Here is a 230686-nt window from a genome sequence, read left to right as displayed (position 1 = left end):
GGCGAATGGATCAGAGCCCGATCGGCGCGGGGGAGGCTGCTCTATCTGCATGGCGGCGCCTTCATGGCCGGCTCGCCGCGCCTCTACCGTTCGACCGCGCGCTTTTTCGCAAAGGCCGGCTTCGACGTCTTCACCCCCGCCTATCGGCTGGCGCCGGAACACCGCTTCCCCGCCGCTCTCGACGATGTGACCGCGGCCTATCAGCGCCTCGCCGCGCATGGGCCGCCGGCGCTCGCCGGCGATTCGGCCGGCGGCGGATTGGCGCTCGCGCTGATGCTGCGGCTGCGCGCGCGCGGCCTGCCGCTCCCGCGCGCGGCGGCGCTGTTCTCGCCCTGGACCGATCTTTCCGCCAGTGGCGCCTCGGCGCGCGACAATGAGGGGAAGGACCCGATCTTCACGCGGCGGGCGCTTCGGCTCGCGGCGCGCCAATATCTCGGCGAGGCGAGCCTTCGCGATACGGAAGCCTCGCCGCTGTTCGGCGATCTCACCGGCCTCCCGCCGATACTCGTCCATGTGGGCGAGGACGAGCTGCTGCTCGACGATTCGCGCCGGCTCGCCGAGCGCGCCGCCGCAGCGGGAACGGCGGTCGAATTGACGATTTTCCCGGGCGTGCCGCATGGCTGGCAATTGGGCGCCGCCTTCATGCCCGAGGCGCGCCAGTCGCTGCGCGAGGCGGCGGCGTTTCTCGCCCGCTTCGCGACCGGCTAGAGCGCCATCCGATCCTGTTCGATCGGAAAGCGCTAGCCCCACGGCCCATGCGACGGCGGATCGAGCGGGCTGCGGCCGTCGCTCGGCAGAAAGCCGGGCGCGTCGGGCGCGGGCGCCGGCTGCGTCTCCCAGGGACCATGATCCTCGATCGGCGGCGAGGGCGGCTCCACCATCGGCAGATCATGCCCGCCCGCATAGCGCACCAGAGCGGCGACGCGATCGTCGACGGACGGATGCGTCGAGAACAGAGCGCGCGCCTTGCGCGCCGGACTCTCGATGAAGAAGGCGCCCATGCGCGCGGGCATCCTCGGCATCGTCGCGCGCGTCTCGATCTTGCGCAGCGCCGAGATCATCGCATCCGGATTCTTGGTGAGCTCCACCGAGCCGGCGTCGGCGAGAAATTCGCGCGAGCGCGAGATGGCGAAGCGGATCAGCACCGAGAGCCCCCAGCTCAGCGCGATGATGGCGAGGGCGATGACGATGGCGAGGCCGGCGCCGCTCGCCCCGCCGCGATCGCGCCCCTCCTCGGTCGCGCGCTTGGGCGAGAAGCGGAAGCCCCAGCTGCGGAAGACGAGATCGCCCGCGAAAGCGAATATCCCCGCGAAAATGGCGGCGACCACCATCAGCTGAACGTCGCGATTGCGAATATGGGTCAGCTCATGGCCGAGCACGGCCTCGATCTCGGCGTCGTCCAGCGTCTCCAGGAGGCCGCGCGTGACGGTGACGCTGTAATGGCCCTCCCGCACGCCGGAGGCGTAGGCGTTGAGCGCCTCATCCTCGATGATCTTCAGCGAGGGCATGGGAATGCCGCGCGAGATGCAGAGATTCTCGAGCAGATTATAGAGGCGCGGAACCTCCTCGCGCGTGACGTCGGCGGCGCCGGTGGCGGCGTCGATGAGCTTTTGATGGAAGAAATAGGCGAGCACGAACCAGAGCCCGGCGGCGCCGAAGGCGATGGGCCAGCCCTGCTCGAGATCGCGCAGCGCGCGCGCCATGATCTGCGGCAGCGTTCCGTCCTGCGACGCCTCGAAGAGAAGCGCGACAGCGAACATCAGCGCCAGCAGCAGGCCGACAAATCCGGCGAGCAGCAGCAGCGAGCGCAGCCGGTTCGCCTGAATATGAGTGTAGAGGCCATAGGCGTGAAACATGGGGCTATTCTCCCTTCTCCCCTTGCGGGAGAGCCATTGATCGCGGGAGGCATCGCGTGTGTGTTGCAAATCCGCGTTATGCGACGGCCCGTCGATCTCGACGATCAGCCGCGCTTCGAAACAGACGAAATCGACGATGTAGCGGCCGATGGGAGCCTGTCGGCGGAATTTGAAACCGTTCATCCGCCGCCCGCGAAGACCGCGCCACATCATCGCCTCAGCGTTTACCGCATTGGCGCGCTGCTCGCGGGCGAGGCGCAGCATCACGTCTTTCGGGATTGTCATCGCGGCGCCCCCTCATCCGACCCGGCTTCGCCGGGCCACCTTCTCCCGCGACGGGAGAAGGGAGAAACCTCCCTTTAGAATTGGACCTTGGGAGTCTCCTGGACGGCTTTGCGCTCGCCCTCCTCTAGATTGAAGAACTCCTGCGGCGTGAAGCCGAAAGACGCCGCATAGAAAGCCGCCGGAACGCTCTCGCGGGCGGCGTTGTATTCGGCCGAGGCGTTGTTGAAGAAGCGCCGCGACGCCGCGATCTTGTTCTCCACGTCGGAGAGCTCGCTCTGCAGCTGCTGGAAGTTCTGATTGGCTTTGAGATCGGGATAATTCTCGGCGAGGGCGAACAGCCGGCCGAGCACGCCATTGAGCGCGCTCTCGGCGGCGGCCTGCGCCTGCGGGCCCTGCGCGGCCACGGCCTTGTTGCGGGCGGCGACCACCTCCTCGAGGGTGCCGCGCTCATGAGCGGCGTAGCCCTTCACCGTCTCCACCAGATTGGGAATGAGGTCGTGGCGCTGCTTGAGCTGGACGTCTATGTCCGAGAACGCCTGACGGCAGCGCTGACGTAGCGTCACCAGGCCGTTGTAGGAGCCGACGAGCCAGAGGACGATGAGAACCAATACGCCGAGAAGGATGAGAACGGTCATGATCGGGCTCCACGAAACGAATGTTCGGGCCACGCGCGGCAACGGCGGTCGCGGCTGGCCGGAGTCGTAACCGGCTTTCACGACGTGCGAAAGTGCGCCGCCGCACAGAGCCGCTCGCGCCGTCCGATCTCTTACATTGCGCGCGGAAGCGGAATATAATCTGCGCAAAGCCGCGCCGGTGTCCATTTGACGGAGACCGGGCGCATCCCTATCTCGACGGTCGAGACCGTCAGAAAGTCCAGGCGCGAAAGCAAGCAAATGGCCATTCGTCCCATCATCACCCTGCCCGACCCGCGGCTGCGGCTCGTCTCCGAGCCGGTCACCACCTTCGACGGCGAGCTCCAGCAGCTGCTCGACGATATGCTGGAGACCATGTACGAGGCCCCCGGCGTCGGCCTCGCGGCGATCCAGATCGCCGTGGCCAAGCGCATCGTCGTCGCCGACGCCGCGCGCGGCGACGAGCCGAAGAATCCTTTGTTCGTCATCAATCCTCAGATCGTCTGGGCCTCCGAGGAGCTGTTCGTCTATCAGGAGGGCTGCCTCTCCGTCCCCGATTATTACGAGGATGTGCAGCGCCCGGCGCGCGTGCGCGTGCGCTATCTCGACCGCGCCGGCGCGGCGCAGGAGATCGAGGCCGACGGATTGCTCGCCACCGTGCTCCAGCACGAGATCGACCATCTCGAGGGCGGGCTGTTCATCGACCATCTCTCGCGGCTGAAGCGCGACCGCGTGGTGAAGAAATTCGCCAAGGCCGCCGCCCGCGCCGCCCCGGCCGCCCCCGTCGCGGACAAGATCGAGGCCTGATCCGAGCATGCGCGTCGTCTTCATGGGCACGCCCGATTTCGCCGCGCCGCTGCTCGAGAAAATCGTCGCCGACGGTCACGAGGTCGCGGCGGTCTACTCGCGCGCGCCGGCGCCGGCCGGCCGCGGCATGGAGCTGAAGCTCTCGCCCGTGCATAGGCTGGCCGAGAGACTGTCGATTCCCGTCTTCACGCCCAAGAGCTTCAAGAGCGAGGAGACGATCCGCGCTTTCGCCGCGCTCGGCGCCGATGTCGCGGTGGTCGCCGCCTATGGTCTCATTCTGCCGCAGGCGGCGCTGGACGCGCCGCGTTTGGGCTGCCTCAACCTGCACGGCTCGCTGCTGCCGCGCTGGCGCGGCGCGGCGCCGATCCAGCGCGCCGTCATGGCCGGCGACGCCGAGACCGGCGTGATGGTGATGAAAATGGAGGCAGGCCTCGACACCGGCCCCGTCGCCGCGACCGCGCGCGTTGCGATCGGCGAGGATATGACGACGGGCGAGCTGCACGACGCGCTCGCCGTCGCCGGCGCCGAGCTGATGGCGCGATCGCTGCGCGATCTTGCGGCCGGCGCGCTCGCCTTCACCCCGCAGGCGGAGGAGGGCGTCACCTATGCGCAGAAGATCGACAAGAGCGAGAGCCGCATCGACTGGCGACGCCCGGCGCGCGCGATTCACGATCTCGTGCGCGGCCTCTCGCCCTTTCCGGGCGCCTTTTTCGAGAGCGATCTCGGCCATGGGCTCGAGCGCGTGAAAGTGCTGCGCACGAAGCTCGAAGCGGGCGAAGGCGCGCCCGGCGCGGCGCTCGACGACAAGGGCCTCGTCGCCTGCGGCGAGGGCGCGCTGCGGCTGGTGGAAGTGCAGCGCAGCGGCAAGGCGCCGATGGGAATCGCCGAATTTTTGCGCGGCCGCCGGCTCGCGCCGGGCATGACTCTGGCGGCGTAAATATGGCGACCACATTCGAGGCGACCTCCCCGCCTCCTCCCGAAGCGGAGGGCGAAGGGCGCGCGACATACCGCTACGCTCTCACCGTCGAATATGACGGCTCGCCCTTCGTCGGCTGGCAGCGGCAGGCCAATGGCGCCTCCGTGCAGCAGCGGCTCGAGGAGGCGGTCGCGGCGCTGGAGCATGGCGAGCGGCGCGTCGTGCATGGCGCCGGGCGCACCGACGCCGGCGTGCATGCGCTGGGACAGGTCGGCCATGTCGATCTGACGCGCGACTGGCGCGAGGATCGGCTGCGCGACGCGCTCAACGCCCATTTGCGGCCGGACCCGATCGCCGTGCTGGAGATACGCCGCGTCGCCGAGACTTTCGAGGCGCGCTTCTCGGCGATCCGCCGGCATTATCGCTATGTGATCGACAATCGCCGCGCGCCGCTGACGCTGCAACGCGGCCGCGCCTGGCATGTGAAGCGCCGCATCGATGCGGAGGCCATGCACGAGGCCGCGCAGGCGCTGGTCGGCCGCCACGACTTCACGACCTTTCGCTCGACGGAATGTCAGGCCAATTCGCCGGTGCGGACGCTGGAGCGGCTCGATGTGCGGCGCATGGGCGACATCATCGAGATCGTCGCCTGCGCGCGCTCCTTCCTGCACAATCAGGTGCGGTCGCTCGCCGGCTCGCTGGAGCAGGTCGGCTCCGGCAAATGGAGCGCCGACGATCTGCGCGCCGCGCTCGAGGCGAAGGACAGAACCCGCTGCGGACAGGTCGCCCCGCCGCATGGGCTCTATCTCGTCGCCGTCGATTATTGAGCTTTGCGCGCGCTCTCGACGAAACGCCGAATCGGCTCCCTCTCCCGCGAAAGCGGAGGAGGGTCGGGGAGGAGACCTGCGCCCGGAACTCGCAGTGACTACTCGATGCCGGACTCGCGGTTGCGGGCGTTGACCGCATGGCGGAGCTGCTCGTTGATGGCGATCGGGTCGGTCGGCGACGGCTTGGCCATCAGCAGCGCGCCACGCACGACCGAAGCCTCCTCGGCGGTCAGAACCACCGGGCCGGCCATGAAGGCGGCGTTGGGAAGCGTATGCAGAATCGCAAAGCGATTGGGGTGGTCCTTGACCTCGACGACCCGGTCGGCGACCGGCTGTCCATCGACGCAGACATAAGGACCAACGACTTCGACTTTGCGGCCATCGTCGGTATTTCTGATGAAAGTCGTTTGCATCGTCGTCGCCACTCGTGCTGGGATTGAGCTCGCGGCCACCTTCGGCCGCGCGGAAAAAGTCAGCAAATTTCGTGCCGCCTACCGCGCTTTCCCGACCCGGAGCCGCGTGACGGCGCCACCGATCAGAGCCCCCGAAATGACCGAAAACGGCAAGAAGTCCCCCGCTCCGGCCAAGAAGAACGCCACGGCGCTGGCGGCCGCGCTCAAAGCCAATCTGCGCCGGCGCAAGGCGGGCGCGCAATCGCCGCGCGGCGACAGTGCGCAATCGCCGCGCGAGGACGGGAGCCGTCCACAACCCGGGAAGCGGCCGCCGCCCGATTCGCCCTGACCGCCGCGCGCCGCGGCGCCGTCATTGATCGTCGCCGCCGGCCTCGGCGCGGCGGAAGGGCAGGCTCGCCTCGTAATCGGCGATGGATTCGTCGACCGCCACTTTCTCGCGCGACAGATAGTCGACGATCGCCGTCCTCAGGCGCGGATCGGCGAAATCATGCGCCGAATGGGTGGCGACGGGCCGATAGCCGCGCGCGAGCTTGTGCTCGCCCTGGGCGCCGGCCTCCACGCGCTCATAGCCATGGCGGATGGCGTATTCGATCGCCTGATAATAGCAGACCTCGAAATGCAGAAAGGGCCGCTCCTCCAGCGCGCCCCAATTGCGGCCGTAGATGGCGTCGTCGCCCAGAAAATTGATCGCCCCGGCGATATAGTCCTCGCCCCGCCGCGCCATGACCAGGAGAATGCGCTCGGGCATGGTCGCGCCGATGCGGTCGAAAAAGTCGCGCGTCAGATAGGGGCGGCCCCATTTGCGCTCGCCCGTGTCCATATAGAAGGCGAAGAATTTGTCCCAATGCGCGGGCTTTATGTCCGCCCCGGTCAGGACGTCGATCGAAAGATCGTCGCCCAGCGCGTCGCGGCGCTCGCGCTTGATGGTCTTGCGCTTGCGCGAGGAGAGCGCGGCGAGGAACGCGTCGAAATCGCGATAGGCCTCGTTGAAGAAGTGGAATTGCTCGCCCGTGCGGGGCGCGAAACCCTCGGCCGAAAGCGCCGCGACCTCGCCCTCTGTCGCGAAGGTGACATGGATGGAGGAGGCCTCCGCCGCCTGGCGCAGCGCCCGCAGCGCATGGACCAGCCCCGGCAGCGCGCCCTCCGGCGCGTCGCGGGCGACGAGCAGCCGCCGCCCGGTCGCCGGCGTGAAGGGAACCGCGACCTGCACCTTGGGATAATAGCGCCCGCCGGCGTTCTCATAGGCCTGCGCCCAGCCGAAATCGAAGACATATTCGCCCATGCTATGCGTCTTCACATAGGAGGGCGCGGCGGCGACGAGCTTGCCCCGGGCGTCCTCCAATATCGTGTAGAGCGGCGTCCAGCCGGTGCGCGCGCCGACCGATTTCGACTGCTCGAGCGCCAGCAGGAAGGCGCTGGAAATAAACGGATTGAAGCGCTCGCCGCCGGCCTCCTCGGCCGTGAGGCCGGCCGGATTGGCGAGCGCGTCCCACGCCGCGGCGCCGACCTGCTCGAGCGAGGGAATGAAACGGGCCGTCAGTCGAGTGGAGGACGTCGAATCATCGGAAGACATGGCGCCCGCGATTTTGGAGAGAGCTTCACAATCTAGTCTAGGCGTAGCGAAAGGCGTTCCAATCGGTTTTTTCGCCGGCGCCGCGGCGGCGGCCGCATCGCGCCGGTACGGTTATTGCTTCAAATTTAGGCGCCGCTTGGGCGGCTCGCCGACGAGAGGAATGGACGAGGAAAGCATGCCGCTCTACTCCTATGAATGCGAAGATTGTCATGCGGAATGCGAACTGCTGGTCCGCGGTTCGGACACGCCGGTCTGCCCGTCCTGCGGCAGCGCGAAGCTGCAGCAGAGGGTCGCCAAGATCTGCGTCGAGATCAAATATCCGGCCATCGCCAAATCCTGGCGCCGGGCGGCGGCCGCGGAGGGCGACCTCTCCAATTTCAGCAAGCAGGAAATACAAGCCAAGCCGAAGGGTTGACCGCCAAGCAGAAGGGCTGACGGCCGAGCCGAAGGGCAGACCGCGCGCCTTCAGCGTCTTCGCGCGCGGCGTCTCGCCGGTCGATCCCGAGCCGATGGAGTGCAAGGGTGAGCGAGCCGAACGAGGCGCAATCCGCGCTGTGGAACAAGCGCGGCGGCGAAATCTGGGTCGAGCAGCAACCTATGCTCGACCGGCTATTTCAGCCTTTCGAGCGAATATTGGCCGAGGCCGTCGAAGCCGCGGGCGCCCGCTCCGTCCTCGACATAGGCTGCGGCGCCGGGGCCACGACCCTGGCCGCGGCGCAGCGGCTCGGCGCGCTCGGACGATGCGTCGGCCTCGATATTTCGGCCACCATGATCGAGGCCGCGCGGCGACGCGCCGAGGCGGCCGGCCTCGTCAATATTCGCTTCCGCGTCGCCGACGCGCAGACTTGCGACCTCGAGCCCGCGCATTTCGACGCGATCGTCTCGCGCTTCGGCGTGATGTTCTTCGCGGACCCGCGCGCGGCTTTCGCCAATCTGCGCCGCGCCGCCGCTCCCGGCTGCCGGCTGCCGGCTGCCGGCTGCCGGCTCACGCTGATCGCCTGGCGGAGCCCGGCGGACAATCCCTTCATGCTCGCCGGCGAGCGCGCGGCCTCGGCCTTTCTGCCGGAGCTCGCGGCCTTCGACCCGACGGCCCCGGGCCGTTTCGCCTTCGCCGACGCCGAGCGCGTGCGCGGAATTCTCGCCGCGGCGGGATGGGCGCAGATCGAGACGACGCCGCTCGACGTCGCTTGCGCCCTGCGCGAGCAGGAGCTGGACGTCTACGCCACGCGCATGGGCAAGCTCGGCCAATTGCCGCCCCATCTCGACGAGGCGACGCGCGCGCAAATCGACGAGGCCGCGCGACGGGCCTACGACCCTTATGTCGAGGCCGGCGAAGCGCGCTTTTCCGCCGCCTGCTGGCGGATCGAGGCGCGAGCCGGGTGACGGCGCGGCGCGGGCGTGCTAAGCGCGCCTATGCTGGAAGGACTTCCCCCCAATGGCGCGAGCCACGGCCTGCGCCTCGTCTCCGACGAGCGATCCGCGCGCGCCATCGCCGATCTCGTCGTCGAGACCTTCGATCCCGCCGAGACCGCGGCCACGGCTTTCGAGGAGCCCGACGAAAAAAGCTGGGCCGTCGAGGTCTATTTCGGCGATCCGCCGGACGAGGCGCAGATCCGCGCGCTGATCGAGGCCGCGGCGGGCGCCAAAGCCGCGGCGGCGGCGCGCTTCTTCGAGATTTCGCAAAAGGATTGGGTCGGCGCCTCGCTCGAGGGGCTGCAGCCCGTGCGCGCCGGGCGCTTCCTCGTCCACGGGTCGCACGACCGCGGCCGCGTGGGCGCGAGCGACATCGGCATAGAGATCGAGGCGGCGCTCGCTTTCGGCACCGGCCATCACGGCACCACGCTCGGCTGCCTGCTGACGCTCGCCGATATTTGCAAGCGGCGGCGCCCACAAAACGTGCTGGATGTGGGGACGGGCACGGGCGTGCTCGCCATAGCCGCCGCGCGTCTGCTGCGGCTCCCCGTCGCCTGCGGCGATATCGATCCGGTCGCCGTGGAGACGGCGGGGGTCAACGCCCGCTTCAATGGCGTCGGCGATAGGGTGCGGCCGGTCGTCGCCGTTGGCGTGCGTCATCCCGCGCTCGCGCCGGGGCGATATGATCTGATCTTCGCCAATATTCTCGCCAAGCCGCTGCGCCTGCTGGCGCCCAAGATCGCCGCCGTGGCCGCGCCGGGCGCCGAGCTCGTGCTCTCCGGCCTGCTGGCGCGCGATGTGGCGGGCGTGCTGTCGGCCTATCGCGCGCAGGGTTTTGCGCTGGCCAAGCGCCGCGACATAGAGGGCTGGGCGACGCTGCTGCTGCGCAGCGGCGGCGCGGCGACGCGGCCGGATTGGCGCGCGTCGGACGACGCGTGAGGAACAACGACTCCGTCGCCTGAGGCATGGAGGGTCGCGCGCGGCGTTTGAATTCGCTCGAGCTCGGCCGCGGCCCGACGCGTGTTTGCTCGTCGGTCGCGAATTCGCCGCGCTCCGCCTGCGTGAAGGATTCCTCGAAGGAGGCCTCTTCCGCGGCGGTCAGCGGACCGATCGACGTTTCATCGCCCGTGAGCGCCAAGATGACGCGCGCGAGATGGTCCTGCATCGCCGCAGGGAGATTGCGCGCCGCCGCCAGGGCCTCATCGAGACGCTTCGTCATGACGTGCGATCTACCGCATCTCACGCGGCGCCGAAGCGGTTTCGTCCCTGTCGAGGCCGAGCCGGCGCGCGCCTTGCTACGCGACGCCTGTGACCAGAGAGGACGAAACCGCGACCATGGCGCTGACGATCCGCCGGCTCACGCCCGCCGATGCGGCGGAGTTCCACGCTCTGCGGCAAGAGGGCTTCCGCCTGAACGAGCGCGAATTCCGCTTCGCGCCGGAAGACGAGGCGCATCTCACGACGGCGGATGTCGCGGCGCGGCTGACGCGCGAGTTCGTCGTCGGCGCGTTCGATGGCGGGACGCTGGTCGGCGTCGCCGGACTCGCCTGTCTCTCGGGCGCCAAGACGAAGCACAAAGCGCTGCTGTGGGGAATGTATCTGCGCGAGCGGCACAGAGGCGAAGGCGGCGCCGATGCGCTGATGGCGGCGCTGATCGAGCAGGCGCGCGGCGCTTGCGAGATCGTCACGCTGACCGTGATGCGCGACAATCACCGAGCGCGGCGCTTCTACGAGCGTTGGGGATTTACCATCTATGGCGTCGAGCCGGCCTCCGTGAAGACGGCGGACGGCGTCTATCTCGACGAAGCGCTGATGGCGCGGCGGCTCGATTGAGCCGCCATATTGCCGCAAAGCGGGGAAGGGCATAGGTTCGAGACATGTTCGAGAGCAGATTCCAGAGCTTCGCCGACGACGCCGGCGCGCAGGACAGCGCGGAGCGCCTCGCCGCCCTGCGCGCAGAGCTGGCGCGCCGCGAGATCGACGGCTTCATCGCCCCGCGCGCGGACGAGCATCAGAACGAATATGTGCCGAAATCGGCCGAGCGCCTCGCCTGGCTCACCGGCTTCACCGGCTCGGCCGGCGTCGTCGTCGTGCTCGCCGACAAGGCGGCGCTGTTCGTCGACGGCCGCTACACGCTGCAGGCGCCCGAGCAGGTCGATGTGAAGCGCGTCGCCGTTTTCGACATCGGCCAGACCGCGCCGTCGCGCTGGCTCGCGCAAACGGCGAAGCAGGGCGCGCGCATCGGCTATGACCCCTGGGTGCATACGCCCGCGCAGATCGAGCGTTACGCCAAAGCCCTCGAGGGCAAGGGCGTGACGCTGGTTCCGCTCGACGACAATCCGATCGACGCCGTGTGGAGCGACCGGCCCGAGCCGCCCTGCGGGGCGATCTCGCTCTATCCGCCGCGGCTCGCCGGGGTCGCCGCCAAAACGAAGATCGCGCGCGTGCGCAAGGCGCTCGGCGAGGCGGATGCGCTGCTCGTCTCCGATCCGCATGCGCTGGCCTGGCTGTTCAATCTGCGCGGCGCCGACGTCGCGCATACGCCGATCGCGCTGGCCTTCGCCGTTCTTCCCAAGGACGGGCGGCCGCTGCTCTATGTCGATCCCGCCAAGCTCTCGGCCAAGACGAGAAGCAGCCTCGAAGGCCTCGTCGATCTCTACGAGGCGGCGGATATCGTCGCGGATCTCGCCGACGCCGGCGCGCGCGGATTGACGATCTTGTTCGACGCGGCCACCGCGCCGGCGAAGCTCGTCGAGCTCTTCCGCGCGAAAGGCGGCAAGACCAAGCTCGGCGACGATCCGATCGCGCTGCTGAAGGCGATCAAGAACGACATAGAGCTCGACGGCGCGCGCGCCGCGCATTTGCGCGACGGCGTCGCATTGACGCGCTTCCTCGCCTGGTTCGCCGAGACCGCGCCCAAGGGCAGGCTCACGGAAATCTCCGCCGCTCAGGCGCTGGAGACCTTCCGCCGCGAGAGCGGCGAGCTGCGCGATCTCTCCTTTCCCACCATCTCCGCCTTCGGCCCGCACGCCGCCATTCCGCATTACCGCGTGACCGAGGCGAGCGATCTGCGCATTGCGCGCGGCTGCTATCTCGTCGATTCCGGCGCGCAATATCTCGACGGCACGACGGATGTGACGCGCACCATCGGCGTCGGCCGGCCCTCCAAGCAATTGCGCGAGCATTTCACGCGCGTGCTGCAAGGGCATATCGGCGTCGCCCGCGCGGTGTTTCCGGTCGGCGTCAGCGGCGCGCAGCTCGACGCTTTCGCGCGGCGCAGCCTGTGGGAGGCGGGCCTCGATTTCGACCATGGCACGGGCCATGGCGTCGGCGCCTATCTCTCGGTGCACGAGGGGCCGCAGCGCATCTCCAAGCTCGGCTCGACGCCTTTGCAGCCGGGCATGATCCTCTCCGACGAGCCGGGCTATTACCGCGCCGGCGAATATGGCATTCGCCTCGAGAATCTGATCGTCGTGGAGAAGCGCGAGATCGACGGCGCCGAGCGCGAGATGCTCGGCTTCGAGACGCTGACCCTCGCGCCCTTCGATCTGGCGCTCGTCGAGCCGAAGCTCCTGAGCCTCGAGGAGACGCGCTGGCTCAACGCCTATCACGCGCGGGTGCGGGCGGAGTTGTCGCCGTATCTCGACGCCAAGACGCGCAAATGGCTGACGCAGGCGACGCGACGGCTTTGACACACAGGTCCGCCGCGTCCCCTCCCTCACCCTCCCGCGCTAACGCGGGAGAGGGGCGGCCGGCGTCGTAATCAATCGCCCTTGCCGGCGAGGCGCGGCGACAGAATCTTGCTGACGAGGCAATGCGTGCCGTCGGTCGGGTCCTCGGTGCGGCGGGGACGCTTGGCGGCGCATTCCGCCTTGTCGGCCGGATTCTTCACGCCGTAGAAGGCGTTGATGATCGCCTGCTCCTGCTCGTGATCGAAAGCGTGGGTCTGGCCGAACATCACATATTGGAAGACCAGCGGCTGCGTCTTCGGCACGAAGGCGACGAAATCGGCGGCCTCCTTCAGCTTTCCCGCCGCGCAGCCACGATAGGCGGCCGGACGCTGATATTTGAATCCCGCGGGCGTCGACTTGCCGGACAGCGCATAAGTGTAGCAGGCGCGCGGCTTCGACATCTGGCAATAGTAATGAATTGCGATGTCCGACCAGTCGGTCGGCGAATAATTCGTCTTCAGACAATCGGCCGTATATTGATAGCCCTGATCCGTATGCTTGGGCTCGCCGGCGCGGCGGCTGCCGTAAATGTCGGCGCTCTGGTTCATCGCCGCGAGGATCGCCGCGCCGGGCAGCGACAGGCCCGCGGCCGCGGCGTTGGGCGCATAATTGCTGAAGGGCTGGGCCGGACTATTCTTGGCGGCGACGAGCTTGTCGATCTCCTCCTGGGTCGGAACGGCGATCCAATCGGCGACCGGCTTCGACGTCGAGACGCCGATTCCGAGCTTTTCGAGCGTCGCGGCGTCGAGCGCGCCATTCTGCGGCAGGCCCGATTTCTGCTGAAAGCCGGTGATCGCCGCAGTCGTCTTCGCCCCGACGACGCCATCGAGCGTTCCCGGATCGAAGCCCTGCACGACGAGCTTCGACTGCGCCGCCTGCGTGACCGGATTATAGGGGCCGGCGAGGCTCGCAGAGCCCATCGACGTGGTCAGAACGATCCCCAGCGCCACAGCAGCGGCGCGCATGCCTATACGCATCCCAAAACTCCCTTCGAGAAATTCTCGCGTCGAAATAAGCGACGGCCGCGATTCATATCACCCGCCGGCGCGCCGCCAAGGCGTTTTTCATCCCCAGCCTTCGGCCCTCGGGCCGCTCAGGCGAGCAGATCGGCGCGCGGCTGTTGAATCCAGGGTCCGTCATTGGACGCCTTATTGACGTCCGGGCCGATCTCGAAAAACGCGAGCGCGTCGTCGGGCGCCGGGACGAGCAGGCGCCACGCCGCCTCGGCCGCATATTCGTCGAGGCTCAACCAGAGATCGAAGTCCTTCGGCGCGAGAATCGCCGGCATTCGATCATGTATGGCGACCGTCGCGCCATTGGCGGAGACGGTGAGGATGCAGGCCGTGTCGAGCTCGCTGCCGTCGCTGCCGATCCATGTCTCATAGAGGCCGGCGAGCGCCAGCGGCGTGGCGTCGGCGTGGCGGAAGAGATAGGGCCGGCTCGCCCGCGCGCGGCTCTTGGCCCCCTCGCGCCGCCATTCGTAATAAGCGTCGGCGACGAACAGGCAGCGGCGCCGTTTCATCGCGGCGCGAAAGCTGGGCTTTTCCGGCGCGCTCTCGGCGCGGGCGTTGATAATGAGCGGAAAGACGGCCGGATCTTTCACGAAGCCCGGCAGAAAGCCCCAGCGGACGAGCTGGAACCGCCGCGCCTCGCCGCCGCGCGGATCGCGCTCCTGCCGCACGATGGGGACGGGCTGGGTCGGCGCGATATTGTAGCGCGGCGGAAAATTCGGCTGGTCGACATAGCCGAAATAATCGCGCGCCGCCTGTGGCGGCAGGGTGATGGCGTATCTCCCGCACATGATCCGCTTATGATCCTCCCATTCTCGCGGCGCCGCGAACCCGCGGAAATTCCGCGCCTTCTCGCAATCGTCGAGGAGACGCGGAAAGAGATTCTTATCAATTGGAGCCCATAGTGAAATGCAGCATATCGGGATTTCCTATGACGGCTGACGCGCAATTCGCAACGCTCGATCAAATCGACGGCAGTCGGGGGCCGAGTCAATTTTCGACCACCAAGCCGCTGATCAGTCCGGTCTCCGGACTGGCTAACGACTATCTCAATCTGTTCAACGAGCTCGTCATGATGCTGGAGCAGCTTCCGCACATGCCCGAGCTCATCGACGATCTGCTGGCCTGGCGCCCGGTGACATATAAAGAATATTTCGAGCGATCGCAGCTCGCCGGCCGGCACTCCGCGCTCGCCGCCTATGAGAGGGTGAGCCCGGACTTCAAGCGCCGCTTCGAGGCCTATGTCGCCGAGCTCGACACCATCGCCGTCGCCAGCGTCGCCGCGGTTCGCCTGCAATATCGCTCCGGCGCCCCGCAGAATTTGGACCGGCTCGCCGGGACCTGCGCCCGCGCCGGCGAAAAAATGCGCGCCATATTGCTGAGGGCGTCGCGTCTGGTGAACTACGCCCGATTGTCCGACGACTGAATCAGCAGGCCGCTCTCGCTCTCCTTCACGCCCGCGAAAAAAGCCTCGAGCCGGGCGCGCGTCTCCCGCATCGTCAGCGCCGCCGCGAATAGCGCCGCCTCCTCCTCCAGCCGCGCGGCAACGGCCGCCGCATCGCCCCGCAGCAGCCGACGCGTCGCGGCGAGGGCGGCGCGCGGCTTGGCGGCGAGCCGGCGGGCGGCGTCGAGCGCCATCTCCTCCACCTCGTCGAAGCCGGCGACGGCGTTGACGACGCCGAGACGCAGCGCCTCGCTGGCCCCGAAACTCTCGCACAGCAGCATGAATTCGGTCGCTTTCACGAGGCCGATGCGCTGCGGGATCAACAGGGTCGAGGCCGCCTCCGGTATGACGCCGAGATCGACGAACGGCATTTTGAAGCGCGCGCCATGCGAGACATAGACGAGATCGCAATGGAACAGCATGGTCACGCCGACGCCGACCGCATCGCCGACGACCGCGGCGACGATGGGCGTCTGCAGCCCCGCCAGCGCGCGGACGAAACGCAGCGCCGGAAACTCCTGCAGATTGTCCAGCGGACGCCGGAAATCCTCGAGGTCGTTGCCGGCGGTGAAATCGTCGCCGGCGCTCGACAGGACGATGGCGCGAATCTCCTCCTCCGCATCGGCCTGGGCGAAAGCGGCGATCATCGCCTCGTACATGGGCTTGTCGAGCGCGTTGCGCTTGGCCGGCCGGTCGATGACGATCCGCATGACGGGGCCATCCCGACGCACGACGATCTCCTGATCTCGCATGAACGTCTCTCTCATCTCTCGAGGCTCCGCCGCTCGTTTCAATCGCGGCCGGAGGTTCGATCGCCTCCGCAGGACAGCAGCGCCAGTCCGGCGATGATGGACTCCCCGCCGCCGACGATGGCGCGCTCGAGCCCCTCCGCCGCCACGGCGAGATTATCGGCGAAGAAGCGCGCCGTGACGATTCGATTGTGCGTCGCGGCCTCGGCGGCGGCGGCGCGATGCGCGGCGAGCGCTCCGGCCCCGAGCAGAGTGACGCCGCGCGCGAGCGCGAACAACCGCAGATAGGGCGTCGCTCCGGCGAGCGCCTCCTGCCCGTGCGGATCGACGGCGGCCGATAAAAAGTCGGTCGCCCGCTCGAAGGCGTCGACCGCCGCCGCGGCGCGTCCGGCGATATTGACGAAGACCGCCTCATTGCTCGCCGCCAGCGCGTCTATGTCGGCGCGCATGTCGTCGATCTCCCGCCACACCGCCGCGCCTTTGGAGAGGCGCAGCTTGCGGGTGACGAGATCGATCGCTTGAATGCCGTTGGTTCCCTCATAGATCGGCGTGATGCGCACATCGCGCGACAATTGCGCGGCGCCGGTCTCCTCGATGAAGCCCATGCCGCCATGGACCTGAACGCCGAGCGAGGCGACCTCGACGCCGATGTCGGTGGAATAGGCCTTGGCCAGCGGCGTCAGCAGGCCGGCCCGCTCCTGCGCCGCCTCCGCCGCCTCGCCCTCCAGCCGGCGGGCGCGATCCATCGCCGCCGCGGTGAGATAGCAGATCGCCCGCGCCGCGGCGGTCTTCGCCTTCATCGTCATCACCATGCGGACGACGTCCGGATGCTCGATGATCGGCGCCGGATCGCCGGAGGGGCCGCGGCCCTGGCGGCGCTCGCGCGCATAGGCCAGCGCTTTCTGCGTCGCCCGCTCGGCGAGGCCGACGCCCTGCAGCCCGACCGAGAGCCGCGCATTGTTCATCATGGTGAACATGCAGGCGAGCCCCTCATTCTCGCGGCCGACGAGAAACGCGATCGCGCCGCCGCCGTCGCCATAGGACATCGTGCAGGTCGGCGAGCCATGGATGCCGAGCTTGCGCTCGACGCCCACGCAGCGAAGATCATTGCGCTCGCCGGGACGCCCGTCCGGGCCGGGCAGGAATTTGGGCGCGAGAAATAGGGAAATTCCGCGTGTGCCGGCGGGCGCGTCGGGAAGCCGCGCCAGCACCAGATGAACGATATTCTCGGCGAGGTCGTGCTCGCCATAGGTGATGAAGATCTTTTGACCGAACAGACGATAGGAGCCGTCGCCGGCGCGCTCGGCGCGGGTGCGCAAATGGGCGAGATCGGAGCCCGACTGCGGCTCGGTGAGAGTCATCGTCGCCGTCCATTCGCCGGAGATCATCTTCGGCAGATAGGCGGATTTCAGCGCCTCGCTCGCATGAATCTCCATCGCCTCTATCGCGCCCTGGCCGAGCAGCGGGCACAACGCGAAGGCGATATTGGCGGCGTTCCAGATCTCCGTGCAGGCGGCGGCGAGCAGCAGCGGCAGGCCCATGCCGCCGTGAGCGGGCGGCGCGGCGAGCGCGTTCCAGCCGCCCTCGACCCAGAGCGCATAGGCCTCGCGCCAGCCCGTCGCGGTCGCGACCGCTCCGGCGGCGAAAGTCACCCCCTCGCGGTCGCCGATCGGGTCGAGCGGCAGCAGCGCCGTCTCGGCGAATTTGGCGGCCTGCTCGAGCGTCGCGGCGGCGGTCGCCGCGTCGAGATCGGCATAGAGCCCGCCCGGCTCGAACGCCGCCGCGCCCGCCGCCCGCCGCATGGCGAAGAGCAGATCGTCGACTGGCGCACGGTAGGACATCGGGGGCTCCGAAAGAGAATCGTTCCGTCATTCTAGCGCCGCCGCGGCGCTATTCCACCGAAGCGATGCGGAATGACGCGATCCGAGCCATTTTGCTTCTCACTCGATAGGAAGCCCGGCGTTGCGCTGTCGCCCGACCGCGGCGACGAAATTCTCTTCGGAGCCCCCGGCCTTCGTGATAAATATGGGAGCGCGCTCGAACGACCGCGAGGAGAAATCGTCATGCGTCATGTTCGAATGGATCATGTTCGAATTTTCGCCGGCGTCGCATTGGCGCTGATCTCGACGACCGCGCTCGCCGCCTCGTCGCAAAAGGCGAAACGCGCCCCCGCCCCGCCCGCGGAAGACGGCTATTACGTCCCCTATGTCACCGGCCCCGGCGGCGAGAAGCGCCATGTGATGGATGTCCCCGGCAGCGTGACCATCGTGTCGCGGAAATTCATGGACGATATTCAGGCGACGACGGTGGGCGAGGCGCTGCGCTACGCGCCCGGCGTGCAAGTGATCGGCCGTTGATCGTGATCGGCCATTGATGGCGATCGGCCGATGACGGCGCGCAAAACCTAAGATCGGTAAAATTGCGTAGACCTTCCGCCGCCTACGTTAAAACCCGTCGTCTAAACCGTTTCTCGTCTCGAAAAACCGACAGACGGGAGCATGGTCTTGTCACTGGCCCTTTCCAGCCTCTCCTACAATTTGCCCACGGTGCCGAGCGTCGAGCGCCGGCCGACGTCTCCGGAAGTCGCCGCGAGCAGCACGCAGACCGCACCCCGCGCCGCGAATATCGACGCTTCGAAAACCGACACGGGAAACGGCCGGAAGACGTCCGCCGAGACGGACGTTTCGGCCCAGAAGGACCCCTATGCGCAGATCGACGCGCTGCTGGCGAGCCTGCGCGATCTCACGCTCGGCGGCGCGAAGCTCGACAGCGCCTCGACCACGTCGCAGGCGAATGCGGCCTATTCCGCCTATGCGTACGATTGAGGCGCGCGCTCAGCGCCCGCCGGCCTTGGCTTTCAGCTCATAGAGCGCGGCCAGCGCCTCACGCGGCGTCAACGCGTCCGGATCGATCGCCGCCAACGCCTCGCGCAGCGCGTCCTTCGGCGACGGCGCGCTCGTCACATGGGCGAACAGCGGCAGATCGTCGATGAGCTTCGTCACCGGGGCGCGCCGGTCCGCCGCCTCGAGCTCCGCGAGAATCGCATGGGCCCGCGCCACCACGCTCGCCGGAAGCCCCGCGAGCTCGGCGACATGCACGCCGTAGGATCGATCGGCCGCGCCTTTCGCCACCTCGTGCAGAAACACCACCTCGCCGGCGTGATCCTTCACCTTCATGGTGAGATTGACGAGCCGTCCCATGCGTTTCGTCAATTGCGTCAGCTCGTGGAAATGCGTCGCGAACAGCGCGCGCGCGCGATTGACCTCATGCAGATGCTCGATCGTCGCCCAGGCGATGGAGAGCCCGTCGAAGGTCGCCGTGCCGCGGCCGATCTCGTCCAGAATGACCAGCGAGCGCGGGCCGGCGCAATTCAATATGGCCGCCGTCTCCACCATCTCCACCATGAAGGTCGAGCGCCCGCGCGCCAGATCGTCGGCCGCGCCGACGCGCGAGAACAGCCGATCGACGGCGCCGAGCCGCGCGCTCTTGGCCGGCACGAAAGAGCCCGCCTGGGCGAGAATCGCGATGAGCGCATTCTGCCGAAGATAAGTGGATTTGCCGGCCATATTGGGCCCGGTGACGACGGCGATCTTTCCGGCGCGCGCGTCGCCGAGGTCGCAATCATTGGCCGCGAATTTTTTCCCTTGCGCTTCCAGCGAGGCCTCGACGACCGGATGACGTCCGCCGACGATCTCGAAATCGAGCGAGGAATCGACATGCGCGCGCGTCCAATCGCGCTTGACCGCCAGCTCGCCGAGCGCGGCAAAAACATCGAGCGCGGCGAAGGCTTCCGCCGATCGTTGCAGCTCCTGCGCGCGCGCGAGCACGGCGCCCGCCAATTCCTCGAACAGCGCCAGCTCGCGCTCCTGCGCGCGATCGGCGGCGGAGGCGATCTTGGCCTCCAGCTCCGCCAGCTCGCGCGTCGAGAAGCGCATGGCGTCCTGCATCGTCTGGCGATGGGTGAAGACCGTGTCGAAAGGCGGCCGCAGCAGCCTCTCGCCCTGCGTCTGCGGCGCCTCGATGAAGAAGCCGAGAAAATTATTGTGCTTGATCTTGAGCTGTTTCGTTTCGGCCAGCTCGACATAGCGCTGCTGCAGCGTGGCGATGACGCGGCGGCTCTCGTCGCGCAAGCCGCGCGCTTCGTCCAGCTCGGCGTCGAATCCCGGCGCGATGAAATTTCCGACGCGCTTGTCGATCGGCGGATCGGGCGCGAGCCGCGTTTCGATGGCGCGCTCCAATTCGCCATCCGAGACGGTGAATGCCGCGATCTCCTGCGCGACCAGCGCCGCCGCCTCGCGCGCGGAAAACAGAGCGACGATCTCCCGCGCCGCGGCGAGCGCCGCACGAATATTGCCGAGATCGCGCGGGCCGCCGCGCTGTAGAGAAAGCCGCGACAGCGCCCGCGCCACATCCGGCGCGCGGGCGAGAATGGCGCGCAGCCGCGCCCGCAGCTCCGGCTCGCCGACGAAGAAGGAGACCGCGTCGAGCCGCTGCGCGATCAACGCCGGCGCGGTGGCGGGCGCGGCGATGCGCTCGGCCAGCAGACGCGCGCCGGCGGGCGTCGCGGTCATGTCGATCGTCGCCAGCAGCGAGCCCTCGCGCTCGCCCTTCAGCGTGCGCGTCAACTCGAGGTTCACGCGCGTCGCCGCGTCGATCTCCAGCGTCGCGCTGCGGCGCAGGCTCGACGGGCGGCGCAGCGCCGGGCGCTTTCCCTTTTGCGTGCGCTCGACATAGAGGATGGCGGCGGCCGCCGCCGCGATCTCCGCCTCGCCGAGCGCGCCGAAACCCTCGAGCGTCGCAACGGAGAAAAAATCGAGCAGCCGCCGCGCCGCGCTCTCGCCGGCGCCCAGATCGCGGCCGAAGGGCGTCAGCGGCGCATCGAGAAGCGCGAGCTGCGACGTGAGCCGCGGGTCCGCGCAGAGCGCCTCCGCCGCGACGATCTCGCGCGGCTCGAGCCGCGCCAATTCGCCGGCCAGCTCCGCCTCGCCGACCTCGGCGACATCGAAGGCGCCGGTGGAGATATCGACGCAGGCGAGGCCGTAGAGCCAGCCTCCGTCGCCCGCGCGCAACCGCGCCAGCGCGGCGAAAGCATTGGGACGGGCGGGATCGAGAAGCTGCTCCTCGGTGATGGTGCCGGGGGTGACGAGCCGCACGACATCGCGCTTGACGACCGATTTATTGCCGCGCTTGCGCGCCTCCGCGGGGTCCTCCATCTGCTCGCAGACCGCGACGCGATGGCCGAGCGAGATGAGCTTTCGCAGATAGTCGTCGGCGCGCTCCACCGGCACGCCGCACATGGGAATGTCCTCGCCCTGATGCTTGCCGCGCTTGGTGAGCATGATGCCGAGCGCGCGCGAGGCGGTCTCGGCGTCCTCGAAGAACAGCTCGTAGAAATCGCCCATTCGATAGAAGAGCAGGCAATCGGGATTGGCCGCCTTGATCTCTATATATTGCGCCATCATCGGCGTCGGCCGGGCGGCCTTGTCGTCGGATCGCGGTTTCTCGTCCATGAGACGCTTCGTGCTCTTCTTTGGTTCGTGTCTCACTAAGACACAAAGGGCGGGAGGTTCAAAGGGAGCGTGGGCGCCCCTCCGACCCCACTTCGCGGGGCCCCCTTCTCCCGCGAGGGGAGAAGCGGGCAGCTTCGTGACCGCGCCTCACTTTATGTCCGAATCTCGCCGGAAGGGCGTCTCCCCTTCTCCCCTTGCGGGAGAAGGTGGCCTTCGCGTCAGCGAGGGTCGGATGAGGGGGACGCCGCGACCTTCGGCATATTGTCGTCGCAAACGTCTTGCTAAGTGCCGCGGGCAATCCGATGATTCGGGACAAGAGGGGGAAAAATGGCGGATCAGCCTCCGAAACACGAACGTCCGGTCTTCACCGACAAGGAGGCCCTGCTCTACCACTCACGCGGCCGGCCCGGCAAAATCGCCGTCGTGCCCACCAAGCCCATGGCGACGCAGCGCGATCTCTCGCTCGCCTACTCGCCCGGCGTCGCCGCCCCCGTGCTGGCGATCGCGGAAAATCCCTCCCTCGCCTACGATTACACGGTCAAGGGCAATCTGGTCGCCGTCATCACCAATGGCACGGCGATCCTCGGCCTCGGCAATCTCGGCGCGCTGGCCGCCAAGCCGGTGATGGAAGGCAAGGCGACGCTGTTCAAGCGCTTCGCCGACATCGACTCCATCGATCTCGAGATCGACACGCAGGAGGTGGAGGCCTTCATCGCCGCCGTGCGCTATCTCGGCCCCTCCTTCGGCGGCATCAATCTCGAGGACATCAAAGCGCCGGAATGCTTCATCATCGAGGAGCGCCTGCGCGAATTGATGGACATTCCCGTCTTTCACGACGATCAGCACGGCACGGCGATCATCTCCACCGCGGGCCTGCTCAACGCGCTGCATCTCACCGGCCGCGACATAAAGGACACGCGCCTCGTCTGCAATGGCGCGGGCGCGGCCGGCATCGCCTGTCTCGATCTCGCCAAGGCGATGGGCTTTTCGCCGCAGAACGTCATTCTCTGCGACACCAAGGGCGTCGTCTATCGCGGCCGCGTCGAAGGCATGAACCAATGGAAGAGCGCGCATGCCGTCGAGACGAGCGCGCGCACGCTCGCCGAGGCGCTGGACGGCGCCGATATTTTCCTCGGCCTCTCGGTGAAAGGCGCGCTGACGCCCGACATGCTGAAGAGCATGGCCGCTGATCCGGTCATCTTCGCCATGGCCAATCCCGATCCCGAGATCACGCCGGAGGACGCGCTGGCCGCGCGGCCGGACGCCATCGTGGCCACCGGGCGCTCCGACTATCCCAACCAGATCAATAATGTTCTGGGCTTTCCCTACATCTTCCGCGGCGCGCTCGACGTGCGCGCCAAGACGATCAACATGGAGATGAAGATCGCCGCGGCGAAAGCCCTCGCCGAGCTGGCGCGCGAGGATGTGCCGGACGAGGTGGCCAACGCCTATCAGGGCGCTCGGCCGCGCTTCGGCCGCGACTATCTGATCCCCGCGCCCTTCGATCCGCGCCTCATCTCCATCGTGTCGCCGGCGGTGGCGCGCGCGGCGATGGATTCGGGCGTCGCGCGTCATCCGATCGTCGATATGAACGCCTATCGCGCCGAATTGTCGGCGCGGCGCGATCCGATCGCCGGACTCATGCATACGATCTATGATCGCGTGCGGCGCGATCCCAAGCGCGTCGTCTTCGCCGAGGGCGAGGAGGAGCAGGTCATTCGCGCGGCGCTCTCCTTTGTCGCGCAAGGGCTGGGGCGGCCCATTCTCGTCGGCCGCGAGGAGCGCGTGGCGCAAACCGCGCGCGACGCCGGCTTGGAGCTCGGCGATCAGATCGAGGTGCATAACGCCAAGCTCTCCTCGCGCAATGGCGTCTATGCGCAATTTCTGTTCGAGCGGCTGCAACGCAAGGGCTTTCTGTTCCGCGACTGCCAGCGTCTCATCAACACCGACCGCAATCATTTCGCCGCGGCGATGGTGGCGCAGGGCGACGCCGACGCCATGGTGACGGGCGTCACCCGCAATTTCTCCAATGCGCTGGAGGATGTGCGCCATGTCGTGGACCAGAAGCCGGGACACAGGCTCATCGGCGCCTCGCTGGTGCTGGCGAATGGGCGCATCGTCGTCGTCGCCGACACGGCGATCACCGAGATGCCCGAGGCCGCCGATCTCGCCGACATAGCGATCGAGGCGGCCGGCGTCGCGCGGCGCATCGGCCTCGAGCCGCGCGTCGCCATGCTCGCCTTCTCGACCTTCGGCTATCCGCCGGGCGAGCGCACGGCCCGCGTCCATGATGCGGTGCGCGTGCTCGATTCGCGGCGCGTGGACTTCGAATACGAGGGCGAGATGGCGGCCGATGTGGCGCTCAGCCGTCAAGCGATGGCGGCCTATCCCTTCTCCCGCCTCAGCGACACCGCCAATGTGCTGATCATGCCCGCCTTCCACTCCGCCTCCATCTCCACCAAAATGCTGCAGGAGCTGGGCGGGGCGACCGTGCTCGGGCCCCTGATCGTCGGGCTCGACAAGCCGATCCAAATCGTTCAATTGGGCGCGACCGACGCCGATATCGTCAATATGGCCGCTCTGGCGGCTTTCGGGGTCGGCGGGTAGGCCGCCACCCCGCCGGGGCGAAATCGGCGCGCCGAATCGCTGTTCTGTCATGGCGACGAAATAATTGCGTTGCAGTGACAATCCTTTGGACCGAACGAGAGACCAGAGACGATGAACATCACAATGATCGGATCGGGCTATGTCGGCCTCGTGTCCGGCGCCTGCTTCGCGGACTTCGGCCATGTCGTGACCTGCGTCGACAGCGACGCGTCCAAGATCGAGCGGCTGCTGCGCGGCGAAATTCCGATCTTCGAGCCCGGCCTCGACGAGCTCGTCGCCAATAATGTGCGACAAAACCGCCTGTTCTTCACCACCGATCTCGGCCCGGCCGTGCGCGGCGCGGACGCCGTCTTCATCGCCGTGGGCACACCGTCGCGCCGCGGCGACGGCCATGCGGACCTCTCCTATGTCTATGCGGCGGCCGAGACGATCGGCCGGGCGCTGGACCGTTTCACCGTCATCGTCAACAAATCCACCGTGCCGGTCGGCACCGGCGACGAGGTCGAGCGCATCATCCGCGAGGTCAATCCCAAGGCCGACTTCGCCGTGGTCTCCAATCCGGAATTCCTGCGCGAAGGCGCGGCGATCGAGGATTTCAAGCGCCCCGACCGCGTCGTCATCGGCATAGAGGACGAGCGCGCGCGAGAGGTGATGGCGGAAATCTATCGGCCGCTGAGCCTCAACGAGCCGCCTCTGGTGTTCGTCGGCCGCCGCACCTCCGAGCTCACCAAATATGCGGCCAACGCCTTTCTCGCCACCAAGATCACCTTCATCAACGAGATCGCCGATCTCTGCGAGAAAGTGGGCGCCGACGTTCAGGACGTCGCGCGCGGCATCGGCCTCGACAAGCGCATCGGCGGCAAGTTCCTGCATGCGGGCCCCGGCTATGGCGGCTCCTGCTTCCCCAAGGACACGCTCGCTCTGCTGAAAACCGGGCAGGACTATGCCGCGCCGCTGCGCATCGTCGAGACGGTGGTGGCGGTGAATGATTCGCGCAAGCGGGCCATGGCGCGCAAGGTGATCGCGGCGCTCGGCGGCTCGGTGCGCGGCAAGAAGATCGGCCTGCTCGGCCTCGCCTTCAAGCCCAATACCGACGACATGCGCGACGCGCCTTCGCTGGCCATCGTCGCCTCGCTCGCCGGCGACGGCGCCAGGGTCCACGCCTATGATCCCGAGAGCATGGGCCAGGCGAAGCCGCTGATGCCGGAAGTGACCTTCTGCGACGACCCTTACGCGACGGCGGAAGGCGCCGATGCGCTGGTCATCGTCACCGAATGGGACGCGTTTCGCGCGCTCGATTTCGACCGCGTCAAATCGCTGCTGAAGACGCCGGTGATCGTCGATCTGCGCAACATCTATCGCGCCGCCGACCTTCGCAAACGCGGCTTCACCTATCTGAGCGTCGGTCGCGAGTAGCGCCGCGGCTATTCCCGGCGGGCCGGACGGCCCGCCCGGGGTTTCGCCCGCGCAGAGCGCGGCTCACGCGCGGCCGCGCCGCTCGGCGAGGCTCAGCGCGGTCAGCGCCGAGAGCATCGGCGGTGCGTCGCGGCGCAATTCGAGCGCCGCATTGCGGGCGTTCTCCGCCGAATGGAACAAGCGCCCCTCGAGCGGACGAAACGATTGTTTCGCCGCATAGAAGCGATAGCCGCTCGCATCGCGGGCGATCACGCCGACGGCCTCCTCGCCGAGCTCGATGATATAGGCGTCTGACATTTTTCGGCCTCCTCGATCTCGGCGGCGTGGAGCCCGTTCCGCGCCGCGATGGCGTTTTCGTCGCCCGCGACTAGAGCGAGCGGCGCATCGGACGCTCATAAAGTCCCGCGATTTGTTCGTTATGTCAAATAGATTGTTCTTTTCAAAGAACGCCGTCGGGAGAATGATTGCGCTCCCGAAACGGGGCGAGGCGATGAATTTCTGCTGCGGGCCGGCGAAACGCCCCCGTGTCATACGGCTGTCGCCTCCGATTGTTGACTATCCTCGCCTTTCAGTTGCGAGGAGAAAGTAATGACATCCGTTGCCTCGAGCGTCGAGCTGCCGTCAGGCGTCGACGATCACAGCCCCAAACCCAAGCTCGATCACCCGCTCGACCTGCGCGCGATTCTCTTCTTCCTCGCGATCGTCGCGCTCGGCCTCGCCTTCACGGCCTGGAGCATCTATAAGGACATTCTCGAATCCGGCGCGCCGGTCACGAATTTCCTTCCCTTCATCCTGCTCGGCGTCGCGCTGCTCATCGCGCTCGGCTTCGAATTCGTGAACGGCTTCCACGACACCGCCAATGCGGTGGCGACCGTCATCTACACCCACTCCATGCCGGCGCCGATCGCCGTCGTATGGTCGGGCTTCTTCAACTTCCTCGGCGTGCTGTTCTCCACGGGCGCGGTCGCCTTCGGCGTCGTCTCGCTGCTGCCGGTCGAGCTCATTCTGCAAGTGGGCTCGCAGGCCGGCTTCGCCATGGTGTTCGCGCTGCTGATCGCCGCGATCGTGTGGAACCTCGGCACCTGGTGGCTCGGCCTGCCGGCCTCCTCCTCGCATACGCTGATCGGCTCCATCATCGGCGTCGGCATCGCCAACGCGCTCATGCGCGGGCGCGACGGCACCTCGGGCGTCGACTGGGGCAAGGCGACGGAGATCGGCTATGCGCTGCTCCTCTCGCCCATCGTCGGCTTCGTGTCCGCGGCGCTGCTGCTGCTGGCGTTGAAATTCCTCGTCCGCAAGCCCGAGCTCTACGCCGAGCCCAAGGGCCAGGCCGCGCCGCCGTGGTGGATTCGCAGCCTGCTGGTGCTGACCTGCACCGGCGTCTCCTTCGCCCATGGCTCCAATGACGGCCAGAAGGGCATGGGCCTCATCATGCTGATCCTGATCGGCACGGTGCCCACCTCCTATGCGCTCAATCGCGCTCTGCCGGCGAGCCATCTCGAGAGCTTCGCCAAGGCGTCGCATGCGGCCTCCAAGCTGGTGGAGGCGAAGGCCTCCGGCTACAACGTCCTCGGCGATCCGCGCCCGGCCGTGACCACTTATGTCGCGCAGCATCAGATCAACGAGGGGACCTATCCCTCGCTCGCCGTGCTGATCAACGACATCGCCCAGCAAATCGAGAGCTACGGCTCGATCGCGAAAATCCCCTTCGCCACCGTCGGCAACACGAGAAACGACATCTATCTCGCCTCGGAGGCGCTGCGCTTCCTCGCCAAGGACAAAGCGGCCGAGCTCACCGACGCCGACAAGAAAGTGCTGAAGGACTATAAGGAGCAGATCGATCAGGCGACGAAATTCATCCCGCTGTGGGTGAAGATCTCCGTCGCCATCGCGCTCGGCCTCGGCACCATGATCGGCTGGAAGCGCATCGTCGTCACCGTCGGCGAGAAGATCGGCAAGCAGCATCTGACCTATGGACAGGGCGCCTCGGCCGAGCTCGTCGCCATGGGCACGATCGCCGCCGCCGACATGTACGGCCTGCCGGTCTCGACGACGCATGTGCTCTCCTCGGGCGTCGCCGGCACGATGGCGGCGAACGGCGCCGGCGTGCAGATGGGGACGATCCGGAGGCTGCTGATGGCCTGGGTGCTGACGCTCCCCGCCGCCATTCTGCTGTCGGGCTCGCTCTACTTCGTGCTGCGCCAGATCATGTGATGATACCCCGCTCCTCCCGGCGCGACGCCGGGAGGAGCGGAAGACCATGAGCGCCCGCCCGTTTCCCTTCCGACCCGGGCGGGTGTATGGGAGTCGCCCCGAAAGAGGCCCCGCCTTCCGCGGCGTCGAGCCAGGTCGACCCATGTCAGCGTCCGGCGAAACGCCGAATCATCACAAGAGGCTCGCCTTTCTCTCCTCCGGCACGTCGGAGGCCGACGAGGCGAGAACGCGGCTCGTCGCCAAATATGGCGAGGTTCCGCCGGAGGAGGCCGATTGCATCGTCGCGCTCGGCGGCGACGGGCTGATGCTGCGCACGCTGCATCGCTTCATGGGCGCCGGCAAGCCGATCTATGGCATGAACCGCGGCTCCGTCGGCTTTCTGATGAACGAATATCGCGAGAGCGGGCTGCGCAAGCGCATCGCCGAATCCAAGCCCTCCATCGTCCATCCGCTGCTGATGCGCGCCGTCAACACGCATGGCGACGAATTCGCCGCCCATGCGATCAATGAAGTCTCGCTGCTGCGCCAGAGCTCGCAGATCGCCAAGCTGCGCATACTGGTGAACGGCAAGGAGCGGCTGGCCGAGCTGATCACCGATGGCGTGCTGGTGGCGACGCCGGCCGGCTCCACCGCCTACAATCTCTCCGCCAACGGCCCCATTCTACCGCTGGACGCGCCGCTGATGGCGCTGACGCCCATCTCCGCCTTTCGCCCGCGGCGCTGGCGCGGCGCGCTGCTGCCGGACGTCGCCAAAGTGCGGATCGAGGTGCTGGAAGCGGAGAAGCGCCCGGTCTCCGTCGTCGCCGACCATGATGAGTTTCGCGACGCGCTCAGCGTCGACATCGAGATGGATCACGGGACCGATCTGATGCTGCTGCACGATTCCGGCCATTCGCTGGAAGAGCGCATCTTGCGCGAGCAGTTCGGCTATTGAGCCGCGGCGCGCGGCCGTGACGCGAGCCTGAAGGCGCGCATCGAACGCGATCGCCAGAGGGGCGGACGGTCCGCCCTCACGCCGCCTCGAGCAGCTGCGCCTCCAGCGCCGCCATATCGACGAAAGGCGCGCCATTGGCGAGAGACGCCGCCACCTCGCGCGCATCCTCGCGCAGCGCCTCGGCCTCGAAACGGCGCAGCAGCGCCATCAGCCGATCGAGCTCGCCGGAATTGATCTCGTCGCAGGAGGTCAGCACGCGCTGCACCATCGCCAACGACAGCCGCGCCAGCGACAGCCGCGCGCCGGACGCCGCCGCCCCATAGCCGAAGGCCCGCTGCGCCTCCAGCGCGGCGCGATAGGCCGGCAGCAGATTGGCCGGCATCCCCGCCCGCGCATAGAGCGCCGCGAAACCCGCGCCGTCGAAATCGCGCGTCAGGCCGGCGACCTTCTCCTCGTCCACGCCCGACAATTCGGCCAGCGTCGCCTCGAACAGCGCGCGATTGCCGGAGAGCAGCGCCCGCAGCGCGAGGCTCGGCGTCAACCGCGCCTTGCGGCGCAAATGGCCGACCAGCATGCGCACGCCTCTGCGGCCCTCGACATCCTCGGAGGAGGAGGCGATGACGACATTGGCCTTGTCGCGCGCCTCCTGCATGATGCGGCGAGTGCGCTCGGGCGACAGCCAGTCGCGATCCAGCACGAAGGAGGCGAGGCTCGCCGCCGTCGCCTCGACGAGATCGACGCGCACCGCCGCCGGCAGAAACGGCCGGCCGAGCAGCGCCTCGCGCAATTGGGCGTCGTCGCCGAAACGCTCGATCATGCGACGCATGGCGAAGGCCGGCAGCTCGGCGCCGGGATTGACGGCGAGCGAGATCAACGCCTCGCAGGCGCCGATCTCCGCGATCGCCGAGGCGAGGCCGGTCGGCACATGGGCGCGCAGCGCGATCGCGCTCTGCGAGAACACGTCGCCGACCGCCGCGCAATCGATGAGCTCGCTCTCGCTGAGCAGCGGCGAGCGCGCCAGAACCATGGCGGCAATGTCCGATTGATCATTGGCCAGCGCCGAGACGATGGAATGCGGCGCATTGGGCGCGCTGGCGAAGACCTTGGCCAGCGCGCGACGCACCAGCGGCGAGGGATCGTCGAGCAGACCGGCGAGCGCCGTCTCGGCCTCGCGCTTCATCGCGGGGGCGAGGTCGCTCACCAGATAGGCGCGGGCCAGCGCGCCGGCGCCGTCCACTCTGAGGGCCGTCGGCGCGGTTTGCGCCCATTGCAGAAAGTTTCTTACGTTCATCGGCGCTCTGGGCTCCGCCCTATGTGCTCGACCGGACTTGACGCGTTCCTGCACAGAATCGTCACTTATGGTAAATGCCTGCTTAAGATCACGGCGGCGAATGGTGGAAGAGTCGAAGATGCGGTCGTTTCTTGTCCTCGCGCCGGGCGAGGAGGCCTTCGCCGCCGCTCTCGCGAGCGGCGCCGACGCGCTCGTCCTCGATCTTCGCGGCGATTCCGCCCCGGCGCGGGAGCCCGCCGCCGCGCTGCTGCGGCTGCCGCGCCAGCCGGGATTGCGGCTCTATGCGCGCGTCGCGCCACTCTCCTGCGCGGCGATCGACGCCGATCTCGCGGCCGTCGTCGCGGCGGGAGCCGATGGCGTTTTTCTGCCGGAGGCCTGCGGCGGCGCGAGCATCCAGCATCTCGCCGCCAAGCTCGCCGTGCAGGAGGCCGAATGCGGCCGCCCGGACGGCGCCACGCGCATCATCGCTCTGGCGACGCAGACTCCCGCCGCGATTTTCGCGCTCGGACGCTATGCCGGGGTCTCCGCCCGGCTCGAGGCGCTCGCCTTCGACGTCGAGCCGCTGCGCCGCGCGCTGGGAGCCGAGCCGGCGTCGCTCGCCTCGGAATCGCTCGCCTCGACAGGCCTGGCGTCGCCTTTCGCCCTGGCGCGGGCCGGCCTGCTGCTCGGCGCGGCGGCGGCCGGCGTCGCGGCGATCGACGGGCCCTTCGCGGCTCTCGCCGACATGCGCGGGCTCATCGCCGAATGCCGCGCCGCCCGACGCGACGGCTTCTCGGCCAAGCTGGCCTTGGATGGCGCACAAATCCCACCGATAAACCAGACTTTCGTCGGGGCTCGGCCTGCGCTATAAACAGGCGGCGCCCAAACGTTCATCATGAGTTCATGAAGACGAAATCACTTTAGGCGTCCCGCGCATATGGCGAGCAGCCGTCGCGCAGCGCCCCGATGGCGCGCGCCGCGAGACTGCTCGCGACAGTCGAGACAGGTTCGAACATGTCCATCAGCGACCGCCCGCTCGGCGTATCCGGCGCCGAGGAGTCCCCGCTCGCGCTCGGGGAGGCGCGTCGCGCGCTCGCCGGACCCGACGCCGCCCACGCCCATATATGGACGCGCCGCGACGCGCTGACCGCCTTCGGGGCCATCGCCCTCTTCATGGCGCTGGCGGCGGGACTGTGGATCGCCAATGGCGCGGTGGTGCCCTGGGATTCGAAGAATCATTTCTATCCGATGTTCCGCTTCCTCGGCGAGGCGCTGCGCCACGGCGAGGTTCCGCTCTGGAATCCCTATCATTTCGCCGGACATCCGTCGGTCGCCGATCCGCAATCGCTGATCTTCACGCCGACCTTCTTTCTGTTCGCGCTGCTGCGTCCGGCGGCGACGATGCAGGAATTCGATCTCTTGGTGCTGGCGCATCTGCTGATGGGCGGCGCGGGCGTGCTGGCGCTCTGCGCGCGGCGCGGCTTCATCCCCTGCGCCGCCGTGCTCGCCGGGCTGATCTTCATGCTGGGCGGCGTCGCCGCCTCGCGCCTTCAGCATACGGGGATGATCATCTCCTACAGCTTCTTTCCGCTCGCGCTGCTGACGCTGGAAATCATGCTGGAGCGCCCGCGCCTGCTCTATGGCGTCGGCTTTGGAATTCTCGCCAGCCTGATGGCGCTGGGGCGCGATCAGGTCGCCTATCTGTTCTGCCTCGTGCTGATCGCCCGCGTGCTCTACGCCGCCGCCGTCTCACGCCGGCCGCTCGACTATCTGCTCGGCCGCTGGCCGGCTCTGCTGGCCGCGGCGGCGACGGGCGCGGCGATCCTGATCGCCCCTGTGCTGCTCACCCTGCAATTTCTGGCGACCTCCAACCGGCCGGGCATCGCCTTCGGCGTCGCGGCGGCGGGCTCGCTGGCGCCGGTCAATCTCGTCACTCTGCTCGCGCCCGATATCTTCGGCTCGCTCGACAAGAGCTATGAATATTGGGGCCCGGGCTATGACACGATGGCCGCGCCGGACTGGACCGATCGCGCCATCGACTATCTCTTCATCGGCGCCGCGCCGGTGGTTCTGGGCTTCTGGCACGGGCTGGCGGGCGGGCGCATCTTCGCCAAGGAGATGCGCTTCGTCCATTACATGCTGGCCGCCGCGCTGATCTACACGCTCGGCCGCTGGACCCCGCTCTTCGCGCCGATCTATGATTTCTTCCCCGGCGTGTCGCTCTATCGCCGGCCGGCGGACGCCGCCTTCCTGCTCAACGCCGGCTTCGCGCTCAGCGCCGCCTATCTGCTGCATCGCTATGTCGCCGACGGCGCCCCCCGGCCCTTTCAGAAAATGCCGCGCGCGCTCGCCCATGGCCTCGCCGCCGCGGCGGTGGGCGTCACGCTCGCGCTCGTGATCGGCGGGCTCGGCTTCTCCTTCGCGCATGGCCATGGCAAGGAGGCGCTCGTCGCCGTGGCGGCGGCGCTGGCGACGGCGGGCGCGGTGGCGGCCACGCTCGTCATCGGCGATCGATTCGACAAGCGCGGGATCGTCGCCATTCTGCTCGTCGCCGCGACGGCGGGCGAGCTCTTGTGGCGCAACGCCGCCGATCCGCTGAACGCCGAGCCGGCGACGCGCTACTCGATCCTCAACGAGGCCTCGCCGCAGGAACGCGGCGCGATAGCGGCGCTGCGCAAGGACATCGCCGAGCGCGCCGCCAAAGGCGAGCGCCCGCGCGTCGAGATTCTCGGCCTGCCGGGCGGCTGGCAGAACGCCTCCATGATCCTCGGCCTCGAGGACACGCTCGGCTACAATCCTCTGCGCATCGCCGATTATGAGCGCGCCGTGGGGCCGGGCGACAATGCCGTCGATCCCAATCTGCGGCATTATCCGGGCACGTTCCGCGGCTATCGATGCAAGCTCGCGCGGCTGCTCGGCCTCGATTATCTGGTGCTCGGCCGCCCGCTGGCGCGCATGCCGCGGCATATGCCGCGCCCCAATGCGCTGCCGATCTTCGTCTCCGACCAGATCTATGTCTATAAGCTCGGCCGCGCCGCGCCGCGCGCCTATTTCGCCACGCGGGTCATGGGGGTCGATTCCGACGCCGCCATCGCCGAGGACGACATTCCCGATTTCGACGGAACGCGCGAGGCGCTCGTCGATCAGGCCGATCTGCCGCGGCTCGATCCCGCGCTCGCCGATCCGGCGCTCGCCGGCGGACCGGAGGCCAAGGCGACGATCGTCGCCTATGAGAGCGAGCGCATTCTCGTCGACGTCGAGTCGGATCGCGATGGGCTTCTCGTCCTTCACGATCTCTATTATCCGGGCTGGCAGGCGCTCGTGGACGGCGCCCCCGCTCCGATCGTCAAGGCCAATATACTGTTCCGCGGCGTGCCGACGACGAAGGGACGCCACCGGATCGAGTTCCTATTTCGGCCGTTTTCCCTCGCCAATCTCGCTTCCGCCGCTTCCACTCTGCTCGATCATCGGGAAGAGTGACAGGCGGACGGCCGGCGTCGGAATAGACCGTCGAATTCGGGCGCTCGCGCCCGCCCCTCAGAGCGCTTTCCGATCGAACGGAATCGTTCGATCGATCGGAATTCGCTCCAAAAAAGGAATGTTAGAGCGCTATCCGATCCATCTGGATCGGATAGCGCTCTCGATGCGGCGCATGAAATCACGCTCACTCGTCACCTTGGCGCTGCTCGTCGCCGGCGCCGGCTACGCGGCGGCCCAGACCCCCGCCCCGCCGACCCAGCAGAAGAGCCGTGCGGCCAAGCCCGCCGCCGCACCGGCGGTGGAGGAGGAGAAGCCGGCCGCCGGCGCCACGCTGCGCCTCTCCGCCGTGCTGACGCCGAATGACGCGGGCGCGATCCGCAGCGGCCTCGTCTGGCGGATTTTCGAGGACGCCGCGCAGCCGGAGGGCGCCCGCAAGCTCGTCGCGGAATCGCGCGAGGCGAGCTTTTCCCTGCCATTGCCGGACGGCGTCTATATCGTCCACGCCGCCTTCGGCCTCGCTGGGGCGACGCGCCGAATCGTCGTCGAGGGAGTCAATCTCAGCGAGAAGCTCGTGCTGAACGCCGGCGGGCTGAAGCTCGTCGACACGCTCGGCGACACGCAGCTTCCGGCGCAGCGTCTGGCGATCTCCCTTTATGTGCCGGAGCGTGGAAATTCGGAGGCGAAGCTGGTGCTCGCCAACGCCCGATCCGGCGAGATCGTCTGCCTGCCCGAGGGGGCCTATCACGTCGTCTCGACGCTGCTGGATTCGAGCCAGGGATCGCAAGGCGACAACAACACGACCAATTCCGTCGTCACCGCCGATCTGCGCGTGCCGGCCGGCAAGGTCATCGAGGCCACTCTGCGCCACCGCGCCGCGACGATGACGCTGAAGCTGGTCAAGACGCCGGGCGGCGAGGCGCTGGCCAACACCTCCTTCTCGGTGCTGACGCCGGGCGGCGACGTCATCCGCGAATTGATCGGCGCCTTTCCGTCGCTGGTGCTGGCCGAGGGCGAATATGTCGCCATCGCCCGCCGCGAAGGCAAGACGTTCCAGACGACGTTCAAAGTGACCTCGACGCAGGATCGCGACGTCGAAATCCTCACGCAGTGACGGACGAGAAACGGACCCGCGCAAAAAAACGGACCCGCGTGGCCGCGGGTCCGTTTCTGGAAGGACGAAGTCGAAAGCGCTCGGCGGCCTTACTTGAAGGTCGCGGAGCTGAAGTCGATGGACAGCGAGGCGACGAAGCGCGCGCCACACCAGCTCGACGAGCTCTGGCCGGTGATGGTGTTCACCGAAGCCACGAAATTGCCCGCCGGGTCGGAGGTGTTGAGGAAGCAGCCCGCGCGGGTCAAATTCGAGTCGTAGTAGCGCAGATCGAGCGTCACGACGTTCCAATTATAGGACGCGCCGACGTTCCAGGTGTTGTAGCTGGCGAATTTGAAGCCCTTGGTGCCGAGAACGCCGGTCGCCAGGAAGGCGTAATCCGGATCGATATAGCTGCCGCCATACGCCGTGCTCGAATTGCCGATGTAATAGTGGCCGAAGGCGCCCGAGACCGACAGACCGGAATAATCGGTGTTGGGGAAGGGAACGAGCTTGGCGTTGATCTCCGAATAGAGCGCATGGGCGCTATAGTTGTTCCAATTCGGATCATAGGCGATCTGGCCGCCCAGCGTCGCGTAATCGTTCAGCGCCCAGCTCGGCTTGAAGTAGATCTCGACGTAGCTCGGGTCGAAAGCCGTGGTCGGGAGCGCCGTATAGGAGTTCTTGAACGTCGTGACCGGGATCGCGCCGCCGATGAACCATTGCTGGTGGTTGCTCGGATAGGCGTAGTAGATCGCGCCGAAGTCCAACGTCAGCGGACCCCAGACAGGGCGGACGCCGGCGGTGATGTCGACCTCGGCGAGCGGGCTCGTGGCCAGCGTCACATTGGTGGCGGCGAGGCCCGTGTAGAACCAGCCGTAGCGCAGCTCCTCATAGACGCTGCCGGCCGGCCGATGGGCGCTGTTCGAAATGCCGCGGACGATATAGTCCGACATGAATTTCGCGCCATAGGCGTAGTCGAAGCCGGCGTCGAGAACGTCGAAGCTCGGCTCCGGCCAAGCGACCAGCGGCTTGGCCTCCTCATGCTTCATGGTCTTCATATCTTCGGCGGCGCAGACGCTCGGCGCAGCGAGCGCGATTGCGGCAATGCCGGCAAACAGAACGGATTTCATAGGCTTAGGCTCCCCGATACTGGAATCATCCTCGTCGCGATTGTTGCGACAAAGCCCGTAGGCACTCAAGCGGAACAGGGAAGCAATTGCGTACGGCTCGAGCAAAATCGCATATTCGACGCGATTTCTCGGACAAGAGTGGCTAAAATGTCACAATCTGAGTACGGAAATGAACAAGTTTCGTCGTTTTGAAACAAACACCGACCCATCCGCGCGGCGGCCAGGCCGCCGTGCGGAAACCAAATGCGAATTATGGCGCTACGGATTCGCCGCAGGCGCCGAGTTTTTCGGCGCCCAGGGCGAGACGACGCATCAATCGAAACGACTCGTCAATCGAAACGGCCTGCCGCGTGACCGAGCATCGTATAGACCTTGCCGGCGTCGGAGGTGAGATAGCCGCGCGTCAGCGCGCCCTCGCGATCATTGCGGCTGGTCTCGGCGACGAGACGCTCGAACTCCTGGACGTAATGATCGACGGTGGCGTGGAAATCCTGGTCGACGCGGTAGCGACGGCGGATTTCCTCATAGGTCTGCTGGCCCTGGGCGGTGTAGAGTCGCCGGTTGAACAGATTTTTCTCGCCGCGCTGGAAACGGTCCCAGAACTCGCCCACCGCGCCATGATCGACCATGCGGGCGATATCGAGCGTGAGATTGTCCAGCGCGCCGGCGGCCTTGGCTCTTCCGGCCGCCGTATTGGCGCGCGGCGCGGCGGCGGCGGGCGCTTCGTCGCGCGAGGCGCGCGCCAGGAGATCGGTGAGCCAGCCGTCTTCTGTCGCCGAGGCGGCGGGCCGCGCCGGAGGGGCCGGCGGGGGCGGCGGCGGAGCCTGCATCTGCCGCACGACGCGTTGCGGCTCCTCCCGCGGGGCGCGGCTCGCCCAGCTCGGCTCGGGCGCGCGCGGCGGCGGAGCCGGGGGCGCGACCGGCGGCGGCGGAGGGGGAGCGGGCGCGACGGCGGCCGGCGGCGGCGCCTCGAAGCCGCGGCGCGCGGGAGCGGCCGGCGCCGGAACGGGCTCGGCTATGTCATAGGCGCGGCCCGAGCGCGCGACGATGTCGGTCAGCTCGTTGAGCGCCTTCACCTGCTCGCCGACGACGCGGCGCAGCGCGGCGGCCTGCTCGGCCGTCTCGCGCGGCAATTCCGTGGCGCCGCGACGCACCTCGGCGCGAGTCTGCTCCAGCTCGCTCTGGATCTGCATCGACATGCCGCGGATCTCGGTCGCGGCGGCGGCGAATTTCTCCGTCGCCCGGCCGAAAATATCCGCCAGCTCGTCATTGGCCTGCTCATAGGCCGCGCGCAGCGCCGTGGCGGTCTCCTGGCCCTCGCGCGAGGCGGCGTCGCGCACCGCGGCGAAGCGCTCGTCGACGAGCTCCGCCGTCTCATGCGTCGCCTGGGCGATGAAGCCGCCGACATCGCGGGCCCGCGCCTCGACGCGGCGGAAATTCTCCTCGACGAGGCCGGAGAAGGCGCCCACGGTCTCCTCGAAGTCCTTGCGCTTGTCCTCGACGAGCAGCACCAGGCTCTCCAGCGAGCGCCGGCGCGCGTCGAGCGCGGCGTCGAGCTCCGACTGGCTCAGCGCCAGCCGCTCGGCGCTCTGCGTCAGGTTCTGCTGATGCGTCTCCATCGCGTCGACGACCGAGCCGGCGTCGCGCATGACGCCGCCCGACACTTCGCCGATCTGCGCGATATGCTCCGCGACCGTGTCGATCGCGCCTTTGAACTCGCGCAGCTTGCCGCCGAGCTCCTTGTCGAGGCTGGCGAGATTGCCGCCGGCCGCCGAGATGATCGTCTGCAGCGAGGAATTGGTCGCGCCGAGCCGGTCGAGCACCTCGGGCAGCTCGGCGCGCAGCTTCTCATTGACGTCGAGCAGCGCCCGCACCGAGCCCTCGGCGCCGTCGGTGAGCGCCTTTTTCAGCTCCTCGGCCGATTGGTCGATCGCCGCCGCCAGCTCGACGCGCTTCTCGCCGAGATGCTGCACGATGGTCGAGCCGCGGCTCTCGATCGCATGGGCGACCAGCTCGCCGACATTGGCCAGCTCGCGCGTCACCTCGCCGCCGCGATCGCCGAGCGTCGCGTGGATCTGCGTGAGGCGCTGCTCGAGCGTCGAGCTGATCTCGCCGACGCGCTCGGTCAGCGCCTGGCCGAGATCGCCGGTGCGGGCGTGCAGCGTGGTGTCGAGATCGCGCCGCGCCGAGGCCAGCGTGGCGTTGATCTCCTCTATGCGCGCGTTGATCGTCTCGACGACGACGCGGCTGCGCTCGCCGATCTCGCCGGAGACCGCGTCGAGGCGGCCGACGACATTGTTCTCGAAGACGCCGATGCGGCCGTCCAGCGTGCCGGCGATCTCTTCCGCGCGGCCGCCGAGCGTGGCGTTGATCTCCTCCGCCTTGGAGGAGAGCGTCTCGGTGAGCTGGGTCGAGCGGGCGAGCAGCACCGCATCGATATCCTTGACCTTTTCGTCGAGCGAGCGAATGACCTCGCGGCCGCCCTCGCCCATCGCGCGCGCCACTTCCACCGCATGGCGGGCGAGCGTGTCCTGAAAGGCCTTGCCGGCCGATTCGAGGCCCGAATCGACGCGGCCGACGAGCGCGTCGATGCGGTCGGCGGCCTGGCGCGTGCGGGCGTTGGAGACGGTCTCGAAGCTCTCGATCTTCGAGGACATGACCGCGGCGATCTCCTCGGCGCGCGCGCCGAGCAATTCGACCAGCGCGGCGCCGTCGCCGGAAATCGTCTTGTCGATGGCCGCGAGCCTCTGGCCCACATCCTCGGACAAGCGCTGCGACTGGTCGCCGATGCGCGCCGCCAGCTCGTCGGCGCGCTCGCCCAGACGATCGGCCAGCGCGCCGCCCTCCACGACGATCGACGAGTCGATCGCCGCGAGACGCTCCGACAAGGTGGTCGCGAGCTGCTGCGCATGGTCGCCGATCTGCGCGGCGATCTGGCCGCCCTGATAGCGCAAACGATCGTCGAACGCCGCGAGCTGATCCTCGACGCCGCGCGTGACGCCGTCGCCGCTCGCCGCCAAAGCGGCGACCAGCGCGCCGCCGCGGTCGACGATCGTCGTGTCCACCGCCGTGAGCCCCTCGGCGAGCGCCGCCGCGAGCTGCTGCGAGCGTTCGCCGATCTGCGCCGCCAGCTCGCCGCCGTGATGGCGCAGCCGCTCGTCGAACGCCGCGAGCTGATCCTCGACGCCGCGCGCGACGCCGTCGCCGCTCGCCGCCAGCGCCGCGACCAGCGCGCCGCCCTGGTCGATGATCGACGTATCCACCGCGGCGAGACGCTCGGTGAGCGCCGCCGCGAGCTGCTCGGACTGCTCGCCGATCTGCTCGGCGATGAGATTGCCGCGATTGCGCAGCGCCTCGTCGAACGCCGCGAGCTGATCGCCGACGTCGCGCGTGAATCCCTCGCTATTGGCGGCGATGGCCGCCACCAGAGCCGCGCCCTCGTTGACGATGGTCGAATCGACCGCCGCCAGACGATCGGAGAGCTCCGTCGTGAGCTGCTGCGAATGCTCGCCGATCTGCGCCGCGAGCTGGCCGCCGCGATTGCGCAGCGCCTCGTCGAACGCCGCGAGCTGATCGCCGACATCGCGCGTGAAACCCTCGCCATTCGCCGCGATCGCCGCCACCAGAGCCGCGCCCTCGTTGACGATGGTCGAATCGACCGCCGCCAGACGGTCGGAGAGCTCCGCCGCGAGCTGCTGCGAATGCTCGCCGATCTGCGCCGCGAGCTGGCCGCTGTGCGCGCGCAAAATCTCGTCGAAAGCCGCGAGCTGATCGCCGACGTCGCGGGACAGCCCCTCGCCGCTGGAGGCGAGCGCCGCCACCAGCGCGCCGCCCTGGTCGATCGCCATCGCCTCGAAGGACGCGATGCGGCCGGCGAGCGCCTCCTCTATGCGCTCGCCCTGGGTCGCGATGGCGAGAGCCGCCTCGCTCGCCGTCGTGGCGAAACGCTCCTGCAGCGACGCCGATTGCTCGGCGAGCGTCGCCGCGACCTCGGCGACGCCCTGGGTGAGGCCGGCGCGAAGCTCGGCGCCGCCCACGGCGAAGGCCGTCTCGGCGCGGTTCTGCGTCTCCTCCAGCGTGCGCGACACTTGCGCCGTGGCTTCCTCCAGCGCGTCCAGCCGATTGACCAGCACGCCATCGACCCATTCGGCCTGCTCGGTGACGCGGGCGACGACGTCGCCGCTCTGCCGCGTCACCTGATCCTCGAAAGCGGTGAGCCGCTCCGACAGCACCGAGGCGATGCGCTCCGACTGCTCGGTGACGCGCGTCGCCACCTCGTCGCCATGGCGCACGACGGTCTCCTCGAAGGCCGCGAGGCCCTGCGAGAGATAGGCGCCGATCTCGTCGCCGCGCTCGACGAGCCGCAGCACGGTCTCGTCGCCGCGGCCGGCGATGCGCTCCTCGAAAGAGGCGAGTCCTTCGGCGATGGCCGCGCCGACCCGCTCGCCCTGCGCGAGGAAGCGCGACGCGGTCTCCTCGCTCTGCTGCACGACCTGCTCGCGGAAGGCCGCGAGGCCGCCGGCGACGGAAGCGGTCGCGCGCTCGCTCTGCTCCTCGAGGCTCGACAGAGTCGCCTCGTGCTGCTGCGCGAGACGATCCTCGAAGGCGGCGATTCCGTCCGCCACCGCGAGGCCCAGCGCTTCGCCATGGGCGGAGAGCCGCGCGGCGGCCTCCTCGCTCTGGCCGAGCACGCGCGTCTCGAATTTCGCCAGCCCCTCGGTGACGATGCCGCCGATGGTGTCGCCCTGGGCGACGAGGCGCTGCGCCACATCCTCGCCATGTCCGACGATCCGCGCCTCGAAGGCGGCGAGCCCCTCGGCCACGGCGACGCCGATCGAATCGCCGTGCGCGACGAGGCGTTCCGCCGCCTGCTCGCCCTGGCCGACCACACGCTCCTCGAAAGCGGCGAGGCTCTCGGACACAGTGGAGCCGATCGCATCCGCATGGGCGACGAGACGCTCCGTCACTTCGGCGCTATGGCCGGTCACTCGCTCCTCGAAGGCCGCGAGGCCTTCCGAAACCGCCGCGCCGATGGCGTCGCCATGGGCGACCAGACGATCGGCGACCACCTCGCTGTGGCCGATGACGCGCGCCTCGAAAGCGGCGACGCCCTCCGAAACCGACAGGCCGATGCGCGCGCCTTCCTCGATCAGCCGCTCGGCCGCCGCGACGCCCTGGCCGGCGATGCGCTCCTCGAAAGAGGCGAGGCCCTCGGTGACCGCGGTCCCGATGGCGTCCGCATGCGCCGAGAGCCGGGCCGCGACATCCTCGCTCTGGCCGGCGACGCGCTCCTCGAAGGCCGCGAGACCCTCGGTGACGGCGGCGCCGATGGCGTCGCCATGCGAGACGAGACGCGTGGCGACATCCTCGCTATGGCCGATGACGCGGTCCTCGAAGGCCGCGAGGCCTTCTGCGACCGCCGAGCCGATGGCGTCGCCATGCAGCGACAGACGCGTCGCCACCTCTTCGCTGTGGCCCGTCACCTGCTCCTCGAAGGCGGAAAGACCCGCGGCCACCGCCGCGCCGATCGTTTCGCCCTGCGTCGAGAGACGCGCCGCGATGTCTTCGCTACGGCCCGCGACATGCTCCTCGAAAGCCGCGAGGCTGGCGGCCACCGCCGCGCCGATCGCGTCGCCCTGCGTCGAGAGACGCGCGGCGACCTCGTCGCTGTGGCCGATGACGCGATCCTCGAAGGCCGCGAGCCCCTCCGACACGGCCGAGCCGACGGCGTCGCCATGCAGCACGAGACGCGCCGCGACCTCTTCGCTGTGGCCCGTCACCCGCTCCTCGAACGCCGCGAGGCCGGCCGCCACCGCCGCGCCGATCTCCTCGCCCTGCGTCGAGAGACGCGCCGTCACCTCTTCGCTGTGACCCGTCACCCGCTCCTCGAAAGCCGCGAGACCGTCCGACACCGCCGCGCCGAGACGCGCGCCTTCTTCCAGGAGACGCGCCATCGCCTCGGAGCCGCGCAGCGCGACGCTCTGCTCGAATTCGGCGACGCCCTGGGTCAGCGCCGCGCTGATCTGCTCGCCCTGCTCGGCGAAACGCGTCGCGATCTCGCCGCCATGGACGATCACGGTCTCCTCGAAGGCGCCGAGCCGGTCGGCCAGCGTCTCGGTGACGCGGTCGCCATGCGACGCGATGGCGACGATCGCCTCTCCGGCGACGGCCGCGAAACGCTCCTGCAACGTGTCGGCCTGCTCGGTGAAGGCGCCGGCGCTCTCGGCCAGAGTCTGCGCGAAACGCTCGTGCAGCCCGGCGCCATGCGCCTCGAGGTCGCCGCGGGCGCGCTCGCGCGTTTCGTCCAGCAGCTCGGCGACGCGGTCGCCGGCGGTTTTGAGCGCCGATTCCGTCGCCGCCACTCTGTCGGAGAGCTGGGCGGCGAGACTTTCCGAGGCGATGAGCAGCGAGCGCTCGATGGCGCCGCCATGGGTCTCGATCGCCTCGTCGACGCGCCCGCTGGTCTCGGCGAGACGATCGACAAAGCTGTCGCCACGGTCGCCGACCGCCTGCACGAGCGATCCGCCGATCGAGTCGAGCCGCTCGACGACATAGGCGCCGCGCGACTCGAAATCGGCGGCGAGGGCGTCGCCGCGCTCCTGAAGCCTGCGGTCCGATTCGGCGATGCCGTCGGAGAAGCGGCGCGTGACCTCCTCGGAGGCCAGATTGAGGCTGGCCGCGATCGTCTCTCCGGCGACGGAGAGACGCTGCACCATATCCTCGCCGCGCGTCGACAGCGTGGAGTTGAATCCGTCGCCGACGTGCTCGAGCGCGAGACGAATCTCCTCGCCCTTGGAGCCGAGCGCGGCGGTCACGCGGCCGCCGGCCTCGCTCACCGTCTCGGCGAGATGGGAGGAGCTCGTCTGCAGCTCCGCCGACAGCGACTCGCGCGCGCCGAGCAGCGCCGTGCGGGCGTTGTCGGCGTTGACGAGGATCGCCTCGCGCTCGCGGGTCAGCTCGTCGATGAGCACGCGAATGCGGCGCTCGTTCTCGGAATAGGAGCGCTCGAGATTGGAGACCTCGGTGCGCACGATGATCTCGAGCTCGCTGGCCCGCGCCAGCGCGCGCTCTATGCCGTCGCCCATCGAGGCGGCCTCGCGGCGGATCGCCTGCGAGAGCGTCACCATCTGCTCGGTGGCGATGGTCTCCGGCTCGATCAGCCGTATCGCCACTTCCGCCATGGAATTGGCGACCTGCTTCATCTCATGGGCGCGGCGCGCCATCACGCCGGTCACGAAGATGAAGACGATCGGCGCCAGCAGCGCCAGCAGCGTCAGCACCGGCTTGGGCGCGAGGAAGGAGGCGTTCTCGTGGTCGAGAATCTCGCCCTGATTGAAATAGACGAACAAGGTCCAGAGCAGCGCCCAGGCGGCGATGGACAGGAAAGTGTAGCCGAGAATGGCGGTGTTGGGACGCACCTGCAGCGCCGCGCGCAGCTCGCCGATCGTCTGCCGATCGTCATTGGCCGGCGCTCCGGCCGGGGCGACCGGCGGCTTGGCCGCAGCGGCGGCGCGGCCCGACGACGCGGAGCCCTCCGCCGGACGGGCGTTCTCCCGCGCCGCGCTCTCGCGCGCAGCGGTCTCCCGCGCATCTTGACGACGCGACGACGGCAGGCTGAAGTTGAACCCGGGGGCCGTCTTGGCCTGACCCTTGCCCTCGGCCTTATCCAGGAACTTGGCGCCCGCGTCGGCCGACGACGAGGCTTTGTCGCCCGTGTCCGTCGCGGCCTCGGCGGCGGGCTCCACGCCCAGATTCAACGCCTCTTCGACCGCCGACAGCGCAGCGATAGCCGCGTCCTGGGGCTTGCCCGATTTCGCCATCGTCACCTCTCCGAGCGGTCATGGTTCCGCTTTATGACGCCGCTCACCTTACTTCGCCGTTCACATCGAGCAGAAAAGATTAACCAAATATTACCGCTGTCGGCGCGCAAATGAAACCGGGCCACGCCGGCAATCGAAATCGTCGTTAACGCGACTGGAGGAAGGTGCTTCGCGTTCAGCCTCGAGCGGAACGAAACGGGCGATCGGAAGCTGGGCCGGAAATCACGGGCAATGCTTACATAGAGTTGATTCGAATAAGAATACGACGCCCGATTCGGCCCGGCGAGCGCAATCGCCGCCGCCGCTCGCGCGACTGGGGCGCAATCCACAGGAAAAGCGCGGCTTTTCCCGCGGCAGCGGATCGGAGACGTAGGATGACGGATGGTGAGAACCCTCGAGCCTCGAAAGCGGCGCCCGAAGCGGGAGAGCCGGCGATCGACTGGGCCTATCTTTCGCGGCAGACGATGGGCGACGTCGCGCTCGAAGACGAGCTTCTGACGCTGTTCGAGGCCCAAGCCGCGGAATTTGGCGGCAAGCTGGCGGCGGCCGCCTCCCACAAGGCGCGACTCGATCTCGTCCACACGCTCAAAGGCGCGGCGCGCGCCATCGGCGCCGTCGCGCTCGGCGATGCGGCCGAAGATTACGAAACCGCCCTGGCCCAGGCTCGCGAAACGGAAGCGCGCGGCGCGGACACGGGGGCGCGGGACACGACCGATCGTCTCGAAGCGCTCGGCGCACGCCTCGGCGAGGCGCGGCAGGCGATCTCCGCCCGGCTCCAGCATCTTTGAGCGCGCGTCAGTGCTGGCCGCCGTCGATCGAGCGCACATCGGCGGTCGAGGGCGCCCTTATGCTGGCGTTGAGCTTGCGCAGCATGATGAGGCACTGTTCCTTGACCTGCTCGTCGCGGACGGAATCGGCGACTTTGGCGAGGTGGCAGAAGGCGATGGCGCGCTGAGAGACGATGTCTTCATATTCGGAAGGGTCGCTCAGATCGACCGTGTGATCACTCGTCTCGTCGGACATGAATGGCAGGACCCTCTCTGGTTCTTCGCGTCAGCGCGGCGGACACTGCCGTCCAATTGTGGTCGCCGCTGGGCCGAGACGCTCGGAGGCCATTGGTCTAGCGGGAACTTCGCCGTCAGCGACGAAAGCGCAGCAGGAAAAACCCCAGCCAGCGCCGCCAGAAGGACGGACGCCAGAACATGACGCCGGCGATCTGCAATGTCTGCTCCGCGAACGGCGTCTGCGGCTGCGCCGGCAGCAACGCCTTGTCCTCGGGCAGGCCGGCCAGGGCGCTTTCGTCGTCGGGCATCGCGATCTCGAGATCGAATTCCGCCCAGGGCCGCCGCCGAACATAATGCAGAAGAATGAGATTGGGCACGATCTCGCGCATGCTCGATTGCGCTGTCCGGACGTAGGCCCGCCCGCCGGCCGCGATGCGAAACAGCCCGCTCGCCTCCGTCGAGCGCAGCATCAGCCCGGCGAGCCGGCCGCGGCCGGGCCAGCGGCTGGAGCCGGGCCGTGCGATCTCGAGAAAGGTCCCGGAAAAAACCGTCGCTTCGATGTCCAGGCTGCGGCAGCGGCCCTGCGGCGCGGCCGCCGTCGCCGGAACATAGTCGAAAATAGGCGTGTGAAGCCGGCTGGCCCTCGGAACCGGGATTTCGCCGCGGGAGATGATTTCGGCGACCACTTCCGCGCAGCGCCGCGACGCCTCGGCGGTCAGATGATGGGCGTCGACGAAATCCTCGAAACGCTCACGGCCGAAGATCGTGTCCAGCGTCACGCAGCGCGCCATTCCATGCGCCTTCGCGACGCCGTCGTAGACGCGCTCGACGCGCCTCACGCAGGAGTAGATGCGCGCTCGTCCCGTCGGGCGCGGACGAAGGCACAAGAACAGCAGCGGGACGCCGCGCTCCGCGCAATGCTGCGCGACGCTGGCGAGAGCGTCGTGAACGAGGGCGGTGGTCGCAAAGCCGGCGTCGAGCAGAATAATGTCGTTGAGCGCATATTCGAAAACGACGAGATCGGGCGGCGCCTGCTCGCGCTGCTCCGCCTCCTGGAGGCGCACGAGGCCATAGAGCGAGCCGACGGCGCCGAGAAACCGATTGGCGATCTCATGTTCCGGCATGAGCGCCTGCAATTGCGAGGCCCAGCCGAAATAGACGCCGGCGTTGGAGCCGCCGAGCAGCAGCACTCTCATATCGCCTTCCAGCCCCGCCTCATTCTACCGACGCAGGCCGTCACGATCTGCGCGCGAAGATCGATATGGCCGGCCCGAAGAAGTGGTTCGGATCGTCATGGGTCGTGCGAATATCGTCGAAGCCGAGCGCCCGCAGCGCGGCGAGCAGATCGTCCTTGTCGAGCCAACGATGGTCGTCGCGCATGCCGCCGCAAAAGGCCGGATTCGCCTCCGCCCGTATATAGCTTCTCGGATAGGCTCGCACGGTGACGCCGTGAAAGGAATGCTCCTCGGGAAGATTCGACAAGACGCTGCGCCGCGGATCGGACAGCGGCATCGCATCCGACACGACATGCGTCCAGATGAAGACCGCCGAGGCGCGCTGCGCGATGAGCTCGAGCAGCCGCAGCGGATCGTGCTGATGATACAGCACGCCGGAGGCGACGATCAGATCATAGCTCTTGTCGGTGTGCTCCAGCCATTTGACGAAATCGCCGAGCCAGAAGCGGGCCTTCTGCAGCCGGAAAATTTCCTTGGCGACGAGGCAGCGCATGAAGGCGAGCTGATTCGCCTCCACCGCGTCGACCACCGCGCCGGCGTTCTCCAGCATATAGGTGTGGCCGGCCTCGAGCGGGCCGAGCTCCAGCACCTCGCGGCCGTCGAGCGCGCCGAAACATTCGATGGCCCAGAAGATTCGCGCGTCATAAAAGGTCGGCACGACGCCGGCCTTCACGTTATAGGCCTCGGGAAAAGCAGTGCTCCAGCCTTCGATCGCGTCAATGGCGTTCTGATGCGTGGGAAGAGCGTCCACGTAACGATCGAATGTCGGCTCCTTGCGCTGAAATAATTTTACGAACCTGTCCCAATTGAATACGCGAGCCGACATTTTTGAATTCCATGCTCTCTATCGACGCTCTCTATCGGCCGGCCGCCGCTTCTCTCATTCGGCGTCGACGCTCGAGCGTTCTACAATAGAATCTACGGCAGACGCGGGAATTCGTCCGATCTTCGCCGCCGGCGCGCGCTTTCCATCCAGCTTCGGCCAGATGGCGCGACGACAGCGCGGGACTTCCGACCGGGGAGAGGCTTTCGCCGACATCGGCCTACGGCCGAACGCCGCGCCGAAAGGCAAGGACCCTCGTGTCCTCGAGACTTGGTGCGGTCGAGAGGACTCGAACCTCCACTGGTTGCCCAACTAGCACCTCAAGCTAGCGCGTCTACCAATTCCGCCACGACCGCTCCGGGGCGCCTCGATCGAGACCGAAGCTCCGGCAGGCGGCCCGTCTAACAAAAAGCCTCACCCATGACAAGGCGTTCTCGACGATCTGGCCTCAATGTTTGGGAAATTCGACCGGAGCCGCCCTCGAGGAGGGTCGCAGCGGGGCCGCCCGCACGCTGCGGCCCTCGAGCTCCAACTTCGTCAGGTCGATGCTGCGCAGCGCTTGATTATCATAGCTCTTCACATAGTAGACGCGCCCCGAGAGATCGGCGATCGACGACCATTGCGTGTATTCGAAACGCGACGTCTCCTGCGGCGAAACGCGCACCAGCCCCATCGGAATGTCGAAATTATTGAGAATATGCTCGGCGAGGCGCACCGTTTCGGCGGCGGTCTTCTGCGGCTCGGCGGAGAGGGTGAGGCCCACCGCGCGCACGAAGCGCGAGGGCGGGGTCGGATCGCCGGGAACGCCCAGCAGGCCGGAGCCCGCGCCGAGCGGGGCGAAACTCTCCCCGGCGATCTTCAGCGGCGCGGCGTCGACCGGCGAGAGCTTCACATAATTGCGCAGATTGGTGAGGTGCCAGTCGAAAGAGGGGGCGTTGGTCATCACGCCCAGCGGATTGTCATAGACTTTCAGCCGGCCGCCGATCGGCTCGATGACGAGCGAGGCGCCGCTGGCGTCGTGCAGCGTGTAGTGGAAGGGCGGGACGATGCCGAGCGTCGGCTGGACGAGATCGACGATAGCGATCGTGTCGAGCGCCGCGCGAACCTCCGCGACGCTGGCGAAATTGCCCAGCGCCCAGGTGAGAAAGTCCCAGGGCGCGAGCGCATGGCGGCGATCGGCCGAATCGGGGTGGGCCGAATCGGGGTCCGCATATCCGGCGAAGCCCGGAAAATAGAGAATGCCGCCGGCGAGGCCTTTTTCATTCAGCCCATCGACGACGACCGGCAGGCCGAAAGCGTTGAGGCCGGCGATCGCATAGCGCGACTTCCAGCCCCATCCGGGCTTGCCCTCCGGCCCCGTCGCCCGCGCGGCGTAATGGCGCGGGATGACGATCGCCTCCGATTCGAGCGGAAAGCCGAACTCCAGCGTGCGGCCGTAGACGGGCGAGCCGTCGGCGGACTTCAGCAGAAAGCTCGTGCAGGCCGCGGCCGGGGCGAGCGAGAGCGCAAGGACGAGCGGCAGCGCGGTGAGCCGCCCCAACGTGTTTCGAAATGAATTCGCCACGATCTTCGTCTCCGATGAAGCCGTGTCGTCAGATAGGACTCGCCATGGGCGGTGGCGCGCGCGAGGCGAGCGAAAGCGGCGAACGGCCTCGAGGCTCGGCGCCGCGAATAGGGAAAATGCGTCACAAATCGTCGCAACGTGCGTCGGCGCATAGATGTCAGCCGATCGTTAACCAATAAGAGCAATGCAGGCGAGGGTGACGCTCTGTCCAGATCGGAAGGGCGCGTTATCTGGTCGAGCAACGAGTTCGTGTGCGTCGGGAGTTTTCGAGTCATGTCGGAAGTCGCTGCTGTAAGCCGCAGCCGCAGGGTCTGCGTTCGCGCCTTTTCCGCGGTCTGCGCCGCGAGCGTCATCGCCTATAGTCTCGCCCTGGAGGCGAGACCCGCCGCGGCGCTGGGCTATTCCTCTTCCGACGCCGACGCCCCGAGGGCGCCGCGGAAGGGCCATGGGAAGCGGGGAAAATCCGTCTCCGACGCCAAGCCGATCGAAAATGTGAGCCTCGCGCGGCCGCTGTTCGCGGTGGTGTCGCTCAGCGGCCAGCATATCTCCATCTATAATCACAACGGCCTCGTCGACCGCTCGACGATCTCCACCGGCGTGCCCGGCCATCTTACGCCGGAGGGAATGTTCACCATTCTCGGCCGCGAGCGCTTCCACCGCTCCAATCTCTATTCCGGCGCGCCCATGCCCTTCATGCAACGCATCACCTGGTCCGGCGTCGCCATGCACACGGGCCATGTGACCGGCCATCCGGCCTCGCACGGCTGCATCCGCCTGCCGGGCGCCTTCGCTCAGAAGCTGTGGGGCATGACGCGCATCGGCGAGCGCGTCGTCATCGCGCCCTATGATCTCGCGCCCACCGAAATCTCGCATCCGGCGCTGCCCACGCCGCAGATGCGCTCGCCGACGGAGGCCTCGGCGGCGACGCTCGCCGATGCCGGGCTGCGCGACGGCTTCGCCGATGGCGGCCCCGCGCCGCTGCTCAATCCGCGGCGCTACGCCGATGAGCTGAAGACCAAATCGGCAGCCGAGGCGGCCGCAGCCTCCAAGGCGGCGACCGAAGCCTCGCTCGCGCTGAACGCCAAGCGGCAGGAGACCGCGCGCGCCTCGGCCGAGCTGCGCTCCGCCGAAGCGGTCGAGATCCTCGCCCGCGCCAAGGCCGAAAGCGCCGCCAAGGCCGCCGAGACCGCCGCCGCCAAACGGCAGGAGGTCGCGACCGCAAAGCCCGATCAGACCACCAATGACGGCGCGAGCCCCGCCGAAGCGGCGAAGGCCAAGGCCGAAGCCGCCCTCGCCGAGGCCAAGGCGCGGCGCGACGCCGCCAAGACCGCTTACGATGCGAGCGACGCCGAATATGTCGACGCCGCGCGCCGCTCCCGCGAGGCGGCGGAAGCCTCGGCCGCCGCGGCCAAGGCGGAGAAGGATGCGCAATTGCGGACCGCGCCGATCTCGGTGCTGGTGAGCAAGAAGAATCAGCGCATCTATGTGCGCCAGGGGCTGACGCCGATCTTCGACGCGCCGGCGACGATCCGCGAGCCGGAGCGCCCGCTCGGCTCGCATCTCTATATCGCCACGGCGACCGGCGACAATGGCGCGCTCAAATGGTCGGTTCTCTCCATGCCGCCGCGCATCGCCGAGGCGCGCGCCACGCATAAGAGGAAAGGCATGGTGGAGGAGCGCAGCGCGGCGCCCATGGGCCCCGCCTCCAGCGCCGCCGATGCGCTGGATCGCATCGAGCTCTCCGACGAGGTGCGCCAGAAGATCGCCGATCGGCTGTGGCTCGGCGGCTCGCTGATCGTCTCCGATCAGGGGCCGAGCGTCGAGACCGGCGCCGTGGGCACCGACCTCACCGTGAAGTTCCGCTGAGGGCGCAGGATGCGAGCCCTCGGGCTCGCTATCCGATCGCTCGCCCGGCGCCCTTATCCGGCGTCCTATTTCGCCTCGGTCGTATGCTGCGGCAGCAGCGCCAGCAGCGAGGCCATTTTCGGCGCGGCGCCCGGATTCATCATGCCGACGACATGATAGCCGGCGTCGACATGCAGCACCTCGCCGGTGACGCCGCGCGCCATGGGCGAGAGCAGATAGACCGCCGTCTCGCCCACTTCCTCGATCGTCACCACGCGGCGCAGCGGCGCGTTATATTCGTTCCAGCGCAGAATATAGCGGAAGTCGCCGATGCCCGACGCCGCCAGAGTCTTGATCGGCCCCGCGGAAATGGCGTTGACGCGAATGTTCTTCTCGCCGAGATCGGCGGCGAGATAGCGCACCGAGGCCTCGAGCGCGGCCTTGGCGACGCCCATCACATTGTAATGCGGCATCCATTTCTCGGCGCCGTAATAAGTGAGCGTGAGCAGCGAGCCGCCCTCGGTCATCAGCTTCTCGGCGCGCTGCGCGACCGCCGTGAAGGAAAAGCAGGAGATCAGCAGCGATTGCGTGAAGTTCTCGGCCGTCGTGTCGACATAGCGGCCGTCGAGCTGGTCCTTGTCCGAGAAGGCGAGACAATGAACGACGAAATCGATCTTGCCCCACAGCTTCTCGACCTCGGCGAAGACCGCGTCGATCGTCTCCGGCTCGGAAACGTCGCAGCGCCCGACCACCGTCGCGCCGATCTCGGCGGCGAGCGGCCGCACACGCTTCTCCAGCGCCTCGATCTGAAAGGTGAGGGCGAGCTCGGCGCCGGCGTCGGCCGCGGCCTTGGCTATGCCCCAGGCGATCGATTTATTATTGGCGACGCCCAGCACGAGGCCGCGCTTGCCGGCGAGAACGCCGCTGAAAAGACTGCCGTTCGACGTCGGTTCCGGTTGCGACATGGGAGCAAAGGTCCATAAATCTGCGATCGAGAGGCGGGGGGTCCGCCGCCTGTCGGCAACGCCGTTGGAGGGCTGCGCAAAATGCGTGCGAGCTTTCGCGTGAGCTTGGCGCGCGCGCTGAGCGCCTGGAGCGGGCCGACCGACCGGAGGCGTCTTTGGCCTCGCATGCGGCTCGACATGCAAAAACACATAAATCTCAGGGCGCGGAGATAGTCAATCGCGCCGGACTGGCATAATATCCACTGGGGATGAAACAGAACCAGCGCCGCGCGGACGAGGCGTCGAGGGCCGCGCGAGACGGGCCGAGCGATGGGACAGGCGGAGGATTTCGACGAGACCTTGGAAAGGCTCACGCCGGGCCTGCGCCGCTATGCTCGCGCGCTGCTTTCCGGCGCGGTCAATGATGTGGCGGACGAGCTCGTCCAGACCGCGCTGCAGACCACGGCCGACGAGTCCAAGCTCGATTCCCCGAGGCGCGATTCACCCAACGCCGTTCTCGATCTTCGCGTCGACCTCTACGCCAGCCTGACCCACGCCGCGCAACGTCGGCTGCGCTCCGCCGCGCCGCATCGTCCGTCGCTGCGCCAGCCGGCGATCATGCATCGTCTCGCCGATCTCCCCTTCGAGGAGCGCGAGACGCTTCTGCTCGTCGTGCTCGAGGGCTTCACTTACGACGAGGTCGCGCGCATCACCCGCACCGATCGGCCGGTGGCGCTGATGCGGCTGATGCGCGCCCGCTCGGCGCTGACCGCGCTGGACCGCCATCCGTCGCCGGGGGCCGACGCCGGCCGGCGGCCCGGGCCGCATCTTCGCGTCGTGAAATAGCGAGCCCGGAAGATGAGCCCCCGCGAGCATGTCGACGAATCCGAGCTGCACGCTTTCGTCGACGGCGAGCTCGACGCCGAGAATCGCCGGCGCATAGAGGACCATCTGCACGGCCACGCCGAGGACGCTGCGCTGGTCGAGGGCTGGCGGCGCCAGAATGCGGCGCTGCGCGCGGCTTTCGCGCAGACGGTGAAGGAGCCCGTGCCCGCCGGACTGCGGACCGCCTCGGTGACGAGCCTCACCCGCAGCTTCGGCTCCGGCGTCAATTGGGCGCGCTTCAGCCCCAGCAAGGGGGCCTCGCTGCGGGCCATGCGGCGGTCGGACACGAGCCGCAGGCTCCCGCGCCGGCCGGCCATCGTCATGTCGCTGCTGACGCTGCTCGCCGGCGCCGTGGTGGCGGGAGCGGCGCTGCTCGCCTTCACCGGCCCCGCCTCGCCGCCTGCCCCCGCGCAGCGCGCCATCATCGAGCCGCCGGGCCTCGTCGGCCACGCCCAGCTCGCCTATCAGACCTTCGCGCAGGATGCGCGGCCGGTGGAGATCGGCGCCGACCGCAAAGGCGAGCTCTCGCTCTGGCTCGGCGAGCGCGCCGGCTTCGGACGCCTGCCCGATCTGACCGAAGCCGGGCTCGAGCTTGTCGGCGGCAGGCTGGTTCCGGGCGTTCTCGCGCCGGCCGGCCTGCTGATCTACCAATCCTCCGGCGGCGTCCGCGCCGCGCTTTACTTCGAGCGCGCCGGCGGCGAGCATCCTTCCGCCGCCCCGCCCAAGACCGCGCCCGGCCTCGCCGCGGTGGAATGGCGCGCCGCGGGCTTCGCCTTCATCCTCATCGGCCCGCTCGCCGCCGAGGTCGCGCGGGCCGCCGCCGAAAGCGCCGCCGCCCAGGCGATCCGCTGAGGTCGCCGGGAGCGCAGGCTCGAGCGTTCCCCATCCGTTGGCATGTTTCCTTCAACCGATCGCGCGAGCCGTCGGGACCGTCCCCGATTGGCACATGTTCCGTGGCCCTGGCGGCCGCGATGGCGAGTTGTGTCGAAAGGAACGGCGATGTCGGACAGCAGCGCAAACGGAGGCGAGGAAATCCGCGCCGTCCAATATTTGCGGGCGGCCGCCGCGATCCTCGTCGTCTTCAGCCATACCGGCGTCTACACGGAGCAATTCTACTGGCCGACGCCGCGCGCCTTCGGCGCGGCCGGAGTCGATCTGTTCTTCGTCATCAGCGGCTTCATCATGATGGTCGTCACCGCGCAGCGGCCGACCACGCCCGGCCGATTTCTGGCGCGCCGCTTCATCCGCATCGCCCCGCTCTACTGGCTGTTCACGCTCGCGATCCTGGCCGTCTGCCTCGTCTGGCCGGCGGCCATGCTGCATAATCTCGCGACCTTCGATCATGTCGCGCGGTCGCTGCTGTTCATCCCGCATTTCAATCCGCTCGAGAGCAATTACACGCCGTTCTTCAAGCTGGGATGGACGCTCAATTACGAGATCTATTTCTACGTCGTCTTCGCGGCGCTGCTCGTCCTTCCATCGATCCGCCTGCGGCTGGCGACGCTCGCTCTGCTCTTCTCGACGGCGGCGGCCTATTATCTCGCCTTTCTGCCGGTCGAGCCGTTTCCGCACATCTATTGCAATCCGATCATCCTCGAATTCGTCATCGGCGCGGCGGTCGGCTATCTCTTCCTGCGCGGGAAAACGGCGGCGATCGCGCCGCGCTATGCGGCCATGCTCATCGGCGCCGGAAGCTTCGTCATCGTCGTGATGTTCGACGCCGACGATTTCACGCGCGTGCAGACGGGGATCGCCTCGGCTGCGCTTCTGCTCGGCCTGCTGTCGAAGGAGGCGCATGGGCGGCTGCCGCGCTCGTCCACGCTGTTGCTGCTCGGCGACGCCTCCTATTCGATCTACCTCGCGCATCCGATCGTGCTGACGCTCGCGCGCGTCGCGGCGCAGGCGCTGCATGTTCCGGTCGATCAGCCGCTCCTCGGCATGGCGGCCGTCGTCTCGACGCTGTCGCTCTCCATCGTCGCCGGCGTCCTCACCCATCTCTTCATCGAAAAGCCGATGCTCGCCTTTCTCCGTCGCCGCCTGCTGACGCGCGCGCGAAAACCCGACTTGGTCGCCGCGCCCTCGCTCCCTCGCGTTTCGACGCGCCTCGATCGGCGCGCGGACGCCGCCGCGCTGCTATTCTGCGCGCTCGGCGTCGCGACCTTCGCCCTCGCCGGCAAAAGCCACGCCGCCGAGACCAAGCGCTCGGCGCCGGCGCGGCTCGTCCATGAGGAGGATTTTTCGCGCGCCGGCGCGCTGGACGAGAATTTCTGGTCCTATGAGTCCGGCTTCATCCGCAATCGCGAGGCGCAATATTACCGGCCGTCGAATGTCTTCGTCGCCAATGGCGCGCTGGTGCTGGAAGGCCGCGCGGAAGGCGTCGTGAATCCGCTCTACGACCGCGCCTCCAATGATTGGACGCGCTCGACGCTCTGCGGCGAATTCACCTCCGGCAGCATCGTGTCGCGGCGCTCCATGCGCTATGGCGCCGTCGAGATCGTGGCGCGCGCGCCGAAAGGCGCCGGCACCTGGCCGGCGATCTGGATGCTCGGCAATGATGGCCCGCCCTATCGCGAGATCGACATTCTGGAGGCGGTCGGCAAGCAGCCCGACATCGCCTTCACCAGCGCCCATGGCGGGCCGACGCTGGACGAGCTGACCAATTGGTCGGCGGAGACCAATGTGCCGACGCTGTCCACGCAATGGCATGTCTATCGTCTGGATTGGAGCGCCGAGACCATCGCCGTCTCCATCGACGGCCGCCGCGTGCTCACCGTCGCGCCGCGCGGCGCCGATGATCCGCTGCGGCAGCCGATGCATATTCGTATCAATCTCGCGCTCGGCGGCTCCTGGGGCGGCCCCATCGACAAGAGCGCGCTGCCGGCGCGCTTCGAGATCAAATCGATCCGCGTCTATTCCAACGAGCTTTGACGCGCGGCCTATCTCAGATCGGCGTCGATCATGGCGTGCGCCGCCGGCGGGGCGGAGATGCGAGTCCAGGTCTCGTCGCTGCACAACATGCCCCAGAGGCACCCTTTCAGCGTCAATCGCGTCGGGCTCTTGACCGTGATGAAGCCGTCATAGGTCTTGCCGTCCTCGACATTGAAGAGCTGGCCGGCCCATTCATTGGGCCCTGTCTGCCTGGCGCCGCGCAGAATCACCGCGCCGATGGAGGAGCGGTCCTCGGCGTTCCGTGCGGCGACGACCTTGGCGCAGAGCTTGCCGCCCTCGCAATCATAGAAGCTGAACTGCACGCCGCCTTCCGGCCGCAGCCAGACGCCGCGCGGATCATTGGACGAGGCGCCGGCTGCCGGCGTCGCCGCCATAGCGGCGGCCAGCAGCGCCCCGGCGGAGGGCGCTAGAAATTCCGCGAAAGAGCGGGTCATGTCGATCCTCCTTCTGCTGTGGAGGAGAAGGATCGACGAGCATCATGTCGAATCTTCGGCCGCGCCGCCTCAGCCGCTGGCGAAGACGAAGAGCGCGACCGCCAGCGCGCCGAGCGCGGTGAGCGCCAGCTCGACCTTGCCCCACAGCACGATCGACTTGCGCGCGTCGGCACCGTCCTCGGCGGCGATCAAGGCGAGAATGCGATTGTCGAGCGGCGAGATAGCATAGAACATGAACGGCCAGGCGGCGATGATCACCGCCGCGCCGGCGAGCCAGCGCACATCGTCCGAGGTCTTGTAATCGACGAAGCCGAGAATCGCCGAGAGCAGCGAGAGGCCGGCGAGCAGCGCGAATCCGCGATGATCGGAGGTCTCCCACTCCTTCATGAGCGCGGTGTCGTCGAGCTTCAGCCGCGCGGGCTGCTCGACGAAATTGACGTAGAGAGACGCCCCCGTGAAGGCGCCGGCGACAGCGAGAGCGAGCGAGCCCGTGACCATGAGGCGTAATCCTCCGTTCGAACAGCAACAGAGGATATATAAGCTCTAGGTCACGCGGTTTCGATCGCCTCTTCGTCGCAGACGATGCGGGAATTGCTCTCCGCCTCCGCCGCGACGTCGAATTTCAACGGCTCGATCTTGGCCGTCTGCGTCTCGCGCTCGGTGAAATGGTCGAAGAACATGCGCATCGTCTGGCTGATGCCGAAGGGATTTATGCGCCGCACATCCTCCCGATAGAAGCGGGCGACATTGGGCGGCGCCGTGGCGACGTCATAGGAGGGGAAATAGGCGATGTTGGGCCGCGCCCGCACCACCTCGTCGGCGGCGGCGCGCAGAATCGCCTTGATCGCCGAATTGGCCTCGAGCACATGGCGATCCTCGTAGGTGGCGATGATGCCGACCGGCGAGACGCTGAGGATGATGCGGGAATTGGCGTTGACCGAGCGAATGCGGTCGATGGAGGCGAGGAAGTCGCGCACCACCTCCGACACGGTCATATTGTGGAAGGCGAAGACCGACGGGTCCCAGACGCCGCCGGCGACGCCGGGCGCCTGCTGCAGCACCGCGCCATCGCTGCGACAGCGCCAGGATTCCGTATGGCCGAAGGTGAAGACGAAGACGTCCAGCGTCTCGAACATTTTGCGCACGGCGGCAAAATGCCGCTCGCGCTCGGCCAGCATCTCGTCGATCGACTCATAGCCGTCCGGCTCTATGCTCGGGCGGAAGGGATCGACGATGCGGCCGTCCTCCTGGCGCACCCAATGCACGAGCTCCGGCTTCAACGCCCCATAGGCGCGATCGAACAGCTGAAGCAGCGCCGTCGTGGTGTAGAGATTGCCGTAGCGGCAGGAATACATCGAATAATTGCGGCGCTCCGCCTCGGCGGCGGACATCCCCTCCGGCGGCTGCTCGGCGAGATAATAATGGTAGCCGCTGGCCTTTAGTTTCTGAGCGATTTCTTGCGCGAAACAACTCCCGCCGGTCGCCACTCTGTCTTGCAGCGAGATTTTGAAAGGGGTGGAGAGAATGGGATCGATCGCGAAGGGCGGCGTCTGCGTCACCGCCTTGCGCCAGAAGCGATGGTCGGGTAGGGAGCTATAGGGATGTTCCGCCAATTGTGGGTCTCCTGGAAAGCCGCCGGCCGCAGGGCTCGTCGAGCCGGTTCATCGAAAGACGCGCGGTCCGCCTCATAGAGGCGAAGACGGCGCGCCGGGAACGGACGATAGCGGCGGCCTCATCGATGCGACCGGGAGCATAGACGGCGACCGGGCGCTTGTCATCCTTCGGCCCCGACATCGTTTTCGGGCCGCGACGAAATGGCGTCACGCGCGCATGTTGTCACAGATCGACCGACAGATCATCCGCTCCTGGTACAATCACCTCGTCGCGCCGCGGCTCGCGCCCTTCTATTCGAAGGGCCCGCGCCTCACCGGGCCGAGCATAGCGGTCATCGGCAATTGCCAGGCTTTCGGCGTCGGCTATGCGATGAAGCTGCTCGATCCGACAGCGCGCGTCTCGCATTTCTCGGCGATCGGCACGCCGCTCGCCGACATGAAGCTGCTGGCGAAAACGCTCGCCACCTATGATTACGTGTTCAGCCACGAGTTTCTGCCCGGACAGGTGCGCGGCGGCGGCTCGGCGGAGCTCTGCGCGCTGCTCGACAAGGTCATCCTGTTTCCGGCGGTCACCTTCGCCGCCTTTCATCCCGATCTCGTCTATCTGCTCGACGCGACGCGCGGCCATGCGCCGACCATCGGCCCTGTCGGCCCCTATCATTCGGCGCTCGCGGTCTTCGCCTTCCGGCGCGGCCTCTCGGTCGACGAGGCGCATGCGCTGTTCAACCGCAATGTCTTCGAGGCGCTCGGCTATTTCGACGTGTGGAACGATGCGGTGACGGAGCTCGTCGAGGCGAGCAAGAGCAAATTCGACATGGACCTCTCGCCCGAGATCGCCAATTGGTCGCGGCGCGGCGCGTTCATGTATTCGCTCGTCCACCCGAAGCCCTTCGTGCTCTTCGATCTCGCCAGAAAGCTGTTTGCGCGCGTCGGCCTGCCGACGCCGGCCGTCAACATCGACTATTATGCGATCGACGATCTCGGACGCGCGGAGATTTTCCCCATCTATCCGCCGATCGGCGAATGGTTTGGCGTGCAGGGGAGCTACACCTTCAAGCTGGAGAATTATCATCTCTCCAGCGAGGTCGGCGAGTTCATCACGCTGCCCTATTATCTGTCCGAGTGCTACAAGGTCTATCGCCGCTGCACGCCCGCGCAGCTCACCCATCCGCGCATTGAAGCATGGCTCGCCGATCCCGCCGCCGTCGGCCGCATCATCACGCTGGCGGGGGAGAATCTGCGCAAGGGGCTGCTGCCGGCCTGACGAGAATTCGCGTCACCGGCCGCCGCTCGAGCAGGCGCTTTCTCCGATCGAATCGGACTCAGCCCTGCCTCGTCTCCACCCGCGTGAAGAAATCGCGGATGCACGGGACGATGTCGCGACGGAAGCGCGAGCCGTTGAAGACGCCGTAATGGCCGACGCCTTCTTGCAGATAATGCTGCTTGCGCAAGTCCGGTATGCTCGTGCAGAGTTCTTGCGCGGCATAGGTCTGGCCGACGCCGGAGATGTCGTCCTTCTCGCCTTCCACCGTCAGCAGAGCGGTGCGCTGGATCGCCGCGAGGTCGATGATCTCGCCGCGATGGCGCAGCAGGCCCCGCGGGATCTCGTGGCGGATGAACACCTTCTCCACCGTCTCCAGATAGAACTCCGCGGCGAGGTCCATGACGGCGAGATATTCGTCGTAGAAATCGCGATGCTTCTCGGCCGGCTCGCCGTCGCCCTCGACGAGATGGTTGAACATGTCGAAATGCGCGGCGACATGCTTCTCGAGATTCATCGCCATGAAGCCCGAGAGCTGCAGAAAGCCCGGATAGACCTTGCGCCCGAGCCCGGCGTGGGGAAAGGGCACGCTATGGATGCAATTGCGATGGAACCAGTCGACGCCGCGCTCCACCGCGAGGCGATTGACCGCCGTCGGGCTGCGGCGCGGATCGATCGGCCCGCCCATCAACACCATGGATTCGGGCGCGTCGACGCCGCCCTCGCCGTCCAGCGCCGCAATGGCGCAAATGAGCGGCACCGACGCCTGACAGACGCCGAGCGTATGCAGCGGAACGCCATCGTCGCGCTTGGACAGCAGGCGCAGCGCATCGACGAGATAATCCACATAATCGTCGAGGCCGAAGACGCCCTTCTCCGCCGGCACGGCGCGCGCGTCGCACCAATCGGTGATGTAGACGTCATGGCTCGGCAGAAAGGCCTCGACCGTGCCGCGCAGCAGCGTCGCGTAATGGCCGGACATGGGCGCGACGATCAGCAGCTTGGACTGGCGCGGCGCGACGCCCTGGAAGGCGCGGCGGAAATGCAGCAGCCGGCAGAAAGGGCGCTCCCAGACGACCTCCTCGATAATGGGCGTCGCGACGCCGTCGATGAGAGTCTCCGGCAGGCCGAAGACCGGCTTGCCATAGCGGCGCGTCATGCGCTCGAACAATTCGGCCGCCGCGGCGACGCTACGCCCGACGGATGTGTGCGCGAAGGGGTTGAACGGGTTCTTGAAGGTCGTGAGCGTGGCGTCCGACATCGCCCGCGCCGGGGCGAACGCCAGATGCATCATCTCATAGAATTGGTACGACAGCCGATCCATCTCTCCGCGCTCCCCTCATGCGCAGCAGCCGCTCGTTCGAGCTTTGCTGCAACGCACAAAAAAGAAATTATAGCATAGTCAAGGTCACGGGAAATGAAATCTGGCGCTGTTTTACGCGAGGCGCCGAAAAATTTTCACTCCTTACGTCTAAGCATAAGCTAATTTGCCTATTTGCTGAGCAGCAGTAGAGCAGCGCCTGCGAAAACGCAGATCGCCGTCGCCGCGGCGCATCGGAAAATCCCGAGAGCGCGCCGAATATCGTTCGACGAGGCCTCGGCGGACCCCGAGCCGAGCCAGGCGCCGTCGACCAGATGCGATCCATAGGCGCGCGGCCCGCCGAGGCGCAGCCCCAGCGCGCCGGCCATCGCCGCCTCCGGCCAACCGGCGTTGGGCGAGGCGTGCGCGCCCGCGTCGCGGCGGCAGATCGCGAGCGCGTCGCGGCAAGTCGCGAGCGTGAAGGAGGCTCCCGTCATTGCGGCGCCTGTGGCGATGAGGAGCGCGGAAAAGCGCGCGGCCGGGAGATTGAGGAGATCGTCCAGCCGGGCGCTCGCCCAACCGAACGCTTCATGTCGCATCGTCCTATGGCCTATCATGCTGTCGGCCGTGTTCACGGCCTTGTATATGAGCGCTCCGGGCAGGCCGAACAAGGCCGTGGCTAAGGCGGGGCCGATCACGCCATCCGAGAAATTCTCGGCGAGACTTTCGATCGCCGCCCGGCTCACGCCCGCTTGGTCGAGACGCGACACATCGCGTCCGACGATTTTTCCCACGCTGGCGCGGCCGCGCTCCAGCGATTGGTCGAGCGCATCCGCCACATCGCTCACATGCGAATAGAGGCTGCGCTGCGCATAGAGGCTCGAGGTCAGCACGGCGAGCGGAACGACGCCGAAGGGCAGAGCGAGACAGGCTCGCTGCAACGCGAGGCCGACGACGAGCGCGATCGAGACGATGACGACGATCGCGCCGACGCCGGCGAGACGACGCAGGAGAGGCGACGCGTCATCGCGATTGAGCCGATCGTCGAGCGCTGCGATGAGCGCCCCGATCCAGGTGACCGGATGGCCGATGGCGGCGAACAGCCATTGCGGATAGCCGATCGCCGCCTCGATCGTGAGACCGAGCGCGGCGAGCGCGAGATGATCCGCCAGTCCCTCGAGCAAAGCTCAGCGGCCGTAGAGGCCGGTGAGGCTCGCCTTGGCGAGGACATTCTGATTGACGATGAAGCCGACCAGCGAGGCGGTCGCGCCCTCGGGCGCCGCCACCGTCTCGACGCCGAGCGCATAGAGGGTGAAGACATAGCGATGCGGCGGATCGCCGACCGGCGGACAGGGCCCGCCCCAGTGAGAAAAGCCATAGTCGCTGCGAATCGGCTTCGCGCCCGAAGGCAGGCCGGCGCCATCCGGCGTTCCGGCGCCCTGCTTCAACCCGCGCGCGTCGGCGGGGATATCGATGACGAGCCAATGCCAGAAGCCGGCGCCGCCGGTCGGCGCGTCCGGATCATGGCAGAAAAGCGCGAAGCTCCTGGTTCCCGCCGGCGGCTCGCTCCAGCGCAGCTCCGGCGAGATATTGTCGCCCGTCCCGCCGAAATCGTCGAAAACGAATTTGCGGTCGATGGTCGCGCCCTCGGCGATATCGGGGCTGGTCAGCGCGAAGCCGCCGCCCGCGCTCTCCGCCGGCGCGAGGAGAATCGGAAAATCGAGGAGATTGCGCGTCATTTCGGCCCCCTGTCTCGCTCCTCGGAATGAGGAGGCTTCTTCTAGTCCAACTCGCGCGCAGTGTCGCGAGGGGAGAATGCGGTTTATGTGTCGCCCCATGACAGACGCGCCGCAAAGCCCGGACCCGCCGAAAAAGCCGCCGCTGCGCCGCGGCTGGACCACGGGCGCCTGCGCCACGGCGGCGACGCGGGCGGCCTTCGTCGCGCTCGTTTCCGGCGGCGAGCCGCCCGATCCGGTGGAGATCGGCCTGCCGGGCGGGAAGCGCGTCGCCTTCGCGCTGGCGAATTTCACGCGCGGCGCGGACTATGCCGAGGCCGGCGTGGTGAAGGACGCGGGCGACGATCCCGACGTGACCCATGGCGCGCTGATCCGCGCCCGCCTGCGCCACGCGCCGCCGGGCGCGGGGGTGAGCTTTGCGGCCGGGCCCGGCGTCGGCATGGTGACGCGCCCCGGCCTGCCGCTGCCGCCGGGCGAGCCGGCCATCAATCCCGTCCCCCGCGCCATGATGCGGCAGACGATCGAGGAGGCCGCCGCCGAGCTGGGCGTGACGCCCGACGCGGCAATCGAACTCTCCGTCGATCGAGGCGAGGCGCTCGCCCGCTCGACGCTCAACGGGCGGCTCGGCATCGTCGGCGGCCTCTCCATTCTCGGCACCACGGGAATCGTCGTGCCCTATTCCTGCTCCGCCTGGATCGACACCATCCACCGCGGGGTCGACGTCGCCCGCGCCTGCGGCCTGGACCATATCGCCGCCACCACCGGCTCCACCTCGGAAGAGGCGGTGCGCAAGCTCTACGGCCTGCCCGAGGAGGCGCTGATCGAGATGGGCGATTTCGCCGGCGGGTTGCTCAAATATCTGCGCCACCATACGGTTCCGCGGGTGACGATCGCCGGCGGCTTCGCCAAGCTGACCAAGCTCGCGCAGGGGCGGCTCGACCTCCATTCCGGCCGGTCCTCCGTCGATTTGGACGATCTCGCGGCGGCGGCCCGCGCCCTGGGCGCGAACGAGGCCGCCGGCGCCGCGATTCGAAACGCCAATAGCGCGCTCGAGGCGCTGGCGATCGCGCGCGCCGCAGGACTGGACCTCGCCGCGCCGATCGCGCGACGGGCCTTCGACGCCGCCGCCCGCGCACTCGCAAATCGCGCGACGGAGCTCGAGATCATCATCGTCGGCCGCGACGGCGCCATGCTCGCGCGCTCCGGCTTCCGTCCGGCGATTCGCGCAGAGGACCACCACGAGTGAACAAGCCCGCTTTGGAATTTTCGCGCGCCGATCTGAGCAGAGGCGAGATTTTGACGATCATGGTCGGGCTCGGCCTCGCCATGCTGCTCTCGGCGCTCGACCAGACCATCGTCGCCACCGCTCTGCCGACGATCGGCCAGGACCTCGGCGATTTCGCGCATCTGCCCTGGATCGTCACCGCCTATCTCGTCGCCGCCACCGCGGTGACGCCGCTCTATGGCAAGCTCGCCGATATTCATGGCGTGCGCGTGATGCTGCTCATCGGCATCTTCACTTTCGTGCTCGGCTCGATCGCCTGCGCTCTGTCGCCGAACATCACCGCGCTCGCCCTCGCGCGCGCCGTGCAGGGCATGGGCGGCGGCGGACTCATCGCGCTGGCGCAGACGATCATCGCCGATCTCGTCAGCGTGCGCGAGCGCGGCCGCGCGGTCGCCTATTTTTCCGTCGTCTTCGCCGGCGCCAGCGTCGGCGGCCCGATCCTCGGCGGCGTCTTCGCCGAATATCTGCATTGGTCGCTGATCTTCTGGATCAATGTGCCGCTCGGACTCGCGGCTTTCTTCATGAGCTATTTCAAGCTGGCGCAGCTGCCGCTGCGCCGCCATCCGCATCGCGTCGATATCGCAGGCGCGGCGCTGCTGGTCACCGCCTCGGTGGCGACGCTGGTGGCGCTCTCCTGGGGCGGCGTGCGCTATCCCTGGGGCTCGGCGCCGGTCCTGGGGCCGCTCGCCATCGCGCTCGCCGGCTGGGCGATCTACGCCTGGCGCACCAAGACGGCCGAGGAGCCGCTGATCCCGCTCGCCGTGCTCGCCGACGACGTCATCCGCAACGCCATTCTCTCCGGCGGCTTCGGCCTCGGAACCTTCGTCGCGCTGACGATGTTCATGCCGATCTATTTCGAGGGCGCGCTGCGCCTTTCGGCCGATCAGTCCGGCCTCGCGCTGATCCCGCTGACAGTCGCGACAGTGACCGGCGCGACGATCTCCGGCTGGCTGCTGGGCCATGTGCGCCATTACAAGACGGCGCCGCTCGTCGCTCTGGCCGCGGCTTTTCTCGCGCTGCTGGCGGCGCGGCAATTTCTCGCCGATCTGTCGCTCGCCGCGCTGGATGCGCTGCTGGCGATCGTCGGGCTCGGCGTCGGAACCATGCTGCCGGTGACGACGGTCTGCGTGCAGAGCGCGGCGCCGGGGCATAATCTCGGCACGGCGACGGCGGTGCTGCAATTCTTCCGGCAGCTCGGCGCCGCGCTGATCGTCGCCGTATTCGGCGCGATCGTCATCGGCGGCGGCCATGATGCGCTGGCGGCGAAAGCGGCGAGCGGCGCCGATATCGAAGCGCTGCGCGAGACGTTTCGCACGGCGTTTCTGGTGGGCGCGATGCTCATCGCCGTATGCTTCTTCTTCCTCGCGCGCATGGAGGAGAGGAATTTGCACGGGGAGGGGTGAGGGGGTTACGCTTGCGAGCCTGAACGCGCTGGACGACTTTTGCCGCCGCTATCCATTGAAAATCTGGACGCCTGGCGGCCGTTCAAAGAGTTCACGGGCAATTAAAATAGCCCTGTGCGGCTTTGCTGCCCTGTGGCAGACTTACAGCTATGACCCTTGATGACCTTGCTGCTTCGCTACCGAACGGATTTCACGACTCAGTGTTGAAGGTCGTCACGATTGACTATGTAAACCGCAAGGTGAAGCTTTCACTTGAAATCTGGATGGCCGACGGCGATGCGTCCTCGGCTGCTGATCGTGAACCATACAAGCAAGCAGAAGTGTCTCTGTCAGGTTTGTTTTTTTTGGTCTGCGAGCCGCCATGCACTGGCTACCCGTATGACGCTAAAGGCGAAGTCGTGATCGACATCGGGGCGGTCGAGACGCTTGCCACGCCGCCATCTCCGGCATTACCGTCCGCGCCCGAGGACTGCTTTGTCAGCTGGATATTCGTCAGGGCCTGGAATGCATTTATCTATGTCGCAGCTCACGATGCCAAACTGACATGGCTCGCCTAAACACTCGATGCAACTCATAAGGGCCGCTCTCATAGGGCAATCGGGTGAAGGGCAGCCACCCTCGCCCTCATGCTGAGGAGGCTCCGCAGGAGCCGTCTCGAAGCACGATGGCGAGCTCCAGAAGGCGGCGCATGAAGGCTTCCTCGTCCTTCGAGACGCCCGCTGCGCGGGCTCCTCAGGATGAGGAAACCCTCACACGATCGTTCTGGCCTCTCTCACAGCCCGACAGTGAACACAGCCGCGAAAACCGCCGTTCGTCTCTTACCCGTCATGCGTATGTCGCGAGCTCAATGGATGGATCAGTCGCAGCGCGACGAGAGTCGGAGCGCGTTCCATTCCGTCGGAATAGCGACGCCGCCTCGCAGATGCTCGACACTACCTTCCGCGTTCGTTCATAAGCGCCCGCTCGGCGCGGCGCCGGCAAAAGGCCGAGAGGCGCCCCCGCCCCCCTCGGCCTCCGCTTTTCCGTCAGCTGTTGCGCCGCGCGCCCGTATGCACGAGCGTGCCCACATGCTCGCCGCGCAGCGCGGCGGTAAGCCGGCCCGGGACCAGGCCGTTGACGATCTGCACGCGCTCTATGTGCCGCGCCGTCGCCATCACCTCGACCATTGCGCGGTCGAAGGGCAGCGGGCCCTTGTGCTCCGCCAGCTCGGCGGCGCTCGTCTCGCGGATGAGCTGCGCCGTCTCGCCGCCCGGCGCCTTGGGATCGGCCGTGTAGACGCCGTCCACATCCTCCACGATGGTGAGGCCGGCGGCGCCATAGGCGTCGGCGAGCAGAAAGGCGCCCGTGTCGCCCCGATGCGGCGGAATGCGCGCGCCGGGGAACTCATGGTGGTGATAGGGCGGGAAAGCGCTGCCCACCACGGCGCGGGTCGCGGTGAGATGGATCGCCAGCTGCGTGGCGATCGTCGGATGCTCGACATAGGAGACGCCCTCCGGCGCCAGCAGCGAGGCCAGTATATGGCCGTTCTGCCCGGCCTCGCTCGCCGCCAGCGGCGCCAGCGAGCCCACCGGCAGGCCGAGATCGAGCCCGACGCCAAAGACATGGCGGGCGCGCACGCCGGCTCCGGTGAGGATGAGCAGACGATGCTCGGGCAGGAGCTTGCGGATCTCGTCGACGATCGGAATGATCGCATCGGCGCCGCGATCCATGATGGAGCGGCCGCCGATCTTCACCACCTGCAGCCAGGGGAGCAGGCGGATCGGCCGCCGGCCGGCGACGGGACGCGTGAGATCGCCGTCGAGCAGAGTCTGGCGCGCGAGCGGCGAGGCGACGTGCTTGATGCTGTCGGTTTTGGTCATGACGAAATCTCAGCTCGCGGTGATGATGGTGCCGACATGCTCGCCGGCCAGGGCGCGGGTCAGATTGCCCGGGACGAGGCCGTTGACGACCTGCACCTCGCGGATGTGACGCGCCGATTTCATGAGATCGAGCAGCGGGAATTCGAGGATCGAATCATGCAGCCCCTTCGCCTTCATCTCGTCGACGGAAATCTTCGGGATGAATTTCGCGTCCTTCGCCGTCTTGGGATTGGCGGTGAAGAGACCCTGCTCGTCCTTGACGAAGATCATCGCCTTGCAGCCGAATTGCTCGGCGACGAGGAAGCAGCCGGCGTCGGTGCGATAGGGCGGAATGACGCCCTCGGCCGCCGGGCGCATCCAGAGATTATACGGCGGCATGCCGCTGAACACGACGGCGTTCACCTCGGCGAGATAGAGCGGCACAGCCGAGAGGCCGGCGCCGTCCACAGCGGAGATGCCGTGCTTGGCGAGCAGCTGCCCCAGCATGGCGGCGTTCTGATCGGCGACCGAGGCGCCGAGCTGCGAGAGCACGCCCGCCGGCAGGCCGAGCCCCGCCGCTATGGAATAGAGGTGGCGCGCCCGCGTGCCCGCGCCGGTGCCGATCAGCATCTTGTGGATCTTGCGCGCGGCGACGATCTCCTCCACCAGCGGATAGACCGCCGCGCGACCGCGATCGATGACGCTCTGGCCGCCGATCTTGATCACTGTCGCATCCGGCAGGATGCGGAAGTCCGCCGCCGTCTCCGCTGCGGCGAGAAGCTCCGCATCGGTCAATGATCGCTGCATGAGGAGCGCCTCGAGCTCCGCTGTCGTATTGGCCATCAGGACGCCTTTCGTCATTTCGCCTTGTCGATCCATGGTCGTTGGTCTGCGTACAACTCGCGGGACTCGCTCGCAATATGCGAAAACGGCGCGCGTTGGACCAAAACACGCGCCAAAAATGCGCATCTTCCACTCGGCCGGAAAAAACGACGAAAAACGCGCAATTCGTTCGCTTCCAGCTAGTCGTGCGATCGGCTTCGTCAAGGATGCGACACAGGCGCGCGCCCTGTCGCATCGTCGCGCCACGCGCGCGAGAGCGAGAGATTCGTCGCGGTCACGAGAGCTTCATTCGGCCGCCATCACGCTGAGATCGGCCGTCTCTAGTTTCGCTCACGGCGAGGCGCGCGACGATCGAGCGTCCACCGCTTTGGAATCGACGCTTCTTTTCGAGCTCGAGGGCGACCATGACAATTCGATTGCTTATAAAAACCGCCTGCCTCGCGACGACGGCGCTCACCGCGACGGCGATCGCGACCGCGCATGCCGACCCGGCGACGCATACGCCGATCAAGCATGTCATCATCATCGTGGGTGAGAACCGCACCTTCGACAATCTGTTCGGCGGCTATCAGCCCGTCGCCGGCCAGAGCGTCGACAATCTGCTGAGCAGAGGAATCATCAAGGCCGACGGAACGCCGGGCGCGCATTTCGCCAAGGCCGCGCAGAACATCGGCTCCGATCTCTATCATTATGACGTCGTGACGCCTTCGACCGGCGCCTACGCCACGCTGCCGCAGCCCTACACCACTTATGCGGCGGGCGTTCCCCAGGGCGTGCCGGACACGCGCTTCCCGACCGATCTGCCCAATGGGCCCTATCAGATCAGCAAATATGTGCCCTACGCCGCCTATACCGGCGACCCCGTGCATCGCTTCTTCCAGATGTGGCAGCAGTGGGACGGCGGCAAGCTCGACAAGTTCGTCTGGGTCGAGAAGACCATCGCCACCGGCTCCAACGGCAATCCGCCCGCCGGCTTCGATCCCAAGGAGGGCGCGATCTCCATGGGCTTCTTCAACATGAACGCCTATACGGATTCGCATGGCGCCGCTCAGACCGGCGACGCGCCCTATTTCAAATCGCTCGCCGACAGCTTCGCGATCAGCGACAATTATCATCAGGCGGTGATGGGCGGCACGGGCGCCAATTTCCAGGCGATCGTCACCGGCCATGCGGCCTTCTACACCAATCCGACGACCCTCGACGGCGCGCCGGCGACGCCGCCGACCAATCAGATCGAGAACCCGGATCCGGTCAGTGGCACGAATAATTATTATACGCAGGACGGCTATAGCGGCGGCTCCTATGTGAACTGCCATGATCTGTCGCAGCCGGGCGTCGCGGCGGTCGACCAGCAGCTGCGCAGCCACGGGACGCTCGATCGCAAATGCGCGCCGGGACACTATTATCTCGTCAACAACTACAACATGTATTGGAACCAGACGCCGTCGGCGACGCGCACGCTCGGCGCCGCCAGCTTCACCCTGCCGCCGCAGAAGGCCTCGACCATCGTCGACGTGCTCAGCGCGCATGGCGTGTCGTGGAAATATTACAGCTCCGACCGCGGCGACGATCCGACCGTCTTCGCCAATTCGGTCGACGGCGTGAATTTCCCCGTCACGGGCGGCCAGCCGTTCCACTCCTATTGCGGCATTTGCGATCCGCTCACCGGCTATCTCCAGGTGATGACGACGGGCGAATACGCCAAGCTGCAAAACTACGGCGCCTTCATCAAGGATCTGACCGACGGCACGCTGCCCGCCGTGTCCTTCGTGCGTCCCTTCGAGGCCTTCGCCGCGCATCCGGCGGATTCGACCAGCCATCTCTACGAGCAGTTCCTGCAGACGCTGATCGCGCGCGTGCAGGGCTCCTCCGAGTGGAGCTCGACGGCGATCTTCATCACCACCGACGAAGGCGGCGGCTATTACGACTCGGGCTATATCCAGCCGGTGGACTTCTTCGGCGACGGCACGCGCATTCCGCTCATCGTGGTCTCGCCCTACGCCAAGAAGGGCTATGTCGACCACACCTATTACGACCATGTCTCGCTGCTGAAATTCATCGAGCGGAACTGGAAGCTGCCGACGGTGTCGCATCTGAGCCGCGACAATCTGCCGAACCCGATCCCGTCGCACGAGAATCCCTATATTCCCGCCAATCGGCCGGCGATCGGCGATCTGGTGAATCTCTTCGTCTTCTCCGATCACGACGACGATCATGATCACGATCACGATCATCACCACGATAGAGACGGCGATCGCTGACGCGGAAGCGGAGCCATGAGAACAGGGCCGCGTCCGAAAGGCGCGGCCCTTTTTCATTCATTCTCTGAAACGAAACGAAAAGGCCGCGCCTCTCGGGGCGCGGCCGTTTCAATCGACGAGGGAAACCGTGTCTTCGCTCAGAAGCCGACGCCCACCAGCACGAAGCGGGGGCAGGTGATCGCCTCGCAACGCCGCGGCGCGGGACGCAGCGCCTCCACCACCGGCGTGGGAAGGATCGGCGCGCGCGCCTCGATGCGGCGGCGCGGCGGATGCGAATGATGTGCGAGCGCGCCCGGCCGCCGGGCGGCATGGCAAATCTTGTGGCGGGCGACGGCCGGCTTGGGCCGCGTGACCAGCGAACGCTCCACGATGGGCGGAAGCGGAGCAGTCTCGACGACAGGGCCGAGCTCGGAGGCGCCGACATCGAGCTGGGCGACGGACGTGGGGGCGACAGTCGGGTCCGCCGGCGTCACGGCGGCCGATTCGAGCGCCAGCGCGGAGAAAGAAAAGCAAGTGGCGAACATCGCCGCAGCAAGCCGCATGGCCTCATCCTTTCGTCATTGAAGTCGTCGCCTCGGGCGTTCCCCGCCCCGGCCGTCGAAATCCGATAAACCACACGCGCTAAAAACCGCGCCGATATTACGACGCCGAAGCTCTTTCAAAAACGTTCACGCGCTCGCAAAAGCGTTCACGCTCTCGAATGCGTGGCACATTAGACGATTTGGGCGGTCTTGGCCAGCAGGCGGTCTTGGCCAGCACGGGGTCCTGGCCAGCAGGGGCCGCCCCGCTCAGTCCTTGGGGCCGAGGAGGAGCACGCGCAGCAGGCCCGTGGGACGAAAATCGACGGCCCGCATCTCGAAGGCGGTGGGGGAGATTTTCTTCAGATCGACGAGGCAGAAGCTGACGAGGCGCGTCGGCTTTCCCTTGTCCACGACGAGGCGGAACTGGCGCACCGGCGCCGTCGGCGCGCCGGCCCCGAGATCGAAGGAGATACGACGCTCCTGTAGATCGGCGACATTGGCCTCCGGGAACATACGGATCATCGGCGGCTTCTTGGCGGCGTCGGTCGCGGCGGCCTCCGGCGCGACGGCGTCCGGGGCGGGAGCGACGACTTCCTGCGCCGCCGCGCGACGCGCCGCGGCGGTCGAGACGATCTTATCGACGCCCGCGAGAAAGCTGCGATCGAGACAATAATCGGCGCGGCGGCGCTCCACCTCCGACGCCAGCTCCTTGGAGGAGCGCAAAGGCTCGCGCAGCACGCTGTCGCGCGCGAGACCGAGGCTCGTGCGAAAACGATACTCCAGCTGGGCGCTCTGCCCGGGCGCGAGCTCCAGCGCCCGCGACGCCGCGCCGCGAACCGACCAGCGCGGCGCATAAATGGGGTTTCCCGCCGGATCGGTCCCATTCTCGACGATGAGCTCATCCTTGACGAGACGCGCGCGCGCATCCGCGGTCAGGCCGGCGAGCCTGGCGTGAAACAGGCCCACCGGAACGAGCGGAAGGCCGCTGCGGCGCAGGGCGGCCGTCACATCCTTGCCATCGACGACGGCGCTCTGCGAGACGGAGAGCGGCGCGGGCTTTTGATCGATGGTCGCGGCGAGGCCGACGTAATTCACCGGGTCCGAGCCCGGAATGGACCATGCCGCATCGGGATCGGAAAAATCGATCTCGGGAAGCGGGACGGTCACAGTGGCGCGCGCCGGCGCCGCCGTCGGATTGACGATCCGATATTTGAGCACGCTATTCTGCGGGCCGAGCGTGAGCTCCATCGTCTCGACGACCAGCCCGGCCGCCTCGAGCCCGGCGAGCTCCGGCCCGCGATGGACCAGCTCCTGAAGCGTTTCCTCCGCCCGCGCCCCATACGAGCCGAGCGCAAGAATCGCCGCCGCCAATCGGGCGCTCCAGGGCAAGAGAAAACTCATCGAAAGCCGCCTTTCGTTGCGCGTCGCGCGACGCCTGCAATGGCGGCGAGACTATCGTCTCCCGCGCGAAAGCGATATGGGCGCGCGCACAGCGCGGTTGACCTCGATGGCTTATGCAATAGGCTGACAGTCGCTATTCGAGATCATCGGAGGAGAAGACATATGGGCCGGCCAGCAGCGCGAGTGACCGATCCCGTGGCGCATCCTCTGCCGCCAGTGCTGACGCCCGGCCCCGGCAGCTTCAATGTGTTCATCGGCCAATTGCCGGCCTGGCGCGGCGTCGGCGGCGCGGCCGCGGCGGCGATCCAATCGGCGAAATCGGTTTCCGACACGACGATCCAGGTCGCCGAGGCGGCGACGCTCGCCGCCGCCGGCACGCCGGGCGCTCCCGCCGCCAAGGCCGCCGAGGAGGCGACCAAAGCCGCGGCGGCCGCCAGCATGGGATCGATGATCAGCGGAGCCGCCGGCGGGGCCGACATTCACATATGCGCGACGCCGCTGCCGATTCCGCCGCATGGGCCGGGCGTGGTGGTGGACGGCTCCATGACCGTCTTCATCAACGGCCTGCCCGCCTGCCGTCAGGGCGACACCATCGTCGAGGCCGTCGGCCCGCCCAACAAGATCACCATGGGCCTGCCGACGGTGTTCATCGGCGGCTAGATTTTCATCTGATCCCATAGAATTTCGTCGCGAAGGACCATTTCGGCGCGCGCGTCGGATGCTCGCCCTCGGCCGGCAGAATCTGCAACATGCGCGTCGAATCCTTCACGAAATCGACGGCCTCGGACTGGCCGGCGAGCGCCGCCGGCACATCCGGCAAATCGACGATCTGCAACGGCGTGTCGCTCAATATCGCGACCACCATGCCGACGCCCGTCGGCGGCGAGGCGACGAAGCGATAGGCCGCCTTGCCGCCCGCCTCCGGCAGCGTCATCGACTGGCCGGCTTTGAGGAAATTGGCTTTCTCGTCGACGCCCGCCGGATCGGCCAGCGTCACCATGTTCGGAAAGATCTGCGCCAGCTTTCCCTGCGCGTCGACGTCGACCAGAATGACATAGCCCGATTTCTCCGCCGTCACGCGAAAGCTCATCGGCGCGCCGAGCGCGAACTCCTCCTGCGGCAGCACGTCGATCCGCACGCCGGAGCCGGCGCCCGAGCCCCCGCCTTTGCCCGGCGGCTTGGGAATCGCCGGCGCTGGCGTCTGCGGCGCCGGCGCCTCGGCGGCCGGCTCGTCGAGAATGCGCACCGAGCGGGTCGCGTCCTGCGGCGCGGCGAGGACGGCGCCGGAAACGCAGCAGAGCAAGCCGAGACAAAGACGCCGCATCATTTTCTCGCCTCCTGCTCAGCGTGTCGTGACAATGGCGACGGCGCCGAGCTGCGCGTCGCCGCTGGCGAATTGCGCGATAATGTCGACGACCTTGGCGGGATCGCGCAAGCGATCGAGCTGCCGCAGCGCCGTCTCGAGCTGCGGCATGGCCCGCGTCGAGGCGATGGCCACGATCTGATCGGCGCCGAAGGGCTCGCCCGCGACGACTGTCAGCCGATACTCCGACGATTGCACGACGGGCGGGTCCGTGGGCAGCGGATAGAGCAATTGCAGCACGCCGTCGCCGGTGAGATCGAACAGCAGGAGATTGCGCCCCGCGACTCCGCCGATCACGATCTCGACGCGCTGGCCCTTGCGATGCAGCCCCTCCGGCGAGACGCGCATCGGCAGCGGCCCTTTGCCGGCGACGAGCTTCAGCCAGCGCACCGTCGCCGCGCGATCGATGAGAACGTCGAGCTCATGCGCATCGACATTATGCGCGAGCACGTCGCCGCCGGCGAGCGCATCGCGGCTCGCCGCGTCCCAGACGATATCGGCCGCCGCATCGGCGCCGACGAGGACGAAAGGCGCATGCGCGCCCGCCCCCATTCCGCGCTCCGCCGCGGCGCCCCGCACGGCGAGGCGGATCGGCTCCTTGGGCCGGGGCGGCAGCGCGGCGGGCTTTGCCGGCGGCAGGCTCTGGCCCGGCCCGATCGCCATGGATTTGGGCGTCAGCGGGGTGATCGTCAGCCCGCCGCCCGCAGGCGCGGAATCCTCCTCCTCGCCGGCCGGCGGCGCGCCCACCGCCTGCACGCCAACGCCGCGGCCGAGCGGCGCCGCATGCTGCGCGATCACATCTTTCGATGCGTCGAGCGCGCGCGGACGAAGGGCGACGATCGCCTGTCGCTGGTCGCTGAGCTGATAGGTGAATTGCCGCACATAGGCGATCAGCTCCTCCGTCGTGACGCGCCCATCGCCATCGGCGTCCCCCGCGCCCTCGAGCGCGCGCGCCACGGCGTAGCTCAGCGCGCCGCGATAGCCGGCGCCCGCGATCTCGACCTCCGGCGCCTTCGACCGCGGGTCGGCGGCCTCGAGCACGACCGAGCGTTCGAAATCGCGCCGCGCGCGCGCAGAGTCCTCGCCCGTCGCGATCGGTCTGTCGCTCAGCGAGCGATAGACGAGCGCGGCCGCGCGCGGATCGACCGCGCGCGAGAGGCCGACGCCGAAGGACGCGTCGGCGACCAAGAAGACGCGCGCGCCTTTCGTCTCGGCGGCGTCGATAAATCGATCCAACTCCGCGCGCGGGATTTTTTCGCCGCTCTTGCGCGCATCCCGCCGATCGTATTTCGGCAGCAGAAAGGCGGGCTCGTCATGCTCCGCGCCTTTCGCCTGTCCCGGCTCCAGCGCGCCATAGCCGGCGAGCGTCAAAAAAATCGTATCGCCCTTTTGCGCCCGCGCGAGCAAAGCTTCCATCGCGCGCGACACCGCCGCGCGATCGACCGACGAATCGACGAGAACCGCCAGGTCGCGCGCGCCGCGCCCGCGCAAAACCGCCTCGAGGTCGCGCGCATCGGCCACGGCGCCGCGCAATGGCGGCGCATGCTCATAGCGATCGACGCCGATGACGATGGCGCGCGTCTCCGCCGCGACGGCGAGAGCCGGAACGGCGAGCACAGCGCAACAGATCGCGAGCGCCGCGCGGCGCCGCGGGTAAGCCGCCGAAAGAACGGGAAAAGCGATCATGCGCGCGAAGGATCTCGAATAATGCAAAATGCCGGAACAGAGCGACGAGCCTATCATTCGCCCCGCGACCCCGGCAAGCCGGAGCGTGGGCCGACGGCGGGCGATCGGGTGAAGCGCGATCACCCTCGCCCTCGCGGGCCGAGCGTGATCGTTGCAAAAACATGGCGGATGTGAAAGCTCTCGACGCATTCGCGCGGCCGTCCCGGAAAAGCCGTCGCGGCGCGGTTCGGCTGTCATATTCCCGGAGGAGAATACGATCATGCTCCGCCTGCTCATTCTCCCCTTCACGCCGCGCTTCGTCGCGCTCACCGTCAGCGTCGCCGGCTTTCTCGCCAGCGCCGCCGCCGCGCGCGGCGATTGGTCGAGCCCTTTTTTCCTGGCGACGCTCGTCTTCGGCGCCCTCTGCGCGCTCGGGCTTCATGATCTCTATCAGCGCGAGCATGCGATATTGCGCGCCTATCCCATCTCCGCGCATCTGCGTTTCCTGCTCGAGGACATAAGACCGGAGCTGCGGCAATATTTCTTCGAGGACAATAAGGACGGCCGTCCGTTCAGCCGCGACACGCGCGCCATCGTCTATCAACGCGCCAAGATGAACATCGACAAGCGGCCCTTCGGCACGGAGATCGACGTCTATGAGGAGGGCTTCGAATGGCTGCGTCACTCGATCGCGGCGCGGCCCGTCTCGCATGAGCAATTCCGCACGCGCGTCGGCGCCGCGCGCTGCGCGCTCCCTTACGACATCTCGCTGCTGAATGTTTCGGCGATGAGCTTCGGCGCCTTGAGCGGCAACGCCATACGCGCGCTCAATCTCGGCGCGCGCAAAGGCGAGTTCGCGCAGGATACGGGCGAAGGCGGCTTCAGCCCCTATCACCGGGAGAGCGGCGGCGACATCGTCTGGCAGATCGCCTCCGGCTATTTCGGCTGCCGCACGCGCGCGGGGGCTTTCGACCCCGAGACATTCGCCGAGATCGCCGCGAGCGATCAGATCAAGATGATCGAGGTGAAATTGAGCCAGGGCGCCAAGCCCGGCCATGGCGGCGTGCTGCCGGCGTCGAAAGTGAGCGCGGAGATCGCGCAGATTCGTGGCGTGCCCATGGGCGAGGATTGCGTGTCGCCTTCGGCGCATTCGGCCTTTTCGACGCCGATCGAGCTGCTGCTGTTTTTGGCGCGGCTGCGTGAGCTGTCGGGCGGCAAGCCGGTCGGCTTCAAGTTCTGCGTCGGCCAGCCGTGGGAGTTTCTCGCCATTTGCAAGGCGATGCTGGAGACGGGGATTCATCCCGATTTCATCGTCGTCGACGGCAAGGAGGGCGGCACCGGCTCGGCGCCGCTCGAATTCATGGATCATATCGGCATGCCGATGCGCGACGGCCTCTCTTTCGTGCATCACGCGCTGATCGGCGTCGGCCTGCGCGAGACGATCCGCATCGGCGCCGCCGGCAAGATCGCCACCGGCTTCGACATGGCGCGCGCTCTCGCGCTCGGCGCGGATTGGTGCAATAGCGGGCGCGGCTTCATGTTCGCGCTCGGCTGCATTCAATCCCTGTCCTGCCATACGGATCGCTGCCCGACCGGCGTCGCCACGCAAGACGCCTCGCGCGCCCGCGCGCTGGTGGTCGCCGACAAGGCGGAGCGCGTGCGCAATTTCCATCGCGCGACGCTCATCGCCCTCGCCGAGCTGGCCGCCGCGGCGGGTCTCGACCATCCGAGCCAATTCGCGCCCGAGCATTTTTGTCGCCGCATTTCCCCGCATGAAGCGGCGAGCTTCGCCGAGCTCTATCCGGCGCCGGCGCCGGGCGCTTTTCTCGCCGGCGAGATCGACGCGCGCTTCGCCGACGCATGGCGCCGCGCGCGCGGCGATTCGTTTCGTCCGGCGCAGCACGCGACGGCCTGACGCGACGGCTCGACGCGCCAGCTCGACGCGCCAGCTCGACGCGCCTTGCCAGAGCGCGGGAATTCATCGAGGATCGGCGGCATAAGAGCATCGATAGGAAGCCGCGCGCATTTTCGCGAGCGCCGATATTGCGAGCCATTCCCATGAGCAATGTCTATGACGAGCAAGACTATCCTTACGCGGTCCGCCATTGGACGCATCCGACGCAGCTCGGCGCCCTCGCGCAATTGATGGGGCGCGCCGCCGCGCCCTTCCAGAGCTGCAACCTGTTGGAGATCGGCGCCGGCGACGGCGTCAATCTCGCCAGCATGGCGATCGGCGCGCCGCGCGCGCAATTCGTCGGCGTCGATCTCTCCGAGCGCGCCGTCGCCGCCGGCCGCGAGCTGATCGCGGCGGCCGGCGTCGGCAATCTTCGGCTCGAATGCGCCGATCTGCGCGATTTCGACGCGCCGGCGGGCTCCTTCGATTATATCATCGCGCATGGCGTCTACGCTTGGGCGCCGAAGGATGTGCAAGACGCGCTGCTGGCGCTGTGCGGCCGGCTGCTGTCGCCGCGCGGCGTCGCCATGATCAGCTATAATGCGCTGCCCGGATGCCGGCTGCGCCAGGGCGTGCGCGACCTGCTGCTCGCGGCCGTCGCCGGCGTCGAGGAGCCCGAGCGCAAGATCGCGGCGGCGCGCGCGGCGGCGGGCTTCTACGCCGAGCAATGGTCGGCGAGCGACAACGCCTTTCGCAAGGCGCTCGAGATGGAGACACGCGATTGGCTCGGGCGGCCGGACGGGCTCATCTTCCATGACGAGCTCGGCGAGATCTACGATCCGCAGCTCTTCTCCGACGTCGTCCGCAAGGCGCGCGCGCAGGGGCTCGATTATCTTTGCGACAATGATCCCGCGCTCGTCGAGCACGCGCTGTGGGAGAGCGAGCTGTGGCGCAAATCGCTGCCGCTCACCGGCGGCGATCAGATCGCCTATGAGCAGACGCTCGATTTCGTCGAGACGCGGTTTTTTCGTCGCAGCCTGTTCTGCCGCGCCGGAGCGCCGCTGGAGCGCCGCTTTTCGCCCGAGCGTCTTTCCGGCCTCTGTCTCGAGGCGCCGCTCGAGCCTTTCGTGGACGCCAGCGTCGGCGAGGGCGAGTTCGCCTTCAAGACCGCGGGCCGCGGCGAGGTCTCGACGCGCGATCCGGCTTTCGCCGCGGCCATGCGGAGGCTCGGCGAGGCCTATCCGCGCGCGCTCCCCATAGACGAGATCGCCGCCGAGGCGCCGGCGCGGGCGGCGCTGCTGCGGCTCTACGCCGGCAATATGGCGCGGCTGGCGACGGAGCCTTTTCCCGTCGGCCGCGACGCCGGCGAAACGCCTTTCGCCAATCCGCTGGCGCGCGCCCAGGCGCGGCTCGGGCTCGGCTCGGTGACGAGCTATCGGCATTCGCAAGTGTCGCTGGAAGGCGACGACACACGCCATTTTCTGGCGCTGCTCGATGGAACGCGGACGATCGACGCGCTCGTCGACGCAATGTCCGGGAGCGCGTCCGGGACGGGCGACACGCGCGCGAAGGTGGAGGCGGCGCTCGCGACCTTCGCGCTGTGGGGGCTGACCCGCAGTCCCGCCGCCTGAACGCGGTTTTCAGAAGCCCGGATTATGCGACCATGAGAGCGGCTTCGCCGCCATCGGCGCAGGCGCGGCGGCCTGGACCGGCGGGGCCGAACGCGCCGGACGGGCCATTTGCGCCGGACGCGCGGCCGGGGCCCGCTCGCGCGCGTGACGCGGGGCGACCGGCTCCACGATCGCATGGCGCTTGCCGCCGCGCGCCGGCCGCTCGTCATCCTCGTCGTGGCGACGGGCGGTGGCGGGCTTGGCCGCCTTGACGGTCGGAGCCGCCTCTTCCCGGACCGCATCCTTGACCGGCGCTTCCGCGGGCTTGGCGGCCACCGGAGCGGACTGCTGCGGGCAGACGATCTCGGTCTGGCTCTGCAGCTCGGCGACGAATTCATCCGTCAGCCGGCTCGGCGCGGCGACGCCCTTCTTGCTCGCATAGGCGGCGACGGCGGATTTGGTCGGCTCGTCGAGCTTGCCATTGGCGACGGCCGCATAGCAGCCCAGCGTCTTCAATTGCGTCTGCGCCGCGCGCACGCGCGTCTCGACGCCGGCGAGCGCTTTGTCGAGATCGCCGCGCGCATCGGCGCAGGAGAATTTGCGGCTATGCAGCGCGCCGAGCCGATGCTGCGCGTCGAAGCCCGCCGCGTCGATATCGGCGACGCTCTTGCGATCGGCGGCGCAGGCGCCTTCGAGCTCGGCGATCTTGCGGCCGGCGTCGGCGCGCGCCGCATCGCAGCTCATGCCGGCGAGGGCGGCGCGCAGGCCGGCGAGATCGCCGGATTTGCCGTCCAGCGCCTTGCGATCGGCGTCGCAGCTCTCCTTGGCGAGGCGCTGCTTCTTCTCGAGCTCCATCGCCAGCGCCTTGCCGTCCTTGCGCGCATCCTCGCAGGTCGTCGCCAGCACGGCGGCGCGCAGAGCGATGAGGTCGTCGGATTTGGATCGGAGCGTCTTGCGCTCGGCGTCGCAGGTCTGACGCGCGAGATGCTCCTGCTCCTCGAGCTTGGCGAGGCGGGCCTTGGCGTCGTCGCGCGCCGCGTCGCATTTCAGGCCGAGCGAGGCGGCGCGCAGCCGCGCGAGGTCGCCGCCCATGCCGGCGACGGTCTTGCGCTCGGCGTCGCAGCTCTGCCCTTCGACGCGGAGCGCCTTGCTCTCCAGCTCGGCGACCAGCAGATTGGCGTCGTTGCGCACCGCCTCGCAGCGCATTTTGGCGGCGGCGGATTTCAGCGCGGCGACATCGCTCACGCCGGCGGCGCCCAGCGCCTTGCGGTCGACGTCGCAAATGTCGCGCTCGCGGCGCTCCTTCTCCTCGAGGCGGGCGAGCACGAAGCGCGCGCCGTCCAGCGCGGCGGCGCAGCTCATGCGGCCGACGGCGGCGCGCATGGCGGCAAGATCGCTCGGATCGACGGCGGCGAAAGTCTTGCGCTCCGCGTCGCAGGTCTCGCGCTCGCGCTGCTCCTTCGCCTCCAGCGCCGCGACGAGAGGCTTGGCCTCCTCGATCGCCGCGCGGCAGGCGAGGCGGCTGGAGACGGCGCGCAGCCCGAAAAGATCGTCACGCGCGAGCGAATGCAGCGCCGCGAGATCCGCGTTGCAGGTCTCGCGCTCGCGCGCCTCCTTCGCCTCGAGCCGGGCGACGAGATCGCCGGCGCGGCGGCGAACGTCCGGGCAGCTCATCTTCGCGGCGGCGGCGCGAAGGCCGGCGAGGTTCTCCTCGCCGAGAGCGCTCAGCGCCTTATTGTCGGTCTCGCAGCTCGCCAGCGCGCGACGCTCTTTCTCCTCCGCCTTGGCGACGAGCGATTCGGCGCCCTTGCGCGCGGCGTCGCAGGAGAAGCGCCCGGCCGCGGCGCGCAGGCGCGAAAGATCGTCGGGACCGATCGCGTCGAGCTCCTTCTGCTCGGCGTTGCAGCGCTGCACGCTGTCGAAGAGATCGAGACGCAGCTGCGCGTCGCGGGCGCGGGGCGAGGTCGGATAGAGCGTCACGACGCTCCGAAAATCGGCGGGCTCCTGCGATTTGGAGGCCTTCTGCCACGCCCGCTCGGCCATTTCGTCCGGGCTGAGGAAATAAAAATCGCCATAGATGCGGCTGGAGATTTCCGGCGACTGCTTGCCCTTGGTCGTGCGCGCGACATCGTCGCTGACGAGATTGAACAGGCGGCGGATCTCGACCTCCGGCGCTTTCAGATTCTTGAGAAGCGCCTCGGCGAAGGGGCTGTTGCGGCCCGAGCCGTCGAGCGCCACCTCGTGCGGCGCGGCCGCATAGGCGACGAGAATGCCCTTGGCGCCCTTGTTGACCGCGACGGCCATCCGCTCGAGGCCGCGCGGCAGCATGCCGCCGTCGGCCGAGCGCGAGGCGGTGACGAGACTGTCGAAAGGATTGTTGCGGCAGGCGTCCAGGATGAGAATATTGACGCCGGCGGATTTGGAGAGCGCCAGCCGCACGCGGTCCATGTCCAGCGCCTTGAACTCGACGTCGGCGACGTCCTTCACGGCGATGTCGGTCGGCAGCAGATAATTCTTGCCCTCGTTCTGCACGCCGTGGCCGGCGTAATAGAAGAGAGCCACATCGGCGCCGGCGGCCTTGCGCGAGAAATCGGCGAGCGCGCCGTCGAGCTGGTCCTTGCGGGCGTTGACGAGCGCGATCACCTCGAAGCCGAGGTCCTTCTGCAGCGTCTCGGCGACGTCCCTGGCGTCATTGACCGGATTTTTGAGCTTGGCGATATGGTCGTATTCGGCGTTGCCGAGCACGAGAGCGACACGGCGCTCGGCGAAGGCGGGAGACGCGACGGCGACCGCGAGAACGAGGCTCGCGAGGGCAAGGACGAAATTTTTCCAATGCTTCGTCATATTCGCCAACGCCGGTTGAACGGCAGAACGGCTGTCAGATTAGCAGTCCGTTCCACCTACCGCAACGATGCTTACAGGAAACGAAGCGACGACCATGTGCGTTCTCGCACAGGTCGACGCGCTCGAGCGCTATCCGTTTGTTCGTGTGAACCAGCTTCCTGGACCACGCCAGCCAATTTCGGTGAAAGCGCCGGAAAGGAGGCCCTGGTCTCGCAGCATTTCGAATACTTCCGCCGGGGACCATTCCCGTCCGACGGCGAAGGCGCCTCCCGCCTTTCGAATCTCGGCGAAAAGGGCGGCTTTCGCGTCGTCGTCGGCCGTGGCGACAACGAGATTTCCGCTCTCGACCGCCATCGAATAACCAGCTCGAGCGAGGGCGTCCTTGAAGTCGTCCGTCGGCGATGCGATCACGACGTCGTCGCCGTCGGCGCGCGTGACATGAGGAGGCGTCGTGGCTGTCATTGGACGAGAACCGTTGTTAGAGTCTTGACTGTGGCCGAGTCCGTCGTCGGGATCGAGTCGACGACGATTTCCGGTCCGCCGCCGGGCAAATGCCGGCCGGGACCGAGGAAGAGCGAATTGCCTTCCAAAGGGCTGCGAGGCGCGAGAGTCGCAATGTCTTCCACTCTACGGATTTTGAATCCTTTCGCCAGCGAGCCTGGCTCGAGACCCATTGCCTGCTCCAGCGCGTCGGCGCGCTCTTTCGAAATCGTCGCCACCGATCCCTTCGCCTCTCCGACGACGCTCGAAATCGCTTCTTGATCCGTCAAATACGTCCCCTTGCGGCCGATGGTCGGATATCTGTCCCAGCCGGTCGGACTCACATTGTATCCGACGTTCTCATCGAGAAGCTTTTGCTGACGCAGCCGAGCCGCCGCGACTTTCGCTGTCGGCTCGAGCGGTTCCGATTGTTTTTGCTGCGGCGGCGGGCGTTCCGTTCGCGCCGGCCGCTCCTCGAACCTCTCCGCCTTCGGCGCCCTCTCCTGCGGCGTGTTGCGCAAGCTCGGCTTCTTCTCGGTCCAGCGCGCGGCTTTTTTCGCTGCGCCATGGGTCAGCGCGGCGATCAGAACGGCGACGCCGAGCCTGGCGACGCCTTCGGCGAAAATCGCCGCCGCCTCGTCGAGCTGCGCCGCGCTCTGCGCCATGCGGATGAGATCGAGCGCATGAAACAGCGCATGCAGCCCCTGGCAGACCTGCGCGCCGCCGAAATAGACGCCCGCCCCCAGCAGCAGCGCGTCGATCGCCTCGCCCGCGCCGAAAGCATGGGAGATCGCCCATAGCGCCAGCACCTCGACCGTGATCGCCAGCGCCTCGGGCTCGATGAGCGCGGCGAAAGCCTGCTTCGTCGTTCCGCTCAAATGATTCGGAACGAGGCGGAGCGTCGTCGCCAGACGCTCCTGCATGGTCATCGCGGCGAGATTCATCCCGGCGAGATTCTTGCTGGCGAGATTCGTGTCGCCCGGCGGCGCGGCGGCCATGGAGACGCCGAGACCCTTGGCGCGATCCTGAACGATGAAAGCCGCCAGCGCGCCATTGCGGCTCATGCGCGCGACGCGATCGATCAGCGCGCGATCGTCGGCCTCGCGAATGCGCGCGCCCTCTTCCCGCCAAAGCGCGAAGGCGCGGCGCAGCGCATCGGCGCCCTCGGGATCGGCGAGCGCGAGACGCAGCCGCCGGCGCACCTCATATTCGCTGACCAGCGCGCGGCGGTCGCGGCCGGCGAGGCCCGCGAAAGCGGAGCGCGGGCCGAGGATCAGCGTCTCCGAGCCTGTGCGCAGGCGCAGGATCATGCCGCTCTCACCGCGTCCGCGTCTTGACCGCGCCCTTGGCGGGCTTCTCGGCGCCGTTGCGGTCCAGCGCCTCCGGCTTTGTCTCCGGCTTTGTCTTGCCCATGGGCGTCGCCGCGGCGACGGCGGCGATGGGCGTCGGCGCGCTCATGTCATTGGCGAGGCCGCGGAAACGCACCGGGCGATAGCCGCGCGCCAGCAGCGAGCCGAGCGGATAGATGTTGCGGCACACTTTGCCATTGCAGCCGCCGGTCGAGGATTCGATCACCTCGGCGCGGCGGTCGGGCGTGAAGCGCACGAACAGCATCACATGCGAGCCGGGCTTGTTGAGCGCGTCGCCGGGCAGAAGGTCCCACGGATTGCTCAACTCGCGCGAGATCGCCGGGATGGCCATTGTCGTGAAATGGGTGGAGAGGCCCCAGCAGGCGCTGACGAAGGCCGAGCAATCGACGCCGGCGACATCCGGGCGCGGATCGTTGCGGGTGCAGACATTGCCGGCGAGCCGGCCGGCGCCGATCTCCGCCGCTATGCGCGGCAGCGCGCCATGGCAGCCCCAGCAATAGGGAATGCCGACGACCTCCTGACCCATCTTGCCGTGCAAATAGCCCGGCCGCCTTATGCGCGCGAAGCCGCTGCAGCCGCGGTCTGGATCGGCCCCATAGGCGCCGGCGTTGACGCGCCAGCGCACATTGGCGAATTGCAGCGCGGTCTGGATGACCTGCGTGCGATCGAGCGGACGCATCGCCGCCGTGGCGCCTTTGCGCTTGCCGAAATCCGTCAGCGCATAGGAGGGAATGGCGGCGGCGGGCGGCGCGAGATCGATGACCTGCCCGTTCTTCATCGGGCGGAAGCCGACGCCGAGCAGATCGACCGCGCCTTTGCGCGTGCGCAGGAAATAGACATCGCCCTCCGCCGAGACGGTGACGAAACGGCGCGACAACGCCACCTGCTTGTCGAACGGCAGCTCATAGACGCCCTCGAGCGCGCCATTGGCGGCGTAGCGGGCCACGAAGGTGGAAGCCTCGTCGGTCGCATCGGTCGGCACATTCTCGCCGAGCACGAAAATGCGGCCACGCTGATCGACGTCCAGCAGCTCCACCGAGCCGATGCGGCTGCGCACCTGCATTTTGAGCTTGGCCAGCGCCGCCCCGTCCTTGATCTGCAAGGAAATGGAGACCGCTTTTTTGTCGAGCGGGCTCACATCGGCGACCACCTGCCCGCGCCCATGCGAGGCGATGATCTGGCGCGAGCGCGCCGGCTTGCCGTCGGTCAGTCCGCGCGTGGCGTCGGCCTCGTCGCTTATCGCTTGCGAGCCGGTCTGCGCGAAGGCGGAGAGGGTGGCGTCGTCCGGCGCGGCGACCGAGCGCGTCACCGCGAGGCTGCGCGTTTGCGCATCCTGCGGGCCGGTCGCCTGTAGAGCGCGCGGGCCCTCGTCCCACACATAGATCGTGTCCCTGGCGACGACGATGTCGGTCGGACGCAGATCATTCGGCAATTCGAGCGAGCGCGTCGCCTCGGCGGGCTTGCGCGGATCGAAGCGCAAAACGCGGCCGTTGACCTGATCGAGCAGATAGATCTCGCCTTCCGCGCCGGAATAGATCGCCTGCGGACCCTCGATCTCGGTGTCCGCGCCGGCCTCCACGACGCCGACCGAGGCGACGTCGCCGCCCTGCCGAAAGCTGCGGATGAGCTGGTCGTCGGCGAGCGCGTTTCCGTGCAGAAGAGCGAGCGTCGCCAATGCCAGAAGGGGCGTCACCCTCCCCTTCACGGGGAGGGTCGGACGGCGAAACCCTCCGGGGTGGGGTTGCTCGGCAGAGACGCTGCAGCCGTCATGGCCGGGCTTGTCCCGGCCATCCACGCCGAGCCGCAGAGAAACCGAAGAAAAGCGCCCGCTATCGACGGATTCATCCCAAGGCGGACGTCTCACCGGAGCGTCAGCGTCACGCCAAATTTTCGAGACGCCCCGGCGTCCCGGCGTGGATGGCCGGGGAAAGCCCGGCCATGACGTCGCGTGGGCGAGGAGGATGTCCCCGCTCGCCGGGGGAAGGAAGCCGGCGAGGGCCGCGCGAAACGATCGAGCGAAATCCTCCGTCACTGATCGCGCCATGAGCAACCTCCGCCCGGCGCAACGCCGGAAAATGCGAGCTCCAAAAGTCCGAGTTCGAAAAATCTCGGGGCTATTCTTCGCCAGCCCCCCACGGCGCTCAGCGCCCCGAGACCAGCAGCACATATTTCAGCGCCACCGCCGGCGGCGGCGACGCATCGGCGAGCTCCTCGGCGAGCTTGGCGAACACGTCCTTAGCGGTCGCCGCGCGGGCGGCGCCGGCCAGGGAGATGGGCGTCGCGCCGGCGATCGCCACCAGCAGCACCGGGCCGGGCCGGGTCGCGCGCAGCTCCATCGCGAAATCGCGCCGTCCCGGCTCCTGACCGAGCCGAGCGCTGAGATCATTCACCAGTCCGTCGTCGTCGACTATGAGGAAACGCACATTCTCGGCGCGCGTCTCTATGGCGCCCTCGAGCTTGTCGCCGCTGCGCTGCAATTGCGTGCGCGCGACGTCGAAGCGCAGAGGCTCACGCACGTCCATGAATTTCTTGGCGAAGCCCAGCGCCGGACATTGCGGTGCCATCACCTTGCGGACGCTGATCGCGGCCGGGACGCCCGTCGCGTCCTTGAACGATTTGTCGAGCGCGTCGAAGGGCTCGCGGCCGCGGCCATAGCCCTCGATCTGCGCCTCGCCGGCGGAAATCTCGCCGACGACGGCCAAAAAGCAATCGCCGCCGTCGAAATCGCGGGCGTATTCGCGCAGCCGCACGAAAGGATCGGGCCGCGTCTCGACGGGCTTTTGCGGCGGATCGAGGAGCGGCGGCTCGGCGTTCGCGGCGGCGACGTCCGTCGTCGTGGCGGTCTGGACTCCGGTCGTCGTCGCCGGCGCGTCGTGATGCAGATAGCGCCAGCCGCCGAAGCCCGCGGCGGCGAGCGCGACGAGTCCGATGAGCAAGCCGACGAGGACGCCGACGCGCCGTGGTTTCTCCCCCTTCGCCGACTCGGCTGGCCGCGGCGGCGGCTCGGATGCGGGCGTCGGAACAGGCGATCGCGCCCCGCGCGGCGCGAAGACGGTGGAGCCGCGCTCTTGGGCGTCGGGCGCCCAGACGGCGAGCTCGGCCATGCTGCGCGGCCGCGCCTCGGGGTCCGGTTGCAGCATTGCGGCGATGATCGGCCGCATCATCGGATCGATAGCGGAGAGATCGGGAAGGCTGCGGCGGCGCTCGATCACCTCCACCTGCGTGCCGTCCATCGGCAAAGGCTTGCCGAGGAGGCAGGCCGCGAGCACCAGGCCGAGGCTGTAGATATCGGAGGCCGCGCGCACATCGCCGCCGAAGAGGCCGAGCTGCTCCGGCGAGACATATTTGTATTTGCCGGCGAATCCCGAGCCGATCACCGTGCTGTCGCCGACCCGTAGCGAGCGGGCGATGCCGAAATCGATGATGCGCGAGCGGGCGATGCCGGTCTCCGGCACGATGATATTGTCCGGCGAGACGTCGCGATGGACGACATTCTGCTCATGCGCCGCTTGCAGCCCGGCGGCGATGCGGCGCATCAGCGCGAGAACCTGCGGCGCCGGCAGCGGGCCGCGGTCCAAAATGTCGGAGAGCGGCTGGCCCTCGACGAACTCCATGGCGAGATAATGCCGGCGCAATTGCGGCTCCAGCGTGAAGCCGAAATAGCGCACGATGGCTTCGTGATGAATGCGGCGCAGCGCCAGCGCCTCGTTGCGGAACATGGCCAGCACGGCCTCGTCGCCGGCGAGCTGATCGCGAATGAGCTTTATGGCGACCGTGTCGCCGGTCTCGATCTCATGGCCGCGATAGACGTCGCCCATGCCGCCCGCCTTCAGAAAGGCGTCGATCTCGTAATTGGCGTTGAGCCGCGTGCCGGGCGGCAAGGCGCCGTGGATCGATTGGACATCCGGCGGGTAAGACATTTTATCGCTCTGAAATTCCGGTTCTCGCACGACATGAATGTGAGATGGTCCGCGTGAATGTCTTCAACGCGGCCTCGTCGTTTCTCTGGACTCCTCCCGTCCCGGACGCAAGCGGGTCGGCTCCTCCTCCTGCTGCCGATAGGCGGCGACGAGCGCGGTGACATTGTCGGTCCCCCCACGCGCGAGCGCCAGATCGATCAGCGCGCGGCAGGCCTCCTCCGGCGCGCGGCCGCAGGCGAGGCCGGCGATCTCCGCCGCTGCGACATGGCCGGTGAGCCCGTCCGAGCAGAGCACGAACATATCGCCCTCGAACAGCTCGCCATTGACGAAATCGAGCGCCAGAGTCTCGCCGGCGCCGACCGCGCGGGTGATGACATTGCGGCGCGGCCAGTTGCGCGCCTCCTCCGGCGTCAGCACGCCGTCGGCGAGCAGCTGCTCGGCCTCCGTGTGGTCGATGGTGATCTGCACGATATCGCCTCCCCGCAGCAGATAGGCGCGGCTGTCGCCGGCCCACAGGCAGGCGTAATAGCGGTCGAAGGTCAGCAGCATGACGACGGTGGAGCCCATTGTCGCGACGCCGCGCAGCGCCGCCTGGCGCTGGATATCGCGATGCGCGCCTTGCAGGGCCGCCTCGCATTGGCGGCGCAGCTCGGCCGCCGCGCCCTGCGGGGCGACGCGGCTGAGGCTGTCGATGACCACCGCGCTCGCCGTCGCGCCGGCGGCGTGGCCGCCCATGCCATCGGCCACGGCGAAGAGGCCGGTCTGCGGCTTCGAGAGGAAATTATCCTCATTCTCCGCGCGCACCCTGCCCTTGTCGGAGAGCGCGAAGGCGCGCATCGCGCGGAGATCCGCCCCACGGAGATCGGTCATGGCGCGCCCCCCTCGCCGTCCGGCGCATCGAGCGCGAAGCAGCCGGTGATCATGGCGGTAAAGATTGCCGGATCGGGCAGGCCGTTCGACGCCAGCGCGACGCGCGCAAAACCCTCGCCGCCCTCCGTCCACCAGAAGCTCTGATCGGCGACGGCGCGGGCGCGGGCGAGCGATTCGCGCGCGAGGCGACAGGCCTCGCCGAAACCCGCTTCGCCGACGCGCGCCGCCGCGGCCTCCGAGGTCGGCATTCGCGCCTGCGTTTCGTCGAACATCGGAGTGGGCAGCGCCTCCAGCGCTTCGAGCGACGCTTCGAAGGCGAGGCCCGGCTCCAGCGTCGAGAGCAGAAAATCCTCTATCGCCGCGAACCAGCGCTCCTGCGGATCGGTCTCCGGCGCAGGAAGACGCTCGCCCGCCTCGGCGAACATCGCGACGCTGAGCGGAAAATAGCGGCCGACGCCGTCCATCGACGGCATGAAGGCGCCGATCGCCGTCACGCCGCCACAGAGCTGCGGCCCGAGCCAGAAGCGCCAGATGGGCGCGGTGAGATAGGCCGCCTGCCAGTCCCCTGCCAGCTGCGCGCGGCTGGAGGCGACGCCGCCCTGAATCCAGGGCTCGAAGACCGCGAGAAATCCGCGCGGCGCGCCCTGGGACACGAAATCCCGTTTCGCCTGCAGCTTGCCGAAGAGTCCGCGCCGCATCGCACGTCCCTCACAATTGCGTCGGACAGTGGAATTCGGTGAGCGCCGGCAGAGTGAGCGGCTTCAGCGTGGAGCCCGCCTGGAAGCCGAAGCTCAGCGTCTGCTTGCCGAGCGAGAAGCTCGCGTTCAGCCGGTCGCCGGCATAGGAGCGGCCGGCGGCGTCGAGCAGGCGGAACAGCGCCCAGCCGCCGAAACGCTCGAGCACGATGGGCGCGGCCGCCGGCGCCGAGCCGTCCGCCGCGGCGGTCTGACTCGGCGCGAGCTCGGTCGAGAGGCTCACCGCCGCGCGGCCGCCGCCGGCGCCCGGCCATTGGATAGCGCGCGGGGTCACCGAGGTCCCGGCGACCGCGCTCGCCTCCTGGCCGTTGACCTCGAATTTCGCCGTGCGGCCCGCGCCGCTCAGCGGCGGCGGATATACGGTGAGCGCGAGATTGGGCACGTTGCCGCCCGAGGGGAAGAAGGCGTCGCGAATCTGCGCGGCGCGCTGGAACTCGCGCAGGCTCGCCGCCGAAAGGCGCCCGGTCAGCGGATAGTCCGGCCGGAAGGCCCAGGGCGATTTCGCCGTGTCGACATATTTGGCGAGCGATTGCTTGAAGAAGCTGTCGAGTATCCCATTCGGCCCGAACAGCCGACCGAATTCGGCGAGGCCGATCTCGCTCGCCGCGCCTTTGACGAAAGGATAGCGGCCGGGCGTCAGCTGCTGGCAGGAGGTCGCGACCTGCTCGCGAAAGGCGGAGGTCAGCCGGTTCAGCTCCGAATCGAGCACGGCGCGATCGAAATCGCCGGCCGCGCCGGTGAGCATGGGGCGGAAAGGCTCGGGCAGGCGATCGGCCGTGCCGCGGAATTTCTTCAGCTGCATGGCGAGCGCCGCATTCGCCTGCGGAGAATTCTCCGGCAGCGTGGCGCCGACGACGAGATTGTCCTTGATGTCGTTGAGCTCGGCCAGAAGCTCGTCGATCGGCTTGCGCGGTCCCGAGCCGTCCAGCCAGATCTGGAAGGGGACGAAGCGCTTCTCGATCTCCTCGCCCAGCGGACGATCGCCGCGGCCGGGGAAGAGATCGCCGAGCGCGATCTGCGGCGCGGCGGCGGCGTCCTTGGCCGGCGCCTCCTTGCGCAGCTTGCGCTCCTTGGTGAGAGACGTCTCCTCCACGACCGATTCGAACAGCGCCTTCAAGGGCGAGTTGGAGGCGGTCGCGGCGCCGAGCGCGCGATATTGCGGCTTGTCGGCGTTGAGACGCTTCATCTTCAGCCGCGCGAGCGCGCCACGCCAGCCGGCGTCGAAATCGCGCCCATAGAGCGCCAGCAGATCATTGCCGAGCGAGCGATATTCGTCGCCGAGCGTCTCCTCCGCGCCCGGGCGGCCCAGCACCCAGCGCTCCTTGCGCACGCGATCGGATATGCCCGGAAGCCCGCGTAGAAAGGCGCGCTTGAAGCCCTCGTAAGTGTAGAAGCCCGGCACGCGAATGCTGTCGAGATCCTTGCCGCTCGTCTCCTCGAACAATTGATCGAACAGCAGGCCGCCGGCGCCGGGCGCGGTCCAATCGGCGATGTCGAGCGTGCGCGCTTCCGATTTCAGCAGCTCATAGGCGCGCTCGGAGAGTTTCAGCCGCGCGAGCGTTTTCTGGCTCTCGTCGATGAGCGTCTGATTGGGATGGATGAGCAGCTCGCCATTGTCCAGCTCGAGCATGGCGTCGAGATGCTGCTCCAGCGCCTTGGCGTTGTCGGCCAAGGGACCGCGGAACAGATTGTCGCGCCAGTCGCGCCGTTCGAAGGCGAGGATCACCTCGCGATCGACCGGCGTGCGCGCATGGCCGAGCATCAGATAGACTTTCAGCGCCTCATAGATGAAGCCCGGATCGTCGCGATTGGCTTCGAGCAGCTCCTCGAGGCGGAACAGAAGCCGCGGCCGCAGCAGACGCTCGAGCGCGAGACGATAGGAAGCGACGGAGGCCTCGACGAGACGCGGGCGCTGGCCGAAGCCCAATCCTTCGAAGAAGGATTCGGGATCGCCGCGATGCGCGTAGCCGGTCGGCGCCTCGCGCAGCGTCTGCAACAGGCCGAGAATTTTTCCATAGTCGCGATCCTCGACGACCATCTGCCGCGTCAGCGGATAGGCGGCGTCGGCCGCATATTCGCGCGCCAGAGTCTGCGCCGTCGCGGTCAATTCCGCATTGGCGGCGTAGCTCTTCCACATCGCGAAGCTCGCGCCCGCGCTGATGAGCGCGATGAGCGCGAAAGCGGCCGTCTTCAGGAAGAAGCCGCGCCGCACCGCGCGAGGATCGGTCGACACCCAGGCGGCCTCGCCGATAACGACCTTCTCGACGAGATCATAGAGGAAGAAGCTCTTGCCCAATCCGCGGAAGCCGATGCCGCCGACATCATGCGCGCCGAAATTCTTGACCAGCGCATTGATGAGCTGATCGATCGGCGTGCCCTCCTGCGTGCCGGAGGTGAAATAGAAGCCGCGCAGATTGGCGTTGGAGTGATAGCGCGTCGGCTCGAAAATGGCGTTGAGGAAATCATGCACCGGACGCTTCAACGCCGCCATTTGCGCGGGGAAGCCGTAGAGCGCCACGCGATTGGCGGGATTGGGCTCCTCCTGCAAACGGTCGAGCATGTTCTGATTCAGACGCTCGATCAGCGCGTCGAGCTCGCGCGGAATATCGGCGACGAGATTGAGCTTTTTGTCGGCCGTCTGGAAGGTCGCGCCGAAGACGCTCTGCAATTTGTCATTGTCGAGATTGGCGAAGAATTCGGTGAAGCCGGCGACGAGATCGGCCTTGGTGAAAACGGCGTAGACGGGGAAATCCACCTTCAAGCGCTCATGCAGCTCGATGAGGCGGGCCCGAATGGCGCGCGCATGGGCGGCGCGCTCCTCGCGCGAGCACAGCAGCAGATCCTGCACGCTGATCGCCACCAGCACGCCATTGATCGGCTGGCGCGGACGCTGCTTCTTCATGAGATCGAGAAAGGCGAACCAGCTGCGCTTGTCGAGCGCGGCGTCGGAATCCTGCGTCGTGTAGCGGCCCGCAGTGTCGATGAAAACGGCGTCCTCGGCGAACCACCAGTCGCAGTAGCGCGTGCCGCCGGCGCCGGCGATCGCCTCCGGCGTCGCGCCGCCGGACAGCGGAAAGCGCAGGCCCGAATTGACCAGCGCCGTCGTCTTGCCGGCGCCGGGCGGGCCGATGATGACATACCAGGGCAGATCATAGAGATAGGTGGAGCCGCCCTTGGCGGATTTCTTCAAAGTCGCGAGCGCGTCCTTCATGCGCTCGCCGAGCACGATGGAATCATCCTCGTCGGCCGCGGCGTCGGCGACGCCATCGGCCAGTGATTTGGCGTTCTTGCGCCGCCGCCAGAAGGAGAAGCCGGCGACCGCCGCCGCCAGCGCGACGATGACGACGATGACGATCTCGCGGACGATCTCATTCTCGAGCGGACGCCAGCCGCCGAAGGCGATGAACGGCCCGGCGAGATAGACGATGCTCGAGATCGACGCGAGGCCGAGGCCGAGCAGAATGATGCGGACGATGTCGCCCTTGACGCCGGTCTTGTCGGACATTGACGAAAATCCTCAGTCTATGCGGCCGATCAGCACTTCGACGCGCCGATTGAGGCGACGTCCGGCTTCATTGGCGTTGTCGGCGATCGGCTCGGAAGGGCCGCGGCCGGCCTCCGCGACGCGCGACGCATCCTTGAGCAGCGGCTTCAGCAGAGAAGCGACGGCGCGCGCCCGCTCCTCCGACAGACGCTGATTGTCGCGGAACGGATTGAGCGGGCTCAGCGGTTGATTGTCGGTGTGGCCGATCACCTTGATCGGCCCGGTCTCGCCGTCTATGGCGCGCGCGATACGCTCGGCGATGGGCGCGAATTGCGGCAGCACCGCCGCCTTGCCGGATTGGAACAGCACGGCGTCGCCGACCTTGATCTGCACCCATTTGCCATTGCAGGTGACGCTGACGCCATCGCCGACCTGCTCGCCGATGCGCTTGCATTGCACGGAGGGCTTGGGCGGCGGCTCCACGCGCGGCAGATTCAGCCGCTCCTGCAACGCGATCTTGGTCGCGGGATGCAGCGTCTCGATCTCCGCGGCGACCGCTTCGCCGATTCCGCCGAGCTTGGCGCGCAGGCCGATGAATGCGCCGAAGAGCAGCAGCGCCGCGACCGCCGCCGCGACCCAGACCGGCAGCGCGAAGCCCTTGCGTCCGAGCGGCAACGCCTGGCCCTTCCAGCGCGGCGAGAGATCGAGCGCCTGCCGCGGCCGCACGCGGCGCAGCAGCTCATAGAGGTTGCGCTGAATATATTGCAGCTGATTGGGGCCGCCCTCGGCGGCGCGATATTGACCCTGAAAGCCGAGCGCGAGGCAGACATGCTGCAATTCCAGCACGTCGAAATTGGCGCCCGGATCGCGTTGCAGCCATTCGAGCTGCTTGAAGAAATTCACGCCGCCGAGACGCTCGCCGAAGAAGCGCGAGGTCATGCTGTAGCGCGTCCACAAATGGCGGTCGTCGGTCGGTATGTTCTGCACGATGTCGTCGGCCGTCGCGCAGATGAGATATTTGGCGACATTGGCCTGCTCCGGCGTGACGCCGGCGCTGCGAATGTCCTTGTCGAAAAAGGCGACGGCGGCGGCGACCTGCTCGAGCAGGCTCTCGAGATCGACGCTGAGCGCGGCGACGCGCAGCCGCCCGAGCAGATGCAGCAGCGGGCCGGCGGCGCGCAATATGGGATTGGGATGCTGCGCGACGAGATCGTCGAAATCCAAATCCTCGGCGCGCTGCAATTGCGCCGCGGCCTGCTGCTGCGCGCGGCCCGTCACCCAGGCGTCGGGCGCCGGCGCGCGCGGGGCGCTCGCGGTCTCGAAAGGCGAGGGCGCGAATTGGCCGTAAGGATGCTCGGCGGGGCGCGGCGCGCCGAAATCGGGCTGCGGCGCATAGGCCGGCGCCGTTTGCGGCGTGTAACCGGGCGTGGGTGGCGGAGCAGGCGGCGCGGCGGGCCGCGGCGGCGGACGACGCCCGCCGGGATTGGGCTGAAAGACGGTGCGGTCGCCGCCCGGCGGACCGAAAGGATTGTCCTTGTCGCTCATCGCTTATCCTCCCGAATGGCCCAGAGCTCGAGCTCGAGGTCCGGCCAATCGCCCGAGAAATGCAGGCCGATCGCGGCGGCGACGCTGAAATCGGCCCAGAGCGGGCTCTTCTTGTCGATGTAGAAATAGACATGATCGCCGAGCAGGCGGATCTGCGGCGGCGGCGACGGCCGATGCACGATCGGCACGCCGGGGAGATTGTAATGAACGATCTCGTTCATGCGCGTGTCGGGACCGATCTTCAGCAGATTGGGAAACTGCATCTGAATCTCGCTGAGCGGACGACGCGACGCGACCTCGAGATAGAAGGACGCGTTCTGAAACAGCGAGCGATCCTTGATCGGCGATTTGAACGCATTGGGCGCTAGCTGCTGAAGCTCGAGCCGAATGGCGCGATGATCGGCGTCCTTGCTGAGGAAATCCTGCAGATCGCGCAGCACCGGCTCGAATGTGGCCTTCAGATTGTCGTGGTCATAGGCGCGATAGCTCGGCGCGCGGCGGTCGGCGGCGCAGAAGGTGGCGAGCTCGCCGGCGAGCGAGACGAGAAGCACATAGAGCCGCTCCGGATGCAGATGGTTCGACGTCTGCTCGAAATGCCGGAGCGCGGGGATCGCGCGATTGAGCGTCTGGAGCAGCAGATAATCGCGATTCTGCAATCCGCCGCCGGCGGTCGGATCGGCGGCGTAGCGGGCGATGGCGTCGAGCTTGTTCTCGACCCAGCCGATGACGCGATTGAGCCAGCCGACGACGACGTCATGCGCGCGGCAGACGAGCACTGTCGGCGCGAATTCCGGATCGAGCAGGATCGCGCCATTCTCGAGCTTCACGATGCGCGCGACCGGGAGGTTGTTGTAGCCGCGCTTGCGCTCGCTCTCGATATGCAGCTCCATGCGCGGATGGGCGACCTCGATCTCCTCCTCGCTGCGCAGCTCCGACGTCGAGTCGATGAAGGTCTCGGAGGCGTGGAAATAGCGGCTCGCCGAAACGCTGTCGCGCCGCGCCACCTCGCGCGTGTTGGGCGAGGCTTCCGGGAAGGCGAGCCAGACGATGCGATTGGCGATTTTTTCGTCGATCGGCAGAGGCTCGGGCAATTCCTCCTTGCCCTCGAGCTGGAACGGCGTGCCGTCCTGCATCACGCCCCAGGCGGCCTCGAGCCCGAATTTGCCGCGCTGCGCCAGGCCGTGATCGATGTCGAGGCGGGAAAAACCCCAGGAGAAGGGCGCGAGATGGCGCGTGCGGGCCGTCGTCGCCCATTCGAGATAGCGATCGCCCTGCTGGAAGTGGTGCGGGCGCAGGAACAATCCCTCGCTCCACACGACCTTGCTGCGCCAAGACATTTGCTCCCCCTGTTATTTATTTCCGGGCGTCGGCCCGGTCGTAGCAGTCGGCGAAATTGCGCATGAAGGCGTCGGCGAGCTTGTCGCCGGAGCGCGGGCTCATCGCCGCCCAACGCTCGACATAGCGGTCCCAGAGGCGCGCCTTGCGCGAGCCGACCAGCGAGGCGATCCCCGTATCCTTGCCCTGCGCTTTCTCGAGGCTCGCGGGATCGAGGCCGTCGCTCAGCATGCGCACCGCCTCCTGCATGGCGGCATAGGTGCGCAGCTCATGCGCCTTCACATCGACGAAGGCCTGGGCGAAGGCCGGGCCGGCTGCGAGATAGCCCGGCCGCGGCGCCCCGAGGACGATGCGCAGCGCCTCCTCCGTCGTCGGCGCGAATTTCAGCGGATTGTTGCCCTGCGCCTCGATGATCGTATGGCTGGCGCTGCGGGTGAGGCGCTTGGCCTCGGCGCGGGCGCGCAGCAATTGCCGCGTCTCCTCCGCGATGAGGCGCGTCAGCGCGCCGAGCTGCTCGCCCAATTGCGCCGGCGTCGCGCCGGCGAAAGGCTGCTCCGCCAGACCGAGCGCGCGCGAGAAGCTCGCCAGAAATTCGGAATAGGCGTCGTCCGGCGCCGGCGCTGCGGGAGCGACGGCGAGCGGCGACGATGCCGCGGGCGGCGGAGATGGAGGCGCAGATAGAGGCGGAGGAGGAGGAGGAGGAGGCGCCCAGTCGACGACCGGGCTCGACAGTGTCTCACGCGCCGACGCTACGGCCGGCGGAGGCGCGCCCCAAATGTCGTCGGGCGTGGTCGGCGCAGGCGCGACGACACCCGCCAGGGGCGCAGGCCCGACGCCCCAAATCGGCGCGGGCTCCGCAGAAGGGCGCCGCGGCGTCGGCGTCATCGGCGTCGGCGCGTCGGCGACATAATCGATCCAATCGACATGCGGCGCCGGATCGAGGCGCTGCGGCGCGAGCGAGCGCGGATCGATCGGCGGCGGCGCCGGCTCCGAGGCGCTCCAGAAATCATCATAGGACGGCGCCGGCTGCGTCGCCGAGACGGGAGCAGGCTCCGCGCCCGGCGCATCGCCCTCCACATGCACGACGACCACATAGTCGCCGATATAGAGGCGATCGCCGTCGCGCAGCCGATAGGGCGATTGGACGCGCGTGTCGGGATGATTGACGAAAGTCCCGTTCATCGAGACGTCGGTCAGATAATAGCAGCCGTCGCGCGGCGCGATCTCGCAATGACGCCCGGAGATGAAATGGTTCTCGTCCGGCAGGCACCAGTCGAGATGCTGATTGCGGCCGATGTCGACGCTGCGGCGGCCCTCCGCGACATAGGTCAGCGGGCCGCCATCCGGCCGCCGGCTGAAATTCTCGATCGTCAATGTCAGGCGCATTCCCCGATGGCTCCCCCCGCGGACGGCTCGCCCGCGCCTCTCCGCCTCACGACCGACCGGGATCGCCGACGGCGCAACGCAGCCCCGCCTCGATCCATTCGACCTGCGCGGCGTCGCGGCGATCGGACGAAAGAGCGCCGACCGCGATCAGCACGGCGCCGCGCGCCGCCTGCGCCGTGGCCTGCGGCGGCGGCTCCATGAAATAGGCCGGATCGGGCGAGACATTGCCTCCCGACCATCCCGCCGCCTGCGCGACCCAGGCCGCGGCGAGCGATTTTCGCGCCTGCGTCGCCTCGTCGAGCGCGCGCCGTCGACGCGCCTCGCTCGGCTCCGTGACCCATTCGTCCACCGCCTGCAGGCAGCGCAGCGAGACGGCGTCCTCCGGCGCGGTCTGACGCACGCAGCGCGCGGCCCACCACACCGCCTCGCGCCGCGCGAGCAGATAGGCGCAATAGGACAAAGCCGCGCGCCGCTCTCCCTCCTTCAACAGGCGGGAGACGAAAGCGGCGGAGGGCTCGTCGCGGCTCTCGATCCCGACGTCGACCTCCGCGGTGGGAAAGGCGGCGTAGAGGTCGCGCACCGTGGCGAAGCGGATCTTGCTCGACGCGGTCAAAGGCTTTCCCTTCAGTTCAAATCGATCTTGGACGCCGACAGCGCGATCATCGTCGAGCTGATCTCGATCTTGCTCGGCGTCAGCTTGATCGAGCTCGCGCCCGTCTGCAGCGTGATCGTGTCGCCGAGCGATTCGATCTTTATGCTCTGATCGACGGTCGTCGTGTCCTTGCCGCCATGGATCGTCGTCGTGCGCGAGCCCGATTCCAGCGTCAGCGCGTCGCCGCCCTGCTTCAGCGTCGTCTTGCGCGAGGCGCCGCCGCCGGAAAAATTCTCGCCGATCTCGATCGTCTCCGAATTGCGGATCACCACTTGATGATCCTTCTCGGCATGCATGCGGATCTTCTCGGAATTCGCCTTGTCCTCGAACATGAATTCATTGTAGCCGCTATGGCCTTTCGAGGAATCGGATCTGATGCCGGACTGCGTGTTGTTCTCGGGCAGCTTGTAGGGGAATTTATTGCCGCCATTATAGACGGCGCCGACGACGATCGGCTTGTCGGGATCGCCCTCCAGAAACTCGACCACCACCTCCATGCCGATGCGCGGAATGAATTGCGCCCCCCAGCCGGGGCCGGACCACAGCTGCGCGACGCGAATCCAGCAGGAGCGCTTGTCGTCGCGATCCCAATGAAAGCGCACCTTGATCATCCCATGGCCGTCGGGATCGGTGTCGATCTCCTCGCTGTCGGCGTCCTTGCCGCGCGCGACGACCTTGGCGGTCTGCGGCCCATGGACGAGCGGCCGCGGCGTCACCAAGGGCGCGCGGAACACGCGGTCCGCCGGCTGCAGCTCGTAATTGCCGTGATAGGGCTGCCCATCGAGCGCGGCGGAGGAGCGATAGGCCTCGTCGGCGAAATGATGCGAGCAGCGGATCACCAGATATTGCTTGTTCTCCGCCTGCGTCGGATGGCGGTCGAGCGCGGCGAGGCCGCCGGGAAACAGATTGGCGGCCTGGCCCGAAGCGTAGCGGCGATAGTCGATCGCCTGCTCGGCCTCGAGCCGCGCGTCCGCATAGAGCCGGCCGTCGCGCGTCGAGTCATATTTGCCGGGATAGTCGTAATATTCGAAAGCGGTCGCCTTGGCGTAGCGCTCGGAGCCCTGGGCGTTGGTCTTGAGATTGGCGCCCGGCTCGCGAAACGCATAGTCCCGCAGCTCGATCTTGCCGGTGCGGAAGCGCCGCTCCGACGACCAGGAGAACAGCGCCTGCTCCTGCTGGGTCAGACCGGCGAGCGCATTGGCGAAAGCGATCGAGGCGCCGCCGGCGATCGGCTCGTGCGAGGAGCGCGAATCCGCCAGAACCAGCTTATGCGCGCCGTCCGAATGCTTGAAGTAATAATAAATTCCGTGCTGCTCCATGAGACGCGAGACGAAATCGAAATCCGTCTCGCGATATTGCACGCAATAGTCGAGCTCGGGATAGCCGCGCTTGGTCGCATCCTCGATCGAGACATTGCGTTCGCCGAGCACGTCGGTGACGATCGTCAGCGCCGACTTGCGATGAAAGATCCGGCAATTGGTGGCGCGCGTGAGCAGCCATAGGGTCGGGCGCAGAACGAAACGATAGACGAACAGGTCCTCGAAGGAGCCGATCGCCTGCGCCTCCGCCACGACGCCGCTGAAAAAGCGCTTCTGCGGGCCGAGCAGCGACAAGGCGATCGTGCATTCGCGTCCGAGCAATTGATCGAAGTCGATGTTCGCGTCGAGGCTCACCGCCTCGATGCGAAACTCGAAGAGCTCGCTCAACCCTTCGGTGGCGTCGAGCGCCGTGATCGCCAGCTTGTCCTTCGCCGAGGGCGTGGACAGGACCGCGATGCGGCCTTCCTGACTCAAAATATCAGCCATCGTGTGTCCGAATCTCGAAACAAGCTAGAAAGCCAAACGGGCAAGCCCTTGACGATACGTAACGGCAAAAATAGTGTCGAGAGGTATTTTTGTGATGGGGACGACATATTGCGGCGCAAGGCTCATCTCGCATTCCTTCTGTCTCTCGCCGCGGCGTCCCTCTCGTGGACAAAGTGCCGAGCCGATGAAACGCCGGCCTATTCCGCGGCGGATATCGTTCGGCGTTTTGCTTCCGAACCCGGCTTCGGCGCATCGCGCTCCATCTGCATCGGCGCCGCGACGGATTGCGGCGGCGACGCGCCGAAAGCCGCGACGAGCGAGACATTCGACCTCGAAGTGACATTCGAGCTCGGCTCCGAACGGCTGACCGCCGGCGCGCGCAAGAATTTGAACGAATTCGCCGAGGCGCTGCGCGACCCCGCGCTGGCCGCGCGTCGTTTCCACGTCGACGGCCACACCGACGGACGCGGGCGCGACGAGGCCAATCTGCGGCTCTCGCGAAGACGCGCCGAGGCGGTGCGCAACTATCTGGTTTCGGCGGGGATCGATCCGGCGCGTCTCGACGCGCAAGGCTACGGAAAGACGAGGCCGAAGGTGACTGATCCGCTCGATCCGGCCAATCGCCGCGTCGAGACGCGCGCGGAGGATTGAGCTTCCATGGCGATCGTCGATCCCGCGCTCCTGTGCTCCCCCGTCACCGATACCGACCCTTGCGGCCCCGATCTCGACGAGAGCGGCGACGCCGCCTTCATGAATTTCTTCGCCTTCGCGCCGTTTCAATTGCCCGACACCTTCTTTACGGACGGACGGCCCTTCGATCCGACCGACACTGAATTCCGAGAGGCCACAGAATACATACCGGCGATGCTCGCCGATGTGATGAAGCGCACACGCGATCTGCGCCTGCTGGTTTTTCTGGCGCGCTTCGCCGCGCTCAAACGCAACCTCGACGAGTTCGTCGACACGGTCGCAGCCATGGCGACGCTGCTGGAGCGCCATTGGGAGGCCGTGCATCCGCGCGCCCGCGACGGCTCGGTGAAAGCGCGCGCCGATATTCTCGACGAGCTCGACGCCTCCGTCGTGACCATCTCGCTGCAATTCGTCACCCTCCATTCCGATCGCCGCAAGGGCAATATCGCCTATCGCTCCACCGTGCTCGCCGAGCAGGAGAAAGCGACCGAGGGCGGCGAGGGCGGCGAGAAGCCCGCCGGCGGCCGCATAGCGGCGATGACGCAAGAGCAGATCGTGCGCGCGCTCGCGGACGCCGGCGAGGAGAGCGTCGGCGCGACGCGCGCCGGCTTTCGGCGTCTCGAAGCGGCGCTGAAAGACATTCGCGGGCGCTTCCTCGCGCAGGCGGGCGCGGTGGAAACGCCGGAATTCAGCCAGCTGCTGAAGGTCGTCGGCGGCGTGCTGACCTTCTTCTCGCTCGCCTTTCCGGACCCGACCGCTCCCGAGCCGGAGGACGGAGAGGAGGGCGACAGCGGCGCCGACGCTCCGCGCGGCGCCATCGCCTGCGCGGCTCACGCCCGCCGCGCGCTGGAGGCGACGAAAGACTATTTCTGCCTCTACGAGCCCTCCAATCCCGCGCTGCCGCTGGTGGCGCAGGCGATCGTCCTGCAGGGCAAGACATTCATCGAGGTGCTCGCCGCCCTGCTGCCGGAGCGGCACGCCTATGCGCAGTTCGCGATCGGCGGCGAGCATCCTTTCAAGCTCGCCATCGCCCCGCTCGGCGAGATGACGCCGACCCGCGCGGAATATTTCGACGAGCGCGAGGCGCCGCGCAAGACGCGTCGCCGCCTCGCCCGGACGACGCCGCTGCTCGCCGCGCCGGCGCCGATCGCGGAAGAAACGGTCGCCCCGGCGCAGGAGGCAGACGCCGAATCGACGGAGTCGACGAGCGTCGCGCCGGACGACAGCCCTGCGACGACGTTCCGAGTCGAGACGCTCGAAGCCGAGACGCCCGCGACGCTCGTGATCGCGGAGCTCGAGTACGATGAGGAATACGAGTCCGACGCGCCGAGCTTCGCGGCGACGACGCGCGCGCAGGCCTTGCTGCTGCTCGACGATATCGCGCGCTACTTTCGTCTCGCCGAGCCGTCGAGCCCCATTCCTTGCCTGATCGATCGCGCGCGCGCGCTCGCCGACAAGGACTTCATCGCCGTGCTCGGCGCCGTGCTCGAACGCGAGAACGCCTATTGATCGTCGCAAATTCGCCATAGGGCGGCTCGACCGCGCCTCGATTCAACGCGGTCCGACGAAAGCTCCGACGCTCGCGCGACCTGCGACGGCGAGCGCTTCCTGTCCAATGGCTTGACAGAACACGGGCGCTCGGTTTCTCTATCGCGAATTGATGAAGTCGCTTAACTGGGATTATTGTAAATGGCGAAGATGAGTGGGCAAAAGTTCATCGCGCGCAATCGGCCCCCGCGAGTCCAAATCGAATATGTCGATCCCACCGCCGACGAGAAGGTCGAGCTTCCGTTCGTGATGGGCGTGCTGGCCGATCTGTCCGGCAATTCGCCCGGGCACGGCAAGGAAGGCTTCGACAAGGGAACGGCGGCCAGCCGCAAGTTCGTCGAATTCGACATGGACAATTTCGACGAGCGGATGAGCTCGGAGAGCGGCGTTCGTCCGGGCGTCAGCTTCCACGTCGAAAACAAGCTCAGCGAAGGATCGGGCGAGAAATTGAGCGTGAAGCTCGACTTCACGAGCATGGCCGATTTCAGTCCCGCCGCGGTCGCCAAGCAGGTGCCGATTCTCGCCGAGCTGCTCGAAGCGCGGCAGAAGCTGGCCAATCTCCGTGTCTATATGGACGGCAAGGACGCCGCCAACCAGCAATTGCGGACTCTGTTGAAGGACCCGCAAAAGATGGAGGCGTTGAAGGAATTCCTCTCCGCGACACAGACCGGCGACAAATAATCGAGGCGCGACATGACGACAGAGCTCTCCCAGACCGAAGCCGCCGTCTCCGCGACCGGCGGCGAACTCGACGAATTTCTCCAATCGCTGAAGCAGAGCTTCAAGCCGCCGAAGGAGGAATCCGCGGCGCGTGAGCAGAACGCCCGCGTCCAGGACGCCATCTCCATCTTCGTCGATCAGGCCTTGTCCAACACGGACGCCGTGATCAAGGACGATGTGCTCGACACGATCGAGCGGCTGATCGCCTCGATCGACGAGAAGCTGACGGCGCAGATCAACGAGATCATCCACGCCGAGGAGTTCCAGAAGATCGAGAGCGCCTGGCGGGGGCTGCATCACCTCGTCTACAGCTCGGAGACCGACGCGACGCTGAAGATCCGCGTGCTGAACATCTCCAAGACGGAGCTCTATCAGCATCTCAAGGACTATCCGAAAGCCAAATGGGACCAGAGCGAGCTCTTCAAGAAAGTCTATGAAGAGGAATATGGACAGCTCGGCGGCCAACCCTATGGCGCGCTCGTCGGCGACTATTATTTCAGCCATCATCCGACCGACGTGCAGCTGCTGCGCGATCTTTGCAAGATCGCGGCGGCCGCCCATGCGCCCTTCATCTCCGCCGCCGATCCGAGCCTGATGCGCATGGACAGCTGGAACGAGCTCTCCAATCCGCGCGACATCGGCAAAGTGTTCGACACGCCGGAATATGCGGCCTGGAAGAGCCTGCGCGATTCGGAAGACGCCAAATATCTCGGCCTGACGCTGCCGCGCGTGCTGGCGCGTCTGCCCTACGGCGCCGCTTCCGAGCCGGTCGAGGAATTCGGCTTCGAGGAGGACACCGACGGCCACAAGGGCGAGAAATACGCCTGGATGAACTCCGCCTATGCGATGGCGGCGAACATCACCCGCGCCTTCAAGGATCACGGCTGGTGCTCGCGCATTCGCGGCGTCGAATCGGGCGGCGAGGTCGAGGATCTGCCGACCCACACTTTCCCGACCGACGATGGCGGCGTCGATCTGAAATGCCCGACGGAGATCGCCATCAGCGACCGCCGCGAGGCGGAGCTGGCCAAGGCGGGCCTGATGCCGCTCATCCATCGCAAGAACACCGATCGCGCGGTGTTCATCGGCGCGCAATCGCTGGCGCGCCCCAAGGAATACAACAATGATCCGGACGCCACCGCCTCCAGCAATCTGGCGGCGCGGCTCCCCTATATGTTCGCGGTGTGTCGCTTCGCACATTATTTGAAGGTCATGGTGCGCGATAAGATCGGCTCCACCAAGGAGAAGGAGGAGCTGCAGAGATGGTTGCAGAACTGGATCGTCCAATATGTCGACGGCGACCCGACCAATTCGTCCGACGAGGTGAAACGCAAGAAGCCTCTCGCCGGCGCGAAGATCACCATCGTCCCGAATGAGGAAAATCCAGGATATTATTCCGCGACATTCGAGTTGCGGCCGCATTATCAACTCGAAGGCATGAATATCGGAATGCGCCTCGTGTCTCGTCTCCCGATCAAATAGGGAGGGTGCGAGGAGCGCTTTTTGCGATTTCACGCATCGATCATTCGAACCCGATTAGAGGATGCAGCACGATGGCTACCGATATTTTCATCAAGTTCAACCCCAAGGTCGACGGCGAGTCCACGGACGCCAAGCACAAGGGCGAGATCGAGATCATGAGCTATGGATTCGGCGTGACCAATCAGGGCACGTCGGGCCATGGCACCGGCGCGGGCGCCGGCAAGGCCGATTTCCAGGATCTCCATTTCACCAAATCGGTCGACAAATCCTCGCCCAACCTGCTGAAATTCGCCGCCGAGGGAAAGCATTTCTCGGAGACGCTGATCACCGTCCGCAAAGCCGGCGGCGGCCAGCAGGAATATCTCAAGATCACGCTCAACGACGTGTTCATCACCTCCTTCCACAGCGACGGCCACAGCGGCGCGGTGCCGACGGAGAGCTTCACGCTCAATTTCACCAAGGTGAAGCTCGAATACAGCCCGCAAAAGGCCGACGGCTCGCTCGACCCGAGCATCAGCGGCGGCTACGATGTGAAGGAAAACAAGTCGTTCTGATGAATGACGTGTCGGCGGCCGTCGCGCGACGAGGCCGCCGACCACATAGCGCTCTGCGCGTCGGTCGGCGCGCCGATCCGGGACGCCGCGCGGAGAAAGCTCCATGACCTTCGCGTCGACGACAAGCGTCCAGCCGGCGGACCGGCTCAGCCCGCCGCTCATGCATGTGTTTCGCGCCGCCCATCGCGACCGCCGCGAGCAGGCGCGCGAGACGGCGAGGCGGCAGGCTCTCGCCCGCGACGGCCTGGCGCCGGAGCCGGAGCGCAAGACGCGGCCGCAGAGAGCCCCGATCAACGAGCAGGAGCTGAAGGCCGAGGTCGAGCACGACGTCGCCGCGTTGATGAATCACGTCTCGATGGATTCGACGATCGATCTCGAGCCCTTTGCCCGCGTGCGCCGCTCCATTCTCAATTACGGCTTCCCCGACCTCGCCAATCGCACCATGGACGAATTGGAGGCCCGCGATCTCGACGGCGAGATCGTCGCGGTGCTGAAGCACTATGAGCCGCGCCTCGTTCCCGGAACCGTCCGCGTCACGCGCGACCGCTCGCCCGAGGCGCTGCAGGAGATCCGCTACATCGTCGACGGTCATCTTCTCTGCCAGCCGCTGAACGTCCCGATCGAATTCGTCGCCAAATTCGAGGAAACGACGGGCAAGCTCCACTTCACGCGGCGCTGATCGATGAACCGAGAATTTCTCGATCTCTATAATCGCGAGCTCGATCTCTTCTACGAGCACGCCGCCGAATTCGCCGAAGAATATCCGGAGATCGCCAAGCGCCTCGGCGGCCTGCTCCGCGAGCGCGCCGATCCCATGGCCGCCGGCCTGCTGGAAGGCGCGGCCTTCCTCGCGGCGCGCGTGCAATTGAAGATCAAGCACGAGTTTCCGGAATTCGCCAATAATCTGCTGGAGCAGCTGGTTCCGCATTATCTCGCGCCGACGCCCTCGGCCCTGCTGGTCAAGGCGCTGCCGAAATATGGCGACTCCGCGCTCGCCGACGGTCGCTTGTTCCCGCGCGGCTCGCAGATCGACGCGACCTATGTCGAGGCCGACAAGGAAATCGCCTGCCGCTACACGCTGACCGCGCCGATCCGGCTCTGGCCCTTCGCCATAAAGTCCGCGGAATATTTTACCAGCGCCGCGGCGCTGCAGCCGCTCAAGATCAATGTGCGACGGGAAACGGTCGCGGGCATGCGCATCACGCTCATGGTCGCGACCACCTCCGACCCCGCCGATGACGCGCGCGAGAAAGCGGCGCCGCCCCAGCCCTGGTCGCTGTTCAGCGATAATAAGGCGACCGAGCTGCCCTTCTATCTCGCCGGGGCGGAAGCGCACGCCAATGCGATCTACGAGCAGATTTTCGGCCATTGCACGGGCGTGTGGTTCCGTTGCGTCGACGCCAACAATGACGCCACGGTGATCGAGGCGCCGAAGGATTGCCTCCGCCAGCTCGGCATGGACGAGCACGAATCGCTGCTGCCGCGCGACGACCGCATTTTCCGCGGCTTCGATCTGCTGCATGAATATTTTCTGTTCTCGCGAAAATTCCTGGGCTTCGAGCTCGCGCTCGACCGCAGAGCGACGAGCCGCCTGCCGGCGCGCGTGATCGACATCGTTTTCGGCTTCGACGAGGTCAACGCCGCGCTCGCCGCCAGTGTACAGAAGGACATGTTCGCGCTCTATGCGGCGCCGGCGGTCAATCTCTTCGAGATGGCGACCGACCGTGTCTCCATCAAAGCCAATCAGCACGAATATCACGTCGTTCCCGACAAGAGCCGCTATCTCGACTATGAGCCGCATCGGCTCGTCGACGTCTTCGCGCATTTTCCCGGCAGCGCCGAGAAGCGCCCGGTGCGGCCGCTCTACGCCTCCTCGACCGATCTGCGCGAGAAGAATGCGCTGCAATACACCATACGTCGCGCGCCGCGCCGACGAACGATCGAAGAGAAGCGCTATGGGCCGGCCGGAAATTATTTCGGCACGGATCTGTTCATCTCGCTGAGCGACACCGGCTCCTTGTCGGAGGAGAACGCCGGCGTCACCGAATTGAGCATTCGCGCCCTGTGCTCGAACCGGCATTTGCCCGAGCATCTGCCGATCGGCCAGAGCCGCGTGGATTTTCGTCTCGCCGACGATGTCGACGTCGATCTCGTCTGCGTCGCCGGCCCGACGCGGCCCGGCGAGCCCATCGTCTCCTATCAGCGACGCCGCACGGAGACCGCGCATACGGGGACCGTCTCCTGGCGGCTCATCAATATGCTGAGCCTCAATCACCTCGGCCTCACCGAGCGGGAGGCGGGCGACAATGCGCGCGCGCTGCGCGAAATATTGACGACCTTCACCGAGCCCAATGACGCGGCCGGCGAAAGGCGCGTGCGCGGCGTGCTGTCGGTGGAGAGCCGGCCGGTGGTCAGGCGCATTCGCTGCGGCGGCGGCGTCGGCCCGGCGCGCGGCACGGAAGTCACCGTCACTCTGGACGAGAAAGCCTTCGAGGGAACCGGCGCTTTTCTGCTCGGCGCGATCCTCGATCGCTTCTATTGCGAATACGCCGCCTTCAACCATTTCACGCAGCTCGTGCTGCGCACGAATGAGCGCGGCGAGATCATGCGTTGGCCGGCGCGGCTCGGCGCGCGGAGGGCGCTTTGAGCTATTTCGAAAAGATGAAGCGCGAGCCCTGGCGCTTCGATTTTCTCGACATGATGCGCCGCGTCGAGCGCAGCCTCGGCGAGCGCCTCGACGGCGACAGCGTGTTCGCGCAGCCGCGCCCGCGCATCGGCGACAGCGCCACGCGGCGCGACGAGGTCGTGCGCTTGCGCGCGCAGGAATTCGCGAAGGAGGTCGCGATCTCCTTCGGGCAAGAAGCGTGGATGGCCTTTCCCGGCTCGACGCTGCGCGAGATCACGCCGCGCTGGAACAAGCCGCTTCCGCGCGGCGAAACGCTCGTGCGAGACGAGACGCCGGCCGATCGCGCGCATATCGTCTCGGCCTTTCTCGGCCTGCTCGGCCCGCAGGGCCCGCTGCCCTATCATTTGACGGAAGAAGCGCACGCCTTCGCGCAGGCCGAAGATCCGTCCTTCATCCATTTCCTCGATCTCTTCAACAATCGCTTCATTCAATTGTTCTTTCGCGTCTGGGCCGATTCGCGTCCCATCGTGCAGGCCGACCGGCCGGAATATGATCGCTTCGGCGCCTATGTGACGTCCATGGTCGGCGTCGGCTCGCGAGCCTTCGATACGACGCGAGCCTTCGAGACCGCGCCTGCAAAGCAGGACGGCGAGCGCCGCGAGACCTTCATACCGGAGGGCGTCGGGCTCTATGCGGGACTGCTCGGCTGCCAGGTCAAATCCGCCTCGCGCCTGCGCCAGGCGATCCGCGGCATGCTTCGCGTCGAGACGGAAATCGACGAGTTCATCGGCTCCTGGCTCGCATTCGACGAGACGGAGCGCTCCAAACTCGGCGGACGCAACAGCACGCTCGGAACGGATTTCCTCGTCGGCGCCGCGTCGTTCAGCGTGCAGGACAAGTTCCGCATCCGGCTGTTCGTCACCGATATGGCGCAATATCAAAAGTTCCTGCCGATCGGCGACGATTGCGACCGGCTGGTCGATATTTTGTTCTTCTATGTCGGCGACGAGCTCGATTGGGATGTCGAGCTCGCCCTGCCGGCGCGCTGCGTCGAGCCGATCAGGCTCACATCCGGCTCGGCCGCGGGGTCGGCAGGCGGCGCGCGTCTCGGCTGGACGAGCTGGCTCGTCGACGAAAGCGCATCGAAGAAAGACGGCTATCGCGCCGACGCCCGCTTCCAGCCTGCGGAGCGCAAAAGGCATGAGCGCGAAAAAGCCAGACGCGAAGCGGAGGCGACCAGATTATGACCGACATTGGACTCGAGACAGTCACCGGCAAGCTCAATCTCGTCGGATTCGAGACGATCGCCAAAGCGCATCGCCAAGCGAAAAGCCTCGGCAATCGCTATGTGGAGCTCGCCCATTGGCTGCTGCACATGCTCGAGAAGAACGGCTCCGACGTCGACATCGTCGCCGATCATTTCAATCTCGATCGCGCCAAGCTGCTGATCGATGTGGAGAGCGCCATCGACGGCCTGACGCCGAGCCAGACGGAGACGCCCTATTACTCCGGCGCGGTGATCGAGGCGCTCGACCGCGGCTGGCACTATTCCACTCTCTTCTTCGCCGAGGCGCAGATTCGCACCGGCCATGTGCTCGTCGGCGTGCTGAAGACCGAAAGGCTGCGCACCGCGCTGCTCTCGGTCTCGCGCGAATTCGGCAAGATCGCCGTCGATGCGCTGCTCGACGAGCACAAGAAGATTCTCGCCCGCTCGGACGAGGAGAATCTGCGTCCTGTCGACGGCAGCGGCCTCGCGCCGAGCGCCGGCCCCGCCGGCGAGACGCGGGGGCAGACCGCGCTCGATCGCTTCTCGCAGGATTTGACCGCCAGAGCGCGCTCCGGCGAGATGGACCGCATTCTCGGCCGCGACGAGGAAATAAGAAAAATCGTCGATGTGCTGATGCGCCGCCGGCAGAATAATCCGATTCTCACCGGCGAGGCCGGAGTCGGCAAGACGGCGGTGGTGGAAGGATTCGCGCAGGCGATCGTCTCCGGCGACGTGCCGCCGCCCTTGCGCGGCGTCACGCTGCGCGCGCTCGATGTCGGGCTGCTGCAGGCCGGCGCCTCGATGAAGGGGGAATTCGAGCAACGGCTGCGCTCGGTCATCGACGAGGTGCAGAAATCGCCCAAGCCGATCATTCTGTTCATCGACGAGGCGCATACGCTGATCGGCGCCGGCGGCGCGGCCGGCACGGGCGACGCCGCCAATCTGCTGAAGCCGGCGCTCGCGCGCGGCACGCTGCGCACCATAGCCGCGACGACATGGAGCGAGTATCGGCAATATTTCGAGAAGGACCCGGCGCTGACGCGGCGCTTTCAGCCGATCCAGATCGACGAGCCGGACGCCGCGCGCGCCGCCGCGATGCTGCGCGGCATTCTCGCGCCCATGGAGAAGCATCATGGCGTGCGCATCTCCGACGCCGCCGTCACCGCCGCCGTCACCTTGTCGCAGCGCTATATTCCGGCGCGGCAATTGCCGGACAAGGCGGTGAGCCTGCTCGACACGGCGAGCGCCCGCGTCGCCATCAGCCAATCGACGACGCCCGCCGCCATCGCCGACAAGCGTGTGGAGATCGACCATCTCGCGCAGGAGAAGGCGGCGCTGCTCGCCGATCGCGATCTCGGCGCCGACACGCGCGCGCGCGTGAACGAGATCGACGATGCGATCGCGGCGGCGAAGGACAGGCTCGGGGTGCTGGACCGCGCCTGGGAACACGAAAAATCCATCGTCGACGAGGTGCGCTCGCTGCGCGAGATTCTCGCGCAAACGGAGGAAGAGACCGCGCAGGAGAGCGAGCGCGCCAGACTGACGGAAAAGCTCGACGCGCTGGCCGCGCTCGATCCGGAGACGCGCGCCATCTATCCGCATGTCGACGAGCAGGCGGTCGCCGCCGTCGTGTCGGATTGGACCGGCATTCCGGTCGGCCGCATGGTGAAGGACGAGATCGAGAACATCCTCCGCCTGCCGGAAATATTGAACAAGCGCGTCGTCGGCCAGAGCCATGGCCTGGCGATGATCTCCAAGCGCATCGAGACCAATCGCGCGCGGCTCGACAATCCCAATAAGCCGATCGGCGTGTTCATGCTCTGCGGCCCCTCCGGCGTCGGCAAGACCGAGACGGCGCTGGCGCTCGCCGAGGCCATCTGCGGCGGCGAGCAGAATATCATCACGATAAACATGTCGGAGTTTCAGGAGGCGCACACCGTCTCCACGCTGAAGGGCGCGCCTCCCGGCTATGTCGGCTATGGCGAGGGCGGACGCCTCACCGAGGCCGTGAGGCGCAAGCCCTATAGCGTCGTGCTGCTCGACGAGATCGAGAAGGCGCATCCCGATGTGCATGAGATTTTCTTCCAGGTCTTCGACAAGGGGCAGATGGAGGATGGCTCGGGGCGGCGCATCGATTTCAAGAACACGCTGATCATCCTCACCTCCAATGTCGGAACCGATCTCATCATGGAGCTCGGCGCCGATCCCGCCTATCTCGACGATCCGGAGGCGCTCTCCGCCGCGCTGCGGCCGGAGCTGCAACGCGTCTTCCCGCCCGCGCTGCTCGGGCGCATCGTCGTCATTCCCTATTTCCCGCTGTCGCCGGATATGCTGTCGGGCATCGTGCGGCTGCAATTGAATCGCATCGGCAAGCGCATCGAGGAGAACCACAAGGCGGCCTTCGTCTATGACGACGCCGTGGTCGATCACATCGTCGCGCAATGCAATGATCCGGATTCCGGCGGACGCATCATCGACAACATCATCACCAACACGCTGCTGCCGTCGCTCTCGCGCGAGTTTTTGAAGCGCTCGCTGGCCAAGGAAGAGCTGCGCGAGGCGCGGGTGACGATGGCGGACGGCGCGTTCGGATATGAGTGGAGGTGAGATCGTTTCGGCGCTCGGCGTCGGCCCGATCGATCATCTCTCGCCCCGTCGATGCGCGCGAGCATGAAGCGGGAGATCGGCCTCGATCGCCGGGTCGGATCGAGGCTCGATCGGAGTCGGGGCTTGGTCGGGATCGCGACTCTCGTGCCTTAAAATTGGCGCAATCGAGCAACCATTTGGACACATAAGCGCCATCGATGAGACGTGCGCGTCCGGGACGAGAGTTCGTGAGACACAGACAAATCAGCGCATTGGCTCTGACGGCTTGCGTCCTGCTCGGAAGAACGACCGCGTCCGCGCAATCCGAGCCCCCGGCGCCGCAGTCCGAATTGGAGCGTCTGGCGGCTCATGTCCGCACGCATCCGACCGATTACGAGCAGACTTTCACCTATATTCGGCTCGCGACCGAGCTGCACGACGAAGCCGCGATCGGCGCGCTCGAGCGCTTGCTCATGTACAATCCCCGCCTCGGCCTGGCGCGCAAGGAGCTGGGGTTTCTCTATGCGCGGATCGGCGCCGCGCAGAGCGCCGTGTCCAATCTGCGCGCCGCGTTGAAATCGACCGATCTCGATCCCGCGCAAAAGGCGCAGATCGAGGCGCAGCTTCCCGATATCGAGCGGCAGACTCAGGCCAGCCGCCTCTCGGGAAGCCTGCAAATCGGCGTGCGGACGCAATCCAACGCCGCCTATCTGCCGTCGAGCGGTCTCTTCGACATCGGCGGCGTGCAGTCGTTCGGCGGCGCGACCGGGCGCCAATCCGACGCCAACACATTCGAGCAGGCGCAGATCGCGCACGACTATGATTTCCAGACTCAGCGCGGCGATAGTCTCGAAACGCGCGGGCTGGCCTATGCGACGCAGCAATTCTCGCTGTCGCAATATAATGTCGCCTTGTTCTCGCTCTCGGTGGGGCCGCGCCTCGCCCTTGCGGAGATCGCGCCCGGCCTCACGGTGAAGCCCTATGTCGCGAGCTCCGCCTCGCTCGTCGGCAATCTGAATTATCTCAACACCGGCGGCGCCGGAGTCGGCCTGCGCCAGACTTTCGGCGATCGGCTCGCGCTCGAGCCCGGCTTCGAATGGACGCGGCTCTGGGTGAATTCGGGGTCTGCATCCGGAAGCAGCACGCAAACCGTGGCGACGATCGCCAGCGGCGATGTGCTCACCGGCTCGCTCGGCGTCAGCCTGCGCATTTTCGACACGGTGCGGCTCGAGGGGCGCGGCGCCTTCTCGCGGGCCGCGGCCTATGTCGCCGTGCAGGCGTCGAACCAGCTCGATCTACAGGCGATGTTGCGCCTCGAGGTCGATCCGCCGCTCCCGGAGATGCCGCGACGCTGGACCATCGCGCCCTATGCGCGCTTCACGCAGATCACCTTCGACATCGCCAATCCCGCGCTCGATCCCTTCCGTGTGAGGCGCGACGACGCCTGGACCTACGGCCTCGCGCTGGACGCGCCGATCACCGCGCAGCTGGGCGTCTCCGGCCATCTCGAATTTCTGCGCAATGATTCGAATATCTCCAGCTTCAAAATGCAGAACGTCTCGCTGACGTTCGGGCCGACCGCGAAATTCTAGGGAGATTCTATGCGAAATCGGCCCTCTGTCGCGCTGCTCGCGCTTTTGTGCCTCGAGGCGACGAATGTCCGCGCGGATGTCGTCGGCAATGTCGGCGCGGTCAATCCGGCGGCGCAGGGAACGCCGCCCGGCGGCGGCGCCAAAGGCCTGACGCTCGGCGCCGGAGTCGTCGACCGCGAGCGCATCGACACAAAATCGGACGGCCGCGCGCAAATCGTCTTTCTCGACAAATCGACGCTCGGCGTCGGAGCCGACAGCTCGGTGACGATCGACCGCTTCGTCTATGACGCGGCGGCCGGCGCCGGCAAGCAGAGCCTGTCCATCGCCAAGGGCGCGCTGCGCTTCATCGGCGGCGAGGTGAGCCATGGCGCCGGCATGGAGATCAAGACGCCTACCTCGACGATCGGCGTGCGCGGCGGCATGGTGCTGGTGCGCGTCGGCGGCGCCGATTGCGGAGAGCGCGCGCCGCCCGTTGGCGGCTGCGACGAGATCGTGCTGCTGAACGGCGTCGCCGTGATCGTCACCGCCAAAGGCCGAAGGCTGCGCCTGACCCGCCCGGGCTATGGCGTGTTCGTCGACGCGGAGAGCGGCGACATTTCCGATCCGGCGCCGGCGGGGGAAGCCGCCATAGACGGTTTCGACCAGCAATTCGCCAGCCTGCCGGGCCAGACCGGAGGCGCGAGCCTCGGAGCCCTGCCGAGCGATGCGCAGGCGATCGCGCGTCTCGGCGCCATTCGCGAGCCGGATCGCACGCCCTGGGCCGGTCTCGGAGCGATCGGCGCACATTGGGGCGGCGCCGGCATAGCGCAGAGCCGCGCCCAGACGAATAATCAGACGGTCGCGACCCATACGCAGCAAGCGATCGCGGCGGTCGTCGCCACGCAGAATGCGGCCGTCCACGCCACGGCGAGCAATGGAGTCGGCTCGTCCGGCGTCGCCTTCGATCCGTCCAATCCCGCCAGCGGCGCGGTGGGCGCGCTGTTCTCCAGCGGATTTTGCGTCTGGGGCTGCGTGACGCCGACGCTCGTCTCGCAGAGCGTCTCGGGCTCCGCTTCGGTCATCACGCTACAGGCGACCTTCCCCGGATACGGCTATTTTCTGATCGCTCTGACCGTGAACGCCGCCAGCGTCAATTATTCTGCGGCGCAGACCTCCGCGAGCTTCAGTGGCGCGATCGCCGCGAACATCGCCTATCATCCGGCGAATGGCGGCGCGGTGCAGACGAACACCTATAATCTGGTCGTCAGCGAGAATCTGAGCTGGTCGGGAGCGGTGTCGGCGAATGGCGCGCCGACGACATTCACCGTCAGCGGCAGCGACACGCTGAATTTCGTGAATGCGTCCGGCATCGTTCTCGAACCGCCGGCCACATCGACCAACGCCTTCTTCAGCCTGCCGGACGGCTTCACGCAGAGCTTCGACTTCTCCTATCCGTGACGGGCGGCGTCTCCGCCGCAGCGGGCGCGGAGCCGGCCTCGGTCCTGGGAAGCGACGCGCATCGCCGCAGGCCGCGCTCGAGCGCCTTCACAAAAAAAATCACGATCGAACGGAAGAGCCTATCGTCGCGCTCGGCCGCGGACAGGCTGTCCGTCGCCGGAGACCGGCGCTGGCGCCGTCGATTTGATAGGAAATGGCGCGCCCGAAGAGATTCGAACTCCTGACCCCCAGATTCGTAGTCTGGTGCTCTATCCAGCTGAGCTACGGGCGCCCGCGGTCCGTTCTGCGCCCGAAGGACGAGTGGAACCGGCGAGGTGGTCGTTTAGCGGCTACGAGGCCGCTTGGCAATAGAAAGATATTTCGTGACACAAGACGCTTGCGCTGCCCTAAGGCTGCGATAATTACCGACGATCCTGATGCCAACGCTCCTTGAATGTAATAAAATAGGATTGATGATGGACGAGTTCGGGTCGAACGGCGCACAGATCGCCTATATCGATTTTCCGCCGCTGACGGAGGATCGACATGAGCCGATCGTCCTCATTCACGGCTTCGCCTCGACGCATGCCGTGAATTGGCTTTTCCCCCAATGGGTCAAGACCCTCACCGAGGATGGGCGGCGCGTCATCGTGCTGGACAATCGCGGGCATGGCCGCTCCGAGAAAATCTACGATCCGGCGGCCTATGAGCTCTCGCACATGGCCGGGGACGTCGCCGCGCTGCTGGCCCATCTCGAGGTCGAGCAGGCCGATGTCATGGGCTATTCCATGGGCGCGCGAATCGCCGTCACGCTGGCGCTCGACCATCCGCAGCTCGTGCGCTCCCTGATCCTCGGCGGCATCGGCGTCAATCTCGTGACCACCGGCCTGCCGCGCGGCCTCCCGGAGGCCATGGAGGCCGAGCGCATAGAGGATATCGACGATCCTCTGCTCAAAATGTTCCGTGGCTTCGCCGAGGCGACGCGGGGCGATCTTCGCTCGCTGGCGGCCTGCGCGCGGGGCCCGAATCAGATCATCGACCGCACGCGTCTCGCCGGGATCGCGACTCCGGTGCTGATCTGCGTCGGCACGCGCGACGAGGTGGCCGGCGATCCGCATCCGCTCGAGCCGCTGTTCCCGGACGCCCATGTCGTCGATATTCCCGGCCGCGACCATAATCGCGCCGTCGGCGACCGGGTGTTCAAGCAGGCCGTGCTCGATTTCCTCGCGCAACGCGAATAGGGCTAGGCGAGGCGGACCGATAGCGATGGCGAATGACCGCGGCCCGGCTCAGCTCGTCGCCCTTTCCGGCGTCGATCCGCTTTTCGCGCGCCTGTCCGGCGAGGCCGAGGCCGCCGCGACCCGCGAGCCGAATATGGCGGCCTTCCTCTATGCGGCGATTCTCGCGCAGGACAGTCTCGAGGGCGTCGTCGCACATCGAATCGCCCAGCGCCTCGCCGCGCCGGACCTGCCGGCGGCGGTCATCCAGCGCCTCTGCCTCGACCAGATGGCGCGCGACCCCGCCTTCTCCACCGCGTTGCGCGCCGATCTAATGGCCGTTTTCGACCGCGACCCGGCCTGCACGCGCCTGCTCGAGGCGGCGCTCTATTTCAAGGGCTTCCACGCGATCCAGAGCTATCGCCTCGCCCATGCGCTGTGGCGCTCCGGCCGCAGCGATCTGGCGCTCTGGCTGCAGAGCCTGTCCTCGGCGAAATTCCAGACCGACATCCATCCACAGGCGCGAATCGGCGCGGGCTTCTTCCTCGATCACGCGACCGGCGTGGTGATCGGCGCGACCAGCGTCATCGAGCACGACGTCTCCATGCTGCATGGCGTGACGCTGGGCGGCTCCGGCACGGCCGGCGGCGCGCGCCATCCCAAGGTGCGCCATGGCGTGCTGATCGGCGCGGGAGCCAAGCTGCTCGGCGACATAGAGATCGGCGAGCGCGCGCTGGTGGCGGCGGGCTCGGTGGTGCTGGAATCGGTGCCGGCGCACAAGACCGTGGCCGGCGTGCCGGCGCGCGTCGTCGGCGACGTCGGCGCGGCGGAGCCGGCGCTGACGATGGATCAGATCATCGACGAGTCGCACGATCCGGGGTTGTAGCGTTCCCCGCGGGTGGCTGCGATTTGCGATTCGCCTGCTCCACATAGGAGCGTAGGACGGCGTTGATCTTGGTCTGATATCCTTTGCCCTGCCGACGAAAGAACTCGAGCACATCATGGTCGACGCGCATGTTGAGCACGGCCTTCGGCTGCGGGAGCTCCACCGAAGCGGTCGACCAATCGACGATCATGTCGGCTTCGTCAGGGTCCGAAGCAATAGCGGCTTCGATCTGCTCTTGGGTCAGGGCCTCTGCGCGCTTCCAATCGCTCTCATCGCGCAAAGACCGCAATTCTTCATCCGTGCGCCTGACGATACGCTCCTTCTTCGGCGTGGCGCGCTCGCCTGAACGAGATGACTCGGCGCGTCTCGCCGCGCCAAGTCCAGATGATCGTGTAGAATTTTTCATCGATACGGCCCACTGTCACAAATCTCGCCTCTGCTGCATTCGGTGATCGCGCCGTCGTCGGTCTGCCATCGAAAAGCAGCCGAGCCGCGGCGAAGTCGAGCCCGTGCTTGGCGACATTGCGATGCGCTTGTTCTCGTCCCACTCGAGCATAGCAATCTATACTTATTGTCTACACAATCAACCCTCGGAAGGCTCGACGGAAGCCGCCTTCGGCTTCTCGGCGACCGCTTCGATCACTGAAAGTGGCGTAGAGACGAGATATGCGAGAGTGAGGCGGCTCCTGGTCGCTTCGTCGATCGCGCCGACCGCCGCAAGGTCCTCTGCGATCTCATGAAGCGAGCGGAGCGCTTCGCTGCGGAAACGCCTCTCCATTTCACCCCCCGAATCGATTGCTCTTCGGGAACCCCCGCGGCGGCAAACGCCCCGCTTCCGCCCTATGCGCGATCCATTCGCCGAGCTCGCGCTTCTCCACGGTGAAGGTCCGCCCGGACGAATCGACCCAGGTCAGCCCATCCGCCAGCGCGAAGACCTTGGCGTCGGCGACGCCGCCGTCCTTGTAGCGCTGCAGACGCACGCCCTTGCCGCGCGCCATTTGCGGCGCCTCGGCGAGCGGGAACACCAGAAGCTTGCGGTTCTCGCCGATGATGGCGACATGGTCGCCCTCGGCGGGCGTGACGATCCGCAGCTTGGACGGCGGCTCGACATTGAAGACCGCGCGGCCCTTGCGCGTCGTCGCGACGAGATCGTTCTGCGCGACGATGAAGCCGCGCCCGTCGTCGGCGATCAGCAGCAGCAGCGCGTCCGGCGTCTGCAGCAGCACTTTCACGATCGCCGCATCCTCGTCGATATCCGCCATCAGCCGGATCGGCTCGCCATAGCCGCGCCCGCCCGGCAGCTTGGCGGCGTCCAGCGTGTAGGCCTTGCCATTGGAGGCGAGCGCCAGCACCTTCGACGTCGTCTGCGCGAAGAAGGAGGTCTCCAGCCCGTCGTCGCCCTTGAGCTGCAATTGCGTCAGATCGGCCACATGGCCTTTCAGCGCGCGTATCCAGCCCTTCTGCGTCACGACGATGGTGATCGGCTCGCGCTCGATCAGCGCCTCGGCGAGATCGATGTCGGTCGCCTCGGGCGCGTCCTCGAATGTCGTGCGCCGCTTGCCGAGCTTGGCGTCGGCGTTGATCGTCTTCTTCAGCTCGCGAATCTGCGTGGTGATCGTCTTCCACTGCTTGGCCACATCGGCGAGCAGCGATTCGACCTCCCTCTTCTCCTCGCCGAGCTTGTCACGCTCCTTGCGCAGCTCCATCTCTTCCAGCTTGCGCAGAGCGCGCAGCCGCGTGTCGAGAATATAATCCGCTTGCAGATCGGAGAGCGCGAAACGCGCCTTCAACGCCTGCTTGGGCTCGTCCTCCTCGCGGATGATGCGAATCACCTCGTCGAGATTGAGGAAGACGATGATCATGCCGTCGAGCACCTCGAGCCGGCGCACGATCTCCGCCAGACGATGGCGCGAGCGGCGCTCCAGCACCTCGCGGCGATGATCGAGCCATTGGCGCAGCGCCTCGTCCAGCGAGACGACGCGCGGCACGGCGCCGTCGACGAGCACATTCATATTGACGGGGAAGCGGATCTCCAGCTCGGAGAGCTTGAACAAGGTCTCCATCATCAGCGCCGGATCGACGGCGCGCGTGCGCGGCTCGATGACGACGCGCACATCCTCCGCCGATTCGTCGCGCACATCGCCGGCGAGCGGCGCCTTCTTCTCGACGATCAGCTCGGCGAGCTTCTCGATGAGGCGCGACTTCTGCACGCCATAGGGAACCTCGGTGACGACCGCGACCCATTGCCCGCGCGCGGTCTCCTCCTTGTGCCAGCGCGCGCGCAGGCGGAAGGAGCCGCGCCCCGTGCGATAGGTCTCGACGATCTGCGGGCGCGGATCGACGACGATGCCGCCGGTCGGGAAATCCGGTCCTTGCACGAAGGTCAGCAATTGCTCGGCGGTGGCGTCGCGATGCGAGATCAGATACAGCGCCGCATCGCAGAGCTCGCCGAGATTATGCGGCGGAATGGACGTCGCCATGCCCACGGCGATACCCTGCGCGCCATTGGCGAGAAGATTGGGGAAAGCCGCCGGCAGCACCACCGGCTCCTGCTCCTCGCCCGAATAATTGGGGCGAAAGTCGATGGCGTCCTCGTCGATGCCCTCGAGCAGCAGCCGCGCGACCGCGGTCATGCGCGCTTCCGTGTAGCGATAGGCGGCGGCGGCGTCGCCGTCGACATTGCCGAAATTGCCTTGCCCGTCGACCAGCGGATAGCGCGAGGAGAAATCCTGCGCCAGCCGCACCAGCGCGTCATAGATCGCCTGATCGCCATGCGGATGGAAGGAGCCCATCACATCGCCGACGATCTTCGCGCATTTCTTGAACGGCGTGTTGGGATCGAGCCTCAACACCTGCATGCCGTAGAGAATGCGGCGATGCACGGGCTTCAGCCCGTCGCGCGCATCCGGCAATGCGCGGCCGGTGATCGTCGAGAGCGCGTAAGTGAGATAGCGCTCCTCGAGCGCCGTGCGCAATTGGACCGGCAGCGCGTCGCCGCCGCCATCGTCGCCAGTCGTCGTTCCGCTCTTCGCCATATCGCCGACCCCCGCCCTTTCGGCGTTTACCGCGTGCGCTTATATCCCTTCGCGACTCTAACGTGAACCATTGCCGCGCCTCCGCGCTTCCACTAAGACAGCCGAGCTTTCGGCCTGGTCCCGCGTCGCCGTATTTTTCGAGCCGCATCTCATGAAGAAGCCTCTCTTGTTCGCTTTCGCTGTCGGCGCCGGCCTCGCGGCGGCCAGCGTCCAATCGAAAGCGCTCGAATTCTCTCTGCTCGACTGGCTCCCCTTCCTGCGCGAGGACGTCGCGGAGAAAAAGGACGCGCGCCGCGTCCGTTCGCCGCAGGCGCTGTGCAAGGAGGTCGAAGTGCCGCTCGACGAAGGATATGGCGTCAGTCGGCGCGAGCGGCGCGTCGTCTGCGAGGACGAGTGAGCCCGTCTCAATTCGCCGCCGCGGCGGCGATATAGAGCCCACGCGCCGGCGGCGCCGTGAGCCCGCGCGGGCCGAAGACGTCGCGCTCCAGAAAATGCCCCGTCAGGCGAAAAGCCTCGACGAGATCGCCCGCATCGGCGCCCGCCGGCGCCGGCAGTCGCAGAAAAGCCGGGAAGGGCAGCAGCCTGTCCCGCCAGGGCGCGGCCGCCGCGCGGGCCACGGCGCGGCCGGTCTTGGGCGACACATAGGCGAGGTCCGCCGTCTCCCCGGTCAGCGCGCAACGCTCGAGATCGAGGCCGAAGCCCAGCGCCGCCAGCATCGCCAGCTCGAATCGCGCCATCAGCGCCGGGGCGACGTCGAGCGAATCGAGCCGATCGGCGATGACCTCCGCCATCTCGAATAATTCGCCATGCGGATCGCGCTCCGGCAGGAGGCGCAGCAGTCCGCAGAGATGGCCGACGCCATGCAGCGCGAAGGCGCGGTCGATGAGCCGCGCCGCGCGCGAGCGCACCGGCTCCACGGCGAAGGCGCCGAGATGCTGCTCTATGCGCGCGCGCCACAGAGCCTCGACGCTATTGCCCGGCTGCAGCACGGAGCGCAGCGCGCGGCCGGCGCCGCCGCGCACCAGGCCGGCATGGCGGCCATGCCCACGCGTCATCAGCTCCAATATGACCGCGGACTCGCCATGGCGCTTGACGCCGATGACGAGTCCTTCGTCCCGCCACTCCATGCGCCCGTCACAGCTCGGAGAGATTCACGTCCGGCGTGTATTTGAAGTCATAGACGTCCTTGGTGATCGCCTGGCCGCAGATCACCTTCCCCTTGGTGGCGTCGAAGGTGAGCGTCGGCGAGCCATAGAGCGACCAGCCCAGGCTCAAGGCCTCGGTGACGCGCTTGCAGAACTCCACATCGTCGGGGCCGGTCAGATAGCGATAGACGGTCGATCTCTTGCCTAGAGCGGACATTGCGATTCCTCGAATAGCGTCACGGAATGGTTGCGCATTTCGGCGCGGGCGATTCGCCCGGGCGCTTGCGCCGTCATCCTCGCGCCGGCGGCGGGGCGCAAGGATTTTCTACGGGCGCCGTCAGCGCCGGCCGGCGCTCAGCAGCCGCAGCACGAGCCAGATCGGCACCACGATGATCGCGCCGGTGACCACATAGCCGAGGACAGTGTGGACCGCCCCGAAGCCGAGCGAGGAAATGCGGTCGAAAAAGCGCCGCGCGCCATAAACGAGGTCCATGGGCTCGATCTCCAGCCACATCAGCAGCGCGCCCACGACGAGCGACACGAACAGCAGCTTGACGAGCACTTGCAGCGGCGAGCCGCCGAGAAAATCCTGGATTCGACTATTGGAGGCCATGCGCGTCCTTCGCTCCCGATTCGGCGTTTCAGAGACTCTCGCCCTTTGGAGCCTCCTCGCGGAAGAGCTTCATCATGCGCCGCAGGACTCTTTCGGTAAAGGAGAGCGCGCGCTCGAGCTCCTCCTCTCCGGGCAGGCCTTTGCGCGGCGTCGCCTCCGCGCCGGCGCCGCCCGGAAGCTTGGCGCGCAATTCGGCGTTCTCGCGCGCCAGACGCTCGATCTCGCCCTGTAGCGCCACGCGCTCCTCGGCGGCGACGCGGCAGACCGAGAGCCCGCCCTCCGCCGTGCAGAAAGAGACCGCGCCGGTCTGCTTGTCGAGACGCAGCAATCCGCCCTCGATCGGGCTCATCGCGAAGCGCCCAGCCTCGGCGAAGCGCCCGGCCTCGCTCTGCGACGGCTCGGCCGAAGGGGCTTCGGCCCACGCCGCGCCGGCGGCGGGGATAGCGAAGAGGGCGGCGAAAAAGACGAGGGAAATGATACGCATCGGCTCCGACCAGGTTCAGGAGGCCGCCCCTCGAGGCCCCGCTCCGATGTGGCGAGCGGAGCGAACCGCGTCAATAGGGGGAGCCGCCGCCTCACTTCTCCTGCTTTGCCGATATTTTCAGCTCCCGATCGGTCAACACGACGTCGAAACGCGCGAGGAAGGACATTCCGAGCAGGCCGTCGACGCCAGGGCCCATCGATCCGTCGACAATCATGGCGGGCACGGAGGCGGCATGCGCCTCGCCGAGGCGAATCGTGCGGGCCATAGTGAGCGAGGTCTCGATCAAGCCATTGGCGGTCTGCGCCTTCCTACCCCCCTTCGTCAAAGAACTCAGCTTGGCGCGCGTCGCGAAATCCTTCGTCACCGCGACGAAGCTCGCGCCCGTATCGACGATGAAATTCCCGGTCACGCCGTCGATCTCGGCCTTGACCGCGATGACGCCGCCGGTCGGCCGGCGTTTTTTCACGGAGCCGGCGGCATAATTCTGATCGCAGGCGCCCCGGCGCGCATATTCGGCGATCAGGCGTCGGAGCTCCGCCGTGTTGCGCTTGTCGGGAGCCATGGCGATGTAAGTCTGGATGAGCGAAATCGCCTCGCAGTACCGCCCCAGCGCCTCATAGGACGCCGCCATTCTCATGAACACTTCCGACGAAACGATCTTCGGATCGCTATAGAGCCGGAAGGCTGCGGCATAGGCTTCGAGCGCCTCCTCGTAGCGGCCGAGGCCTTGAAAGGCGCGCGCCTGCAAAAAATAATGCAGGTGATAGTCTGGGCGAATCCGCACGAGCTTGGTCGCCACTTCCAGCGCGGCGGCGTTGTCGCCCATGTCGTAGAGCGCTTCCCCGGCGTAGAGCAGCTCATTGCCGGATTTCGGGCACACCTCGCCGAAGCCGATCAGAAGCCGCGTCGCTTCGTGCTTGAAGCCGGACTGCTGGAGAGCGACCGTCGCCCGATAGATCAGAGAATTGTCGCAAGGCTCGCGCGAAAGCGCCGCAAGACTGTCGCGAATTTTCGGCTGGGCGAGCGCGGCCTCCGCCAGGGGCGTCATTTTGTAGCGTTCGAAGAGCGCGGGAAGAACGCCGGCAGCGAGAGGAACGCCGGCAGCGGGCGGTTCGGATTCCGCTACCGGCGCGGCCGGGCGCGGCGAGGACGTCGGAGCGCCGAGAGACGGCAGCCAGAAGACGAAGCCGAATACGCCCGTCACGAGGATAATCGCCGCGGCGACGGCGGTATAAAGTATGAAATCGAAACGATCGACTTTGCGCGTCATGTAATTGCTCGATCGAGAAAATAGCGCGCGAGTCGTGTCCGCGCCGGACGTTTAGTGAAATGTGATGAGTAATAGTATTACATGACGATAGCGCGTCGATCAAGTCGCGCCGAATGCGCCGCGCCTCTTCGGGCGCTCAGCGGCCGCCGCGCGACCGCGAATAGACGCCGGTCCGGCCGCCTTCGAACCGTCGCGACAGGCCGCCCCGCGGCGTGACGGCGAGCTCCAGCCGATCGAATTTCATCGGATCGTCCATGCTCGTCTGAAATTTCGTGACGGTGAGCGTCACCATGTCCCCTTTGCGCGACCAGCAGCCGGAGGCCAGCTCGTCGAGCGCGCCATAGGCGAGCCTATAGTCGAAACGCCCATCCGGGCGCAGCAGCAGCTCGGAGCCGGTCTCCATCACGCCGCTCAGATAATAATGGCCGGCGAGCGAAGGGTCGGCCGTCTCGCATTCCGCCGCCCGGGCCGCGTGAGCGGAAAGCAGCGCGGCTGCGAGGCAGGCCGAGCGCAGGTCGACGAGAGCGAGCAATCGGCCGCAGCCCCCGTCACGATGCGCATTCGTCACTGCGCGTTCTTCATGGCGGAGGGCAGCATCGCCGGGTCCTCCTCGATCAGTTTCTCTATGCTGCGATCGTCGATCGGCTTGGCCGCCGCGGTGGCGACCGGCTGCGCCTTCAGCCCGGTCTGGTCGGAGAGCCATTCGCGCCATTGCGCTTGACTGCCGTTGAATGTGTTCTGATCCACGGCGCCGGGAATTCCAGGCACACGTCCGTCCGAGCGATATTGCCAGAAGGTCCATTTGCGGTCGCCATAGCGCACCGCCGGATGATATTTCGTCGAGCGCACCCAGATCGGATAGTCCGACAGAGCGCCCGAATGCAGGATCGCCTGATAGAAATCCACCGAGCTGTAGATGATCGGCTTCTTGCCGTAATGGCGCTCCAGCTCCTCGAGCATGACGCGCATGTCGCGCAGCACCTCCTCGCGATAGAGCGTGCGCTTGCAGGTACGCGAGGTCGGCGTCGCCTCGACGTCGAGAACCGGCGGCAGCGCGTCCGGCTCCACCGGCACGACGGATTTGAAGAAACCCGTCTCCTCGTGCGGCGGCCGGCACCAATAGACGAAATGATAGGCGCCGCGCGGAATGCCGACGGCCTTGGCGGCGGCCCAATTGCGCTGGAATTTGGCGTCGAGCGCGTCGCCGCCTTCCGTCGCCTTGATGAAGGCGAAGCCGACGCCGGCCTCCTTCACCGCCTGCCAGTCGATGTCGCCCTGATATTTGGAGACGTCGACGCCATGCACCGCGAATTCGGCGCTGCGCGTCGCCGCATAGGCGTGCAGCTCCGATTCCGGCACCGCATAGGCGAGATAGGTCGGGTCCTTGCGCGCATTGACCAGCGGCGCGCTGGTCGCAAAGCGATGGCGAGCGCTGTAGGACGGGTCGATGGCGCTGCCGCAGCCGGCGAGCGCCGTGGAGAGGAGAACGGCCGCAGCCGCCGTGAGAATATCGTTCGATCGCATTGCGCGAAAATATCCCGCAAGCCGGTAACGAAGCGTTAATTCCCCGAGCCGCGCGCGATTCGCCGCGCGACTCAGCCCAGTCGGAACCATAATGTGGCTATCCCCAGAAAGGAACCATAACCGACGACGTCGGTGACGGTGGTGACGAAGGCGCTGGAGGAGATCGCCGGGTCGATTTTCCAGCGCTCGAGCAGCATGGGCACGAGAATGCCGCCCAGCGCCCCGGCGGTGAGATTGGTGAACATGGCCAGCCCGATCACCGGGGCGAGCCCGACGCTCTGGAACCAATTGGCCGCGACCAGCCCCGTCAGCAGGCCGAAAGCCGCGCCGTTGAAGGCCCCGGTCGCCAGCTCGCGCAGGATGATGCGCAGCGCATTGGAGCGCGCGAGCTGGCGCGTCGCCAGCGCCCGCACCGTCACCGTCATCGTCTGCGTCGCCGAATTGCCGCCCTGGCTGGCCACGATCGGCGCGAGCACGGCCAGCGCCACCATCTGCTGGAGCTCCAGCTCGAACGCCTTCAGCACGCTGGCGGAAATGAAGGCGGTGCCCAGATTGATGAGCAGCCACAGGAAGCGGCTCTTGACGATCCACCAGAAGCTGTCGGTCAGCTCCTCGTGCGGATTGACGCCGCCGAGCGCCTTGATCTCCTCGGAGGCGGCCTCCTGCATCACGTCGACGACATCGTCGATGGTGATGACGCCGACCAGCCGCTCCGCCTCGTCGACGACCGGCACGGAGACGAGATTGTAACGCTCGAACAGCCGCGCCACCTCTTCCGTGTCGTCGTCGAAATGCACGCGGCGGCGGTCCGCCTGCATGATCTCCTCGACCGGCGTCTTGGGATGGCCGCGCACCAGAGCGTCGAGAAAGACGGTGCCGAGCAGCCGATAGGCGGGATCGACGACGAAGACCTCGAAGAAATTGTCGGGCAGCGCGTCCGGCTCGGTCTCGCGGAAGAAATCCAGCACCTCGCCCGCCGACCAGAAGGGCGGCACGGCGATGAGCGTCGTCTGCATCAGGCGGCCGGCCGTGCCCTCCGCGGCCTCCAGCGAGCGGCGCAGCACGATGCGCTCATGCGCCGGCATCGCCTCGAGAACCTGCGCCTGCTCCTTTGGCTCGAGCGCCTCCAGAATGGCGACCGCGTCGTCGCTCTCGAGCTCGCGCATCGCCTCGGCGAGCGTCTCGACCGGCACCTCCTCGAGAATGTCCTCGCGCGTCGACTCGCCGACCTCGGTCAGAGCGGCGAAATCGAACGCGTCGCCCATCAGCTCGACGAGACGCGGGCGCTCCTCATGCTCGAGCAATTCGATGAGCGCGCCGAGATCCGCCTCGTGCAGCGGCGAGACCAGCTCCCTGACATGGCCGGAATCGCCCTCGGCGATCGCCTCCTCGACCGCGGCGACGAAATCGGCGCGCGGCTCGCCGGTTTCCTCGTCGCGAAAATTCCCTTCCGCAGGCGCCGATTTTTCATGGTCTTGCGACATATGGGGCCCTGATCGATGCGCGAGGAGGTCCGCCCGGCCGGCGAGACCGGGACAAGGGCTCCCTTAACGCGCCGCGCCGGGAAAGCAAACCGCCGATGCAACTTCTTTCTTCTCTGCTTCGCCTGACGGCGGTCCTGCTCCCGCTCATTCCCGGAGCCCAAGCCTTCGCCGCCCAATGCGGCCCGCAAGCGCTGGGAGTCTCGCGAACCATCGAGATCGACGGGGGCGAACGCCTGGCGCTCGGCCTGCAGACCTATCCGCGCACGCTGGCGCTCGCCGATCGGGAAGTGGTGCTGACCTTCGACGACGGCCCCGCCCATGGCGCGACCGAGCGCGTGCTGGACGCGCTGAAGGCCGAATGCGCGCGGGCGACCTTCTTCCTCGTCGGCTCCCATGCCGCCGAAGCGCCGGCGCTGGTGCGCCGCATCGTCGCCGAGGGCCATAACGCCGGCCATCATTCCTACAGCCACCCCGCGCGCACGCTGCGGCTGATGAGCGAGGCCTCCGCGCAGGCCGACATCGAAAAGGGCTTCGACGCCGTCGACGCCGCGGCGGGTTTTTCGCCCGAGGGACCGAAGCCGCATTTTCCTTTCTTCCGCTTTCCCGGCTTCGCCGACACGCCGGAGCTGGTGCGCTGGCTGGAGGATCGCGACGTCACCGTCTTCGGCGCCGATCTCTGGGCCTCCGACTGGCAGGAGATGACGCCGCGCGCCGAGCTGGAGCTGGTGATGTCCCGGCTCGAGGCGGCCGGAAAAGGCATCGTGCTGTTCCACGATCCGCGCCCCTCCACCGCGGCGATGATGCCGGAATTTCTGCGCGCGCTGAAAACGCGCGGCTTTCGCCTGGTTCACATCGTCCCCGGCGACGGGCCGACGCCGATCGTCCACGCCAAGCCCGGCTGGACCTCGGCGACCGAGGCGATCATCGCCAAGACGCTCGGCCCCAAGGGCCTGCGCAGCGAGCCGCAGGAGGAAGGCCGGGGAGTGAAAACCGAGGGTCGCTGAACGCGAGCGCGTTGCGAGAAACGGTCGGCTTGGCAAGGTTTCTGTCCTCGACGCCACACTCAAAGGTCGTCAAAGGGGGGTGCTTGCGCGCGGCGGCTGGCGCTATGACGGGGCTAATCAGCCCCGTCACGGTCCCTAGCTCGATCACGCGGCGGCCGACCGGCGCCGCACCGCTTCTTCATAGCTGCCAGGGTGCAGCTTCCCGGTTTTCACCTCAGAAACTCGACCCTGATTCACATCATAATCTTGAATGATGCGCGAGTAGAACTCACCGTTCATGATTCGGATTTGAATCTGAACTGCCTCTTCGAATGTGAGTTTATGGCAGGGAACGCGTCTTCTTGTCATATCAAGAGTCCTTTATATGGATCCTGAGAGACTTGACATGCGCGCGCGCGTGCATAGAATGCACGGTGTTGTCGAGCTTGCCGCCAAGCTTCACAGGGCTGTCGCGGTAGAGACGTGGGAGCCGAGGTGTAGGAGCCTCGGCTTTCTCGCGTCAGAAGGTCTACGACCTTCCGCACCTCTTATCTCAAATCGAAACAGATGAGTCAATAGCGACGCCGCAGGCGCTCGCTGGTGAGTTTTTTTGTCCGCAGCGTTGTGGGTAGCGTGCGGGTCATAAACACGCCTCTAGCTGCCCTGGTACGTGATTTATGGGCATACTTTTTTTGTGTGCGAACTCATGAAACAATGTTTCACATACGTTCTCGTAGCCGCACACCTACATTCAAGCCGGCAGCCTCGGAAGGAACGCGGGCACAAAGGCGACGAGGCACGCTCGAAACCCTCCACCTTATTGTCGTTCGCACACTAGATCCGCCCCCGGTCGCAGGCGTAGAAGCCTTTCGCGCCCCAGCAGGAGCCGGTCTTGTAGACGGCGCCGAGATCGCGATCCTTGAGCCGCGCGGTCCACACCCGGCCCTGGCGCAGCTTGATCGTCAGCGGCCCTTCGTCGATCTCGAAGATCACCTCCTTGTCCTTGGCGCGCAGAATGCGGCAAGGCTTGGCGATCACCACGCGGCCCTCGAGCTTCACGAAGCAGCGCGCCTCATATTCGTCGAGCCCCGTCGACGACGTGGACTCCGGCTCGGAAGACGGCGGCTCGACCGCTTCCGCCTCGACCAGCGTGGGCGAGGCGGGCGCCGCGGGCGCCGGAGCAGCGGGAGCAGGAGCGGGAGCAGCAGGAGCGGGAGCAGGGGCGGGAGCCGCGGTCTGCTCGGCGGCCAGCGGCATGGCGAGGGGCGGCGCGGCGATCGGCGGCGCATTGTCGAAAGAGGTTCGCGGCTTGGCCGAAAACTCGCCGAGCGCGGAAGCCGGATAGCCGAGATCGCCCGCGCCCGCCGTCGTGGCGAGGCCGACGCCGAGCGCGGCTCCGAGCAACGAGACTCTCACGCTCATGCCCTTTGTCTCCTCGCCCGCCGCCACGGGAATCGGCGGCCGGCCTCCTGTCGTTGGGAGCGGATCGCCATGCGTTTCGCCTCTATGGGCCTGCGTGGGAGGAGCCATGCCCGACCCACGCCGCGTCTCGCCTTCTATCCTGCGGACAGCGAAGGCGTTTTTCTTGCGTGAGCGTGACGGCGAAAAAGGGCGCTTGTTCGGCGCCGGAGGGGCCGGCCCGTGTCGCGATTGCGTAAGCCCCGAGCAGATGAGCGCGCCCTCGGCTGTGCTCGCGCTATCGGCGCCGGCGGGCGGGACGTCTCAGGCCGAGGCGGCGGGCTTGGCCATTTGCGCGGCGCGGGTCGCCTGCTCGCGGCTGGGCACCATGACCCAGGCCTCGCCGTCCAGCACCACCTTGCCGTCGACGAGGCATTCGCAATGCAGGCGGGCGCGGCGGCCCTTCTCGATCAGCTCGACGATCTCGACGACGACATGAATCACGTCGCCGATCTTGACCGGGGCGCGGAAATTCAGCGTCTGCGACAGATAGACCGCGCCCGGACCCGGCAGATACATGCCGATCACGGTCGAGATCAGCGACGCCGTGTAGAGTCCGTGGACGATACGCTCGCCGAAGCGCGTCTTGCTGGCGAAATGGTCGGACAGATGGATCGGATTGCGGTCGCCGGAGAGATCGGCGAAGGCGATGACGTCGTCGTCCATGACGGCCTTCATCAAGGTCTCGCGCATTCCGATGGCGAGGTCTTCGAAATAATAGGTCTTGAAGGGCGTCGACATGGATCGGGTCACCGGCCTCTAAGTTGCCCAGGCGGCAGAGTCCGCTGGGCCGTTTCCCCATCTACCACACCAGAAACGGCGCAAATGCAACCGGTTTGACGCCCGCGCCCGCCAGAAGCGCGCCCATTGCGGCGGCGTCCAGCCGGCGTTCCGGCGGCGGATAGAGCTCGTCGCGATGCACGCCCTCGGTCAAAAACAGCGAGTCGAGGCCGGCCCGGGCAGCCCCGAGCAAATCCGTGGCCACGCCGTCGCCGATGGCCAGAACGCGGCCGGCCGGCGGCGGCGCGCCCGTGAGAGCGGCGATGCGGCCGAGAGCGGCGGCGTAGATCGGCGGATAAGGCTTGCCGCCCATCGCCACCTCGCCGCCCAGCGCGGCGTAGCGCTCGGCGAGAGCGCCGGCGCAATAGACCAGCTCGCCGCCTATGCCGACGACGATGTCCGGATTGGCGCAGAGCATGGGAAGGCCACGCTCGCGCATAATTTCCAGCGTGCCTGCATAATCGTCGGGCGTCTCGCGCGTTTCGTCGATCAGCCCAGTGCAGACGACATAATCGGCGTCGGCGAGCGGAACGCGGCGGAATTTTCCGCCGAGCAGGCGGTCCGCGGCCTCGAGCAGCCCATTGTCGCGCGGCGGCCCGAGATGGTGACAGGCCTGACCCGCTCGCCCGACCATCTGATCGAGCGTCAATTGGCCGGCGCTGACGAGATCGTCATAGGCCGCGCGCGGCAGGCCGAGGCCGTCGAGCTGGCGGCCGACCTCCTCGCTCGGCCGCGAGGCGTTGGTGACCAGCGCCACCTTGCCGCCCCGGGCGCGGAATGTCTCCAACGCGGCGGCCGCCACGGGAAAATGCGAGCGCCCGTCGATGAGCACGCCCCAGACGTCGCAGAGGATCGCGTCATAGCGATCGGCGAGCTGCGACAGGCCGGAAATCTGCGGGATCGCCATATCAGAACCGCGCCTGGGCGAAGGCGGCGGCATGGGCCTGCGGCGCGACCTGCGAGAATTCGCCGGAGGCCTCGTCGAGCGCCAGCAGCCTGCCGTCCATCACGCCGAAATAGGCGCCGTGCAGCGAAAGGTAATGGCGCTGCTCCAACGTCGCGATCCAGGGAAAGCTGCGCAGATTGACGATGCCCTGCTTGATCGATTCGAAGGCGAGCCGCTCGACATAATCCGGCGTCATCGGATCGGGAATGGCGCCGGCGCGCTCGGCCGCCGGGGCGAGCAGCTTGATCCAGCTACCGATGAAATCGCCGGCCGAGAGCGGCCGCGTATAGGGGTCCGCCTGGCTCTCCGCATAGGCGCGCACGCCGCCGCATTGGGCGTGGCCGAGGATCACGAGATGATTCACCTTCAGCGCCATCACCGCATATTCGAGCGCGGCGGAGGTGCCGTGATAATCATTGTTCGGCGCATAGGGCGGGACGAGATTGCCGACATTGCGAATGACGAACAGCTCGCCCGGTCCGGCGTCGAAGATCGCCTCCGGCGCGACGCGCGAATCGCAGCAGCCGATGACCATCGTCCGCGGCTTCTGGCCATCCGCCGCGAGCTCGTGGAAACGCTGCTGCTCGCCGCGAAACCGCCCCGAGAGAAAGGTCTCGTAGCCTTTCGCGAGATGGGCGGGGAGAACATCGCCGGGCTGATCGATCGGGCCGGCATCGGTCATATTGGCTCCTCGTGACGGCCGGCGATGGCGCGCCGGCGGCGGCTCCTTTATTGTGGAGCGCGACCGACGAGGCAAGGGGAGAAAAAGAGAGCCATGATTTCGCGACCGCGACGCAGCGTGCTGGCCATGCCGGGCTCCAACGCCAGAGCGCTGGAAAAGGGCAAGACGCTCGCAGCCGACGTTCTGATGTTCGAGCTCGAGGACGGGGTCGCCGAGGCCGCCAAGGAGATGGCGCGCGAGCAGGTCGTCGCCGCGGTGAAAGGCGGCGGCTATGGCTCCCGCGAGATCATCGTGCGCGTGAACGTCCTCGATTCGCCCTGGTACGCGGCCGATATGGCGGCCGTCGCGGCGGCGGGGCCGGACGCCATCGTCGTCCCCAAGGCCGATAGCCGCGACGACATCTTGCGCGCCGCGCGCGATATGAAGGCCGCCGGCGCGCCCGCCCACACCACGCTCTGGGCGATGATCGAGACGCCGCGCGCGCTGTTCGACATCGAGAAGATCGCCAGCGCCGCGCCGGAGGCCCCGCTCTCCGCCATGATGCTGGGGCCGAACGACATCGCCAAATCGACGCGCGCAAGGCTGACGCCGGGCCGGCCGGCGCTCGTTTCCTGGCTCTCCTCGGCGGTGCTCGCCGCGCGTCTGCACAATGTCGATATCATTGACGGTATCTACAATGATTTCAACGATCTCGAAGGATTGCGACGGGAGGCCGAGCAGGGCCGCGATCTCGGCATGGACGGCAAGATGCTGATTCATCCGGGGCAGATCGCGACCGTCAACGAGGTCTTCGCGCCCTCCCCGGCCGAGATCGCATTCGCGCGCAAAATCGTCGAGCTGTTCGACGCGCCGGAGAATGCGGCGATCGGCGTCGCGCAGATCGACGGCCGCATGGTCGAGCGGCTGCATCTCGACGGCGCGCGCCGCACGCTGGCGCTGGCCGGCGCCGCGAGCTGACGAGCGGCGCTTCGAGGAGGAAATTCCCGGAGCGCCGAAGCTGGAACGAAACGGCGGCTGTTTCGCGGAATGGCCGCCTCGTCTATAAGGGGCTGCGGCGAGGAGCCCCGAACACATGGCGCAGCACGACAAAGACCCCGCAGCGGACAGCCACGAGGCGTCGGAAACACCGGCCGGAGACGTCTGGACGACGACGAGCGTCGATCGTCCGGTCGAGGCCGAGCACGCTGAGCCGCAAGCAAATTCGGCGCCCGTGAGCGAGGCCGCGCCTGCGCCCGAGCCGCGCCGCAAGAATTGGCATCGCTTCACCCTTTTCGCGGCGACGCTCGGCCTGCTCGCGACAGCGGGGGCGATCGGCGCCTATCGATTCCGCGACAAGCACGAGAAGCTCGCCGCTTTCGCCACTGTGGTGGACGAGGTTTTCGCACGGCCGGAGAAGCTCGTCTCGGCGCTGCGCGAAAACGTCGTGAAATGGACCGGCAAGCCGGCGAAACCCGCCGAAATCGCGAAAACCCCCGCGCCGGTCGAGATCGGCGCGACGCCCGCTCCGAAGCCCGCCCCCGTCGAGGCGAAGCCGGCGGAACCCGCCCCGCCGCGCGCGGACGACCGGGTCACCTGGTCGTCGCCTGCGCCGATTCCGCCGCCGATTCCCGCGCCTGAGCCGGTCGCGTCTCCCGAGCCCGCCAAACCGGTAGCGGAGACGAAACCCGTCGCGGCGCTGTCCAGCGAGCAGACCGAGGCGCTGGCGCGGCGCGTCGATGAATTGGAGCGAATCGCGCGCTCGGCGCAGACTCTTGCCGAACAAGCGCTCGCCGAGCAGACTCGCGCCAGCGGCGAAGCCGCGCGTGCGGAGCCGAAACTGCCCGACTCGAAAGTCCAAGACAGCTCGAAGATCCAAGACAACTCGAAGTTGCGGGACGTCGAGGATAATGTCGCCGGTCTCGAGGGCCGCATCGACTGGCTCTCCGATCGGCTCGACGAGCTGCGCGAGAAGCTCGAGACTTCCAAGAACGAGAGCCGCGTCGCGCGCGAGGCCGAGCCGGCTCCGGCTCCGGCTCCCCAAATCGTCGCGCCCGCGGCGGAGGAGGCTCCCAAGGGCCCCAATCCGGCGACGATCGTGGTGGTCGCGCATTCGTTGCAGCGGGCGCTGGATCGCGGAACGCCCTTTCCATCCGAATACGCCGTGCTGTCGGCCCATGGCGCCGACGCCGACGCGCTGGCCGCGCTCGCCCCTTCGGCCGAGAAGGGCGCGCCCGACGCGCGCGCGCTGCGCGCCTCCTTCCATCCGCTGATTCGCAAGCTCGAGGCCTCCGCGGAGCTGAAACCCGACGCGCCGCTGGCCGATCGGCTGCTGCAAAGCGCCTCCAAGCTGGTGAAGGTGCGCACCGCCACCGAAAAAGAGAAGGCGTCGATCGGCGACATCGCCGCCAAATTGGAGGCGGCGCTCGATCGCGGCGAGATCGAAGCGGCGCTCGCCGCATTCGCGGAGCTTCCCGACGACGCCAAAGCCGTCGCGCATGATTGGGAAGAGGCTGCTCGACGCCGCGTCGACGCCGAGAAAGCGGCGGCGTCCCTTCTCTCGAGCGCGCTGGACGCGCTCGCAAAAACCAAGAATTGAGCGGAGCTTCGGAAGAACGGCGACGGTTTTCCGGCGATCATCCAGCTGAAACAAAATCTAAGCAGACGTGCTTAGAGCCGAGGCGAGGATCTACGACCCATGATTCTGCTGCTCTTTTTCATCGCGGCGCTGGCCGCCTCGTCGATCGGCCTCCATTGGCTGATCGAGCATCCCGGCTCGATCACGCTCGACTGGGGCGACTATCACATCGAGACGACGCTCATCGTCGCCGTGGGGGCGCTGATCGCGGCGGTCGCGGCGATCATCGTCGCCTGGGCGATCATCGTCTATTTCTTCCAGGCCCCCGCCCGCATGAAGCAGGGCTCCCGCGCCAAGCGTCGGGAAAGAGGCTTTCAGGCGCTCTCGCGCGGCATTGTGGCGGCCGGCGCCGGCCATTTGGCCGAGGCCAAGCGCGCCGCCAAGGAAGCGGTCAAAAATCTGGAAAAAGAGCCGCTGACCTATCTGCTGCGCGCGCAGGTCGCCCAGCTCGAGGGTGATCGCGTCGGCGCCGAGACTGCCTTTCACGAGATGACGCAGCTCTCGGAGACGCGGCTGCTCGGCCTGCGCGGTCTGCACATAGAGGCCAAGCGCCGCAAGGACGACGAAGCCGCGCATCATTTCGCCGATCAGGCGCATCAGCTCGCGCCGCTGCCCTGGGCCGGCCATGCGTTGCTCGAGCATCATGGCGCGCAAGCCGATTGGGAGGAGGCGCGCATCGCCGTCGAGGCCAATCTGAAGGCCAAGGCCATCGATCTGCCGACCGCGCAGCGTCTACGCGCCGTGGTCGAGACCGCGATGGCGCTGGAGAAGCAGGCGGAGCAACCGAGCGAGGCGCTGCATCTCGCCCGCCAGGCGATCAAGCGCGCGCCCGATCTGGTGCCGGCCATAGCGCTGATCGGGCGGCTGCTCGCCCGCCATGGCGACAGCGCCAAGGCGCTGAAGTTGCTGGAAAAAGCCTATGGCGAACAGCCGCACCCCGATATCGCCGAGGCGTTTCTCGAGACCGCGCCGAGCGAGTCCAACGCCGAGCGTCTGGCGCGGGTGAGGAAATTCGTCGCCGCCGCCTCCCATACGCCGGAATCGGGAATACTGGTCGCGCGCGTGGCGCTGGCGGCGCGCGATTTCGCCGCGGCGCGCAAGGCGCTCGGTCCGCTGGTCGCCGAGGGCAAGACGCCGACCGCCCAGGTCTGCCTGCTGATGGCCGAGCTGGAAGACGCCGAGAACGGCCCCAGCGGGCCGGTGCGGGAATGGCTCGCCCGCGGCTCGCGCGCGCCGCGCGATCCCGCCTGGATCGCCGATGGCGTCATCTCCAGGCGCTGGGCGCCGGCCTCGCCGGTCACCGGCAAGCTCGACGCCTTCGTCTGGGCGACGCCGCCGGAGGCCGTGCGCGGACCGACAGAGGACGCCCACGCCGATATTCCCGCCGCCTTTCTGACGCGGCCGGAGCGGCTGCTGGAAGCCAAGATCGAGGAAGAAGGCGCGACCGTCTGATCGGCTCGCGCGCGGAATAGGCGTCCCTCGCCCGCCTATTTCGCACCGCGCGGACGCCGGATCTGCACATAGAGCGCGCCTTCGCCGCCATGATTATGCGCCGCCTCGCCGAAGCCGACCACGAGATCGCGCATCGCCGGCGCGCTCAGCCAAAGCGGGGCGAGCCGGCGCAGCACCCCGCCCTCCTCGCTGCGAACGCCCTTGCCGGTCACCACGATCGCCATTCGCGCGCCGGCCGCCTGGGCGCGGCGCAGGAAATCATAGAGCGCCATCTGCGCCTCGGCCTGCCGCAGCCCGTGCAGATCGAGCTTGGCGTCCACCTCGAGCCGGCCCCGACGCAATTTCGTGCGCGTGCGGTGATCGATCTCCGCCGGCGGCGCCGCAGGCCGGGGACGCGATTTCTTCTCGGCCGGCGGCGGAGCCGGCGCAGCCGCCCCGGCCGAGCCTTTCTTCGGCTCGGGGCTTTTTTCGGCGGGCTGCTCCTCCGACGCGCGCCGACGCCGTCCGCGCGCGGGCCGCACATCCGCCGTCACCTTGTTCCAGAGCTCGATCTCTTCGCGAGACAGAAAACGCGAGCGACGTGATTCGCGCGGCGGCTCAGTCATCGCCACGCTCCGCGCCACGCGGCAGCAGCACGGTGAATCGGGCGCCATGGCGGACGAGGCCGGCGAGCGCGCCGGCCCGCTCTCCGGCGCCGAAGAAAAGATCGGCGCGGGCCGGCCCCAAAATCGCCGAGCCGGTGTCCTGCGCGATCATCAGCCGCTCGAACGGCTCCGCGGTCGCGCTGCGCCACGGCAGCGTTCCCTCGATCCAGAAGGGCAGGCCATAGCTCCACAGCGAGCGGTCGACGGCGATGGAGCGCAACGGCGTCAGCGCGCAGCCCTGGCCGCCGATCGGCCCATCGCGCCGCTCGGGCGAGGAATCGGCGCGGAAGAACACATAGGAGCGGTTCTCCTGCATCAGCCGCGCGCCCGGCGCGCCGTCCTGCTGGCCGAGCGCGCGAATTTCCGCCTTCAACCGCTCGAGCGACATTTCGTTCGGCGGCACGAGGCCGCGCTCGATCAGCAGACGGCCGATCGATGTGTAGGGGCGGCCATTGCGGCCGTCGTAGGTGAGCGGCAATTCGCGCCCATCGGCGAAGCGCAGCCGCGCCGAGCCTTGCACCTGGATCAGAAACAGCTCGACCCTGTCGCGCAGAAAAGCGATGGGCGCCGGCCGAATGTCCGCCGGGCCTTCCTCCAGGGCGCGGCGATCCGGATAGGGCTCGAGGCCGCCATCCGGCCGACGCCGCGCCGAGGTGAGCGTCTCGCCCGCCTCGCCGAGGATGGGCGCGTCGTTCAAGGTGACGAGATCGGCCGGGCGCGCCGGAACCGGCGTTCGGAACGCGGCGTCGGGCGTATCCCGCGCCTCGATCACGGGCTCGTAATAAGCGGTGACGAATCCGGGCGCGCGCAGGCGAAACGGCCGGAAATGCGCGGCGAAAAAATCCAGCGCCGCATCACGAGAGAGCTTCGCCTCGTCGATCGCGCAGGCGATGCGGCAGACATTGGCCAAGGCCTCGTCCGCCGGCCGCGCCGGCCGCAGTGGCGATGCGGGGGAGAGGATGACGTCGGCCGAGCGCCGAAAGACGCGGAAGGCCTCCTGGAGGTCATCCTGAAACAGGGCGTCGATCGCGTCGAAACCGACCGGCTCGAGATCGGTGGACGCGCTCACGCAAGGTCCGCCTAATGGACCGTTTCGGTCGCTACGAGCTTCCAATTCGGATCACGCGCCGCAACGTCGCGCGCGAAAGTCCAGAGGTCGACGATCTCGAGCGGCCGCTCTGGATCGCCCTCGATCACGGCGCCGGCGCTATCGCGGCGGATGGATTGGAGCTTGACGACGAAACGAAGGGTGATCTGCGCCTTGCGGAGCTCGACCTTGGCGTCTTCCACGGTCGCCGAGTCGATGGAGACGACATGGGCGTCGGCGGCGTCGCCGCGTTGCTCGCGCGCGGATATCTCCCCGGAGAAACTGTCGAACACTTCAGTCGAGAGGAGATTGCGCAGCGTGTCGCGATCGCCCTTGGCGAAAGCCTCCACGATCATCTCATAGGCTTTCTTCGCGCCATCGACGAAGGCCGGGGCGGAGAAGCCGCGATCGGCGGCGGCGATCTGGTCGAGTCCGCGCCAGCCGGCGCTTCCCGATTCGGCGAGGCCTTTCCAGCGATCGGCGGCGAGCGGGGCGGAAGCGGGCGCTTGGGTGAAAGCGGGGCTTTGCGCCGTAGGCGCCGGGCCGAGCCGCCGCGCGGGGCTCGCGCGATCGGAAGCCGGGCCTTCGCGATCGACGCGCACGCCGAGGACCGACCACAATTTCCAGACGACGAAAGCCGCGAGAGCGGCAAAGACGAAGATGGTGGGGTCGAAATCGGATCCCGACAAAGGGCGTCTCCCGGTCGCAGGGATTGTCCGGTATCATGTCGCGTCCCAGATGTCACGAATCAACCCCTCGCCCGGGGAACGCGCGCGATAGCGCATTGCCGAGGGTGAGACGCCGAAGGCGGGCGGGACGGCGGGACGGAAGGTATGGAGGGCGCAACGACGTGAACAAGTCGAAACTCCTCGCCTATGCGCTGACGGGCTGGCTCTTCGTCGAGATCATCGCTTTCGTTCTCGTCGTGCAGTTTCTCGGCGTGCTTGCGGCCGTCGCGCTCGGCGTCGGCACCACTCTGCTGGGGCTCGCCGACGTCAAGCGGCTCTTCCTCTATCTGCGCGGCCGGATCGGCCAGCCGCGCGAGGAGACGAAATCCGGCGTCGCTCTGCTCGACGGCGGGCTGGAGGCGGTCGGCTCGCTGCTGCTCATCCTGCCGGGCTTCGCCTCCGATCTCGTCGGCCTGGCGCTGAAGTCGCCGTCGATCCGCTCCCAAGTCGCCGACCGCATCCGCGGCAAGACGCAGCGGCGCGGCCCGGCGACGATCGATCTGTCGCCCGGCGAATGGAAGGCGATCATCGACGAGGGTCCCAAACGCCGCGTGCGCGCGCGCCGCGCCCCTCCGGCCAAAGTCGTCTGATCGGACTGACGTCAAACCCCGTTGTCGCCCGCGAGGGGACGTGTTAGGCGGGCGCCGTGACAGGCGTCGCCATCCCGTTGCGCCTGTCGGGAGCCGAAATCGGCTGGGAGTTCGACGATGACCGATACGAATGGAAACGGCTCCGGCCCGGCTGGCGCCCCATCGCTCAATGTGCTCGTGCAATATGTGAAGGACCTGTCCTTCGAGAATCCGAATGCGCCGCGCTCGCTGCAGCCGCGCCAGAATCCGCCGGAGATCGGCATTCAGGTCAATGTGAACGCCAAGCAGATGTCGGCCGACGACTTCGAGGTCTCGGTGACGCTGGAAGCCTCGGCCACCGAGAACGACGAGGTGCTGTTCAAGCTCGAAGTGGATTACGGCGGCGTGTTCCGCCTGCTGAACATTCCGGCCGAGCAAGTTCATCCCATCGTGATGATCGAATGCCCGCGCCTGCTGTTTCCGTTCTTGCGCCAAGTCGTCGCCGACGCCACGCGCAACGGCGGCTTTCCGCCCCTCTATATCGATCCGATCGACTTTTTCGCGCTCTATCAGCAGCGCGCGGCCCAGGCGCAGCAGACCCCCGCCAACGCCAATTGAGACGAGACGGGCGGGCCGTCAGGCTCGCCTCTCCATCGCCTCGGCGCTTCGGTTCTCGGAATCTCGGACCGCCGCTTCTGGCTCCGCGAGATAGCCGAGCCACACGGGCGCTTTTCCGAGCGTGGCGACGAAGGCCTCATGCGCCGCTCGTTCCGCCCCGGTAAGCAGCGGCTCCAGCCTGTGCGGACGGCTGCGCAGAAATTCGCCGCCTGCCTCCTCGGCGAGCGTCGCCGCATCGGCCTGCAGAATGAGAGCGGATTGGCGACCGCCCATCAGCTCCGCATAGACCTCGGCGAGAAGCCCGGCGTCGAGCAAGGCGCCATGCTTTTCGCGCCGCGAGAGATCGACGCCATAGCGCTGGCAGAGCGCGTCCAACGTGTTGGAGGCGCCGGGGTGACGGCGACGGGCGATGGTCAGAGTGTCGACGACGCGATCGGAGGCGATCGCCTCCATCCCCAGCAGGCCGAGCTCGAAATTGACGAAGCGCATGTCGAATTCGGCGTTGTGCGCGACGAGATCGGCGTCGTCGACGAATTCGAGAAAGCTCGCGGCGATCTCGCGGAACTTCTTCTGGCCGGTGAGAAAGGCCGAGGAGAGGCCATGCACGCGAAACGCCTCTTCCGGCATATCGCGTTCCGGATCGAGATAGAAATGATAGGTGCGGCCGGTGGGAATGAGATTGGAAATCTCGACCGCGCCGATCTCGACGATGCGATGACCCTTGGTCGGATCCAAGCCGGTCGTCTCCGTGTCGAAGACGATCTCACGCATCGCTCGCCTCTTTCGCATAAATCAACGCGACGTCGCTCGCCGCTTCAGCGCATCGAGAATTAACCGAACTTCCTGCCGAGCGGAATCCAGCCCGCGGTCGCTATGCACCACGAAATCGGCGCCGGCGCGTTTTTCGGCGTCCGGCGTCTGCTTGGCGAGGATGGCGGCGAATTTCTCCTCCGTCATGCCGGGGCGCGCGAGCACACGCGCGCGCTGAATCTCCGCCGGGGCCGACGCGACGACGACGGCGTCGACATCCTTCTCGGCGCCGATCTCGAAGAGCAGTGGTATGTCGAAGACCACGATGCGCTCGACGGCGCGGCGACAGGCTTCCAGAAATTCATCGCGCTCGGCGGCGACGAGCGGATGCACCAGCGCCTCGAGACGGCGCAAAGCCTCCGGATCGCCGAGCACGCGGGCGGCGAGGCGGGCGCGATCGACGATGCCGTCGCTGGTGGTTCCGGGAAACATCTCTTCTATGCGCGCCGCGGCCGGGCCGCGATAAATCTCATGCACGGCGCGATCGGAATCATAGACGGGGACGCCCTCGGCGCGAAAAAGATCCGCCGTCGTCGATTTGCCCATGCCGATCGAGCCGGTGAGCCCGATGACGAGAGGACGCTCCGCATCGGCGCTCATGAGAGCAGCGCGCCTTCGCGCCGCAGCGCCGCCAGCACCGGCAGCAGCGGCAGGCCGATGATGGTCCAATGATCGCCGACGATGCGCTCGAAGAGATGAACGCCGAGGCCCTCGATCTGATAGGCGCCGGCGCTGGTCGTCGCCGCCTCGGCCACATGATCGAGATAGCCGGCCAGAAATTCGTCCGAGACGTCGCGCATGGTCAGATCGGCATGAGCGACGGTCTCGAAAAGGAGAGCGCCATCGCGCGCGATCGCCGCCGCCGAATGCAGCCGATGGGTGCGGCCCGAGAGAAAGCGCAATTGCGCGCCGGCGTCGGCGACGGTCGCGGGCTTGCCGAATTGGCGTCCCTCGCAGCTCGCGACCTGATCGGCGCCGAGAACCAGAGCGCCCGGCCGCGCCGAGGAGACGGTCCTCGCCTTGTCCCGCGCCAGTCGCGCCGCGACGGCGTCGGCGTCCCCGCCGGCCGCGAGGACCTCGGCCTCGACCGCGCGCTCGTCGATCTCGGCCGGATGGACGAGAAAGGGCGCGCCGGTCTGCGCGAGCGCCAGGCGACGACCTTCGCTCTTGGAGGCGAGAATCAGCGGCTGGGCATGGAGCCAGAAGGGGCGGGAGCGATCGAGCGACACCGAAACCTCCTCGCTTCGTTGCCCACAGGGCCGAGCGCGGTCGTGGGCATAGTGGGGACAAATAGCGCCGCCGGACGGAGCCATGTGCACAGCTGCGCATAACCAGGCGGAGTGATCAACAGGCGTTAAAGCGGGTGACGAAAAGCTGGAGCCTGACCGTGAGGAGGCGAGAGTCCAGACCGTCAAACGCCATCCCTGTCGAAACATGTCTATAAATCATTGTTATTATTTTATTTACGAGCCTATCCACAAGCTGCCCCGGAATCTCTCTACAGCTGCGTTCATGGCGCCGTAAGGTGTGGACAAAAGGTTGACGAAAATTAACTTCCGTTAATGAATGCCTAATAAAATCAAAAAAATCTCTTAAAGATTAAATTTTCCTTTTGTGTCGTTTTGGGCTAGCTCCAATGCCGGGACGAGCGCCGACGTCGTTCTCCCTCATGTCCTGACCTTGTCGGAGCCGAAGCGCAATGGGTGATCGTAAGCCGCTCCTCGCCGTTCTAAACGGCGAAGCACAGGCCGTCCCGCCGATCTGGCTGATGCGCCAGGCGGGCCGCTATCTCCCCGAATATCAGGAGCTTCGCGCCAAGGCCGGGAGCTTTCTCGACACTTGCTACAATCCGCAGACCGCGGCGCGGATCACGTTGCAGCCGATCGAGCGTTTCGGCTTCGACGCAGCGATCTTGTTCAGCGATATTCTCGTCGTGCCGGACGCGCTCGGTCAGAAGGTCTGGTTCGAAGCGGGGTCCGGCCCGCGGCTCGTCCCGGTCGAGAGCGACGAGGATATCGCGGCGTTGGCCGAGAGCTTCGCCATCGACAAGTTGACGCCGGTTTTCGAGACCATCGACCGCGTCAAGGGCGCGCTGCCGAAATCAGTGGCTTTCATCGGCTTCTGCGGGGCGCCTTGGACAGTGGCCAGCTATATGATCGCCGGCCGCGGCACGCCGGATCAGGCGCCGGCGCGGCTCTTCGCGTTTCGCCGGCCGGAGGCTTTCGCGAAGCTCATCGACATATTGGTCGAGGCTTCGACCGCCTATCTCATTCGCCAGATCGACGCCGGAGTCGAAGCGCTTCAGCTGTTCGACAGCTGGGCGGGCGTGCTGCCGCCGCTCGAATTCGAGCGCTGGGTGGTCGCGCCGCTGACGACGATCATCGGCAGGGTGAAGGCCGCGCGGCCCGGCGTTCCGATTATCGCTTTCGTGCGCGGCGGCGCGACCCATCTGCCGGATCTCGCCGAACGGCTCGGCGCCGACGCGCTGGGGCTCGACACGGCGATCGATCCCGGCTGGGCGGTGAGGGAAATTCCCGAAGGAACGGCGTTGCAGGGAAATCTCGATCCGCTGGCTCTGCTCGCCGGCGGGGCGGCGCTCGATCGGGAAGTCGACAGCATCTTGCGGAGCTTTGCGGGACGTCCGCATATATTCAATCTGGGTCATGGCGTGTTGCCGGAGACGCCGCTAGAGCATGTCTCGCAATTGGTCGCGCGTATTCGCAGAACAGGAAATTGAATCATGTATCTCTGGATCAAAGCTTTGCATGTGATCGCGGTGATCTCCTGGATGGCCGGGCTGCTGTATCTGCCGCGGCTCTTCGTCTATCACACGGAAGTCGGGCAGGGCGCGCCGTCCGCTCTGTTCAAGAAGATGGAGCGCCGGTTGGCGCTCTACATCATGGCGCCGGCGATGATCGTGTCCTGGCTCGCGGGTCTGGCGCTGATCTATTTCGGCTCCTTCCATGGCGCTGGATGGCTGCACGCCAAATTAGCGCTCGTCGTCTTGCTGACCGGCGTCCACTTCTATTTCGGCGTCACGCAGAAGGCTTTCGAGCGGGACGAGAATCACAAGCCGGCGCGATTCTTCCGATTCGTCAATGAAGTTCCGACGCTGCTGATGATCGGCATCGTCATTTTGGTGATCGTCAAGCCATTCTGACGGCGGAGCTTTTTCCCCGAATTTCATCGGATCGTCACGTGCTTCGGGCGGAAGGCTTGCGTTTCCGCCCGAATGGGATTAATTGCTCTATCACTCACCTCAGGCAGATCGTCGTTTCAAGCGACAGCCGGACCCAGACCGGCTCATCGGGGCATCGGCCCCGCTTCCCTTCTGCCCATCCCGCCCTAGCCCGAGTTTCATCCGAATATCGTCGAGGATTGTCCCAAATGGGGGAAATCAAGCTTCAGGACCTGAAGTCCAAGTCGGCCGCCGAGCTTCTCGCCTTCGCGGAGGAGCATGAGGTCGAGGGCGCGTCGCTGATGCGGCGTCAGGAACTGCTCTTCGCCATATTGAAGCAATTCGCCGGCCGCGACGTCGAGATCGTCGGCGAAGGCGTCGTCGAGGTGCTGCAGGACGGCTTCGGCTTCCTGCGGTCGCCGGACGCCAATTATCTCGCCGGACCGGACGACATCTATGTGTCGCCCTCGCAGATCCGGCGTTTCGGCCTGCGCACCGGCGACACCGTCGAGGGCATGATCCGCAGCCCCAAGGAGGGCGAGCGCTACTTCGCGCTGCTCAAGGTCAATTCGATCAATTTCGAAGACCCGGAGAAAGTGCGCCACAAGGTCCCCTTCGACAATCTGACGCCGCTCTATCCAGACGAGCGCCTGAAGCTCGAGATCGACGATCCGACGCGCAAGGATCTTTCCGCCCGCGTCATCGATCTCGTCGCGCCGATCGGCAAGGGGCAGCGCGCGCTGGTCGTCGCGCCGCCGCGCACCGGCAAGACGGTGCTGCTGCAGAATATCGCGCAGTCGATCACGACCAATCATCCGGAATGCTATCTGATCGTGCTGCTCATCGACGAGCGCCCGGAGGAAGTGACCGACATGCAGCGCTCTGTGAAGGGCGAGGTGGTGTCCTCGACCTTCGACGAGCCGGCGGTGCGCCATGTGCAGGTCGCGGAGATGGTCATCGAGAAGGCCAAGCGGCTGGTCGAGCATCACCGCGATGTGGTGATCCTGCTCGACTCGATCACGCGTCTCGGACGCGCCTACAACACTGTGGTCCCATCCTCCGGCAAGGTGCTGACCGGCGGCGTCGACGCCAATGCTCTGCAACGTCCCAAGCGTTTCTTCGGTGCCGCGCGCAATATCGAGGAGGGCGGCTCGCTGACCATCATCGCCACGGCGCTGATCGACACCGGCTCGCGCATGGACGAGGTGATCTTCGAAGAATTCAAGGGCACGGGCAATTCGGAGATCATTCTCGACCGCAAGGTCTCCGACAAGCGCGTCTTCCCGGGAATCGACATCACCCGCTCCGGCACCCGCAAGGAGGAGCTGCTGGTGCCGTCGGATGTGCTCAAGAAGATGTATGTGCTGCGCCGCATCCTCAATCCGATGGGCACGGTCGATGCGATCGAGTTCCTGCTCGGCAAGCTGCGCGAGACGCCGAAGGGCAACGCCAGCTTCTTCGATTCGATGAATACCTGAGTCGGCGCCCTCGGACGCGCCGGCGATGTGAATTCGCGGGGAGAGCGTGTTCGAGGGCTTCGCCAATGTCTGGACGATTGTCCGCTCGGCGCATGAGCGCCGTCATCTCGAAGCGCGAGGGCGAGCTCCAGTGGGCGTCGCGCGAGCTCGCTGAGCTTGTGTTTTCCGCTTAAAAGCCGCGGCTTTGCTTTCGCATGGCGCCTGCGCCGAAGGGGAAGGCGCGCTCGGTTCTTTCTCCCGCGAGGAAATTCGAGTAGAGCGGTGCGGTCTTCTCGCGGATGACTGGCGATGTCGAGTGAAACGATCTTTGCCTCGGCTACAGGTGCCGGGCGCGCGGCGATCGCGGTGATTCGGCTGTCCGGTCCGTTGGTCGGCGCGGTGGTGGAGCGGCTCGCCGGGCGGCTTCCGCAGCCGAGATTTGCGCAATATGCGCGTCTCGCCGATCCGCGAAACGGCGAGACCATCGATCGCGGCCTCGTCCTTTACTTTCCGCAGCCCAATTCGCCGACCGGCGAGGATTACGCCGAGCTTCAAATTCACGGCGGGCGTGCGGTGACGCGCGCGCTGCTGCGGGTTCTGAGCGATTTTCCCGGGCTGAGGGAAGCGCAGCCGGGGGAATTTGCGCGACGAAGCCTCGCCAATGGCAAGATGGATCTATCGCAGGTCGAAGGCCTCGCCGATCTGATCGAGGCGGAAACGGAGTTTCAGCGCCGTCAGGCGATCCGGGCGCTGGGCGGGGCGCTGCGCGAGCGAGTCGAGAGCTGGCGCGGCGGGCTGATCCGCGCTCTGGCTCTGGTCGAGGCGGAGCTGGATTTTTCCGATGAGGGCGATGTCTTCGAGACGGCGACAGCGCTTCGACCATTGCTGGCGTCGCTAATCTCGGAAATGGCGGATGTGCTGGCGACCGGCGAGCGGAGCGAGCGGCTCCGCGATGGTTTTGTCGTGCTTCTGCTCGGGCCGCCGAATTCGGGCAAATCGACGCTGCTCAACACGCTGGCTCGCCGCGAGGCCGCAATCGTCTCGCCAGCGCCCGGAACGACGCGAGACATGATCGAGGTCCATCTCGATCTCGGCGGAATGCCGGTCACTCTGGTCGACACGGCGGGGCTACGGGAGGCGACCGATGAGATCGAGCGCATCGGAATCGCGCGCACGCGGGCGCGGATCTGCGAGGCCGATCTGCTGCTCTGGCTATCGGATGGGGGCGGGGATGCGCCGCAATCGGAGGCGATCGCCGGGGTGGATTCGATTCGCGTCGCCACCAAGGCCGATTTGCGCCGTTGCACAGCAGATGAACTTGCAATTTCCGCTCGAACAGGGTTTGGAATAGATCGACTTCTGGAGGAAATGACGGATCGCGCCAAGCGACGTCTGGGCGATGGCTCGACGGCGCTTCTCACCCGCGAACGGCATCGGCGGCTCATTCAGGAGACGAAAGACGCGATCGAGACGAGTCTCGATTCCGGCAAGCCGCTCGAATTCGTCGCAGACGATCTTCGTGTCGCCGGCCGGGCGCTCGGCCGGATTGTCGGCGCCGTCGATGTCGAGGATGTGCTGGATGCGATTTTCTCGCAATTTTGCATCGGCAAATAAAGTTTCACGTGAAACACGATCGAGGATGAAGAGGTGAGCCGACCGGCCTATGACGTGATCGTGATCGGCGGCGGCCATGCTGGCTGCGAGGCCGCGGCCGCGGCTGCGCGGCGTGGCGCGCGCACGGCTTTGCTCACCCATGATCGTGCGACGATCGGCGCCATGTCCTGCAATCCGGCGATCGGCGGGCTGGGCAAAGGCCAGCTCGTCCGCGAGATCGACGCGCTCGACGGTCTCATGGGCCGCGTCGCCGACGCCGCTGGAATTCAATTTCGTCTGCTCAATCGTTCCAAGGGTCCCGCGGTTCGCGGCCCCCGCGCTCAGGCCGACCGCAAGCTCTATCGCGAGGCGATGCAGGCGGCGATCGCCGCGACCCCCGGTCTCGAGATCATAGAGGGCTCGGCCGAAGGATTGGCGGTCGAGCACGACCGCGTTATCGGCGTCGATTTGGGCGGCGATCTCGGCAAAGACCGGCTCGTCGCGGGCGCGGTGGTGGTGACCACCGGCACCTTTTTGAACGGCGTGATTCATATCGGCGCGACGCAATTTTCCGCAGGGCGCATGGGCGAGCGCCCGTCGATTGGACTGGCGGATGATTTGCGACGCATCGGCTTTGCGACGCGGCGCCTGAAGACCGGCACGCCGCCGCGCCTCGATGGACGCACGATCGACTGGACTCGGCTCGAGGAGCAGAAGGGCGACGAGACGCCGGAGCCCTTCTCCTATCTCACCAAGGCGATCACCAATCCGCAGATCGCCTGCCACATCACACGAACCAATGCGGCGGCGCATCGCGTCATCCTCGACAATCTCCAGCATTCGCCGATGCGCAGCGGCGCGATCTCCGGGCCCGGCCCGCGCTATTGTCCGTCGATAGAGGATAAGGTCACACGTTTCGGCGATCGTGACGCTCATCAGATTTTTCTCGAGCCGGAAGGGCTCGACGATGACACCGTCTATCCCAATGGCGTCTCGACGTCGTTGCCGGAGGCGGTTCAGCACGCTTTCATCCAGCAGATCGAGGGGCTGGAAGCGGTGCGGATTCTGCGGCCCGGCTATGCAATCGAATATGATTTCGTCGATCCGCGCGAGCTCGACGCGACGCTGGAGACCAAGCGCATCCAAGGGCTTTTCTTCGCCGGTCAGATCAACGGAACGACCGGCTATGAGGAGGCGGCCGCGCAAGGTCTGGTCGCCGGGCTCAACGCAGCCGCGCGCGCGGCGGGCAAGGGCGCAATCGTGCTCGACCGCGCCGAGGCCTATCTCGGCGTGATGATCGACGATCTCGTGACCCGGGGCGTCAGCGAGCCCTATCGCATGTTCACCTCGCGCGCCGAATATCGACTGTCGCTGCGTTCGGACAATGCCGATGAGAGATTGACCGGCAAAGGGCTCGAGATCGGCTGCGTCGGCGGCGAGCGCGCGGGCGTTCATCGCGAGCGCATGGATCGGCTCGGCCGCGCGCGCGCGCTGCTCGAGCAATTGTCCTTGACCTCCGCGGCGGCGGCCAAGGTCGGTCTGCCGATCAATCAGGATGGGCAGCGGCGCAGCGCCTATGCCTTGCTGTCTTTTCCGGAGATCGATCTGGCGCGGCTCGCGTCGATCTGGCCGGAGCTTCTCGCGATCGATTCACAGACGGCGGCGCGCGTCGAGACCGATGCGCGCTACGCCGTCTATCTCGACCGGCAGAGCGCCGATATCGAATCCTATCGGCGGGATGAGCAGCTCGCTTTGCCGTCGACGCTCGACTATGCCGGGATCGGAGGGCTCTCCGCGGAGCTATGTGCCAAGCTATCGGTCCTTCGGCCCCGCACGCTCGGGCAGGCGCAACGGATCGAAGGCGTGACCCCGGCGGCGCTCACGCTTCTGGCCGCGCGGGCAAGGCGCGGGTGAGCGAAAAAATGGTCGGCAAGGCGAAGGATCGCGCCAGCGATCGCGACAATGCTTTGAAGCTCGCGCCATCGTTGCAGCCCTATGTGCGCGAGCTCGAGATCTACGAATCCCTGCTGCGCAAATGGCAGAAGTCCATCAACCTCGTCGCGGACAGCACGCTGGATGAATTATGGACGCGGCACTTCGCCGATTCGGCGCAGATTCGGGAGTTTTTCCCGGGCCTGGAAAGCTGGGTCGATCTCGGCTCCGGCGCCGGCTTTCCCGGCATGGTTCTGGCGATCTGCCTGAAAGATCGCGCCGGCGGCAAGGTTCATTTGATCGAGAGCGATCAGCGCAAGGCCGCCTTTCTGCGCGCTGTTTCACGTGAAACAGGCGCCGCGGCGGAAATTCATGTCGGCCGAATCGAAAGTGAGCTGCCGCTCATCGTCGACGCCGTGGACGGCGTCACCGCCCGCGCGCTCGCGCCAATGCCGCAATTGATCGAATGGTCACGCGAACTTCTGTTGAAAAACGCCAAAGGCGTGTTTTTAAAAGGCGAAGACTGGGCGATCGAATTGACCGGCTCGAGCGCCGCGGATAGTTTCCAGATCTGGACTTTGCAGAGCCGAACCCATTCGTCCGGCCGCATTATCGCCCTTGCGCGGGATTTTGGAGCTTGACGTGACCGACGTTCCACATCCCCGCATTCTCGTGCTCGCAAATCAAAAGGGCGGCGTCGGCAAGACGACGACCGCCATCAATCTCGGCACGGCGCTCGCCGCCGTCGGCGAGTCGGTGCTCGTCATCGATCTCGACCCGCAGGGCAACGCCTCGACCGGGCTCGGCGTCGATCGCAAGTCTCGCCGAATTTCGACCTATGACGTGCTGCTCGCCGAGAGCAGCCTCGCCGAGGCGATTGTCGCCACCGCCGTGCCGCGGCTGTCGATCGCGCCTTCGACGCTGGATTTGCTCGGCGTCGAGCTCGAGATCGCCAGCGACAAGGAGCGCGCGTTTCGCTTGAAGCGCGCCGTCGCCGAGCTCTTCGCCGCGGAGCGCCGCGACCACGCCCTGACCTTCAGCTATATTCTGATCGACTGCCCGCCCTCGCTCAATCTTTTGACCATCAACGCGCTCGCCTGCGCGGATGCGGTGGTGGTGCCGTTGCAATGCGAATTCTTCGCGCTCGAGGGCCTGTCGCAGCTGCTGTCGACCGTGGATCAGGTGAAGCGCTCGCTCAATCCGCGGCTCTCGATTCATGGCATTGTGCTGACGATGTTCGATCCGCGCAATAATCTGGCGACCCAGGTCGTCGCCGATGTGCGGCGCTTCATGGGCGACAAGGTCTATGAGACGGTGATCCCGCGCAATGTCCGCGTGTCGGAAGCGCCGTCGCATGGCAAGCCCGTGCTGCTCTATGATCTCAAATGCAGCGGCAGCCAGGCCTATCTGAAGCTCGCGACGGAAGTCATCCAGCGCGAGAAGCAGCTGCGGACGGCCGCCTGACGCAAGGATCGATAGGCCGCCCGCTCCGGGCGATTTCCGCTTCACGGATTGAAGGACCTTTCTCGCAATGGCCGAAGAAGCGACGCGCAGAAGATTGGGGCGGGGGCTCGCGGCTCTGATCGGGGATGCGGGCGAGGAGGCCGCGGCGGTCGATCGCGCGCGCGGACAGCGCCGGGCTCCGATCGAGTTTCTGCGGCCCAATCCGCGCAATCCGCGCGTGGCCTTCAATGAGGAGGATCTTGCCGATCTCGCCGCTTCCATTCGCGAGAAAGGCATTATCCAGCCGATCATCGTGCGCACGGTTCCGGGCGTCGCCGACGCCTATGAGATCATCGCCGGCGAGCGCCGCTGGCGCGCGGCGCAGCTCGCCAATCTCGCCGATGTTCCGATCGTCGTGCATGAGGCAGACGATCGCGAGGCACTCGAGCTCGCCATCATCGAAAACGTCCAGCGCGCCGATCTCAATGCGATCGAGGAGGCGCGCGGATATGAGCGGCTGGGCAAGGAATTCGGCTATTCGCAGACTGATCTCGCCAAGATCATCGGCAAGAGCCGCTCGCATGTCGCCAACACGCTGCGGCTCCTCAATCTGCCCGAGGCCAGCCGACGGCTGGTGACGGAAGGCGCGATCTCGGCAGGCCATGCGCGCGCGCTGCTCGCGGTCGACGATCCAGATGCTGTGGCGCGGCGAGTCGTGGAGCAGGGCCTGACCGTGCGCGATGTCGAGCGGCTGGGACAGGAAGAGGCGCCCGGCGGCAAGCTGGAGACGAAGTCACGCAAGCCGCGCGTCGATAAGGACGCCGATACTGTGGCGATGGAAAAGCTGCTGACCGACGCGCTCGGCCTTTACGTGTCGATTCATCATCGCGAGGAGAGCGGCGAATTGCGCATCCGCTATGCGACGCTGGAGCAGCTCGACGGATTGTGCCGAAGACTGACGGGGTGAGGCGAGCGGTCGAAATCCTGTCGCCCGCCGGCCTGTCACTCGCCGGCCAGTCGCCCGCCTGTCACTCGCTCGTCTGCGCGGTCCAGCTCGCGTGCTCGACGCCTGCGATTTTCTCGAGATCGGCGGCGACGGAGTCCAGCTCTTTGGGGTCGACGCTGGTCGAGGTTAAAATTGCGACGAGCTCCACCTCGCCTTCGCCGCGCTCCAATTCCTCGATCTCGCGCACCGGATAAGCGGCCGCTTCGAGCTTCTCGACCATGAGATCGCGCAAGGCGTCGCGCCGCGTCTGCGAGACGGTGACATGCAGGCGGTAGACCGCTTCCGTCGAGCGCTCGTCGATCGGCGCGCGTTCGATGAGGTGGACCAGCGGGCGCAGCAGCATATTGCCGGCGAGCGTGAAGATCGCCATCAGCACCGCCTCGGCGGCGTGATCGGCGCCGGCGAATGCGCCGGTGACCGCCGAGCACCAGATGGTCGCGGCGGTGTTGACGCCGGTAATATTGGCGCCGTCCTTTATGATGACGCCGGCGCCGAGAAAGCCGACGCCCGAGGCGATATAGGCGAGCACTTGCGTCGCGCCGATATTGCCGTTGAGCCGCATGCCGAGATCGACGAACGCCGCCGCGCCCAGCGCCACCAGCGCATTGGTGCGCAATCCCGCCGTGCGCTGGCGATATTGCCGCTCGGCCCCGATCAGCGTGCCGAGAAGCAGCGCAACGAATAGAGATATCAAAGAATTGAGAAATTCTGGCGCGTTGAAGCTCGCTATGGCCGCCATTATTCGCTTCCGTATCTTTGTCCGCCGCGATCTCGCGCAACCCGACGAATCATTGTCACCCTAGGGTCACAGTCGCAAAACTTCGCGACGATTTTTACTCGAGAATTCGATCGCGATTGAATCTTGCTCGCAAAAGCTTAAATTTGAAAATGTTGTTGTTCCTAAACTCAGGGGGAGATTCATGGAACGTCGGCAATTTGTAACAGCTATCGGCGCATTGGCCGCCGCCACCGCCGCCACGGGGACTTTGGCGGCAGAAGACCCGCACGCTCATCATCACGGCGGCGGCAAATATAAGGCTCTGTTCGAATCCAGCACTCATTGCGTCGCCGCGGGCGAGGATTGCCTGCGTCATTGCTTCGAGATGCTCGCGGCGAACGACGCCAGCATGGGCGCTTGCACCAAGTCGACCTTCGACGTCGTCGCGGCCTGCAAGGCTCTGGCGTCGCTCGCGGGCACGAATTCGAGCCTCACGCCCGCCTTCGCCAAGGCGGTGAACGAGGCCTGCCTCGCCTGCAAGAAAGAATGCGACAAATTCCCGAATATCGCGGAATGCAAGGCTTGCGGGGATGCGTGCAAAGCCTGCGCCGACGAGTGCCAGAAGGTCGCGGCCTAAAGGAAGGCCTGACAATTTGCGAGACGCGCTACCGCGCGTCTCGTTTTGGACGATCGGACGATTATATTGAGCTTTGCGCGCCGCGGCGGCCGACGGCGCGGATTTATGAGGCCTCGGGATATTCTCGAGGAGCCGCCGGCCATCCTCCCGCCTGTCGCGAGCGACATGATCGAAACGGAGCCTGCAAAGTGACCGAGCGAGCGCCCGAAATCCTCTCGCCCGAGGCGCATCCTCGCGGCGTGGCGTCCTTTTTTCTGCGGCAATGGCCGTATTTCATCATGCTGCTGCTGGCGCTGTTCGGCGTCGCCTACACCAGCGTGACGCGCCAGGGCATGACCACCTATTGGATCGTGCTGGCCCCGATCTTCGGGCTGATCAGCATCGCCGCCGGTTGGCCGGAGGCGGAGACCGCCGAGGAGAAATGGCGCCTCGTGCGCACGCAGACGCTCCATTGGGGCGCGGTTCTCGCCGCCATGTGCCTCATCTTCATCGGCGACGTGAAGCAGATGATGAATTCCGACAGCAGCGCGCTCACCGTGCTCACCGTGCTGGCGCTGGGCTCCTTCACCGCGGGCGTGCATGCCGAGGCCTGGCGCGTGTCGCTTGTCGGCGTGCTGCTCGGCCTCGCCGTTCCGGCCATTGCCTGGCTCGAGGAATCCACCTTGCTGATCATGCTGATCGTCGCCGTGATCGCCGCGCTCGGGGCTTTCATCTTCCTGCGCGACCATAAGCCGGTAGGAGAGCCGCTCGCATGAGAGCCGCTCGCATGAGCATCCGCCCTGAAGCGCTGCCGGGCGTGAAAGCTGCCCGGCTCGCGCTGCGCGACATGCGCCGCCGACGCTGACATAAAGACTTGTTTATATCTTTATTGCATCTGCTCCGCCGCCTTGCTATAGGCGGCCAGGCCCGTCGCGCTCGCCTCAGCCAAGGCGAGACAACGCCTGAAGGGAGCGTCATGACCACCCATTTCAACGATTATGTCGTCGCCGACATCGGCCTCGCCGATTGGGGCCGCAAGGAGCTCAATATCGCCGAGACCGAAATGCCCGGTCTGATGGCGACCCGCGCCGAATACGGCCCGTCCCAGCCGCTCAAAGGCGCGCGCGTCGCCGGCTCGCTGCATATGACCATTCAGACGGCCGTGCTGATCGAGACGCTGAAGGCGCTCGGCGCGGATGTCCGCTGGGCGTCGTGCAACATTTATTCGACGCAGGACCATGCCGCTGCGGCCATCGCCGCCGCCGGCACGCCGGTCTTCGCCATCAAGGGCGAGACCCTCGAGGATTATTGGGACTACACCCATCGCATCTTCGAGTGGAGCGACGGCGGCACGCCGAACATGATCCTCGACGACGGCGGCGACGCGACGCTGCTCATCCATCTCGGCCTGCGCGCCGAGAATGGCGACACCGCCTTCCTCGACAAGGCGACCAATGAGGAGGAGGAAGTCCTCTTCGCCGCGATCAAGAAGCGCCTCAAGGCCAATCCGGGCTTCTACAAGCGCAACGCCGAGGCCATCAAGGGCGTGACCGAGGAGACCACCACCGGCGTGCATCGTCTCTATGTGATGCACAAGGAGGGCAAGCTCCTGTGGCCGGCGATCAACGTCAATGATTCGGTCACCAAGTCGAAGTTCGACAATCTCTACGGCTGCCGCGAATCGCTTGTCGACGGCATTCGCCGCGCCACCGACGTGATGATGGCCGGCAAGGTCGCCTGCATCGCCGGCTATGGCGATGTGGGCAAGGGCTCGGCCGCTTCGCTGCGCAACGCCGGCTGCCGCGTGCTGGTCACGGAGATCGATCCGATCTGCGCCCTGCAGGCGGCGATGGAAGGCTATGAGGTCACGACGATGGAGGATGCGGCGTCGCGCGCCGACATCTTCTGCACGGCGACCGGCAATGTCGACGTCATCACGACCGAGCACATGCGCGCCATGAAGGATCGCGCCATCGTCTGCAACATCGGCCATTTCGACAGCGAGATCCATGTCGCCGGCCTGCGCAATCTCAAATGGCACAATGTGAAGCCGCAGGTCGACGAGGTCGAGTTCGCCGACGGCAAGCGCATCATTCTGCTCGCCGAAGGCCGCCTGGTGAATCTCGGCTGCGCGACCGGCCATCCGTCCTTCGTGATGTCGGCCTCCTTCACCAATCAGACGCTGGCGCAGATCGAGCTGTGGACCAAGCAGGCCCAGTATCCGGTCGGCGTCTACACGCTCCCCAAGCATCTCGACGAAAAGGTCGCGGCGCTGCATCTCGACAAGATCGGCGTGAAGCTCACGAAGATGACCGAGCAGCAGGCCGCCTATCTGAACCTGCCGCAGGCCGGCCCGTTCAAGCCGGATCACTACCGCTACTGATTTTTCGGCGACGAGACGGCGGCGGAGCGAGAAAAGAATCGCTCCGCCGTCTTTTTTTTGCGCGACGCCAGTTCGGCGAAACCCTTATGCGCCAATTTCGCGGTCACGATCCGCGTTTCACTTTTCGACGGCGCGCTTTAGATTAGAAGCGATTCGAGAGACGGCGCCTCGGTGGCGCGCGGACGGCTTGCGGCGTTTGTTTGCGATGAGCCTTTGCAAATCGAACGTGGAGACCGGTTCGCATGTGTCACGATACGGCCTTCGGGCCGAAAGCGTTGCCGCCCGCACGACGTCGGGGAGCGTCCTCGACGCTCGTCCGCGGCGTCACGCGCGGATTGGCGACGGCCGGCTTGTTGCCGCTCGGCGGGCCGGCGCGGGCGGAGGCGCTCGCCAATCTTCTCGCCACCACCAATAATGCGGAATTCGTCAATCTCGCTCTGACCGGCGGGCTCGCGCTGTTCGCCGTCGTCGTCGCCTTCACCCATCTCGGCGAGCGCAAGGCGTGGAGCCGGCGCGAGGCGCGTCTCGCCGCCGAGCTGGAAGAGACGCGAAAGCGGCTCGATCGCGCCGAGATTTTTCTGTCGAGCGAGCCGCAGCTGTTCGTCTCCTGGGACAATGCCGCCGGCGAGCCCGACATAGAGAACGGCCTCAATGATCCGGCTTTCGCGCGCCGGGTGCTCGCCTTCGGCTCCTGGCTCGGCCCGGAAGAGGCGGGCGCGCTGCAGGAGCGCATCGATCGACTGCGCCAGAATGGCGAGGGCTTTCATCTCTCGCTGGCGAGCCTGCAGGGCCGGCGCTTCGACGCCGAGGGCCGCGCCGTCGCCGGCCGCGCCGTGCTGCGCATCCGCGAGGTCTCCGGCGAGCGGCTCGAGCTGCTGTCGCTACGCGAGCGGCACAGCCGCAGCATGGCCGATGTGGAAGGGCTGCGGGCTCTGCTCGAGGCTCTGCCGACGCCGGTCTGGATGCGCGACGCCGAGGGCCGAATCACATTCGTGAACTCCGCCTTCGCGCAGGCGGTGGAGGCGGAAAATTCGGCCGACGCCCTGCGCCGACAGATCGAGCTGCTGGACAATGACGCGCGCACGCAGGCGCAGGCGGCGCGCGGCCACGACGAAGTCTGGCGCGCGCGGGTGACCGCCGTCGTCGCCGGAGAGCGGCATCGTCTCGATATCGTCGAAGCGCCTTGTCATGGCGCGGCCGCCGCGCTCGCCATCGATCGCCATGAGATCGACACGACGCGCGCCGATCTCGAGCAGCAGATGCAGGCGCATTCGCGCACGCTGGATCAATTGCCGATCGCCGTCGCTATTTTCGATCGCGCCAAGCGCCTCGTCTATCGCAATGCGGCCTATGAGAGTCTCTGGCCGCTCGACCGGGCCTATCTCGACCAGGGGCCGAGCGACAGCGAGATCCTCGATCGCCTGCGCGCCGAGCAGCGCCTTCCCGTCGAAGCCGATTACAAGGCCTGGAAGGCGCGCCTGCTGGAGGCCTATCAGGCGTCCGAAGAGCATCACGTGCATGTTTGGCACATGCCCAATGGACGCACGCTGCGCGTCGTGGTGAACGCCAATCCGCAGGGCGGCGTCACCTATCTCTACGACGATGTGAGCGAGCGCTATTTCCTCGAATCGCGGTTTCATGCGCTCGACCGCATGCAGAACGAGACGCTCGAGAATCTGCGCGAGGGCGTCGCCGTCTTCGGCCCGGACGGCCGCTTGCGCTTCTGCAATCCCGCCTTCCTCGCGCTATGGGCGCTGGAAAAGCAGATTCTCGATGACAAGCCGCGTTTCGACGCCGTCGCCAATCTCTGCCGGCCGCTGCATCTCAACGAGGAGACCTGGACCGAATTGCGCAGCTTCGTGACCGGGCTGCAGGACATGCGCCAGGGGTTCACGCGGCGCATCGAGCGCTCGGATGGAGTCGTGCTCGACTGCACTGCGCAGCCCTTGCCAGAAGGCGCGGCGCTGCTCACCTTCGTCGACGTCACGGCCGGCGTGAATGTCGAGCGCGCGCTCACCGAGCGCAATCAGGCGCTGATCGCGGCGGAGAAAATCCGCAATGATTTCGTCCACCATGTGTCTTACGAGCTGCGCTCGCCGCTCAACAACATCATCGGCTTCATCCATCTGCTGGGCGAGAAGACGACCGGCGAGCTCAACGCCAAGCAACTCGAATATCTCGGCTATGTCGGCAAATCGTCGGCGGCGCTGCTGGCCATCATCAACGATATTCTCGATCTCGCGACGATCGACAGCGACGCCATGGAGCTCGAGCTCGAGGAGGTCGACGCCGCCGACGCCATGCGCGCCGCGGCCGAGGGCGTTCAGGATCGGCTCGCCGAGAACGACATAGAGCTCCAGATCGTCGCCACCGGCGACGTCGGCTGCTTCCGCGGCGACGGCAAGCGCATCCGCCAGATCCTGTTCAACCTGCTCGCCAATGCGATCGGCTTTTCTCGGCCGGGACAAACGATTACGCTCGCGGCGATGCGGCGGGAGGGGGAAATCGTGTTCAAGGTCGCCGATCGCGGGCGGGGCATCGCCCCGGACGTCCTCGACAAAGTGTTCGACCGCTTCGAGTCGCACACCTCCGGCTCGCGCCATCGGGGCGTCGGGCTCGGCCTCTCCATCGTTCGCGCCTTCACCGAGCTGCACGGAGGGCGCGTGCTCATCGATTCCGCGCTCGGCGAGGGCACCACCGTCACCTGCATCTTCCCGGCGTCCCAGGGCGCCGGCCAGCAGGATGTCACGCAGCGTGAAAAAGGACAGGCCTCATGAGCGAAGAGGCCGAATGGCTGATCGACGTCGCCGACGAGGCGCAGACGGCGGAGCTCGCCGCCCGCCTCGCGCCGCTCATTCGCGACACGGTGCGGCTCGTCACCCTCTCCGGCGATCTCGGCGCGGGAAAGACGGCCTTTGCGCGCGCGCTGATCCGCGCGCTGGCTCAGGACCCGACGCTGGAGGCGCCGAGCCCGACCTTCACGCTGATGCAGCTCTACGAGACGCCCTATTGCCGAATCCTGCACGCCGATCTCTACCGCATCGCCGGCGGCGAGGCGGAGCTCGAGGCCATGGGCTTCGAGGAGGCGAGCGAGGATGCGCTGGTGCTCGTCGAATGGCCCGAGCGAGCGCCGAGCCTCTTTGCCGGCGAGCGGATGGATGTGCGGCTCGCCTTCGCCGCGCCGGAGACGCCGGACGCGCGTCGCATCGGCGTCATCGCCCATGGCAAGGCGGCGGGACGGCTGAAGGCTTTCCGCTCCATGCGGGAATTTCTGGAGCGCGCCGGCTGGTGCGACGCCTCGCGGGAATATCTGCAGGGCGACGCTTCCTCGCGCGTCTATGAGGTGCTGCGGCGGGCGGATGGCGCGCAGGCCATATTGATGATCTCGCCGGCGCGGCCGGACGGCCCGCCGATCCGCTACGGCAAGCCCTATAGCGCGATCGCCCGGCTCGCCGAGACGGTGAAGCCCTTCGTCGCCATGGCCGACGCGCTGCGCGCGCAGGGCCTCTCGGCGCCGCAGATCTACGCCTATGACCTTTCGGCCGGATTCGTGCTGCTCGAGGATCTCGGCCGCGACGGCGTCGTCGCGGGGGGCGCGCCGATCGCCGATCGCTATCTCGAGGCGTTGTCGGCCATAGCGCCGCTGCACGCGCGCCGCCTGCCGGATGTTCTCCCGGTCGAAGGCGCGAGCCCCTATCATGTCCCGCCCTATGATCTCGACGCTCTGCTGATCGAGGTCGAGCTGCTGCTGGAATGGTATGCGAGCCGCGTCGGCGGCGGCGGCATCTCCTCCGGGGCCAAGGCGACCTTCGTCAATCTCTGGCGCCAGGCGCTGATCGAGATCGTGATGTCGGCGCCCACCTGGACCTTGCGCGATTTCCACTCGCCCAATCTGATCTGGCTCGCCGGCCGCGAGGGAGCCGCGCGCGTCGGCGTCATCGATTTTCAGGACGCCGTGCTCGGCCATCCGGCCTATGACGTCGTCTCGCTGACGCAGGATGCGCGCGTCGACGTGCCGGACGAGCTGGAGATGCGGCTGCTCGGCCATTACGCGCGCAAGCGCCGCGAGGCCGACCCTTTGTTCGACATGCCGGCTTTCGCGCGCGCCTACGCCATTCTCGGCGCCCAGCGCGCGACCAAGATTCTCGGCATTTTCGCGCGGCTCGACCAGCGCGACCACAAGCCGCATTATCTCGTCCACCTTCCGCGGGTCGAAACCTATCTGCGCAAGGGCCTGCGCCATCCGGCGCTGGCCGATCTCGAGGCCTGGTATGTCGCCCACCTTCCCGCGCTCTTCCATGCCTGACGCGGCGATGGTCTTCGCGGCCGGGCTCGGCTCGCGCATGCGGCCATTGACCGATGTCTCGCCCAAGCCGCTCGTCGCCATCGGCGGCGTCACTCTGCTGGATCGCGCGCTCGATGTTTTCGCGGCGGCCGGCGTCGCCACGGCGATCGTCAATGTCCATCATCTCGCCGACCAGATCGAGCGGCGCCTCGCGGGCCGCGAGCATCCGCGCATCATCGTCTCCGACGAGCGCGCGCTGCTGCTCGATCAGGGCGGCGGGATCAAGAAGGTCCTGGCCGAATTCGGCGGGCGTCCCTTCTTCGTCTGCAATACGGACGCCTTCTGGATCGGCGCGCGCGACGATAATCTGCGCCGCCTCGCCGCGCTGTGGGACCCGGAGATCATGGATATCGCATTGCTGCTCGCCCCGCGCCTCGGCGGCGTGGGGGTCGATTGGGACGGCGATTTCCATCGCGCCGCGGACGGCGGGCTGACGAAGCGCGCCGCCGGCGAGACGGCCGATTACGTCTATGCCGGAATAGGCATCGTGAAGCCGCAGCTCTTCGAGCGCGTCGAGCAGGAGGTGTTTCCGCTCGCGCCGTATTTTTTCCGGGCGGCGGAGCAAAAGCGGCTCTTCGGCGTTGCGCTGGACGGCAAATGGCTGCATGTCGGCACGATGGCGGCGATAGAAGAGGCCGAGCGAGCCGTCGCGGCGGAGCAAAACCGGCCCGGCGCGCTCGGTGACGAAGGATAGAGCGCAGGCTCCAGGATTTTTTTACCCTACGATGTCTTGCGCGGCCGGGAGGTGGCGGCGCTGCTGTTTATGACTTTCAGAGCATGGCATATTCGATGCAGCGTTTCGGCCGGAGGCGCCGAACGCTCTGCGCGCTTTTTTGCAACGCATGGGATCGTGAATCGCGATGATCGCATTGGCGCCGACCTTGTTTTTATTCGGCGCCTTCATGCTCTCGCTGCTGGGCGTCTTCCTCTACGCGATCTGGCGCGGCGACGAGGAAGCCGAAGAATTATGGTGGTGGGCCGCCGTCTTCGCGACCGCCGGCGCCTCGGCGCTCTGCTACGCCTTTCGCAACGAGGCGGAATGGCTGTCCGTCATTTTCGGAAATGCGCTCACACTCTGGTCCTGCGGACTGCTGTGGACAGGGGTCGTCGTTTTCGTCGGCAAGCCGGCTCGCCCGCTGCTGGCCGGGCTCGGCGCGGCGATCTGGGCCGCCGGACTGTGGCGCGCCGATTTTCACTATCGAATTGCGGAAGTCTCCGCCGTCTCGGCGATCTATGAAGCCGCCGCCGCCGCCGAGCTGTTCCGCTACAATCGCATCCAGGGCCAGCGTCTCGTCTCGTCGCAGGTGACGGCCTGGATCATCGCGCTGCAGGCGGCGCTCGACGCCGCGCTCGTCATCGGCGCGCCCTTTCTCGCGGTCGACGAGGTGAGCTTCATCGTCAGTCCCTATATGAAATATCGCTTCCTCGAGCTTTCGGGCTTCATCGCCATTCTCGGCTTTCTCCTGGCGATGCTCTCCAAGGAGCGCCTCGCCAGCCGGCGCGAGATCGCCGCGATGATCGATCCGCTGACGGGCCTGCTCAATCGTCGCGCCTTCGATCGGGCGGTCGAGCGCGCGAAGCGTTCGGCGCCGGCGCCGGCGACCGCGGTGCTCGTCTTCGATCTCGACAATTTCAAATATATCAACGATCGCTTCGGCCATGCGGTCGGCGACCGCGTGCTCGCCGCTTTCGGCGCGACGGCGACGCGCAATGTTCGATCGACCGACATGCTGGCGCGCATCGGCGGCGAGGAGTTCGTCGCCATCCTCTCCCCGGCCGATCGGGTGAGCGCATTGACGATCGCGGAGCGCATTCGCTCCGCCTTCATCCGCGACGCCGCGCATCTCGCCGATGGCGCGGCGACGGTCAGCGTCGGAGTCACCGTGCTCGAGGACGAGGTCCCGGATCTCGCGGCGATGACGCGCATCGCCGACGACGCGCTCTATCGCGCCAAGGCCGAGGGACGCAACCGCGTCATTTTCGCGCGCGCATGAACCGTGGCCGCGCCGCGCGCGTAACAGCGCGTTAACCAAAGCTCATCCATAGTGCCCCTACGTGCCGTGAGCTTTGCCGCATGACGCGGCGGGTCGGCGCATCCCACGCTGTTTCAGGGCCGTCATGGGCGAGATCATCGAATCGATAGTGATCGGCGCGGGGCCTGCTGGCCTGACCGCCGCTTATGTTCTGGCGAAGAACGGACGCGAGGTCGTCGTCCTCGAGCAGGACGAATCCTACGTCGGCGGCATCAGCCGCACCGCGAGCTACAAAGGCTTTCTCTTCGACATCGGCGGGCATCGCTTCTTCTCGAAATCCAAAGAGATCGTCGATCTGTGGGACGAGCTGCTCCCGCACGATCTCATCGAGCGCCCGCGTCTGTCGCGCATCTATTATCGCGACAAATTCTACGCCTATCCGCTGAAGGCCTTCGAGGCGCTGAAAAATCTCGGCCTTCTCGAGAGCGCCGCCTGCATGGCGTCCTTCGCCTTCGCCAAGGCTTTTCCGGTGAAGGAGCCGCGCTCTTTCCATCAATGGGTGCGCAATCAATTCGGCGAGCGGCTCTTCGGCATTTTCTTCAAGACCTATACCGAGAAGGTCTGGGGCATGAGCTGCGACGACATTTCCGCCGATTGGGCGGCGCAGCGCATCAAGGGGCTGAGCCTCGGCGCCGCCATCGTCGACGGATTGCGCCGGTCCTTGAAGCTCGGAAACGCGGGCGAGACGGCGAAGACGCTGATCGAATCCTTCCGCTATCCGCGTCGTGGGCCCGGCATGATGTGGGAGGCCGCCGCGCGCAAGATGCAGACGCTCGGCGGTCGCTTGGCTATGGGCCGCAGGGTCGAGGCGCTCGCCTATGACGAGGCGAGCGGCGTCTGGACGATCACCGCGCGCGACGCCGGCGGCGCGACCGAGACCTATCGCGCCCGCAATGTGCTGTCTTCCGCGCCGCTGCGCGACGTGATGAATGCGCTGACGCCGACGCCCTTGAGCCTCTTCAACGCGCGCGCGCTCGCCTATCGCGATTTTCTCACCGTCGTGCTGATCGGACGGCCGCGCGACGAATTCCCCGACAATTGGGTCTATATCCATGATCCGTCGGTGCAGGTCGGCCGCGTGCAGAATTTCAAATCCTGGTCGCCGGAGATGATCGCGGACGGCGTCTCCATCTGCCTCGGCCTCGAATATTTCTGCTTCGAGGGCGACGGTTTGTGGAATTCCGCCGACGCCGATCTCGTCGCGCTGGCGACGGCGGAGATCGAGAAGATCGGCCTCATGAAGGCGGAGGATGTGCGCGACGCCTGCGTCGTGCGTCAGGCCAAGGCCTATCCGGTCTATGACGATTCCTACGCCGCCAATGTGCAGGCGATCCGTCTCGAGCTGTCGACGCGCTTTCCCGGCCTGCATCCCGTCGGCCGCAACGGCATGCACAAATACAACAACCAGGATCATGCGATGATGACCGGCATGTTGACCGCGCTCAACATCATCGCCGGCCGCGCGATCTATGACGTCTGGGGCGTGAACGAGGACGCCGAATATTCGGAGAGCGGCGTCTCAGGCGCGCAGCAGGCGCTTTCCAGCGAGCGTCTCGTTCCCAAGCGAGTCGCCTGAGTGTCCGCGCCGAGCCGCACCGCGGCGGTCATGCGATTGCTGCGCGATCTCGTCGCCTATGGGCTCGCGAGCGGCGCGGCGCTGGCGCTCGACTATGGCCTGCTGCTGCTTTGTCGCGAGACGCTCGGCCTGCCCTATCTCGTCGCGGCGGCGATCGGCTTTTCCGCCGGCCTCGCGCTCGTCTATGCGCTCAGCATCGCGATCGTGTTTCGTGATCGCCGCAGCGTCCGTCCGGCGTCGGAATTCTCCGTCTTCTGCGCAATCGGCCTCGCCGGACTGCTGCTGACCGAAGCGCTGATGTATTTTTTCGTCGGCCGTCACGGCTTCGATCCCGCCTTCGCCAAGATTCCGACGGCGGGCGTCGTCTTCCTGTTCAATTTCGCCGCGCGTCGCGCGCTTTTGTTTTCGGCGCCGACGCCGCGCGAGAAGGCCGCCGCGTGAGCGCGCCGGCCGGCGAGGCGGCGGAGGTCCGCACGCGGGCGCGCAAAGACGCTCCGCTTGTCGCGGCCATCATCCTGGCGCTCGCCGGCGCCGCGCTGTTGACGCTGCCCCGCGCGCGCGCCGTATGGAGCGCCGGCGAATTCTATGATTCCGACGACGCCATGCGCGCCGTGCAGGTCCGCGATCTCATCGCCGGACAATCCTGGCTCGACATGACGGCGCGGCGGCTCGATCCGCCGGACGGCCTCTTCATGCATTGGTCGCGAATCGTCGATGCGCCGCTCGCCGCGCTCGATCTGTTGTTCGGGCTGTTTCTCGCGCCGGATATGGCGGAGCGCGCGACGCGGCTGGCGTTTCCGTTTCTCTGTCTCGCGCTGCTGCTCGCGCTGGCGGCATTCGTCGCGCGCGTCCTCGTCGATCGCTCGGCGCGCATGCTCGCCGTGTGGCTGGTCTTTCTCTCGGCGCCCATGTTCATGCAATTTTCGCCGGGCCGCATCGATCATCATGCGCCGCAGATCGTGCTGCTGATGGCGACCTTCGGTCTCGTCGCGCTCGGCCTCGACGCCAAACGTCCGTGGGCGCTCGCGGCGGCGGCCGCGCCTCTGGCCTTGTCGTTGGCGATCAGCCTCGAAAATCTTCCCTTCTTCGTCGTGCTGCTGGCGGCGCCCGCGATCCTCTTTTTCCGCGCGGGAGAGGCGGCGTCTCGCCGCCTGCGCTCTTTCGCGCTCGGGCTGCTGGTCTTCGCGCCGCTGACATTCGTCGCGACCGTCGCGCCGGCGCGATACGGCCTCTCGGCCTGCGACGCCTATTCGGCGGTCCATCTTCGCGCGCTCATCGTCGGGGCTCTCGGCCTCGCCGCGCTGGCGGCGGTCGCGCCGCGTCTCGCCACGCCTCTGCGCCGGGGCGTGGGCCTTTGCCTCGTCGGCGCGGCGGCGCTCGGCGCCGTGCTCGCCAGCGCGCCGCAATGTCTCGGCGATCCGCTCGTCGGGCTCGATCCGCTGTTGCGCGATCTCTGGCTCGCCCATGTCACCGAGGCCAAGCCGTTGAAGGCCTTTCTCGGCGATCCGGCGCTGCTGGTCTCCACCGCGGCGCCGGTGCTGCTCGGCCTCGTCGCGGCGGTCGCCCTCGCCTGGCGGGCGCAAGGCCTCGCGCGCGGGCGTTGGGCGCTGCTCGCGGCGGCGATCCTCATCGGCTTTTGCGCGGCGCTCTGGCAAATCCGCGTCTTCACCTCGGTCACGCCGCTCGCGATGATCGCGCTGGCCGGCGCGGCGGCGGCGATCTCGGCGCGGCTCGCCGGCGTGACGCCGCTGCTGCGCGGGCTCACGGTCGGCCTGTTGTGCCTTTGCGTCTCGCCCATGGGCCTCGCGCTGGCGCTGCAATCGGAGGGCGACGCGCCCCGGGAGACGCGCCGCGCCTGCCTGGAGGCCGCCGCCTTCTCATCCCTCGCGGCGTTGCCGCCGGCGCGCATCGTCGCGCCGGTCGACATGGGCGCGCATCTTCTCGCTTTCACGCCGCATTTCGTCTTCGCCGCGCCCTATCATCGCGACAATCGCGGCAATCGCCTCGCGGTCGACGTTTTCCTCGCCGCGCCGGACGAGGCCGAGCGCCTGCTGCGGGCGGCGGGCGCCGGGCTGCTGCTGTGGTGCGATGGCGGCGAGACCGGCAACGCCCTCGTCGAGCGCGCCCCGCATGGGCTGGCGGCGACGCTCGCGCGCGGCGAGAGCGTCCCCTATCTCGAGAAAATCCCGCTCGAGCGCTCGCCTTTCCATGTTTTCGCCCTGCGTCCCGCGCCATAATATCCCGCGCCGACCCGCCACGCCCACTCCGACGCGCCCACCCCGACAGGAAACCCCGACCCGCCATGTCCGCTCCGCTGATCGACCGCCGCCGGCTTCTTCTCGCCGCCTCGAGCCTGCCTTTCGCCCGATCCTCCTTCGCGCAGGAGGCGCGGGAGGCGGAGGAGGATCTGCAAGTGCGGATCGAGAACCGATCCGTGCCCGAGCTCTGCGCCGAGAAGGACAATATCGAGCTCGATTTCGTCTCGCCGCTGGTGCGCCGCATGCGCGTGCAGGCGGTCCATCCTTCCTATATCGGCATGATCGGCTCGGACCGCTGGGCGCCCGATTGGACCAGCTGCGACCTTTCGCATGACCCCAAATTCGCCGCCGACGCGCGCCGCCGCACATTTTGGGAGACGCCGGAATTCTGGCTGGTCGGCTATACGTTTCCGTCCTTCTGGCGGCCCAATGACGTGCCCGTGCGCGTCGGCGACCGCGTCGAGACGGGCTTTCATCTCGTGCAGCTGTGGATGACCTATCGCGAGCGCGCCGAAGAAATTCTCGTCTTCTATCCGCCGGACGGCTATTGGCGCGCGCGGCCCCTGCCCTTCGAGGACATGCGCTGGACCGCCTATGGCTCATCCTTTCTCATCGGCCCGGTGGAGGTGCAGGAGCGCCCGATCGTGGCGCTGAAGGAGATCGTCTTCGATCCCGACACGCGCAGCTTCATCCTGCGCTTCCGGCGCGGCGGCGAGGCGAAGCTGCGCGTCGCCACCATCGATCAGGACCGCATCGTGCTCGACATCTCCTATAGCGACGCAATGCCGGACGGGCTGCCTTTCGCCTCGCTGCGGTCGATGTACACCACACAGTCGATGAGCGACGCCGCGCTGGTCGCCTGGCGGACCAAGCGCGGCATCGGCTGGCAGGAGGCGCCGGTGATCGGCTTTCCGGGCGCGCCGGCGACGGAAATTTGGCTCGGCCGGCATATGCCCTCGCGCCACAATCTCTCGGCGCCGGATATGGTGTTCGGCAAATTCCAATCGACGGCGACGACGGCGGTCAAATGACCGCGCGCCTGCTGTGGCTCGATGTCGCGCGCGGCCTCGCCGTGCTGGCCATGTTCGCCTTTCACTTCGGCTGGGACCTCGGCCATTTCGGCCATATCGATCCGGATATTCCCTATACGGACGCCTATAAGGCTTTCGGCCATGCGACCGCGGCGAGCTTTCTGTTCATCGCGGGCGTGTCGCTGGCGCTGGCGCATGGGACGGCGTTTCGCGCGCGCGCCTATTGGCGCAGGCTCGCGCTGCTCATCGGCGCTTCGCTGCTGGTGAGCGGCGGAACCTATATCGCCTTCCCGTCGAGCTTCGTCTTCTTCGGCATTCTGCATTGCATAGCGGCGGCGAGCCTGCTCGCTCTGCCGTTTCTGTTCGCGCCGTGGCCGGCGGCGTTTGTCGCGGGCGTCGCGCTCGTCGCCGCATCGTTCTTCGCGCGCGCCTCTTTCTTCGATGCGCCTTGGTTCTGGTGGACGGGGCTATCGACTTTCGAGCCGCTGACCAATGATTATCGGCCGCTCGCGCCTTGGGCGGGCGCGCTGCTGATCGGCGTCGGCGCGGCCAAGCTCGCGCGCCTCGGCTCTGCGGTCGTCGAGGATTCGCGCGGCGGCGCGCCGACGCGCGGCCTCGCCTTTCTCGGGCGGCGCAGCCTCGCGCTCTATCTCATCCATCAACCTGTGTTCTTCGCGGGCTTCACCGCCGTCGCCATGCTGCTCGCGCCAATGCCGAATGCGCATTTCGAGGAGGCTTGCCGCGCGCAATGCGTCGCCTCGGGCGCGGAGGCGCAGAAATGCGAAAGGGCTTGCGATTGCGTGGCGCGCGAGGCGGCGCGGGAAGATGCGCTTCCTGATGCTGCGACCGACGAAGGCCGCGCGCGTCTCGAGAAAATCGCACGCGCCTGCGTCGTGAAGTGATCTATGAGGCTTCGTGTTCGGAAGCGCTCGGCGTCAGGGCGCCGGCGCGAAGCGTTCGGTCGAGAGAACGGAGCAGCTCGCCGACGCGTCCTCCGCCGGACGGCGCCGCCGGAAAGCGGCGCAACACGTCGACAACCTGTGGAGTAGCGCAACGCGCGGCGCGCCGTATTCGATCTGCCCCGAGATCGACAGTGTCGCCCGCCGTCAATTCGACGGCTCTAGCCGCGTGAGCGGCGGCTCCGAGAATATGCCTGACCTGAGTCGAACGCGCCAAGGGATGAAGATAAGCCGCCGATGACGCGCACATAGCGGCGCGCGCTGCGTGGTTGGCGGCGGGGTCATCGGATGCGAGCGCCGCCTTCAGCGCGGCGTGCGCCGCGTCCCGAAGCGCCTTCACCCTTTTGCCGCCTTGCGCGAATGTCCACGCAGCTTCGATCAGCATTTCGCGGACGCGAATCGGTGGGAGAGGATCGTTCGAAAATTTCGAGCGCGGCTGCCGCGCATTCGGCGGAATATCCGGCGATGGCGCGAAGCTCCTCCATGTCGAGAGGAATCTCGTCCGCCTTCGCCGACCTATCGCTATCGGGGCGATCGCGCATCGATCCTCCCGCGGTGGAGGGCGGGCGGATCTTCAATCATTCGGCGCGAGCATATTCTCCGGCCGCACCAGCGCGTCGAATTCGGCGTCCGTCACCTTGCCGGACTTCAGCGCCTCCTCGCGCAGCGTCGTGCCATTGTGATGCGCGGCGCGGGCGATCTTGGAGGCGGCGTCATAGCCGATCTTGGGCGCCAGCGCCGTCACCAGCATCAGCGAGCGCTCCAGGAAATTCTTGATATTCGCCTCGTCCGGCTCGATGCCGTCGATGCAGCGGGTGATGAAGCTGTCGATGCTGTCGGCGAGCAAGAGCGTCGATTCCAGCAGCGCGGCGGCGATCACCGGCTTCAAGACATTCAGCTCGAGATGGCCCTGCGACGCGGCGAAGGTGATCGTCGCATGATTGCCGAAGACGCGCGTGCAGACCATGGTCAGCGATTCGACCTGGGTCGGATTGACCTTGCCCGGCATGATGGAGGAGCCGGGCTCGTTCTCCGGCAGCTTCAGCTCGGCGAAGCCCGCGCGCGGGCCGCAGCCGAGCAGGCGAATGTCATTGGCGATCTTGTAGAGCCCGGCGGCGAGCGCGTTCAGCGCGCCATGGGCGAAGACCGCTGCGTCATGCGCCGCGAGCGCCTCGAACTTATTTGGCGCGGTGACGAAGGGCAGGCCGGTCTGTGCTGCGATTCTCGCCGCGACGGCTTCGGCGAAACCCTTATAGGTGTTGACGCCCGTGCCGACGGCGGTGCCGCCCTGGGCGAGCAGGAACAAATCCTCGAGGCCCTGGCGGATGCGCTTGGCGCCGAACTCCGCCTGAGCGGCGTAGCCCGAAAACTCCTGGCCCAGCGTGACCGGGGTCGCGTCCTGCAAATGGGTGCGGCCGATCTTGACGATCGGCTCGAAGGCCTTGGACTTGGCCGCCAGCGCCGCATGCAGGCGCTCCACCGCCGGCAGCAGACGCTGCGATATGGCGATGGCCGCAGCGACATGGATCGCGGTCGGGAAGCTGTCGTTGGAGGATTGGCCGAGATTGACGTGGTCGTTGGGATGCACCGGCGCCTTGGCCCCGCGGCCCGCGCCCAGCGCCTCATTGGCGCGATTGGCGATGACCTCGTTGACGTTCATGTTCGATTGCGTGCCGGAGCCGGTCTGCCAGATCACGAGCGGGAAATGCGCGTCGAGCCCGCCCTCGATCACGTCGCGCGCCGCCGCGGAAATGGCGGCGGCGACCTCGGGCGTCAGCAGCCCCTTCTCGAGATTGGCCTCGGCGGCGGCGAGCTTCACCCGCGCCAGCGCATGGATGATCTCGATCGGCATATGGCCGACGCCGATGGGGAAATTCCGCCGCGACCGCTCCGTCTGCGCGCCCCAATAGGCGGAGGCCGGAACCTCGATGTCGCCGAAGGAATCGTGCTCGGTTCGGAATTCGGGGGATGTTTGGCTCATCGGTTTCGCTCGGGTCTCGCTCGCGGACGTTTCAGGCTCGAGCTTCCCTATGGGCCATTTCGGCCCGCCTATCAATCATTGCCGGTGCGCGGCAGAATCGATTGCTCGCCGATGAAATAGGAATCGCCGATATCGCTCGTCGAAGAGAGCGAGAGAACCTCGGTGAGGCGGTTGCGGGCGCGATTGACGCGGCTCTTCATCGTGCCGGGCGCGCAATTGCAGATCGTCGCCGCCTCCTCATAGGAGAGGCCGGACGCGGCGACGAGGATCAGCGCCTCGCGCTGGTCGAGCGGAAGCTTCTGCAGCGCCGTGCGGAAATCGAGAAAATCCATATGGGCGTTCTGCGCCGGCAGCGACACCAGCCGCGCGGCGATGGCGCCGTCCGGATCGGGCGCCTCGCGCCGCCGCTTGCGAAAGTCGCTGTAGTGGATGTTGCGCAGAATGGTGAACAGCCAGGCCGTGAGATTGGTGCCCTCGGTGAAGGAGGCGAGGTTGCTCCAGGCTTTGACCAAAGTCTCTTGGACGAGGTCGTCGGCGCGGTCGGCGTTGCCGCAGAGCGAAACCGCGAATGCGCGCAGATTGGGGATCGCCGCGACGAGATCGGCTTTCGTTCCCTTCCCTCCGGCTTTCGCCGCGTCGGATGTCGGCACTATCCCTCCCCGGGCGTCTTTGACCGCGTCGGGGATATCGGGTCGCTCTCCAGCTGGTTCAAGAGCTCTAGGAAACGATCCGGAACCGGTTGGCTGAGGATGTCGTCATAAAGTCCCCGGAGCTGCTCGCCGATCTGCTCGCCGAGGTCATTGGGCGCGTCGGCCTTGGCGCGGCCGCGCGGGTTCCGCGACGGGCGGCGGGCGTTCAACATCACGAGCCCGTCGCTGTCGGCGACGGGCGGTTGCGGCGCGAGGACGGCTCCATCCTCTATCTCGACTCCGGTTCGGGGTGTGCTCAAGGCGGCGGCAGTGGACTTCCGGCTGCTTTTTACCATCTGCTCCTCGAGATTTCGCGTGAGGCCCAACTCTGGCGAGCGGACGCGGCCGCGCTAGTACTGCATTGCGCCGACCAACTCACAACGCTAATTTTACCAAATAGTTCCCGTATTTCAGGCGACGATTTGACGCAGCGCACTGGCGCCATGATGGCGCGACTTCGCAACGCGAAACGAGGGCATGATGTCGATTTCTCAGGCGATTCTAAGGCATGTGCCTTATTTGCGGCGCTTCGCCCGCGCTCTTTCGGGGAGTCGCGAGGGCGGCGACGCCTATGTGCTGGCGACGCTCGAAACCGCGGTCGCCGACCCCACGCGCCTCGTCGCGGACGAGGATCTGAAAATCTCCCTCTATCGCCTGTTTCTGGAAATCTGGACGTCGAGCCCGATCAACGACCATACCGACACGTCCGGCGTCGCCCCCGGCGACGAGGCGAGCGCGCGACGCAATCTCGACGCCATCTCGCTGCAGCCGCGCATCGCCTTTCTGCTGCATGCGCTCGAGGGCTTCTCGCTCGGCGAGATCGCCCGGGCGCTGTCCATCTCGGAGGCGCGCGCGGCGGCGCTGATCGACACGGCGAGCGCGGAAATCGCCGGCCAATTGGCCACCGATGTGCTGATCATCGAGGATGAGCCGCTGATCGCGCTGGATCTGCGCGGCCTCGTCGAGGAGCTCGGCCATAAGGTCGTCACGGTGGCGCGCACCCATAAGGAGGCGGTCGAAGCCATATCCAAGACTCCCCCCGGCCTCATTCTGGCCGATATTCAACTGGCCGACGGCAGCTCTGGTCTCGAGGCGGTCAATGAAATACTCGGCTCGCTATCGACGCCGGTGATCTTCGTGACTGCCTATCCGGAGCGCTTTCTGACCGGAGAGCCGCCGGAGCCGGCCTTCCTGATCGCCAAGCCTTTCAGCGTCGACAGTTTGAAAGCGATCATCAGCCAAGCTTTATTTTTCGACAGACGGTCCCATCTCAAATACAATGATAAGCACAAGTGAAGAATTAAACCATAGCTGAGGTAATCGTTCATTTTCGTACGTAAAGACCACAGGCCGAATTGCGGCAAAAAAAACTTCTATCGGCCACGAATAGAGCGCAACCTTGTCTTGACTCGGGCGTTGACTCCCGGGGGACAAGAGAAGGTAGAAGATATGACGGCGATCCAGGAAACGAAAAAGTCGAACCGTGGCTTTGCTTCGATGGACCCTGAGAAGCAGCGGGCGATCGCGCGCAAGGGCGGCCAGAACGTCCCGGATGAAAAGCGCAGCTTCTCCCAGAACCCCGAGCTCGCGGCCAAGGCGGGACGCAAGGGCGGCCAGAGCGTCGATCCGACGAAGCGGAGCTTTTCCCGCGATCACCAGCTCGCTTCCGAGGCCGGGCGCAAGGGCGGCCACGCCTCCCACAGCAAGCCGAGAACAGCCGCGGAGTAATCCGCGGCTGTTCTGTCGCCGTATCGCGGCCGGCTGACGTCAGCGGCGCGAGAGCCTCAGGCGGCGTGAGGCGTAGAGGTTTGCGCGATGATCGAATAGAGGGCCGAAGGGTCCCGCGTCGCGCGAATCGTCGCGATGACGCCGGGATCGCGCAGCACGCGCGCCGCGCAGGCCAGCGCCTTCAGATGGTCGGCGCCCGACGCCTCGGGCGTCACCAGCAGAAATATCAGATCGACCGGCGCGCCATCGAGCGCGTCGAAGTCGATCGGCCGCTCGAGCCGCGCAAAAATCCCGAAGATCGATTTGATTCGCGCCAGCTTGCCATGCGGAATGGCGACGCCGTCGCCTATGCCCGTGGAGCCGAGGCGCTCGCGCTGCAGCAGCGCGTCGAAGATCTCACGGGCCGGCAGGCCGGAAATCTCGGCCGCCTTGTCGCTGAGCTCCTGAAGCGCCTGCTTCTTGTTGTTCGCCTTGAGCGCGGGAATGACCGCTTCTGTGGAGAGCAAATCCGCGAGCCGCATGTGGCGTCTATCCCATTCGTGGCCTTGTCCGGGCCGAGCTCCGCCGCCGCGCGAATCGCGGCGCGCGAGGTCGCAGTCGTTCAAAGGATGCATAGCGATCCGTCGCGGCGGTTCACGCCGTTCGTCGGGTCGCAGGGCGAACTCCCGTCGCGCAAAATGAGCATAGCCGCCCTCACAGCTGTCGCGTCCAATCGAAAGGCAAGATATATGCCGCTTATTCGCCGCCCGGCGCGTCGATCCAACCGATATGGTCGTCGTCGCGTCGGTAGACAACATTGAGCCGACCCGTGTCGGCGTTGCGGAAAACGATCACTGGCGCGCCGGTCAGATCGAGGTCCAGCACCGCGGACGAGACCGACAGCCGCCGCAGCCGCGACGTCGTCTCGGCGACGATCGTCGGCGCGAATTCCTTGGGCGCGTCCTGCTCCTGATCGGGCGCCTCGAGCACATAGCTCTGGGCGGTCTCGCCCTCGCCGTCGCGAGCGGCGCCGTGATGGTCCTTCAGCCGGCTCTTGTAGCGGCGCAGGCGCTTCTCGATGCGGTCGGCAGCCTGATCGAAGGAGGCGTAAGGCTCCTGGGCGCGGCCGTCCGCCTGAACGTCGACGCCGGAGGCCAGATGCAGATTGCAATCGGCGCGAAAGCCCGATCCTTCCGGCGAGATCGTCACATGGCCGCGGACCTCGCCGTCGAAGAATTTGCCGGCGGCGGTCTTCAGCCGCTCGGCGACATGAGTCCGTAGGGCTTCGCCGATGTTGATGTTCTTGCCGGACACTCGCAGCGACATGTCGGGTCTGCCTCGTCCATTCGAGCGCTCGCGCCGGGCGTGAGAGCGCATTCCTTCAAAAAATCGTCGGTGGCTTTCGTGAGCGTCGGTTTCGGCCGTTCCCCACGGTCCTCGCACAACACGGTCCTCGCCGCGGCCCCGGCGAACGCTCGGTCCAGCGCCCGAATGTCATTCTTGCCGTTCGAACGTGGCGGAAGACGGGCCGAAGACGCATTTGCGCCCGGTCCGCTTCGGCGACAGGCTCTAAGTGTCCCCGCCAGCGAAGTCAATGGGCGAGCGTTTTGCTCATTCCCGCGGCGCCGAGGCGCCTGCGAGTCGGCGTGGTTCGCTGCTCAGAGCGCCGGCGCGCTCTCCCGCGCCATCGACTGTTTCGCGCGGCGGCGATCGACCGAGGACGGAATGCGCAGGCTGTCGCGATATTTGGCGACGGTGCGCCGGGCGATGTCGATGTCGATCTGCTTGAGGCGGGCGACGATGGCGTCGTCGGAGAGCACGTCGAAAGGGCTCTCCTTGTCGATCATCTGCTTGATCTTGTAGCGCACCGCCTCGGCCGAATGGGCCTCGCCGCCGCTCGTCGTGGCGATGGAGGCGGAGAAGAAATATTTGAGCTCGAATATGCCGCGCGGCGTCATCATATATTTGTTCGAGGTGACGCGGGACACAGTCGATTCGTGCATGCCGATGGCGTCGGCGATGGTGCGCAGATTGAGCGGCCGCAAATGCTCGACGCCCTTGGCCAAGAAGGCGTCCTGCAGCCGCACGATCTCCGAGGCGACTTTCAGAATGGTGCGCGAGCGCTGCTCGAGGCTCTTGGTCAGCCAATTGGCGTTCTGCAGGCAGCTCGAGATGAAGGTCTTGTCGCCGTCGCGCTTGGCGCCGGCGCTCACCCGCGCCGCATAGGAATGGTTGACCAGCACGCGCGGCAGGGCGTCGGAGTTGAGCTCCACCATCCAGCTGCCGTCGGTCGCCGGCCGCACGATGACGTCGGCGACCAGCGGCTGGATCGGCGCGCCGCCGAAGGCGCGGCCGGGCTTGGGATCGAGGCGGCGGACCTCCGCCGCCATATCGGCCACGTCTTCCTCGTCGACGCCGCAGAGCCGCGCGAGAGCGGGAAAGTCCCGCTTGGCGAGCAATGGCAGATTGGCGATGAAAATCTGCATCGCCGGATCGAAGCGGTCGCGCTCGCGCAGCTGAATGGCGAGACATTCCTGCAGGTCGCGCGCGGCGACGCCGGAGGGGTCGAAGCTCTGGATCGTCGCCAGCACCGCCGCGGCGCGCACCGGATCGGCGTCGAGCCGCAGGGCGATCTCGTCGATGTCCTCGCGCAGATAGCCGGTCTCGTCGATGGCGTCGATGATGGCGTGGCCGATCAGCCGATCGCGGGTATCGGCGGAGGCGAGAGCGAGCTGCTCGGCGAGATGATCGTGGAGGCTGGCGTCGGCGGCGACATAGGCCTCGAGATTGGGCGTCTCGCCATCGCCTCCGACGCCGCTCGCGCCGGTCCAGGAATTGGCCGAGAGCCCCGCGCCCTCCAGCGAGCCGGAGGAGTCGACCGCGCCGCTGCGCGGGCCCTCGAGCTCGAAAGCATTGCCGATCTCCGTGCCGAGCTCGGCCGCGAGCTGGCCCGCGTCGACGGCGAGGCTGTCCTGCGCCCAGTCGCCCTCGCGCGGCTCGCCGCCGCCTTCGAAGCCGGCGTCGCCGCCGTCGCCTTCGCCGCGCGGCTCCTGATGCGGATCGGGAATGTCGTCGGATTCGACCGCCTCGAGCAGCGGATTGCGCTCGAGCTCCTCATGGAGGAAAGCGGAAAGCTCTAGATTGGAGAATTGCAGGAGCTTGATGGCCTGCAGGAGCTGGGGCGTCATCACCAGGGCTTGGCCCTGACGCATCATCAGTTTGGTGGAAATAGCCATTTTCCGCCTACTCGAAACTTTCCGCCATTACGTACGGCTGTCGGCCGCCACAACGGCTGTTCTCGGCCTGTTTCTTGCTTATAGCACGGGGAGGCGTTGGGCGCAGGACCAATTATTCGGCGCCCCCCGGAAATTCCGCCTAGCAGTTAATCGCTGCGACGCTTCCGGTCAGAATCACATCCCAAGATCACATCTTGAAATCTTCGCCGAGATAAATCCGCCGCACATCGGGATTCGCGACGATCTCCTCGGGCGTTCCCTCGGTCAAGACATGGCCGTTGTAGATGATGTAGGCGCGGTCGGTGAGGCCCAGAGTCTCGCGCACGCTATGGTCGGTGATCAGCACGCCGATGCCGCGCGCCTTGAGGTGGCGCACGAGATCCTGAATGCCGCCGACGGCGATCGGGTCGATGCCGGCGAAGGGCTCGTCCAGCAGCATGAAGGAGGGCTTGCCGGCGAGAGCGCGGGCGATCTCGCAACGACGCCGCTCGCCGCCCGAGAGCGCCATCGCGGGCGTGCGGCGCAGGCGCTCGAGCTTGAACTCCTCGAGCAGCGCGTCCAGCTCCTGCTCGCGTAGGCGCTTGTCGGGCTGGGTGATCTCCAGCACGGCGCGAATATTGTCCTCGACGGTGAGGCCGCGGAAGATCGACGCCTCCTGCGGCAGATAGCCGATGCCGAGCCGCGCGCGCCGATACATGGGCAGGCCGGTGACGTCATAGCCGTCGAGCGCGATGAGACCGCGGTCCGGCTTCACCAGCCCGGTGATCATGTAGAAAACCGTGGTCTTGCCGGCGCCGTTGGGGCCGAGCAATCCGACCGCCTCGCCCCGCGCCACATGCAGGCTCACATCCTCGACGACGCGGCGGGTCTTATAGGCCTTGGCGAGGTGCTGAATCGACAGCACGCCCTTATGCGCGGCGCAGGCCTCGTCCTCGTCCGAATAGGGCGCGTCGCCCGGGCCGGCGGCGCTCGCTTCGGCATTCTCCTCGGCGCCTAAATTTTCGGCGCCGTCCCCGTTCCAGGCGTCGGTTTCGGTCGTGAATCGGGTCGAAGCCTGCTCTCGGGGGGCCGGTCGGCGCAGGCGCAGGCGTTCGGCGATCCGGCTCAGCAGGCCGGATCGGCGGGTGTCGCTCGCGGATGGGTAGGATCGGATGCTCAAGCCTGGGCGCCCTGGACGTGCGAGACGAAACGCGGGATCGCGCGCCGCCTCGCTGCGATCCTATGCCTCCCCGACGAAAAACCCTCGTTACTTTTTTGCAATACGGGAAACCGCGGTCAGGCCCAGGGCCGCGCGGCCGCCGATTTCGCCTCGAAGGCGCCGATCGCGGTCTTTTTCTGCAGCGTGAGGCCGATATCGTCGAGCCCCTCGAGCAGACAGTGCTTGCGGAACGGGTCGATGTCGAATTTCACGACGCCGCCGTCCGGGCCGCGGATCTCCTGGGCGGCGAGGTCGATCGTCAGCGTGGCGTTGGCGCCGCGCGTGGCGTCGTCCATGAGCTTGTCGAGATCGGCCTGCGTGACCTGGATCGGCAGAATGCCGTTCTTGAAGCAGTTATTGTAGAAAATGTCGGCGAAGCTCGTCGAGATCACCGCCCGCACGCCGAAGTCGAGCAGCGCCCAGGGGGCATGCTCGCGCGACGAGCCGCAGCCGAAATTATCGCCCGCCACCAATATTTTGGCGTTGCGATAGGCGGGCTTGTTGAGCACGAAATCGGGATTGTCCGAGCCGTCGTCCGCGTAGCGCATCTCCGAGAACAGCCCCTTGCCGAGGCCGGTGCGGGCGATCGTCTTCAGATATTGCTTGGGGATGATCATGTCGGTGTCGATATTCATGATCGGCATCGGCGCGGCGACGCCGGTCAACGTGACGAATTTTTCCATTCTCGTGTCCTCGGCGGCTTCGGGCGCATCGGCGAAACTCCGGGCCCTTTACCAAATCGCCGGCGCCGCGCAAAGCGGCGATCCCGTGGCGAGGCCGCCATGTCGGCCGTCGCGCCGGGGGCCGTGCTTGTATTCTGAGACGATCGGTCGTATAAGATCGCCATGAGCAGACGGGACGTGAACGATATTCGGCGCAAGCTTCTCGACCAGGGCGTCGCCCTGCTGATGGAGCAAGGCTATCACGGCACCGGCCTGCACGAGCTGGTGAAAAGCGTCGGCGTGCCGAAGGGCTCTTTCTACAATTACTTCGCCAGCAAGGAGGCGTTCAGCGCCGAGGTGGTGAAGCATTATATCGATCCCTTCATCGCGCAGCTCGACGCCCAGCTCGGACGCACGGATGTCGGCGCCGATGTGGCGTTGCGCGCCTATTTCGACACGCTGATCGCCGAGACAGAGCGCCAGGGGTTCAAAGGCGGTTGCCTGCTCGGCAATCTGATCGGCGAGATCGGCGACACTAGCGATTTGTGCCAGACCTCGCTGCGCGAGGCGGTGCGCCGCTATCGGGACAAGCTGCGCGAGGGACTGGCCCGCGGCCAGACGGAAGGATGTTTCCGCCGCGATCTGGACGCGCAGGAAATGGCGGATTTTCTTGTCGACGCCTGGCAGGGGTCGCTCCTGCGCATGAAGATCGAGCGCTCCATTCGTCCGCTCGTCCAATTCCGCGACATGCTGTTGAACGGCTATTTCCGCGCGTGATTTTTTTGCCGGATTTCGAGACGACCGGTCATTTATCAAATGGCGGCCGAAGACGGCCGTCCGACGAAGCTCCGGGGTCGATCCCCCGGCGACCGACCAAAAACCGCGGGCCTCGAGCACCGTGGAACACCGAGGGAGGATGGATTGACCAAGCGCATACTCGTCGTCGGCGGCGGCATAGGCGGAACGATGACCGCCAACAGCATCGTCGCCAAGCTCTATCCGGAGATTTCGCAGGGCGCCGTGCAGGTGACCATGCTCTCGGATTCGCCATGGCACTATTACAAGCCGGCATTCATGTATGTCGCCTTCGACATGTTCTTCGAGGGCGAGCTGCGCCGCAAGCAGAGCTCGCTGCTGCGCCCGGAGATCGAGTTTCTGGTCGACAAGGTCGAGCGCTTCGACTTCGCCGGCTCCAGCGTGACGACGCGAAGCGGCCGCAAGATCGGCTATGACTATATCGTCGTCTCCACCGGTTGCCTGCCGGCGCCCGAGCGGGTTCCGGGCCTCAGAGAATCGGGGGACTATTTCTACCAATACGAGCCGGCGCGACGCCTCGCCGACAAGCTGCGCGGCTTCGAGAAGGGCCGCATCTTCATCACCGTCAACTTCCCCAAGACGCCCAATGTCCCGCATCAATGCGGCATAGCGCCGATCGAGACGACGCTGATGCTCGACGAATATCTGCGCCGCAAGGGCGTCCGCGACGCCATCGAGATCGTCTACACCTATCCCACCGTCTCGCAGCTCTTGCGCAATTGCCTCTTCCTCCAGCAGGAGGTGTGCGAGGTGCTGCCCTCCGTCTTCGAGAGCAAGGGCATTAAATTTCAGCGCGGCTTCACGCTCGGCTCGGTCGATGCCGATCGCAAGGTGGCGATATCCGAGGAAGGACGCGAGGAGAATTTCGACCTGCTGATGTGCACGCCGCCGATTCGCGCCGTCGACGCGGTGATCGAGAGCGGCGTTTCCCAGGCGCAGAACAATGAAGGCTGGCTGCCGACAGACCGGCGGACCTTGCAGATCGAGGGTTTTTCAAACGCCTATGTGATGGGCGACACGGTCGATTTGCCGATCAGCAAGGCCGGCGGCTCCTGCCACAACCAATGCCCGGTCATCGCCAACAACATCGCCGGCGACCTGCGCATCGGCCGCACCGTCGACGCCTATGACGGCAAGGTCCAGGCCGTCGCGCAAATGGGCCTCGAGATGGGGATGCCGCTCTGGTACGACTATGACGAGGATGTTCATCCCACCCCGCCGACCAAGCTCGGCGGCCTTCTCCGCAAGGCGTTCAACCGGGGCATCTACTGGTCGGTCGCCCGCGGCGTGATCTGAACATGAAGTGAGGGATGAGCGATGACAAATCTCGAAACCATCGGCGTCGAGCGCGCCGTTCTCGACGAAGCGACGGAACGTGGAATTTCCGATCTTCTCGCCAAGGCCGCGCCGCTTCTGCAGGGCCGGCGCTTCCACAATATCGTCGATCTGCTCTCGCTGATGTCCGACGCCGTGGACATGGCCGACGATGCGATGATCCAAAAGCTGATGAAAGCCTATGAGGAGGCGATCGGCGCCGCTTGGACGCTCGGCAACGCCGCGCGCTTCGCCGCCAATGAGGCGGCGACGAAGCCGACGCCCTCGCTGCTCGGCCTGCTGCGCGCCGCCGGCGACGAGGATGTGCGGCGCGGTCTGCATTTCGCGCTCTTGTTCCTCGCCGTGCTCGGGCGCCAGACGCGCGACGAGCCGGCCGCATGACCGAGGATCGCGCGCTCGCTGCGCTCTATGAGGAGCGGGTGCGCAATTGGGCGCGGCGCGTTCGCGATGATGTGAGGCTCGTCCCCGCCGACCTCAGCGTCACGCGGACGAGCCCGCTCTGCGGCAGCACGCTCACGCTGGATGTGAGAAGCGAGAACGGCCGCGTCGTCGCGCTCGGCCATCGCGCGCGGGCCTGCACGCTGGGCATGGCCTCCACGGCCATCGTCGTCGCAGCGGCCGTCGGCGCGCGCTTCGCCGAGATTGCCGAGGCAGGCGAGGCGCTGGCGGCGCTCGTGGCGGGGACGGACGTGCGCTTTCCGCCGGCGTGGCGCGAGCTCGACGTCTTCGTCGCGGCGCGCGCCTTCCCGTCGCGGCGCGGCTCTATCCTGCTGCCCTTCGAGGCGCTCGCCGAGGCCGCGGCGCAGCTCACTCGGTGAGCGCGAGCAGAATATCGGCGTACCAGGCGCAATTGAGGCCGAGCGCCTCGTCCTGCTGGAGGTCGCGGCCGACGTCGAGCCGCGCGGAATGGACGCCGAGCAGCGTCCAGGGCAGATCGCCCTGCCGCGCTTCCAGCGCCGGCACGCGGGCGACGACCGGCGCGCCGCTCGCGCCGCGATGGGTGCGCGCGTCGGTCAGAAAATAGCCCTGGCCCTGGAAGCGAAGGCCGAAGGAGGAGGCGACGACGCCCTGCCGCGCCACCGGCATGTGATGCAGCGTGTCGTGGAAGCCGAGCGGAAAGCCGAGAATCAGCAGCGAGGAGCCGATCTCGACCTGATCGAAGCCGCCGGGAAGATTCGCCGGGGTGAAGGCCCGATAGATGGTCGGCGTCGGCAGCGCGCCGCGCTCGATCTCGATCGCCGCCACATCCACCTCGCCGCCGGCGTCGACGCCCTGGCGCCAGACGCTCTTGCCGTTCTCGTAGAGCGGGATCGAGAAGCCCGTCGACATCGCCATGTTCTGCGCATCATTATGCAGCTCGATCTCGATGCGGTCGGGAAAATGCCCGCTCGACGCGTCGCTCAGCACATGGCGGCTCGTCACCAGAAACAGGCGCTCGCCGCGCTCGAAGAAGAAGCCGCTGGCGTTGGTCAGCGGGGCTCGGGCCTCGAAGGTGCAGACGCGCGCGGTGGTGAGCAGCAGAGGTTCGATCGTCATCGGCCGGCCTTTCTCTCCTACCGGGGATCTTTGTCCCCCGACCAGAGATCTGTGTTGCCCCGACCAAGACATGGCCGCTCCGTCCGGTCCGGCAAGTCGGGACGACCGCCATGGGGCGCGGCGCCGACCACTCCGGTCCAGGTCAAGGACCGTGATAGTCTGGATCGGGCCGCGCCGCCAGAATGCTCGCGACGATGGGCATCGGATTGCTCAGCAGTCGGAAACGGCCGAAGCCGGCCTTTTTGGCGAGCTTCTGCATCTCGGCCATGGTGCGCGGCTCGCCGCGGCCCATGGCCAGCGTGTAGAAGCCGTAATAGGCGTCGAGCGGCTCCGCCCCGGCGACGCCGGACATGGCCTCGATGATGAGCAGCGTCCCGTCGCGCGGCAAAGCGCGGCGCACATTGCGCAGCAGCTCCAGCGCCGAGGCGTCGTCGTGATCATGGACGATGCGGATCAGCGTGATGACGTCTGCCCCTTTGGGCAGCGGATCGGCGAGAAAATTCCCCGAAAAGACGCTGGCGCGCTTGCTCAGTCCCGCTTCCTCCAGCCGGGCGCGGGCGCGCTCCACCACGGAAGGCAGATCGAACAGCATCAGCCGCAGCCGCGGCGCGCGCGCCGCCGCGGCGATGAGAAAGGCGCCTTCGCCGCCGCCGACGTCGAGCAGCGTCTTGTGGCGGCGGAGCGAATAGACGTCGAGCAGCTCCTGCGCCACCAGCGGCTGCGAGGCGGCCATCAGCGCGCTATAGGGCGCGACCTCCTCGGCGGTGAGCGCGGCCGGATTTTCCGCCGCCGAATAGGGCCAATAATCGGCGAGCCGCGGCTCCGCCGATTCGTCGCCGCGCAGCAGCGCCACGGGATCGGCGAGATCGGCGTAGAGCATGGGCTGATGCGCGACGAGCGCGAGCGCCGCCGGATTGCCGATGAGCGCCGCGCCGAGCTCGCCGAGGCCGAAGCGTCCCTTGCCGCGCCGCTCCACCAGGCCGAGCGAGGCGGCGGCGTCGAGCAGCCGCGCCGCGGCGTCCTGCGACAGCGCGAGCTTTTCCGCGATCTGCTCCGCATCGCGCGGCTGCTCGAGCAGAAGCTCCAGCAGCTTCAGCCGCACGCAGGCGAGCAGCACCTGCGAATAGACGAAGCCAGCGCACAGATCGAGCATGGCCCGCGCGCGCTGTCGCGCCTTCGCGCGGGTCAGCGGATGAGCGGCGGCGAGACGCTGGAAGCGCGGGCTCGACACCAGCCGATCGCGGAGACGCCGCAGCCTGTCCCGAAAGAACTGCCCCATATGCGGCCCCTCCGCCCAGCATGGATAATCCGCTCCTAGCCCAAAAGCGGCGGCGCGGAAACGTCGATTATCCCTGGTCCGGGCGTTTGACCGGAGGGGGAACCACGGAACCATCGCCGCCATGCGCTTCGACGCTCTCGACCGGCTCAATTTTTTCCTCGCCGACGTGCGCGGCGGGCTCGGGCCGTTCGTCGGGGTTTTTCTGTTCACCGAGGCGCATTGGAGCCAGGCGGAGATCGGCGCGGTGCTGACGGTGAGCGGGCTCGTCGGCATCGCCGCGCATCCGGCGGTCGGCGCCTTCATCGACCGCACGCACGCCAAGCGCGAGCTTCTGGTGCTCGCGAGCTTCGTCCTCTGCGCCTGCGGCCTCGCCATCATTCACGCGCCGAGCATTCCGGTGGTCGTCGCGGCAGATGTCGTGATGGCGACTCTCGGCGCCGTCTTCGCGCCGACTGTGGCGGCGATCACGCTCGGCCTCTATGGCCGCGACAGGCTCGCCGAGCGGCTCGGCCGCAACGCCGCCTTCGATCGCGCGGGGAATATTTTCATCGCCGGAATCGTCGGCTTCGTCGGCGTGCTGGCGTCGCAGACGGCGCCCTTCTATCTGGCGCCGATCTTCGCTGGGCTCGCGGCGCGGGCGGCTTTCGCCATTCCCGCCGCGGACATCGATCACGACCGCGCCCGCGGCCTCGAGGACAGCGATCCCGCGCTTCCGCCACAGCCGGGCCGGCTGCGCGATCTGCTGCATTACCGCACGCTGCTCGTCTATGCGGCGGCGGCGGCGCTGTTCAATTTCGCCAATGCGCCGACGCTGTCGTTGATCGCGCAAAAGCTCGCTTCGGAAAATCCGGGGCTCGAGAGCGGCGTCACCTCGGCGGCGATCATTCTCGCGCAGCTCTCGACGATCGCCATGGCGCTCATCGTCGAGCGCGCCGATCGCATCGGCCGAAAGCCGCTCATCGTCCTCGCCTTCGCGGCGCTGCTCGCGCGCGATCTCGCCTGCGTCTTCGCGCAGACGCCGCTGCATCTGCTGGCGGCGCAATTGCTGGACGGCGTCGGCGGCGGCTTGTTCGATGCGCTGCTGCCGCTCGTGCTCGCCGACATCATGCGCGGCACGGGACATTACAGCCTCGCGCGCGGCGGCCTCGGATTCGTGCAGGGCGTCGGCGGCGCGACGAGCCTCGCCGTCGCGGGCTTCATCGTCACCTCGAGCGGCTATGCGGCGGGCTTTCTGACGCTCGCCGTCGTCGCTCTCGTCGGGCTCGCGCTGGTCATCGTCGCCATGCCGGAGACGGGGCCGAAGCGCTAGCGCTTTCCGATCCGACCGGAGCGGACGGCGCTCTCGCCACGGCTCGGGCGGTTCCGCTACGGCTCAGGCCGTTCCCGGAGCGAAGCCGTCCTCGAGGCCGAGACGCTCGAGCAGCGATTTGCGCGGCTTGCGGTCGCGCTTCTGCGGCGGCTTGCGATTGTAATAATCGAACAGCACCTCGCGATAGAGCTTGATGACGATCTTCTCGTCGAGGCCGAACAGCATGTGAGCGGCGAGACGCAGCAGCAGATAGACCGCGCATTCGAAGAGGAAGGCGCTCGGATGCGAGAACATGACCGGCAGCGCCGAAGCGATGACCGCGCCATAGAGCGAGGCGATGGCGTAGCGCGGATTCTCGCGCGCCCACAGGAAGAGCCGCAGCAATTCGCGATAGCCGATGATATTGACGAGGGCCGAGTAGAGCTCGAGGCTGAATGCGCCGTCCTCGAAATCGACGATCGCGCGGGCGAGGGCGACGATCGCCACGAGGGAATAGAAAATCGTGTCGCAGCGGCGAAGGCATAGCTCGCGAATATCGTCGAACAAGGGGGTCTTCCTCATCTGGGCTCCTCGAGGCATCGGGGCGTCGCGCCTTCTAAAAGAGCCGCAAATCCGGCGCCGACCAGTGTCTCGCCGGGAAGAAATTCAGCTCGCAGCATGCGCGTCGCTCCTGTAATACGTAGCACTTCGAAACGATCTGCGACCTGATGTCGCGCCCGCGCGGCGCCGCGTCGCAGAGCGCGCTTTCGGTCCCGGGCGCCGAAAAGGCGGGCGCCCCTGGGGCGACGACGCCATAGCCCGAGGCGACGAAAAAGGTCATATTCACGACACAAAGCAGACGGCGCGCAATGCGCCGCGGTCACCCGAGGGAACGCTCGAATGTCTGACAAGATTTATGCTGTGCCGGAGGCTTGGGGGAAGGAAGCGCGCATAAACGCCGAGAAATACGCCGAGCTCTACCGGCGCTCCGTCGCCGACGCCAATGGCTTCTGGCGAGAGCAGGCGCAGCGCATCGAATGGATCGCCCCTTTCACGCGCGTGAAGGAGGTGAGCTTCGACACGCATAATGTCGCGATCGAATGGTTCGGCGACGGCTCCACCAATGTCGCGATGAATTGCATCGATCGGCATCTTCCGCATCGCGCGGATCAAGTCGCGATCATATGGGAGGGGGACGATCCCTCGCTCTCGCGTCACATCACCTATCGCGAATTGCACGAGCAGGTCTGCCGCTTCGCCAATGTGCTGAAGGCGCATGGCGTGCGCAAAGGCGATCGCGTGACGATCTATCTGCCGATGATTCCGGAGGCGGCCTACGCCATGCTGGCCTGCGCGCGCATCGGCGCCGTGCATTCGGTGGTGTTCGGCGGCTTCTCGCCGGATGCGCTCGCCGGCCGCATAGAGGATGCGCAATCGGATGTCGTCATCACGGCGGACGAGGGCGTGCGCGGCGGCCGCAAATCGCCGCTGAAGGACAATGTCGACGCCGCGCTGGAGAAGGTTTCGGCCAAGACCGTCATCGTCGTCACGCGCACCGGCGCCAAGGTGGATATGAAGCCCGGCCGCGATTTCCGCTACGAGGACGAGGCGAAGAAAGTCCCGGAGGATTGTCCTTACGCCGAGGTCGGCGCCGAGGACCCGCTGTTCATTCTCTACACGTCCGGCTCGACCGGAAAGCCGAAGGGCGTGCTGCACACGACCGGCGGCTATCTCGTGCACGTCGCGCTCACTCACGAGCTCGTCTTCGATTATCGCGAGGGCGACATTTATTGGTGCACGGCGGATGTCGGCTGGGTCACGGGCCACAGCTATATCGTCTATGGCCCGCTCGCCAATGGCGCGACGACGCTGATGTTCGAAGGCGTGCCGAATTATCCGACCGTCTCGCGCTTCTGGGAAGTGATCGACAAGCACAAGGTCGACATCTTCTACACCGCGCCGACGGCGATCCGCGCGCTGATGGGCGCGGGCGAGGAGCCGGTGGCGAAGACCAGCCGCAAATCGCTGCGCCTGCTCGGCTCGGTCGGCGAGCCGATCAATCCCGAGGCCTGGGAGTGGTATCACCGCGTCGTCGGCGAGGGCCGCTGCCCCATCGTCGATACATGGTGGCAGACGGAGACGGGCGGCATTCTGATCGCGCCGCTGCCGGGCGCGACGGCGCTGAAGCCGGGCTCGGCGACCAAGCCCTTCTTCGGCGTGCAGCCGGAGATCGTCGACGCCAATGGCAATGTGCTGGACGGCGCCTGCGAGGGCAATCTCGTCATCGCGGATTCATGGCCGGGACAGGCGCGCACCGTGTTCGGCGATCACGAGCGCTTCGTGCAGACCTATTTCACCGCCTATCCGGGCAAATATTTCACCGGCGACGGCTGCCGGCGCGACGCCGACGGCTATTACTGGATCACCGGCCGCGTCGACGACGTCATCAATGTCTCGGGCCATCGCCTCGGCACGGCGGAGATCGAGAGCGCGCTCGTCGCCCATGAGAAGGTGGCGGAGGCGGCGGTCGTCGGCTTCCCCCATGCGATCAAGGGCCAGGGCATTTACGCCTATGTGACCTTGATGGGCGGCGTCGAGCCCTCCGAGCGTCTGCGCAAGGAGCTGGTCGATTTCGTGCGCAAGGAGATTTCCGCCATCGCCTCGCCGGATGTGATTCAATTCGCGCCCGGCCTGCCGAAGACGCGCTCCGGCAAGATCATGCGCCGCATCTTGCGCAAGATCGCGGAGAATGAGTTCGGCGCGCTGGGGGACACCTCGACGCTGGCCGATCCGAGCGTGGTGGAGGATTTGATCAAGAACCGGCCGGCTGTGTGAGTGATCGGGCGCGGCGCGCGCCGGCGAATCCCGCCCCTCGCGCGCCGACCCTATTCTCGCTATGTTTTACGAGGCGCCGACCGTAAAGACGGCCTTTGGCGACAGGGACTCGACAAGAGCAGGCTTCGTCATGGCCCTGCTTTCCGCCGTGGCGCTGACGCTCTTCCTCCATTCGGCGGTCGCGTTCGTCGGCGTCCGACTTGACACCCGCCCGCGCCTGGGTCACTCGGCTCGTCAATCCAAAACGAGGGGACGAGCAGCGCATGGCGAAGGCATTCGTGTTTCCGGGGCAGGGGTCGCAGGCGGTCGGCATGGGCAAGGCGCTCGGCGAGGCCTTTCCGCAGGCGCGCGCCGTCTATGAGGAAGTGGACGCCGCGCTCGGCGCGCCGCTCTCCAAGCTCATGTTCGAAGGCCCGGAAGCCGAGCTGACGCTCACCGCCAACGCCCAGCCGGCGCTGATGGCGGTCTCGCTCGCCGCCCTCCGCGTGCTGGAGGCCGAGGCGGGGCTCGATCTCGCGCGGGACGCGAAATTCGTCGCCGGCCATTCGCTCGGCGAATATTCCGCGCTCGCGGCCGCCGGCGCGCTCTCCATCACCGACACTGCGCGCTTGCTGCGGCTGCGCGGTCAGGCCATGCAGGCGGCGGTTCCGGTCGGCGCGGGCGCGATGGCCGCGCTCATCGGCGTCGATCTCGACGCCGCTCGCGCCATCGCCGAGGCCGCCGCCGAGTCCGAGGGACAAGTCTGCCAGGTCGCCAATGACAATGGCGGCGGCCAGATCGTCGTTTCCGGCGCCAAGGCTGCGGTGGAGAAGGCCATTCTCATCGCCAAGGAGCGGGGCGTGAAGCGCGCCGTGCCGCTGCCGGTCTCCGCCCCCTTCCATTGCGCGCTGATGCAGGGCGCCGCCGACGCCATGCGCGAGGCGCTGGCCACGACGACCATTCTCGCGCCCAAGGTCCCCGTCGTCGCCAATGTGACGGCGAGCCCGATCGTCTCGCCGGACGACATCCGCCGGCTTCTCGTCGAGCAGGTGACGGGAACTGTGCGCTGGCGCGAATGCGTCGCCTATATGGCGGGCGAGGGCGTCGACACATTCGTCGAATGCGGCGCCGGCAAGGTGCTGACCGGCCTGTTGAAGCGAATCGTCTCCGGGGCCGCGGGCCTCGCTGTCGGCGCGCCGGAGGATCTCGACCCCTATCGCGCTTCCGCCTGAGCAGTGAAAAAAAGCCCGGCCGCAAGGGCCGGGCTCTCCGTCCGGGAGGAGGAGGACGCTTCAGTATCTCGCCACCACGGGAGCGGGGGTGAAGAGATTGAAGTGGTAATTGACGCCGGCGCGCACGGTGTTGATCTGCGTGCGGCGGTTCCAGTTCAAGCCAGCCAGCGCGGTGACCGGCAGCGCGGGGAACAGCACGGGCGCGACCAAGGCCCAATTGTTGTTGTTGTTCGCGTTGTCGTTGAGCTCGGTATAGAGATATTCGATCTTGGCCGACCAATTGGGCAGGAAGGCCCATTCGACGCCGCCGCCGGCGGTCCAGCCGCCGCGCACGTCATTGTTATTGTTGTTCCCCCACCAGCCGAGCGAGGGATGGCGCACCTCGCCATAGGCGAAGCCGCCCGTGCCGTAGATCAGCAGGCGCGAATCGAGCAGCGCCAGGCCGATGCGGCCGCGCACCGTGCCGAACCACGGCACGCTCGTGCGGTCGGTGGCGCCCAAGCCGCCCCACCAATTGTTATTGTTGTTGCCGCCGCTGCCGATGCTGGTGCCCTGAATGTCGGACTCGAGGCCCACGACGAAGAGCGGCGAGAGCTGATAGTTCCAGCCGATCTGGGCGCCGCCGATGACTCCGCCGCTGTTGTTGCCGTTGTTGTTGTTCCCGCCCCAGTTCCAATTGTTGTTGTTGCGGCTGCGGTCGACCCAGCCCCCGCCGATGTTCAGGCCGACATAGGGACCAGTCCAGGAAAAGACCGGCGGCGGAATGAAGACCGGCACGACTTCTTTGCGTGAGGGCAGATCGGCCGCGCTGGCCGAGCCGGCGAGCAGCGCCGAAGAGATCGCCAGAACGGAAATCCAATTTTTCATCGAAGGCTCCTTCAATTCTCAAAAAATTCGGCGCACGCACGCCAACCTCGCTGTTCGACCCCAGCAACATAAGCATTCGAACCGCTGCGACGCCAAGATTTCGTAAATCGCCGACACTGTAAACGCCGAAATAGGCTATATTGGAGCCGATTAGCGTTTTCTGTCGGCGGTGTGATAAAAAAGCACCCCTAGGTAGTTCTTAGTTGCTGCATTTGTACTATGCCTGACCATGATTTTCTCTCCGCGAAACTACTTAAGACGCCAAAGAAAGGCGCCCCGCCCTCCGATTGCGCGCCGCGCGGCCGGCGCCTATAGAAGCGCATCGAGTTTCGCGAAGCCGTGCGACGAATGCGGCGGCGAGGGGGGATAGAGATGTTCGAACTGAGCGGCAAGACGGCGCTGGTGACCGGCGCGAGCGGCGGCATCGGCCGGGATATCGCGCGCGCGCTGCACAGGAGCGGCGCGGTCGTGGCGCTTTCGGGAACGCGCGAGGAGGCGCTGGTCACGCTCGCCGCCGAGCTCGTCGACCGCGTCCATGTGCTGCCCTGCGATCTCTCCGACAAGGCGCAGGCCGAGGCGCTGGTCCCGGCGGCGGAAAAGGCGATGGGCGGGCTCGACATTCTCGTCAACAACGCCGGTATCACCCGCGACATGCTGTTCATGCGCCTCAAGGACGAGGATTGGGACGCGGTGCTGAACGTCAATCTCACCTCGGCCTTCCGCCTGTCGCGGGCGGCGCTGCGCGGGATGATGCGCAAGCGCCATGGGCGCATCATCGGCATCACCTCGATCGTCGGAGTCACCGGCAACGCCGGCCAGGGCAATTACGCCGCGGCCAAGGCGGGCATGATCGGCATGACCAAATCGCTGGCGGCCGAGGTCGCCTCGCGCAACATCACGGTCAATTGCGTCGCGCCCGGATTCATCGAGAGCCCGATGACCGATGCGCTGAACGAAACGCAGAAGCAGACGATCCTGCGCGCGGTGCCGGCCGGGCGGCTCGGAACGGGCGCGGACGTGGCCGCCGCCGTCGTCTATCTCTCGAGCGAGGAAGCGGCCTATGTGACCGGCCAGACTCTCCATGTGAATGGCGGAATGGCGATGATCTGAAGCCCCCGAAATGCCGCGGGGCGCCTCTCGCCACGGCGAATTAATTATGCTACCAGACGCGTCGCTGGCCGGGGGCGACGCCGTAAGAGCAATTCGGGCCGGCGATTCGGCCCGCCTCCCAATGGCGACATTTCGGCGGATCGTGCGAACGAAACCGCAAAAATGTGACGTAGTTTACCCCTGAAACGATCGAGCGTGGTCCGAGCCGAACTCGGGATCCGCCACATCGGTGTCAGCAGAGCGATCGAACGAGGATCAGAGCAGATGAGCGATATCGCCCCGCGCGTTAAGAGTATCGTTGTCGAACATCTCGGCGTCAAAGAAGAAGAAGTGAAGCCGGAGGCGTCTTTCGTCGACGATCTCGGGGCCGACTCGCTCGATACCGTCGAGCTGGTCATGGCCTTCGAGGAGGAGTTCGGCGTCGAGATCCCGGACGAAGAGGCCGAGAAGATCAACACGGTCGGCGACGCGATCAACTATCTCGAGAAAGCCAAGGCGGCTTGAGGCGATAAGCCTTCGCGACGCGGATCGTTCGACGATCCGCGCTGTCGCGGTTTCGAGATACGCACTGAATAGCAAGGCATAGCGCTCGAGAGAATCCATGCGCAGGGTGGTGGTCACTGGTCTCGGCATCGTTTCGCCGTTGGGCTGTGGCGTGGACGTCAATTGGCGACGACTGATCGCCGGAGAGCACGGATTTCGCCGCATCGATACTTTCGAGGCGTCGGACCTCCCGTGCCAAATAGCAGGTTTCGTGCCGCGCGGCGACGGAACCGCGGGAACCTTCGATCCGAACGCCTGGTTCGAGCCGAAGGAGCAGCGCAAGGTCGACGACTTCATCATCTATGGCGTCAGCGCGGCGACTCAGGCGCTGGCCGACGCCGGATGGACGGCGGACACGCCCGAGAAGCAGAATTCGACCGGCGTGCTGATCGGCTCCGGCATCGGCGGGCTCGGCGGCATCTATGAGACGTCCGTCACGCTGAAGGACAAGGGTCCGCGGCGCGTGTCGCCCTTCTTCATCTCCGGCCGCATCATCAATCTGGCCTCCGGCTATGTGTCGATCATGCATCGGCTCAAGGGCCCGAATCATGCCGTCGTCACGGCCTGCTCGACCGGCGCGCACGCCATCGGCGACGCGGGCCGGCTGATCGCGCTCGGCGAGGCGGAGGTGATGGTCGCCGGCGGCGCCGAATCGCCGGTCAATCGCATCGGCGTCGCAGGCTTCGCCGCCTGCAAGGCGCTGTCGACCGGCTTCAACGATCGTCCCGAGGCGGGATCGCGTCCCTATGACCGCGATCGCGACGGCTTCGTCATGGGCGAGGGCGCGGGTTGCGTCGTGCTCGAATCCTATGAGCACGCGGTTGCGCGCGGCGCGCGAATCTACGCCGAGCTCATCGGCTACGGCATGTCGGGCGACGCCTATCACATCACGGCGCCCGCGCCGGACGGCGACGGCGCCTATCGCTGCATGGAGATCGCGCTGAAACGCGCCGGCGTCTCCGTCGCCGACGTGGATTATGTCAATTCGCACGGCACCTCGACGCCGCTCGGCGACGAGATCGAGCTTTCGGCCGTGCAGCGGCTCGTCGGCAATCAGACGCCGCGCCTGTCGATGTCCTCGACCAAATCGGCGATCGGGCATTTGCTCGGCGCGGCCGGAGCGGTCGAGGCGATCTATTCCATCTTGGCGCTCAATCACGGCGTCGCGCCGCCTACTCGCAATCTGGACAATCCCTCGGTCGAGACCGAAATAGACCTCGTGCCGCACAAGGCGCGGGAGCGGAAAATCGACATTGTCTTGTCCAATTCGTTCGGTTTCGGCGGCACCAACGCGTCCCTCGTCTTCCGGCGTCCGCAATGACCGGCGCGGCCGCGCTTCCGCTCACGCCTGCGGAGGAGGGGCCGTTCCTGATTTCGCCACAAAGAACGATAGGGTGACAGACGCGGTGACGCCGCAAAGTCGTCGCAATCCTCTCGAGCGCGGCGGCTGCTACGGCTACGGCGCTTCGTTTGTCGGCCCGCCGCGTTTTTCTGGTCGGCGAATTTGGATTTGATCCGAATCGCGACGCGGCCCGAAACCCAAGAGACGGAGTGTTCCCGATGAGCGATGCTCCAAATGATTCGCCCGAGACGCCGAGGCCCGGCGCATCCGATCCCGATTCCCGGCCGACCGGCCTGGATTCCCAGGGGCAAGAATCCAAAGGACAAGAGTCCAAAGGGCAAGAGTCCAAAGGGCAAGTGTCCCAGGGACAAGAGTCCAAAGGACAGGACGCCTCCTCTTTTTTCCGGCGCCGCGCGAGCCTGCGCAGCGCAGGGGGCGCGCTGCAGCCGGACGCGCCGCCTCCGCCTCCGCCGCGCGCCAAGAAGCGGGAGGGCGCGCTCTCCGTGGTGAGCAGCCTCCTCTCCTTCCTGCTGGTGTTTGCGGTGGCCGGCGTTTTCGGCCTCATCGCGGTGCTGCACAAGCTGCGCGAGCCCGGTCCGCTGGCCGCCGAGAAGATCGTCTATATCGCCCCGCACAGCGACGTTCCCGAGATCCTGGCGCAGCTCGAGCGGGACGGCGTCATCGACAATCCGATGCTGATGAACATCGCCATGCTCATCGAGGGCGTGCGCAGCAGGCTCAAGCCCGGCGAATACGCCTTCAAGCAGAACGCCAGCCTGCGCGAGGTCATGGACGAGCTGGTCAATGGCCGGCAGATTCTGCATGGCGTGACCATTCCCGAGGGTCTGACGACCGAGCAGATCGCCGCGCGGCTGCGCGACAGCGATTTTCTGGCCGGCGACATGGCCGAGCTGCCCAAGGAAGGCGCGCTGCTGCCGGAGACCTATAAGGTCGCGCGCGGCTATCCGCGCGCCAAGCTGCTGCTCAAGATGCAGGAGGATCAGCGCAAGCTGCTCGATCAGATTTGGGCGCGCCGCAATCCCGATCTACCGGTGAAGACGCCCTATGAGCTGGTGACGCTCGCCTCCATCGTCGAGAAGGAGACCGGCAAGGCCGACGAGCGCCCGCGCGTCGCCGCCGTCTTCGTCAACCGCCTGCGCAAGGGCATGCGGCTGCAATCGGACCCCACCATCGTCTATGGCCTCGTCGGCGGCCGCGCGACGCTCGGCCGCGGCATATTGAAGTCCGAGGTCGAGAAGTGGACGCCCTATAACACTTATGCGATCGACGGCCTGCCGCCGGGGCCGATCGCCAATCCCGGCCGCGCCGCGCTGGAGGCGGTCGCCAATCCCTCGCGCACGCAAGAGCTCTATTTCGTCGCCGACGGGACCGGCGGCCATGTGTTCGCCGAGACGCTCGACCAGCACGCCAGGAATGTGCAGCGCTGGCGGCAGATCGAGAAGGACCGCGCCTCCGGCGTCGATCGTCTCGAGCCCGGCGCTGCTGTCGGGCCGACGCAGCCCGCCCCGCGCGAGAAGCGCGGCGATGCGGCGTTCGGCCGTCTCGTCGCGCTCGCCGATGCGAGCATGGAGCCGCAGATCGCGATCGGCGATCCGCGCCATGGCGCGCTGAAGCGAATCGGCGCCGTGCTGCCGGCCATTCCTTTCGAATATGCCGGCGCCAATGAGGAGAGCCTGCGGCTCGCCGCCGAGCGCGCCGCCGCGGCCGCAATGGCGTCGCCGCCGCTATTCACCACCCAATTCGCGCAGCGCGCGCAGCCGGAGGCGCGGGCCGTCGTCATACTGGCCGCCAATGCCGCGGCCGACGATCCGCAGGCCGGCTCCGACGAGCTGGCGGAGGATGACGGGCTCGAGGCGTCGAGCTATCCGGTCTCCGCCGCTCTGCGCGCCGAGCAGCGCGCCCGCGCCGCCCGGCTGGGATTGACCGTCGAGGAGCGGCCCTTGCCGCTTTCGGCCTCCGCCGAGACCACGCAGCCGCCGCGCGGCGGCCGGGCGCGCGCCTTCGACGCGTCGGAAGGCACGGCGCTCGATCCGTTGCGCGACCGCGGCTGGGATTTGAACTCCGCCAAGACCGTGCCCGACGTGGCGAAGTTTCGATGACGAAACAGCGCGTGGCCGATCGCGAATAGCTCGTCCTTCGCCGTCCGCGTCTCGCCTTCCGCCTCTCGCCTCCTGCCAAGGATCGCAATGTCCCTCGCCAGCATGACCGGCTTCGCTCGCGCCCACGGCAGTCTCGGACCATGGCGCTACGCCTGGGAGATCAAGACCGTCAATTCCAAGGGGCTGGACCTGCGTTTGCGCGTCCCGCCGAATTTCGACGCGGTGGAAGTGAAGGCGCGCGCGCTGATCGCGGCCAAGATCGCCCGCGGCTCCTGCTTCGCCAATCTCACCGCCAAGCGCGATGACGCGCTGGTCGAGACGCGCGTCAATCGCGCCGCGCTCGAGCGTCTGCTGAAGGCGCTGGACGACGTGCCGCTGCACGCGTCCTTGCGACCGGCCTCGCTCGATGGCCTGCTCGCCGTGCGCGGCATCGTCGAGGTCATCGAGCAGGAGGACGACGAGGAGCAGCGCAATGCGCTCGACGCGCGCGTGCTCGCGACACTGACGCAGGCGCTCGACGCGCTCGCGGCCTCGCGCGCGGCGGAAGGCGCGGCCATCGGCGATGTGCTGACGGCGCGGCTCGCGCGCATCGGCGAGTTGACCGAGCAGGCGGAGGCCCTGCCGGGCCGCTCGGTCGAGGCGGTGCGCGCCCGTCTCGCGAGCCAGATCGCCGTCCTGCTCGAGACGGGCCATTCCTTCGATCCGCAGCGCCTGCATCAGGAGGCCGTGCTGCTCGCGGTGAAGGCCGATATTCGCGAGGAGCTGGACCGGCTGAAGGCTCATGTGGCGAGCGGCTGCGGGCTGATCGAGAAGGGCGGGCCGATCGGCCGCCGTCTCGACTTCCTCGCCCAGGAACTGTCGCGCGAGACCAACACGCTCTGCGCCAAATCCAACGATGGCGCGCTCACCGCCATCGGGCTCGAGCTCAAGATCGAGGTCGAGCAGTGGCGCGAGCAGGTGCAGAACATTGAGTGAGGAGAAAATAGCGAATAGGGAGTAGCGCGAAAGACGCGCTCCATTCGCCACTCGCTATTCGCTGGACCAAAGATGCCCACAACGCCGGACCGCCGCGGAATCGTCCTCATCCTCTCCTCGCCCTCCGGCGCGGGGAAGACGACGCTGACGCGCATGCTGCTGCAGAACCGCGAGCTCGACCTCACGCTCTCCATCTCGGTGACGACGCGCCCGCGCCGCTCGAGCGAGGTCGACGGCATTCATTATTTCTTCATTTCCAAGGCCCGATTCGAGTCGATGCGCGACAATGGCGAATTGCTGGAATGGGCCGAGGTCCACGGCAATTATTACGGCACGCCGCGCGGGCCGGTCGACGAGATATTGGGCGAAGGCCGCGACGCGCTCTTCGACATCGACTATCAGGGCACGCAGCAGGTTCGCGAGAAAATGGGCGTGGACACTGTCACCGTCTTCATTCTGCCGCCGTCGATGAAGGAGCTGCGCGCGCGTCTCGAGCGCCGCGCCGAGGATTCGCGCGAGGCGATCGAGCGCCGCCTCGAGAACGCCCGCAACGAGATCCAGCGTTGGAAGCAATATGATTATGTGCTCGTGAACGACGATCTGCAGCGCAGCTTCGACGATCTGCTCGCCATATTGCGCGCGGAGCGTCAGCGCCGGCCGCGGCGCGTCGCCGGCATAGAGGCTTTCGTCGCGCGTCTGTTGAGCGAGTGATAGGGTTTCGGCGGACCAACCCTCGGGATTCGAGAAGGACTTGGACGATGACGCCCGCAAAGCTCCTCGCCGCGGCGTTCGCGGCGCTCTGCCTCGCCGCTTGCAACTCCACGCAGCCGGCCGCTGTCGCCGAGGCGCCGGCGATCGCGACGCGCAACGTCACGCCGGCGGGCTTCCGGCTGCCGGAAGGCTCCGGATGCGCGGGGGCGATCGACCGCTATCGCGCGATCATGGCGAACGACATCGCCATGGGCCATGTGAATCAGGGCGTCTATGCGACGATAGAGGGCGAGATCGACGCCGCGGCCGCCGCCTGCTCGGCGGGCCGGGACGCTCAGGCCGTCGCGCTGGTGCGCGCGAGCAAGGCCCGCCACGGCTATCCCGGCTGAGCCGTCGCGACATTTCGTCCGTGACGCATCGGAAGCCGGTTAGATTGGAAGCAATCCTAACTCGAGCCGTTGTGGCCCGAAGGTCCTTCTTCTACCTTGATAATCAAGCTCTAGCGCATTCGCAGCCAGGCCCGCGCCGCAGGCGTTCCGCAATGGCGGTGGGCCGGTTCTTGCTTCGCTTCCTGCTGGGCGTGGGCGAAGGCGTCGAAACGAATCATCGAAAGGCGTGACATGAAATCCTTCCGCATTCTTCTCGTCGCCGCGGCTCTCGCGGCGGGCGCTGGCGTGGCCGTGGCGGCGGACGAGACCTCTCTCGAAATCTCCATCAAGGATCATCGCTTCACGCCTGCCGAGCTGCACGCCGCCGCCGACAAGCCGATCATCATCGTCGTGAAGAATCTCGATGCGACGCCGGAGGAATTCGAGAGCAAGGCGCTCAAGATCGAGAAGGTCGTCGCCGGCGCCGCCGAGATCACCGTGCGGGTGCGTCCGCTGAAGCCGGGCCGCTATCATTTCGTCGGCGAATATCACGAGGCCACCGCCAAGGGCGAGCTCGTCGTCGAGTAAGGACAAAACCCATGCTGGGCGCTCTCATCATCGTCTTTCGCGAGGTCATAGAGGCGGGTCTCGTCATCGGCATCGTGCTGGCGGTCACGCGCGGGGCGCGCGGCTCGCGGGCCTTCGTCTTCGGCGGCGTGGCCGCGGGGGCGCTCGGCGCCGGCGTCGTCGCGCTGTTCGCCGATGCTTTGTCGCAGGCCGTCGCCGGACGTGGGCAGGAGCTGTTCAACGCCGGCGTTCTCGCGGTGGCGGTGGTGATGCTCGCCTCGCACAACATATGGATGGCGCGCCACGGCCGCGAGCTGGCGAGCGAGCTTGCCGCCGCCGGCCGTGCCGCCGTCTCGGGCGACAAATCCTTCCTCGCCCTGGCCCTGGTCGTCGCGCTCGCCGTGCTGCGCGAGGGTTCGGAAGTGGCGCTCTTTCTCTATGGAATATTGGCGTCCGGCGAATCGGCGGCCGATCTCCTGGCGGGCGGCGTCGCCGGCCTCGTGCTCGGCGCTCTGGTCAGCGCGCTCACCTATTTCGGCCTCGTCACCATTCCGGCGCGGCATTTGTTCTCGGTGACGACGGCGATGATCACTCTGCTCGCGGCCGGCCTCGCGGCGCAATGCGCGGGCTTTCTGCAACAGGCCTGGATCGTCACCGCCCTGTCGCAGACCGTGTGGGATACCTCCGGCGTGCTGCCGGATTCGAGCCTCTTCGGCCGCGTGCTGCATACGCTGATCGGCTATGTCGATCAGCCGACGGCGCTGCAGGTCGTCGTCTATGTGGCGACGCTGGCGGGCATTATCATCGCCACCCGTCTCGCCGCTCCGCGGCCCCGCGCCGCCAATGTCCACGCCGCGGCGGAGTGACGTTCGCCTCGCGCGCGGATGGAGGTCGGGCTATCGTCGCGCGGAGTCGACGCGAGCCGTCAGGCTCGCATCGCGCGCGGAGCTCGAAAAATCCGATTACTCCGCCGCGTCCTGCTCCTGTGCGTCGCGCGCGAGACGCTCGGCCTTCAGCAGTTCCGCGACGAGGAAGGCGACCTCGATCGCCTGCTCGGCGTTGAGGCGCGGATCGCAGGTGGTGTCGTAACGCACGCCCAGCTCCTGCTCGGAAATGTCGCGCGCGCCGCCCATGCATTCGGTGACGTTCTGTCCCGTCATCTCGAGGTGAATGCCGCCGGCGTAAGTTCCCTCGGCGCGATGCGCCTCGAAGAAATTGCGGATCTCCGTCATCACGCGATCGAAGGGCCGGGTCTTGCGGCCGCCGGCGCTGATCGTGTTGCCGTGCATCGGATCGCAGCACCACACGACTTTGCGGCCCTCGCGCGCGACGGCGCGCAGGATCGGCGGCAGCGCCTCGGCGGCCTTGTCGGCGCCGAATCGGCAGATCAGCGTCAGCCGCCCCGGCTCGTTCTGCGGATCGAGCGTGTCGATGAGGCGCAGCAGCGCGTCCGGCTTCAGGCTCGGCCCGCATTTGAGGCCGATGGGGTTCTGCACGCCGCGGAGATATTCGATATGGGCGCCGTCCTCCTGGCGCGTGCGGTCGCCGATCCAGAGGAAGTGGCCGGAGGTGGCGAAATAGCCGCCCTCCAGCGAATCGACGCGGGTCAGCGCCTGCTCATAGCCGAGCAGCAGCGCCTCATGCGAGGTGTAGAACTCCGTCTGCCGCAGCTCGGGATGATGCTCGGGATCGAGGCCGATGGCGCGCATGAAGCCGAGCGTCTCGCTGATATGGTCGGCGAGCTGCGAATAGCGCTCGGAAAGCGGGCTGTTGCGCACGAAGCCCAGCATCCAGCGATGCGCGTTGACGAGATTGGCGAAGCCGCCGGTCGCGAAGGCGCGGAGGAGATTGAGCGTCGCCGCCGATTGCCGATAGGCCATCAGCTGCCGATGCGGATCGGGCGTGCGGGCGGCGGCGGTGAATTCTATGTCGTTGACGATGTCGCCGCGATAGCTCGGCAGCTCCAGCGCGCCCTGCGTCTCGGTGGGGGCGGAGCGCGGCTTGGCGAATTGCCCGGCGATGCGGCCGATCTTGACCACAGGCGAGGCCGCCGCATAGGTGAGCACCACCGACATTTGCAGGAAGACGCGGAAGAAGTCGCGGATATTATCGGCCGAATGCTCGCTGAAGCTCTCGGCGCAATCGCCGCCCTGCAGCAGAAAGGCGCGGCCTTCCGCCACTTGCGCGAGCGAGCGCTTCAAATTGCGCGCCTCGCCGGCGAAGACCAGCGGCGGAAATCCGGCGAGCTGCCGCTCGACATCGGCGAGCGCCGCCTGATCTCGATAGATCGGCGTCTGCTCGATCGGCCTGGCTCTCCAGCTTCCGGGCGTCCAATTCTCCACGATCGTCCAGCTCCTGCTCGCCGCTCCCCTGCGCGGCCCAGCTATACAGGACCCCGGCCGGGGAGGCGACAATTTTGCCGCCGCGCCGCGAGCTCGACCGTGGCGCCCCGCCGGCCCGCGCATGCGGTTTTTCCGCAAGATGACGCGCCGGGCCGTTTTCCCTAGCCTCGGCCCACGACCTGTTTTGGACGAGCGCTTTTTTCATGCCTGTCGCTTTATCGAATTTCATCCATGCCGCCCGTTGGATCGCCGCTTTCGCCGTTCTTCTCGCTCACGCCGGCGTGCTCATCGCCCTGAGCGACATAATGGTCGCGCCGCATGGGCCGCTCGTCTATGTCTGGTGGTTCGCCGCCGCCTTCTCGCATCAGGCGGTGACGGTCTTCTTCGCGCTCTCGGGCTTTCTCGTCGGCGGCCGCGTCTTCACGGCCATAGAGCGGCAGAGGCCGTTCCTGCGCGCCTATTTCATCGATCGCGTCAGCCGCATCTATATCGTGCTGGCGCCGGCGCTGGCGCTGACCTTTGCGCTCGACGCCCTCGGCCGGGGCCTATTCGCCGGAGCCGGCGTCTATGAGCTCACCGGCCTCGAAGGCGCCTACGATCCCGCGCGCATTCTCACGACGCTCGCCATGCAGCAGCATATCTGGGCCGGCCAGGCGGGCACCAATGGCCCGCTCTGGTCGCTGGCCTGCGAATTCTGGTTCTATCTGCTCTTCCCGCTGCTGCTGCTGCCCCTCGCGCGCTGCTATTCCAAGACGGTGCGCCGCGCCGCCTTTTGCGCCGGCGTCCTCCTCCTTCTGCTCCTCTCGCTGCCCTCCTCGCGCATTCCCTTCGGCTTCGCGATCTGGTCGATGGGCGCGCTGGCGGCCCGCGCGCAGCGCCCGCTCCTGCGCGGCAAATATCTATCGTTCTTGCTTTTTCTCGCGGTCGTCGTGGTTGCGCGGCTGGCCGTGCGCGGCCCCTTCGTCGAGGCGCATCCGGCGTTGCACGACGTCGCCGACGCGCTCACCGCGGCGACCTTCGCCAATCTGCTGACGACGCTTCGCTTCTGCGAGACCGGCTTTTGCGTGCGCCATGCGGCGCTGCATCGCCGGCTCGCGGATTTCTCCTTCTCGCTCTACGCCACGCATATGCCGATCGTTTTCTTCTTCTGGGCGGGAACGGGCCATATTTTCGGCAAGGACTGGCACAGACTTCTTCCGACGCCGGCGCATTGGATCGCGGCGGCGACCGTCCTCCTCGTCGCGCTCGCCGCGGCCTGGGTCTTCTCGCTCGCCACCGAGGCGCGAACCGCGGCGCTGCGCCGAATGCTGCATGCGGCTTTCGCCATGGCGGATCGACGCGCCCGTCTCGGCGAGCGCGCGCGGTGGGTTGGCCAAGGTCGAGCCGAGGGGCTATAAGCCGAACGAGGCCAAACGCCATCGGAGACTCATGCCGGTCCTCTTGTCGCAATTCATCGAAGCCTGTCGTTGGGTGGGCGCGCTGCTGGTGCTCGCCGTCCATTCCACCAATATGTTCGTCAATCTCGCCGACATAATGAGCGCTCCCCATGCGGCGAGCGTCTACGCCTGGTGGTTCTTCGTCAGCTTCGAGCTCGGCCACCAGGCCGTCGTCGGCTTCTTCGCCATTTCCGGCTATCTCGTCGGCGGCGCGGTGCTCGCGCAGCTGCGCAAGGGCAAGCCGTTTCTGCGCGATTATCTCATCCACCGCTTCGCGCGCATCTATATCGTTCTCGCCCCGGCGCTGCTGGTCACGGCGGCGGCGGATTGGATCGGCCGCGGCTGGTTCGGCGACAGCGGCGTCTATGACTGGCCGGTGTTCAAGGACCATGATCGCGCCGATCTCTTCCTCGGCTCGCTCGGCAATCTCGCGGCGATCTATTGCGACTTCTTCGGCACCAACGGGCCGCTGTGGTCGCTGGCCTGCGAATTCTGGTACTACATCTCCTTCCCGCTGCTGCTGCTGCCCTTCGCCCGCGCCTATTCGCCGCGGACGCGCGCCGCGGGTTTCGCGCTCGGCCTCGCCATCGTCGTCGTGATGTCGATTCCGTCTGGCGGCTGGTTTCGTTTCGGCTATCTGCTCTGGGGCCTCGGCGCGCTGGCGACGCTGGCGCCGCGTCCGCTGGTCAAATCGCGCTGGCTGGCGCTCGCTCTTTATGTCGCCGCCGTCATCCCGATCCGCCTTTTGGTGCGCGGCCCCATTCTCGTCGCGCTTCCTTTCCTCGCCGATCTCGCCGATCTGCTCGCGGCGGTCCTGTTCCTCAATCTGGTGGCGACGCTGCGTTTCGGACCAGACGAGGGCTGGGCGCTGTTCCGGCCGCAGCTGCATCGGCGTCTCGCCGATTTCTCCTTCTCGCTCTACAGCGTGCATATGCCGCTGCTGATTCTCGCCCGCGCCATCGTCGACCAGCGTTTCGGCGCGCTATGGGCGCGCGAGCTGGCGACGCAAGCCCATTGGATGACGATGGCGGCGGTGATGACGGCGGCGCTGCTGTTCGGCTTCCTCTTCTCGCGGGTGACGGAGGCGCGCACCAACGCCGCGCGGCGGGCGATGCGCGCCGGTTTCGAGACGGCCGAGAATTGGCGGCGCAGGCGCTTCCCGCCGCCAGTCACGGAGGCGATCGTCCCCGAGCCTGAAAAAGCCGACGCATGAGCGCGGACAAGTCTACAGAACCGCCTGTCGACGAAACGTCGCATCCTTCCGCTATTGGCCCGGCGACGGAGGCCGCCGCGGGGGCGCGCCCGCGAGGACGCGCGAAAATGAAGCCACAGCCCAGCGGCCCGATCGTGGGCGATTCGCCCTTTCTCTGGGTCATGCGCTTCGACGAGGATGGCGCGTCCACGCTGATGGCGGATCACGAATTGCCGCCGCTCGACGCCGCCAGCGGCTATTTCTGGGTCCATCTCAATGTCGCCGATCTGCGCTATCGCGACTGGGTCGCCGGCCGAGCGCATATTCCGGCGGAGGCGCGCGCCCTGCTCATCGATCAGGACAGCCATCAGCGGCTCGACGCCGACGAGCAGGCGCTGTGGGGCGTGATCGCCGATTACGGCCGCGATCTCGAGCGCGAGGAGGATGTGCTGCGCCCGTTGCGCGTCGTCGTCACCGAGCGCTGCATCGTCACCGCGCGTCGCTACGCCGTCGAATCGACGGCCGCCATCCGGCAGGCGGCGCTCGAGGGCCAGTCGCTGCGAACGCCGCTCGACCTCTTCGAGGCGCTGGTGTCGCGCAGCCTCGTCGCCATAGACGTCGGTCTCGACCGGCTGCTGATCAAATTCAATCAGATCGAGGATCGAGTTCTCGACGACGAAGCGCATGACGAGCGGCGCGAGCTCGGCGCCTTGCGCCGCCAGACGATCCGCCTGCGGCGCGAGCTCGCCGACGGGCAGCGCGTCTTTTCCCGCGCCGCCTTCTCGCCGCGCGTCACGCAGCCGACCCATGCGGCGCTGCGCCGGCTGACGCAGCGCTTCGATTCGCTGCAGCAGGAGCTGCAAGCGGCGGAGGAGCGCGCGCGCCTGCTGCAGGACGAGATCGTCTCCAATCTCACCGCCGAGACCAATCGCCAGCTCTATGTGCTGACCATTCTGGGCACGCTCTTGATGCCGCCGACTCTGGTCTCCGGCCTCTTCGGCATGAACACGAAAAACCTGTTCTTCGCCGATAATGAGCAGGGCACGCTCTATGCGACGGCGATCTGCGTCGCCTCGGCGGCGGCGGCGTTTCTCGCGCTGGCGTGGATCAAGAGACGCGAGGGTTAGCGGAGCGCGCGCGCTCGCCGCGCGCGGCGGCCGTCCTGGCCGGGCTTGTCCCGGCCATCCACGCCGAGCAGCTGAGCGTCTGAAGGAAAGCGCCCGCTATCGACGGATTTCGTCCCATGGCGGGCGCCGCCGAAGCTTCGGCGTCACAAGGATTCTGATTACAAAGGATCTCCACAAAGTGGGGAACAGTTCATTCGTGAGGCTGCTATGACGATCGGCGACAAGCCTACGATGCATGCGGTTTTCAACATGTCCGCCGCTGAGAGCATCAGGCAGGCATTCAGCCAGATCGGTCGCCACGAACTTGTCCTCGGCTTTCCTGACAATCTCAGCTTCGGACCGATCGATCCGCCGAGCGCGCGTTTGCGCCATGTATGGATCGAGAATGAACTCGGTGTGGACTTTGAGGAGGTCGTCCAGACGGCCGACAGATTTTGGGCCGAGACCGCTTCTTCAGCCGCTCTTCCCGTCGCCTGGATGTCCACTCTCGACGCGGCAGAATATTGCGGCTTTCTCGAATTCGTCCGGCGAAGGGGCGATGCGCCCTTCCGGGTCGTCATTTTCACTGGTTTCGAATACGCCGGAAACGGCGAGACGATCATCGCCGCGGCATCTCTCGGTCTCGTTCCGCCGGATCAGATCGTCGAGGCTCGATTATTCGATCATGAGAAGGAACTGCGGCCGGACGAAATCGAGGCCTTCCTCGAGATGTGGCGCCGGCTCAGGCAGGAGAATGCTCCGCTACGGGTCGTTGACGGGACTGGGCTCGTGTCCGCGCCAATCACTCATTTCGACGACGCTATCGTGTCTTGCGCGAGCGGCGATTGGCAGAAAGGAACGAGCCTTGTCGCAACCACGATGTCGCAGCTGAGCGCTCGCCCGCTTGACCGAGCGCCCAGCGATCTCTTGCTGTGGGCGCGCGTCCGGGCGCTCGGAGAGGCAGGTATTCTGGAAACCACGGGAGACGGAATTGAGATGTGGAGCACGCTTGTCCGTCGCAGTCAGGAGCCGTCACGCTAAAAGGGCGGATCAGGAATCCCCGCTCGGGCCTTCCGCCTGCCCTATCGATCGCCCCCGCCGATCAGCCTCACGCCGCAGCGAGGCTCTCGAACAAGCCGCGGCCGTCGATTCCGCCGACCAGCGGATCGATGAGATTTTCCGGGTGCGGCATCAGGCCGAGCACATTGCGCCGCTCGGAAAAGACTCCGGCGATGTCGTTGCGCGAGCCATTGGGATTGGCCTCGCCGCCGATGCGGCCGAGCGAATCGCAATAGCGGAAGGCGACGCGCCCCTCGCCCTCGAGCCGGGCGATCGTCTCCTCATCGGCCTCGTAATTGCCCTCGCCATGGGCGATGGCGACCTTGATCGTCTGGCCCGGCCGGTAATTCTTGGTGAAGGCGGTGTCGGCGCGCTCGACGCGCAAATGCTGCATGCGGCAGACGAAGCGCAAATTGGCGTTGCGCATCAGCACGCCGGGCAGCAGCCCGCCCTCGCACAAAATCTGAAAGCCGTTGCAGACGCCGAGCGTCAGGCCGCCGCGCGCGGCATGGGCGCGCACCGCGTCCATGATGGCGGCGCGGCCAGCGATGGCGCCGCAGCGCAGATAATCGCCGTAGGAGAAGCCGCCCGGCAGCACGACGAGATCCGTGCCCGCCGGCAGCTCGGTCTGCGAATGCCAGACCATGGCGGGCTCGTGGCCGGTCGCCTGGCGAAGCGCGCGCGCCATATCGCCTTCGCGATTGGAGCCGGGAAAGACGATGACGGCGGCTTTCATGGGATCAGATCTCGATCTGGAAATTCTCGATGACGGTGTTGGCGAGCAGCTTCTCGCAGGCGGTCCGCAGCCGCGCCTCGACGAGGGCGCGGTCGGCGCCCTCCAATTCTATGTCGAACACCTTGCCTTGCCGCACGCCGGCGACGCCCTCCACGCCGAGCGAGGCGAGCGCGCCCTCTATGGCCTTGCCTTGCGGATCGAGCACGCCTGTCTTCAATGTGACGATGACGCGGGCTTTCATGCGGCGGCTTTCCTGTTCGGGCTTCGGAGGCTGGCCGCAGGGTTAGCGGGGGACGCGCCGGAGCGCAAGCCGTTCCGCTGTCCGTTCCGCCGTCCGTTCCTCCAGCGGTTCAGCCGCCCGAGCGCGACCGCATGGCGGAGACGAAGCCGATGGCGCCGAGCAGCGCGATCATGGCGGCGAAGACCGGCTGGCCGGATGCGAGCGTCAGCATGACGGCGACGAAAGTGGCGACGCCGATCACCGACGAGACCGCCAGCGAGCCGAGCGGCGACGATGCGGAGCGGGCCGCCGTCGCCGCGGCGCGCGGGCGCGGCTGGCCGGCGACGGCCGAGACGACGGCCTGATAGGCGGGGTCGAACATGATTCGGTCCACCGAGAGCGGCGGCGCGGAATAGGGAAAGCCGCCGGAAGACGCGGCGAAATCGCGGTCATAGGTCGTCGCCTCGAAGACGCCGGGCCCGGTCTTGGACAAATAGATGTCGATGGTCGCCGTGTCGCGCTCGCCGTCGCGGACCAGCAGAGCGGCGCGCAGCGTCGCGGCGGCGTCGGCGCCGTTGCGGGAGGGCAGGCGCGAGCGCGGAACGATCTCCGCCTCGTCGAGGAATTCTTTCGTCGATTCGCCATGGGCCGCCGCCGCGGCGCGCGCCGCAGCCTGCGCCTCGCGAATGACGATCCGCAGCGGAATGCGTTCGCCGACGAGGCGGGGAAGGCCGGAGAGAGCCGCGTCGCTCGGCCCATAGGCCGTCAGCAGGGTCGCCTCCTCGCCGGAGAGCGTCTCGCGCGGCAGGTCGCCGAGCGGGACGGCGAAATTCCGGTAGCCGGCGGGAAGCGCGTCGCGAAGGCCGGGGCCCGGCCGCGGCGTCTCGACGCGCGGCGTCGCGCCGGCTGTCTCTTCGACAGGCTCGGCCCTTGCGGCGACCTGGGAGACGCGCGACAGCGCACGCACGCTGGGCGTTCTCGATGTGACGGCGGAAATCGGCGAAACCATGTCTCGTGACCATCCAGGCGCGGCGTACGCGCGCGCGCAGTTTCGGCTGTCCGGCTTGCGTGAAGCTGAGCTGGCGCAACCGGAGCGATTATCGCGGCGCCCTGTCGACGTCGGGTTACAGAAAAAAGTCGAATGCCGCCGACCCCGCTCTATCTGCGTCGCGAGGGAGCGGCGTCATGCATGCAGTCTCCAATTATCCAGGACGTCGGCGCGCGACGCAGGAGGCGGCGCGGCGGGAGGTGTTCGCGGTCGTCGGCTCGCTCGCGCGGGAGATGCATCCGCGGCGAAACGCGCCGGCCGAGATTTCGCTGTCGAGCCGGCTCGAGCAGGATCTCGGCGTCGACAGCCTCGCCCGCGCCGAATTGACCATGCGGCTCGAGCGCGCCTTTCACGCGCCGCTGCCGATCGAGGCGCTCGGCCGCGCCGATACGGTCGGCGATCTGCTGAATGCGCTGGAGAAAGCCCCCGGCGCCGAGCCGCCGTCCTTTGTCGAGCCCACGCCCGGCGAGGCGCTGCCGCATATTCGCGCCGCCTTCGAGGCGCGGACGCTGACCGAGGCGCTGGATTGGCACGCCGCGCAAAACCCCGAGCGCCTGCATCTCACCTTCTTGCGCGATGCGGCGACTCCGGCCGGCGCGCTCACCTATTGGCGGCTCGCCGACGAGGCGCGCCGCGCGGCGGAGGGGCTCGTCGCCCGCGATGTCGCGCCCGGCGATCGCATCGCGCTGATGCTGCCGACGGGAATCGACTTTTTCGTCGGCTTTTTCGCCATTCTCTACGCCGGCGCCATTCCGGTGCCGATCTATCCGCCGATGCGCATGGCGCAGATCGAGGAGCATCTCACCCGCCAGATCGGCATATTGCGCAACGCCGGCGTGAAAATGCTTCTCACCACGCCGGAAGGGTTGCGCCTCGCCGGCCTCGCCCGTCGACAGATCGAGACGCTGGAGGAGATCGTCGCCGTCGCCGATCTCATCGCCGCCGCCAGCGGCGCGCCGCTGCCGCCGACGCGCGAGGCGGGCGCGACCGCCATGCTGCAATATACGTCGGGCAGCACCGGCGACCCGAAAGGCGTGGTGCTGAGCCACGCCAATCTTCTGGCCAATGTCCGAGCCATGGGCCTCGCCATCGGCGCCAGCTCGGCCGACACTTTCGTGAGCTGGCTGCCGCTCTATCACGATATGGGATTGATCGGCGCCTGGCTCGGCTGCCTGCATTTCGGCGCGCCGCTCTATGTGATGTCGCCGCTGACCTTCCTGTCGCGGCCGACGAGCTGGCTGGAGGCGATCGACCGACATCGCGGCACGCTGAGCGCCGCGCCCAATTTCGCCTTCGAGCTCTGCCTCGACAAGATCGATCCGGCGCAGATCGAGGGGCTCGATCTCGGCTCGCTGCGCATGGTCGCCAATGGCGCGGAGCCGATCTCGCCGCGCACGCTGCGTCGTTTCGCCGAGAAATTCGGCAAATACGGCTTTCGGGCGGAGGCCATGGCGCCGGTCTATGGCCTCGCCGAGAATTCCGTGGGCCTCGCCTTTCCGCCGCCCGGCCGCGCGCCGATGATCGACCTCATCGACCGCGACGCGCTTTCGACCGACGGCCGCGCCGAGCCGGCCGCGCAGCAAGCGCCCGCGCAGGATTCTGCAACGCTGGAGATCGTCTCCTGTGGCGCGCCGCTGCCGGACCATGAGATCCGCATCGTCGACGCGGCGGGCCGCGAGCTCGGCGAGCGGCGCGAGGGGCGGCTCGAGTTCCGCGGGCCCTCCGCCACGGCGGGTTATTTTCGCAATGAGGAGAAGACCAAGGCGCTGATCCGCGACGGCTGGCTCGACAGCGGCGACCGCGCCTATCTGGCCGGCGGCGAGCTCTATGTGACCGGAAGGGTCAAGGACATCGTCATTCGCGCCGGGCGCCATCTCTATCCGCAGGAGATAGAGGAGGCCGTCGCCGCGGTGGAGGGAATCCGCAAGGGCTGCGTCGCCGCCTTCGGCGTGGCGGATACGGAAACCGGCACGGAGCGGCTGATCGTCGTCGCCGAGACCTATGAGACGGTTCCCGAGGCGCTCGGCGCGCTCGAGACCAAGGTCCAGACCGCGGTGGGCGCCGCCTGCGGCGCGCCGGCGGATGAAATTCGATTCGTTCCGCCGCGCTCGACCCCGAAGACCTCGAGCGGCAAGATTCGCCGCGGCGCCGCCAAGACGCTGTTCGAGGAGGGCCGGCTCGGCGAGCCGCGCGGCCCGGTCTGGCTCCAGATCGCGCATCTGGCGCTGCTCGGGCTGTGGCCGGCGGCGCGGGGCGCGGCGCGGCGGGCGGGCGAGCTGCTCTATGCCGGCTGGTGGTGGCTCGTCGTCGGCGTCGGCTATTTCGCGACCTTTGTCGCGGTGATGATTCTGCCCAGCCGCGCGGCGCGCTGGGCCGCGGCCCGGCGAATCGCCGGAATCATGCTGCGCGCGCTCGGCGTCGAGATCACGACGGAAGGACTGGAGCGTCTGCCCGCCGGCGGCGCCGTGCTCGCCTTCAATCATTCGAGCTATGTCGATGTGATGCTGCTCGTCGCGCGCCTGCCGGGCGAGCCGGCCTTCGTCGCCAAGAAGGAGCTCGCCGGGCAAATCTTCGCGGGTCCTTTCCTGCGGCGGCTCGGGGCGCTGTTCGTCGAGCGTTTCGACATAGCCGCGAGCGTCGCCGATGCGCAGATTCTCGCGGCGGCGGCGCGGGAGGGGCGCAATCTGGCGTTCTTCCCGGAGGGGACGTTCACTCGCCGGCCGGGTCTATGCGGCTTCTATCTCGGCGCGTTCAAGATCGCCGCCGAGGCGGATCTGCCGGTCTATCCGGGCGTCTTGCGCGGAACCCGCGGCATGTTGCGCGGCGGGCAGTGGTTCCCACGGCGGGCGGCGCTATCATTGGCGATCCTGCCGCCGCTGCGCGCGGGCGGGACGAATTTCACCTGCGCGCTGCGGTTGCGCGACCATGTCCGCGCCGCCATTCTCGCGCGCTGCGGGGAGCCGGATCTGAGCGAGCTGTCCAAGCCGCGACGGGCGGAAGCGTAGCGGCGCGGGTCCCCCCAGCCCTCCCCGGCTGCGCGGGAGAGGGAGCAGATTCCGCGCTCCAGGGAGATTTCGCGACACGCGGGGGAAGGGTATCCGCTACTCGTCCTCGCCGAAGCGATTGCCGACCAGCGCCGTCAGCGCCTCTATCGCTTGCGCGGCCTGCGGCCCGGCGGCGGTCACGGTGATGGTCGAGCCCTGCGCCGCGCCCAGCGTCAATATGCCCATGATCGAGCTGCCGCCGACCGTGTCGCCGCATTTGGAGACGGTGATCTCGGCCTCATAGGTCTCGCAGCACTGGACGAATTTGGCCGTCGCCCGCGCATGCAGGCCCTTGCGGTTGACGATGACGAGGTCGCGGATGAGGCGGCCGCCTTCGGTCGCGGCGGAAACGGTCTGATCGGTCATTTCGCGTTGAGAACTCTGCTGGCGATATAGACATATTTGCGCCCGGCGTCCTGGGCTTGCAACACCGCCTGCTCCAGCGGAGCCGTCTCGCGCACCGAGGCCAGCTTGATCAGCATGGGCAGGTTGATGCCGGCCAGCACCTCGACCTTGCCGCCGTTCATCACCGAAATGGCGAGATTGGAGGGCGTGCCGCCGAACATGTCGGTCAGCACGACGACGCCGTCGCCGCTATCCGCCTCGGCGATGGCGTCGATAATGTCCCGCCGACGACGCTCCATGTCGTCCTCGGGGCCGATCGAGATCGACACGAGCTGTTTCTGCGGGCCGACCACATGCTCGAGGGCCGCGCGAAACTCCGTGGCGAGGTGGCCATGGGTCACCAGGACCATTCCGATCATTCGCAGCTACCGCTCATGAAGACCGTCTCGCAGGAGAACGAGATCGTCGAAACCGGAGAACCGAAGCAGACCGGCATCGCGGCTCACCAATTTACTAACGCGAATGTCGCCCCGACGTTCGCAGCGTTTCGGGCGCCATTTTGTGCGTTGCGGCGAAATTGGCAAGCGAAAACCTCCTATCCCCGCTAAAATGCCACAAACTGATGAATAAACGACAAAATCTTTCTTGCCGCTCCGGTCTCGCGGGCGTCGGCGGCGAGCCGCGGCAGGGTCACTCCGCAGAGTTTCGCCTCTTTGCCCCCCTCCTGTGGATATCGATGCGGGGCGTCGTCGCGCGGCCCGCGCAAGTCCACGAGACAGCGCAGCACGCCCGCCGGCTCGAATTCGGCCGGAAGGACGCCCCTCCCGCGCTCCTCTATCGCGCCGGCTATGGCCGGATGCGGCCGCGCCACCAGACGGCCGTGGCGGCGGACGAGCGCGACGCGATCATCGCCGATGAGCCGCGCGAAAAGGCCTCGCTCCTGCGCGAGATGGATCAGCTCGAGGCCGAGCCCGCTCTTGCCGGCCCCGGAAGGTCCGCGCAGCAGAACGCCGGCCGAGCCCAGGAGCAGGGCGTTGGCGTGAATCATGACGTGGTCTTCGTCGCAGTTTTCGTCATCCTGACCCTCGGGGCGGGATGCGTCGCTCATCGCGCGGCCGGAAGCCAGAGCACGAAGCGCGCGCCCAGCACGTCGTCCTCCGGCGCGATCTCGTCGGTTCCCTCCGGCTCGGCGCGCGTGCGGTTCATCGCGCGGATGCGGCCGTTATGCGCCTCGATGATCTGCCGCGAGATCGACAGGCCGAGCCCGGAATTCTGGCCGAAGCCCTGCTCCGGCCGATCCGTGTAGAAGCGCTCGAAGATGCGCTCGAAAGCATGGGCGGGGATGCCCGGCCCGTCGTCGTCGACGATGATCTCATAGCCGTCGACCGGCGCGCCGCCCGGGCCGATCGCCTGCTCCGGCCGCAGCGAGACGCGCACGCCGCCGCCCGGCGAGGAGAAGGAGCGGGCGTTGTCGATGAGATTGTCGAACACCTGCGCGAGGCGCGAATCATGGCCGAGAATGCGCCAGCGACGCCGCGGATCGGCCGGCTGAACGTCGAGCGTGATCGCGACGCCGTCGCCGCGGTCGAGATCATGCGCCATGCCGACGACCGTCTTCAGCACGCCGGCGACGTCGACGATCTCCATATCGGCGCGCGCGAGCTCGGCGTCGAGACGCGAGGCGTCGGAAATATCGCTGATGAGCCGATCGAGCCTTCCGACATCGTGCTTGATGATGGTGAGCAGGCGCGAGCGGGCGTTCTCGTCCTTGACGATGGGCAGAGTCTCGACCGCGCTGCGCAGCGAGGTCAGCGGATTTTTGAGCTCATGCGCGACATCGGCGGCGAAATGCTCGATCGCCTCGATGCGATTGTAGAGCGCGCGCGTCATGTCGCGCAGCGCGCCGGAGAGATGGCCGATCTCGTCCTGGCGCTGCGAGAAATCCGGAATCTCCTGGCGCGATTTGACGCCGCGGCGCACGCGATCGGCCGCCTCGGCGAGACGACGCATGGGCTCGGCGATGGTGCCGGCGAAGAACAGCGACAACAGCAGCATCACGCCGGCCGAGACCAGGAAGATGCGGATGATGCCCCAGCGCTCCTGCGCGAGAATGGCGTCGATGTCGCCGCCGAGCGTCGACAGCAGCAGCGCGCCGCGCACCGAGCGGAAACGCTGCACCGGCACGGCGACGGAGATGATGGTCTCGCCCTTGGCGTTGGCGCGCACCACGGAGAGCGGGCCGCCGGTGAGCGCGGCGGCCACTTCCGGATAGGCTTTGCCATTGCCGGCGCCGATGTCCTCGTAGAGCGGCAGCTCCGGCCGCCGCGTCCAGCGCCGCAGCGCATCGATCCCGCGCTCGAGGTAGCCGGTCGACTCGGATGCGCCGCCGGCGGGTCCGAGCTCGAAGCGCAGAATATTGGAGCGGCCGGTGACGGAGCGCGAATCGAGCAAGAGATAGCCGTCGCGATCATAGATGCGCGCGCGCGTGCGCGTCGGCGACACCAGGCGGCGCAGCAGCGGGCCGATGCGCTCGGGATTGAGCGAGAACTCCATCGACGGCTGGCTGCCTTCGGCGAGGCTGTAGCTCTGGCCGGGCGCGAGCCGCAGCAGCTTCTCCGGATCGATGGTGATGGCGTCGGTGTCGACAGTCGCGGAGGCGGCGATCGCCGCGGCGATGATCTCGCCTTGCGTCTGCAGGCTCTGCACGCGCGCGTCGATCAGACCTTCGCGGAACTGGTTGAGATAGAGGAAGCCGCCGAGCAGCGCCACGAGGCCGCCCAGATTGAGGACGACGATGCGCCGGGTGAGCGAGGACGACAGGCGTGACTGAACGGCGCGCGCGAGACGCGCGAAGCGAACCGACGCGGCGCGGCCGATGCGCTTTTGCCGCGCCGGCGTCTCGACGACGCCATGGTCATTTTCTGTCGTGACGGTCATGAGCCGGATCTTTTACGGGGCTTCCTTGAAGCGATAGCCGACGCCATAGAGCGTCTCGATCATCTCGAAATCATTGTCGACGATCTTGAACTTCTTGCGCAGCCGCTTGATGTGGCTGTCGATGGTGCGATCGTCGACATAGACCTGATCGTCATAGGCGGCGTCCATCAGCGCATTGCGGCTCTTCACCACGCCGGGGCGCTGCGCCAGCGCTTGCAGGATGAGGAATTCCGTGACCGTGAGCACGACAGGATCGCCGCGCCAGGTGCAGGTGTGCCGCTCCGGGTCCATGACCAGCGCGCCGCGCTCCAGCACCTTGGCTTCCGACTCCTTCTGGGCCGCGGCCTCCTTGGGATTGGCGCGGCGCAGAATGGCTTTCACGCGCTCGACCAGCAGGCGCTGCGAGAAGGGTTTGTGAATGAAATCGTCGGCGCCCATCTTGAGGCCGAACAATTCGTCGATCTCCTCGTCCTTCGAGGTGAGGAAGATCACCGGAAGGTCGGATTTCTGCCGCAGACGGCGCAGCAGCTCCATTCCGTCCATGCGCGGCATTTTAATGTCGAAAATGGCGAGGTCCGGCGGATTGGCGCGCAGCCCGTCGAGCGCGGCCGCGCCATCGGTGTAGGTCTGAACGCGGTAGCCCTCGCCTTCCAGAGCGATCGAGACGGAAGTGAGAATATTTCGGTCGTCGTCGACGAGAGCGATTGTCGGCATCTTCAACCTTTACTGTTACGTCCGATGTCGGGCTCGATGTTCGAATCGAGAGGCGCGAGCTCGTCTCTTGCGCTCGCGCTGCGACTCGTCGTTGTCGGCGGCTCGCCTGGCCGCGCCGCTTTGGAACATCGCCGTTCGGTCGCCACGTTCCAGCGCGTTGGCGGCCGAAATGTGGCTGGCGTCGGCCATTCGCATGACGCCGGCCGAAACAGGGCCGACGTTCGGCTTCGTGTCGCCTTATATACATAATCGCGACACAAATCACCTACCGCCGCGATAGGGACGAAACGCCGCGGAAACAACGGCGAAGCCTCGGCTCGCGAGGCTTCTGCAAAGCGTCGAAAATTTCGATAAAAAGCAAGATGTTGCCGGCGTGTCCGCAACCGTGCGGCGCAGCGCGCGCCGATGGCGCCGGCGTGGGCGCGGGCGGACGCCCGAAAAGCGACGCTCGCGCATCGATCGGCGCGTGTGATTCGCTCGCGCGCGAGCCCGCCCTGTCTTTCCCTCGGTCGTCGATTCGTCATAGCCTGCGCATAGCGTCTCGACGCCGAGCGAATCGGCCGCGCGCCGGCATGGACCGCGCGCTCTCGCGTCGCCAGTCGCGTGCGATTTTTTTCACCTCTTCGTTTTCGACAGTGCTTTTCGATAGTGATCTCGGCGTCGCGCCGCACAGCGTTTCGGCTATTTCCTGCGGGCCGTCTCGACGACGCTCGCCGGCTCGCCCTATTCATCGGCGCGGCGTCGTCCAGAGGGATCGGCGCCAATGATTCATTTCCATCCTCCTTGTCGGGCGGCGCTGCTGCGCGGCTCGCTCGCGATCGGACTTCTCGTCGATTCGGCGACATGGGCTCACGCCAGCGAAGAGGAGCTGCGCGCGGAGGTTCGCGCGCTCGTCGAGCGTCTGCACAAGCTCGAGAGCAGGCTGGACAAGAGCCAGAAGACCGCCGTGGCGGATAAGAAAAAGGAGAAGGAGGAGAAGCAGAAAGAGAAGGAAAAAAAGGAGGAGGCCGAAAAGAAAGGGCCCGATAATTTCCGCTTCAGAGGCGTGACGATCACGCCCGGCGGCTTCATCGCGCTCGAAAGCGTGTGGCGCAGCCGTTGGATCGGCGCGGACGTCAACACGCCGTACCAGAACATTCCCTATAATTTCTTCGCGACCGCGCATTCGAGCGAGTTCCGCTTCAGCGCGCGACAGAGCCGCTTGTCGATGCTCGTGAAGGGCGAGATCGATCCGGTCACGAAGATCACCGGCTATGTCGAAACCGATTTTCTCGGCGCCGCGCAGACCGCCAATTCGAACGAGAGCAATTCCTACAATCTGCGCCTGCGGCAGATGTACACGAACATCGATTGGGAGCCGTTCGGCGCGCATTTCCTGGCCGGACAGGCGTGGTCGCTGGTGACCTTGAACAAGATCGGCATCAAGCCGGACACGACGGTTCAGCCGCTCACCATCGATGCGCAATATGTTCCCGGCTATGTCTGGGCGCGGCAGCCGGGACTGCGCCTCACCATGGACCTCGACAAGGCGTTCTGGCTCGCCTTCGCGGCCGAAGGCGCCGCCACCACTTTCACCGGCTATGGCGCCCTGCCGCCGGGATTTATCGGCACGACCGCGCTGCCGCTACAAAATCCGATCCTGTTCGGACAGGCGGCCGGCGGCGGTCTCTACAACCTCGTGAACAGCTATTCGTTGAACCGCGCTCCCGATCTCATCGGCAAGGCGGCGTGGGACGCCAACCTCGGCGATCGCATCGTGCATCTGGAAGGCTTCGGCCTGATGCGCAATTTCACCACGCGCGCCTATTGGGGCAATCGCAGCGCATGGGGCGGCGGCTTCGGGGGCGGCGCGTTCGTCCCGATCATTCCGGAGCTCCTCGATTTCCAGGTCTCCGGCGCGATCGGCCATGGCATCGGCCGTTACGGCGCGGGGCAGCTCGCCGACGCCACATGGTCGGCCTATGACGGCGGCCCGCTGCCGATCAGCGAACGCATGATCCTCATCGGCGGCGTGCTGCATCCGAGGCCCGATCTGGACATATACGCCTATGCCGGCGGCGAGTTCACCGCGAGAAATCCGCAATATGTCGCGATACCGGGGAATGTGATCTTCGGCGGCTTCGCCAATCCGTATTTCAACAATCTGGGATGCAATCTCGAGAATGATGCGCTGACGACGACGGCGTTCCTCTCGGGCGGAACGGCCGCCAATGCGCCATTGGGCGGCGCTCTCGCCTGCGCGGGCGTGATCAAGGACATTCGGCAGGTGACCGGCGGCTTCTGGCACACTTTGTACGAAGGGCAGTTCGGCAAGGTGCGCGGCGGCGTGCAATATTCCTACACCATCAAGGACGGCTTTTTCGGCGTCGGCGGCGCGCCGCAAGCGCGCGACAGCATGGTCTTCACCAGCTTCCGTTACTATCCGTTCGAAGGCAAGGCGCCGACGATTCCGGTGCTCGCAAAATTCTAGGAGCGCTATCTGTGATCAGAATTCGCTCCCGAAGAGAGAATCGCGCGCGTCAGTCCGTCCAATCGAGGGAGCGCGTCACCGCCTTCGTCCATTTGGCGATGCGGCGCGCGCGCTCGTCTCGCGACATCGTCGGGCTCCATCGTTTCTCGGCGCGCCAATGCGCGGCGATCTCCTGCGTGTCGCTCCAGAAGCCGGTGGCGAGTCCCGCGGCGTAAGCGGCGCCGAGCGCGGTCGTCTCGATGCAGCGCGGACGCACCACGGGCGCCGCGAGAATATCCGCCTGGAACTGCATAAGCAGCGCATTCACCGCCATGCCGCCGTCGACGCGCAGCTCGTCGAGCGCGACGCCGGAGTCATCCGCCATCGCCGCGACGACATCGAGCGTTTGAAAGGCGACCGCCTCCAGCGCGGCGCGGGCGATATGCGCTTTCGTCGAGAAGCGCGTGAGCCCGGCGATCAGCCCACGCGCGCTCTCGCGCCAATAGGGCGCGTAGAGGCCCGAGAAAGCGGGCACGAAATAGACGTCGCCATTGTCGGGAACGCTCGCCGCGAGCGCTTCTATGTCGGCGCTCGTCTCGATGAATCCGAGATTGTCGCGCAGCCATTGCACCAGCGCGCCGGCGATGGCGACGGAGCCTTCGAGCGCATAGACGGGCTTCTCCTCGCCGAGCTTATAGGCGAGCGTGGTGAGCAGGCCCTTGGTCGAGAGGCGCGGCGACTCGCCGATGTTCATCAGCAGAAAGCAGCCTGTGCCATAAGTGTTCTTGGCGTCGCCGGGCGAAAAGCACGCCTGGCCGATCAACGCCGCATGTTGATCGCCGAGCGCGCCCGAAAGCGCGACGCCCGCGAGCGGCGCGCGGCAGGCGCCATAGATTTCGCTCGACGAGCAAATCTCCGGCAGGCAGGCGCGCGGAATGTCGAACAGCGCGAGCAGCTCCTCGTCCCATTGCAGCGTCGCGAGATTCATCAGCTGCGTGCGCGCGGCGTTGGTCGCGTCGGTGAAATGACGGCCGGTGAGATTCCAGGCGATCCACGAATCCATCGTGCCGAACAAGACGTCGCCCGCTTCCGCCTTCTCGCGCGCGCCGGGAATCGTCTCGAGCAGCCAGACGAGCTTGAGGCTCGAGAAATAGGTGGAGAGCGGCAGCCCGGTCTTCTCGCGCAGCCGATCCTTGCCGCCCTGCGCGGAAAAGCGCGCGACGAGCGCATCGGTGCGCGTGTCCATCCAGACGATCGCGTCATGCAATGGCTCGCCGGTGTGGCGGTCCCAGAGCAGCGTCGTCTCGCGCTGATTGGTGAGGCCGACGCAAGCGAGATCGGCCGGCGTCAGTCCCGCCTTCGTCAGCGCGCCGGCGATGACGGCTCGCGTATTGCGCCAGATCTCGCGCGCGTCATGCTCGACCCAGCCGGGACGCGGATAGATTTGCGCATGCTCGCGTTGATCGAGTGCGACGATCTCGCCGTCATGATCGAAGACGATGAAGCGCGAGCTCGTCGTGCCTTGATCGATCGCGCCGACATATCTGGTCATGATCGTCTCCGCCTCGCTCGTCGGTCTTGTCTCGGTGGCCTCCGCGTCACGCGGCGCCGCGCGGCGCGAGGACTCGCGCGAGCGTTCGCGTCTGCGCTGTGTCGAAGCGCAGGCCGAGCTTCGAGCGCCGCCACAGCACGTCTTCCGCCGTGCGCGCCCATTCATGCGCGCGCAGATAATCGAGCTCCGCTTCGCTCAGGCCGCAGCCGAGATCGGCGCCGAGATCGGCGAGAGATTTCGCCGGCTCGAGAAAGCGCCACGCCCTCGTTCCATAGGCGCCCGCCAGCCGGCGCGCGAGGCGCGGCTCGAGAAACGGCTTGGCGCGAATCAGATCGGCGACAAAGGCGTCGAAGCCGCCGGGGCCGAGATCGCCGCCCGGCAGAATGGCGCCGCCGGTCCAGGCCGCGCGCATATGCGGAAAGAAGGGCGCGAGCGTATCCAGCGCATGTTCGGCGAGGCGGCGCGCGGTGGTGATCTTGCCGCCGAAGATCGACAGCGCCGGCGCTCCGCCGCCTTGCGCGTCGAGATCGAAGGCATAGTCGCGCGTGACGACGGAGGCCTCGAGCGAGCCGTCGTCATAGAGCGGGCGCAGGCCGGAATAGCTCCAGACGACATCGCCGCGCCCGACCTTTTTCCGGAAGAAATGATCGATCGCCGCGAGCAGATAATCGGTCTCGTCGTCGCTGATCGCGACCGGCCCGGGCTCGCCGGGAAAGGGAATGTCGGTGGTGCCGACGAGGGTGAAATCCTCCTCGAAGGGAATGGCGAAGATGATGCGCTTGTCCGGCCGCTGCAGCATATAGGCCTGCGCGCCCTCATAGAGCTTGCGCGTGACGATATGCGAGCCTTTGACCAGCCGCACATGCTTGCGCGAGCCGAGGCCGAGGCGTTGCCCCAGCGTCTCCGAGACCCAGGGCCCGGAGGCGTTGACCAGCGCGCGGGCGCGAATCTCCTCCAGCCTTCCATCGGCGCCGGCGACGCTGGCGATCCATTGCGCGCCCTCTCGTCGCGCATCCTGCCGCCGCGCGCCGACGAGCTTCGCGCCGACGCGAATGTCGGCGCCGCGCTCGAAAGCGTCGAGCGCCTCCAGCGCGACGAGCCGCGAATCGTCGACCCGGCAATCATAATAGGAGAAGCCGAGGCGATGATCGGCCGTCAGCGGCGCGCCGAAAGGCGTTCCGGCGAGGGCGACCGTGGCCGAGCCGGGGATGCGCTCGCGCCGCGCGAGATGGTCGTAGAGAAAGAGGCCGAGCCGCACCAGCCAGGCCGGGCGGATCGAGCGCTCATGCGGCAGGATGAATTGCAGCGGATGAATGATATGCGGCGCGGCGGCGAGCAGAAGCTCGCGCTCGGCCAGCGCCTCGTGCACGAGGCGGAATTCATAGTGCTCGAGGTAGCGCAGGCCGCCATGGACGAGCTTGGTCGAGGCGGAGGAGGTTGCCGCGGCGAGGTCCTTGCGCTCGAGCAGCAGGACGCCGAGGCCGCGCCCGGCGGCGTCGCGCGCGATGGCGCAGCCATTGACGCCGCCGCCGACGATGACGAGATCGAAGACCATTGCCGGCTCCCCGCTTCTATCCCGTGAGCTTCGTGTCTTCGTGGTGAAGAAACCACTAAGACACGAAGAGCGTCACGCGAATAGGCGGAGAGTCGGGTCTGGCTAGTCGGAGACGCGCGAGCGCGGCGCGGAATGCTCCGGCCGACGTCCGCCCGGATTGCCGGGGCGGCGCTGCTGCTGCGGAGGCCGCGCATGCTCGCCCGGCTTGCCCGCGTGCCGGGTGACGCGGCCCGGTTCCTGATGCGTGCGCCTGTGCTCATGCGGCGGCCGACGCGGCGCATCCGCCTCCGCGGCGGAGCCCGAGGCGGTGCGGCGGTCGGTGACGTCCAGGGTCTGGCGGGTCACGCGCTCGATCTGCTTGAGCAGCGGCCTCTCGCTATTGTCGCAGAGCGAGACGGCGGCGCCTGTCGCGCCGGCGCGCGCGGTGCGGCCGATGCGATGAACATAGGCCTCCGGCGTCTCCGGCAGCTCGAAATTCACCACATGGGAGACCCCGTCGATATCGATGCCGCGCGCGGCGATATCGGTCGCCACCAGAGCGCGGGTGCGCCCGGCGCGAAAATCCTCAAGCGCGCGCTGACGCTGATTCTGGCTCTTATTGCCGTGAATCGCCGAGGCGCCGACGGCGTTCGCCGCGAGATGCTGCGCGACGCGATCGGCCCCGCGCTTCGTGCGCGTGAAGACGATGGCGCGCGAGAAGCTCGGATCGGAAAAGAGGTCCAGCAGGACGTCGCGCTTGGCCGATCCGTCGACGAGGATGACCCGCTGCGCGACGCGCTCGGCCGTCGTCGCCGCCGGCGTCACGCGCACGGTGACGGGATCGCGCAGCATGTCGTCGGCGAGCGTCGAGATCTCCTTCGGCATGGTCGCCGAGAAGAACAGATTCTGCCGCTCCTTGGGCAGGCGCGAGACGATCTTGCGAATGGGAACGACAAAGCCGAGGTCGAGCATATGGTCGGCCTCGTCCAGCACGATCGTCCGCGTCGTCTCGAGCCGCAGATGGCCGGCGCCGATATGATCGAGCAGGCGGCCGGGCGTCGCGACCAGCACATCGAGCCCGCCGGCGAGCATTCTGATCTGCGGGCCGTGAGCGACGCCGCCGACGATGACGCCGACGCTCATGCGGGCGAATTGCGCATAGGCGCGGAAGCTGTCGGCGATCTGCGCCGCGAGCTCGCGCGTCGGGGCGAGCACCAGCGCGCGCGTCGTGTTGGGAGCCGGACGGCGGCGGTCGTCGAGCAGCCGCTGCAGGATCGGCAGACCGAATGCGGCGGTCTTGCCGGTGCCCGTCTGGGCGATGCCGAGAAGGTCTCGGCCTTGGAGAAGCGCGGGAATCGCCTGGGCCTGGATCGGCGTGGGCGTCGTATAATTTTCCTGCGCGAGCGCGCGCAGAAGGACCTCGGCCAAGCCGAGATCGGCAAAATTAGTCACTGCGTATCTTTCGAAATGGGCGGCATGCGCGCGAAAACGGTTCCCGCGCGTGGCCATGCAGCGATGGATGGGAGACCTGCCCCGCGTATCGGGCTGTCGTCGGGACGAGGACTCGCTCTACGGCTCCGATCCCCTGTGGGAAGCGATCCACGCGGCCGGAACGAGTCACGCTGCATTGCAGCAACAACGTAGGTAAAGAGAATTCAATGCTCTGTCAATCGCCAATTCTGCCGCCAATTGCGCCCCCAATTCTGCGCCGATTGCGCAGCTCGCGCCTGTGCGGCGATTCCGCCGCGCCCGGGGCCGCGCAAAGAGGGCGTGGCCGCGGGCTATGCTTCGCGCGGCGGCCGCCATATAGAATAAGGGACGCCCCTAACCTCGAGGCTGCGCCTTCCATGCTCGACGCCCTCCGCGCTTTTCTCGACGAAGTCTCCGGCGCCGCACGGCCGCGGCCGCTCGAGGCGGCCGATTATCGTCTGGCCGCCGTCGCTCTGCTGGTGCATCTCGCCACCATCGACGGGGAGTTCGACGCCGGCGAGCGCGCCTTGCTGCAAAGCCTGGTGGAGACCCGTTTCGGCCTCGATCCCGCCGCCGCCCGCGCGCTCATCGAGGCCGCGGCCGAGAGCGAGCGCGAGGCCGTCGATCTCTATCGCTTCACCCAGGTGTTGAAACGGCTGCTCGACGAGGACGGACGCCGCGCCGTCATCGGCATGTTGTGGGAAATGGCCTATGCCGACGGCGAGGTGCACGAGTTCGAGGAGAATGTGATCTGGCGCGTCGCCGAGCTGCTCGGCGTCTCGACGCGCGATCGGGTCACGCTGCGTCAGGCTGCGAAGGACGTGGACAAGCCGGTCCGGTCCGGCCCCTGGGGAGGCTGAAGACATGAACGACGCCGCGACCACCACGATCGTCACCGGAGCCTCGGACGGCATCGGCCTCGAGCTGGCCAAGCTGTTCGCCCGCAAGGGCCATCACGTGACTCTGGTCGCCCGCCGCCGCGAGAAATTGGAGGCGCTGGCCGGCGAGATCGAGGCGGCCGGCGCGCCCGAGCCTCCGCTGGTCGTCGACCTCGACCTCTGCGAGGCGGGGGCCTGCGACAGTCTCGCCGAGACGCTGAGCGCGGCCGGGCGCAAGCCGGATATTCTGGTCAACAACGCCGGCTTCGGCCTCGTCGGCCGGGTCGCCGAGCTGGACGCCGCCGAGCAATTGGCGATCGTCGATCTCAATATTCGCGTGCTGACGGCGCTGACTCTGCGCTTTCTGCCTTCGGTGATCGAGGCGCGCGGCGGCATATTGAATGTCGCCTCGGTGGCCTCCTTCATGCCGGGGCCGGGCTTCGCCGTCTATTACGCCAGCAAAGCCTATGTCCGCTCCTTCAGCGAGGCGCTCGCCGAGGAGATGAAGCCGCATGGCGTGCGCGTCACCGCGCTCTGCCCCGGCCCGGTGCAGACGGGGTTCCAGGCGCGCGCCGGCTTCGACTACAAGGGCGAGATGAAGGCGGTCAAGCCCGCGCTGCTGCCGGCCGAGGAGGTCGCGCGGCAGGGCTATGAGGCGCTGCTCGCGGGCCGGCGCGTGGTGGTGCCGGGGCTGGTGAACAAATTCTTCGTCGCGGCGGGACGGGCGGCGCCGCGCGCGATTCTGCTGCCGCTGCTGGCCAAGGCGCAGCAGGCGCGCTGAACACGATCGCGCTGAAACGCCGAGAGCCCGACGGCGCTTTCGCGCGTCGGGCTCGCTCGCAAATCCCTCGAGAAAAGGATCAGGCTTCCTGAGCCTTGACCTTCAGCACCTGCCGGCCGCGATAGATGCCGGTCTTGAGGTCGATGTGATGCGGACGGCGCAGCTCGCCCGAATCCTTGTCCTCGACATAGGTCGGCGCCTTGATCGCGTCGGCGGAGCGGCGGAACCCGCGCTTCATCGGGGAGGTTTTTCGCTTCGGAACGGCCATTTGTCTCGATCTCCAACGCCCCGCATCGGGTGCGGGGTGAAAACTCGTGCGGGGCGGATACAACAATTCCGCGCGTCTGGCTAGCCCGGACGACCGGTCCTTCTATGCCGGGAGCGCGACGTCCAGACCAAAATACGAGCGATTTTCGTGTCCGAACCGGCTTTTACGTCGAGACCTCCGCGCAGGACAGCTTTCTCGCCAGCGCCTCTATATGGCCGCTGTCCGTTCCGCAGCAGCCGCCGACGACGCGCAGGCCGAAGCGGCGTCGAACGCGCCCGACATTTTCGGCGAAGGCGGGGGCCGGCTCGGTGAGCAGCTCCGCGCTGCCTTCGAGCTCCTCGACGTCATTGTCGGACGTATTGGCCTGGAAAGCGAGAATGCGACGGGCCGCTTCGGGATCGAGGGCCGTCACCGCCTCCAGCGCCGATTCGAGCGCGAAAGCATGGACGCAGTTGACGGCGAAGCCCGCGGGGGGCCGCGACGTCTCCGCGTCGATCCGGCGCATCGCTTCCGCGAGCGGCGTTCCGTCGAGGACGACGCCGGTGCGGCGGATGACGAAGCTGATGATAGAGGGCAGGCTCGTTTCGGCCATGGCGTCGGCGACGCCGAGCGCCTCCTCCACATTGGGCGCGGTCGCCAGGAACAAAAAATCCACCCCGGCGGCGGCGAGCGCATCCACCTGCGGCAGGTGGAAAGCGCGCGCGGCGCGGCGGTCGAGGCCCTCCTCCGGCTTGTAGGCGTCGCCCGACGGGCCGAGGAGACCGCCGACGAAAATCGGCGATCCTTCGCCGAAGGAGTCGCGCAGCGCGATCAGGAAGCGGGCGTTGTCCTCATTGACGCGATGGCCGCGAAATCGCGAGGCGTCGATGGCGTGGCGCGAACAACGCCAAGTGTCGGTGAAGGCGAGGATCGGCAGGCCCGCGGCGCGCGCGACTGTCATATAGTCGCGATGGATTTCTGTGAGACGAATCCGGCCCGCCGCGTCATAGACGAAGCCGCCGTGCAGAATATGCGGATCGAGGATGAGATCGGGGTCACGCCGGAGCCGTTCGAGAACCGCGCCGTCCGTGATCGCGCCGGCGCCCGACGCCAGGAAGTGACGGAAATCCATGCGGTCCTCCCGACTGCTTGAAAGCGAATAGGCAAAAGCGCGAGCGCAGGCCATGAGCGCTGGCAAGGCGCGCAGGCAAGGCGCGGGCCAGGGAAGGGCCGAGCGAGGCAGGTTCGCAGCGCCGGGGGGATCTCGAGAAGACCCGCAGCTCCGCTTGATCGCGCCGAGCTTCGGCTCCATATACCGCCTCGAGGCGCCGACGCCGGGCCTCGCAGATTTTTCGCAAGAGAGAAGCGCCGCGAGGGCTTCGATATGGCACGACTGCCGACGCTGAATTCCCCCTTTCTCTTGGGGTTCGACGAGATCGAACGCGCGCTGGACCGCGTCACCCGCTCGGGCTCCGATGGTTATCCCCCCTATAATATCGAAAGGATGCCGCGCACGGATGCGTGTCCGGATCGGCTGCGGCTGACGCTCGCCGTCGCCGGCTTCACGCGCGATCAGCTGGAGATCTCGCTCGAGGAGAGCCAGCTCGTCATTCGCGGCAAGCAGGTGGAGGAGCGCGAGCGGCAGTTTCTCCATCGCGGCATAGCGGCGCGGCAGTTTCAGCGCGCCTTTCTGCTGGCGGAAGGGATGCAGGTGCTGGGCGCCGATCTCGTCAACGGACTCTTGTCCATCGACCTCGTGCGTCCGGAGCCGGAACGCGTCATCCGCAAGATCGACATAGCGACGCCGGAGGAGCCGGCGAAATGAGAAGGGGCGCCGGGAGGCGCCCCTTTCCGTCTTGCTCGTGGGCCTTGGGGGGATGGGCTCGGGGGCTGAGCTGGAGGGAGGGTCTCAGCCGGTGGTCTGCTCTTCCTGCTCGCGCACGGTCATGGCGTTGCCGTGCCAGATGAAATCATCGAAGAGGCAGGCGTCGACGAACATCACCGGCAGCAGAATGTCGCGCGTCAGCAGCGCCAGCGGGCTGCGCCAGGAGACGCGCCAGCCGGCGACGCGGGCCAGCAGACATTCGGCGCCGTAGAGCGAGGCCAGAATGGCGCCGGCGGTCAGCGCCACATTGGCGTCGAGGAGATGGGCGGCATAGGCGCCCGTCACCACCGGCATGAAGCTGCCATTCATGCATTCCGGCGCGAAATAGGCGGGGAAGGTGACGCGGCGCAGCCGCGCCCAGCGCACATGGCGCGAATAGACCTCGAGCGCGCTGCGATGGCCGAGCGGCTGCTCGAAGGGCATGTCGACGAGCCGCACCTTCATCTTCTGCGCGCGGACGATCTTGGTGGAGGCGGCGTCCTCGGCGATCTCGGCTCCCAGCGCCCTTATGCCGCCGGCGCGCTCCAGCACCTCGCGGCGCCACATCATATTCTTGCCCTGCGCGAAGCCGATGCCGACCGCCTCCGCGCCATATTGCCAGCGCGCCTGGAAGGTGTTGAGGAAGCCGCATTCGACCTCCGCCCAAAAACCCTTCGGCCGCGAGCCGATCGGCATGGAGATGGACAGCGCCGTATCCTTGCGGAAGGCGGCGAGCATGGTCTGGATGTAATCGGGCGGCAGAAGCGCGTTGGAGTCGGCGAGCACGATCCAGGCGTGCCGCGCGGCGTCCCAGCCCTTCACGCAATTGTTGAGCTTGGGATTGACGCTCACATAATCGTCGCCGACCAGCAGCCGCGCCGGGACCTGCGGATGCGCGGCGATGAGCCGCTCGACCAGCGGAATCACCGGATCATTGGCGCATTGCACGCAGAAGAGGACCTCATAGCTCGGATAGTCGAGCGCGAAGGTCGAGCCGAGCGTCTCCTCGCTGAAGGTCTCGAGCCCGCGCAGCGGCCGCACGATGCTGACCGGCGGCGCATTGGCGGGGACGGGCCGGGTGCGGGGACGGGCTTTGCAGCGAATGGCGGTGATGGCGATGCTGGCGAAGTTGAGCGTGAGCAGCGTCGCGCAGAAGGCGGCGCACACATAGGCGATGATCATGCGTGGTCCCTGCCTGTCACTTGCGGGATTCGAGACGGGCGGCGGCCGCGGCCTTGGCCGGCGAGCGGCGACGGCTGCGCAGTCCAGGAGCGGGCCAGACCGATATTCCGCCTGACAACTCGCTCAGCTCTTGGCAAAAGGGGGGCGGCGCGAGAATCTTGTCGCGTCGCGCGGCCCTCGCATTCTCCTCCTGCCGAAGTTTGCTCATGACCACTCCGATCGTTCGTTTCGCGCCGTCGCCGACCGGCCGCATCCATATCGGCAATGCGCGTCCGGCTCTGCTGAACTATTTGTACGCCGTCGCCCACAATGGAAGATTCGTGCTGCGATTCGATGACACTGATTTCGCCCGCTCGAGCGAGGAGTTCGCGCAGGCGATCGAGGTCGATCTCGCCTGGCTCGGGCTGCGGCCGGACATTGTGGTCCGCCAGTCGCAGCGCGTCGCGCTCTATGAGGCCGCGGCGGCGCGGCTCCAGGCGGCCGGCCTGCTCTATCCCTGCTACGAGACGCCGGAGGAATTGGAGAAGCGCCGCAAATTGCAGCAGGCGCGCGGCCTGCCGCCTGTCTATGACCGCGCCGCGCTGAAGCTCTCGGCCGAGGATCGGGCGCGGCTCGCGGCGGACGGGCGCAAGCCGCATTGGCGTTTCAAGCTGCCGGCGGGCCTCGTGGAATGGCGCGATCTCGTGCGCGGCGATTGCGCGATCGATTGCGCCACTCTGTCCGATCCGGTGCTGCTGCGCGAGGACGGCACCTTTCTCTACACGCTGCCCTCCGTGGTGGACGATATCGCGCTCGGAATCACCCATGTGATTCGCGGCGAGGATCATGTGACCAACACGGCGGTGCAGATTCGCCTGTTCCAGGCGCTGGCGCCGGAGCGGCCCTGTCCCGTCTTCGCGCATCACAATCTGCTCATCGGCGGGAGCGGCGAGGCGCTCTCCAAGCGCACCGGCTCGCTGGCCATCGCCTCGCTGCGCGAGGAGGGCTACGAGGCGCTGGCCGTGGCGGCGCTCGCGGTGCTGACCGGCTCGTCGGACAGCGTCCATGCGGTGCGCTCGCTCGCCGATCTCGCGCGGGAGTTCGATCTCGCGCATCTCTCGCGCAACGCCGCGCGTTTCGATCCCGCCGATCTCGGCCCGCTCACCCATCGCACTCTGGCGATTCTCGATTACGAGGACGTCCGGGACCGGCTCGAGGCGCATGACATCGTCGGCTTCAAGGTCGAGCCTTTTTGGCGCGCGGTGCGCGGGAATTTGACGCGTTTTTCCGATGCGCTGGACTGGTGGCGCGTCGTCGAGGGCGAGATCGCGCCGGTTCGCGAGGATGCGGGATTTCTGGCCGAGGCGCTGGCGCTGCTGCCGCCCGAGCCCTGGGACGAGACCACATGGTCGGCCTGGACGAGCGCGGTGAAGGTCGCCGCCGGCCGCAAGGGCAAGGCGCTGTTTCATCCGTTGCGGCTGGCGTTGACGGGCGCGGAGAACGGGCCGGAATTGTCGCTGCTCTTGCCGCTGATCGGCCATGCGCGGGCCGTGGCCCGGCTGTCGGGGGCGTGAGGCGGGCCGAGGGTCCGGGGCTCACGCCGCTTCGGCGAGCGATTTAGAAACAGCGAACCTGCGCCTCGGCCTGGGCGCGGCGCAGCTCCTCCAGCGCCTCCTTGGCGAGGCGCGAGTTGCGAAATAGCGAGCCGATCTGCCCGGGCTGCTGATCCATGCTCGCCACCGTTTCCGCCGAGACATAACGGTCATAGGGCAGGATGGTGGCGACGATGTCGATCGAGCAGGAGCATTGCTCCAGCGCCTGCCGCGAATCGCCATTGGCCTTCATGCAGCCGAAGACGTAATCCGCCCGCGCCGAGGTCGGATAATCATTGAGATCGGCCGCGCGCGCGGGCAGGGCGGCGACGAGGGCGAGCAGGCAAGCGGCGGCGGGACGGAGCATCGGGGGCGATCCTGCGAGGGACGACGGCCCCGATGGCCTAGCGCAAGCGCATGGCGAATCGCAAGCGCGCAAGCGGCTTGACAAAATTAGATAGGACTCCTAATAAAAATCCATGACGCTGTTCGACGCCATCACCACCCCTTTGACCCGCCGCCTGCGCGAGGGGCTGGACCGCATCGCCGCCGCCATGCGCGCCGATGAATGGGGCGTCGCCGAGGAGGCCGGCCTCACGCCGACGCAATTGCACGCGCTCACCTTCATCGCCGGGCGTGGCGACGCGGGACTGCGCCTGCGCGCCGTGGCGGAGCATCTCGGCGTCACGCAGCCGACAGCGACCGACTCCATCGCCGCGCTCGCGCGCAAGGGGCTCGTCGCCAAGCTGCCCGAGGCCCAGGACAAGCGCGCCGTCGCCATTCGCGTCACGCCGGCCGGCTGCGACGTCGTTCGCGCCATCGGCCTCGCCATGACCTCGGCCGAGCGGGCGCTGGAAACGCTGACGCCGCAAGAGCAGCAGACGCTGCTCGCGCTGGTCATCAAGACGATCCGCGCCTTGCAGCAGGCCAAGGCCATTCCGCCGCAGCGGCTCTGCGTCACCTGCCGGCATTTCCGGCCCTATGCGCATGAGGATGCGGAGCTTCCGCATCATTGCGCGCTGGTCGACGCCGCGTTCGGCGGCCGCCATCTGCGGCTGGATTGTCCGGAGCATGACGCCGCGCCGCAGCCTCTTCTCGAAGAGGCGTGGCGCGCCTTCGAGCGTGCGCCTTAGCGCCGCCATATCGCATTTTCACGAGCTCGAGGGCGTTCGGCGCCGCCGCCGAAACCGCCCACGGCCTCGCGGAAGACCGGCTCGCCGCAGGATTTCGGCGCGCCGAACGCAGAAGAGAGGAGGACCAAGGCCATGGCGAAGAAAGCGACATTCTACCATGCGGGTTGCCCGGTTTGCGCGGATGCCGAGACCGCCTTCGCGCAATCGCTCGACCCGCACGTCTTCGATGTCGAGATCGTCCATCTCGGCGAGGACAAGGCGCGGCTCGGTGAAGCAGAGGCCGCCGGCGTCAAATCCGTGCCCGCTTTCGTCATCGACGGGCGCGCCTATCACATCAATTTCGGCGCGGATCTCGCCGCGCTGAAATAAGCGGAGCACCCCCCGCCGCCGTTGTCACTTCGGCGACTCCGAACTGCCTCGCCGAGCCTTGCTCGCGCGAGGCCTTTTTTCACGCGAGGCCGTTTATTTCAAAGCGAGGCCGCCATGACTTCTCCTTCGATCGAAATCATGTTCGCGGCTCGCGCGCTGGCTCCGCTCGGCCCGCGCGACGCGCCGAGCGGCATCGTCAAGATCGCGGCGCCGGCGCCCTGGCGCCTTCTGCGTGAGGGCCTCGCCGGCGATCGTCAAGGCGATCTGCGCCATCACGGCGGGCCGGAAAAGGCGCTGCACCATTATCCCCGCGATCATTATGACGCCTGGGCGAAGGAGGGACCGGAACTGGTCGCGGCGCTCAGCGCGCCGCCCGCCTTCGGCGAGAACATCTCGACGCTGGGCGTCACGGAGAGCGACGTCTGCATCGGCGACGTCCTCGCATTCGGCTCGGCGCTGCTGCAGGTGAGCCAGGGGCGGCAGCCCTGCTGGAAGCTCAACGCCCGCTTCGCGCGGCCGGATATGGCCCGCCGCGTGCAGACGAGCGGACGCACCGGCTGGTATTATCGCGTGCTGCGCGAGGGCGTCGCCGAGCCCGGCGACCGTCTCCAGCGCGTCGAGCGGCCGCTGCCGGATTGGTCTTTGTCGCGGCTCAATGACTTGCTCTATCGGCGCATGCTCGATCGCGACGCCTTGGCGCAAATGGCGGAATTGCGCCCGCTCGCGCCGTCCTGGCGCGCGCTGGCGGCGCGCCGTCTCGCGCATGGAGTGGTCGAGGATTGGTCCTCGCGCCTCGTCGGCGCATGAGATTCGGGCTTGAGATTCGGGCGCGCGATTCAGGCGCGGCCCGCAGAGCTTTCGAGGTCGACGGCCGCGAGCTTCGCGGCCTCGGCTCCCGACAGCATGGCGCCATTGAACCCGTGCTCGCCGCCGAAGGCGGAAGCCAGATAGACTCCCGGCAGCGGCGTTTTCGGCGTGCGCGGAAAGCCCGCTTCGATGGGCGTCGTCGGCGGCGTCGCCGCGAAACCATAGACGGCCCCTTCCGGCGTGTTCAGATAGCCGCGCATGGAATTGGCGGTGAGCAGCGTGCGCTCCTGCACCAGGGCGGAGACGCCGGGATAATCGCGCTCCAGCCGGGCCAGCAGCGCATCCAGCCAGAGCTCGCGGCGCTCGCGCGCGACGTCGCGATCGACGCCCTCCCAATTGCCGATGCGGTCGAGGCCCAACACGCTGAGCAGCACCGGCGCCGTCTCCCATAAGCCGGAATCGATCGCGCCGAAATTGGCGACGCCGAGCGGCGGCAGCGCGCCCTTCGGCGCGTCGGCGAGCAGGCCGGCGGCGTCATATTGATCGAAGGCGGTCATCCGGTCCGGCAGCAGAATGGACGAATAATCGGTGAGGCCGACGGCGGTCGGCGCCGCGCTCAATCCGTAATGCGCGCAGAACAGCGAGGTGGACAGCGGGCGCGCGCCGAAGGTGGCGTCGAAGACCGCGCGCGCCGGGCCGGGCAGAAGATCGCCGACGATGTTCGGACCGCAGCCGGCGAGGATCGATCGCGTCGCGACGCGCTCCTCGTCCTCGCCGGTCTTGCGGTTCACATGGCGCAGGGCGATGGGCCTGCCATCGGCGTCGGTCTCGATCGCGCTCGCCGAGCGGCCGAGGCGCACGGAGCCGCCCGCCTTGGTGATCGCCTTGGCGAGCTTGAGGCTCAATTGCCGCGAGCCGCCCTTTATATAGGCGCCGCCGCAGCCGATGTTGGAGCCCTGGGCGAGCGCGTAAGCGATGAACCACATGCGGCGCGGGTCGTCGCCGTAATAGAAGAGATTTGCGCCGAGCGCGCATTTGAGCGCCTCGTCGGAGCCGAATTCGCGCGCGAGAACATCGGCGAGCGAGGCGGTCCAATCGGAGGCCGCCGGCGCGCAGGCGCCCAGACGGCGCGCCGATTTGCCGATCGGCGCGCTCTCGCCGGATAGATTCCAGAGCGCGTCCTGGATCGAATCGAGCGATCCGAGGAAGCGCTCGATCGCTTTGCCGTGAGCCGGAAAACGCTCGGCGAGCGCGCTCGCGGCGGCGTCGAAGCCGGCGGGCAGCGCGAAGGGCTCGCCCAGCGGGCCGCCCCGGACCGTGTAGAGCGGGCCGGTCGAGATCCATTCGATCTCGTCCAACAGGCCGAGCTCGTCGAGGATGCGGCGCTTGGGGTCGCGCGGATTGCGCGGGTCGGAGGTCTGGTGGAGCGAGGATTCGACGGTCAGGCCGCCGACCTTATAGACGGAGGCCGCGCCGCCGAGGCTGAAATTGCGCTCGAGCAGCAGCACGCCATAGCCTTGGCGCGCCAGCAGAGCCCCGGCGGTGAGGCCGCCGAGCCCCGAGCCGATCACCACAGCGTCGAATTGTTTCGCGTCGGACATTCCTCGGCCCTTCTCGCATCAGCCCTTTCGCTCGCGGCGCGCCGCGTCGAAAGCGCGACCTTACAGATAGGGCCACAATGAAAAAAGGGCCTCGCGCGCATCCCGTCGCGCGTTCCGCGACGGGAGCGGCGGGAGCCTCGCCGCCGCCGGGCGCCGCGCTTTTCCGCACGGAATTTCCCGACTGACGCCGAAACGATCTTCTCCACGACGCCCGGTCTCGATAAGCTCCGCCATATCGTCGGCGGCGCGCCGAATGCGCCGAGGAGGACGCCATGACCAGCGGAGAATCATTCCCCGTCACCCACACAGAGGCGGAATGGCGCGCGCGCCTTTCTCCCGAGCAATATGACGTCATGCGCGCGCATGGCACCGAGGCCCCCGGGAGCTGCGCGCTCGAGCATGAGAAGCGCCCGGGCGTCTTCGCCTGCGCAGGCTGCGATCAGCCGCTTTTCGCGACGCGCCAGAAATTCTCGAGCGGCTCCGGCTGGCCGAGCTTCTTCGATCCGCTCGACGGAGCCATCGCCACCTCGGTCGACCATTCCCATCGCATGACCCGCACCGAGGTGCATTGCAGCCGCTGCGGCTCGCATCTCGGCCATGTGTTTCCCGATGGCCCGCCGCCGACCGGCCTGCGCTATTGCATCAATGGCGTGGCGCTGACATTTTTTCCGGAGTGACGATCGGGTGGGCGCTAGCCCATTCGACGAGCGACCCTTCCCTCCCCCGCTCGAGGGGGTACGGGTGGGCGCAAGGCGCGTCGTTCCGTCGGCGCGACCATGCCTTTCGGGTCGTCTCGAACAGGCGACCGCGCGCGCGTCGAAATTCTATCGTTGATTCGACGAGGAATAGAGGACCAGCTCGCCTCCGCCGTCAAATAGTGGCGCGCGGCCCGGCGCTCTCTGAAGGGATAGGCCGAGGGTAGGTCGAAGGCCCCGGCTGTTCGAATGTGCGGATTGAAGTCGAGACGTCTCCGAACGAAGAGGAGAGCGTCGCAATCGCCCGATTTCCGAGGAAACCGGGGCCGATATCACACGATAATTTCGCTTGACGGGGAAATTCGATCTCTCCATAGCCACGGGGCCGCGGATTTTCAGATCGGCTTATCGTCGGCGAGGAGACGCGCCGCGCAGGGCCGAATATCCGCCAGCCGTGGTTCTTGATGAAACTATCGGAAGGTTCTAGTTTCGCGAGACAATGACGGCGAAGATCGGGCGCTTCTCGGAGCGTTCGTCGATCTTGGCCCGACGGTCGTCGGCTGCCCGCGCAGAGATTCCGCTGCGCAGGACGAGGCCATTCGGCCCGGATAAATCTTCGAGGGCGGGCGAAACGCTTTCTGCGAGGGGAGAGAAATTGTAATGTCCGATACGACCATCCCGTCGAGCGGGAAAGGCAACCAGCATCTTTCTCCCAAATCCGATATCGAGATCTCTCAAGCGGCGTCCATGCGTCCGATCGTCGACGTCGCCCGCGAGAAGCTCGGCATCCCCGCCGAACATGTGTTGCCTTACGGACATTACAAGGCGAAAATCTCCCTAGACTATCTCACCTCCCTGCAGGACCGGCCGGACGGCAAGCTCGTCCTCGTCACCGCCATCACGCCGACCCCGGCGGGCGAAGGCAAGACGACCACGACGGTCGGCCTCGGCGACGCGCTCAACCACATCGGCAAGAAGGCGATCATGTGCCTTCGCGAGCCGAGCCTCGGCCCCTGCTTCGGCGTGAAGGGCGGGGCCGCCGGTGGCGGCTATGCACAAGTCGTGCCGATGGAGGACATCAATCTCCATTTCACCGGCGACTTCCACGCCATCGGCGCGGCCAACAACCTGCTCTCGGCGCTCATCGACAATCACGTCTATTGGGGCAATTCGCTCGGCATCGATCCGCGCCGCATCTCCTGGCGCCGCGCCGTGGACATGAACGACCGCTCGCTGCGCTCGATCGTCTCCTCTCTCGGCGGCGTCGCCAATGGCTTTCCGCGCGAGGACGGCTTCGACATCACCGTCGCCTCCGAGGTGATGGCGATCTTCTGCCTCGCCACCAGCCTCGCGGATCTGCAGCGCCGGCTCGGCGACATCATCGTCGCCCAGACGCGCGACAAGAAGAGCATCCGCGCCTCCGAGCTGAAGGCGCAGGGCTCGATGGCCGCGCTGCTGAAGGACGCCATCGCCCCCAATCTGGTGCAGACGCTCGAGAATAATCCAGCCTTCATCCATGGCGGGCCTTTCGCCAATATCGCTCATGGCTGCAATTCGGTCATCGCCACCAAGGCGGCTCTGAAGCTCGCCGATTATGTGGTGACGGAAGCCGGCTTCGGCGCCGATCTCGGCGCGGAGAAGTTTTTCGACATCAAATGCCGCAAGGCGGGCATCAAGCCGGACGTCACCGTCATCGTCGCGACAATTCGCGCGCTGAAGATGCATGGCGGCGTCGCCAAGGACGATCTGAAGGTCGAGAATGTCGCCGCGCTGGAGAAGGGCTTCGCCAATCTGAAGCGCCATATCGCCAATGTGCAGAAATTCGGCGTGCCGGTGATCGTCTCCGTCAACCGCTTCAGCACCGACACGCAGGCGGAGATCGATCTGCTGAAGACGCTTTCCGAGGCCGAGGGCGTCGATTGCGTGCTCGCCGATCATTGGGGCTCGGGCGGCCCGGGCGCGGCCGAGCTCGCGCATAAGGTGATCGCCACGATCGAGGCCAAGCCGTCGCAGTTCAAGCCGCTCTACGCCGATGATCTGCCGCTGGTCGAGAAGGTGCGCACCATTGCGCGCGAGCTCTATGGCGCGTCCGACATTTCCCTCGAGCCTTCCGTGAAGACCCGCTTCGCCGAGCTGGAGAAAGAGGGCTTCGGCCATCTGCCGGTCTGCATCGCCAAGACGCAATACAGCTTCTCGACCGACGCCAACGCCAAGGGGGCGCCCTCGGGTCATGTGATCCCGGTGCGCGAGCTCCGCCTGTCGGCCGGCGCCGAATTCGTGGTCGTCATCTGCGGCGACGTCATGACCATGCCGGGCCTGCCGAAGGTTCCCGCCGCCAACAGCATCGAGGTCGGCGCGGACGGGCGGATCGCCGGTCTGTTCTAGAGCGCGTTCCGCTCGAACAGAGTCGTTCGAGCGATCAGAATTCGCTCCAAGCGAAAAGCGAGAGCGGTTTTTGATCCGAGCGGATCGGAAACCGCTCGAGCCGCGGGAAGAAGCAACGGGCGCGCTCGACGGAGCGTCCGGCGAAAACAAACTCGAACCGATGAGCTCGAAGGGAGCCCAAGACATGTCGAATTCCAGAATTCCGGGCCGCAATTTTCTATTCGTCCCGGGCCCGACCAATATTCCGGACCGTATCCTGCGCGCGATGAATGTCGTCTCCGAGGACCATCGTTCGCCGAAGTTTCCCGAGCTGACGCTGCCGCTGTTCACCCAGCTGAAGAAGGTGTTCAAGACCGAGACCGCTCAGTCCTTCATCTTCCCGGCCTCGGGCACGGGCGGCTGGGAAGCGGCGATCACCAACACGCTGTCGCCCGGCGACAAGGTCATCGCCCAGCGTTTCGGCCAGTTCACCCATCTTTGGATCGATCTCGCCAAGCGCATCGGCCTCGATGTGATCGAGCAGGACGAGGAGTGGGGCGTCGGCAACAATCCGGACCGTATCGAAGAGACGCTGAAGGCCGACAAGAACCACGAGATCAAGGCCGTCTTCGCTACGCATAACGAGACGGCGACCGGCGTCACCTCCGACATCGGCGCGGTGCGCAAGGCGATCGACAACGCCAAGCATCCGGCGATGCTGTTCGTCGACGGCGTGAGCTCGGTCGGCTCGCTCGACTTCAAGCAGGACGAGTGGGGCGTCGACGTCGCCGTGTCCGGCTCGCAGAAGGGCTTCATGCTGCCGGCCGGCCTCGCGCTGCTCAGCGTCAGCCAGAAGGCGCTGAAGGCCGGCGAGACCGCCAAGCTGCATCGCGCTTACTTCGACTTCCAGGATCATGTGAAGGCGAACGCCACCGGCTACTTCCCCTACACGCCGGCGCTGCCGCTGCTCTACGGCCTGCGCGAGTCGCTCAATGTGCTGTTCGAGGAAGGCCTCGATCAGGTCTATGCGCGCCATCATCATCTGGCCGAGGGCGTGCGCGCCGCGGTCGCCGCCTGGGGCCTGAAGCCCTGCGCCAAGGAGGCCAAGTGGAACTCCGACACGGTGACCGCCATCGTGGTGCCGGAAGGCTATGACGCCGCCAAGGTGATCGAGATCGCCTATAAGCGCTACAATCTCGCGCTCGGCGCCGGCCTCTCCAAGGTCGCGGGCAAGGTGTTCCGCATCGGCCATCTCGGCGACCTCAACGAGCTGATGCTGCTCGGCGCCATCGCCGGCGCGGAGATGGCGATGCTCGACGTCGGCATTCCGGTCACGGCCGGCAGCGGCGTCGCGGCGGCCCAGGCCGTCTATCGCGCCAATCCGATCCTGCAAGTCTGAGAAAACGCGGCCTCGCCCACGCCGGGCGAGGCCGCCACCCATTTTTCGAACGATCCGCGCAAGCCGAAATTGGCGGCGACTTTGGGGGAAACACAAGCATGTCGCACAAAATCGTCTTTCTCGATCGTGAGACGCTCGACGCCAATTTGCGCAAGCCGAATTTCCCGCACGACTATACCGAATACGCTCAGAGCGGTCCGGCCGACGTCGTGGAGCGCCTGAAGGGCGCCACCATCGCCATCACCAACAAGGTGCCGCTGCGCGAGGAGACGCTGAAGCAGCTTCCCGATCTGAAGCTGATCGCCGTCGCCGCCACCGGCACCGACGTGATCGACAAGGCCTATACGACGGCCAATGGAATCACGGTCTCCAACATCCGCAACTATGCGTTCAACACGCTGCCCGAGCATGTGATCGCGCTGATCTTCGCGCTGCGCCGCAATCTCGTGAACTATGTGGACAGCGTGCGCCGCGGCCGTTGGCAGGAATCCAATCAGTTCTGCTATTTCGACTATCCGATCTACGATATCGCCGGCTCGACGCTCGGCATCATCGGCTATGGCGCGCTCGGCAAGTCGATCGCGACGCGCGCCGAGGCGCTGGGCATGAAGCTGCTGATCAACGATGTCGTTCCGGGTCCGGGGATCGTCGACATTCCGACCATTCTGCGCGAGGCCGATGTCGTCACGCTCAATCTGCCGCTGACGCCGCAGACCAAGCATCTCATCGGCGCCAAAGAGCTCGCCTCGATGAAGAAGACGGCGATCATCATCAACACCGCGCGCGGCGGCATCGTCGACGAGCAGGCTCTGGCGGATGCGCTGCGCAATGGCGTCATCGCCGGCGCCGGCTTCGACGTGCTGACCGTCGAGCCGCCCAAGCAGGGCAATATTCTGCTCGATCCGACGATTCCCAATCTCATCGTCACGCCGCATGTCGCCTGGGCC

At 66.8% G+C, this 230686-nt stretch carries 204 protein-coding genes, 2 tRNA genes and 1 pseudogene (2 of these 207 only partly in view); 108 read left to right on the top strand and 99 right to left on the bottom strand.

Going from position 1 to position 230686, the window contains the following annotated elements; all coding sequences use genetic code 11:
• Positions 1–708 carry the 3' portion of an alpha/beta hydrolase gene (locus tag VIF40_RS05655; protein ID WP_331936544.1) on the top strand. It extends 183 nt beyond the left edge of the window, so only the last 708 of its 891 coding nucleotides appear in the window; its start codon lies beyond the left edge, outside the window; it ends in the stop codon at positions 706–708.
• A 32-nt stretch (positions 709–740) separates the two neighbouring features.
• Here VIF40_RS05655 and VIF40_RS05650 read toward each other — a convergent pair whose 3' ends face one another.
• The 3 genes and pseudogenes from VIF40_RS05650 to VIF40_RS05645 form a co-directional block, all read right to left on the bottom strand.
• Complete coding sequence (locus VIF40_RS05650) at positions 741–1856, bottom strand: M48 family metallopeptidase (RefSeq protein WP_414684759.1); 1116 nt, start codon at positions 1854–1856, stop codon at positions 741–743.
• Positions 1857–1886: 30 nt separating this feature from the next.
• Positions 1887–2120 (bottom strand): annotated as a pseudogene (locus VIF40_RS21415) (endonuclease domain-containing protein); the annotation flags it as partial.
• Between the two features lie 95 nt (positions 2121–2215).
• Entirely contained in the window at positions 2216–2776 is a 561-nt protein-coding gene (locus tag VIF40_RS05645) for a LemA family protein (protein WP_331936542.1), read from the bottom strand.
• Between the two features lie 258 nt (positions 2777–3034).
• Between VIF40_RS05645 and def the strand changes: the two genes are divergently transcribed.
• The 3 genes from def to truA are packed head-to-tail and all read left to right on the top strand — an operon-like array spanning position 3035 to position 5323.
• Positions 3035–3580: a peptide deformylase gene (gene def / locus VIF40_RS05640; protein ID WP_331936541.1), complete on the top strand. Its 546-nt coding sequence runs from the start codon at positions 3035–3037 to the stop codon at positions 3578–3580.
• Positions 3581–3587: 7 nt separating this feature from the next.
• Positions 3588–4517, top strand: a complete 930-nt coding sequence (gene fmt, locus VIF40_RS05635; RefSeq protein WP_331936540.1) for a methionyl-tRNA formyltransferase — start codon at positions 3588–3590, stop codon at positions 4515–4517.
• Between the two features lie 2 nt (positions 4518–4519).
• The gene (gene truA / locus VIF40_RS05630; RefSeq protein WP_331936539.1) at positions 4520–5323 is read left to right on the top strand and encodes a tRNA pseudouridine(38-40) synthase TruA; all 804 of its coding nucleotides are present in this window, start codon (positions 4520–4522) and stop codon (positions 5321–5323) included.
• A 98-nt stretch (positions 5324–5421) separates the two neighbouring features.
• On the opposite strand, the gene VIF40_RS05625 is transcribed toward truA, so the two are convergent.
• Positions 5422–5736, bottom strand: a complete 315-nt coding sequence (locus tag VIF40_RS05625; RefSeq protein ID WP_331936538.1) for a hypothetical protein — start codon at positions 5734–5736, stop codon at positions 5422–5424.
• On the opposite strand from VIF40_RS05625, the gene VIF40_RS05620 reads away from it, so the two are divergent.
• A complete protein-coding gene (locus VIF40_RS05620; RefSeq protein ID WP_331936537.1) occupies positions 5720–6064 on the top strand; it encodes a hypothetical protein in 345 nt (114 codons plus the stop codon). The genes VIF40_RS05625 and VIF40_RS05620 overlap by 17 nt on opposite strands.
• A gap of 21 nt (positions 6065–6085) precedes the next feature.
• Here VIF40_RS05620 and VIF40_RS05615 read toward each other — a convergent pair whose 3' ends face one another.
• Complete coding sequence (locus tag VIF40_RS05615; RefSeq protein WP_331936536.1) at positions 6086–7309, bottom strand: GNAT family N-acetyltransferase; 1224 nt, start codon at positions 7307–7309, stop codon at positions 6086–6088.
• A gap of 175 nt (positions 7310–7484) precedes the next feature.
• Between VIF40_RS05615 and VIF40_RS05610 the strand changes: the two genes are divergently transcribed.
• The 5 genes from VIF40_RS05610 to VIF40_RS05590 all read left to right on the top strand — a co-directional run bounded on the left by VIF40_RS05610 (position 7485) and on the right by VIF40_RS05590 (position 12414).
• Complete coding sequence (locus VIF40_RS05610) at positions 7485–7724, top strand: zinc ribbon domain-containing protein (RefSeq protein WP_331936585.1); 240 nt, start codon at positions 7485–7487, stop codon at positions 7722–7724.
• Positions 7725–7831: 107 nt separating this feature from the next.
• A complete protein-coding gene (locus VIF40_RS05605) occupies positions 7832–8692 on the top strand; it encodes a class I SAM-dependent methyltransferase (protein ID WP_331936535.1) in 861 nt (286 codons plus the stop codon).
• 30 nt (positions 8693–8722) lie between these two features.
• Positions 8723–9661, top strand: a complete 939-nt coding sequence (locus VIF40_RS05600; protein ID WP_331936584.1) for a 50S ribosomal protein L11 methyltransferase — start codon at positions 8723–8725, stop codon at positions 9659–9661.
• Between the two features lie 369 nt (positions 9662–10030).
• On the top strand, positions 10031–10555 hold the full coding sequence (locus VIF40_RS05595) for a GNAT family N-acetyltransferase (protein ID WP_331936534.1): 525 nt from the start codon (positions 10031–10033) through the stop codon (positions 10553–10555).
• 44 nt (positions 10556–10599) lie between these two features.
• Positions 10600–12414 (top strand): aminopeptidase P family protein, encoded by a 1815-nt coding sequence (locus tag VIF40_RS05590; protein WP_331936533.1) that lies wholly within the window; start codon positions 10600–10602, stop codon positions 12412–12414.
• Between the two features lie 71 nt (positions 12415–12485).
• Here VIF40_RS05590 and VIF40_RS05585 read toward each other — a convergent pair whose 3' ends face one another.
• Both VIF40_RS05585 and VIF40_RS05580 read right to left on the bottom strand, forming a co-directional pair.
• Complete coding sequence (locus VIF40_RS05585) at positions 12486–13430, bottom strand: peptidoglycan-binding domain-containing protein (RefSeq protein WP_331936532.1); 945 nt, start codon at positions 13428–13430, stop codon at positions 12486–12488.
• A 116-nt stretch (positions 13431–13546) separates the two neighbouring features.
• Positions 13547–14254, bottom strand: coding sequence for an SOS response-associated peptidase (locus tag VIF40_RS05580; RefSeq protein WP_331936531.1), 708 nt, complete (start codon positions 14252–14254; stop codon positions 13547–13549).
• A gap of 140 nt (positions 14255–14394) precedes the next feature.
• Between VIF40_RS05580 and VIF40_RS05575 the strand changes: the two genes are divergently transcribed.
• A complete protein-coding gene (locus VIF40_RS05575; protein ID WP_331936530.1) occupies positions 14395–14889 on the top strand; it encodes a hypothetical protein in 495 nt (164 codons plus the stop codon).
• On the opposite strand, the gene VIF40_RS05570 is transcribed toward VIF40_RS05575, so the two are convergent.
• Positions 14865–15674 carry an enoyl-CoA hydratase-related protein gene (locus VIF40_RS05570; RefSeq protein ID WP_331936529.1) on the bottom strand — a complete coding sequence of 270 codons (810 nt, stop codon included), beginning with the start codon at positions 15672–15674 and terminating at the stop codon, positions 14865–14867. The two genes, VIF40_RS05575 and VIF40_RS05570, sit on opposite strands and share 25 nt — an antisense overlap.
• Positions 15675–15697: 23 nt before the next feature.
• Positions 15698–17497, bottom strand: coding sequence for an acyl-CoA dehydrogenase (locus tag VIF40_RS05565; protein WP_331936528.1), 1800 nt, complete (start codon positions 17495–17497; stop codon positions 15698–15700).
• Positions 17498–17719: 222 nt separating this feature from the next.
• On the opposite strand from VIF40_RS05565, the gene VIF40_RS05560 reads away from it, so the two are divergent.
• Positions 17720–18013 carry a TonB-dependent receptor plug domain-containing protein gene (locus tag VIF40_RS05560; protein WP_331936527.1) on the top strand — a complete coding sequence of 98 codons (294 nt, stop codon included), beginning with the start codon at positions 17720–17722 and terminating at the stop codon, positions 18011–18013.
• Between the two features lie 147 nt (positions 18014–18160).
• Positions 18161–18481, top strand: a complete 321-nt coding sequence (locus tag VIF40_RS05555; RefSeq protein ID WP_331936526.1) for a hypothetical protein — start codon at positions 18161–18163, stop codon at positions 18479–18481.
• A 9-nt stretch (positions 18482–18490) separates the two neighbouring features.
• On the opposite strand, the gene mutS is transcribed toward VIF40_RS05555, so the two are convergent.
• Positions 18491–21166 (bottom strand): DNA mismatch repair protein MutS, encoded by a 2676-nt coding sequence (gene mutS, locus VIF40_RS05550; RefSeq protein ID WP_331936525.1) that lies wholly within the window; start codon positions 21164–21166, stop codon positions 18491–18493.
• A 327-nt stretch (positions 21167–21493) separates the two neighbouring features.
• On the opposite strand from mutS, the gene VIF40_RS05545 reads away from it, so the two are divergent.
• Together VIF40_RS05545 and VIF40_RS05540 are read left to right on the top strand one after the other, a co-directional pair.
• The gene (locus VIF40_RS05545) at positions 21494–23773 is read left to right on the top strand and encodes an NADP-dependent malic enzyme (protein ID WP_331936524.1); all 2280 of its coding nucleotides are present in this window, start codon (positions 21494–21496) and stop codon (positions 23771–23773) included.
• A gap of 111 nt (positions 23774–23884) precedes the next feature.
• Positions 23885–25189, top strand: coding sequence for a UDP-glucose/GDP-mannose dehydrogenase family protein (locus VIF40_RS05540; protein WP_331936523.1), 1305 nt, complete (start codon positions 23885–23887; stop codon positions 25187–25189).
• Positions 25190–25252: 63 nt separating this feature from the next.
• Here VIF40_RS05540 and VIF40_RS05535 read toward each other — a convergent pair whose 3' ends face one another.
• Positions 25253–25486, bottom strand: coding sequence for a hypothetical protein (locus VIF40_RS05535; protein ID WP_331936522.1), 234 nt, complete (start codon positions 25484–25486; stop codon positions 25253–25255).
• A gap of 291 nt (positions 25487–25777) precedes the next feature.
• Here VIF40_RS05535 and VIF40_RS05530 point away from each other — a divergent pair, with 291 nt between their 5' ends.
• Together VIF40_RS05530 and VIF40_RS05525 are read left to right on the top strand one after the other, a co-directional pair.
• The gene (locus VIF40_RS05530) at positions 25778–27403 is read left to right on the top strand and encodes an inorganic phosphate transporter (RefSeq protein WP_331936521.1); all 1626 of its coding nucleotides are present in this window, start codon (positions 25778–25780) and stop codon (positions 27401–27403) included.
• Positions 27404–27545: 142 nt separating this feature from the next.
• Complete coding sequence (locus VIF40_RS05525) at positions 27546–28337, top strand: NAD kinase (RefSeq protein WP_331936520.1); 792 nt, start codon at positions 27546–27548, stop codon at positions 28335–28337.
• Between the two features lie 76 nt (positions 28338–28413).
• Here the strand turns inward: VIF40_RS05525 and VIF40_RS05520 are convergent, their stop codons facing one another.
• Positions 28414–29628 carry a DUF2336 domain-containing protein gene (locus VIF40_RS05520; RefSeq protein ID WP_331936519.1) on the bottom strand — a complete coding sequence of 405 codons (1215 nt, stop codon included), beginning with the start codon at positions 29626–29628 and terminating at the stop codon, positions 28414–28416.
• Positions 29629–29746: 118 nt separating this feature from the next.
• Here VIF40_RS05520 and VIF40_RS05515 point away from each other — a divergent pair, with 118 nt between their 5' ends.
• The 3 genes from VIF40_RS05515 to VIF40_RS05505 all read left to right on the top strand — a co-directional run bounded on the left by VIF40_RS05515 (position 29747) and on the right by VIF40_RS05505 (position 34198).
• Entirely contained in the window at positions 29747–30478 is a 732-nt protein-coding gene (locus VIF40_RS05515; RefSeq protein ID WP_331936518.1) for an aldolase/citrate lyase family protein, read from the top strand.
• A 143-nt stretch (positions 30479–30621) separates the two neighbouring features.
• Positions 30622–33087, top strand: a complete 2466-nt coding sequence (locus VIF40_RS05510) for a YfhO family protein (protein WP_331936517.1) — start codon at positions 30622–30624, stop codon at positions 33085–33087.
• A 172-nt stretch (positions 33088–33259) separates the two neighbouring features.
• Positions 33260–34198, top strand: a complete 939-nt coding sequence (locus tag VIF40_RS05505) for a hypothetical protein (RefSeq protein ID WP_331936516.1) — start codon at positions 33260–33262, stop codon at positions 34196–34198.
• Positions 34199–34287: 89 nt separating this feature from the next.
• Here the strand turns inward: VIF40_RS05505 and VIF40_RS05500 are convergent, their stop codons facing one another.
• Together VIF40_RS05500 and VIF40_RS05495 are read right to left on the bottom strand one after the other, a co-directional pair.
• Positions 34288–35307 carry a hypothetical protein gene (locus VIF40_RS05500; protein ID WP_331936515.1) on the bottom strand — a complete coding sequence of 340 codons (1020 nt, stop codon included), beginning with the start codon at positions 35305–35307 and terminating at the stop codon, positions 34288–34290.
• Between the two features lie 329 nt (positions 35308–35636).
• Entirely contained in the window at positions 35637–43127 is a 7491-nt protein-coding gene (locus VIF40_RS05495; RefSeq protein WP_331936514.1) for an apolipoprotein acyltransferase, read from the bottom strand.
• Positions 43128–43501: 374 nt separating this feature from the next.
• Here VIF40_RS05495 and VIF40_RS05490 point away from each other — a divergent pair, with 374 nt between their 5' ends.
• Positions 43502–43915 carry an Hpt domain-containing protein gene (locus VIF40_RS05490; protein WP_331936513.1) on the top strand — a complete coding sequence of 138 codons (414 nt, stop codon included), beginning with the start codon at positions 43502–43504 and terminating at the stop codon, positions 43913–43915.
• A gap of 7 nt (positions 43916–43922) precedes the next feature.
• Here the strand turns inward: VIF40_RS05490 and VIF40_RS05485 are convergent, their stop codons facing one another.
• The 5 genes from VIF40_RS05485 to VIF40_RS05465 all read right to left on the bottom strand — a co-directional run bounded on the left by VIF40_RS05485 (position 43923) and on the right by VIF40_RS05465 (position 47753).
• Positions 43923–44150 (bottom strand): hypothetical protein, encoded by a 228-nt coding sequence (locus VIF40_RS05485; protein ID WP_331936512.1) that lies wholly within the window; start codon positions 44148–44150, stop codon positions 43923–43925.
• A 115-nt stretch (positions 44151–44265) separates the two neighbouring features.
• Entirely contained in the window at positions 44266–45327 is a 1062-nt protein-coding gene (locus tag VIF40_RS05480; protein ID WP_331936511.1) for an SGNH/GDSL hydrolase family protein, read from the bottom strand.
• Positions 45328–45367: 40 nt separating this feature from the next.
• A complete protein-coding gene (locus VIF40_RS05475) occupies positions 45368–46192 on the bottom strand; it encodes a class I SAM-dependent methyltransferase (protein WP_331936510.1) in 825 nt (274 codons plus the stop codon).
• A 268-nt stretch (positions 46193–46460) separates the two neighbouring features.
• Positions 46461–46545: transfer RNA gene (locus VIF40_RS05470), tRNA-Leu, on the bottom strand.
• A gap of 92 nt (positions 46546–46637) precedes the next feature.
• The gene (locus tag VIF40_RS05465; protein WP_414684756.1) at positions 46638–47753 is read right to left on the bottom strand and encodes a linear amide C-N hydrolase; all 1116 of its coding nucleotides are present in this window, start codon (positions 47751–47753) and stop codon (positions 46638–46640) included.
• Between the two features lie 273 nt (positions 47754–48026).
• On the opposite strand from VIF40_RS05465, the gene VIF40_RS05460 reads away from it, so the two are divergent.
• Positions 48027–49619, top strand: coding sequence for a L,D-transpeptidase family protein (locus VIF40_RS05460; protein WP_331936509.1), 1593 nt, complete (start codon positions 48027–48029; stop codon positions 49617–49619).
• A gap of 65 nt (positions 49620–49684) precedes the next feature.
• On the opposite strand, the gene fabI is transcribed toward VIF40_RS05460, so the two are convergent.
• The gene (gene fabI, locus VIF40_RS05455) at positions 49685–50563 is read right to left on the bottom strand and encodes an enoyl-ACP reductase FabI (protein ID WP_331936508.1); all 879 of its coding nucleotides are present in this window, start codon (positions 50561–50563) and stop codon (positions 49685–49687) included.
• Between the two features lie 309 nt (positions 50564–50872).
• Between fabI and VIF40_RS05450 the strand changes: the two genes are divergently transcribed.
• The 3 genes from VIF40_RS05450 to VIF40_RS05440 all read left to right on the top strand — a co-directional run bounded on the left by VIF40_RS05450 (position 50873) and on the right by VIF40_RS05440 (position 54355).
• Entirely contained in the window at positions 50873–51388 is a 516-nt protein-coding gene (locus tag VIF40_RS05450) for a sigma factor-like helix-turn-helix DNA-binding protein (RefSeq protein WP_331936507.1), read from the top strand.
• A gap of 12 nt (positions 51389–51400) precedes the next feature.
• Entirely contained in the window at positions 51401–52279 is an 879-nt protein-coding gene (locus tag VIF40_RS05445; RefSeq protein WP_331936506.1) for an anti-sigma factor family protein, read from the top strand.
• 147 nt (positions 52280–52426) lie between these two features.
• On the top strand, positions 52427–54355 hold the full coding sequence (locus VIF40_RS05440; protein ID WP_331936505.1) for an acyltransferase family protein: 1929 nt from the start codon (positions 52427–52429) through the stop codon (positions 54353–54355).
• 8 nt (positions 54356–54363) lie between these two features.
• Here the strand turns inward: VIF40_RS05440 and VIF40_RS05435 are convergent, their stop codons facing one another.
• The 3 genes from VIF40_RS05435 to VIF40_RS05425 all read right to left on the bottom strand — a co-directional run bounded on the left by VIF40_RS05435 (position 54364) and on the right by VIF40_RS05425 (position 56423).
• Positions 54364–54810 carry a DUF2147 domain-containing protein gene (locus VIF40_RS05435; RefSeq protein WP_331936504.1) on the bottom strand — a complete coding sequence of 149 codons (447 nt, stop codon included), beginning with the start codon at positions 54808–54810 and terminating at the stop codon, positions 54364–54366.
• 69 nt (positions 54811–54879) lie between these two features.
• Positions 54880–55308 carry a DUF1772 domain-containing protein gene (locus VIF40_RS05430; protein WP_331936503.1) on the bottom strand — a complete coding sequence of 143 codons (429 nt, stop codon included), beginning with the start codon at positions 55306–55308 and terminating at the stop codon, positions 54880–54882.
• Positions 55309–55358: 50 nt separating this feature from the next.
• Positions 55359–56423, bottom strand: coding sequence for a GSCFA domain-containing protein (locus tag VIF40_RS05425; RefSeq protein WP_331936502.1), 1065 nt, complete (start codon positions 56421–56423; stop codon positions 55359–55361).
• Between the two features lie 217 nt (positions 56424–56640).
• On the opposite strand from VIF40_RS05425, the gene VIF40_RS05420 reads away from it, so the two are divergent.
• Positions 56641–57687 carry a WcbI family polysaccharide biosynthesis putative acetyltransferase gene (locus tag VIF40_RS05420; RefSeq protein ID WP_331936501.1) on the top strand — a complete coding sequence of 349 codons (1047 nt, stop codon included), beginning with the start codon at positions 56641–56643 and terminating at the stop codon, positions 57685–57687.
• A gap of 58 nt (positions 57688–57745) precedes the next feature.
• On the opposite strand, the gene VIF40_RS05415 is transcribed toward VIF40_RS05420, so the two are convergent.
• From VIF40_RS05415 to VIF40_RS05405, 3 genes are all read right to left on the bottom strand, one after another.
• On the bottom strand, positions 57746–59008 hold the full coding sequence (locus VIF40_RS05415) for a polyhydroxyalkanoate depolymerase (RefSeq protein WP_331936500.1): 1263 nt from the start codon (positions 59006–59008) through the stop codon (positions 57746–57748).
• A gap of 167 nt (positions 59009–59175) precedes the next feature.
• On the bottom strand, positions 59176–60168 hold the full coding sequence (gene cbiB / locus VIF40_RS05410) for an adenosylcobinamide-phosphate synthase CbiB (protein ID WP_331936499.1): 993 nt from the start codon (positions 60166–60168) through the stop codon (positions 59176–59178).
• A 3-nt stretch (positions 60169–60171) separates the two neighbouring features.
• Positions 60172–60723, bottom strand: coding sequence for a YbhB/YbcL family Raf kinase inhibitor-like protein (locus tag VIF40_RS05405; RefSeq protein ID WP_331936498.1), 552 nt, complete (start codon positions 60721–60723; stop codon positions 60172–60174).
• A 97-nt stretch (positions 60724–60820) separates the two neighbouring features.
• Here VIF40_RS05405 and VIF40_RS05400 point away from each other — a divergent pair, with 97 nt between their 5' ends.
• The 3 genes from VIF40_RS05400 to VIF40_RS05390 all read left to right on the top strand — a co-directional run bounded on the left by VIF40_RS05400 (position 60821) and on the right by VIF40_RS05390 (position 63965).
• Positions 60821–61966 carry a cobalt-precorrin-5B (C(1))-methyltransferase gene (locus tag VIF40_RS05400; RefSeq protein WP_331936497.1) on the top strand — a complete coding sequence of 382 codons (1146 nt, stop codon included), beginning with the start codon at positions 60821–60823 and terminating at the stop codon, positions 61964–61966.
• Entirely contained in the window at positions 61963–63408 is a 1446-nt protein-coding gene (locus tag VIF40_RS05395; protein ID WP_331936496.1) for an MDR family MFS transporter, read from the top strand. The genes VIF40_RS05400 and VIF40_RS05395 overlap by 4 nt, the downstream gene beginning before the upstream one ends.
• Positions 63409–63557: 149 nt before the next feature.
• Entirely contained in the window at positions 63558–63965 is a 408-nt protein-coding gene (locus VIF40_RS05390) for a hypothetical protein (protein ID WP_331936495.1), read from the top strand.
• Between the two features lie 468 nt (positions 63966–64433).
• Here the strand turns inward: VIF40_RS05390 and VIF40_RS05385 are convergent, their stop codons facing one another.
• Both VIF40_RS05385 and VIF40_RS05380 read right to left on the bottom strand, forming a co-directional pair.
• A complete protein-coding gene (locus VIF40_RS05385) occupies positions 64434–65267 on the bottom strand; it encodes a molybdenum storage protein subunit alpha (RefSeq protein ID WP_331936494.1) in 834 nt (277 codons plus the stop codon).
• Positions 65268–65276: 9 nt separating this feature from the next.
• Positions 65277–66089 carry a uridine kinase gene (locus VIF40_RS05380; protein ID WP_331936582.1) on the bottom strand — a complete coding sequence of 271 codons (813 nt, stop codon included), beginning with the start codon at positions 66087–66089 and terminating at the stop codon, positions 65277–65279.
• Positions 66090–66493: 404 nt separating this feature from the next.
• On the opposite strand from VIF40_RS05380, the gene VIF40_RS05375 reads away from it, so the two are divergent.
• Entirely contained in the window at positions 66494–68350 is a 1857-nt protein-coding gene (locus VIF40_RS05375; protein WP_331936493.1) for an alkaline phosphatase family protein, read from the top strand.
• Positions 68351–68487: 137 nt separating this feature from the next.
• On the opposite strand, the gene VIF40_RS05370 is transcribed toward VIF40_RS05375, so the two are convergent.
• Both VIF40_RS05370 and VIF40_RS05365 read right to left on the bottom strand, forming a co-directional pair.
• Positions 68488–68892: a hypothetical protein gene (locus VIF40_RS05370; protein WP_331936492.1), complete on the bottom strand. Its 405-nt coding sequence runs from the start codon at positions 68890–68892 to the stop codon at positions 68488–68490.
• 246 nt (positions 68893–69138) lie between these two features.
• Positions 69139–70272, bottom strand: coding sequence for a DUF4424 family protein (locus tag VIF40_RS05365; RefSeq protein ID WP_331936491.1), 1134 nt, complete (start codon positions 70270–70272; stop codon positions 69139–69141).
• A 162-nt stretch (positions 70273–70434) separates the two neighbouring features.
• Between VIF40_RS05365 and VIF40_RS05360 the strand changes: the two genes are divergently transcribed.
• The gene (locus tag VIF40_RS05360; protein ID WP_331936490.1) at positions 70435–70932 is read left to right on the top strand and encodes a PAAR domain-containing protein; all 498 of its coding nucleotides are present in this window, start codon (positions 70435–70437) and stop codon (positions 70930–70932) included.
• Positions 70933–70936: 4 nt separating this feature from the next.
• Here VIF40_RS05360 and VIF40_RS05355 read toward each other — a convergent pair whose 3' ends face one another.
• Together VIF40_RS05355 and VIF40_RS05350 are read right to left on the bottom strand one after the other, a co-directional pair.
• Positions 70937–71599 carry a DUF4384 domain-containing protein gene (locus tag VIF40_RS05355; protein ID WP_331936489.1) on the bottom strand — a complete coding sequence of 221 codons (663 nt, stop codon included), beginning with the start codon at positions 71597–71599 and terminating at the stop codon, positions 70937–70939.
• A 15-nt stretch (positions 71600–71614) separates the two neighbouring features.
• The gene (locus tag VIF40_RS05350; protein WP_331936488.1) at positions 71615–73321 is read right to left on the bottom strand and encodes a caspase family protein; all 1707 of its coding nucleotides are present in this window, start codon (positions 73319–73321) and stop codon (positions 71615–71617) included.
• Positions 73322–73580: 259 nt separating this feature from the next.
• Here VIF40_RS05350 and VIF40_RS05345 point away from each other — a divergent pair, with 259 nt between their 5' ends.
• Positions 73581–75215 carry an FMN-binding glutamate synthase family protein gene (locus VIF40_RS05345; protein ID WP_331936487.1) on the top strand — a complete coding sequence of 545 codons (1635 nt, stop codon included), beginning with the start codon at positions 73581–73583 and terminating at the stop codon, positions 75213–75215.
• A 143-nt stretch (positions 75216–75358) separates the two neighbouring features.
• Positions 75359–76825, top strand: a complete 1467-nt coding sequence (locus VIF40_RS05340) for a class I SAM-dependent methyltransferase (RefSeq protein WP_331936486.1) — start codon at positions 75359–75361, stop codon at positions 76823–76825.
• A 9-nt stretch (positions 76826–76834) separates the two neighbouring features.
• On the opposite strand, the gene VIF40_RS05335 is transcribed toward VIF40_RS05340, so the two are convergent.
• From VIF40_RS05335 to VIF40_RS05275, 13 genes are all read right to left on the bottom strand, one after another.
• A complete protein-coding gene (locus VIF40_RS05335) occupies positions 76835–79648 on the bottom strand; it encodes a caspase family protein (protein ID WP_331936485.1) in 2814 nt (937 codons plus the stop codon).
• Positions 79649–79777: 129 nt separating this feature from the next.
• Positions 79778–80059, bottom strand: a complete 282-nt coding sequence (locus VIF40_RS05330) for a hypothetical protein (protein WP_331936484.1) — start codon at positions 80057–80059, stop codon at positions 79778–79780.
• A gap of 47 nt (positions 80060–80106) precedes the next feature.
• On the bottom strand, positions 80107–81438 hold the full coding sequence (locus VIF40_RS05325) for a hypothetical protein (RefSeq protein WP_331936483.1): 1332 nt from the start codon (positions 81436–81438) through the stop codon (positions 80107–80109).
• Between the two features lie 7 nt (positions 81439–81445).
• Entirely contained in the window at positions 81446–83191 is a 1746-nt protein-coding gene (locus tag VIF40_RS05320; protein ID WP_331936482.1) for a hypothetical protein, read from the bottom strand.
• A 448-nt stretch (positions 83192–83639) separates the two neighbouring features.
• Positions 83640–85418, bottom strand: a complete 1779-nt coding sequence (locus VIF40_RS05315; protein ID WP_331936481.1) for a serine/threonine-protein kinase — start codon at positions 85416–85418, stop codon at positions 83640–83642.
• A gap of 63 nt (positions 85419–85481) precedes the next feature.
• Positions 85482–86288, bottom strand: coding sequence for a PP2C family protein-serine/threonine phosphatase (locus VIF40_RS05310; protein WP_331936480.1), 807 nt, complete (start codon positions 86286–86288; stop codon positions 85482–85484).
• Complete coding sequence (tagF, locus tag VIF40_RS05305; RefSeq protein ID WP_331936479.1) at positions 86285–86986, bottom strand: type VI secretion system-associated protein TagF; 702 nt, start codon at positions 86984–86986, stop codon at positions 86285–86287. Before tagF ends, VIF40_RS05310 begins: the two co-directional genes overlap by 4 nt.
• Positions 86987–86996: 10 nt before the next feature.
• Positions 86997–90548, bottom strand: a complete 3552-nt coding sequence (tssM, locus tag VIF40_RS05300; RefSeq protein WP_331936478.1) for a type VI secretion system membrane subunit TssM — start codon at positions 90546–90548, stop codon at positions 86997–86999.
• A 12-nt stretch (positions 90549–90560) separates the two neighbouring features.
• Positions 90561–92072 carry a type IVB secretion system protein IcmH/DotU gene (gene icmH, locus VIF40_RS05295; protein WP_331936477.1) on the bottom strand — a complete coding sequence of 504 codons (1512 nt, stop codon included), beginning with the start codon at positions 92070–92072 and terminating at the stop codon, positions 90561–90563.
• Positions 92069–93409, bottom strand: a complete 1341-nt coding sequence (gene tssK, locus VIF40_RS05290; RefSeq protein ID WP_331936476.1) for a type VI secretion system baseplate subunit TssK — start codon at positions 93407–93409, stop codon at positions 92069–92071. Before tssK ends, icmH begins: the two co-directional genes overlap by 4 nt.
• Before the next feature lie 16 nt (positions 93410–93425).
• On the bottom strand, positions 93426–94793 hold the full coding sequence (tagH, locus tag VIF40_RS05285; protein ID WP_331936475.1) for a type VI secretion system-associated FHA domain protein TagH: 1368 nt from the start codon (positions 94791–94793) through the stop codon (positions 93426–93428).
• 46 nt (positions 94794–94839) lie between these two features.
• The gene (locus VIF40_RS05280; RefSeq protein ID WP_331936474.1) at positions 94840–95406 is read right to left on the bottom strand and encodes a DUF6931 family protein; all 567 of its coding nucleotides are present in this window, start codon (positions 95404–95406) and stop codon (positions 94840–94842) included.
• Between the two features lie 11 nt (positions 95407–95417).
• The gene (locus VIF40_RS05275) at positions 95418–97250 is read right to left on the bottom strand and encodes a type VI secretion system Vgr family protein (RefSeq protein WP_331936473.1); all 1833 of its coding nucleotides are present in this window, start codon (positions 97248–97250) and stop codon (positions 95418–95420) included.
• 108 nt (positions 97251–97358) lie between these two features.
• Here VIF40_RS05275 and VIF40_RS05270 point away from each other — a divergent pair, with 108 nt between their 5' ends.
• From VIF40_RS05270 to VIF40_RS05220, 11 genes are all read left to right on the top strand, one after another.
• Positions 97359–97901: an OmpA family protein gene (locus VIF40_RS05270; protein WP_331936472.1), complete on the top strand. Its 543-nt coding sequence runs from the start codon at positions 97359–97361 to the stop codon at positions 97899–97901.
• Positions 97902–97907: 6 nt separating this feature from the next.
• Complete coding sequence (locus VIF40_RS05265; RefSeq protein ID WP_331936471.1) at positions 97908–99449, top strand: type VI secretion system ImpA family N-terminal domain-containing protein; 1542 nt, start codon at positions 97908–97910, stop codon at positions 99447–99449.
• 180 nt (positions 99450–99629) lie between these two features.
• Positions 99630–100169, top strand: a complete 540-nt coding sequence (gene tssB / locus VIF40_RS05260; RefSeq protein WP_331936470.1) for a type VI secretion system contractile sheath small subunit — start codon at positions 99630–99632, stop codon at positions 100167–100169.
• Positions 100170–100181: 12 nt separating this feature from the next.
• Complete coding sequence (gene tssC, locus VIF40_RS05255) at positions 100182–101690, top strand: type VI secretion system contractile sheath large subunit (protein ID WP_331936469.1); 1509 nt, start codon at positions 100182–100184, stop codon at positions 101688–101690.
• Between the two features lie 71 nt (positions 101691–101761).
• Positions 101762–102244, top strand: a complete 483-nt coding sequence (locus tag VIF40_RS05250; RefSeq protein ID WP_331936468.1) for a type VI secretion system tube protein Hcp — start codon at positions 101762–101764, stop codon at positions 102242–102244.
• 103 nt (positions 102245–102347) lie between these two features.
• Entirely contained in the window at positions 102348–102923 is a 576-nt protein-coding gene (locus tag VIF40_RS05245; RefSeq protein ID WP_331936467.1) for a type VI secretion system baseplate subunit TssE, read from the top strand.
• Positions 102924–102926: 3 nt separating this feature from the next.
• On the top strand, positions 102927–104891 hold the full coding sequence (gene tssF / locus VIF40_RS05240) for a type VI secretion system baseplate subunit TssF (protein WP_331936466.1): 1965 nt from the start codon (positions 102927–102929) through the stop codon (positions 104889–104891).
• Positions 104888–106117: a type VI secretion system baseplate subunit TssG gene (gene tssG, locus VIF40_RS05235; protein ID WP_331936465.1), complete on the top strand. Its 1230-nt coding sequence runs from the start codon at positions 104888–104890 to the stop codon at positions 106115–106117. Before tssF ends, tssG begins: the two co-directional genes overlap by 4 nt.
• A complete protein-coding gene (tssH, locus tag VIF40_RS05230) occupies positions 106114–108744 on the top strand; it encodes a type VI secretion system ATPase TssH (RefSeq protein ID WP_331936464.1) in 2631 nt (876 codons plus the stop codon). Before tssG ends, tssH begins: the two co-directional genes overlap by 4 nt.
• Positions 108745–108971: 227 nt before the next feature.
• Positions 108972–110315, top strand: a complete 1344-nt coding sequence (locus tag VIF40_RS05225; RefSeq protein ID WP_331936463.1) for a tetratricopeptide repeat protein — start codon at positions 108972–108974, stop codon at positions 110313–110315.
• Positions 110316–110324: 9 nt separating this feature from the next.
• Positions 110325–111752 (top strand): FecR family protein, encoded by a 1428-nt coding sequence (locus VIF40_RS05220; RefSeq protein ID WP_331936462.1) that lies wholly within the window; start codon positions 110325–110327, stop codon positions 111750–111752.
• A gap of 194 nt (positions 111753–111946) precedes the next feature.
• Here the strand turns inward: VIF40_RS05220 and VIF40_RS05215 are convergent.
• A tRNA-Arg gene (locus VIF40_RS05215) sits at positions 111947–112023 on the bottom strand.
• Positions 112024–112207: 184 nt separating this feature from the next.
• Between VIF40_RS05215 and VIF40_RS05210 the strand changes: the two genes are divergently transcribed.
• Positions 112208–112972 carry an alpha/beta fold hydrolase gene (locus VIF40_RS05210; RefSeq protein WP_331936581.1) on the top strand — a complete coding sequence of 255 codons (765 nt, stop codon included), beginning with the start codon at positions 112208–112210 and terminating at the stop codon, positions 112970–112972.
• 25 nt (positions 112973–112997) lie between these two features.
• Positions 112998–113834 carry a serine O-acetyltransferase gene (gene cysE, locus VIF40_RS05205; protein ID WP_331936461.1) on the top strand — a complete coding sequence of 279 codons (837 nt, stop codon included), beginning with the start codon at positions 112998–113000 and terminating at the stop codon, positions 113832–113834.
• Here the strand turns inward: cysE and VIF40_RS05200 are convergent.
• The 3 genes from VIF40_RS05200 to parC all read right to left on the bottom strand — a co-directional run bounded on the left by VIF40_RS05200 (position 113803) and on the right by parC (position 116869).
• Positions 113803–114123 (bottom strand): BrnA antitoxin family protein, encoded by a 321-nt coding sequence (locus tag VIF40_RS05200; RefSeq protein ID WP_331936460.1) that lies wholly within the window; start codon positions 114121–114123, stop codon positions 113803–113805. The two genes, cysE and VIF40_RS05200, sit on opposite strands and share 32 nt — an antisense overlap.
• Positions 114124–114127: 4 nt before the next feature.
• Complete coding sequence (locus VIF40_RS05195; protein ID WP_331936459.1) at positions 114128–114382, bottom strand: BrnT family toxin; 255 nt, start codon at positions 114380–114382, stop codon at positions 114128–114130.
• 231 nt (positions 114383–114613) lie between these two features.
• On the bottom strand, positions 114614–116869 hold the full coding sequence (gene parC / locus VIF40_RS05190) for a DNA topoisomerase IV subunit A (RefSeq protein ID WP_331936458.1): 2256 nt from the start codon (positions 116867–116869) through the stop codon (positions 114614–114616).
• Between the two features lie 151 nt (positions 116870–117020).
• Here parC and VIF40_RS05185 point away from each other — a divergent pair, with 151 nt between their 5' ends.
• The gene (locus tag VIF40_RS05185) at positions 117021–117266 is read left to right on the top strand and encodes a hypothetical protein (RefSeq protein WP_331936457.1); all 246 of its coding nucleotides are present in this window, start codon (positions 117021–117023) and stop codon (positions 117264–117266) included.
• A 7-nt stretch (positions 117267–117273) separates the two neighbouring features.
• Here the strand turns inward: VIF40_RS05185 and recO are convergent, their stop codons facing one another.
• The 8 genes from recO to mgtE all read right to left on the bottom strand — a co-directional run bounded on the left by recO (position 117274) and on the right by mgtE (position 123389).
• Positions 117274–117996, bottom strand: a complete 723-nt coding sequence (gene recO, locus VIF40_RS05180) for a DNA repair protein RecO (protein ID WP_331936456.1) — start codon at positions 117994–117996, stop codon at positions 117274–117276.
• A gap of 7 nt (positions 117997–118003) precedes the next feature.
• Entirely contained in the window at positions 118004–118231 is a 228-nt protein-coding gene (locus VIF40_RS05175) for a DUF1737 domain-containing protein (RefSeq protein ID WP_331936455.1), read from the bottom strand.
• Positions 118232–118351: 120 nt separating this feature from the next.
• Complete coding sequence (locus tag VIF40_RS05170) at positions 118352–118627, bottom strand: DUF6460 domain-containing protein (protein ID WP_331936454.1); 276 nt, start codon at positions 118625–118627, stop codon at positions 118352–118354.
• A 28-nt stretch (positions 118628–118655) separates the two neighbouring features.
• Positions 118656–119111, bottom strand: coding sequence for a hypothetical protein (locus VIF40_RS05165; RefSeq protein WP_331936453.1), 456 nt, complete (start codon positions 119109–119111; stop codon positions 118656–118658).
• Positions 119112–119202: 91 nt separating this feature from the next.
• On the bottom strand, positions 119203–120381 hold the full coding sequence (locus VIF40_RS05160) for an aspartyl protease family protein (RefSeq protein WP_331936452.1): 1179 nt from the start codon (positions 120379–120381) through the stop codon (positions 119203–119205).
• 136 nt (positions 120382–120517) lie between these two features.
• Positions 120518–120949: a hypothetical protein gene (locus VIF40_RS05155; RefSeq protein WP_331936451.1), complete on the bottom strand. Its 432-nt coding sequence runs from the start codon at positions 120947–120949 to the stop codon at positions 120518–120520.
• Entirely contained in the window at positions 120946–121905 is a 960-nt protein-coding gene (locus VIF40_RS05150; RefSeq protein WP_331936450.1) for a GH25 family lysozyme, read from the bottom strand. The genes VIF40_RS05155 and VIF40_RS05150 overlap by 4 nt, the downstream gene beginning before the upstream one ends.
• A gap of 71 nt (positions 121906–121976) precedes the next feature.
• Positions 121977–123389, bottom strand: a complete 1413-nt coding sequence (gene mgtE, locus VIF40_RS05145; RefSeq protein ID WP_331936449.1) for a magnesium transporter — start codon at positions 123387–123389, stop codon at positions 121977–121979.
• A gap of 95 nt (positions 123390–123484) precedes the next feature.
• Between mgtE and VIF40_RS05140 the strand changes: the two genes are divergently transcribed.
• Positions 123485–124393 (top strand): polysaccharide deacetylase family protein, encoded by a 909-nt coding sequence (locus VIF40_RS05140; RefSeq protein ID WP_331936448.1) that lies wholly within the window; start codon positions 123485–123487, stop codon positions 124391–124393.
• Between the two features lie 144 nt (positions 124394–124537).
• Here the strand turns inward: VIF40_RS05140 and VIF40_RS05135 are convergent, their stop codons facing one another.
• The 5 genes from VIF40_RS05135 to VIF40_RS05115 form a co-directional block, all read right to left on the bottom strand.
• On the bottom strand, positions 124538–124672 hold the full coding sequence (locus tag VIF40_RS05135; RefSeq protein WP_331936447.1) for a hypothetical protein: 135 nt from the start codon (positions 124670–124672) through the stop codon (positions 124538–124540).
• Between the two features lie 534 nt (positions 124673–125206).
• Positions 125207–125794: a hypothetical protein gene (locus VIF40_RS05130; protein WP_331936446.1), complete on the bottom strand. Its 588-nt coding sequence runs from the start codon at positions 125792–125794 to the stop codon at positions 125207–125209.
• Between the two features lie 300 nt (positions 125795–126094).
• Positions 126095–126571, bottom strand: coding sequence for a MaoC family dehydratase (locus tag VIF40_RS05125; protein WP_331936580.1), 477 nt, complete (start codon positions 126569–126571; stop codon positions 126095–126097).
• Between the two features lie 61 nt (positions 126572–126632).
• Entirely contained in the window at positions 126633–127517 is an 885-nt protein-coding gene (locus VIF40_RS05120) for a TIGR01459 family HAD-type hydrolase (protein ID WP_331936445.1), read from the bottom strand.
• Between the two features lies 1 nt (position 127518).
• A complete protein-coding gene (locus VIF40_RS05115; protein WP_331936444.1) occupies positions 127519–128238 on the bottom strand; it encodes a carbonic anhydrase in 720 nt (239 codons plus the stop codon).
• A gap of 93 nt (positions 128239–128331) precedes the next feature.
• Here VIF40_RS05115 and VIF40_RS05110 point away from each other — a divergent pair, with 93 nt between their 5' ends.
• From VIF40_RS05110 to VIF40_RS05100, 3 genes are all read left to right on the top strand, one after another.
• A complete protein-coding gene (locus VIF40_RS05110) occupies positions 128332–129195 on the top strand; it encodes a CoA ester lyase (RefSeq protein WP_331936443.1) in 864 nt (287 codons plus the stop codon).
• Between the two features lie 115 nt (positions 129196–129310).
• A complete protein-coding gene (locus VIF40_RS05105) occupies positions 129311–130813 on the top strand; it encodes a hypothetical protein (protein ID WP_331936442.1) in 1503 nt (500 codons plus the stop codon).
• Positions 130814–130912: 99 nt separating this feature from the next.
• The gene (locus tag VIF40_RS05100; protein WP_331936441.1) at positions 130913–132304 is read left to right on the top strand and encodes a heme biosynthesis protein HemY; all 1392 of its coding nucleotides are present in this window, start codon (positions 130913–130915) and stop codon (positions 132302–132304) included.
• Positions 132305–132339: 35 nt separating this feature from the next.
• On the opposite strand, the gene VIF40_RS05095 is transcribed toward VIF40_RS05100, so the two are convergent.
• From VIF40_RS05095 to VIF40_RS05085, 3 genes are read right to left on the bottom strand one after another with little or no spacing between them, the layout of a single operon-like run.
• Entirely contained in the window at positions 132340–132909 is a 570-nt protein-coding gene (locus VIF40_RS05095) for a Smr/MutS family protein (RefSeq protein ID WP_331936440.1), read from the bottom strand.
• Positions 132902–134017: a murein transglycosylase A gene (locus tag VIF40_RS05090; RefSeq protein ID WP_331936439.1), complete on the bottom strand. Its 1116-nt coding sequence runs from the start codon at positions 134015–134017 to the stop codon at positions 132902–132904. The genes VIF40_RS05095 and VIF40_RS05090 overlap by 8 nt, the downstream gene beginning before the upstream one ends.
• A gap of 11 nt (positions 134018–134028) precedes the next feature.
• Positions 134029–134724 carry a Tim44/TimA family putative adaptor protein gene (locus tag VIF40_RS05085; RefSeq protein WP_331936438.1) on the bottom strand — a complete coding sequence of 232 codons (696 nt, stop codon included), beginning with the start codon at positions 134722–134724 and terminating at the stop codon, positions 134029–134031.
• A gap of 161 nt (positions 134725–134885) precedes the next feature.
• Between VIF40_RS05085 and VIF40_RS05080 the strand changes: the two genes are divergently transcribed.
• Positions 134886–135353, top strand: coding sequence for an FxsA family protein (locus tag VIF40_RS05080; RefSeq protein WP_331936437.1), 468 nt, complete (start codon positions 134886–134888; stop codon positions 135351–135353).
• 117 nt (positions 135354–135470) lie between these two features.
• Complete coding sequence (gene secB, locus VIF40_RS05075) at positions 135471–135950, top strand: protein-export chaperone SecB (RefSeq protein WP_331936436.1); 480 nt, start codon at positions 135471–135473, stop codon at positions 135948–135950.
• Positions 135951–135968: 18 nt separating this feature from the next.
• Here secB and dnaQ read toward each other — a convergent pair whose 3' ends face one another.
• Genes dnaQ through VIF40_RS05060 form a run of 3 tightly spaced genes read right to left on the bottom strand, consistent with a single transcriptional unit; the run spans position 135969 to position 137989 of the window.
• Positions 135969–136721, bottom strand: coding sequence for a DNA polymerase III subunit epsilon (dnaQ, locus tag VIF40_RS05070; protein ID WP_331936435.1), 753 nt, complete (start codon positions 136719–136721; stop codon positions 135969–135971).
• 21 nt (positions 136722–136742) lie between these two features.
• A complete protein-coding gene (gene coaE / locus VIF40_RS05065; protein ID WP_331936434.1) occupies positions 136743–137360 on the bottom strand; it encodes a dephospho-CoA kinase in 618 nt (205 codons plus the stop codon).
• The gene (locus VIF40_RS05060) at positions 137357–137989 is read right to left on the bottom strand and encodes a Maf family protein (protein ID WP_331936433.1); all 633 of its coding nucleotides are present in this window, start codon (positions 137987–137989) and stop codon (positions 137357–137359) included. The genes coaE and VIF40_RS05060 overlap by 4 nt, the downstream gene beginning before the upstream one ends.
• A gap of 470 nt (positions 137990–138459) precedes the next feature.
• Here VIF40_RS05060 and hemE point away from each other — a divergent pair, with 470 nt between their 5' ends.
• The 8 genes from hemE (at position 138460) to VIF40_RS05020 (ending at position 147330) form a co-directional block, all read left to right on the top strand.
• Positions 138460–139497 (top strand): uroporphyrinogen decarboxylase, encoded by a 1038-nt coding sequence (hemE, locus tag VIF40_RS05055; RefSeq protein ID WP_331936432.1) that lies wholly within the window; start codon positions 138460–138462, stop codon positions 139495–139497.
• 3 nt (positions 139498–139500) lie between these two features.
• A complete protein-coding gene (gene hemJ / locus VIF40_RS05050) occupies positions 139501–139920 on the top strand; it encodes a protoporphyrinogen oxidase HemJ (RefSeq protein WP_331936431.1) in 420 nt (139 codons plus the stop codon).
• 227 nt (positions 139921–140147) lie between these two features.
• On the top strand, positions 140148–141416 hold the full coding sequence (gene rho, locus VIF40_RS05045; protein ID WP_331936430.1) for a transcription termination factor Rho: 1269 nt from the start codon (positions 140148–140150) through the stop codon (positions 141414–141416).
• Between the two features lie 288 nt (positions 141417–141704).
• Positions 141705–143009, top strand: coding sequence for a tRNA uridine-5-carboxymethylaminomethyl(34) synthesis GTPase MnmE (gene mnmE / locus VIF40_RS05040; protein WP_331936429.1), 1305 nt, complete (start codon positions 141705–141707; stop codon positions 143007–143009).
• A gap of 33 nt (positions 143010–143042) precedes the next feature.
• Entirely contained in the window at positions 143043–144902 is a 1860-nt protein-coding gene (mnmG, locus tag VIF40_RS05035) for a tRNA uridine-5-carboxymethylaminomethyl(34) synthesis enzyme MnmG (protein WP_331936428.1), read from the top strand.
• Positions 144899–145561 (top strand): 16S rRNA (guanine(527)-N(7))-methyltransferase RsmG, encoded by a 663-nt coding sequence (gene rsmG / locus VIF40_RS05030; RefSeq protein WP_331936427.1) that lies wholly within the window; start codon positions 144899–144901, stop codon positions 145559–145561. The genes mnmG and rsmG overlap by 4 nt, the downstream gene beginning before the upstream one ends.
• A gap of 1 nt (position 145562) precedes the next feature.
• The gene (locus tag VIF40_RS05025) at positions 145563–146384 is read left to right on the top strand and encodes a ParA family protein (RefSeq protein ID WP_331936426.1); all 822 of its coding nucleotides are present in this window, start codon (positions 145563–145565) and stop codon (positions 146382–146384) included.
• A gap of 67 nt (positions 146385–146451) precedes the next feature.
• Positions 146452–147330 carry a ParB/RepB/Spo0J family partition protein gene (locus VIF40_RS05020; RefSeq protein WP_331936425.1) on the top strand — a complete coding sequence of 293 codons (879 nt, stop codon included), beginning with the start codon at positions 146452–146454 and terminating at the stop codon, positions 147328–147330.
• Positions 147331–147391: 61 nt separating this feature from the next.
• On the opposite strand, the gene VIF40_RS05015 is transcribed toward VIF40_RS05020, so the two are convergent.
• Positions 147392–148108 (bottom strand): MgtC/SapB family protein, encoded by a 717-nt coding sequence (locus VIF40_RS05015; protein ID WP_331936424.1) that lies wholly within the window; start codon positions 148106–148108, stop codon positions 147392–147394.
• Positions 148109–148289: 181 nt separating this feature from the next.
• Between VIF40_RS05015 and VIF40_RS05010 the strand changes: the two genes are divergently transcribed.
• From VIF40_RS05010 to VIF40_RS04955, 12 genes are all read left to right on the top strand, one after another.
• Entirely contained in the window at positions 148290–148724 is a 435-nt protein-coding gene (locus VIF40_RS05010) for a four-helix bundle copper-binding protein (protein ID WP_331936423.1), read from the top strand.
• Positions 148725–148912: 188 nt separating this feature from the next.
• The gene (locus VIF40_RS05005; protein ID WP_331936422.1) at positions 148913–149479 is read left to right on the top strand and encodes a hypothetical protein; all 567 of its coding nucleotides are present in this window, start codon (positions 148913–148915) and stop codon (positions 149477–149479) included.
• A gap of 200 nt (positions 149480–149679) precedes the next feature.
• Positions 149680–151086, top strand: a complete 1407-nt coding sequence (gene ahcY / locus VIF40_RS05000) for an adenosylhomocysteinase (RefSeq protein WP_331936421.1) — start codon at positions 149680–149682, stop codon at positions 151084–151086.
• 242 nt (positions 151087–151328) lie between these two features.
• On the top strand, positions 151329–153863 hold the full coding sequence (locus VIF40_RS04995; protein ID WP_331936420.1) for a PAS-domain containing protein: 2535 nt from the start codon (positions 151329–151331) through the stop codon (positions 153861–153863).
• Positions 153860–155392 (top strand): tRNA (adenosine(37)-N6)-threonylcarbamoyltransferase complex ATPase subunit type 1 TsaE, encoded by a 1533-nt coding sequence (tsaE, locus tag VIF40_RS04990; RefSeq protein ID WP_331936419.1) that lies wholly within the window; start codon positions 153860–153862, stop codon positions 155390–155392. The genes VIF40_RS04995 and tsaE overlap by 4 nt, the downstream gene beginning before the upstream one ends.
• The gene (locus VIF40_RS04985) at positions 155385–156125 is read left to right on the top strand and encodes a nucleotidyltransferase family protein (RefSeq protein WP_331936418.1); all 741 of its coding nucleotides are present in this window, start codon (positions 155385–155387) and stop codon (positions 156123–156125) included. The genes tsaE and VIF40_RS04985 overlap by 8 nt, the downstream gene beginning before the upstream one ends.
• 166 nt (positions 156126–156291) lie before the next feature.
• The gene (locus VIF40_RS04980) at positions 156292–157425 is read left to right on the top strand and encodes a GGDEF domain-containing protein (RefSeq protein ID WP_331936417.1); all 1134 of its coding nucleotides are present in this window, start codon (positions 156292–156294) and stop codon (positions 157423–157425) included.
• Between the two features lie 124 nt (positions 157426–157549).
• A complete protein-coding gene (locus VIF40_RS04975; RefSeq protein ID WP_331936416.1) occupies positions 157550–159040 on the top strand; it encodes an NAD(P)/FAD-dependent oxidoreductase in 1491 nt (496 codons plus the stop codon).
• Positions 159041–159481 (top strand): GtrA family protein, encoded by a 441-nt coding sequence (locus tag VIF40_RS04970; RefSeq protein ID WP_331936415.1) that lies wholly within the window; start codon positions 159041–159043, stop codon positions 159479–159481.
• Positions 159478–161277 (top strand): hypothetical protein, encoded by a 1800-nt coding sequence (locus VIF40_RS04965; RefSeq protein WP_331936414.1) that lies wholly within the window; start codon positions 159478–159480, stop codon positions 161275–161277. Before VIF40_RS04970 ends, VIF40_RS04965 begins: the two co-directional genes overlap by 4 nt.
• A 65-nt stretch (positions 161278–161342) precedes the next feature.
• The gene (locus VIF40_RS04960; protein WP_331936413.1) at positions 161343–162329 is read left to right on the top strand and encodes a hypothetical protein; all 987 of its coding nucleotides are present in this window, start codon (positions 161343–161345) and stop codon (positions 162327–162329) included.
• The gene (locus VIF40_RS04955; protein ID WP_331936412.1) at positions 162326–163231 is read left to right on the top strand and encodes a heparan-alpha-glucosaminide N-acetyltransferase; all 906 of its coding nucleotides are present in this window, start codon (positions 162326–162328) and stop codon (positions 163229–163231) included. Before VIF40_RS04960 ends, VIF40_RS04955 begins: the two co-directional genes overlap by 4 nt.
• Before the next feature lie 631 nt (positions 163232–163862).
• On the opposite strand, the gene fumC is transcribed toward VIF40_RS04955, so the two are convergent.
• The 3 genes from fumC to VIF40_RS04940 all read right to left on the bottom strand — a co-directional run bounded on the left by fumC (position 163863) and on the right by VIF40_RS04940 (position 166254).
• Positions 163863–165269 (bottom strand): class II fumarate hydratase, encoded by a 1407-nt coding sequence (gene fumC, locus VIF40_RS04950; RefSeq protein ID WP_331936411.1) that lies wholly within the window; start codon positions 165267–165269, stop codon positions 163863–163865.
• A gap of 71 nt (positions 165270–165340) precedes the next feature.
• Positions 165341–165919, bottom strand: a complete 579-nt coding sequence (locus VIF40_RS04945; protein ID WP_331936410.1) for a sigma-70 family RNA polymerase sigma factor — start codon at positions 165917–165919, stop codon at positions 165341–165343.
• Entirely contained in the window at positions 165919–166254 is a 336-nt protein-coding gene (locus tag VIF40_RS04940; protein ID WP_331936409.1) for a NepR family anti-sigma factor, read from the bottom strand. The genes VIF40_RS04945 and VIF40_RS04940 overlap by 1 nt, the downstream gene beginning before the upstream one ends.
• A gap of 184 nt (positions 166255–166438) precedes the next feature.
• Here VIF40_RS04940 and VIF40_RS04935 point away from each other — a divergent pair, with 184 nt between their 5' ends.
• Together VIF40_RS04935 and VIF40_RS04930 are read left to right on the top strand one after the other, a co-directional pair.
• Positions 166439–167254, top strand: coding sequence for a response regulator (locus VIF40_RS04935; protein ID WP_331936579.1), 816 nt, complete (start codon positions 166439–166441; stop codon positions 167252–167254).
• 153 nt (positions 167255–167407) lie between these two features.
• Positions 167408–167686 (top strand): general stress protein, encoded by a 279-nt coding sequence (locus tag VIF40_RS04930; RefSeq protein ID WP_024878137.1) that lies wholly within the window; start codon positions 167408–167410, stop codon positions 167684–167686.
• Between the two features lie 56 nt (positions 167687–167742).
• Here the strand turns inward: VIF40_RS04930 and ptsN are convergent, their stop codons facing one another.
• From ptsN to leuD, 5 genes are all read right to left on the bottom strand, one after another.
• The gene (ptsN, locus tag VIF40_RS04925; protein ID WP_331936408.1) at positions 167743–168207 is read right to left on the bottom strand and encodes a PTS IIA-like nitrogen regulatory protein PtsN; all 465 of its coding nucleotides are present in this window, start codon (positions 168205–168207) and stop codon (positions 167743–167745) included.
• A 214-nt stretch (positions 168208–168421) separates the two neighbouring features.
• Positions 168422–168991, bottom strand: coding sequence for a ribosome hibernation-promoting factor, HPF/YfiA family (hpf, locus tag VIF40_RS04920; RefSeq protein ID WP_331936407.1), 570 nt, complete (start codon positions 168989–168991; stop codon positions 168422–168424).
• A 332-nt stretch (positions 168992–169323) separates the two neighbouring features.
• Positions 169324–170901, bottom strand: a complete 1578-nt coding sequence (gene rpoN, locus VIF40_RS04915) for an RNA polymerase factor sigma-54 (RefSeq protein WP_331936406.1) — start codon at positions 170899–170901, stop codon at positions 169324–169326.
• A 187-nt stretch (positions 170902–171088) separates the two neighbouring features.
• Entirely contained in the window at positions 171089–172060 is a 972-nt protein-coding gene (lptB, locus tag VIF40_RS04910; RefSeq protein WP_331936405.1) for an LPS export ABC transporter ATP-binding protein, read from the bottom strand.
• A 116-nt stretch (positions 172061–172176) separates the two neighbouring features.
• On the bottom strand, positions 172177–172782 hold the full coding sequence (gene leuD, locus VIF40_RS04905; protein ID WP_331936404.1) for a 3-isopropylmalate dehydratase small subunit: 606 nt from the start codon (positions 172780–172782) through the stop codon (positions 172177–172179).
• 162 nt (positions 172783–172944) lie between these two features.
• Here leuD and VIF40_RS04900 point away from each other — a divergent pair, with 162 nt between their 5' ends.
• The 4 genes from VIF40_RS04900 to VIF40_RS04885 all read left to right on the top strand — a co-directional run bounded on the left by VIF40_RS04900 (position 172945) and on the right by VIF40_RS04885 (position 175730).
• On the top strand, positions 172945–173538 hold the full coding sequence (locus VIF40_RS04900) for a TetR/AcrR family transcriptional regulator (RefSeq protein WP_331936403.1): 594 nt from the start codon (positions 172945–172947) through the stop codon (positions 173536–173538).
• 144 nt (positions 173539–173682) lie between these two features.
• The gene (locus tag VIF40_RS04895; RefSeq protein WP_331936402.1) at positions 173683–174873 is read left to right on the top strand and encodes an FAD/NAD(P)-binding oxidoreductase; all 1191 of its coding nucleotides are present in this window, start codon (positions 173683–173685) and stop codon (positions 174871–174873) included.
• Between the two features lie 21 nt (positions 174874–174894).
• Positions 174895–175293, top strand: coding sequence for a DUF1641 domain-containing protein (locus tag VIF40_RS04890; protein WP_331936401.1), 399 nt, complete (start codon positions 174895–174897; stop codon positions 175291–175293).
• Positions 175290–175730: an iron-sulfur cluster assembly scaffold protein gene (locus VIF40_RS04885; RefSeq protein WP_331936400.1), complete on the top strand. Its 441-nt coding sequence runs from the start codon at positions 175290–175292 to the stop codon at positions 175728–175730. Before VIF40_RS04890 ends, VIF40_RS04885 begins: the two co-directional genes overlap by 4 nt.
• Here the strand turns inward: VIF40_RS04885 and VIF40_RS04880 are convergent.
• On the bottom strand, positions 175720–176448 hold the full coding sequence (locus tag VIF40_RS04880; protein ID WP_331936399.1) for a serine protease: 729 nt from the start codon (positions 176446–176448) through the stop codon (positions 175720–175722). The genes VIF40_RS04885 and VIF40_RS04880 overlap by 11 nt on opposite strands.
• A 142-nt stretch (positions 176449–176590) precedes the next feature.
• A complete protein-coding gene (locus VIF40_RS04875; protein WP_331936398.1) occupies positions 176591–177727 on the bottom strand; it encodes a methyltransferase in 1137 nt (378 codons plus the stop codon).
• Between the two features lie 121 nt (positions 177728–177848).
• On the opposite strand from VIF40_RS04875, the gene VIF40_RS04870 reads away from it, so the two are divergent.
• The gene (locus VIF40_RS04870) at positions 177849–179036 is read left to right on the top strand and encodes an MFS transporter (protein ID WP_331936397.1); all 1188 of its coding nucleotides are present in this window, start codon (positions 177849–177851) and stop codon (positions 179034–179036) included.
• 63 nt (positions 179037–179099) lie between these two features.
• On the opposite strand, the gene VIF40_RS04865 is transcribed toward VIF40_RS04870, so the two are convergent.
• Complete coding sequence (locus VIF40_RS04865; RefSeq protein WP_331936396.1) at positions 179100–179597, bottom strand: hypothetical protein; 498 nt, start codon at positions 179595–179597, stop codon at positions 179100–179102.
• A 318-nt stretch (positions 179598–179915) separates the two neighbouring features.
• Between VIF40_RS04865 and acs the strand changes: the two genes are divergently transcribed.
• Positions 179916–181850 carry an acetate--CoA ligase gene (gene acs / locus VIF40_RS04860; RefSeq protein ID WP_331936395.1) on the top strand — a complete coding sequence of 645 codons (1935 nt, stop codon included), beginning with the start codon at positions 179916–179918 and terminating at the stop codon, positions 181848–181850.
• A gap of 263 nt (positions 181851–182113) precedes the next feature.
• Positions 182114–183061, top strand: a complete 948-nt coding sequence (gene fabD / locus VIF40_RS04855) for an ACP S-malonyltransferase (protein ID WP_331936394.1) — start codon at positions 182114–182116, stop codon at positions 183059–183061.
• Between the two features lie 60 nt (positions 183062–183121).
• On the opposite strand, the gene VIF40_RS04850 is transcribed toward fabD, so the two are convergent.
• Positions 183122–183928, bottom strand: a complete 807-nt coding sequence (locus tag VIF40_RS04850; protein WP_331936393.1) for an outer membrane protein — start codon at positions 183926–183928, stop codon at positions 183122–183124.
• 372 nt (positions 183929–184300) lie between these two features.
• On the opposite strand from VIF40_RS04850, the gene fabG reads away from it, so the two are divergent.
• The 9 genes from fabG to VIF40_RS04805 all read left to right on the top strand — a co-directional run bounded on the left by fabG (position 184301) and on the right by VIF40_RS04805 (position 192530).
• Positions 184301–185038, top strand: a complete 738-nt coding sequence (fabG, locus tag VIF40_RS04845) for a 3-oxoacyl-[acyl-carrier-protein] reductase (protein WP_331936392.1) — start codon at positions 184301–184303, stop codon at positions 185036–185038.
• A gap of 264 nt (positions 185039–185302) precedes the next feature.
• On the top strand, positions 185303–185542 hold the full coding sequence (locus VIF40_RS04840) for an acyl carrier protein (protein ID WP_024878155.1): 240 nt from the start codon (positions 185303–185305) through the stop codon (positions 185540–185542).
• 97 nt (positions 185543–185639) lie between these two features.
• Positions 185640–186902: a beta-ketoacyl-ACP synthase II gene (gene fabF, locus VIF40_RS04835; protein WP_331936391.1), complete on the top strand. Its 1263-nt coding sequence runs from the start codon at positions 185640–185642 to the stop codon at positions 186900–186902.
• A gap of 239 nt (positions 186903–187141) precedes the next feature.
• Positions 187142–189043 carry an endolytic transglycosylase MltG gene (mltG, locus tag VIF40_RS04830; RefSeq protein ID WP_331936390.1) on the top strand — a complete coding sequence of 634 codons (1902 nt, stop codon included), beginning with the start codon at positions 187142–187144 and terminating at the stop codon, positions 189041–189043.
• An 87-nt stretch (positions 189044–189130) separates the two neighbouring features.
• A complete protein-coding gene (locus VIF40_RS04825; RefSeq protein WP_331936389.1) occupies positions 189131–190018 on the top strand; it encodes a YicC/YloC family endoribonuclease in 888 nt (295 codons plus the stop codon).
• A gap of 72 nt (positions 190019–190090) precedes the next feature.
• Positions 190091–190729, top strand: coding sequence for a guanylate kinase (gmk, locus tag VIF40_RS04820; protein ID WP_331936388.1), 639 nt, complete (start codon positions 190091–190093; stop codon positions 190727–190729).
• A gap of 47 nt (positions 190730–190776) precedes the next feature.
• Positions 190777–191118 (top strand): hypothetical protein, encoded by a 342-nt coding sequence (locus tag VIF40_RS04815; RefSeq protein ID WP_331936387.1) that lies wholly within the window; start codon positions 190777–190779, stop codon positions 191116–191118.
• 231 nt (positions 191119–191349) lie between these two features.
• On the top strand, positions 191350–191685 hold the full coding sequence (locus VIF40_RS04810; protein ID WP_331936386.1) for a cupredoxin domain-containing protein: 336 nt from the start codon (positions 191350–191352) through the stop codon (positions 191683–191685).
• A gap of 11 nt (positions 191686–191696) precedes the next feature.
• Complete coding sequence (locus tag VIF40_RS04805; RefSeq protein ID WP_331936385.1) at positions 191697–192530, top strand: FTR1 family iron permease; 834 nt, start codon at positions 191697–191699, stop codon at positions 192528–192530.
• Positions 192531–192626: 96 nt separating this feature from the next.
• On the opposite strand, the gene VIF40_RS04800 is transcribed toward VIF40_RS04805, so the two are convergent.
• Positions 192627–194006: a class II 3-deoxy-7-phosphoheptulonate synthase gene (locus VIF40_RS04800; RefSeq protein ID WP_331936384.1), complete on the bottom strand. Its 1380-nt coding sequence runs from the start codon at positions 194004–194006 to the stop codon at positions 192627–192629.
• A gap of 203 nt (positions 194007–194209) precedes the next feature.
• Here VIF40_RS04800 and VIF40_RS04795 point away from each other — a divergent pair, with 203 nt between their 5' ends.
• The 4 genes from VIF40_RS04795 to VIF40_RS04780 all read left to right on the top strand — a co-directional run bounded on the left by VIF40_RS04795 (position 194210) and on the right by VIF40_RS04780 (position 198781).
• Entirely contained in the window at positions 194210–195403 is a 1194-nt protein-coding gene (locus tag VIF40_RS04795; protein ID WP_331936383.1) for an acyltransferase family protein, read from the top strand.
• A 31-nt stretch (positions 195404–195434) separates the two neighbouring features.
• Positions 195435–196655 carry an acyltransferase gene (locus tag VIF40_RS04790; protein ID WP_331936382.1) on the top strand — a complete coding sequence of 407 codons (1221 nt, stop codon included), beginning with the start codon at positions 195435–195437 and terminating at the stop codon, positions 196653–196655.
• 107 nt (positions 196656–196762) lie between these two features.
• A complete protein-coding gene (locus tag VIF40_RS04785) occupies positions 196763–197761 on the top strand; it encodes a CorA family divalent cation transporter (RefSeq protein WP_331936381.1) in 999 nt (332 codons plus the stop codon).
• Between the two features lie 207 nt (positions 197762–197968).
• Positions 197969–198781 carry a DUF3658 domain-containing protein gene (locus VIF40_RS04780; RefSeq protein WP_331936380.1) on the top strand — a complete coding sequence of 271 codons (813 nt, stop codon included), beginning with the start codon at positions 197969–197971 and terminating at the stop codon, positions 198779–198781.
• Positions 198782–198848: 67 nt separating this feature from the next.
• On the opposite strand, the gene purQ is transcribed toward VIF40_RS04780, so the two are convergent.
• The 3 genes from purQ to VIF40_RS04765 form a co-directional block, all read right to left on the bottom strand.
• Complete coding sequence (gene purQ, locus VIF40_RS04775) at positions 198849–199535, bottom strand: phosphoribosylformylglycinamidine synthase subunit PurQ (protein WP_331936379.1); 687 nt, start codon at positions 199533–199535, stop codon at positions 198849–198851.
• 4 nt (positions 199536–199539) lie between these two features.
• Positions 199540–199776, bottom strand: a complete 237-nt coding sequence (gene purS, locus VIF40_RS04770; RefSeq protein ID WP_331936378.1) for a phosphoribosylformylglycinamidine synthase subunit PurS — start codon at positions 199774–199776, stop codon at positions 199540–199542.
• Positions 199777–199885: 109 nt separating this feature from the next.
• Positions 199886–200764, bottom strand: a complete 879-nt coding sequence (locus VIF40_RS04765; protein WP_331936377.1) for a hypothetical protein — start codon at positions 200762–200764, stop codon at positions 199886–199888.
• A 176-nt stretch (positions 200765–200940) separates the two neighbouring features.
• Between VIF40_RS04765 and VIF40_RS04760 the strand changes: the two genes are divergently transcribed.
• Entirely contained in the window at positions 200941–203808 is a 2868-nt protein-coding gene (locus VIF40_RS04760; RefSeq protein WP_331936376.1) for an AMP-binding protein, read from the top strand.
• 96 nt (positions 203809–203904) lie between these two features.
• Here the strand turns inward: VIF40_RS04760 and VIF40_RS04755 are convergent, their stop codons facing one another.
• The 5 genes from VIF40_RS04755 to VIF40_RS04735 form a co-directional block, all read right to left on the bottom strand.
• The gene (locus tag VIF40_RS04755; protein ID WP_331936375.1) at positions 203905–204213 is read right to left on the bottom strand and encodes an HPr family phosphocarrier protein; all 309 of its coding nucleotides are present in this window, start codon (positions 204211–204213) and stop codon (positions 203905–203907) included.
• Entirely contained in the window at positions 204210–204611 is a 402-nt protein-coding gene (locus tag VIF40_RS04750; protein WP_196408001.1) for a PTS sugar transporter subunit IIA, read from the bottom strand. Before VIF40_RS04750 ends, VIF40_RS04755 begins: the two co-directional genes overlap by 4 nt.
• A gap of 185 nt (positions 204612–204796) precedes the next feature.
• The gene (locus tag VIF40_RS04745; protein ID WP_331936374.1) at positions 204797–205240 is read right to left on the bottom strand and encodes an aldolase; all 444 of its coding nucleotides are present in this window, start codon (positions 205238–205240) and stop codon (positions 204797–204799) included.
• A gap of 56 nt (positions 205241–205296) precedes the next feature.
• Positions 205297–207129 carry a stimulus-sensing domain-containing protein gene (locus VIF40_RS04740; protein ID WP_331936373.1) on the bottom strand — a complete coding sequence of 611 codons (1833 nt, stop codon included), beginning with the start codon at positions 207127–207129 and terminating at the stop codon, positions 205297–205299.
• A 12-nt stretch (positions 207130–207141) separates the two neighbouring features.
• Complete coding sequence (locus VIF40_RS04735; RefSeq protein ID WP_331936372.1) at positions 207142–207843, bottom strand: response regulator transcription factor; 702 nt, start codon at positions 207841–207843, stop codon at positions 207142–207144.
• 763 nt (positions 207844–208606) lie between these two features.
• Here VIF40_RS04735 and VIF40_RS04730 point away from each other — a divergent pair.
• The gene (locus VIF40_RS04730) at positions 208607–210313 is read left to right on the top strand and encodes a hypothetical protein (RefSeq protein ID WP_331936371.1); all 1707 of its coding nucleotides are present in this window, start codon (positions 208607–208609) and stop codon (positions 210311–210313) included.
• A gap of 49 nt (positions 210314–210362) precedes the next feature.
• Here the strand turns inward: VIF40_RS04730 and glpK are convergent, their stop codons facing one another.
• From glpK to VIF40_RS04715, 3 genes are all read right to left on the bottom strand, one after another.
• Entirely contained in the window at positions 210363–211844 is a 1482-nt protein-coding gene (glpK, locus tag VIF40_RS04725) for a glycerol kinase GlpK (RefSeq protein ID WP_331936370.1), read from the bottom strand.
• Between the two features lie 46 nt (positions 211845–211890).
• Complete coding sequence (locus VIF40_RS04720; RefSeq protein WP_331936369.1) at positions 211891–213399, bottom strand: glycerol-3-phosphate dehydrogenase; 1509 nt, start codon at positions 213397–213399, stop codon at positions 211891–211893.
• A gap of 102 nt (positions 213400–213501) precedes the next feature.
• Complete coding sequence (locus VIF40_RS04715) at positions 213502–214830, bottom strand: DEAD/DEAH box helicase (protein WP_331936368.1); 1329 nt, start codon at positions 214828–214830, stop codon at positions 213502–213504.
• Between the two features lie 395 nt (positions 214831–215225).
• Here VIF40_RS04715 and VIF40_RS04710 point away from each other — a divergent pair, with 395 nt between their 5' ends.
• Both VIF40_RS04710 and VIF40_RS04705 read left to right on the top strand, forming a co-directional pair.
• A complete protein-coding gene (locus VIF40_RS04710; protein ID WP_331936367.1) occupies positions 215226–215708 on the top strand; it encodes a TerB family tellurite resistance protein in 483 nt (160 codons plus the stop codon).
• A gap of 4 nt (positions 215709–215712) precedes the next feature.
• A complete protein-coding gene (locus VIF40_RS04705; RefSeq protein ID WP_331936366.1) occupies positions 215713–216507 on the top strand; it encodes an SDR family oxidoreductase in 795 nt (264 codons plus the stop codon).
• 79 nt (positions 216508–216586) lie between these two features.
• On the opposite strand, the gene rpmF is transcribed toward VIF40_RS04705, so the two are convergent.
• Positions 216587–216775, bottom strand: coding sequence for a 50S ribosomal protein L32 (gene rpmF, locus VIF40_RS04700; protein ID WP_024878183.1), 189 nt, complete (start codon positions 216773–216775; stop codon positions 216587–216589).
• 163 nt (positions 216776–216938) lie between these two features.
• The gene (locus tag VIF40_RS04695; protein ID WP_331936365.1) at positions 216939–217886 is read right to left on the bottom strand and encodes a homocysteine S-methyltransferase family protein; all 948 of its coding nucleotides are present in this window, start codon (positions 217884–217886) and stop codon (positions 216939–216941) included.
• Positions 217887–218138: 252 nt separating this feature from the next.
• On the opposite strand from VIF40_RS04695, the gene VIF40_RS04690 reads away from it, so the two are divergent.
• Positions 218139–218579 (top strand): Hsp20 family protein, encoded by a 441-nt coding sequence (locus tag VIF40_RS04690; protein WP_331936364.1) that lies wholly within the window; start codon positions 218139–218141, stop codon positions 218577–218579.
• Between the two features lie 84 nt (positions 218580–218663).
• Here VIF40_RS04690 and VIF40_RS04685 read toward each other — a convergent pair whose 3' ends face one another.
• Positions 218664–219800 carry a ceramide glucosyltransferase gene (locus VIF40_RS04685; RefSeq protein ID WP_331936363.1) on the bottom strand — a complete coding sequence of 379 codons (1137 nt, stop codon included), beginning with the start codon at positions 219798–219800 and terminating at the stop codon, positions 218664–218666.
• A 206-nt stretch (positions 219801–220006) separates the two neighbouring features.
• Between VIF40_RS04685 and VIF40_RS04680 the strand changes: the two genes are divergently transcribed.
• The gene (locus VIF40_RS04680; protein WP_331936362.1) at positions 220007–221353 is read left to right on the top strand and encodes a glutamate--tRNA ligase; all 1347 of its coding nucleotides are present in this window, start codon (positions 220007–220009) and stop codon (positions 221351–221353) included.
• Positions 221354–221396: 43 nt separating this feature from the next.
• On the opposite strand, the gene VIF40_RS04675 is transcribed toward VIF40_RS04680, so the two are convergent.
• Positions 221397–221738 (bottom strand): hypothetical protein, encoded by a 342-nt coding sequence (locus VIF40_RS04675; RefSeq protein WP_331936361.1) that lies wholly within the window; start codon positions 221736–221738, stop codon positions 221397–221399.
• Between the two features lie 112 nt (positions 221739–221850).
• On the opposite strand from VIF40_RS04675, the gene VIF40_RS04670 reads away from it, so the two are divergent.
• The 3 genes from VIF40_RS04670 (at position 221851) to VIF40_RS04660 (ending at position 223680) form a co-directional block, all read left to right on the top strand.
• Positions 221851–222504: a MarR family winged helix-turn-helix transcriptional regulator gene (locus VIF40_RS04670; protein ID WP_331936360.1), complete on the top strand. Its 654-nt coding sequence runs from the start codon at positions 221851–221853 to the stop codon at positions 222502–222504.
• A gap of 132 nt (positions 222505–222636) precedes the next feature.
• Positions 222637–222873 (top strand): thioredoxin, encoded by a 237-nt coding sequence (locus tag VIF40_RS04665; protein WP_331936359.1) that lies wholly within the window; start codon positions 222637–222639, stop codon positions 222871–222873.
• 114 nt (positions 222874–222987) lie between these two features.
• Positions 222988–223680: an MOSC domain-containing protein gene (locus tag VIF40_RS04660; protein WP_331936358.1), complete on the top strand. Its 693-nt coding sequence runs from the start codon at positions 222988–222990 to the stop codon at positions 223678–223680.
• 29 nt (positions 223681–223709) lie between these two features.
• Here VIF40_RS04660 and VIF40_RS04655 read toward each other — a convergent pair whose 3' ends face one another.
• Positions 223710–225281 carry an NAD(P)/FAD-dependent oxidoreductase gene (locus tag VIF40_RS04655; protein WP_331936357.1) on the bottom strand — a complete coding sequence of 524 codons (1572 nt, stop codon included), beginning with the start codon at positions 225279–225281 and terminating at the stop codon, positions 223710–223712.
• Between the two features lie 272 nt (positions 225282–225553).
• On the opposite strand from VIF40_RS04655, the gene msrB reads away from it, so the two are divergent.
• A complete protein-coding gene (gene msrB, locus VIF40_RS04650) occupies positions 225554–225958 on the top strand; it encodes a peptide-methionine (R)-S-oxide reductase MsrB (protein ID WP_331936356.1) in 405 nt (134 codons plus the stop codon).
• A gap of 501 nt (positions 225959–226459) precedes the next feature.
• Here the strand turns inward: msrB and VIF40_RS04645 are convergent.
• Entirely contained in the window at positions 226460–226714 is a 255-nt protein-coding gene (locus VIF40_RS04645) for a hypothetical protein (protein ID WP_331936587.1), read from the bottom strand.
• On the opposite strand from VIF40_RS04645, the gene VIF40_RS04640 reads away from it, so the two are divergent.
• From VIF40_RS04640 to VIF40_RS04630, 3 genes are all read left to right on the top strand, one after another.
• On the top strand, positions 226637–228361 hold the full coding sequence (locus tag VIF40_RS04640; protein ID WP_331936355.1) for a formate--tetrahydrofolate ligase: 1725 nt from the start codon (positions 226637–226639) through the stop codon (positions 228359–228361). The genes VIF40_RS04645 and VIF40_RS04640 overlap by 78 nt on opposite strands.
• 184 nt (positions 228362–228545) lie before the next feature.
• Complete coding sequence (locus VIF40_RS04635) at positions 228546–229739, top strand: aminotransferase class V-fold PLP-dependent enzyme (RefSeq protein WP_331936354.1); 1194 nt, start codon at positions 228546–228548, stop codon at positions 229737–229739.
• A 98-nt stretch (positions 229740–229837) separates the two neighbouring features.
• On the top strand, positions 229838–230686 hold the 5' portion of the coding sequence (locus VIF40_RS04630; protein ID WP_331936353.1) for a D-2-hydroxyacid dehydrogenase. 93 nt of this gene lie beyond the right edge of the window; only the first 849 of its 942 coding nucleotides appear in the window; the start codon lies at positions 229838–229840; its stop codon lies off the right edge, out of view.

Source organism: Methylosinus sp., from assembly GCF_036560965.1.
In the GTDB taxonomy this organism is placed as follows: domain Bacteria; phylum Pseudomonadota; class Alphaproteobacteria; order Rhizobiales; family Beijerinckiaceae; genus Methylosinus.
This window is presented reverse-complemented; position numbering and strand designations above follow the sequence as displayed.

Coding starts and splice junctions, on each gene's coding strand:
- VIF40_RS05130 (WP_331936446.1), bottom strand. CDS start 125,794: ATGAGCGTGAGAGTCTCGTTGCTCGGAGCCGCGCTCGGCGTCGGCCTC.
- VIF40_RS05340 (WP_331936486.1), top strand. CDS start 75,359: ATGAGCAATGTCTATGACGAGCAAGACTATCCTTACGCGGTCCGCCAT.
- VIF40_RS04840 (WP_024878155.1), top strand. CDS start 185,303: ATGAGCGATATCGCCCCGCGCGTTAAGAGTATCGTTGTCGAACATCTC.
- VIF40_RS05650 (WP_414684759.1), bottom strand. CDS start 1,856: ATGTTTCACGCCTATGGCCTCTACACTCATATTCAGGCGAACCGGCTG.
- hemE (WP_331936432.1), top strand. CDS start 138,460: ATGGGTGATCGTAAGCCGCTCCTCGCCGTTCTAAACGGCGAAGCACAG.
- VIF40_RS05645 (WP_331936542.1), bottom strand. CDS start 2,776: ATGACCGTTCTCATCCTTCTCGGCGTATTGGTTCTCATCGTCCTCTGG.
- VIF40_RS05420 (WP_331936501.1), top strand. CDS start 56,641: ATGTTGTCACAGATCGACCGACAGATCATCCGCTCCTGGTACAATCAC.
- VIF40_RS05350 (WP_331936488.1), bottom strand. CDS start 73,321: ATGATCGCTTTTCCCGTTCTTTCGGCGGCTTACCCGCGGCGCCGCGCG.
- VIF40_RS05250 (WP_331936468.1), top strand. CDS start 101,762: ATGGCTACCGATATTTTCATCAAGTTCAACCCCAAGGTCGACGGCGAG.
- VIF40_RS05135 (WP_331936447.1), bottom strand. CDS start 124,672: ATGAACGGTGAGTTCTACTCGCGCATCATTCAAGATTATGATGTGAAT.
- VIF40_RS05435 (WP_331936504.1), bottom strand. CDS start 54,810: ATGACCCGCTCTTTCGCGGAATTTCTAGCGCCCTCCGCCGGGGCGCTG.
- mgtE (WP_331936449.1), bottom strand. CDS start 123,389: ATGTCGCAAGACCATGAAAAATCGGCGCCTGCGGAAGGGAATTTTCGC.
- VIF40_RS05390 (WP_331936495.1), top strand. CDS start 63,558: ATGACCCTTGATGACCTTGCTGCTTCGCTACCGAACGGATTTCACGAC.
- VIF40_RS05570 (WP_331936529.1), bottom strand. CDS start 15,674: ATGAGAGAGACGTTCATGCGAGATCAGGAGATCGTCGTGCGTCGGGAT.
- VIF40_RS05275 (WP_331936473.1), bottom strand. CDS start 97,250: ATGGCTGATATTTTGAGTCAGGAAGGCCGCATCGCGGTCCTGTCCACG.
- VIF40_RS05110 (WP_331936443.1), top strand. CDS start 128,332: ATGATTTCGCGACCGCGACGCAGCGTGCTGGCCATGCCGGGCTCCAAC.
- VIF40_RS04730 (WP_331936371.1), top strand. CDS start 208,607: ATGATTCATTTCCATCCTCCTTGTCGGGCGGCGCTGCTGCGCGGCTCG.
- truA (WP_331936539.1), top strand. CDS start 4,520: ATGGCGACCACATTCGAGGCGACCTCCCCGCCTCCTCCCGAAGCGGAG.
- tssM (WP_331936478.1), bottom strand. CDS start 90,548: ATGTCCGACAAGACCGGCGTCAAGGGCGACATCGTCCGCATCATTCTG.
- fabI (WP_331936508.1), bottom strand. CDS start 50,563: ATGTCGCAACCGGAACCGACGTCGAACGGCAGTCTTTTCAGCGGCGTT.
- fumC (WP_331936411.1), bottom strand. CDS start 165,269: ATGAGCCAAACATCCCCCGAATTCCGAACCGAGCACGATTCCTTCGGC.
- VIF40_RS04720 (WP_331936369.1), bottom strand. CDS start 213,399: ATGGTCTTCGATCTCGTCATCGTCGGCGGCGGCGTCAATGGCTGCGCC.
- VIF40_RS04675 (WP_331936361.1), bottom strand. CDS start 221,738: ATGCTCCGTCCCGCCGCCGCTTGCCTGCTCGCCCTCGTCGCCGCCCTG.
- fmt (WP_331936540.1), top strand. CDS start 3,588: ATGCGCGTCGTCTTCATGGGCACGCCCGATTTCGCCGCGCCGCTGCTC.
- VIF40_RS04785 (WP_331936381.1), top strand. CDS start 196,763: ATGAAGCCACAGCCCAGCGGCCCGATCGTGGGCGATTCGCCCTTTCTC.
- tsaE (WP_331936419.1), top strand. CDS start 153,860: ATGAGCGAAGAGGCCGAATGGCTGATCGACGTCGCCGACGAGGCGCAG.
- VIF40_RS04740 (WP_331936373.1), bottom strand. CDS start 207,129: ATGACCGTCACGACAGAAAATGACCATGGCGTCGTCGAGACGCCGGCG.
- VIF40_RS05310 (WP_331936480.1), bottom strand. CDS start 86,288: ATGACCGATCTCCGTGGGGCGGATCTCCGCGCGATGCGCGCCTTCGCG.
- purQ (WP_331936379.1), bottom strand. CDS start 199,535: ATGAAAGCCGCCGTCATCGTCTTTCCCGGCTCCAATCGCGAAGGCGAT.
- VIF40_RS05370 (WP_331936492.1), bottom strand. CDS start 68,892: ATGCGGCTTGCTGCGGCGATGTTCGCCACTTGCTTTTCTTTCTCCGCG.
- tagF (WP_331936479.1), bottom strand. CDS start 86,986: ATGCGGCGCGGACTCTTCGGCAAGCTGCAGGCGAAACGGGATTTCGTG.
- gmk (WP_331936388.1), top strand. CDS start 190,091: ATGCCCACAACGCCGGACCGCCGCGGAATCGTCCTCATCCTCTCCTCG.
- VIF40_RS05485 (WP_331936512.1), bottom strand. CDS start 44,150: ATGTCCGACGAGACGAGTGATCACACGGTCGATCTGAGCGACCCTTCC.
- rpmF (WP_024878183.1), bottom strand. CDS start 216,775: ATGGCCGTTCCGAAGCGAAAAACCTCCCCGATGAAGCGCGGGTTCCGC.
- VIF40_RS05585 (WP_331936532.1), bottom strand. CDS start 13,430: ATGCGTATAGGCATGCGCGCCGCTGCTGTGGCGCTGGGGATCGTTCTG.
- VIF40_RS05125 (WP_331936580.1), bottom strand. CDS start 126,571: ATGTCGACGCCCTTCAAGACCTATTATTTCGAAGACCTCGCCATCGGA.
- VIF40_RS05150 (WP_331936450.1), bottom strand. CDS start 121,905: ATGCGATCGAACGATATTCTCACGGCGGCTGCGGCCGTTCTCCTCTCC.
- VIF40_RS05580 (WP_331936531.1), bottom strand. CDS start 14,254: ATGTGCGGGAGATACGCCATCACCCTGCCGCCACAGGCGGCGCGCGAT.
- VIF40_RS04670 (WP_331936360.1), top strand. CDS start 221,851: ATGACGCTGTTCGACGCCATCACCACCCCTTTGACCCGCCGCCTGCGC.
- VIF40_RS05335 (WP_331936485.1), bottom strand. CDS start 79,648: ATGACGAAGCATTGGAAAAATTTCGTCCTTGCCCTCGCGAGCCTCGTT.
- VIF40_RS05365 (WP_331936491.1), bottom strand. CDS start 70,272: ATGAGTTTTCTCTTGCCCTGGAGCGCCCGATTGGCGGCGGCGATTCTT.
- dnaQ (WP_331936435.1), bottom strand. CDS start 136,721: ATGCGTGAGATCGTCTTCGACACGGAGACGACCGGCTTGGATCCGACC.
- VIF40_RS04975 (WP_331936416.1), top strand. CDS start 157,550: ATGGGCGAGATCATCGAATCGATAGTGATCGGCGCGGGGCCTGCTGGC.
- VIF40_RS05575 (WP_331936530.1), top strand. CDS start 14,395: ATGACGGCTGACGCGCAATTCGCAACGCTCGATCAAATCGACGGCAGT.
- VIF40_RS04850 (WP_331936393.1), bottom strand. CDS start 183,928: ATGAAAAATTGGATTTCCGTTCTGGCGATCTCTTCGGCGCTGCTCGCC.
- VIF40_RS05500 (WP_331936515.1), bottom strand. CDS start 35,307: ATGAAATCCGTTCTGTTTGCCGGCATTGCCGCAATCGCGCTCGCTGCG.
- VIF40_RS04795 (WP_331936383.1), top strand. CDS start 194,210: ATGCCTGTCGCTTTATCGAATTTCATCCATGCCGCCCGTTGGATCGCC.
- VIF40_RS05525 (WP_331936520.1), top strand. CDS start 27,546: ATGTCAGCGTCCGGCGAAACGCCGAATCATCACAAGAGGCTCGCCTTT.
- VIF40_RS04680 (WP_331936362.1), top strand. CDS start 220,007: ATGACCACTCCGATCGTTCGTTTCGCGCCGTCGCCGACCGGCCGCATC.
- VIF40_RS05520 (WP_331936519.1), bottom strand. CDS start 29,628: ATGAACGTAAGAAACTTTCTGCAATGGGCGCAAACCGCGCCGACGGCC.
- VIF40_RS04765 (WP_331936377.1), bottom strand. CDS start 200,764: ATGGTTTCGCCGATTTCCGCCGTCACATCGAGAACGCCCAGCGTGCGT.
- rho (WP_331936430.1), top strand. CDS start 140,148: ATGGGGGAAATCAAGCTTCAGGACCTGAAGTCCAAGTCGGCCGCCGAG.
- fabF (WP_331936391.1), top strand. CDS start 185,640: ATGCGCAGGGTGGTGGTCACTGGTCTCGGCATCGTTTCGCCGTTGGGC.
- VIF40_RS04985 (WP_331936418.1), top strand. CDS start 155,385: ATGCCTGACGCGGCGATGGTCTTCGCGGCCGGGCTCGGCTCGCGCATG.
- VIF40_RS04825 (WP_331936389.1), top strand. CDS start 189,131: ATGTCCCTCGCCAGCATGACCGGCTTCGCTCGCGCCCACGGCAGTCTC.
- VIF40_RS04665 (WP_331936359.1), top strand. CDS start 222,637: ATGGCGAAGAAAGCGACATTCTACCATGCGGGTTGCCCGGTTTGCGCG.
- VIF40_RS04930 (WP_024878137.1), top strand. CDS start 167,408: ATGACGGCGATCCAGGAAACGAAAAAGTCGAACCGTGGCTTTGCTTCG.
- VIF40_RS05460 (WP_331936509.1), top strand. CDS start 48,027: ATGTCGGAAGTCGCTGCTGTAAGCCGCAGCCGCAGGGTCTGCGTTCGC.
- fabG (WP_331936392.1), top strand. CDS start 184,301: ATGTTCGAACTGAGCGGCAAGACGGCGCTGGTGACCGGCGCGAGCGGC.
- VIF40_RS04695 (WP_331936365.1), bottom strand. CDS start 217,886: ATGGATTTCCGTCACTTCCTGGCGTCGGGCGCCGGCGCGATCACGGAC.
- VIF40_RS04875 (WP_331936398.1), bottom strand. CDS start 177,727: ATGGGGCAGTTCTTTCGGGACAGGCTGCGGCGTCTCCGCGATCGGCTG.
- VIF40_RS05120 (WP_331936445.1), bottom strand. CDS start 127,517: ATGGCGATCCCGCAGATTTCCGGCCTGTCGCAGCTCGCCGATCGCTAT.
- cysE (WP_331936461.1), top strand. CDS start 112,998: ATGGCGAATGACCGCGGCCCGGCTCAGCTCGTCGCCCTTTCCGGCGTC.
- acs (WP_331936395.1), top strand. CDS start 179,916: ATGTCTGACAAGATTTATGCTGTGCCGGAGGCTTGGGGGAAGGAAGCG.
- VIF40_RS04635 (WP_331936354.1), top strand. CDS start 228,546: ATGTCGAATTCCAGAATTCCGGGCCGCAATTTTCTATTCGTCCCGGGC.
- VIF40_RS04655 (WP_331936357.1), bottom strand. CDS start 225,281: ATGTCCGACGCGAAACAATTCGACGCTGTGGTGATCGGCTCGGGGCTC.
- VIF40_RS04705 (WP_331936366.1), top strand. CDS start 215,713: ATGAACGACGCCGCGACCACCACGATCGTCACCGGAGCCTCGGACGGC.
- VIF40_RS04760 (WP_331936376.1), top strand. CDS start 200,941: ATGCATGCAGTCTCCAATTATCCAGGACGTCGGCGCGCGACGCAGGAG.
- VIF40_RS04940 (WP_331936409.1), bottom strand. CDS start 166,254: ATGGTAAAAAGCAGCCGGAAGTCCACTGCCGCCGCCTTGAGCACACCC.
- VIF40_RS05165 (WP_331936453.1), bottom strand. CDS start 119,111: ATGCGTATCATTTCCCTCGTCTTTTTCGCCGCCCTCTTCGCTATCCCC.
- VIF40_RS05620 (WP_331936537.1), top strand. CDS start 5,720: ATGAAAGTCGTTTGCATCGTCGTCGCCACTCGTGCTGGGATTGAGCTC.
- VIF40_RS04885 (WP_331936400.1), top strand. CDS start 175,290: ATGACCGAGGATCGCGCGCTCGCTGCGCTCTATGAGGAGCGGGTGCGC.
- VIF40_RS05405 (WP_331936498.1), bottom strand. CDS start 60,723: ATGACGCGCAATCTCCTCGATTTTCCGATTCTCCTCGCGCCGGCGGAG.
- VIF40_RS05530 (WP_331936521.1), top strand. CDS start 25,778: ATGACATCCGTTGCCTCGAGCGTCGAGCTGCCGTCAGGCGTCGACGAT.
- VIF40_RS05385 (WP_331936494.1), bottom strand. CDS start 65,267: ATGACCAAAACCGACAGCATCAAGCACGTCGCCTCGCCGCTCGCGCGC.
- tagH (WP_331936475.1), bottom strand. CDS start 94,793: ATGCGCCTGACATTGACGATCGAGAATTTCAGCCGGCGGCCGGATGGC.
- tssH (WP_331936464.1), top strand. CDS start 106,114: ATGACCGACATTGGACTCGAGACAGTCACCGGCAAGCTCAATCTCGTC.
- mltG (WP_331936390.1), top strand. CDS start 187,142: ATGAGCGATGCTCCAAATGATTCGCCCGAGACGCCGAGGCCCGGCGCA.
- VIF40_RS05560 (WP_331936527.1), top strand. CDS start 17,720: ATGCGTCATGTTCGAATGGATCATGTTCGAATTTTCGCCGGCGTCGCA.
- VIF40_RS05265 (WP_331936471.1), top strand. CDS start 97,908: ATGGCGATCGTCGATCCCGCGCTCCTGTGCTCCCCCGTCACCGATACC.
- VIF40_RS04660 (WP_331936358.1), top strand. CDS start 222,988: ATGACTTCTCCTTCGATCGAAATCATGTTCGCGGCTCGCGCGCTGGCT.
- rpoN (WP_331936406.1), bottom strand. CDS start 170,901: ATGGCTATTTCCACCAAACTGATGATGCGTCAGGGCCAAGCCCTGGTG.
- VIF40_RS05380 (WP_331936582.1), bottom strand. CDS start 66,089: ATGGCCAATACGACAGCGGAGCTCGAGGCGCTCCTCATGCAGCGATCA.
- VIF40_RS04685 (WP_331936363.1), bottom strand. CDS start 219,800: ATGATCATCGCCTATGTGTGCGCCGCCTTCTGCGCGACGCTGCTCACG.
- VIF40_RS05170 (WP_331936454.1), bottom strand. CDS start 118,627: ATGGCCTCCAATAGTCGAATCCAGGATTTTCTCGGCGGCTCGCCGCTG.
- VIF40_RS05475 (WP_331936510.1), bottom strand. CDS start 46,192: ATGTCGGCTCGCGTATTCAATTGGGACAGGTTCGTAAAATTATTTCAG.
- VIF40_RS04880 (WP_331936399.1), bottom strand. CDS start 176,448: ATGACGATCGAACCTCTGCTGCTCACCACCGCGCGCGTCTGCACCTTC.
- VIF40_RS05220 (WP_331936462.1), top strand. CDS start 110,325: ATGCGAAATCGGCCCTCTGTCGCGCTGCTCGCGCTTTTGTGCCTCGAG.
- coaE (WP_331936434.1), bottom strand. CDS start 137,360: ATGAGCGCCGATGCGGAGCGTCCTCTCGTCATCGGGCTCACCGGCTCG.
- VIF40_RS04690 (WP_331936364.1), top strand. CDS start 218,139: ATGGCACGACTGCCGACGCTGAATTCCCCCTTTCTCTTGGGGTTCGAC.
- icmH (WP_331936477.1), bottom strand. CDS start 92,072: ATGAGCGACAAGGACAATCCTTTCGGTCCGCCGGGCGGCGACCGCACC.
- VIF40_RS04865 (WP_331936396.1), bottom strand. CDS start 179,597: ATGAGGAAGACCCCCTTGTTCGACGATATTCGCGAGCTATGCCTTCGC.
- VIF40_RS05600 (WP_331936584.1), top strand. CDS start 8,723: ATGCTGGAAGGACTTCCCCCCAATGGCGCGAGCCACGGCCTGCGCCTC.
- VIF40_RS05245 (WP_331936467.1), top strand. CDS start 102,348: ATGACCTTCGCGTCGACGACAAGCGTCCAGCCGGCGGACCGGCTCAGC.
- msrB (WP_331936356.1), top strand. CDS start 225,554: ATGACCAGCGGAGAATCATTCCCCGTCACCCACACAGAGGCGGAATGG.
- VIF40_RS04960 (WP_331936413.1), top strand. CDS start 161,343: ATGTCCGCTCCGCTGATCGACCGCCGCCGGCTTCTTCTCGCCGCCTCG.
- VIF40_RS04805 (WP_331936385.1), top strand. CDS start 191,697: ATGCTGGGCGCTCTCATCATCGTCTTTCGCGAGGTCATAGAGGCGGGT.
- VIF40_RS05545 (WP_331936524.1), top strand. CDS start 21,494: ATGGCGGATCAGCCTCCGAAACACGAACGTCCGGTCTTCACCGACAAG.
- mutS (WP_331936525.1), bottom strand. CDS start 21,166: ATGGACGAGAAACCGCGATCCGACGACAAGGCCGCCCGGCCGACGCCG.
- VIF40_RS05185 (WP_331936457.1), top strand. CDS start 117,021: ATGAAGAAGCCTCTCTTGTTCGCTTTCGCTGTCGGCGCCGGCCTCGCG.
- tssB (WP_331936470.1), top strand. CDS start 99,630: ATGGCGAAGATGAGTGGGCAAAAGTTCATCGCGCGCAATCGGCCCCCG.
- hpf (WP_331936407.1), bottom strand. CDS start 168,991: ATGTCGCTGCGAGTGTCCGGCAAGAACATCAACATCGGCGAAGCCCTA.
- VIF40_RS05175 (WP_331936455.1), bottom strand. CDS start 118,231: ATGTCCGCTCTAGGCAAGAGATCGACCGTCTATCGCTATCTGACCGGC.
- VIF40_RS04815 (WP_331936387.1), top strand. CDS start 190,777: ATGACGCCCGCAAAGCTCCTCGCCGCGGCGTTCGCGGCGCTCTGCCTC.
- VIF40_RS05445 (WP_331936506.1), top strand. CDS start 51,401: ATGAGCCCCCGCGAGCATGTCGACGAATCCGAGCTGCACGCTTTCGTC.
- VIF40_RS05540 (WP_331936523.1), top strand. CDS start 23,885: ATGAACATCACAATGATCGGATCGGGCTATGTCGGCCTCGTGTCCGGC.
- VIF40_RS05490 (WP_331936513.1), top strand. CDS start 43,502: ATGACGGATGGTGAGAACCCTCGAGCCTCGAAAGCGGCGCCCGAAGCG.
- purS (WP_331936378.1), bottom strand. CDS start 199,776: ATGAAAGCCCGCGTCATCGTCACATTGAAGACAGGCGTGCTCGATCCG.
- VIF40_RS04735 (WP_331936372.1), bottom strand. CDS start 207,843: ATGCCGACAATCGCTCTCGTCGACGACGACCGAAATATTCTCACTTCC.
- VIF40_RS05160 (WP_331936452.1), bottom strand. CDS start 120,381: ATGACGCGCAAAGTCGATCGTTTCGATTTCATACTTTATACCGCCGTC.
- VIF40_RS05625 (WP_331936538.1), bottom strand. CDS start 5,736: ATGCAAACGACTTTCATCAGAAATACCGACGATGGCCGCAAAGTCGAA.
- VIF40_RS05610 (WP_331936585.1), top strand. CDS start 7,485: ATGCCGCTCTACTCCTATGAATGCGAAGATTGTCATGCGGAATGCGAA.
- VIF40_RS05360 (WP_331936490.1), top strand. CDS start 70,435: ATGGGCCGGCCAGCAGCGCGAGTGACCGATCCCGTGGCGCATCCTCTG.
- VIF40_RS04980 (WP_331936417.1), top strand. CDS start 156,292: ATGATCGCATTGGCGCCGACCTTGTTTTTATTCGGCGCCTTCATGCTC.
- VIF40_RS04640 (WP_331936355.1), top strand. CDS start 226,637: ATGTCCGATACGACCATCCCGTCGAGCGGGAAAGGCAACCAGCATCTT.
- VIF40_RS05615 (WP_331936536.1), bottom strand. CDS start 7,309: ATGTCTTCCGATGATTCGACGTCCTCCACTCGACTGACGGCCCGTTTC.
- VIF40_RS05515 (WP_331936518.1), top strand. CDS start 29,747: ATGCGGTCGTTTCTTGTCCTCGCGCCGGGCGAGGAGGCCTTCGCCGCC.
- VIF40_RS05450 (WP_331936507.1), top strand. CDS start 50,873: ATGGGACAGGCGGAGGATTTCGACGAGACCTTGGAAAGGCTCACGCCG.
- VIF40_RS05430 (WP_331936503.1), bottom strand. CDS start 55,308: ATGGTCACGGGCTCGCTCGCTCTCGCTGTCGCCGGCGCCTTCACGGGG.
- VIF40_RS05345 (WP_331936487.1), top strand. CDS start 73,581: ATGCTCCGCCTGCTCATTCTCCCCTTCACGCCGCGCTTCGTCGCGCTC.
- VIF40_RS04755 (WP_331936375.1), bottom strand. CDS start 204,213: ATGACCGATCAGACCGTTTCCGCCGCGACCGAAGGCGGCCGCCTCATC.
- VIF40_RS05095 (WP_331936440.1), bottom strand. CDS start 132,909: ATGACTGAGCCGCCGCGCGAATCACGTCGCTCGCGTTTTCTGTCTCGC.
- VIF40_RS05440 (WP_331936505.1), top strand. CDS start 52,427: ATGTCGGACAGCAGCGCAAACGGAGGCGAGGAAATCCGCGCCGTCCAA.
- VIF40_RS04955 (WP_331936412.1), top strand. CDS start 162,326: ATGACCGCGCGCCTGCTGTGGCTCGATGTCGCGCGCGGCCTCGCCGTG.
- VIF40_RS05315 (WP_331936481.1), bottom strand. CDS start 85,418: ATGTCTTACCCGCCGGATGTCCAATCGATCCACGGCGCCTTGCCGCCC.
- VIF40_RS05565 (WP_331936528.1), bottom strand. CDS start 17,497: ATGTCCTACCGTGCGCCAGTCGACGATCTGCTCTTCGCCATGCGGCGG.
- tssF (WP_331936466.1), top strand. CDS start 102,927: ATGAACCGAGAATTTCTCGATCTCTATAATCGCGAGCTCGATCTCTTC.
- tssC (WP_331936469.1), top strand. CDS start 100,182: ATGACGACAGAGCTCTCCCAGACCGAAGCCGCCGTCTCCGCGACCGGC.
- tssK (WP_331936476.1), bottom strand. CDS start 93,409: ATGTCTTGGCGCAGCAAGGTCGTGTGGAGCGAGGGATTGTTCCTGCGC.
- VIF40_RS04995 (WP_331936420.1), top strand. CDS start 151,329: ATGTGTCACGATACGGCCTTCGGGCCGAAAGCGTTGCCGCCCGCACGA.
- VIF40_RS05400 (WP_331936497.1), top strand. CDS start 60,821: ATGACAGACGCGCCGCAAAGCCCGGACCCGCCGAAAAAGCCGCCGCTG.
- VIF40_RS05495 (WP_331936514.1), bottom strand. CDS start 43,127: ATGGCGAAATCGGGCAAGCCCCAGGACGCGGCTATCGCTGCGCTGTCG.
- mnmE (WP_331936429.1), top strand. CDS start 141,705: ATGTCGAGTGAAACGATCTTTGCCTCGGCTACAGGTGCCGGGCGCGCG.
- fabD (WP_331936394.1), top strand. CDS start 182,114: ATGGCGAAGGCATTCGTGTTTCCGGGGCAGGGGTCGCAGGCGGTCGGC.
- leuD (WP_331936404.1), bottom strand. CDS start 172,782: ATGGAAAAATTCGTCACGTTGACCGGCGTCGCCGCGCCGATGCCGATC.
- glpK (WP_331936370.1), bottom strand. CDS start 211,844: ATGACCAGATATGTCGGCGCGATCGATCAAGGCACGACGAGCTCGCGC.
- VIF40_RS05100 (WP_331936441.1), top strand. CDS start 130,913: ATGATTCTGCTGCTCTTTTTCATCGCGGCGCTGGCCGCCTCGTCGATC.
- VIF40_RS05140 (WP_331936448.1), top strand. CDS start 123,485: ATGCAACTTCTTTCTTCTCTGCTTCGCCTGACGGCGGTCCTGCTCCCG.
- VIF40_RS05325 (WP_331936483.1), bottom strand. CDS start 81,438: ATGATCCTGCGCCTGCGCACAGGCTCGGAGACGCTGATCCTCGGCCCG.
- VIF40_RS05510 (WP_331936517.1), top strand. CDS start 30,622: ATGTCCATCAGCGACCGCCCGCTCGGCGTATCCGGCGCCGAGGAGTCC.
- VIF40_RS05115 (WP_331936444.1), bottom strand. CDS start 128,238: ATGACCGATGCCGGCCCGATCGATCAGCCCGGCGATGTTCTCCCCGCC.
- VIF40_RS04790 (WP_331936382.1), top strand. CDS start 195,435: ATGCCGGTCCTCTTGTCGCAATTCATCGAAGCCTGTCGTTGGGTGGGC.
- VIF40_RS05590 (WP_331936533.1), top strand. CDS start 10,600: ATGTTCGAGAGCAGATTCCAGAGCTTCGCCGACGACGCCGGCGCGCAG.
- VIF40_RS05355 (WP_331936489.1), bottom strand. CDS start 71,599: ATGATGCGGCGTCTTTGTCTCGGCTTGCTCTGCTGCGTTTCCGGCGCC.
- VIF40_RS05415 (WP_331936500.1), bottom strand. CDS start 59,008: ATGGATCGGCTGTCGTACCAATTCTATGAGATGATGCATCTGGCGTTC.
- VIF40_RS05015 (WP_331936424.1), bottom strand. CDS start 148,108: ATGGCGGCCATAGCGAGCTTCAACGCGCCAGAATTTCTCAATTCTTTG.
- VIF40_RS05020 (WP_331936425.1), top strand. CDS start 146,452: ATGGCCGAAGAAGCGACGCGCAGAAGATTGGGGCGGGGGCTCGCGGCT.
- VIF40_RS05480 (WP_331936511.1), bottom strand. CDS start 45,327: ATGAGAGTGCTGCTGCTCGGCGGCTCCAACGCCGGCGTCTATTTCGGC.
- secB (WP_331936436.1), top strand. CDS start 135,471: ATGACCGATACGAATGGAAACGGCTCCGGCCCGGCTGGCGCCCCATCG.
- VIF40_RS05210 (WP_331936581.1), top strand. CDS start 112,208: ATGGACGAGTTCGGGTCGAACGGCGCACAGATCGCCTATATCGATTTT.
- VIF40_RS04900 (WP_331936403.1), top strand. CDS start 172,945: ATGAGCAGACGGGACGTGAACGATATTCGGCGCAAGCTTCTCGACCAG.
- VIF40_RS05535 (WP_331936522.1), bottom strand. CDS start 25,486: ATGTCAGACGCCTATATCATCGAGCTCGGCGAGGAGGCCGTCGGCGTG.
- VIF40_RS04710 (WP_331936367.1), top strand. CDS start 215,226: ATGCTCGACGCCCTCCGCGCTTTTCTCGACGAAGTCTCCGGCGCCGCA.
- VIF40_RS04810 (WP_331936386.1), top strand. CDS start 191,350: ATGAAATCCTTCCGCATTCTTCTCGTCGCCGCGGCTCTCGCGGCGGGC.
- recO (WP_331936456.1), bottom strand. CDS start 117,996: ATGGAGTGGCGGGACGAAGGACTCGTCATCGGCGTCAAGCGCCATGGC.
- VIF40_RS05505 (WP_331936516.1), top strand. CDS start 33,260: ATGAAATCACGCTCACTCGTCACCTTGGCGCTGCTCGTCGCCGGCGCC.
- VIF40_RS04745 (WP_331936374.1), bottom strand. CDS start 205,240: ATGATTCACGCCAACGCCCTGCTCCTGGGCTCGGCCGGCGTTCTGCTG.
- VIF40_RS05010 (WP_331936423.1), top strand. CDS start 148,290: ATGGAACGTCGGCAATTTGTAACAGCTATCGGCGCATTGGCCGCCGCC.
- parC (WP_331936458.1), bottom strand. CDS start 116,869: ATGGCGAAGAGCGGAACGACGACTGGCGACGATGGCGGCGGCGACGCG.
- def (WP_331936541.1), top strand. CDS start 3,035: ATGGCCATTCGTCCCATCATCACCCTGCCCGACCCGCGGCTGCGGCTC.
- VIF40_RS04750 (WP_196408001.1), bottom strand. CDS start 204,611: ATGATCGGAATGGTCCTGGTGACCCATGGCCACCTCGCCACGGAGTTT.
- VIF40_RS04870 (WP_331936397.1), top strand. CDS start 177,849: ATGCGCTTCGACGCTCTCGACCGGCTCAATTTTTTCCTCGCCGACGTG.
- VIF40_RS04780 (WP_331936380.1), top strand. CDS start 197,969: ATGACGATCGGCGACAAGCCTACGATGCATGCGGTTTTCAACATGTCC.
- ptsN (WP_331936408.1), bottom strand. CDS start 168,207: ATGCGGCTCGCGGATTTGCTCTCCACAGAAGCGGTCATTCCCGCGCTC.
- VIF40_RS04935 (WP_331936579.1), top strand. CDS start 166,439: ATGTCGATTTCTCAGGCGATTCTAAGGCATGTGCCTTATTTGCGGCGC.
- ahcY (WP_331936421.1), top strand. CDS start 149,680: ATGACCACCCATTTCAACGATTATGTCGTCGCCGACATCGGCCTCGCC.
- hemJ (WP_331936431.1), top strand. CDS start 139,501: ATGTATCTCTGGATCAAAGCTTTGCATGTGATCGCGGTGATCTCCTGG.
- VIF40_RS05105 (WP_331936442.1), top strand. CDS start 129,311: ATGGCGCAGCACGACAAAGACCCCGCAGCGGACAGCCACGAGGCGTCG.
- VIF40_RS05375 (WP_331936493.1), top strand. CDS start 66,494: ATGACAATTCGATTGCTTATAAAAACCGCCTGCCTCGCGACGACGGCG.
- VIF40_RS04890 (WP_331936401.1), top strand. CDS start 174,895: ATGACAAATCTCGAAACCATCGGCGTCGAGCGCGCCGTTCTCGACGAA.